This window comes from Saccharibacillus sp. O23 (assembly GCF_002205895.1).
Taxonomy (GTDB): domain Bacteria; phylum Bacillota; class Bacilli; order Paenibacillales; family Paenibacillaceae; genus Saccharibacillus.
In genome coordinates, this window is record NZ_NJDE01000007.1 from 173,014 (window position 1) to 403,699 (window position 230,686).

Consider the following 230,686-nt stretch of genomic DNA (forward strand, 5'->3'; position numbering starts at 1 on the left):
CAACGCGCTGTACGAGCTGGTCTCCGACAATCCGGCCCAGCAGGCCAAACTCGACGAGGCCAAAGGCAAGATCGAGAATTGGGTTCAGGTAGCCGGAGAAGCCACGATCTCCATGAAGCGCGCCGGAGATACGGAAGGCATTCGGCAGTTCTTCGCCGACGACCCGGGCAAGCAGGATATGGATGCTTTCCGCCAAGTGGTCGCCGAGTTTACCGATACGGAGAAAAGCTTGACGGCGAAACGGGTAAACGATCTTCACGAGAGCAATCAGCAGTTGAAAATCCTGCTGTTCGTGCTGCTCGGAACCGTCGTTCTGGTCGCGGCATTTCTGTCCTGGTTCATTTCTACGCGGATCGCGCGCAGCGTCAAAGCCGTCACCCGCACGATCGAAGAAATCGCTTCTTCCGGCGGCGATCTGACCAAACGGATCGAAGTGAAAAGCCGGGACGAAATCCGCGACCTCGGCGAGGCGACGAATCTGCTGTTGATCAGCCTGCAAGACATGATTCGCGATCTGAAAGAGAATACCGTGCGTCTGACCGGCGCTTCGTCTTCTCTTCAGCAGGGCACGCAGGAGAATGCCCGCGCCGTTCAAGAGGTCACGATCTCGATTCAGCGCGTGGCGGCCGGTTCGGAGCGCCAAGTGACGCAGACCGAAGAGATCAGTTCCGTCATGCGGCAGACGATCGCCGGATTGGAAGAGGTGGCGGAAGCGGCTTCCGAAGTGGCGGGACTGGCCGATCAGACGCGTTCGATGGCGGCCGACGGCGAACATCGCATCAAGCAGAGCGTCAGCGAAGTCCAGAGCGTGGCCGACGCGTTCTCGACGATTCGCGGCAGCGTCTCGGAGTTGGCGCAGCGTTCGAACGAAGTGCTGTCGATCACCAGCTATATCTCGGAGACGTCCAGCCAGACCAACCTGCTCGCTCTGAACGCCGCGATCGAAGCCGCTCGCGCAGGCGAACACGGACTCGGTTTCAGCGTGGTCGCTTCCGAAATCCGCAAGCTGGCGGACCAGTCTTCGCGTTCGACGGAAGAGATCAGCCGGATCATCATGGCGATGACTTCGGGCATCCGCGGCATCGTGGAGCTGGTCGAATCCAGCTCGGGCAACGTCGAACACGGCGTAGCTTCGTTGGACGAAGCGGGCACGGCGTTCGAATCGATCGTGGAGCGGATCGGCATGCTCAGCGCGCAGGTATCGGAAGTGGCGGCCAACGTCGAACAGATGTCGGCCGGTTCGAAGACCGTCGGAGATTCGGTTCTCGAGATTACTCGCGTAACCGAAGAGATGGCGGCGTTGACCGAAGAAGTGTCGGCGATGAGCGAAGAACAATCGGCATCGATGGTCGAGATGGAAGGCACGTCGCTCCGGTTGAAAGAAATGGCCGATTCCTTATCGGAGATCGTGGAGAAGTTCAAGATTTAAGCTTGTCCGTTCGGATCGTTCGGATACGAAAGACAAGCCTTCGGCATCGGCCGGAGGCTTTTTTTGTCGCGTGCATCCGAAGTTTCGGAAACAACCTGATCGGCGGCATGAAAAGAGCAAGAAAGGTTCGAAAACTCTTCTTCGGATTTGTTAGGATATAAACAAGGCAAGGTCAGGAGGGGAACGCAATGGCGCGAACGAGATTGATTCTGGTCGAAGGACTGCCGGGTTCGGGCAAATCGACTACGGCAAAAGCGGTATGGCGGGTACTGAAGAGTATCGAACCCAAGCTGAACGTGCTCTTTTACGAAGAAGGACGAACCGATCATCCGGCGGATTACGAAGGAGTCGCTTATCTGACGGAAACGGAATGGGAGCGGCTGCGAACGGCGCTTCCCGAATGGATCGACGGACTGAAGCCGGACGAACGACCGAAAGCGCGGATCGAAGCGGGAGGGCGTCTTCTGGCTTACCGCCGTATTCGCGAACGAACCGGGCAGCCGCTGCCGGCCGAAGCCGAGCAGGCGATCGCGGGCAAAGATCTGTACGAGCTGCCGCTTGATCTGCACGTCGAGCTGCTTGTCGACAGTTGGCGGGCATTCTCGGCGCGGGCCGAAGATCAGAAGGAAGACACGGTCTATTTGTTCGAATGCTGCTTTATCCAGAATCCGGTCACGATGGCGATGATTCGTTGCGGAGCCGAGCCGGAGGCGTCGATCGGGTACGTCAAAAGGTTGGAGGCCGCAGCGGACGGACTTTCGCCGATCGTGATTTACGTGGATCAGCAGGATTCGGATTTTTCGTTTCGCCGAGCCGTAGCGGAACGTCCGCGAGAATGGTCGGAAGGATTCATGGATTATTATTTGAATCAGGGCTACGGGGCGGCGAATGTAAGGTTGCCGCGAAGCGAGGATTCGGAAACAATCGGCCGGGAGTCCGTCATCGCGGGCACCGTCGAAGTCTTGAAAGCACGCCGGGCTTTGGAAGAAGAGATCTTGAATCGCTTGAATTGTCCGGTATATAAGCTGGACAATTCGGCTTACGACGAAAAGGAACGCGAGGATCGATTGAAAAGAATATTGGAAAAATGAGCGCAGCGCCGGTATACGGCCAATAACGCAAGCCTGCTTATACGGCTTGGACAAGGAGGAACGATCGATGGAGAATCGGAACGTCTCGTTTATCGTCAATGTGGAAGGCGCGATCTATCGGGAAGGGCGCTGGCTGCTGATTCGCCGAGGTGCGGCGGAAGAACATGCGGCCGGCACGCTGGCGCTGGTCGGAGGTAAAGTCGATGCGGATGCGGGCGCTTCGGGAACCCGCGTGTTGGAAGAAGCGCTGCGGCGCGAGATTCAGGAAGAAGTCGGGTTGAACGTAGGCGAGCGGATAACGTATTCGCACAGTACCTCGTTTGTAACCGATCGGGGAGACGCCGTCATCAACGCGGTATTCGTTTGCGAATGGATCGGCGGAGAAGCGGCTGCGGTCAGTCCGGAAGAAGTCGCCGAGATTCTCTGGCTGACTGCCGAAGAAGCCTTGAAGCGCGAAGATCTGCCGGAATGGACCCGGGAAAGCTTGACGCTGGCGGAGCGGATCGTCAGAAACCGAGAAACGGGAGGCGGAAGATAGAGGCATGAACAAGACCGATCGTCTATTTGCCATCGTATTGGAATTGCAAGGACGCCGCGTCGTCCGGGCACAGGATCTGGCGCAGCTGTTCGAGACCAGCATCCGGACGATCTACCGCGATATTCAAGCTCTCTCCGAAGCCGGGGTGCCGATCTTCGGTTCGCCGGGGCAGGGGTATTCCCTGCTCGAAGGCTATTTTCTGCCGCCGGTCAGCTTCACGGTCGACGAAGCCGTCTCCCTGATCGTCGGCGCGGATTTCGTCGAGCAGCGCTTCGACGAAGAATACGGCCGCCGCGCCCGCTTCACGCGCGGCAAGATCGAAGCCCTCCTCCCGCCGGGCAAGCGGGAGGAAGCCGAACGAATTCGCGACAGCATCCGGATCATTCATCCGGAAGACCGCGACAGCCTCGATATGGAGCGCAGCCATATCGAGATCGTCCGCGCCGCTCTGTCCGGCGGCCGCAAGCTGCGCTTCGACTACGCCGGCCGGCCCGGCGGCGAGCGGGCGAATCCGGAGCGCACGATCCGGACCGTCGCCCCTTACGGGCTGGTCCTGCTCAACGGCCGCTGGATTCTGGTCGCGCATTGCGAACTGCGCGGCGCGATCCGCAACTTCCGGGTGTCTCGGATCCGACACCTTCGACTGACGGACGAGCCTTATGCGGTGCCGGAATATTTCCGGCTGCAGGACTATGCGCCCGAAGACGACCGCCATACGCTCGTTCGGCTGCGGTTCGATGCCGAACTCGAAGGCCGCGTGGAACAGCAGCCGAACTTCTATACCGAATCCGGCGCTTTGACCGCCGAAGGCTACGAAGTGGATTACCGGGTCCGCACGCCGGAAGAACTGCTGAACTGGGTCCTCGGCTGGGGCTCGCGGGTCGTCGTATTGGAGCCGGAATCGTTGAAAGAACGGGTGAAGCGGGAGATCGAAGAGATGGGGAAGCGCTACGGATCGACGTAGCGCTTTTTCGCTCCCGCCCGCCCTCAACAACAAAAGCCTTCCCCCGCCCGATACGACCGGCAGGGAAAGGCTTTTTCTATTCGATGCGCATTCGCTTAAAAAGGATCAACTCGCGCGGCCGTCCGCGCCGCTCTCCGCGCCGCTCTCCGCGCCGTCTTTGCTCCACAGCTCCCGGAAGTAATCGCTGCGTTCGAGCAGCTCGTCGAAGCTGCCTTGATCGACCAGCTCGCCGCCGCGCATCAGCAGGATGCGGTCGACGCGGCGAATCGCGTGGAGACGGTGCGCGACGACGATCAGCGTACGTCCGCGGAAACGGTCCAGCACCGTTTCCATGATCCGCCGTTCGGTGATGTTGTCGAGCGCCGAGACCGGTTCGTCGAGCACGACCATGTCGCGGCTCTGCGCCAGCACGCGGGCGAAGGCGAGGCGCTGTTTCTCGCCGCCGGACAGCTTCATGCCGCGTTCGCCGACCTGCGTGTCCAGACCTTCCGGCAGAGAGCGCACTTTATCGCCGATCAGCGCGTCGTCCAGCACCCGCATCAACGCGTCTTCGTCCGCGTGTTCGCCGAAAGTCAGATTGCCGCGCAGCGTGTCGTCGAACACCGGCGCGTCCTGCGAGATGTACGAGAGGCGGGCATACAGGCTGTCGAGACAGAGTTCGTCGATGTCGACTCCGTCGATCAGCAGGCGTCCGGAATCTTTTTTGAGCAGGCCGAGCATCAGCTTGACCAGCGTCGACTTGCCGCTGCCGCTCAAGCCGACGATCGCGACGGACGAACCGGCGGGAATCACGAGCGAGACGTCTCGCAGCAGTGAAGACGGCGTTTCTTCATGCGGAGAGCCGGCGCCGTTCGCCTGCTTCTTGTTTTCCCCGTAGCCGAAGTTCACGCCTTCAAAGGCGATCTCGCCCCGCAGCTTCGTCACTTCGCGTCCTTGTTCCAGATTCGGATCGGACGGAGCGCTCAGATAGCGTTCGAAACGGTCGTAAGTCAACTTGTCCAGCTTGTAATCGACATAGATGACGTTGAAGATGGCGATCGGCGAATAGACTTTGTCGATCAGCAGCAGCAGAGCCAGCGTGACGCCGATCGTCGAACGGCCTTCGGCCACGTCGCGAATGCCCAGCGCCAGCACGGCCAGTTTGATCAGGATCACGAGCAGTTCGAACAGCGCGAAAAAGGACTCGTGGATCATGCGGATGCGCACGTTCTGATTCACGATCTCGTCCACGGTGCCGGTCAGGCGCTCGATCTCCCGTTCGTAACGCCGATTCAACCGGAAAACGACCAGTTCCATGAAGCCGCGCACGGAATAACGGGACAGCTTCTCTTGATTGGCCAGCATCGATTCTTTGACCGCGTAGAGGTACCGCAGCAGCAGCCGGGTGAGCACGAATACGACGACGTAACCTCCCGCGACGACGAACAGGATCGTCGGACTGTACAGCCCGATGAACAACATGCTGAACAGCATCGCGGGCAGCAGCTCATGGAAGATGCGCAGATAGAACCCGTAGACGATGCCCGAACCGGCCTGCGCGCCGTTGTCGATCGTCTGGATCAGCTCGCCGGTGCCGAGATTGCGGTAGGCAAGGTAGTCCATGCGGGAGATCCGGGAGAGCGACGCGAGCTTAAGCTTCTCGGACAGGCTGCGCGGCAGCGCGGTCTGCGGATATTCGGACGCGTAGTTCAATACGGCGCAGATCGCGAGCAGCGCGCCGTAGAACAGCAGCAGCGAGCCGATTTGGCCGAGACCCGAAGAGGAAGGAACGGAGTCGAGCAGACGTTGGAACGTATGGACGCCGTAGGCGCCGAAGAACTGCAAGGCGAAGCCGAGCAGGACATAGAGGACGATCAATTTGCGAAGCTGCATGACGCAGTTTTTTAACATGGATAAGCCGCCTTTCGAGAATAGGGTGGAGAGCCGCAGGCAGCACAAAGAGAATGCACGGCCGGGCACGACGGACTGCAAGTCGAAGAGTTCGATCAAAAGGGCAGACTTCTCCCTTGATAGCCGGTACGCGTTTTGATCCGGCCCGAATCTCAATTACTCGCAATCGTGCGGCGGTACATTCTCCTGTTCACCCCGTTTCGAAAAGTTGAATTTACTATATCAGATCGAAGCAAATCGGCAAAGGAAAAAATAAATTAAAAGTTTTTCAAAAAAATGCAACAAAACGATCGAGCTGTGCGTCATTAGAGTAAGAAGGTAGATAAGAACGGCGTAAGCAAGCGGAAAAAGGGGAGCGATCCCGATCAAGTCGGGCCGCAAACGATGAAACCCGTTCCCCGGCTCATGCGCCGGAAGGAACGGGTAAGTGGAAAGTATTTTGCTGGATCGAAAGTTCGATAGGAAAGGAAATGAGGCGAAAGACGCGTCAAGATCGACGGCGAGGCAAAGATCAGAATCAGTTCTCGATCATCTGGCTGTATGTCCAGTCGCTGGTTACGCGCTTGGCCGTGACGTAACGATTGGCCCAATACGAATTGGACAGGCTGGCGACGCTGACGCCTTTGCTGCTGGACGAATTGGCGAATTTGCCGTTTCCTACGTAGAAGCCGACATGGGAGATTCCTCTTCCGGTCGTGTTGAAGAAGACAAGATCGCCGACGCGCAGGTTGGACTTGGATACGGTCGTGCCTTGTTTGGCTTGGCTGGACGCTGTGCGGGACAGTTGAACGCCGAATTTTTGGAAGATATATCTGGTGAATCCCGAGCAATCGAAACCTGAAGTGGTGGTACCGCCATATTTGTAAGGCGTGCCTGCGACAAGACTGACGGCGGCATTGATTGGCGTGGAGCTTGCGGCTTGCGTAGTCGCTGCGCCCGAAGTAAAGACGATGGCTGCTCCCAAGATGGACACGATAAGCTTCTTCAAAAAAGTTTTCCCCCTGATGCCTACGGAGTTAGCTAAGGGTTCGGTGGAAGGAATTTCCCTATACTCCCTCTGAATCAAGAATAATTCACCCGCGATGGTTCCCCCGTTTTCTTGCAAAAAAGAAATTCGGCATTTATTAAGATTTTGTAACTATTGATACTGTACATGAACGCCTGCTAATTTGTCAAATTTCTTGATGAAACTTCTCTACACCGCATGATTATAACAGGCTGAGTTTGAATCACAAGTAACAAAACTGTAATTGGTACTAGGAAAAACGTACGAATTTGTTACAGTCGCCCTCGAAATCAGGCTTTGCCGTGCGGATTGCGCGCGCTTTATTCTTTTTCGGAAAGTACAATGAAATTGCGAAGAGTTTTCAAGGAATATTTTTGTAAAAATGTTGCGCTTCTCTCTCGATCCGGCTTCGATTTACCGATTTGTAAAGGTATATGCTTTTCTATAAGTATATGAGGATTCGAGCAGGAGGGGCTTGAATATGAATAAAAACGAAGTCCAAGACGAAATGGAGCGCCAACGCCGAATTCTTCATCAGCTTGCGGACCAATACGGGTTTATGGACGAACGCGTCCTGACGCAGTCGCAGAAGCTGGACGAATGGTTGAACGAATTCGAACGTCATAAATATGCTTGACCCGCGGCTAAGAAGCCGCTTGCGTCAAAAATGAACCGAAACTTTTCGAAGTTCCCCGAATGACTCTCCTCCGCGCGTGCGATACGCGCTTTTTTTGTTTGTTTTCGATGCGGGGCGCGCTTTCGGTTATACTGAAGCAGAGCAAGAAGGACCGAAGGAGGACGAATCGAGATGGCTATGGAAATCGAACGCAAGTTTCTGCTGGAGCGCACGCCGGACGAGTTGATCGCCGAAGGGGCGTTCGTTCGGAGATCGCGCCAGCGGATCGAACAGACGTATCTGGCATTGGACGAGCAGCAGGAGATTCGGGTGCGCCGGCTGGTGGACGAAGATACGGGCGAAGTCGAATATACGCATACGTTCAAGCAGGGCAACGGCATGAGCCGCGAAGAGATCGAATATTCGATCACCGAGAGCATCTATAATCAGTTGTTCGAAGCTTCTGGAGCGGTGCCGTTGACCAAAGTGCGGACGACCGGAGAATGGAACGGCTTCACCGTGGAATTGGACCGCTACGACCAACTGAACCTGACCGTGGCCGAAGTCGAATTCGATTCGCTCGAAGCGGCGGAGGCTTTCGCTGCGCCCGACTGGTTCGGCGAAGACATCAGTTCGAAGCGCGAGTACAGCAACAAGAAAGTATGGAGAGATCTTCAGAGCCGCAAATAAGCGATTTTAGCAAGCCGCTTCCGGCGAGCGTATGGTACAATAAAGCCAATCCGGGCGCATCCGGTATGCGTCCATGAGACAAATCTTAAGAAAGAGGTGAGGATCATCGCTGTTCAGATCCAGATTCAACAGACGCCTAACCCCAACTCGGTCCGCGTAGGCGCGGATACGATTCTCTTCGAAGGACCGAAGAGCACTTCCGTCAAAGCGGGAGAAGCCAGCGAGCATCCGCTTGCGGCGGCTCTGGTCACGATCGACGGAGTAGACAATATTTTCGGCATGCGCGACTTCGTTACCGTCAGCAAACTGCCGGATGCCTCTTGGGATGACATTCTGCCGCAGGTAGAAGACGCATTCAAACAGGTATACGCTTAAGCGCTCCTTTTAGGAGCGTTTTCGCTTTTCGGCGAACGGCCGAAAGGTTATTGATATAGAAACAAAGTAAATAAGGAAAGCCGAAACGAAAGTTGGCAAAGGTCATGGTCATGCGGATCAACAAATACATCAGCGAGACGGGCTTCTGCTCAAGGCGGGAAACGAATCGGCTGATCGCGGCGGGAAGGATCGCCGTCAACGGCGCAGTTTGCGCGGAAGGGGCCGAAGTGCTCCCCGGCGATCTGGTGACGATCGACGGGCAGGAGATTCCGCCCGGAGCGCCGCCCGTCTATCTCATGCTGAACAAACCGCGCGGCATCGTCTGCACGCACGCGAAGAACGTCTCCGGCAATATTGTCGACTATATGAATTATCCGTCGCGAATCTTCCCGATCGGTCGGCTCGACAAAGACTCGGAAGGATTGATCCTGCTGACCAACGACGGAAGCATCGTCAATCGGATGATGCGCGCCGAACACGGGCACGACAAGGAATACGCGGTGACGGTGGATAAGCCGGTCACGGACGAATTTCTGCATCGCATGGCCGCAGGCGTCGCGATTCTCGGTACCGTGACGCTCCCGTGCCGAACGTACCGAATATCCGACCGGGTGTTCGGCATCGTCTTGACGCAGGGGCTGAACCGGCAGATTCGCCGAATGTGCAAAGAACTCGGTTACCGGGTCTCGGAGCTTCGGCGAGAACGAATCATGAACGTAAGGCTGGGCAAGTTGGGCGTCGGACAATGGCGCGCACTTGCGCCGCAAGAACTGCGAGTACTGCTCGCCGCGCTGGATGAAGCGGACGGCGCGATCGAAGCAAGGGAACGATTACGAATTGAAGGGGCTGCTTTCGATGTTTGAATTCGACCAAATCCCGTTTGCCGCGGAATTCGCGGAAAATCCCGAACCGAGATGTCCTTGCATTCTGCTGCTCGACACTTCGTATTCGATGAGCGGACAGCCGATTCAAGAGCTGAACCGGGGCTTGTCTTCTTTTAAGGAAGAATTGATGACGGACAGCATGTCCGTCAAGCGGGTGGAACTGGCAGTCGTCAGTTTCGGGCCGGTACAGGCCACATCCGAGTTCGGCACGCCGGACGATTTCTATCCGCCGATGCTGACGGCCAGCGGCAATACGCCGATGGGCGCGGCGATCGAAAAAGCGGTCTCGATGCTGGAAGAACGCAAGAACGTCTATAAACAGAACGGAATCTCGTATTACCGTCCGTGGATCTTCCTGATTACGGACGGCGCTCCGACCGACGATTGGCAGCGTGCCGCCGCGCTGGTCAAAAACGGCGAAGCCTCCAAATCGTTCATGTTCTTCGCGGTCGGCGTCGAGAACGCGGACATGAACGTATTGGGACAGATCGCGACCCGCGCGCCGCTCAAGCTCAAAGGCCTGCGTTTCGCCGATCTGTTCTCTTGGCTGTCGAACTCGCTGAATTCGGTATCCCATTCCACGCCGGGCGACCAGATCCGACTCGAGAACCCGGCTTCGCCGGAAGGATGGGCGTTGATCTGATGTGGCGTCACGCTCATGTCTCCGTACGCGGCACGTCGCACGCGAAGACCGGCAAGCCCTGCCAAGACTATTCGCTCTGCCGGACTTTGATCGGGCCGGACGGCCGCGAAGTGCTGCTCGCCGCCGCTTCCGACGGCGCGGGCAGCGCGGAACGATCGGACGAAGGTTCGCGGCTGGCTTGCACGATGTTCGCCGACGCCGTGGAACGGCATCTGGCGGACGGAGGACGCGTGGAACAGCTTACGAGAGCGTTCTTCGAAGCTTGGCTCGGCCGCTTCCAGCGGGCGGTACGGGCGCTGGCTGCCGAAGCGGGCTGCCGCTCGCGCGAATTCGCTTGCACCTTTTTGGCGGCGATCGTCGGCGGCGACGAGGCCGTGTTCGTTCAGATCGGCGACGGCGCGATCGTATTTTCGGAGAAGGAGGACGCTTATATGTGGGAATTCTGGCCGCAGCAGGGCGAATACGAGAACACGACTTATTTCGCGACGCAAAACGGCGCGAAAAAGTATCTTCAGCACAGCCTGCATACCGGACGGACCTACGGCGAGATCGCCGTGTTCACGGACGGGCTTCAGCGATTGGCGCTGCATTATCAGAGCCGGACGGCTTACGAGCCGTTCTTCCGTCCTTTCTTCTCCGTATTAAGACGTCTGAATGCGGGCGAAGAAGTCCGCTACGGAGATTCGCTGCGCGCTTTCCTCGACTCCGGCCGGGTCAACGAGCGCACGGACGACGATAAGACGCTCGTGGTGGCGACGCGTCAAATCCCGCAGGCGGCGAAGCCGTCATGAAAAAAGCGGAGCGGATCGTAAACGGCAGCGGCGGACAGGTCGTTTTCGGGCAGGAACTGGGGCGGGGCGGCGAAGGTTCGGTGTACGAAGTCGTGGGACGCTCGGACTTGGTCGCGAAACTGTATCATAAGCCTTTGCCTAAAGAGAAGCAGGAGAAGATCGAAGCGATGGTCCGGCTCAAAACGGAGCGGCTGCTGCGCTTCACGGTATGGCCGGTCGACGTGCTGCTCGGAGCGGGGCGGAAGGTCGTCGGATTTCTGATGCCGGTTCTCAAAGGCCAAGAGATTCATAAACTTTACGGGCCGAAAACGCGGCTGGCCGAGTTCCCTCAGGCGGGCTATTCGTTTCTGGTACATACGGCAGCCAATCTGGCGCGGGCGTTCGCGGCCGTGCACGAAGAAGGGCATGTGGTCGGCGATATCAACCACAGCAATTTCTACGTCACGGAGCAGGCGACCATTCTGATGCTCGATTGCGACAGCTTTCAGGTGCAGTCCGGCAGCACGCGTTTCGGCTGCGACGTGGGCATCCCGATGTATATGCCTCCGGAACTTCAAGGAGTCCGCACGTTCCGCGGGGTGATCCGAACCCGCAATCACGACAACTTCGGCCTCGCCGTCTTTCTCTTTATGCTGCTCTTCATGGGCCGGCATCCGTTCGCCGGCAAATATTCCGGCTCCGGGGACATGCCGATCGAGCGGGCGATCCGCGAATTCCGCTTCGCTTACGGACCTTCGGCGGCCGCCCGCCAGATGCAGCCTCCGCCGGGGGCGCTGCCGCTTACGGTGCTTCCGCCGAAGGTGCAGCAGCTATTCGCGCGGGCATTCTCGCAAGAGTCGATGTCCGGCAGACCGGGCGCGGAAGAATGGATTGCCGCTCTTCAGGAGATGAGCGGCGCTCTGGCCTTATGCCCGCGCAACGCGGGACATCAATACCCGATGCAGGCCGGTTCTTGTCCGTGGTGCGCGATGGAGTCCGCGACGGGCGGACTGTTGTTCCATCCGACCGATTCGGGTCGGCGTACGGCTCCTGCGACCGGCGGCGCTTCCGCCGACGCCGGTCGCGCGGCTTCGGCGGAGGCTGCCGGCGGCTCCGGCTTCCAGCTGCCGGGCATCTGGGCGCAGATTCAGCGCGTGCCGGCCCCTGCGCCGGCGCGTACGTTTCCGGAGCCGGCTTCGCTTCCGGCGCAGCTGTCCGCGCCTGTCGCCGTCTATCTGCGGCGGCGGCGTCTGCGAGCGGGGCTCTCGCTGACGTCGCTGGTCGCGGCCGCCGGCGTCTGGATCTTCCTGCCGGGCTACTGGCTGCTGACGATCGGCGCGCTGGCCGGTTTGAACCTGCTGCTGCTCGCCGCGGGCAAAGGGCGCAGGAAACTGCGTTCGGCGCGCGCCGAAGAGCGCGACCGGCTGCGCGCGAAATGGGACGAAGTCTGCCGCCGGTACGCGGAAGCCAGCGGCTCCGGCGCTTACGGAGCGAAACTTCGGGAGCTGGAGCAAGCCAAGCGCGAGTACCTCGACCTCGAAAGCTTCAGAGCGGCGGAACTGCGCCGCTTGGAAGAAAGGCAGCGAGGTCTTCAGGTTCAGACTTATCTGCGGCGCAATCGGCTCGAACACGCGCAGCTCGATGGCATCGGTCCCGGTCGGCGGGCGACGCTTGCGCTGTTCGGTATCGAGACCGCTTGGGAAGTCGATGCGGTCCGCTTGGCGCGGGTGCCGGGATTCGGTCCCGCGAATACGCGTCTGCTGCTCGCATGGCGAGATCGGCTCGAGCGGCGCTTCGCGTTCGATCCGTCCGCCGGACGCGTACCCCGATCGGAGATTCTGGTCGTGGAACGGGCGGTCGAAGCCCGTACCCGCGATCTGGAACGCCGATTGGCTGCCGGCGCGACCGAGCTGGCGCGAATTTCGTCCGATATTCGAGCCAGACAAGAAGCCGCCCTGCGGGAAGCGGGCGGAACGGCGCTCGAGTTGGCTCAAGCGGAGCACGACGTAGAAGCTTTATAGTCCGGAACCGGAGCGGGATTCGTTCCCGGCGATCCGTCTCTTTTTGGGCGATGCAAACGAAAAGCTGCCGCACAGCGGCGCTTTCCGTTTGCATCGCTTTTTATGCTGCGTTTCTTCTTGAATTCGCGCTGCTTGCCGACCTGTTCAGTTTTTGTATATGTGCTCGGTATATGCTTCTGCTCAGGCAAATGCCAAGCAATCGTTGGTACATAAACACAGGGAGGGTAAGACAAGATGAAGAGGAGAATGAGCCTGCTGCTGGTCGGGCTGCTGTTGGTCTTGCAAATCATGCAAGGCATCGGATTCGCGGGTATCGCAAGCGCCGAAGAGCCCGCGGCCGCGACAGAGCAGACGCAGGCGGCGGAGAATCAAGCGTCTTCGGGCGCGGTCGATTCCGGACAGACCGACAGCGGGCAAGGAGAACCCGATTCGGGAACGCAGACGCCCGGCGATTCGACGGTGACGCCGGATAACGGCGGGGCGCAGGAAGAGGCGCCGCCCGCGCAAGGCGAAGAACCGAAAACGGACGACGGGGCGGCTGCCGAAGAGTCGAAGACGGGCGAAGAAGCGGCGGCCGATGCCGACGCGGAAGCCAAGGCGGATTCGGCGGAGCTGCGCGCCGCGCAGGCCATTACGGATAACCTGCTGACCGACGCCGAATTGAAGATCAAAGACGGAAACGGCCAATATCAGCCTATCCAAAACGGAGTCGTGTACGAACAGGGCGCCGAAGTCGAAGTCGACTACAAATGGGCGCTGCCGAACGATCACGAGTATCAAGCGGGCGATTGGTTCGAGTTCGCTCTTCCCGACAAATTCGTGCTGGCGAACGACGTGACCGGCGACTTGGTCACGCAAGACGGTTCGGTCGGACAGTTCGTCGTCGATCGTTCGAGCTTCAAAGTGAAAATGACGTTCAACGATCAGATCGAACAGTTCGAAGACGTTCAAGGAACGATCCATATCGAGACCAAGTTCGACAAGAACAAGTTCTCCGGCGGAACGAAGCAGACGATCGAGTTCCCGATCCAAGGTCAAAGCAAAAACGTCGAACTGGAGTTCAAACCGATCGTCGGCGAGACCATCGAAAAGAAAGGTTCGGTCGACCGGGCCTTCAACGGCAAGCATATTCAGTGGAGCATCGACTTCAACAAAGCGCTGGCTACGGTCGAAGGCGCGGTGCTGAACGATCCGATGCCGAACGGCTTGAAGTTCGACGCGGCTTCGCTGAAAGTCTACCAGCTTGAAGTCCAATTGGACGGTTCGGTCCAACAAGGCGGAGAGTTTACGGACTATACGGTAGAAAAGACCGCGGACGATCAAGACTTCGCGTTGAAGTTCAACGCGCCGTCCATCAACTCGGCTTACCGAGTCGTCTATTCGACGGATGTCGAAAGCGGAACTTCTTTTACCAACAAAGCGACGCTGAGCGGAAGCAATATCTCGGACCTTACGGCGCAAGCGACGCAGAACGTCACGACCGGCAAACTGCTGGACAAGCAGATGGTCAAATACGACTCCGAGAAACAGCAGATCGATTGGAGAGTCTACTACAATTACGGCGAACAGAAAATTCCGGCGAGCAGCGCGGTCTTGACCGACCTGTTCAACGAATCGCACGAGTTGGTCGGCGGCACGGCCGGAATCAAAGTCTATTCGGTAACGCCGACAAGCAACCAGAATATGAGCGGCAAAACGCCTTTCGCGGACTTCACCGCGAATGTTCTTCCCAACGAGAACGGCAAGAACGGCTTCGAGCTGAAATTCAATAACGATATCGATTCCGCTTACGTGATCGAATACAGCACGAAGGCCAGCAAGCCGGTATACGTGTCCGAGAAGATCACGAATACCGTAACGGAAAGCGGCGGCGAATCGGCGACGGGCACGGCCCAATCCGATACCGGCCAAGTCTTCGGCATCAAAACGTATGTCGATTCGCTCAAAGACTATGCCAATAAATCGGTCGCTTGGAAAATCGTGTTGAACCACAACAAGCTCCCGATGAAAGGCGTGACGATTACCGACACGCATCCTTACAACGGCTTGACGCTGCTTCCGAGCACGCTCGTCGTCAACGGGCCTTCCGGACAGTTGAAGCTCGGCGAAGATTACACGCTGATTTCGCTGAGCGGAGACGATACAGATTACTCGGAAGGCTTCAAGATCGACTTCGGCGCGGACAAGACGCTGAGCGGCGAATATACGGTCAGCTATCAGACGCGCTTCGATATGGACGCGCTGACGGCCGGGAAATCGACGTTCCTCAACAGCGCGCTTGTCGAGTGGAAAGACGAAGCCGGCAAGGATCAGAGCGTCACGACCGAAGCGACTTTCAATCCTAACGGCGAAACGAAAAACAACGGCTATAAGAACGGCAAGTACAATGCCGTAACCAAGAAAATCACTTGGACGGTCGGCGTCAACTATAACCTGAAAAGCCTGAATGCGGCTTCGATCGTCGATAAGCTGACGGCAGGACAGACGCCGGATATGGACAGCATCAAGCTGTACGAGATGAATATCGCCAAAGGCGGAAGCGGTTCGGTAGGCGCTCCGGCCCAGGTCGGCTTCACGCCGAACTACGATAAAGATTCGCGAACGCTGACGGTCTCCTTCAACGAGCCGATCGATTCCGCTTACGTGCTGGTATTCGATACCAGCTTGGACGGCAGCTTGATCGAAAGCGACAAGGTTCCCAACACCGCGATGCTGATGAACGGAGCAAGCAAAGTTTCTTCCGACTTGAAAGCCGAAGTTACGGTGAGACAGGGCGGAGAATACGTAGCCAAAGAAGGCCTGCAAAACGGCGAAGCGATGGACTGGAAGATCTGGATTAACCGCGGCCAATCCACCGTCAGTCAAGCCGCGCTGACCGACAAGCCGAGCCTTAATCAAGTACTGCTGCGCGATTCGTTCAATCTCTACAAAACGAATGTCGCCGCGGACGGAACGGTCACCAAATCGGCAGAAAAACTTCAGCAGGGCGCGGACAAAGATTACACCCTGCAATTCGATACCGACGCCGCGGGCCAAGAAACGTTCGTGTTGAAGTTCAACAAAGAAATTTCCACGTCGTACGTGCTGGAGTATCAATCGCTGATCGATGCCAAGAACGGCGATAAAGTCTCCAACACGGTCGATTTCAACGGCTTCAACCTTAAAGAAGTGGAAGACAACGATTCGGAAGAAAAGATCGTCGCGATTTCTTCCGGCTCGGGAACAGGCAGCGGCGTACGTTATCAGCTGACTGTGCATAAAGTGGATGCGGACGACAAAACGATCTCTTTGCCGGGAGCCGAATTCACGCTGCAGCGCAAAATGAAAAACGGTTCGCTGACCGATATCGGAACGGCTACCACCGACGCGAATGGCCGGATCCTATTCACGAAGCTGCTGTCCGGCACTTACATCCTCAAGGAGAAAACGCCGCCGGAAGGCTATGAACTCGATGCGACGGAACATGCGATCGAGATCAAAGGCGGCAATGCGGAAGATCTGAACGTCAATGCGGAAATCACCAATAAGCGCGCTTACCAGCTTGTGGTGCACAAGGTTGACGCCGACGATGCCGCCCTCTCGCTTGAGGGAGCCGAATTCTTGCTGGAACGCAAACAAAAAGACGGCACGCGCATGACGATCGGAACGCAGAAGACCGATCAGAACGGACAAATCACGTTCGCGAAATTGCTGTCCGGCGATTATGTCTTGACGGAGAAAAGCGCGCCTGCGGGCTATAAGCTCGATCCGAAAGAATACGAACTCACGCTCGACCGCGCGCACGCGGGAGACGATCTGATTCTTGAACAAGAGATCGCCAACGAGAAAACCTACGGGTTGACCGTGCACAAAGTCGATGCGGACAACGAGAACCTTTCGTTGAAAGGTGCCGAGTTCGCGTTGACGCAAAAACAAGCCGACGGAAGCTTCCTGACGATCGCGACGAAACAAAGCGACGAGAAAGGCCTGATCCTTTTCGAAGGCTTGACGGCCGGGGAATACATCCTGACGGAAAAAGCGGCGCCTTCCGGCTATCTGCTGGATACGAAAGAGCGCGCAATTAAAATCGGACGCGTCGAAGCCGGAACCGACTTCGTGGTAGACGAAAAAGTCACGAATAAAGTGCGTCCGTCCGTTCCGGGACCTTCGGAACCGCCGGTAACGCCTCCGGGACCTCCGGTGACGCCGCCTGTCACGCCTCCGGTAACGCCGCCCGTGACACCGCCGGTGACGCCGCCGGTCGATCCGACGCCGGAACCGTCGACGAATCGACCTCCGGGTCTTCAGTTCCCGCAGCTGCCTCTTCCGACGCCGCTGATCGACGTTCCGGAAGAAGGATCGCCTTCGGGCAATCCGAGCGTGGAACCGACGCCGACGCAGCCGACGCCGGTCCAACCGACGCCGACAACGCCAAGCGTGCCCGTACCGACCGTGCCGACGCCGGACGACGATATCGAACTCGGCGACGAGACGCCGAAAGGCGGATTGGATATTCCGTCCGATCCGACTCCTCCGAACGATCCTTCGGTCGGCGTACCGGACGATTCGGTTCCGCAAGGAACGACGACTCCGGGTACGGAACTGCTGCCGCAGACCGGCGAATCCGATTATCTGGCAAGCCGCGCAGTAGGCTTCGGCCTGTTGTTTATCGGCCTGCTGGGATTCCTGCTCGTTCGCAAACGCGCGGCCGAGAATCAGGAAGAGCCTAAATCTTAAGCGATCGTTTCTGCGGGTGCTAGCGTCTTTCGACTCTTAATCACAGGTTTACGTTTCACTGAAACGCACACGCTTTAGGTGCGATTCAGAGGAATGTATGCCTACCTTTAAGGTTGACAAGGTGCTAGCGCCTTTCGATTGCGGAAGCGTACGAACAAAAGCCGACTACGAAGCGGGAAAATCGCTTCGTAGTCGGCTTTTTTATCGAAAAAACGAGATGAGCGCATACGGCATGCGGATCGGCGGCCGGCTCCGGATCAGAAAGCCTCGGGTCGCAGCGACTCGGAGACGGTTGCGAGCATCGCGTCTCCCGCGTTCCATTTGGCATACCAATCCGACAACAGCATCGGCAGTTCCACATCCAACTCCTGCTCGAACAGTTTCCGGGCTTGAAGATACTGTTCGTCCACGGCAAGCCGGTCGCCCAACATCGCGTAGGCTTGAAGAAGGCCCAGATGAGCATGTTCCGCATACGGGTGAAGCCGGGTCAATTTCTTGTATTCGGCCGTCGCTTCGACAAGTCGGCCTTGTTCCAACAGGAAGAGCGCCAGATCGGAAGCATGATTCAATTGGATCGCCCGGAGGCGCTGACGTTCTCCTTCGGCCCAAGCATAGTCGTAATCGGCCAAATAATCGTCGACGTATAGAGCGGCCAAACGCAGATGCTCGGCGCAGTTCGACGGAGTGACCGTTCCGAGCGAACGGATGCCGCTCTCGAAACGGTCGACGTCCAGCGCCATTCCGTTCAAACGGAGCGTGTACCCTTCTCCGCCGCTGGCGTTCAGAATCTCGGCTTCGACATGGGTCTGCTTCAGGCATTGGCGAATCTGATAGATGGTCGTATACAGATACGTCGAAGCTCTTTTGATCGGAAGGTCCGGCCAGAATTGCCCGATCAGATTGTCTTTGCTGATAAACCGTTCCCGGTAATGCAGCAGATAGGCGAACATTTCCTGCGCGCGGTTCGTGCGCCAGCGGAACGCGGTATCGGCCGAAGCGCCGCGCGGCGTGCATAGGCGCAGCGTGCCGAAGGCGCCGATCATCAACGTTTCGACCGCTTCTTCTTGCGGGAAGATTTCTTGGCGGCGCGCGGTCAACCGTTCGACGGTCTTCGCCAGCCGCGCGCGTTGGACGGGCTTCAGCACGTAATCCAGCGCGTTCAATTCGAACGCGTCGATCGCGTAACGGTCGTACCCCGTGATAAATACGATGTCCGAATCGGGGCTGGCCTGCTGAAGCCGTTCGGCAGCCTGCATGCCGTTCATTTCGGGCATCACGATATCCAGAAAGATCACGTCCGGGCGGCTTGCGCAAGCGGCTTCGATCGCGTCTGCCGGGTTCGTATAAGATTCGATGTCTTCGAATTCGGGCATGGCACGCAGAAGTTTTTCCATGTAGGCCACGGCCAGCTTCTCATCGTCGATTAGCATAGCCTTCATCATGATCGATTCACTCCTTTACCGATTAAGTCCTCGCCGACACCGAGCGAATCAGTCGGAAAATGCTTCGCTTTGCGGCAGCCGGCCGGGAACGAGAGGGACGCGGAACGTCACCGACGTTCCGACGCCTTTTCGACTGCGGATCGACAATCCGGAGCCGTACAGCTTTTTCAGACGCCGATCCGTATTCAGCGTTCCGATGCCTTGCCTTTCGCCGCGCGACGGCGTGAGCAGCGTTTGCAGCGTCTTCTCGTCCATGCCGACGCCGTCGTCTTCGACCGTAAACGCGACCCGATCGTTCTCCAGACGGGCGGTTACCGACACGCGGCCGCCGCTCGAACGGCTGAGCACGCCGTGCCGGACGGCATTTTCGACGAGCGGCTGAATAGACAGCGGAGGCAGCATCACTTCAAGATCGACTTCGTCCGGGATATGAATCTCCGCGCGCAGGCGGTCTTCGAAGCGCATGGATTCGATCGCCAGATAAGAGCGCACGAGCTCCAGTTCCCGCTCCAACGGCACGAGCTGCCGCGTATTCCAATAATCGAAGCTGATCTGCAAATAGGAGCCGAACGCTTCGATGGTCTCGTTCATGCGGTCCAGATCGATCACGCTCAAAGCGGTAATCGAATTCAGGGCATTGAACAGAAAATGCGGTTGAATCTGGGCCTGCAAATAAGCGGCTTCGATCTTCAAACGTTCGCCGATCGCGCGCTGCAAATCGGTCAGCGCTTTGACGCGGTAGTTCAATTCCAACGCGTCGGCCGGCTTGACCACGTAATCGTTGGCTCCCGCCGCGAAACCGGCGTAGATGTCTTCGGGCCGCCCGCGCGCCGTCAACAGCAGGACGGGCAGCTCCGCGCGCGAATATCGTTCGCGAATCCGTTCGGTCAGTTCGTAGCCCGACATATTGGGCATCATAGCATCCGCGATCACGAGATCCCAGACTTTCTTGTCCAGCAGTTCCAACGCTTCCGCCCCGCTGAGCGCATAAACGACGAGATAACGTTCTTCCGGAAGCATGCCGCGCAGCACGCGGAGATTGATCGGATCGTCGTCCACCGCGAGAATGCGGGATCTGGAATCGCCGTCCTCACTCGGCAGGTCGTGCCGATTCGCTTCTTCCCATACGTGCGGCGGCAGATCGGACGGAACAGGGTTCGCCGCGCGCAGGCGTTTCGCTTCTTCTTGCGCGTTTCGCTGCTCGTAAGGATCCGCGAGCGGCAGCGAGAAAGCGAAAACGGAGCCGCTGCCCGGTTCGGATTCGGCGGACAGTTTGCTGCCGTGCAGTTCGATAAGGTTGCGGCTGACCGCAAGTCCCAGACCGATGCCCGAAGCGCCGAGAAGAGGATCGACCTGTTCGTAAGGGTCGAAGATTCGGGCAAGGTGACCCGGAGCGATGCCGACGCCGGTATCGGACACCCGGATTTCCAGCAGGTCGTCCATCACCCGCGCGCTGACGCTTACCCGACCGGCAGGCGTGAACTTGATGGCGTTATGCACGAGATTGAACAGAATCTGGGTCAAGCGCTTCTCGTCCGCGAGCACGGCCGGGGAATCGTCCGGCATATCGAGTTCGAGTTCCAGAGGCTTGTCCACGGCCATATAACGCAGCATGTCCAGCACGCCGGCCGCCGACGATTGGACCAACACCGGCGCGAGGCGGATCGAAATCCGGCGTTCTCGGATCTGCGAGACATCGAGCAGATCGCCGAGCAGCAGATTCATCCGGCGTCCGACTTGACCCAATAGTTGAAGATCTCTTCGCGAACGTTCGGTGAGCGCTTCGCCTTCGGTTGCCAATACGCTGTCGGCGATATTGATCATCCCGTGCAGCGGCGTACGCAGCTCGTGCGACGTTTGGGCCAAGAATTCGTCTTTGGCTTTGTCGGCTTGCCGGAGCCGTTCGGCAAGTTCGGTCAGAGCCGAATTGTTGCGGAAATACTTGCCGACCGCATAAGCTACCGTGCCGAAGAAAGCGATCAGGATGTCGAACGGATAGAATCCGGGTGCGACCCAGCCGGCGTTTTTGAATCCGCCCCAGACCAGCGTCGACGCCATGCCGGCCGCCGCGATCAACAGGAAGATCGCATTGCGTTCTTTTTCGACGATATAGTGAATCAGAAGAACCGGCACCCATAACGAAGGCAGCAGCGTCACGACCGTAAACAGCCCGATTTTGGTGGAATACAGAACGGCTTCGATCGGAGCGAAGATGATGAACAGGCCGTAAAGCGCCGTCAGAGCAAAATAAAACCGGTACCTGCGCTGACGCTTCGGTTCCAGAGAGAACGATACCGCGAGTTTGAGCATTAACGTCGTCATGGCCGCGTAAGAGAACAAAGCGATTTTTTTGGCGGCTTCGTAATCGAACGGCCAGATGGCCAGAAGAACCTTGTCTTCGTCGAGCGAGATGCTGAACACGGCCGAGACGAGCAGCAAGGTGAACAGCAGAAAGACTTTGTCTTTGCGGCTGAACAAATAGATGATTCCGATATAGACCGCATGCATCAGCAAGATCGCCAGCGTGATCAACTGCATGCCGACGTTATAGGTGCGATCGGAGTTGATCGCGTTCGACGATCCGAAGAGAAGCGAACGCGCGATGCCCCCTCGTCGGGCATTCTCGAAGTTCGAGACTTCGACGACCAGATCGATCTCGTTCGTATCCGGCAGCGAGACCAGTTCGGTATTGACTCGGGCTTGGTGATCTTCGGCTGACTCGGCCGGATGTCCCATCTCCGCTTCCATTTCGCCGTTGGCATACAAACGAAAAGAAGTTTGAATATCTTTGACGGTCAATTTGTACGACAGATCCAAATCGGGATTCGTCAGAATTCGCAGCCGGTAGCTGCCGTAACCGACGGACGAATCCGTTCCCAGCGCTTTTTTCCAATCGCCCGGAACGGAGATTCTTCCGGGCGACTCTCCGAGAACGCTTCCCGGATCGGATTCGATAAAGCGTCGGGGGTAGAAGGTCCATTCCCCGTCCAACTGAAGCGTATGCCAGTTGTCGAGTTTCGTTCCTCTAAGGTCGAGAACTCCGTTTTCGGCCCGCGGGGTGCCCGACATGCCGTACGGATTGGTAAGAATGAGCCGAAGACCGGATAAAGCCAACAGCAGCAGCAGAAGCAGCAAGAAAATGGTCGTCTTCGGCGACGACTTCAACGATCGGCGAAAAGGTTGGCGTGTAGGATTTCTCATATCTTCTACTTTAATTCCGAGCGGCCCGCGAATCCAGCCTTTAATTCGAGAAATCGGCCGTTCCCTTCAAACTTTCTCCCGAAATCTTGCCGCGCGGAAAAGCCGAAGAACGGACGTCCTCCGTTCTTCGGCTTTTCCTACGCTGCGGGAACCTCGGGCGCCGCTCGGTCGGCCTCGGCAGCCGCTCGCGCGATCTTCTCACGATCGTAATCGAATCGCTGCCGCCGCATTCGATCGAACATTCTTTCGCCGTCGCTGTGATAACTTCTGCATTTATTGTATCTCTATGCCAAACGGCTCCGCAAGCTATCCTTTTTACAATCTTCAAGATTTTGTTATCGCATCTTCCGGCAACTTGCAGTATACTACGGTTGAGTGCTCACTTTCGGCTACAGTCCGGTCGTGGAGCCGGTGTGTCTGAATTTTGGGCATATCTTGAACAGCTGGGCCGGTGCTTATGAAGAATGAGAAAGAAACGATCAGCATGGTGACAAGCTATGTGGCCAAGCTGCTCAGGACCCGTTTCGGCAAGGGACCCGAAGCGGTCAACGTATCGTTAAGCAACAGTTGCATCGTATTCCACTTACGCAACTTCATGGGTCCGGTCGAACAATTTTTGCTGACCCAGCAGGAAGAGTCGGCTTTCCGCTATACGCGGGAACTCATGATGGAGGCTCTGCTGCCCGAGATCAAAGTGTTTTTGCAGGAAAACGCGAGAATCAAGGTCTCTGAATTTTATTACGACTGGGGAGTCCACAACGGTTCTGGCGCCATCATCGGCCTGTTCGATCCGCTGCCGGAATCGAATCCCGATTATCCGGGCAAACAGGAACTGCAAAGCCGAATCACCCATGTAACGGCAGAGATTCAGAAAAAGCCCCGTCATATCGAATCTTGGTGGGTCGGTACCCGGATGCTGCTGGTCTTTAGACAGGGTATAACCGTACTGCTGGAAAAAGAAATGGTGGATTTGGGGTACACCGAAGTGTTAAAAGCAGCCAAACGAAGATTAGAAAAAAGATTATTGGAAGAAGAAATCGACACCGCCGTATTGCTGGGCCGAGAGATTGCGGACCTGTACGCGGATTGGGATTTCGACCGAGATCGCAGTGTCGTCCTTTACATATTTACGGAGTAGTCCCCCTTTCAACCCGTGTTGGCAAGGGAGTAGACAATCGAATGAGATTCGGTAACGATTCAGACATCGAACGGATGCGCTGATCAATCGGGCCGAAGAGAAGGCGGGAAACGGCCTTTTCTTCGGCTTATTTTTTTATGTGGGGATGGTTGCGGTGAGAACGAATCGGACGCGAGTGTTATACGTGGAGGACGATCGGGCAAGCATGCTGTTGATGCGGCATCTTTTTCGCAAAAAATTCCCTGAAGTCGTGCTGCTGGAAGCCGAGACCTCGGAACGGGGGATCGAATTGGCTCAGTCATGCGGCCCGTCTCTGATTCTCATGGACATCGTGCTGCCGGGAGCGGACGGTTACGAAGGTCTGGACAGACTGCGAAACCTGCAAGAAACCGCAGGCATTCCCGTATGGGCGATCAGCGCTCTGGCGATGGAAGAAGACGTGCAGAAAGCGCTGGAGGCCGGATTTATCCGGTACATCCGCAAGCCGTTGAACGTCGAGGATTTCGCTCGCGGAATCCAAACGTTTTTCGACGAGAAGAATCAGGGCTGCTTGCCCTGAACCCGTCAAGTCCCTGACGGTCGAGAATTTCGTTTGAACGGCCCGGCGCATCGGTTGGAATATTCGGTAAAAGAGCACTCAGTAAAGGACGATACGGCAAGGACCCGGAGACTCTGCGATTCGCGCATGAAAAACGGGCTGCCAGGCCGAAGAAAACGCGGACAGGATTCCGCTTTTTCTTCGGCTTTTTTTATGCGGATTTTGCCTCGGCTTGTGATACAATGGCTTACGGTGTGTTTGCGGAGCGGGTCGCCCCGGCGTTTCGGGAGGCGGCAGCGCGGAGACACGCCCTAGTGAGTTGACCGCATAGAATCCAAGGTTTGAGCCTTTCGGAAATACGCACGGTTCAAGCGGGTTTACGGAGGATGAAACCCAACATCTTAAGCGGTCAGCGTATTCGTTTATTTTGGACCGGGGCCGCTTGCGGCGTCGGAGGCAGGAGGAAAAACAAATGAATCAAGTCCCTTATATCGCGGTCGAAGGCGCGATCGGGGCGGGCAAGACGACGCTCGCTTCGATGCTGGCCGCGGAATTGAATATGCCCCTGCTCAAAGAAATCGTTGAAGAAAATCCGTTTATGGAGCGGTTCTATCAGAACTTGGACGAATGGAGTTTTCAACTGGAGATGTTCTTTCTGTGCAACCGGTACAAGCAGCTCGGCGATACCGAGACCAAGCTGATCCGGCAGGGCATGCCGGTCGTATCGGATTATCACATCTACAAGAACCTGATCTTCTCCGAACGGACCTTGAAAGGCCGCGAGCGAGAGAAGTATCGGCAGATTTATCATGTGCTGACCGACGATCTGGCGAAGCCGAACATCATCGTCTACATCAAAGCCAACCTGGAGACGCTGCTCGGGCGCATCGCCAAGCGGGGCCGTTCGTTCGAACAGGACATGGACCACGCTTACCTGAAGCAGTTGATCGAAGATTACGAAGCGGCCATGTCTTCGCTGGCTTTGACCGAACCCGAGACGACGATCATCACGGTGGACGGCGACTCGATCGATTTCGTGGCCGATCCCGAACATTTTGCCGAGATCGTGTCCCGCATCCGGGAGAACGTCCCGAGCTTATCCAATTAGAAGGAGCCTGAACGAACATGAATTCACATCTCATTCCCGCCGATGCCTTGATTACGGTAGCCGGCACCGTCGGCGTAGGCAAGTCCACGCTGACTTCCGCGCTCGCGGAACGTCTCGGTTTCAAGACCTCGCTGGAGAAAGTCGACCATAACCCTTATCTGGAGAAGTTCTACCACGACTTCGAGCGTTGGAGCTTCCATCTGCAAATCTATTTCCTCGCCGAACGCTTCAAAGAGCAGAAAGCGATCTTCGAAGCGGGCGGCGGATTCGTGCAGGATCGTTCGATTTACGAAGATACCGGCATTTTCGCCAAAATGCACGCCGATCAAGGCACGATGTCCGCGGTGGATTACGAGACGTATTCCAGCTTGTTCGACGCGATGGTGATGACGCCGTATTTCCCGCATCCGGACGTGCTGATCTATCTGGAAGGCAGCCTGCCGTCCATTCTGGGACGCATCAAAGAGCGCGGACGCGAGATGGAGATCCAGACCGAAGTCACGTATTGGGAAAAAATGCACGGGCGTTACGCCGACTGGATCGAACGTTTCGACGCCTGCCCGATCCTGCGTCTCAACATCGACGAATACGACGTCAACGATCCGCAGTCGCTGGACGGCATTCTGGCGAAAGTCGGAGAGAAAATCGCCGAGTCCCGCAGGGGCAAAGCGGAGCTGAACGTCTAGTCGGAAGTCTGAACGTTCGAGAAAGCCGATAGGAGGAAACGCCGATGAACCTGTTCCGACTCTCGCCGTTCGTGCGCGGCAGGGACCGCATGGAAGACTTCCTGAAAGACTGTTTCGTCAGTATCGGGTATCCGGGAATCGGCGATCTCGAAGCGGCGGACGCGGCGGAAGTTTCTAAGCGGCTCCGAGCGGTGTATGGATATGAAGGCAGCGAGCTTCAGCGCAGGCTAGAAGAAGTCGATACCTTCGTCTCCGGCATGGCCGACGGCAATTACGTGCTGGTGTCCCGAGGAACCGCCGTCTGGCTGGGCGATCTGGGCGATTATTATTATCGCGACGAATACGACACTCTGGAGGAGGCGACCTGCCATCGCCGGGGGGTGACTTGGCTGGGCGTGCTTCCGGCGGAAGCGTTGAGTTCTCCGCTGCGCGGCTTTCTGACCGGGCCGGAAGCCGTCGGCGAAAGGCTCGCCGTCGCGAGCTTCCCGCTTCCGGCGGAATCGGCCGGGCTGGAAGCTTTCGCCGCGCAGGCGCCGGGCGGGCTGCTGCCCGGACTGCCCGCGTCCGCGATTTCCGGCGCGGACGGCTTTTCCGAGGCGGCCGCCGGGCCTGCCGAAGGGGCTTCGCGCGTCGACGCGGAGACGCTGCGCGAAGCGGTCGCCGTGCTGCGGGAAGCGCTGCGCGGAGACGACCCGGAGCTTCGCGTGCGCGCGGCCGAAGCGCTGCTGCGATACGCGAAATAAGCGGGCGCGAAGCTCGCTTGTTCGGCCCGGACAACGGGGCGAAGGCCCGCTGGCTTGCGCCGCTTCGCCGTGCTACTATGAGAGAGGCGCAGGGTGCGGCGCCCTACAAAAATCAAACATTAGAGAGTGGAGAGGCGGGAGAAAGTGGACTGGGATTTATTTTCGTTATTTAAATCGCTGCTCCTTGGATTCGTCGAAGGGATGACGGAATTCGCGCCGGTGTCCTCGACCGGACACATGATCATCGTCGACGACCTGTGGTTGAAGTCTCAGCAGTTTTTGGGTTCCAAAGAGGTTGCCAACACGTTCAAGATCGTGATCCAGCTGGGTTCGATCTTGGCGGTCGTCATCTTGTTCAGGGAGAAGTTCTTTCAGATGTTGGGACTGCGCGGACGCCATTCCGGCGCGCCTGCGGGAACGCCTAAGCTGAACCTGCTGCATGTCTTCATCGGCCTGCTTCCGGCAGGGATTCTCGGCGTGCTCTTCAACGATTATATCGACGAGCATCTGTTCTCGCTGGAGACGGTGGTCGGCGCTTTGGTCGTCGGAGCATTTCTCATGATCGCCGCGGATCTGGTCATGCGCAATTCCAAACGCAGAACGATCGACAGCGTGGACGAGATTACATACGGCAAAGCTTTGATGATGGGCTTGTTCCAATGCGTCTCGCTCTGGCCGGGATTCTCGCGTTCGGGAGCGACCATCTCGGGCGGCGTCTTGGTCGGCATGAGCCACCGGGCCGCGGCCGACTTCACGTTCATCATGGCCGTTCCGATCATGGCCGGCGCGAGTCTCGTCTCGCTGAGACACAGCTGGCAGTATTTTACGCTCGACGCGCTTCCGTATTTCATCGTCGGCTTCATCAGCGCTTTCGTTTTCGCGCTCATCTCGATCCGTTTCTTCCTCAAGCTGATCAACCGGATCAAACTCGTGCCGTTCGCGATCTATCGGATCGTGCTGGCCGCGGTGATTTATCTGGTGTGGTTCTAAGAGATTCGCGGAGAGCCGCACGACCATTCCGTTTTATCGCGATCCCGTCTTTCGCTTTTGGCGAACGGCGGGATTTTTTTGCGGACCGAATTGTTTACGAATCGGATACAATTCCGCGGCCTTTCCGAAATAAATCCTTTCTAGAATAAGAACTGCGGCAGGCGGTCGAGTAAGCAAAAGATACAGTTTTGTCTCATTTGCGCAAAAGGATAGCAAGCGGCCTAGTTTGGGGTAAAATAGAACGCGGCGCATTTCGGAAAAATGGACGGTCGAGGCAAAAATTGCCGATCCGTGAAACTATTTTGTCGAATTCGCGTCTAAAGGGTAGAACAAAAAAGTCCCGGCGTGCAAAAAACGGGACGCATCAGGAGGGGGAACCACCCATGAAGAATTTGAGAAAGTGGATGACGGCGCTGACGCTGGTCGCCTTGTTCGTCGGAAGCTTTTCTTTCGCCGGAGCCGCGCAGGCTGCCGGAAGCGGAGAACAGCTGATCATCATCAACAAGAAGACGAACCAATTGGCCTTTTTCGATAACGGGAAATTGAATTCGACCTTCCCGGTCGCTACCGGCAAGACCAAAGACCTGACGCCGGAAGGCAAATTCAAGATCGTCAACAAGATCAAGAACCGTCCGTACTACAAAGACAATATCCCGGGCGGCGATCCGCGCAACCCGCTGGGCGACCGTTGGATGGGACTCGAAGTCGGCAGCACGTACGGCACGACTTACGCCATCCATGGCAACAACAACGAGAACTCGATCGGCAAATACGTAAGCGCGGGCTGTATCCGGATGCATATGGACGATATCCATTGGCTGTTCGATCAGGTCAACAAAGGCACGTACGCCGTGATTACGTCTTCGAGCCTGAGCTTCGAACAGATCGCGGCCAACAACGGCTATGCGCTGAACGGCGACGGCAAATTCACGGGCAGCGTGTTCGTTAACGGCAAGCTCAAAACGATGGACGACGAGATCATGAGCATCGATTCCCGTCTGTACATGCCGCTGCGCGAAGGCTTCGAGATGCTGGGCGGAACCGTGAACTGGAACGCCAAAACGATGACGGTATCGGCTGCGGTCGGCGGCAAGACGATCGTGCACAAAGCCAAAGCCAAAACGGCGAAAGTCAACGGCAAGTCCGTAAACATGACCGCTTCGCGTTTCGTCGGCAACAAGCTCTACATTCCGCTGCGCGACGTGTCCAAACTGTCGGGCTACACGGTAAAATGGTACGGCGAAGAAAACGTGGTATCGCTGATCGCGCCGACGAAGTAAACTCCAAAGCATAAGCTTCGCGCGTAAACGCGGATCATGCGTATACGGCTCGAAAAAAGCGCCTTTCTCCTCGGAGAAAGGCGCTTTTCCTCGTTATGCGATCGAACAGGGAAACGTCTTCCGTCCGGAACGAAGCATTTCGGCCGTTATCCGCCGAAAGAAGAATCGTCGTCGCTGCGGACCCGGGAACGTTCGGGATTTCCTTTTTCGGCCGATCGGGAACCGTGTCCCGATTTCGGCACGAAACACTGCTCCAACGTCAATTCCAGCGTGCGGGCCAGATCGAAGGCCAGCTGCAAACTGGGGTCGTATTTGTCGTTTTCGATCGCGTTGATCGTCTGGCGGCTCACGCCGCATAATTCGGCGAGTTTGCCTTGAGACAAGCCTAGCCGCTCGCGATTTTCTTTGATTCGATTCTTCATGGCACGACCGCTTTCTGTAAGGTTTCGATCCGCGCGTTCGCGCGGCAACGGCTTCGACAGGCGGAGGAACGGAGGGCTGTAAAGGATTTTTGACAACCCGAGTGTAACGGAAAGCCGCCGATCTGTAAAGCTTCGGCACCCGTCGAATCAAGCAGCCTCTGGTAATTAACGCGGATATGCGTTACCGTAGAAGAAGGAGAAAGACAAGCCGTTGACGGTTTGTCTCGCATAAACGGACGGAAGGGGCAAACGAAGTGAGTCGGATCGTGGAAATAAGAGGAATGCGTTTGGGCGAAGGCGCGCCCAAAATTTGCGTCCCGCTGGTCGGGCGGACGAAGGAGGAGCTGCGCGAAGAAGCGGAGCTGCTGCGCGAGATCGATCTGGACCTCGTCGAATGGCGGGTCGATCATTTCGAGGCGGTCGGATCGGTCGAAGACGTGCTCGCGGAGCTGAAGGAACTGCGCGGCCTGCTCGGCGAGACGCCGCTGCTCTTTACGTTCCGCAGCGCCCGGGAAGGCGGCGCGCGGGAACTGGCGGCGGATGATTATATCCGCCTGAACCGGGCGGCAGCGGCTTCCGGGCAGGTCGATGCGATCGATATCGAGCTGTTCTCCGGCGACGACGCCGTGCGCGAATTGACGGCCGAAGCGCGCCGCTCGGGCGTAGCCACGTTCGTGTCGAACCATGATTTCGACAAGACGCCTCCGCAGGAAGAGATGGAATCGCGCCTGCGCCGCGCGCGCGAATTGGGCGGCGACGTGCCGAAGATCGCGGTCATGCCGCGAGACCCCGGCGACGTGCTGTCGCTGCTTGCCGCGACCTACCGCGTCAGCTCGGAAGGCGCAGGGCCGGTCATCACCATGTCGATGGCCGGAACCGGCGCCGTCAGCCGCGTCGCCGGCGGCGCTTTCGGCTCCGCCTTGACCTTCGGCGCGGCGAAGCAGGCCTCCGCGCCGGGACAGCTTGCCGCGCCGCAACTGCGCGGCATCTTGAACGCCCTGTACGGCGGCTGAATTCCCGCCGCCTCCCGGGACGTCCGGGCCGATAAAGCCGCTGTCGGACCACATGGACAGCGGCCTTCCCGGCTGCGAAGAAGAGCCGCCCGCGGCGCCGTTTCCGAACGGCTCCGCGGGCTTTTTGCGCTGCGCGTCGGGAAGCGCTCGTGCCTCGCGCCCGCCAAGTTGCAGGTTGCGCAAGACATGCGTTCCTTACGTCCGCCAGTATTGCGCCGCGCCCGCATCTCTCGCATATTCCGTTCCCCGATGCAGACCGTCTTTTTTCCTCGCTTCGCAGCCCGCCCTAATTGCCTTTGCCCGTAATGCCATTCGCCTTGCTTTCCGTTCTGCACTCGGACAGCGCGTTCGGGCGTTCATCCGGTAAATTTTGAGCAGTTCAAAAAATAGATAAAACTTTGTGAAAAATATTACTTTATTTTCGAGAGCTTTGTGATAAATTGAACAAAGTAAAGAACAGAAAGTTATTCAAAGGGGAGAAATCAAGATGAAAAAAGCAGCAGCAGGCATGGGATTGGTATTAGGATTCGCGATTCTGGCAGGGTGCGGAAGCAACGCCGACACCGCCAAAACAGAGACTCCGGCAGCAACCGCAACGCCGGCCGCCACCGACGCGAAAACGTCCGCTTCGGTCGTCAACGACAACGACGCGTTCCTGAACGCGATCAGCGCCAAAGGAACTTGGATCATCGCGGTTCTGAACGACATGACCATCGATCAAGATCTGGTTCTGGACGGACAATTCACGAACAAAGACGCTCCTGCCCGCAAAATCGCTTTGTATGCGCAAGACGAAAACCGCAAAGTAACGGCACGTTACACGCTGACCGCGCCTAAACTGACGGTCAACAGCGAAAACGCGCGCATCCAAGGCGGCACGTTCAAAGGCGACGTTTACGTCAAAGCCAACGGATTCCAACTGGTCGACGGAACGATCGAAGGCAATCTGTACTTCTCGACGCAAGAACAAATGGACGCTTTCAAATTGGAAGACGGCGCGAAAGTAACCGGCGAAACGGCTGTCAAAGCCGAGTAGTCTGTTATCCCGATCTTTCGTCTCATAGATAGGCATGAAGGCCAAACAGCTTCGGATCCTCAACGATCCGAAGCTGTTTTTGCGTTGACGTGCATCGTTCGTCCTTGCCGGGGAAGGATGAACGACAGCGTGCTCGCCGAAGCCGCCGCTCGCCCGCATGTCGGTTTTTTCTCGTTGTTTCTGCTTCGGGACGCTGCCCGATCCGAGCTAACGGAACGTGGATTCGTTAGCGCCCTCTTTTCCGGCATCTGTGAATTCTAACGGAACGTAGCGACGCTTAGACGAGAAAACACCTCCGAAATGAACCGAAAAAAGCGGATTTTCTCCTCTAAGCGTCATCTCGTTCCGTTAGAATCTGAACTCGCTCGTAAAAGCCTTCTAAGCGTCGCCTCGTTCCGTTAGCGCAGGAGCGTAAGGCGGGAGGTAAGACTGTTCGCGGCCGAACCAAAGACTGCCTCGAACATCAAAAAGAAGCGCAGTAGAGGGAGAAAGGGTAAAGAAGCGAAAGCGGGAAAGAGTCGTGGAGGCAGCAAAGCAACGAGCCGGCCGACGAACGAAAGGAAGCCGAAAGAAATCGTTGGGTCATCCGAGGTCGGAGCCATCAGAGCGAAAACGAGAGACGATTCCGGCGCAGCATAGCGGAGGCTCGATAAGCGGCAGCTGCGGCAGACATCATGCGACGAATCGCGCGCGGTCTTTTGCGCCGCCGCCCGTCTCTTCGTCCGCTTCCGAATCCCCGCGCGCTTCGCGCCGCGGCCCCCCGGAGCCATGCTTCCGCCAAGGCGCGAAGTATATCAGACGATTCGTTTATCGCTATACTTCCGCCAAGGCGCGAAGTATATCAGGCGATTTATTTATCGCCATACTTCCGCCCTTCCTCTCCCGCCCTTTTTCCCGCACAATGAACTTCGACGATCAACCAGACTTTGTATCCGAGAAGGAGGAACCGCCCATGACCCCGCTTACCCTTATAAATCCCGAGATGCAGGCCCGCATCCGGCAGCAGTTGAACCGCATCGAAGAAGAAGAGAACGTCCGTATCCTGTACGCCTGCGAGTCGGGCAGCCGGGCATGGGGGTTCCCTTCGCGGGACAGCGATTACGACGTGCGTTTCCTGTACGTGCACGAACCCGACTGGTATTTGTCCGTCTTCGACCGCCGCGACGTGATCGAGCGTCCGATCGACGATCTGCTGGACATCAGCGGTTGGGATCTGCGCAAAGCGCTGCGGCTGTTCCGCAAAAGCAACCCGCCGCTGCTGGAATGGCTGCAATCGCCGATCGTATACGCCGAGCGTTCGGAAACGGCGGAAGCGATCCGCGCGTTGGCCGGCCCGGCTTTTTCGCCCAAAGCCTGCACGTTCCATTACCTGCATATGGCCCGTGGCAATTACCGGGATTACCTGCAAGGCGACACGGTCAAAAGCAAAAAGTATTTCTACGTGCTGCGCCCGCTGCTCGCCTGCGCGTGGATCGAACGGTTCGGCGGCATGCCTCCGATGGCGTTCGACACGCTCAAAGAAGAGCTGCTGCCGCCCGGCGAGCTGAGAACGGCCGTCGACAATCTGCTCGAACGCAAAAAATCCGGCATCGAATTGAAAGCAGAACCGCGTATCGAGGTTATTAATCAATATCTGGAAAAACAGATTTCTTATTTCGAACATACCGCCCCGCAGATGGCAAGCTCGGACGTATCGGTCGACGACCGGCTCGATCCGCTGTTTCGTTCGGTGCTGCGGCAGGCTTGGGAGGAGCATTAAGCGCATATGGCAATCGTCCAACTCTCTTCGACGCATCCCGATTTCACGTTTCTGATCCGCAAGAATCCGGCGAGCGGCATGCTGATCCGTCCGATCCGCAAAGGATTGGCTTACGGTTGGTACGGCGATCCGCAGACGTTCAACGTGTATTTCAAGGATGCGGACAACGAAGTTTCCTACAAACGCAGCGAACACGAAGAATTCGAATATCTCAACGTATCCCGCTATAATACGCCGCTGTTCCCGCTGGCCGCGATCAACGAGTTTTTCTCGAATCCGTTGAAACCGGAAGAACGCGATACCGATGGGCATCGGCATACGCTGTTCGTCAACATGATCCATATCGAGCGCGACCGCTATATTCATTTTTTCGCCAAGCATCTGCCGGACATCGAATTCGAACTGAACCATCTGGCGCATAAAAGTTACAGCCTGACGATGACGACGGAGCGCAATCTGTACTACCTGCTGCACGCGTCGGGCGTATTGTTCCTGTTCTTGTCCATGTTCGGCAAAGAATTCTTGGATCTGAGCGACGCCGTATTGGAAAAGTATATTCGCAGCCTCCAGATCATCGACGCGCCGTTCTATATTCGCAGCTTGTTCGTCCGCAATTTCCTCGGCTCGCGCTCGCGGTTCCGCAAATACGTCGGCGAACTGGAGCGCACCGACCGTTACAAGATCGAATTCGATTTCGGCAGCACGGCCCATCAGCGGCGAAGCGCGATCACCGAGCTGTTGGCGTTCGACAAATCCATTCTGGATATCGGCTGCGGCGAAGGCTTCTACGCGATTCCCTACGCGGAGCGGATCAAAGAAGATTACAGCTATTACGCGATCGACGTGAACGAAGAAGTGCTGGAACAGACCGTGCGCAAAGCCGAGAAGCAGGAGTTGGATAACTTGATTCCTTTTGCTTCGCTGGAAGCTTTTCTGGAAAACTACGGCGGCGAGACGGTGGACGTGGTGCTGACGGAAGTCGTCGAGCATATGGGGCAGGACGAAGCGGCCGAGCTGATCCGTAACGTATTGGCAAAAGTAAACTTCGACCGGTTCGTGATCACGACGCCGAACGCCGACTTCAACCGGTATTACGAGCTGGAAGGCCTGCGGCACGAAGACCACGATTGGGAGATGAGCCGCGAAGAGTTCGCGGGTTGGATCGAAGAATTGTCCGCGGGAAACGGCTTCGAACGGCGCCGACTGGAGATCGGCGACCGGGTGGACGGCGTAACGACGACGCAGGGCGTGCTGTTTACCGCTTCGGCGGTCGGGCTTGCCTCGGAGAACGACGATCAAGGAGACGGACCGGCAGCCGAAACGCATACGGCGGGAAAAGGAGGAGAGGCGCATGAACAGCTTCAAGGATGAACAAGACCGGAACGAGCCGTCGGATCGCTCGAAGAAAGCCGCGAACAACAGCGAATCGAATACGCTCGAGATCCGCACCGACGTGCATACGATCTTGATGCTGGTCGGTCCGACGGAATGCGGCAAGACCACGTTCGCGAACGAAGTGCTGCTGCCGAATCTGCGCCTGCATGACGAAGAACGTGGACTGCGCGGCAACGTGCAGATCCTGTCTTCCGACGTTATCCGGCAGGAGATGCTCGGTTACGACTACGACAAATACGATTCCGTGATGCTGGAAGCGAGCGAGCAGGCTTTCGGCCTGCTGACGGAGCGGCTGCGTTTGGCGACGAGTTTTCCGATCAACGCGGAATTCGTGATCGTGGATACGACGGGATTGTCGGAAGATTTCCGCGCTCAAGTACGGGCGATCGCGGAGCAGAACCATTACAACGTGGAAGTCGTCGTGTTCGATTATCGGCGGCGCGGCGATTATTACGCGTCTGAGCGTTCGAAGCGGCTGATCTCTGCCCATATCAACCGGCTCAAACGCGAAGTGCTGCCGGTACTCAGCAAAGAAGGCTACAAAGCGGTGCACCGGATCAAAGCCAAAGATTTCGGTTTCGAAGCGGAAAAAAAGGCCGCGTCCGGATCGGCCGAATCCACCGCGGCGGAGGAAGGTTCTGCGCCAACCGAACAGCCGGAGCGCACGGTCTATTCCGTCATCGTGGAAAATAAGCAGCTGTACATCGACAGCATTTTGCCGCGCGGCCAAGAATACGTCGTGATCGGCGACGTGCACGAGAGCTTGGACGCGCTGCGCGGGCTCCTGCTCGATTACGGCTGCAAGCTGGAAGACGACCGGATCGTCTTGTCCGACAAATTGGCGAATACCGTCTTCATTCTGGCGGGCGACTGGATCGACAAAGGCAAACGGACCGCGGAAACGGTCGAATTCCTGCACCGGAACCGCGAGCGTTTCTTGTTCGTCAAAGGCAATCACGAGAACTTCGTGTACAAATACCTGCGCGGCGAGATCAAAGGCGTCGACGGGGAACTGCTCGACAACTATTTCGATTCCATTCCCGTGCTTCGGGAAGACGAGGCGCTGCGCGCCAAGTTCGACGAACTGGTCGAATCGTCGCTGCCGTTCTGCCGGCGGATCGGCCTCGGCGAAGGACAGCCTTCGTTCTACGTCACGCACGCGCCGTGCGAGAAGAAATATATCGGCAAGCTCGACGCTTCGGCGCTGCGCCATCAGCGCACGTTCCGGCTGCTTCCGGACGCGCCGAAAGAAGAACAGCTCGCGTTCTTGCAGCGCGACGCCGTAAGCAACCATCCGTATCATCTGTTCGGGCACGTCGCGGCCAAGCAGGCGTTCCGCCTGCGCAACAAGCTGCACCTCGACACGGGCGCGGCGCACGGCAATTTGCTGACCTCGGTCAGCATGGGCTACAAGCCGTTCTTCAAGGCGCACAAATCGCCTTCCGCCGGCATCGTCCAAGAACTGCCGACGCTGTTCCGGCAGGAACGTCCTCTCAAGCCCCGCGAGCTGGGCGACGAGGACCTGCGCCGTCTGCGCTATATCTCGCGCCACAAGATCAATTTCGTCTCCGGCACGATGTCGCCGGCCGACAAAGACCTGCGCGCCGGCGAACTCGAATCGCTCCGGCGCGGATTGGATTACTTCCGCGGCCACGGCGTCCGCGAAGTCGTGCTCCAGCCCAAATACATGGGCTCGCGCTGTCAGATCTACCTGCACCGCAGCGCGGAAGAGAGCTTCGCCGTCAGCCGCAACGGCTACAAGATCAAGCAAGTGGATCTGACGCCGGTCTACGAACGGCTGCTGGAACGCTTCGGCGGCGATATGGACGCCCGCGGGATCAGAATCCTGATCCTCGACGGCGAACTGATGCCGTGGCACGCGCTCGGCGAAGGGCTGATCGAGCGACAGTTCCGCCCGATCGGGGAAGCGCTGCGGAGCGAACAGGCTTTCCTCCGCGAGCAGGGTTTCGAGCAGGCACTGGATCGCCTGACGGAAGAATGGGAGAGCAGCGGCTTCGCCCGCGACCGCATCCATGTTCCGAAAGCCAAACTGATCGAGCAGTACGGCAACGGCGCGTACCAGAACTTCAAATACGTGCACGAGATCCGGCAATCGCGCATGCCGCTGGAAGCTCACGAGCAGGCCCATGCGGTGTATAACCGCCAATTGGAGCTGTACGCCGGAGAAAGCGAGATCGAATACAAGCCGTTCGGCCTGCTGAAGATCGTCTATGCGGACGGCCGCGAAGAGCAGCCGGAGCTGACGCACAAGCAGTCGGAACTGTACCGCTTCTTGTCGGACGACGAATACGTGACGCTCGATCTGTCGGACGAAGCCTACGAGCAGGCTTACGAACAAGCTCAGGCCTTTTTCGGCAAGCTGACGTCGGAACGCGGCATGGAAGGCATCGTGATCAAGCCGGAGCTTCCGGCCGAAGGCGTCGCGCCGAACATGAAGGTGCGCAATCCGGAATATCTGACGATCGTGTACGGCTACGATTACCGGTTCCCGCATAAATACGAGAAGCTGATCAAGCAGAAAAGCATCCAGCGCAAGCTGCGGACTTCGGTCGCCGAATACAAGCTCGGACGCCGCATGCTGAGCGTGCCGATCGACGATATCTCGCCGGACCATGCGGAATACCGCGAAGCGGCTTCGGATCTGCTGTTCGAAGTGGCGGGAGAGAAAGAGATCGATCCGCGTCTGTAAGATCCGTTTATGAAAAATGAAGCAGAATCGCCAAGAGCCTGCCGCATAACCGTGCGGTCGGCTCTTTTTGGCGTTCGACGAACGTAAGCCGATCGCGCTGGCGCTGGTCTTGTACATGACGCTGCGCCGCAGATGGGGCTATTACGGATTCCGTCCGCTGACGATCGGCGAGATCTTGTTCTTCGGCGGGTTTACGCTGCTGGTCGGTTTCGTGGAAGAAACGGTATACCGCGGCCTGATTCTCCGAACGATGCTGATCAAAGGAACGGCGGTCGCCGCGATCGTCTCCAGCGCGCTGTTCGCGATCACGCATCTGCTGAACGCCCTCTCTGGACAAAGCATGGCCGAGACGGTCCTCCAGATCTTCTACGCGCTGCTCGTCGGCTGCTCGCTGGCGCTGCTGTGGGTCAAAAATCGCAATATTCTCCCGTTGATCGCGTTCCATTTCATCCATAACTTGATCCAATTCCTGAGCGTCGACCGCGAATCGATTCCGGCGGATATCGTCATTCTGGTCATCTTGGCCGCTCAATGCGCTTGGCTGGTCGTCTCCATGCGCAAACCGTCGGCCGCTTCCGCTATGCCTCCGGTCGCGGCGGGCGGGCGGACGCCCTGACGAATTGCCGGTTCGAACCGGCGCTTGAGGCGAAGAGATCTCTCAGTGCGAGAAACAGCGAAACAATCGCGGATAAGCCCGTAAAACAACAAACCTCTGTTCCCGGTCGGGGAAACAGAGGTTTTCTGCGTTGCTTATAGGCACAAAGCTGACAAGCCGAGCGAGCGAAGCGGAAAAGCGTAACGCGTTTGCCTTATTCGCAAGCGCCCTGCGAAGTCCGTTCGAGATCGATTTGCGGATTCAGCGTGATCTCGAACGCGCGCCACCAGAGGAAGTCCGGGTCGCTTTGCGGCAGGACGACCGCCGCGTACTGCGCGAACCGCCAATCGCGCGGATTCGGTCCGGCTTCGCCTTGCGGAATGCCGAAGCGGCGGATCGCGCAGGCCGGCGAGCTTCCGCCGATGCCGAACGCCGGCGTAGCGGCCAGTTCGTTCGTCAGCGTCTGCATATCGCCTTGCAGAAGCTGAGTCAGATAGTCGTAGTCCGCCGGCGTATTGAAGATCTTCATGTTCTGATCGGCCGTGACGTTGGTGTACGGCGTGCGGGCGCGGGATTCCGTCCGGATCTTGCCGATCTCCAGCGTTTTGTACGAATAGTCTTTAAGGAAACGCTTGAAGAGCAGCGAGCCGTGCGCGTCCAACGCGAGGCCGAGCGGACGCTCCTGTTTCTCCCGGCGTAGGAAGAAGAAACGCGACAGCGCCATGCCCAGCGCCATGCCGATCTTGTTGCCCGCCGTATTCCAGCCGCTGTAACCGAGCAGGCTGCCCGTCGCCGGAGAATTGAGCAGCTCCGGCGTCACGACGGTACCCGCCGAACCGCCGCGGGTGAAATCGACGACGAGCGTCGGCACCTGCGCCGCGCGGTTGCTCTCGATCTTCGCGATCGCGTCGCCGATCCGGTCTTCGCCCGTGAGCGCGATCAGTTCCAGATCGGAATCGGAACCTTCTCCCGCCCGGCCGTCTCCGAGGTACGTGCCGCCGGAAATATCGACATGCCGCAGAATGTTCGTATGCACGTCCATATATTCGTACGGGTTCACGATGGTCGAACCGTCCGGCCCGAAATAACGCACGGCGACCGAAGGTTTGGAAGCCTGCGCCTGCTCGCCGTCGTGCAGTCTCGCGGCCATGCGGGCCATCAGCGCGTGGCCGAGTCCGTCCGCGTCCGGCAGGATGATCGCGCGATCCGGATTCTGACCGCCGCTGCCGCCGAGCCATTCGTCGATCCGCGCTTCGATCCAATCGATCTCGTTGGCCTGCACGCCCTGCGTGGAAGCGTCGTCGACGCCGAACGCGGCGAAATCGATACCCGCATCACGCACCAGCGCTTCCAGTACGTAACGGTTGGTCTTGAACTTATGTTTGCGCGCGTTGTAATAACGCTGTTTGTCGAAATGAACCGTGTCTTCGTACGGCGTGCCGTCCGGCTGAAGATCGTAACCGTTCGCGATCTCGTCGAATTCCGTTTGCGAAGGACGCGGTTTCATCATGAGAGCCCGGGATTCGGTATAAGCTTCGATGCTGAGGCCTTCGGCCATCGTGGTCGTGGCCAGACGCATGACCGTGTCCAGCAGGAAGACCGGTTTGTTCGGATAATCCTGCTTGAGTTTGGCGATCGTATCGAGCAGCAGCGTCGTTTCGGGATCGTAATCCGGGTAATCGCCGCCTCCGTCGTCACGCAGCCTGCGGCTGCCGATCAGTCCGCCGTACGCCAGCATGTCGATCGACACGATGAAGCCGTCGGCTTCGGCGGCGCGGCTCGTCAGAAACTGCCGAACGCTTTCGGTATTGCCGTACGACGCTCCGCTGGTGCCGACGACTTCGGTGCCTTCGACCTCGGCTTGATCGTCCATACGGTTGCGGACGACGGCACGGTCCGGCGTCAGCACTTCGAGGCCTGCCGCTTGGCCTTGCACGATCACGTCGTCCAGGTTCGCCGGACGGTCGTCCAACGGTACATACGCGATTTTTTTCATGATCATCTCTCCTTCGGATAGTGGTCCGGTTCGGCCGGACTTTCGGTTTCTTGCCCCTTCGATAGAGAAGGAAGAATACCGAAGCCTTTTACAACCGCTGCTGCAAAAAAATCTGGATTGATATCTAAACCTAACGAAAAACCCCTCTACTCATGTACGCCCGTCGGTCCGAAACGTTGTGGAAAACATTTGCCGGCACATTGTTTACATCCAAAAGGCAAAGGTTATATGATAGATATATCGAACAAATGTTCTCATTCGAACAAAGGAGGCTGTTCATTTGAAACAGGGGATGACGATCGACGATTATCGCAGGGAATTGCGGCGGGCCGCTTGGCGAATTTCTTACAGGCAGCGCATACGGAAAAGCAAAGAATTAATATGGAGCGATTGGGGAGAAGAGAACTCGGCAGCCGCGAACGGAGCGACGGGCGAATCGGAAAAGCTGCGCGAATATCTCGAATTAATACCTTTTGACAATGGAAGAAAAGTCATCGAAGAAATTTTCGTCAAAGATTCGACCGAAGCCGAGGCGGCGGTCAGACTGGGAATCAGTCAACAGGGGGTGAACAAATGGAAACGCAAATCGCTCGACTATCTGCGCCGGACGTTGGAGACGACGAATTCGTGACGCTGCTGGAACGTTCGCGAGCCGGAGATTCGCAGTCCTTGCTGCATATTCTGGAACTGCTCGAACCGGACATCGAGAAACTGAGCCGCTTTATGGACATGGATCGACGCGATGCGGCGCAGGCGCTGAGAACGGAATTGATCGAACGGGTGCTGAAAGGTTAAGCCGTGCACGCTCTGGGCGAAAAGGACGTTCATTTCGATCGTTTTTACAAAATCGGCGAACGGACAGCGACAAAAAGGCGATGAACGCGTCCATACTTATAGGATATACTCGTGATAGGGAAGATCCGCAAACATGCAGGGTGGACAGACGGGACGTACGTTAAGCACAAGATGCGGTTTCGTGCCGCGGGATACCGACAAAGGGGGATTCGCGATGAACATCGAAACGGGAATCGGCAGCGTGCGCGTCGCCGAGAAGGTGCTGTACAAGATCGTGGCCGGAGCGGTCGCGGCGACCGAAGGAATCATGCTGGCCGCCGCCGATTCCGCCGATCTGCCGGAACGCCTGCGCGCGGCCGGACGAAACGGGCGGATCGTCCTGCGTATGGGCGACGACGCTCTGGATATCGAACTGCGCGTGGACGTGCGGTTCGGCGAGCGTATTCAACAGGTCTGCCGCGAACTTCGCGACAACGTGCGGAGCAGCGTCGAAGAATTGGCCGGCGTGCCGGTGGGCATCGTCGACGTAGCGGTCGTCGGGCTCAGCGGAACGAGAGTCGACCGGGCGGGCGAAGCTTTTTCGCTTTGATCTTTGAAGACATGCCCCAAGGAAAGCTTGAGCTTTTGCCGCCGGGGACACATAATAGACACATAAGCCGATGCGGCGATCGGACCGATTGCCGCACGATACCCGGAAATGGAGCGTCAACTTGTGAGAACATTCAAGAAAATTTATATCGAGATTACCAGCGTATGCAATCTGGCCTGCCACTTCTGCCCGCCGACGGAACGGCAGGCGAGATTCATCAAGCCCGAGACGTTCGAGCAGATGTTGGATAAGATCGATCCGCATACCAACCATATCTACCTGCACGTCAAAGGCGAACCGCTGCTGCATCCTAAAATCGATCTGCTGTTGGATGCGGCGCACGAACGCGGTTTCAAAGTCAATATCACGACCAACGGAACGCTGATCGCGAAGAACCGGCACAAACTGCTCGGCAAGCCGGCCGTGCGCCAGATGAACTTTTCGCTGCACAGCTTCGACGGTCATGCGGGTTCCACGGATCGCGACGGTTATCTGGCGGATATTCTGTCCTTCATTCGCGACGCGAAGCAGGACGAAGTCTCGCGCAAAATCCTGTTCTCGTTCCGCCTCTGGAATCTGACGGAAGACAACATGACCAACGCCGCGCGCAGCCGCAACCGCGAGACGTTGGAACTGCTCGAACGCGAATACGGCCTCGATTACCGGATCGAAGAGAAAGTCGAACGCGGCAAAGGACTGAAGGTCGCGGAGAACGTCTACCTGAATCAAGACCACGAATTCCAATGGCCGAGCCTGACCGCGCCGGAAGACGACGGCAAAGGATTCTGCCACGCGCTGCGCAGCCATGCGGCCATCTTGGTAGACGGTACGGTCGTACCGTGCTGTCTGGACGGCGAAGGCGTGATCAAGCTCGGCAACGTGCTGGAGCAGAATTTCTCGGACATCGTCGAAGGCGAGCGGGCCAATGCGCTGGTCGACGGATTCTCGCGCCGCGAAGCGGTGGAAGATTTATGCCGTCGATGCGGATACCGCACGCGGTTCGGCGCTTAATACAAGTGCATAAATTGTCGAAAAATAGGTAAAAAGCCATCATTCATATGATGGCTTTTTTTCGCGTTTATTAGTTTGGTATCTATTTTACAATTTGGTGGTTTTTCTATTTTTAAACCCTTATATTTCTTAATACGTGCTTATAATCCGTTGACTTTTAAGTCTAAAGGACTAAAAATTAGGAGGGTAAGCCCAGAAAAATTCCAATCAATTATGGGAACAAAGTATAGATAAGAGGAGAACTTCCATGACAAACATTCAGCTTCTGCTCGCGGCAAGCGGCAAGGAGACGAACGATCATATCGCCGATCTGGTCAATGCCGTCACCGGGATGTCCGTACAAGCTGCCGCGGCCGACAGCGTCGAACTGCTGCGAACGCTCGAACGCCGTCCCGATTTTTCCGCTTTGCTGTTGGACAGCGAACTGGAAGGCTTGGCGGACATGCCCGATTCGGTGCTTGCGACGTTCGATCTTCCCGTCCTGATGCTCACTCCGTCGCTTCCTTACTGTTCGTACGCCGGAAGCATGGAAATTGTCGATTTTATCGAGAAGCCGCTGACGCCTTTCAAAGTTCGACAAGCAGAACTGCATCTCACCCAACATCTGAACAAACGCGAAACGGAGCTCGATTCGGTCCGCATTCCGATCGTCGACGAGAATATCGAGCATCTGGATTCTTCCGACATTTTGTTTATCGAATCGCTCAATCGGGACGTGATCGTCCATACCCGCGAACGGCAATTGCATACCCGAATTTCGTTGAAAGCGTATCGAAATTATCTGGAGAACGAACCGTTTCTGTCGACGCACCGTTCGTTTCTGATCAACGTATCGAAAGTCGAACGGTTAGAAGGAGAAAACGTTTATTTCGCCGATTACGCGCAGCCCGCTTTGATCGCAAGCGATAAGAAAGCCGACGTGTCGAAACGACTCGGCGGTCATTTGCAAAGCTGTCTCATCTAGTACGCTGACCGCTTAAGCGGTCAACTCACTAGCATCTGAACACAGCCCCCCGAAATCGTAAAGAAAAATTCGTCGTTACGAAAACTTGTTTCTTTTTTTGCTTATTTAGAATTATACTTCCTTTTGAGTTAATAAACGACAATCAAGGACCGGTGCGCGTTCTTTCGGAACAGGCGGGCCACAAGGTTCGGGCGGAGGGGAACATGAGCAAGAAAGGCAAAGCGGGGAAAACGGCATTTACGGGGATTTTGAGTCTGGGGTTGGCGCTCGGTACGATCGGCACGGCGGGTGCGGCAGCACCGTCCGCATCGGATATTCGCGGGCATTGGGCGGAAGCGCAAATTCAACAATGGTTGGATCAAGGGAACTTGCAAGGCTACGCGGACGGAACGGTCAAGCCGAACGGCACGATCAGCCGTGCGGAATTCGCGGCTATGGTCAATCGCCTGTTCGGATACAAAGAATTGGCGAACACGACGTTCAAAGACGTACCGGCAGCGAATTGGGCGTTCTCGGACGTATCGAAAGCGGTTCAAGCGGGATATATCGTAGGCAGCGGCGGAACGTTCCGCCCGGCGGCTAACGTGACGCGCGAAGAAGCGGCGGTCATGGTCGCGCGCATTCTGGGACTGGACACCAAAAGCACCGGAGCGCTCAGCGTATTCGCGGATGCGGACCGAATCTCCTCTTGGAGCCAAGGAAGCGTTGCGGCAGCCGTGCAAAAAGGCATCTTCAAAGGCAACAGCGACGGAAGCTTCGCGCCTCAACGGGCATTGACTCGCGCGGAAGCGATCGTCCTGTTGAACGCGGCTTACGCGAACAAAGCGGTCGCCTACGACAAAGCGGGTACATACGGACCGGAAAAAGGCATGACCGTGATCGAAGGCGACGTGGTGATCAGCGCCGCCGGCGTGACGCTTCGCAATACGGAAGTCAAAGGCAATCTCTTGTTGGCCGAAGGCATCGGCAGCGGCGACGTGACGCTGAACGGCGTGCGCGTTCACGGAACCACCAACGTGCAGGGCGGCGGCGCGAACTCGATTCATTTCGTCGACAGCGTGCTGGTCAATATCGTGGTCAACAAACAAAACGGCATGGTGCGCATCGTGGCGGAAGGTTCGACGACGACCGCTTCCGTGGTCGTGCAGTCGCCGGTCAAACTCGAAGAAAAAGGCGTCAGCGGCGTCGGCTTTACCGATGTCGAACTCGCGGCGCAACTGCCGAAAGGCGCGCAGGTCACGCTGGACGGCACGTTCGATACGCTGGACGTCAAAGCCGCGGCTTTGTCCGTGCAATTGACGCGCGGTACGGTAGGCAACGTGCAGGTCGGCGCGGAAGCGACCGGAACTTCCGTCGAAGTCGCCGACGGAGCGACAGTGGCCAGACTCGTACTGGACGCCGTCGTCAAACTGCTCGGTAACGGCACGATCCAAACAGCCGTGGTCAACGAAACGGCTGCAGGTTCGTCGTTCGTCAAAGCTCCGGCTTCGGTGCAAGGCAGCGCCGCGACTTCCGTAACGCTCCCTGCGGCACCGGCGGCGACTACGCCTGCTCCGGCTCCTTCGACAGGAGGAAGCACGGGCGGAGGAAGCACGACGCCTTCGAATCCGGCTCCGAGCGTGAGCAAGACCGCTTTGAACACGGCGATCGCGGCGGCGGACAAAGAAAAAGAAGCGTCTTACACGCCTTCGAGTTGGAAAACGTTCGGCGAAGCGCTGACGGCGGCAAAATCCGTATCGGCTTCGGCATCCGCGACGCAAACGCAGATCGACGCCGCGGCTTCGAAACTTACGACGGCGCAGAAAGCGCTGGTTGCGCGTGCGGACAAGGCAGAGCTGAATGCGGCGATCGAAGCGGCTGTCAAGATTGAGGCCGAAGGATACAAACCTTCGACGTGGTTGAAGTTCCAAGACGCTCTGAAGCAAGCTGTAGAAGCGAGCGAATATGCGGATGCGACGCAAGAAGAAGTAAACGCGGCTCTCGACAAGTTGACACAAGCGCAAGAAGGATTGGAAAAGCTGGCCGGCAAAGAAGGTTTGACTATCGCGCTGAACGAAACGAAGTCGCTGAATGAAGGCGATTATACGACGACGAGTTGGAGCAATCTCCAAACCGTAATCGCAGCTGCGAAAACCGTGGCAGCAGATCAAGAAGCCAGCGAAGCGGACGTAACGCTGGCTATCGGTAAGCTGACTACGGCGACCGGACAGTTGGTTAACGTGAAACAACTGAACGCGGCCATCAAAGAGGCAGGTACGTTGGTAGAAACCGATTATACCCCGGCAACTTGGACTGCTTTTGATGAAGCGTTGACCGCAGCGAAAACAGTAGCTCAGGATCAAGGCGCAACGAAGGAGGAAGTTGCTGCGGCGGTTCAAAAGTTGGCAAGCGCAAGCGGCTCGCTGCTTGAGCGAGCAGTTAAAACAGAGTTGAATACCGCGATTCAAGCGACCGGATCGATTAAAGCCGAAGGATACAAACCTTCGACATGGTTAAAGTTCCAAGACGCTCTGAAGCAAGCTGTAGAAGCGAGCGAATATGCGGATGCGACGCAAGAAGAAGTAAACGCGGCTCTCGACAAGTTGACACAAGCGCAAGAAGGATTGGAAGAGCTGGCCGGCAAAGAAGGTTTGACTGCGGCGCTGAAAGATGCGAAATTGCTGAATGAAGACGACTATACGGTGACAACTTGGAATAATCTCCAAACCGTAATCGCAGCCGCGAAAATCGTGGAAGCAGACGAAGAAGCTAGCGAAGCGAACGTAACGCAAGCTATCGCTAAACTTACTACGGCGACGAGCGAGTTGGTCAGCGTAAAACAACTGAACGCGGCGATCGAAGCGGCAGGAGCGTTGGTAGACACTGACTACACGCCGGCAACTTGGACTGCGTTCAAGACGGCTCTCACGGAAGCCGCTGAAGTGAGCGCAAATGCGGACGCGACGCAGGTCGAAGTAAACGCGGCGCTGAAAAACCTTGCCGATGCTCAAAACGAATTGAAAGCTCCGGCCGACAAAACGGCTCTTCAAGCTTTGCTGACTGCTATCGAGCAAAAAGACTTGGAAGCGGCCGATTATACGGAAGCGAGCTGGAAAGTATTCGCCGATGCTCTTGATGCGGCAAAAGGGATCGTTGCGAACGCGAATGCGTCTCAACTTGCCGTGGATCAAGCGAAAACCGATCTCGAAAGCGCGCAAGATCAGTTGACGTTTAAAACGGACCTGACGGAACTGAATCAATCGATCAGCGCCGCAAAAGCGTTGTCGGATAAATACGCAGCACAGATCGGCGTGAATACCGGCCAAGTAAGCCAGACGGCTTATGACGCGTTCGCTCAGACCATCGAAGCTGCCGAAGCCGTGAAAAGCGGCAAAGAACCTTCCGCAGAAGCGGTCAACCAAGCGGTAACCGCTCTGACCGAAGCGACGACGGCTCTGCAAAGCGCTGTTGTCGATTACCGGTCGGTAAGCACGCTGGAAGAACTGCAAGACGCCGCTAAGTTCGACGGCAACAAAATTCGTCTGAGCGCGGATATCGAAGCGACTTCGACGGTGATGTTCAAAGATCTCAAGAAGATCGAACTCGACGGCGCAGGCAAAACGATTACGTTTAATGACGATAAAAAAGACGGCGCGCAGCTGCTGCTCTGGAACGTCAAAGCGGCAAACGTGCATGATCTTAAAGTGAGCGGAAGTGCAAACTACAACATCCATGTCTACCTGTCCGACGCTTCGTTCCGAAACGTGACTTCGCAGCAATCGAAAAAAGCCGGCATGCTGGTCAACGGTTCCAAAGCGACGATCGAAAACTTTGCGACAGCCAGCAACGCATGGGGCGGCATCGAGGTATCGCAAGGCAAAGACGTGACGGCGGCTTCGGAATTGGTTCTGGCAGGCACGAACGCGTTGAGCGAGAATGTCGCAATCTGGACGATCAATCCGGCTGGTGAAGACGCGATGAACCTTGTGTCCGGCGACGTTTCCGGTTATGCCGTACAGCCGAATGCTAAACAGGACGCTACCGGCACGTATACCTATTACCATGCCCAAGATCAAGCTTGGCAGGTATCCGACGAAGCGCAATTGCGTCAAGCCTTGTCTTACGAAAATGCCAAGATCGTACTGACTGCCGATATCAGCATTGCCGACGAACTGAACATCGACAAAGCAGGCATAGAAATCAGCGGCGCGAAAACGGACGGCACGTATGCGTTGACGGTTACGGGCAAAAAGTTGGTCGTACTGGGTGCGGACAACGTGAACATTCACGACCTTAAGATCGCAAATAAGGCGAATGTGGAAGGAAAAGGCGAATACGCGCTTCAAGTCTACAATTCGACAGGCGTGAAGCTGAACAACGTGACGCTGACCAGCGAGAAAAAAGGCGGTTTGCATGTCAACGGTTCCGAAGTGGAGATCAACGGCATTCATACGCTGAACAACGCATGGGGCGGAATCGAAGTGTCGCAAGGCGTCGACGCTCCTAACCCTGCGAAATTGACTGTTACCGGAATCAATACGCATGACGACAACGGCAAAACGCCGATCTGGATCGATCCGAACGGAAGAACGAACGACGCGTCCAGCGTTGTCGATCAGACCGGTCAATATCTGTCGTACCATCCGCAGGACAAGCCGAGCTTCACGTATTACCAGTTGAAAAACACCGTGATCTCGACGTCTTCGCTGTCCGAGTTTAAGCAGTTGATCGCGATCGACGGCGCTCAGATCGAACTGACCGGCGACCTTGTAATCACGGAAGCAGTAAGCATCACGGGACAAAATGTCATGATCGACGGCAAAGGCCATAAGATCGACGTGCAGGGCGCGAAGTTCGTCGTTCTTCAGGCTAACGGCGTAGGCATGCGTGATATGACGATCACGAACTCGTCGGAATATGCGCTGCAAGTGTATAATTCCGAGGGCATCGTACTCGACAACCTGACGCTGACCGGGGTGAAAAAAGGCGGTCTGCATATCAACGGTTCGAAAGTGAAGACCAACAATCTGAATACCGTAGGCAATCTGTGGGGCGGGATCGAAGTCTCGCAAGGTGTCGACGCACCAAATCCTTCGGAGCTGACGCTTTTAGGAAAGAATACGCACCAAGACCAAGTCGATGTCGCGATTTGGATCGATCCTGCAAACAGCAACGGCCAGCTTTCTACCGTGATCGGATGGGAAGATCAATACGATAAAGAAGAAGTGACCGAACCGGCTGATAAAAAAGGATTCGTCTACTACCGTCTGAAAACGGCTGTAGAATCGGGCGGTACTTCCGGCGAGGGTCAGAACGGCGAAGGAACTCAAGCTCCGGAACAACCGGCGGCTGAAGGCGATTCTTCGGACGCGACCGGCACTTCCGGCGAATAAGCCATTTTCTAAATGAAGCAAACCGCCGCAGCGGCGGCAGCCCCGGCTCTCTTTACCGAGAGTTGGGGCTCTTTTGTATGCCTGATCGGATCACGTGCAGGGTTCGTTCCGAGAAGGATCGGAGGGCCGAACGAACGCTTTTGCTTGCATCGGCAACCAAACAGGTATACCATGCAGGCAGACGAATCGACGGAGGAGGAACGCGGCGATGGAGCATGTGAAGTTGGTGCCGATGAGCGAAGAAGAATTCCGGATTTTTCGCGCAAGGGCCGTGATCGAATACGCGGAAGACAAAGTCAAAGCCGGGGTGTGGGCCGAAGAAGAAGCGCGCGAGCTGTCCGAAGACACGTACAGCCGGTATCTGCCGGACGGAACGGCGACGCGGGAACATTATTTGTATACGATCTATTGGGGTAAGAAACAGCAGAACGTCGGCTGCATCTGGCTGCACGTGCCTGATGCGCCGGCCGGCAAGCGGGCTTTTCTGTACGAGATTCGGATCGAAGACGACGTTCAAGGTCTCGGACTCGGGCAAGCCGCGATGCACGCGCTCGACGAGACAGCGCGATCTCTGGGAGCGTCCAGCATCGGACTGCACGTGTTCGGACATAACCCGGCCGCGCTGCACGTATACGAGAAAGCCGGATATGTCGTGACCGATTATAAGATGGCGAAGACTCTATAATAGAAGAAGCCGAAGACGAACAGGAAGGATGAGCAAAAGTGAAAGCCAAAGCAATCGACGCGTTTATCCGAAACGAACGGGAAGCGAAACTTGCGGTCTGGGCCGATCGGCTGGCGGAACGTTTCGCGGAGCGGGCGGCGAAACATGACCGGGAAGGTTCGTTTCCGTTCGAGAACTTCGAAGAATTGAAAGCGGCGGGTTACGCCAAGCTGACGCTGAGCGAGGAGCAGGGCGGCGACGGATTGTCGCTCTACGAATGGCTTTCGGTGCAGGAGCGTCTCGCGCGAGGCGACGGTTCGACCGCGCTCAGTGCCGGCTGGCACGGCGGCATGATGCTGCACTATCGGGAAACGGATATTTGGCCGGAGCCGAGCTATTCGGCATTCTGCCGGGACGTAGCCGCGTCGGGCGCGATGATCAACAAATTCGCGAGCGAACGCGCGACCGGCAGTCCGACGCGCGGCGGTCGCCCGCAGACGACGGCTGTTCGCGTCGAAGGCGGTTGGAAGCTGACCGGCCGGAAGACGTACAGCACGCTGTCTCCGCTGCTTACGGATTATATCGTCAGCGCGGGGATCGAAGGATCGCCGGAAGTCGGCGATTTCATTATTCGGTTGGGCGGTTCCGACGCAGCGGAAGCGCAGACGGAAGCAGGGTCTCCGTTCTCGCCGGACGGAGGAGCGCTGCCTTCGCCCGAAGAGATCGCGCGGCGCGCCGAAGCGTCTGCGCGGGGGGCGGCCGAACTTCGCGCGGCGGCGGGCGTGACGCTCGAAGAGACTTGGGATACGCTCGGCATGCGCGCTACGGGAAGCCATGATATCGTGCTGGAGAACACGTTCGTGCCCGACGAGCAGGTCATGGGCATCTATATGCCCGGACAACCCAAAGGCGGCGTGGACGACGGCGACGGTTGGATGCTGCATATTCCGGCCTGCTACCTCGGCATCGCGCTGGCGGCGAGAGATTACGCGTTGAATTTCGCCAAAAATTATACGCCGAACAGCCTTAAAGAGCCGATCGCGACGCTGCCGCATATCCGTCAATGGATCGGCCAGATCGACAGCGAACTGCGGCTTGCGCGCACGGCGCTGTACGATATCGCGGACCGTTGGGATCGCCTGCCGGAAGAGCGGGCTTCCATGCGTCCCGAGTTCGGCTGGGTCAAATACAACGCGACCCATCTCGCCGCTCAGGCCGTGGACAAAGCGATGAAGATCGTCGGCGGCGCCAGCCTGTCGCGAAACGTGCCGCTGGAACGCTATTACCGCGACGTGCGCGCCGGCCTGCACAATCCGCCGATGGAAGACGCGGTGCTGCACATGCTCGCTCGCGCGGCGCTGGAAGAGTGATGCAGAAATATGCCTTTAGCCCGGGCTTTTGCAAGGTTAAAAAGGGCTTCAAAGCGAATTTATGACCAAACCCCGTCCGTATCCGTACCTTGTCAACGTTAAAGGTAAGATTACGTTCAACTAAAACGCACCTAAAGCGTGTGTGTTTTAGTTGAACGTAACCCTTTGATTAAGAGTTGAAAGGTTATGCGCGGCGGGTTTTTTTATGCCGAGAATTCTGTTAAAATAGAGTCAGACAGAGATGGGAACACTCATTCGCTTTTCTTGCAAAGGGCCGATTCGGCCGACCCGGAAGGAGGGAACCGAAATGAAGTTGAACGCTATAGTGAAAAGCCCCGGGCGCAAAAGGGGCGTGGCGGCGCGCGAGCTGGATCTGCCCGGCATGCCGCGCACGCTGCGGGAGCTGATCGAACAGACCGTGCAGGCGATGGTCGGAGAGTTCGAACAGCGGCGCGCGGGCGAGAGCCTGCTGCCGTATCTGACCGAACGCGAGATCGGGGAAGGCGCGAACACCGGCAAGGTGGGATTCGGCGCCGTTTACGGCGAGAAAGCTCCGGACGAACGGCAGGCGACGGAAGCGGCATTGCTGGCTTTCGAAGACGGACTGTATCGGGTATTTCTCAGACAGGAAGAAGCGACGGAACTGGATGCCCCGCTGACGTTGGCGGACGGCGACGAGGTCGTGTTCATGCGCTTCACGATGTTGGCCGGAGGATTCTGGAACCGGTAAGCGCTTTAGCGGCATCCGCACATCACATGAAGGAGGCGAAGAATATGCAAGAAGAAAGTCTGCAAATCAAGCGGGAAGAAGAGTATTTCGAAACGTTGAAAGAACGGGCGGGGACGCTGAGCGGCGCGGAAGCCGAATTGGCCGGACTGCTGATCGAGACGGCGGAGAACGGGTACGTGAGCGAGCATGTGGAATCGGTCCAGAAGATCCGTACGCTGCTCGAAAACCGGGCGGGAGAACGTCCCGAGACGCTGTTTGCGCCGCTGGAAGACATCGCGCGACTTCTGATTCAAGAACCTGCGGGGAGCTTCGTAAGCCGCATCGTCGAACGCACTTCGGATTATCCGTACGCGAGCGGCTATATGCGCCGTCCGTTCCGCACTTCCTCGCCGTCCGCGCATCTGATTCGCGTGCTGAGCAAGATCGCCGGACTGGTGTGGATCGAAGCGTCGGGCTCGACGCTGGACGGCTATCTGACGACGCCGAATTATTCGGACGGGCGCACCCGCGCTTTTTACCGGTTGAGCCAGGTGCTTCCGGACCTGATCGCGCTGCGTCTGGACGACGGCGACGAAGCGGTCGAATCCGCGCTGCGCGACATCGTGCTCGGCGAGAACCAGACGGCTCTTTTGAGCCGCGAGATGCTGATGGGCATGCTGATGAGCCGCCGTTCGGATATCCATGCGTTGGTCGGCGATCTGCTCGTGGCCGCGCGGCTTCAGGAGGGACTGCGCCAGTCGATCGTCGAGAGCGTCGATTTCGGCACGCTGGAAGCTTTTACGTATATGTTGAAGCTGGTTCTGGATCACGGATTCGTCCGTTATGCTTCGATCGTGCGCGCGGCCGGCGTATGGTCGGGACTGCCGCTTGACGTGCTGGACGAACGCGTCGTGACGAAGATGCTGGAGAAGACGCATGCGGCGTTAAGCGATCCGGAACTGCGGGCTTCGTGGCTGGATTCGTCCAACGCGCAGGAAGTGTTCGTCGCTTTGTTCGTTCAAGGCATGATCGAAGAAGACGAGCTGCCGAAGCAGGTGCGGCGCATCATGGGCTCGGGCGAACATTACCGCAAAGCGGTCGCCCAATACGTGCTGTCGATGAGCCAGAACACGGAACTGAAATACGCCTCGGCGCTCGATCTGCTCTATGCGGAAGAACGCGATCCCGAGCTGCTGCACTGGATGCTGAGCAACTATACATACGATTACGACGTGCAGTGGTTGATGGAAGAAGAACTTGACGACCAGACGGCATGGATGAAAGACGAACCTCGCCGTCTTACGATTCGGCGCGCGCCGGGTCTCGAGGATAAAGAAGAACGCCGCAGGCAGTTCGAAGCGTTCGCCGAGCTTCTGACAGAAGGACCGCAGAAAGCCGTGAACGGACAATCCGGAGCGCTCGATTTCTTGAATTACGGCTACGATCCGGCAATCGTCCTGCGCAAAATGATGTACCTGACGGCGTACGACATGGACCGCGAATGGACGGCGCGCCTGATCGGGTCGGCCGGTTCGATGAATGCCGAAGGCCGGTACGAACTGCTGAAATTTTTCCTGAAGCATCTGGATTCGCGGGAGCAGCGGGACTTCGTCTTCGACGAGCTGTCCGACAAGAACATCCGCAACCGCGAGACGGCGCTCAAGCGCGCCAAAGGCATGACGCTCTCGGAAGAAGAGATGCAGCGGGTCGAAGGACTGCTGAAACTTAAAACGGGCACGCTGCGCCAGAGCGCGATCGCCCTGCTGCTCGAACAGCCGCGCGAAGCGTTGAACGGCGCGCTGGATCGCCTGCTCGGCGCGAAAGCCGAACTTCAGCGTCTGGCCGGGCTGGAGCTGCTGACGGAGCTGTCCGCAAGCGAAGAACGTTCGGCGGATTACGAAGCGCTGCGTCCGCTGGCGGACAAAGTGGCGAAGCCTACGCCCAAAGAAGAGCAGCTGCTCAAGAAGCTCGAAGCGCCGGAGCAGCGCAGCGAATACTCGGCAGCCAAAGGCTTCGGGCTGTGCGACTTGAACGCCGTGGAGCCTTGGCTGCTGGAACCGGTCGCGGAGCCGCTCGATTTCGATCGTTTCTTCTCGCTCGATCCGAAGAAAGCGGAAGACTTTATCCGCGGGTTGGACAAGCTGGTGCATAAGTTCCGCGATTACGAATACGAATATTCGTATTACGCCGGCGCCAAGCAGCAGGCGTTGGTCGGGACCGATTTCCGGCAGACGTCTTACCGGCCGACAGGTTGGCTGGATACCGTTCTCGACAACGGTTATCGCCGCGAATCCGAATTGGATCGGTATCCGCTGGCCGAGACATGGCGGGAATACGTGCAAAGCAGCGGCTTCAGCGCCGAAGAACTGCTCCAACTGCATCTGATCGTGCAGACGCAGGATCTCGCGGGCACGCTGGACGATCATTACCATGAATTCTCGAATCATTACGATTATCGGCAGCTGGAGCGCATTCGGCTGCTCGACGGCTGGCGCGAAGAATATATCTCGAAGCTGTATCCGCTCGACCGGCTTCGCCCGCTCTGGAAAGTGCTGGACAAATGCAAGTACGACGAAACGGTCTGCACGCTGATCGACTTGTTCTATGCCGACAGCGATCCGCAGCCCGGATTCGAAGCGGCGGCTTCGGCTATGGAGCGCCTGCTGTCCGAATTCCCGGCGGACGCTTCGGAGAGCGATCGTCCGGTGTGGCTGGTCCTCGCGAATACGTGGCTGCCGGTCCTGCGCGGACGGATCTACGACGATACCTCTATGCGCCGTTATCTCTCGCTGAACGCGCGTTACGACGAAGCGAGAAAGAAGCTGGAAGAAGACGCGGGTTCTTCGATCGAAATCCGTCTGTTGTTCAAAGCGCATACGTTGGGATGGATCGGAGACAACGAGATTTACAAAGCGATTCTGGGCGAACGAGGCAGTTATCTGCTTCGCACGCTGACGGCGCATCCGCCGGAAGAGCTCCGGAAGAGCGAGCGTCTGCAAGGCATCCTCGCGCGCATCGTGAATCGTCTGCTCGAGATCGAACTGGCGCGGGGAGATCTGGGCACGGAAGCGACTTCGCTCGCGGTCGCGCTTCAGCGTATCGAAGGCATCGACGCGTTCGTCCGCATTCTGGTCAGTCTGGGGGGAGAGACGTTCGTTCGCGGCTTCATCTACAGTTACGGCGACAACTATACGAAGAAAGAGTCGCTGAGCCGTCTGCTGCGGGCCTGCTATCCGGCCGAAGGCGACAACGCGGCGCGATTGGCGGAGAAACTGCAAGGCACCGGCATCTCGGAGCAGCGTTTGTTGGAAGCCGCGATGTACGCGCCGCAGTGGATCGACATCATGGCCGACTATCTGGATTGGCCGGGACTGCGCAGCACGGCTTGGTATTTCCACGCGCATATCAACGAAAGCTTCTCGGCGGAAAAAGAAACGGTCGTCGCGCATTATTCGCCGATCACGCCTCAGGAGTTCAACGACGGCGCGTTCGACGTGCAATGGTTCGAAGAATCGTACCGGACGATCGGCGAGAAGCGCTTCAAGCTGCTCTATGATTGCGCCAAATATATCTCGGGCGGTTCCAATCACCGCCGCTCGCAGCTGTTCGCGGACGCGGTGCTCGGCAAGCTCAAGCTCGAAGACACGCGCAAACAGGTCGAGAGCAAACGGGGCAAAGACCAACTGCTGGCGTACAGCCTGATCCCGCTCGGCAAGAAACGCGAACAGGATCTGCGCGAACGTTACGATTTCCTTCAGAAGTTCCTGCAAGAAAGCCGTCAGTTCGGCGCGCAGCGCCGGGCCAGCGAAGGCGCGGCGGTACGGATCGCGCTCGGCAATCTGGCGCGCGGCGCGGGTTACGCGGACGCGACGCGCATGCAGTGGGACATGGAAGCGGGCAAGATGGACGAACTGATCATCTACACGCGGCCGTTCGAGATCGAAGACGTGGAAGTGAAGCTTGCGATCGACGCCCGGGGACTGCCGGACATCGACGTGACCAAAGGCGGCAAAAAGCTGAAATCCGTGCCTTCCCGCCTGAACAAGAGCGAACATATCGTACGTCTCAAAGAAATCAAAAGCGAGCTGACCGACCAGCACCGCCGCTTCGTGCGGGAACTGGAACGTTCGATGGAGAACGGGGCCGCGTTCCGCGTCTCCGAACTGCTCAAGCTGCACGGCAATCCGGTCGTCTCGCCGCTGCTGGATGATCTGGTGTTCAAGCTCGTCGGCGCAACGTCGGAGACGCCGGTACTCGGTTATTTCCGGGAAGACGAACGTTCGCTGACGGATATCGAGACTCGGCAGGGTACGCCGCTGGCGGAAGACGCCGAACTGGTCATCGCGCATCCGGTCGATCTGCACGGCAGCGGTCAGTGGGCGCTGTATCAACGCGATTTTATCGACCGCAGCCTGCATGCCGAGTCGACCGGCCGCTTCGAAGCGCCGAAGCAGCCGTTCAAGCAGATCTTCCGCGAGCTGTATGTGCCTAACGCGGACGAGAAAGCGGCGGGCACGTCGTCGTCCCGCTATGCGGGGCATCAGGTGCAGCCGAGCAAGACGGTCGCGCTGCTGCGCGGACGCGGCTGGACGGTGAGTTACGAGGAAGGCCTGCAGAAAGTCGATTACGAACATAACGTGATCGCGACCTTGTACGCGATGGCGGATTGGTTCTCGCCGGCCGATACCGAAGCCCCGACGCTCGAAACGATCGAGTTCTCGGACCGCCGGACGCATAAGCCGCTGAAACTCGAAGACGTGCCGCCCGTCCTGTTCTCCGAGATCATGCGCGACGTCGATCTGGTCGTCAGCGTGGCCCATGTCGGCGGCGTCGATCCGGAAGCCAGCTTGACGACGATCGAGCTGCGGACCGCGATCGTGCGCGAAGCGCTGATCCTGCTCGGCAAAACGAACGTCCGTCTGGACGGCAATTTCGCCCGAGTCGAAGGTTCGCTCGGCGAATACGCCGTGCATCTGGGCAGCGGCGTCGCGTACAAGCAGGCGTCCGGCGCGCTGAACATCATTCCGGTCCATGCCGGGCAGCGCGGCCGCCTCTTCCTGCCGTTCCTCGACGAAGACCCGCGCACCGCCGAGATTTTGTCGAAGATCGTGCTGCTGTCCGAAGATACGAAGATCAAAGATCCGCAGATCTTGGAACAGATTCGGAACTAGTGAGTTGACCGCATAGAATCTAAGGTTTGAGTCCTTCGGAAACCCGCACGGTTTAAGCGGGTTTCTCGTCGGAGACTTCGTACACGGGTTAGGTAAGAAATCTCGGAGGGCGAAACCTAACCTCTTAAGCGGTCAGCGTACTAGCCGAAGACCTCGTTTCCCGTACACAAGCGGGTGACGTGGTCTTTTTTACGCACGGTCGTAGACGAAAATCGTTGTCTGCGCGCGAAATTTTTAGCCCGGCCCGGATTTTGGTATGATGACGACAGAGAGAATCGCACAATTTGAAGCATCCCGACTGCTCGACCGAATTCGGGGTAATCATAGTTGTAGGCCTGCGCCGCCGATGCCGATCGGATACGCGGGGCCGGGCGATCACGGAAGGAGCGTGCCAGCATGGCCAAAACAATCATGGGAAAAATTCGTTCGAACACGCAAGGAGAAGGCGGAATTACGCTGGGAACCTATCTGTTCGACTGTCTGAAAAAAGAAGGCGTGACGGAAGTGTTCGGCGTACCGGGCGATTATAACTTTACGTTATTCGATACGTTGGAAGAATGTACGGGAATCCGGGCGGTTCCGACCCGCAACGAGCTGAACGGCGGCTATGCGGCGGACGGATATGCGAGAGTCAAAGGATTGGCGGCGCTGATCACCACGTTCGGCGTCGGCGAACTCAGCGCCGTCAACGCGATCGCGGGCGCTTACAGCGAGAACGTGCCGATTATCCATATCGTCGGCTCGCCGAAATCGGACAAGCAGAAGCAGGGCAAACTGATGCATCATACGCTGATGGACGGCGATTACGACGCTTTCCGCCGGGTCTACGAGCCGATATCCGCTTACACGGCCGTACTGACGCCGGACAACGCGATGGCCGAGATTCCGAAAGCGATCGCGATCGCGAAACGCTTCAAAAAGCCGGTCTACCTGTCGGTCGCGATCGATCTGGTGCAGCAGCCGCTCGCTTTGAAAGCGCCGAAGATCGAACAGCCGAAAACGAACGAATCGTCGCTCAAATCGGCTTCGAAGCATGCGCGCAAGATGCTCAAATCCGCGAAGCGGGTCGTTTTGCTCAGCGACGCGAAGGTCAAGAGCTGGAAATGGGAGCCGCTCGTGCGCGAGATCGCCGAGAAACTTCAGATTCCGGCCGCTTCGATGATGATGGGCAAAGGCGGGTTCGACGAAAGCCATCCGAATCATATCGGGATGTACGGAGGCAAACTCGGCAGCGAGAAAGTGCGCGAAGCCGTAGAAAGCGCGGATTGTCTGATCGTAGCCGGATTCGTGGAGTCCGATACCAATACGGCGAACGAAACGGCACGTCTGAATCCCAAAAAAATGATCGTCGTGCAGCCGGAATCGGTCACGATCGGCGGTCAGGAATACGCGAATATCCTCGGGGAAGACATGCTGCGCGAACTGGCGGGATTGGGCTTGACGGCCGAGCAGCCGATTCCGGGCGCGGACCGTCCTTACAACAGCGGCACGCAGCTCGACGGCAGCCATGCGCTCGAAGCGGCCGAATATTATCCGCTGATCCAGCGGCTGCTTCAGCCGGGCGATATCGTGATCGCGGAGACGGGAACGTTCGCTTACGGATTGTCGCAGCTTCAGCTTCCGCAAGGCGCGACGTATATCGCGCAGGGCGGTTGGCAGAGCATCGGTTACGCGACGCCGGCGGCGCTCGGAGCCTGCATGGCCGCGCCGAAACGGCGGGTGCTGCTGTTCACCGGCGACGGTTCGCTCCAGCTCACCGCCCAGGAACTCAGTTCGATGACGGAATACGGCTGCAAGCCGATCGTATTCGTGCTCAACAACGGCGGATATACGATCGAGAAACATCTCAATTTCCGCGTGCCGGTCTCGGATCAGCCGTATAACGAGATTCCGGGTTGGAACTACGTCAAGCTGCTGGAAGCGTTCGGCGGCGACGCGCGCGCGGAGCGGGTACGGACGATCGGGGAACTGGCGCGGGCATTCCGCGACGCGGAGCTGCAGCGTTCGGACAAATTGTGTTTGATCGAGATGATCGCCGCGGACGGAATGGACGCTCCGGCTTATCTGGAACGCATGAGCGAAGAGTTGGAGAAACAGGAGCAAGGCGGCCGATGATCGGCGCTTCTTCTTAACTTGATAAGAATCCGGACGGTTTCGTTCCCGGTCGCGGGAACGGGGCCGTCTTTGTCTTTTTCTCGAAAAAGTACGGCGGTCGTGGAACTTAACCGGAACGCGCGGCGTCTATATCTACGGGGCGTCTTCGCGGCGCTTTCGACATTTTACGGAAAAAGGAGCGGTTGCGGGGTGGAACAGGCATGACGGAACGGATAGGACGATCGGCGATCGGGAGAGTTCTGATCGCGGCGGTATTTGCTTTGGCGGCGGTGTTTTTCTTGTCGGTACAGACGGGGCAGGCGGCTTCGGCCACGAAGATCGTGCTCGACGACAGGGAAGTGACCGGTGCCAGGGACGTATTGACGGTAAAAGGGACCACGATGGTTCCGATTCGGGTCATTTCGGAAGAAATGGGTTACCCGGTCAAATGGAATTCGGGCAGCGGCGAAGTCACGATCGGAGGCGAAAGCGACGGCGTCGTGCTGAAGCTGGGCAGCCGGTCCGCGGTATCGGGAAAAGGATCGACGACCTTGGAACAGGCGCCGTTCTCCCGCTCGAATACGACTTACGTGCCGCTGCGCTTCGTCGGCACTCAGCTCGGCTTGGCCGTGAAATGGGACGGTTCGGCCAAAACGGTCTATCTGCAAACGCAGCCGTTGGAAGGGCCGCAGACGGGACCGAACGACGACAGCGATCTGCCGCCGAACCCGGCGCCGGGCACGACGGCGGCTTCGACGGTCGATCAGATCAGCTTCAGCGAGAATCGCCTGATGATCGCGGTCAGCGGAGACGCGACGCCGAAAGCGGCCAAATACGATTCGCCTTACCGGATCGTGGTCGATCTGCCGAACACGTCGTTCGGACCGCTGTTCGCGGAAGGACAAGGACTGCTTGCGGGGCAGCAAGGCAGCATTTCGGTCGCCGGATCGTCCGACGTGACGGGGATTCGTTTCGCGCTGAACGACGATTCTTCCGCTCGTGACGGTTCGCAGCTTCGCACGCGGGTCGTGATCGATCTGAATAAGAACAAGAGCTACGAGATGTACCGCGAAGGGAATCTGATCTTCGTCGATCTGAATCGTTCGGGCGGGCCTTCGACGCCGGGCGTCGGCAGCGACGGCAAGAAGATCGTCGTCATCGACCCCGGACACGGCGGCAAAGCGACGGGAGCCGTCTACAAAGGCGGCCCGACGCTGATGGAGAAGAACGTCAATCTCGATATGGCGCTCAAAGTCGAAGCGCTGCTCAAGCAGGTCGACGGTCTGGACGTCGTGATGACGCGCAGCGACGATACGGACGTCTCGCTGCAAGGACGCGTGGATATCGCGGAGAACCTGAACGCCGATATCATGGTGTCGATCCATGCGAACAGCATGCCGGTCGGTTCGAAGCCGACGAGCGGGACGGAGACGCTCTATACGAAGCCGGAGAGCAAGAAGCTGGCGGAGACGATCCATAAGCATCTGATCGAAGCGACCGGCCTGCCGGACCGCCGGGCGAAATATCAGAACCTGCATGTCGATCGCGAATCGAACCTGCCGACGGCGCTGGTGGAGACGGGCTTCCTTTATGCCGGAGGCGACGTCGAGAAGCTGACCGATCCGGCATGGCAGGACCGCGTCGCCCAAGCGATCGCGGCCGGAATCGTCGAGTATTTAGGTTTATAGAAAGTCGTACGGAAGACCGCTATCGCGAGATGGCGGTCTTTCTTTGTGCGCCTTCGCTTCCGACGTAAGCCGAAATCGAGTGGAAAGCAAGCGCAGCGGGTATAAAGGAACAGGAAGCGGACCGCTAAGGAGGAAAAGCGATGGAAAGCAAAAGCATGCAAACAGACGGGGCGCCGAATGCGGCCGACAAGAAGCGGATATCGTTCCGGGAACTGGCCGCTTATACGGGGATCGGCCTGATCACGGGCACGATGCTGGGACTGGTGCTGAAAATGATTCAGGCGATGAGCGGGCATCGGGTTTACCGGCTGCTGCTTAATGCCGACTATGTGCCGCTGCTCGGTCGGTTCCGGCTGACCGAAACGGCGGAGTTCGTCATCCACTTGTTGATCTCGGCCGTGCTGTGCGCGCTCTTGGGATTGATCGGGCGGCGCATCGCGAAGCGGCGGCGGCTCTCCGCGAGCAACGCGGCAGCGATCACCGCGGTCGTCGGTCTGTTGATCGGCGCGCTGCTCTATCCGACGACGCTGCTGTCTGCGGGAGGCACGCCGCCGATCGATAGCCTGCCGGCTTGGACTTGGTGGTTGGCTGTCCATCTGCTGTACGGTTTCGTATCGGGGCTGCTGCTGTATGCGGCTCTGCCCAGAGAAACGAAACGTTTCTAAAACCCGGCAGGTTTTTCATTGTGCAAACAAGCATGCCCATGACTGCGGCGATTGTAAAAATAATATTAAAATAATGTGAAGAAATAGTGACACAGCGCATAGATTACCTTATAATTTAGTGGATTAAAGAATGTAACAGAACAAAAAAATAGTGATACAAGGAGGGGGCGGCCATTCTATCCCTGCAAGAAGTCAGCAAGACGTACACGGCGCAGGGCCAGACGTTTCAGGCTGTTCTTCCCGTCAGCATGGAGATCGAGACGGGCGGGATTCACGGAATCATCGGCACCAGCGGCGCGGGCAAATCGACGCTGCTGAGATTGATGAACTTGTTGGAGCGGCCGGATACGGGCAAGGTGCTGTTCGAAGGACGGGATCTTGCCGCTGTCGGGGAACGCGAGCTGCGCGAGACGCGGCGGTCGATCGGGATGATCTTCCAGCAGTTCAATCTGGTTCATAACCGTACGGTTCGAGGCAACGTAGCCGCGGCGTTGGAACTGGCGCGAACGCCCAAGCGCGAACGCGAATCGCGAATCGCCGAAGTGCTGAAGTTCGTCGGGCTGGAAGAGAAAGCGAACCAGTATCCGGCGCAGCTCAGCGGCGGCCAGAAACAGCGGGTCGGCATCGCGAGGGCGCTTGCCAGCCGGCCGAAGCTGCTGCTCTGCGACGAACCGACCTCGGCGCTCGATCCGCAGACGACGGAAGACCTGCTTAACGTCCTGCTGCACGTCAACCGGACGCTGGGCGTCACGATCGTCATCGTGACTCACGAGATGGAAGTCGTCCGGCAGATCTGCACGCGCGTGTCCGTCATGGAGACGGGCGCGGTGGTCGATACCTTCGACCTGCCGAAACGCGCGGAAGAAAACGTCCGTTCTCGACTGTCTTACCGCGAACAGATTCTCGGCGCGGCAGGGAAAGGAGAGACGTCATGAGCTACGAACGTCTGACGGAGATCTGGACGCAGTATCAGCAGCAGATCTGGGAAGCGATCGGCCAGACTTTCTACATGGTCGGCATGTCGACACTTGCGGCCGCAATTCTGGGCATTCCGCTAGGGACGCTCATCTATGCGACGCGCCCCGGCGGGATGCTGGAGAACCGTACGGCGTCGGCGCTGCTTAATACGCTGGTCAACGTGATCCGTTCGTTTCCGTTTCTGCTGCTCGTCGTGTTCATGTTCCCGCTGACGCGGGCGATCGTGGGCACGACGATCGGCACGACGGCGGCTACCGTACCGCTGGCGGTGGTGGCGATCGCGGGATATTCCCGCCTCGTCGAACAAGCGCTGCTCGAAGTGCCGCGCGGCGTGATCGAAGCGGCACGCTCGATGGGCGCGTCGCGCCTCGAGATCGTATGGAAGTTTCTTTACGTGGAAGCGCGCTCCGGCTTGGTGCTGGGACTGACCACGTCGATCGTCAGCTTCATCTCGTATTCCACGGTCGTCGGCATCGTGGGCGGCGGAGGCGTCGGCGATTTCGCGATCCGGTACGGTTATCAGCGTTTCGAGATGGACGTGACCATCTGCATGATCGTCTTGATGGTGCTGCTTGTCCAGATCGTTCAGGTGGCCGGCAGCTACATCTCGCGCAAGATCGACAAGAGGTAATGTTACGCGCAAGACCAATTCATCATTTAACGGGGGTACGACATTCATTATGAAAAAGTCTCTGATCCTTATTCTGACCGCGCTGTTCTTGGTTCTGGCAGGCTGCGGCCAAGCGGCTACGACATCTTCGGACAAGACGTCCGACAAGACCAAGACGGACGCCGCGGCGACCGAAAGCACGGAAAGCAAAGAATTGACCACGCTGAAAGTCGCTTCGCTGCCGGCGCCGATGGACGCGATCCTGCTGCTCGTGAAGCCGCTGCTCGTCGAAGACGGCATCAATCTCGAGATCGTCGAGATGTCGGACAACATCCAACCGAACGACGCGCTGGCGAATAAGGAAGTCGACGCGAACTTCTTCCAGCACGTGCCTTACGCCGAGGCTTACAACGAAGCCAAAGGCGCGCATATCGTGCCGGTACAGCCGGTCTACAACGCGATGTACGCGGGATACTCGAAGAAATACAAATCGATCGACGAACTGCCGGACGGCGCATCGGTCGCGATTCCGAACGACCCGCCGAACATCGCGCACTCGCTGCTGCTGCTCGAACAGAATAACCTGATTAAGCTCAAAGACGGCGTCGGCATCAAAGCGACCATTCAAGACATCACGTCCAATCCGAAGAACCTGCAATTCAAAGAAGTCGATCTGCTGACGCTCAACCGCATGATGGACGACGTCGACATGGTGACGATGTATCCGGCTTATGCCAAGCCGCTCGGCTTGTCGGCCAAGAAAGACGCGCTGATCGTCGAGAAAGACATGCAGGCGTTCGCGATTACGCTGATGGCCCGCGAAGACAACAAGAACGACCCGGCCATTCAGAAGTTGGCGGAGCGCATGCGCGGTCCGGAAGTGAAGAAATTCTTGGAAGAAGAATACACGGACACGTATCCGGCCTTCTAAAGCCGGGTATCCGGATAGATCGCAGGCCGTTCGGCGTAAGCCGAGCGGCCTTTTTTTGCCGAAAAGAAAAGTAATCCTTATCAAAAGCAAACAACCTGCCGAAATAGGATGGAGAGCAACCGGGCTTGAAAAAAATTTATCCGCACAGCAGAGGAGAGGCAACAAGTTGAAGCTTACGATCAGACAGAAGTTGTTTGGCGGATTTGGCCTGATTATCGGATTGATTATCGTTTTGAACACGTTTACCAATCTGGGAACGTCGACATTGAAAAACCGATCGGACGAATTGAAAGACCTTCATATTCCGAACGTCGTCATGTTGGAGAAGATCAACGACCGCTTGAAAACGATCGACCAGTTAACGATGCGCAGCATCTTGGAAACGGACGACTCGCAGATGAGCGGGAGCCGGACAGAGATCGAACAAGCCATGAACGAGATGAACGACACGATCGAAAAATATGCCGCTTCTTTGACTTCCGAAGAAGAAAAAGAAGGAGCCGCGCAGTTCAAAGAAGCTTCGGCGGGCTACGAGCAAGCCGTTCAGCAAATCCTGACGCTGTCGGAAGCCAATCGCGACGACGAAGCGACGAAAATGCAGCAGCAGACGCAGGAGTTGGTGTCCAAGATGACCGAAGCGCTGGGAGCGACCATCGATCAGAAGATCGCGACGATGAACGCTTCCGCGCAGGATCAACGCGACGCGACCGGAATGATCTTGACGGTGTCGATCGCCGCTCTGGCCGTCGCCGTGCTGTTGGCCGCCGGATTGAGCCTTCTCATCTCGCGCAGCATCACCCGCCCTCTGGCCGCGTTGACCAAGCATGTCGATCGCATGGCGGAAGGCGACCTGAACGAATTCGAAGACCTTCAAACGCTGCAAACCGGGCTCAAAGGCGAATTGGGACGTCTCGCTTCGTCGCTGGAGCGGATGGGGCATAATCAGCGCGATATTCTGCTCGAAGTGGGCCGAACGTCGGGAACGCTGGCCGCTTCCGCCGACGAGTTCAAGTCGGTGGCGCAGGAAAGCGCGAGCGGAGCCGAACATACCGTGTCCACGATGCGGGGCATGAACGATTCGATCGAAGCCCAACTGATCAGTTCGCGTTCCGGCGGAGACTTGATGCAGCGGATGCTGGACAAGATCGTCGTGATCCGGGACCGGGTCGGAGAGACTTCGGAAGCGGCGGAGAGCGCCAGCGCCCATTCGGAGCAGGGCGTCGAAGTCGTCGGCCAAGCGGTATTCCAGATGGAATCGACGAACGAAGGCATGACGGAGATGACGAAGGCCGTCGAAGCGTTGAATCAGCGTTCGATCGAGATCGGCGGCATCGTGCAGTTGATTACCAACATCGCCAAGCAGACAAATCTGCTGGCGCTTAACGCTTCGATCGAAGCCGCGCGGGCCGGCGAGCACGGCAAAGGCTTTGCCGTCGTCGCCAGCGAAGTCGGCAAGCTGGCCGAGCAATCTTCCGCTTCGGCCGCCCAGATCATCGGCATGATCGATCTGGTGCAGGAAGACGCGGGTCGTCTGAGCCGGGTCATCGAAGAAGCAACGGCGCAGGTCTCGGCGGGAAGCGAAGCGATTCGGGCGACGGGCGAGCTGTTCGGACGGATTCGCGAGACGGTGGGCCGGGTCGGCCATCAGAGCGAACAGGCGGTCCAAGCGTCCGGCGAGATGGTTCAGGTCGTGGAGATGGTCGCTTCGGCGATCATGGAGAGCGGCTCGCAGACCGAACGGACGGCCGAAGAAATCCGGAGCGTATCGGCGGTATCCAAACAGCAGGCGGTCGCGATGCAAAAAATGTCCGAAGGCGCCTTTTCTTTATCCGAAATGGCGGACGAATTGGAACGCTTGGTCGGACGGTTCAAGTTGTAATCGGGAATATGAGGAAAGACTCTTTTCGTTCATGAAAAGGGTCTTTTTGCCGATATAAAGAAAGATAGCCTGCAAGCAGGCAAGAGAGAAAAGGGGATGTGACGGGGTTGAACAGAATGCGAAAGGGACTTCTCAAGCTAAGCACGGCGCTGCTGGCCGCCGTGCTGTTGGCCGGAACCGCGGCGACGCCGCCGACGGCGTCTGCCGCAAGCGTATGGAATGTCTACAACGAAGCGATGCGGCTCGACGCGCAGGGCAAATATGCGCAGGCCATCGCCAAATACGAACAGGCGGGCCGCACGATGGCGGCGAGCGCCGACTACGGCAACGCGGGCCGCATGTACCGCAAAGCCGGCGAAGCCTATGTCAAACTGAACCAGTACGACAAAGCCGTGTCCAGTTGGGATCTGGAATCGGCGTATTACGCCAAAGTCCGTCTGACCCAAGACAGCATCGCGGTCAAACGCAAAGCGGACGCGCTGCGCAGCACCGTCGAGCTGTATTACGAGACGGGACTGTCGGCCGCCGCGCTCGGCAACCGCAGCCGCGATCTCGCGCCGCTGGAACCCGCGAACGGCATTCTGCTCGGCGCGTACGCGGAGCAGGACGCGAAGGTGCATCAAGGCGCGGGCGGCAAATTCTATACGGACGAATATCCGAAGATGACCGGACGCAAACACGCCGGTTATCTGATTTATTTCACGTACGGCATGAAGCTGTCCGCCGTACAATCGCATATCGACAAAGCGAAAGCGAACGGGACGGCGCTGGAATTGGGCGTTCAGCCGCTGCGGGGGATGAGCGAAGTGCAGGACAACGCTTATCTGCATCAGCTTGCCAAAGACGCGGCCGCGTCGGGCGTTCCGATCTTCCTGCGTTTCGCCAACGAGATGAACGGCAATTGGACCCCGTGGAAAAGCACGCCGCAGACGTATATCGAGAAGTTTCGTCTGGTCGCGAACGTGTTCCACAAGGAAGCGCCCGACAACGTCGCGATGGTCTGGGCGCCCGGCGCGGAGCCGATCGACAATATTCAGGACTATTATCCGGGCGACAAATACGTCGATTGGGTCGGAGCCAGCCTGTATTCGATCTACAACCCGTCCGCCGATCCGCTCAAGCAGGGCATGGACCGCAGCAGCCATATCGCGAAGCTGGACACGATCTACGATCTGTACGCCGACCGCAAGCCGATCATGATCGCCGAAGGCGCGGTATCGTATATGTATCCGGAGAAGATGCGCGACGTCACCGATTGGTCCGTCTATCAGACGCAGGTGTTATACGCGACGTTGCCCATGAAATATCCGAAAGTCAAAGCGATCTTCTGGTTCGACGTCGACGCGCAGGGCACGACCGACCGGGTCAAATATTACGGACTGTCGAACAACGCGAAGATGCTGGCGGCTTATCAGAAAGCGATCCTGAATCCTTATTATCTGACCGACGTCGGAAGCGGCACTTCGCTGTCGTACGCGCCGATCGCCGGGTCGGTGCCGGCTCGAAAACTCAAAGTCTCGGGCTACGTCAAAACATGGTCGCCGACGCTCGGCAAAGTGGTGTATCGGATCGGCGGCAAAGCCGTCGCGACCGCGACGACGGCGCCGTGGAGCGCGCAGATCGATTTCGCCCCTTACAAAGGCAGAACGATCGCGATCGAAGTGTCGGCTTACGACAGGCAGGGCAAGCCGGTGACGACGCAGACCGTGAAGGTCAAAGTGCAGTAAACCGCTTATTCGGTTACGACACGCAGCCCGCCGACGGACTTCGAGTTCCGTCGGCGGGCTTTCGTTTGTTCAAGAGAATCGCGAAAATTCCGGCGGTTGACGGTTGACGGTTGACGGTTGACGTCCGCGAGCGGAGCCGCTCGATCCTTAAGCTCGTTCTTGAAGCGCTCCGGCATGGCTTAACGGCTCGAACGGTTTCGCATTCAGCAGATGCTCGGCATATCGCTTCGCGCTGGCTTCGATCTCTTCGTCGCTCGTGCGCGAATTGATGCCGTACTGCACGAAGGGTTCTTCGTAAGGAGCGCCGACATATTCGGCCGTCAATTCGAACGGCCGCAGCAGCGTCCCGATCTCGTAACGGAATTCCCGGCCGGGCGCGTAATCTTCTTCCCGTACGCCCGCCGTGACGGCGACGCCGATCGATTTGCCGTGGAACACGTCGGTGCCCGGCCCGTAAGCCCAGCCTTGCAGCAGCACTTCATCCAACCACTGTTTCATCATCGGCGGGCAGTTGAACCAGTAGAACGGGAACTGCCAGACGATCCGATCATGCGCTTCCACCAGCGCCTGTTCGGCCGCTACGTCGATCACGCCGTCCGGATACTTTTCGTACAGCGAGCTGACCGTGATCTGTTCGGGATATTTGCGGATCTCTTCCAGCCATCTGCGGTTGACGCGCGATTCTTCGAGCGTCGGATGAGCGGCGATTACCAACGTTTTCATAAAGGACACTCCTTTTGAGTTCGTCTGGATTAAGATGCCCGACGTTTATCGGGTCTGCTTCTCCATTGTAGAAGGGGCAGAGCGCCCTGTTAAGTACGCACTTTCCGGTAACCGCCGCCGTCATGCCGCGTTTCTCGATTTGACGTGGAGGAGTCACTTCGAGGACGAAGGCTGCCGCTCGTCGTCTTCGAACGGATCTTCCAGCGCGAGACGCCGATCTCCGTAGACCCGATCCAAATGCGCTTCGCCCCAGTAACAGAAGAAATCGAGCACCCCGATCAGGCCGCTGCCGTATTCGCTCAATTCGTATTCGACTTTCGGCGGGACCTCTTGATAATCGTGACGAAGCACCAGTCCGTCCCGCTCCAATTCCCGAAGCTGTTGGCTCAGAACTTTATGGCTGACGTTCGGAATCAAGCGCCGGAGTTCGTTGAAACGTTTGACGCCGCTCGCGAGATGATAGAGGATCAGGCTTTTCCATTTGCCGCCGATCACGTCGAGCGTCACTTCGACGCCGATCCGGTATTTTTTTGCGGGTTGTTCCATCTGTTTCGAGCTCCTTTCGATTGTCCGGTTAAGCTCTCGGGTTTAGAATAACATGTCGGGACGTCACGAAGCACGAAACGCGGCTGATAAACGAGTACGGGACGCCGCTAGAAATCCGAAACGAACAGGAGAGAATGCAGATGAGATCCGAACAACCGGCAACCGAAAAAACAAGGTATATCATTCGCTACGCCGAAGCGCGAGACGCGGCAGAGCTGTCGGAACTTCGCGTGCGGATCGACGGGGAAACGGAGCATATGGACCGGGAAGCCGGAGAAGCGCTGATCGACGAACGCGGCTTCGCCGAACTGATCGAAGCCGACCGAAGCAGCCCGGTAAGGTTGTTTCTGGTGGCGGAAGCGGACGACAGGCTTGTCGGTTACGCGCGCTGCGAAGCCGGGTCGCTCAGACGGTTCGCGCACCGCGCGGAATTCGGCGTCTGCGTGCTGCGCGATTATTGGGGCTGCGGCATCGGCTCGTCGCTGCTGCGAGCGGTTCTGGAATGGGCGGACGCCGGAGAAACGATCGCCAAGATCCAATTATCGGTCGTGGCGACCAACGAATCCGCGATCCGGCTGTACCGCAAATACGGCTTCGAGATCGAGGGCGTGCTGCGCAACGATCGTATCCATGCGGACGGTCGCTTCTACGATACCGTGCTGATGGGACGTTTTCGCGACCGGGCGAGTTTGGCCGGCCGATAGCGTCGGTCAAGAAAAGCATGTTGATTTGACGCGAAAAAACCTCGCTTTCGGCAGCATCTGCCGACCGCGAGGCTTTTTTCGATGAAGACATTCCGACTTATTTGCCGCTCCAGATGACGTCCACGACCGTATACCCTTGATTGCTGCCGCTTCCCGCGGAAGTCGTGATCGTGACGGAGAACGCGCTACCCGAGTCGATAATCGAAAATCCGGAAGCGTCGACGTCTTCGACTTTGGACGTGGCGCCTTTTTGCGCGAAATACTGCTTGTATTGATTGCCGAGGGTCTCGAGGTTCTGCTTCGTCAGATAACTGAACGTGACGGCCGGCTTGTTGTTGTTGGACCCTTCGATCACGTCGAACAGTTTCGCGTCCGAAGGCAGCGGGAAATCCGAAGGCAGGTTGCTCGGGCGTTTGGTCGAGGCCGAACCCGACGGCGTGCCGCCCGTAGTGCCGGAAGAAGCGGAGCCGCCGATCACGACCCGGCTGTTCTTGGCATCGTAGTTGACCGACGTGTTCAGCGCTTCGCCGATCGAACGAACCGGCAGGTAGGTCGTGCCGTTGTACGTGATCGGCGCGAGCGTTTTGCCGTTGGCGTCTTTCGGCGTGTAGGTTTTGCCGTTGACCACGAGGCTCAGACCGGAATTGAGCGTCGCGCGGATTTCTTTGAGATTGGCTCCCGCATATACGCCGGCCGAAGCCGTCAAAGTCAGAGCGGTCGCAACGGCCAACGCCGTGATTTTTTTCTTCATGATCATTATCCATCCTCTCGAAATATAAGATGCCGACCGCGATCAGAGAAGAAGTTGACGGATTATGTAAGGTCGGTAGCTCCCATTACCCCGACTGCTTGCTTGCCTAAACCCCTTGGCGCATAAACCCTTCCTTGGCCTTACGAACGCGATATTCGGGCGGCGGACGGGTAAAAAAGAGGGAGCGTATCGGACTACCCGCAGAAGGAGAACGGGAGGAAGGCCTATTTTCGCATAAGTTACTCGGTACGAAGCGGGCGAACGCGGCGTTTATAAGTTTGAAGCCGAGGCTTTTACCCAAGACTTCACAAGGAGCGGATAACGATGGAACTGTACGTAACGGATAACTTTTTTAATATGGGGAGAACGGATATTCTGAACGCGGCGGGCGATCCGGCCGGCATGTTGGATTTGCGCAGCGCTTTCGGTTCGGCCGTCGATATCTATGCGAATTCGGGCGAACTGCTGTACACCGGCAAATTCCGCTTGATGATGCGCCGCTGGCAGATCTTCGACGCGAGCGGACGGCAGGTCGGAGAACTCTGCCCCCGCTTTACGCTGTTTACCAAAAAGTTCGAGTACGACGCGGGCGATCGGGGCGTGTACGATATCGAATCCCCCAACTTCTCCAAATCTTACAGCATCACGCAGGACCGGGCGGAAGTCGCGAGTTTCGAACGGACGTCGAGCTGGATGCTGAGCGGCGCTTATCGGCTGCGCAATACGTCGCGGCTGGACGATTACGAGCTGGTCGCCGTCGTGATGGGCGTCAACGCGATCCGCAAACGTCAGCGTTCGGCGTCGAGTTCCGGCGGCTGACGATCGAACGGCGGCCCGTATCGGGAACCTGCCTTCGGCATATGGTACACTGGAAGAAAAGGATCGGGGAGGCTGCAAGGTTGTGAAAAATATGCTGGTCACCGGCTACCGCGCGAACGAACTCGGCATCTTCAATCAGAAGCATCCGGGCATTCCGTTTATCCGCGAAGCGATCAAGCGCCGGTTGATTCCGCTGATCGAGGAAGGGCTGGAATGGGTCATCACGCCGGGCCAATACGGCGTGGATCTGTGGGCATGCGAAGCCGTAATCGAACTGAAGGCGGAGTATCCGCAGCTTAAGCTGTCGATCCTCGCGGCGTTCGCCGGAATGGACGAGAAGTGGAGCGACGAGAAGAAAGAATATTGGCAGAACCTGCTCAAGCAGGTCGATTATTACGGATTGGTCAGTAAAGAACCGTACAGCGGGCCGTGGCAGTTCAAAGCGCGGGACGCGCTGCTGCTGCGCAAGACGGGCGGGATGCTGCTGGTCTACGACGACGAAGCTTCTCCCGGCAGCCCGCGCTACTTCAAGGAAGCGGCCGAGAAGATGCGGGAAGAAGAAGGTTACGTGCTGATCCAGATCACGCCCGAAGATATTCAATCCGTGGCGGACGATCTGCAATCGGACCTGATCGACGCGCAGTCGGACGGGGCGGATTGGAATTAAAAGAGCAGCTTAAAGGGAATTTTACGGATCCGAACGTTCGGGAGGAATCGGCGATGGAACTGCATTTCGGAGGGAAGTTCTGGAAAGCGGGCAAGAGTCCGATCACGCTGCCGGACGGCGGAAGGGCAGGCGCGATCGAATACGGATCGAGCGATGTCTACGTGCTGGACGCCGAAGATTACGTGCTGTTCCGGTGCCGCTCCAAAGGACTGCCCAAACGTTGGGAAGTTTACGACGCGCGCGAGGAACTTGCCGGCAGTCTGACCCGGAATTCCCCGATGTCCGTCACGAAATTCGAATACGACGCCGGGGCGCGGGGCTGCTACGATATCGAGATGGACCCGCGGCTGCGGGGTTACCGGATCGAAGGCAGACGGGAAGCTGCGTTCGTGGACCGCAAGAAACAATGGTGGGCAAGCGATCGATACCGGCTGCTTACGGAGAACGGAGCCGAAGGACCCGTGAACGAATACGAGTGGATCGCCGTCATGCAGGGAGTAGCGCTGCTGAGCCGACGTTCGCCCGGAATCGCGGGAGCCGCATTCGATATCTTCTCCTGACAAGCGCCGTCCGGAAAAAGAAAGACATGAACGCAGCAAAAAAACCGCCGCGAAGCGGTCCGTCGGGGACGGTCTTCGCGGCGGTTTTTCGCGTTTCGGCTCGAGCCGGGGCGCTGGGCGGCTCCGGGCGGGAAGGATCATCTGCGGTTGAACGAAAACCCTTCTTCCGCCAGATATTCTTCGGCTTCTTCGCGCGTCTCGAACGCCATTTCCAGACTTTCTCCGGAGTAGACGAAGAACGTCTCTTCTTCGAACTTCAGGATCAGTTCTTGACCTTCTTCGTCGGTCCAGATCTCGTCGTGCGACGAAGCGGCCGAAGAAGACGGCGCCGAAGCGGCTTGGGGAGCGGAAGCTCCGCCGGCCGGCGACAGCGAGCGGATCGACGCGTCGATGATCTCGCGAAGCTGCGCTTCCGAGAAGTCGCGCACGTTCACGAAGCCTTTGTCGTCCGTGTCGTAATCGCCGACCAGCCCGGCGAACACGTAACCGTTGCCGTTCGGATGGAAGCGGTAACCGACGGTCTTCTTGTCGTGCGCGCTGCCTTCGAAATGATAGTTGACGCGTCCGAGCGACACGTCGCGCCGCTCGAGTTCCGGGAACGAATCCAGAATCGCGAGTTTTTGTTCAAAAGTAAGCATGGGTATGTTGAACCTCCAAAGTGGATAAGATCGGGCAAGAGATCCGCAAAAGATCGAGCTTCGCCGTTTGCTATTAGTATAGCACGCCGAGCGATGCCGCAAGCGGGCTTTTCGCCTTTTACAGCAGCCCCGCCAATTGCAAACCGTGCGCGATGCCGTCGTCCTCGTTGGTCTTCGTGACCCACTTGGCGACCGCCTTCACTTCCGGCAGGCCGTTGCCCATCGCCACGCTGTTCGGAATGCCGCTCAGCATCTCCATGTCGTTCAGCGCGTCGCCGAACGCGTATTGGCGCTCCGGCGGGATGCCGAGCTTCTCCGTGATCTTGCGGATGCCTTCCAGTTTGCTGCCGCCCGCCGGAAGCACGTCCGCGGAGATCGGACTCCAACGGATAAAGGACAGCGCGGGGAAGATCGCGTCGTACAGTCCTTGATCTTCTTCGCTGCAGAACAGCGAAGCCTGATACACGAACCCTTTTTGGTAGAACAGCGGGTCCGGCGTCGCCAGCGAAACGTAATTCAGCAGCATGCCGAAGCCCTGCGCGACGAATTCGTCGTCCGGCACGGTCGCTTTCATCTCCGCGTCGTCGATCAGGATGACCGGATGGTTATGCTTCATCGCGATGTCCGTCATCTGTTCGAGAGACCGCTTGTCGATCGGGTTGGTATAGATCACCTGACCGTTCAAGACGACGTATTGTCCGCTGTAGCTGACATAAGTGTCGATGCCCAGATCTTCGCGAAGTTCTTTGAACATGAACTGCGGCCGTCCGGTCGCGATCGCGACGATATGTCCTTGTTTTTTCAATTCTTCGATAGCGGCGCGGGTGGAGGGTTGAACTTTCTTCTGCTCGTCCACCAGCGTGCCGTCGATATCGAAAAAGATGATGCTTTGTTCCATGCTTGTGCCCCCGTTCTTTTTATCGATCTCGTTCACGTCCTACAGCAGTCCCGCCAGCTTGAGCCCCTGCGCGATGCCGTCCTCGTTGTTCGAGGTCGTGATCCATTTGGCCGCTTCTTTGGCTTCCGGCATGCCGTTGCCCATCGCCACGCTGTTCGGAATCCCGCGCAGCATCTCCAGATCGTTCAGCGCGTCGCCGAACGCGTATTGGCGTTCGAGCGGAATGTTCAGCTTCTCGGCGATCTTCTGAATCCCTTTGAATTTGCTGCCTCCCGACGGAAGAACGTCCACCGAGTACGGATGCCAGCGGATAAAGTCGAACGTCTGCACCAGCGTCTCGTAAGGTTTCTCTTCGCCTTCCGCGCAGAACAGGAGCGATTGGTAGATCGGGCGTTCTTTGTAATACAGCGGGTCGTGCGTCGGCAGGATGCCGACTTGCAGCGTCCCGATGCTCTCGTTGATCCGTTCGCTGCTCGGCACGTTGGCGCGCATGCCTTCGTGATCCATATAAACGACGGCATGCTCATGATTGAGGGCCAGATCCGTCAACGTCTGAAGCGCTTCGGCGTTCAGCGGATTCGTGAATACGACTTGGTCTTCGAGCACGACGTAAGAGCCGTTATAGCTGACGTAAGTATCGATGTTCAATTCTCGGCGGATATGGTCGAAAAAGAACGGGGCGCGCCCCGTCGCGATCGCGACGATATGCCCTTGAGCTTTGAGCGCGGCGATCGCCTCGCGGGTCGAATCGTTGATTTGTTTGTCGTCGTTAAGCAGCGTGCCGTCGAGGTCGAAAAAGACGATGCTTCTTTCTTGCGGATTGTTCATGCGGGTTCCCTCCGTTTGCGGATGTCGCGACAAGTATCCTTCTATGCCGCGCGTTCGCTTGTGTTTCGGACCTGTCTCTTTTTTTGTCCAACTGTTGTCTCTGTCCGTTCCAGTATACCATGAGCGGGCGCGGGTAAGCTTCGGATCGCGAACGATAAGTCGGCGAATCTCGCTTTTTGTCGGACGAGAGGCGCGAAGTCGGCAGTCAGGGGGCGACCTTTGCGTTTTGACGTTCCTTCAAGCGAAGACAACTTAGTTATGCTATAATAAGTCCGGATTCAAGATGTAAGCGTTATCAGTAAGCGAGCAAGGTCCGGAATTCGGGGCTTTGCGCCAATACCGTATCCTCAGGAGGTAGACAATGGCCCTTGGAACGAGCATGATCATACGTTTGCAGATGGACAAGAAACAGGTGACGTTCGGACAGGTCGCGGGCGCGATCGGCGACGGCGGCGGAGACGTGGTGGCGATCGACGTCATTCATGCCAGTCCGGAACACACGATTCGCGACTTGACGGTCAATCTGCCGGAAAAAATGCGCGAGTCGGTGCTCGAAGCCGTCGAAGCGCTGCCGGGCACGACGATCGTCAACGTATCGGACCGAACGTTCCTGGCGCATCTGGGCGGGAAGATCGAGATTCAGTCGAAGTCTCCGGTCAAGAACCGCGAAGATCTGTCCAACGTGTACACGCCGGGCGTCGCGAAGGTCTGCCGGGCGATTCACGAGGACCCGCAAAAAGCGTTTACCCTGACGATCAAACGCAACACGGTCGCGGTCGTTTCGGACGGGACGGCGGTATTGGGACTGGGCGATATCGGGCCGAGAGCCGCGATGCCCGTCATGGAAGGCAAGGCGATGCTGTTCAAGCAGTTTGCCGGCGTGGACGCGTTCCCCATCTGCCTCGATACGAAGGATACGGAAGAGATCATCCGCACGGTCAAGCTGATCGCTCCGGCTTTCGGCGGAATCAATCTGGAAGACATCGGTTCGCCGCGCTGCTTCGAGATCGAACGCAGACTGAACGAAGAACTGGATATTCCGGTATTCCACGACGATCAGCACGGCACGGCGGTCGTGGTACTGGCGGGACTGCTCAATGCGCTGCGGATCGTCGGCAAAAAGCTGGAGGATGCCAAGATCGTTCTGCTCGGCGTCGGAGCGGCCGGGTCGGCCTGCATCAAGATGATGTTGTCCGCGGGCGCGCGCAACGTGATCGCGGTCGACCGCTGCGGCGCGCTGCACAAAGCGGAAAAATACGATAACGAGATGTGGGATTGGATCGCCGACAACTGCAATCCGAACGGGGAGCAAGGCGAGTTGGAACAGGTGATCGCCGGAGCCGACGTCTTTATCGGCGTATCGCGTCCGAACCTGCTCACGCTGGATCATATCAAATCGATGGCGCCGGATCCGATCGTGTTCGCCATGGCGAATCCCGATCCGGAGATCGATCCCGAATTGGCCGAACCGCATGTGCGCGTGCTGGCGACGGGCCGCAGCGATTTCCCGAACCAGATCAACAACGTGCTCTGCTTCCCGGGCATGTTCCGCGGCGCGCTGGACTGCCGCGCCACGACGATCAACGAAGAGATGAAAGTCGCCGCCGCGCAGGCGATCGCGTCCGTCGTCGAAGACGACGAACTGAACGAGCAGTACATCATCCCGAGCGTGTTCAACGACAAAGTCGTCGACCGTATCCGCGACGCGGTGGTCGAAGCCGCGCTGCGTACGGGCGTGGCTCGCCGGACGCCGCCGGAGTTCCGGTAAGCGGGAGAACGCGGCTTGAACGGCGTCCTGATCGAAGGCTTCAAACCGGTTATAGCGGTTTGAAGCCTTTTTTGTGCAAGCTTTGCGTGAAGGAGTTTCGGAAATACAAACAGGTTCGCTCGCTTCGGGGGTCAAGTCGCGGCCTAACGGAACGAGCCGACGCTTAAACGCCCGAATCGGCCGTTCTGCCGTTCTAACGGAACGAGCGGACGCTTAGCGCGGAAATCGGCGTCTTTTTCCGGCATTCGGGCAGGAAACCGACGGCTAAGCGTCGTCTCGTTCCGTTAGAAAAGAAACGGAGTCCGAAAAGGCCTTCTAACGGATCTGCGTTCCTTTAGAGGTTCGCCCGCTGCTTTTCGCTCGTGCGCCTTCGCATTCGCGGGCCGCATGCGCTACAATGGACGCGAAAAGCCGCTTCGCGGAACGTACCCGAAGAGTCTGCGAAGCGGGAAAGAAGCCATTCAAATCCGCAGTCCGAAAAGGCAGGCGCTGCGAAGTGCGGAAAGCGCAGTCTGCCCGATCGGCAGCAAGGAGGAATAACGATGCTGCTTGAAGTGATCGCCTGCACGCCGGAGGATGCCGCGGCAGCGGAAAGGGGAGGCGCGGACCGGATCGAGTGGATCGCCGATCCGCGGTCCGGCGGCGTAACGCCGGACCTGTCCCGCGCGGCGGAGATGCGCCGCGCCGTGCAAGTGCCGATCCGCGTCATGGTCCGGACGCGGGGAGGCGGGTTCGTCTACAGCGAAGACGAACAAGAGCAGATGCGGCGGGATATCCGCCGCATCGCGGCCGCAGGCGGACTCGACGTCGTGACCGGCGCTTTGACGCCGGAAGGGACGGTCGACCAGTCCGCGCTGGCCGGACTGCTGAACGCGGGGCCGGGCCTCGCGTTCACGTTTCACCGCGCGTTCGACGAGGCCGTCGACCTCTCGCGCGCGCTTGAAGTGCTGTCCGTCTATCCGCAGGTGACGGACGTACTGACCTCGGGCGGAGCGCCGGGCGCGCCCGAAGGAGCCGAACTGCTCGCGGAGCTGCTGCGCCGCTCCCGGCAGACCGGGGCGCCGCCGCGGATTCTCGCCGGCGCGGGCCTGACGGCGGAGAACCTGCGTCCGTTTCTGGACGCGACCGGCGCGGACCGTATGCATATCGGTTCCGCCGCCCGGTTCGGCGGCGACCCGCTGGCGCCGGTCGATCCCGAGCGGGTGCGGCGCATCCGCCGGATCATGGAGGAATGGTCGGCGGGGCGATAGCGCCGCCAATCCCTAGCAGTTGCGAAGCGGAGCGGAGCGGCATTTTTCGCCGCCCCGCTTTTTTGCTTGGAACAGAAAATGCGGAATCGCGAAATTCGTGCAAAAAGTCAACATTTAGCGCCGAAAATGCGATTAGAAAAAGAAAAGTGCGCAAAAAGTCAACAATTTCGAGATTTTCGAGCAAAAATCAGGCCAAATCAAAGAAAATGCTGACTAAAAGTCAACATTTGCAATAAAAACGGTAAATTCACGATGAAAAGTGAGCAAAAAGTCAACATTCGTAGGAGCGGCCGCGCGATGACGATCAATAGGCGCAAACTATCATGATTCGCAGCTTCGGTCGATTGTATAGTCACGCCTCGGCGAAGAAAGATGTGCAAAAGCTCGATATCCGCAGTATCCCGACCGCACGCCGATGACTCGATAGGCGAAAAAATCCGCCTCTCGCCGCGGTCTGTCGCGCAGCTGCGACCCCATACACTCATGTACACGGCAATCCGCCATTCGCTGCTTGATGCTCAGCGAATTCCTCGATCCGCGCTATACCGACGCTCACCCGTCCGCCTCAAACCTGAATTCTCCCGCATCAAACTGCGCCGATCAAATCCGCCTTTCTCCCTCGCCGAAGTCGCTCTTTTCCGCCCGCTTCAATCCACCTTTGTCCTTCCCAAAACATACTCTTTCCCACTCCCTGCAACCCGCCTTTCCTCTCGACAAGCCGCGCTTCTTCGTCGGCTGCCAGCGCTCTTGTTCGACGTACCCAAACGCTCCTCTCCCTGCGCCGATCCCATCATCCCCTCTGCCTCGGCCTCGCCTATCGTTCCTCCTTTTCCCGAAAAAACGCTTGCATTCCTCGATTCGTTTTTGATATATTAGTGACCTTCTCTTTTTTCTCACCTTGTCTGAAGTGGACGTCTACCGTCAACACAAAGCTTATCGGAGGTGTAACATGATTTCTTTCAGGAGCAATACCCGGCTTTATTCGGCGCTGGCTGCCAAAGCCTACGCCCGCAACATCCAGTACAGAGGCTCGCATCTGCTGCATAACTTCGCGAGCGCCGCTTTCGGTTATCTGTACGCCTGCATCTGGATCGGGCTCGGCCGCGATCATTCGCTCGGCGAATACGGCACGCACGGCATGATGCAGTACATCACCTTCACCCAGACGTCGCTCTGGGTCGCCAGCTTCACCACGGTCGGACTCGGCATTCCCCAATCGGTCCGCACCGGCCAGATCGCGCTCGACCTGATGCGTCCGGTGCATCTGTTCGCGCATCTGGCAGCCAAGGAATGGGGGCAGATCGCTTACCAATTCCTGTACAAGTCGATCCCCATCTATCTGGTCATGCTGCTCGCGCTCGGACTGACTCCCGTCGACGGCGGACGCACGCTGCCGATCGCGCTGCTGGCGCTGGCGGGCTCGGCGTACATGGGCATCTGCATCGGCTACATGATCGGGGTCAGCGCGCTGTGGACGACGGAATCGTCTTGGCTGCATTGGGGCAATCAGGCATTGATGAATCTGCTCGCCGGATTCTTCATCCCTCTGCAATGGCTGCCGGGCTGGCTTCAGCAGATCGCGTGGGCGTCTCCGTACCCGTTCATGCTCTATGCGCCGACGCAGTTCTATCTGGGCAAAGGAAATCCGCTCGCGCTGCTCGGAACGCTGGCGTGGTGCGTCGCGCTGACGATCCTGTGCCTGCTGCTCACGCGCGTCATGCGGCGCAAGGTGGAGGTGCAGGGCGGATGAACGAACAAACTTACGAATCGGCGCGGACGTCCGTCGATCGGCGAAAAAGATTTCGGAATTACATAAAGCTCTACGTCCTCCTGATCCGCACCAGTATTCGCAGCCGGATGCAGTATCGGTTCAATTTCGCTTTCGGCACGGTGTTGGCGGCGATCATTCAGCTGTCCGAATTCCTCATGGTCGCGATCGTGCTGGCGAAATTCGGCGCGGTGCGAGGCTGGACGATGTACGAGGTCGGGTATCTGTTCGCGGTCATGACGCTGGCGAAGACCGTCTATCGCACGTTCGGCAACGAAGTGCATAATCTGGAGCGCTATCTGGTCGAAGGCGAGCTGGACCAACTGCTGACCAAGCCGCTTCCGGTGCTGCTGTCGCTGATGCCGCGCGGTTTCCGGCTGATGCCGGGCGAGCTTCTGCAAGCCGGAGCGATCCTGACTTGGGCGATAGGCGCGATGCTGCGCAGCGGTCAGATCTCGTGGTGGGCGATTCCTCAGACGCTGTTTGCGGCGCTGACCGGCGGCATTCTGCTGTTCGCGATCGGGATGGCGACGGCGACCTGCGGGTTCTGGACCACGCGGATCTCCATGCTGCAAAACATGACCGAAGACGCGGCGCAGACGGCGGCGCGTTATCCGCTGACGCTGTACCCGGGCTGGATGTCGGCTCTGATGCTGACGGCGATCCCGGTCGGATTGGTCAGCTACGTGCCGGCGCTCTACATTCTGCGAGGCGAACTCGGCGCATGGGTGTTTCCGCTGCTCGCCGTCGCATCCGCGGCGGCGGTGCTGCTGGCGCTGGCGTTCTGGCGGTTCGGGATCAGCAAATACCAGAGTACGGGAAGCTGAGAGGAGCATACGAATATGAGCGTAATCGCAGAGAGCAAGGTAGCGATCGAAGCGGTCGGCCTGTGCAAACAATTCAAGACGCCGGTGGTGGCGGAAGGCCGGTTCGCGGGCATCCGTTCGCTGTTCTCGCGTCGATATATCGTCAAAGAAGCGGTGCAGGACATCGGATTCACGGTGGAAAAAGGAGACTTCGTCGGCTACATCGGTCCCAACGGGGCCGGCAAATCGACGACGATCAAGATGCTGACCGGCATCCTGCACCCGTCTTCGGGCAGCGTCAAACTGGCGGGCATCGACCCGCATCGGGATCGGACGAGATGCGCGTCGAGGCTCGGCGTGGTGTTCGGCCAGCGGAGCCAGCTGTGGTGGGATCTTCCGGTCAAAGATTCGTACGATATCCTGGCGCATATGTACGGGGTGGAAGACGAAGACAAACGCCGGCGTCTGGCGCAGTTCGACGAACTGCTGTCGCTGGGCGAGTTCTGGGACACGCCGGTGCGCAAGCTGTCGCTCGGACAGCGGATGCGGGCCGATATCGCGGCCGCGATGCTGCACGATCCCGAGCTGCTCTTTCTCGACGAGCCGACGATCGGGTTGGACGTGAACGCCAAGCGCAATATCCGAGGATTCCTCAAAACGTTGAACGAAGAATTCGGCAAAACGATCCTGCTCACCACGCACGATATGGACGATATCGAGCAGTTATGCCGCCGCGTGATGGTGATCGGCGGCGGACAATTGACCTACGACGGCACGATCGAAGGGCTGCGGCGGGAGATCGGGCTGCCGACGGAGATCAAGGTCACGTATCAAAGCGGCTACGAGCTGCCGGACGAGCGGAACGCGGAAGATGCGGCGCAGGATCCGACCGATCTGTCCATCAGGGTTGACGAGGCAGGGCCAGCCGACGCTGCCGGAGGAAATTCGCCGAGCCTGCCGTCGGCATCCGGCTTTGCCGGCCAAGCGCGGCTTCCGCGAATGCGGATCTTGTCGCGCGGCGAGCGCACATTGACGGTCGAGGTCAACCGGCAGGAAGTCCGCACGATGGACGCGCTGCGCGAACTGGGCCGTTGGGGCGAGATCGACGACGTGGAGATGCGCGAGCCGGATTTCGAAGAGATCATTCGGCGGGTGTACGGGTAAGAAGCGGAGAGAAGCCGTTCCGTTGGCAGCGGATAGCGGAAAAAGAGCCGACAGCTTAGGTGCTGTCGGCTCTTGCCGTGCTCGGATCAAGCTTGTCCAGCCGAGGAATCGGCATCGGAGAGTCTAAACGCCGACAAACGCCCGTCCGCCTGCAAGTCGATAAACAGCTTCGCTGCCGGATGATAAACGGCATCGTGAAATTCGATCTCCGTGACCGGGTACGGCGCGGAATCGGGAACCTCATGGGCCTCGGAATTCGAAAAAGCCGTTTCGGAAGCCGGTTCCGGACGAGCATCGGCAAGATCTACGGGAGCAGCTTCCGAAGCCCGCAGATTCCAGACATGCAGCGGCACGCCGCGGCCCCAGAAGAACAGCCGATTTTCGGAGAACGCCATGCCGCCGAGCGGATAAGGGAAACATTCCCAACTCGGCACGAAAGCCGTAGACAGCAGATAAAGCGGAACATCTCTCGCGACGCGGGAGACCGAGCCGGTACGCGCGTTATGGATAACGATCACGGGCTTAGATTCGATCTCCGCATAGTCTTCCGGATCGAGCAGATCCGTATCGATTCTGCCCCAGGCCGCAAGCCGTTCGTTATCGATCCACGCGGCCGGAAGATCCCAATCTTCGCTCTGGAAAAAATGCTTCAACGATTCCCCGTTTTCCGAAGCCCACGGATCGTTCAACCATTCCCGCAGCGACCAAGCGCCGATCAGGCCGACGGGCTGCCAGACCCAACCGGTATCGGCGATTCGGCTGCCGTCCGGCGACGTCAGCAGACCGCCGTGAAAATAATTCAGCTCCGGCAGCGGCGGAATGCCGGATTCGCCGACGTCGGCCTGAGCGTCCGATACCGTCGTTTCGGCTTCTTCAGGCCCGGTCGCTTCGACGAGATTATCGAATTCGGCCGCTTCGACAGATTCGTCGCTTTCGCCCGCTTCGTCGCGCCCCGGAAACGCCCGCTCGGCAAGCGGGCGAAGCGAAGGCAGCTCGGTCAATTCGACCCGATTCCAATCGGAACCGTGAATCAACAGCGTTCGATCGTCCAATTCGGCAAAGGCCAGCGGGAAGCGGCTTTTGTCCGTGTAATAATCGCCGCGATCGAGCTTCAAGATTTTTTCGGCTCGCGCACCCGGAGCGTCCGCCGAATCGGGCAGAGCGAATACGACCGCATATCGGCCGTATCTATTCGATACCGCCGCATAACGTCCGCGGACATCCGTGACGATCTGAATCGGCTTGAGCGGATCGAACTCGGGGATATGCAGCGCCGATAAGATCTGTATTTCGCCCGGCAGCGGCGACACCCGTACAAGCTCCGACCGATCATTGACGGCGAGCAGCCCGCAGGACGCGTAAGACGTCGCGTCTTGTTCGGCAAGCGGGTGTATAGCGGTGATCCGGCCGGCCGAAGAAGGCAAGGAGGGAAGAGGAACAACAACCAGCGGCATCGTCAACAGCCTCTTTTCTATAAGTAACATTCGGTTTCGATGATAGCTGCGTCAAACGTATGCCTGACTCGCAAGGATCATCGAAGAGAAGCTGAGCGGATCGCGATCTTCTCCGATCGCGGTCCGCTTTATTCTTCAGCGTTTGCGTGAGTCTCCTCGTCGTCGTGGGAGAGCAGCGTATCCAGCGCCCGGCTGTATTTGGCCAGCCGCTTTTGATCTTTCTCCGACGGCTTTTTGATGCGGGTCAGGTCCATATTGTCCTGAAGATCCAGAATCTTGACTCTTGAAGCCAATCGGTTTTTTTTGATCCGCAGGATGAACTCGTGATACGTCTCGTCGTCGCGCCGCGACAGGCGGTCGACGGCTTCGACGATCTCGTTCGAGAACCCGTCGCGGCGCAGATCGTCGAGCGTCAGATCGGTATCTTCGATCGTGTCGTGCAGCACGGCGACGATCTGTTCTTCTTCGGTCAAGGCTTTGAGCATCAGACGAAGCGGATGGAAGATGTAAGGACGGCCGCCTTTGTCGGTCTGGCCTTCGTGATACTGCGCGGCGAGAGCGATGGCTCTGGCAAGCGTGGACATGGGAATTCCTCCTTCAACGATGAATGGATGCATAGAGCGGCAATCGAACCTGCCCGCTGCCTATCGATTCGAACGACAAGAAAGCCGTCCCGGCTCGCGGCAGGGACGGCCTTCTGAAGTTATTACCCGATCCGGCACCGTTAAGTTTCGTTTTCGAGTTTTCGCGCCCGGATTTTCGTACCCGGCGCGGCTTCCGAATCTTGTGCTTAAGCTTCGACGTACAAGCAGGGCTTCAGATCTGAGAACCTGCTTTGGTCGCTTCTTTTTTGGGCGCTCTGCGTTTGGTCGGTCCCATTTCCTGCGAGTCTTGGTTGAGTGCTCGAATCAGGCTGACCGCCATCATCATAATGATGAACGAGAACGGGAACGCAGAGATGATCATCATATTTTGCAGCGCTTGAAGACCGCCGGAATAGAGCAGAACGAGCGCCATAGCGGTCAACATGATGCCCCAGACGGCCTTAAGCACATTGTTCGGATTCTGCGAACCGCCTGTTGCCATCATGCCGAGCACGAAGGTACCGGAATCCGCCGAAGTCACGAAGAATACGGCGATCAGCCCGATAGCCAGAATCGAAAGAGCCATCCCGAACGGGAAATTCGCAAGCATGCCGAACAGGGTTTCTTCCGGTGCCAGCTGCGACAGCGCGGCTCTGCCGCTGCGTTCCAACGCGATCGCCGATCCGCCGAATACGGAGAACCATATGAAGCTGATCAGCGAAGGCGCCAGCAGCACGTAAGCGACGAATTCGCGAATCGTGCGGCCTTTGGATACCCGGGCGATGAAGATGCCGACGAACGGCGACCAAGAGATCCACCATGCCCAATAGAAGATGGTCCAAGTATTGATCCATTCCCGATTCTGAGGATTGACCGGAGAGATTCGGAAGCTCATGTTAATGAAGTTCTGAAGATAACGGCCGATCGTGTCCGTGAACAGATTCAGCGTAAACAACGTCGAGCCGAAGATGAAGACCATCGCGCACAGCGCGGCGGCCAGAATCATGTTGACGTTGCTCAAGAGTTTCATGCCTTTGTCCAATCCGCTGAGAGCGGAAGCCATGAACATGAACGTTACGACGATGATGATAATGAACTGGGTGAAGATGTTTGAGGGAATCCCGAACAGATACGACAAGCCGCCGTTGATCTGCACGGCTCCGAAGCCGAGCGACGTGGCAACGCCGATAACCGTAGCCAATACGGCGATAATGTCGATCGTCTTGCCGATCGGTCCTCGCGTATGTCTACCCAGCACAGGAATCAACGTCGAGCTGATCAACGCAGGTTGTCCTTTGCGGAACATAAAGTAAGCGAGCGACATAGCGACCAGCCCGTATACGGCCCAGGCATGGATGCTCCAGTGGAAAAACGTGTACTGCATAGAATCGCGAACCGCTTGATCGGTGCCCACGTCTCCCGTAGGCGCGCTGACGGCATAATGGTTCAGAGGCTCGTAAGCGCCGTAGAAGACGAGACCGATGCCGACGCCCGCGCTGAACAGCATGGCGATCCACGTCGGACGCGAATAATCGGGAACGTCGTCCTGCTTGCCCAGCTTGATTCGTCCCAGAGGGCTGAGGAGCAGATAGATGCAGATCGCGACGAACGCGGTAACGGCGATCAGATAGTACCAGCCGAACGTATCCGTCAATAGGGCTTGAACGTAGGCCGTCATGCTCTCGAGTTTATCGGGAGCGAGGACGCCGATCCCGACAAGCACCACGAGAATGGCTGCGGCTATGTAGAATACGCTTGTTGCTTGCTTCATAAGTTTCACTCCGCTTCGGAAAGTTTGTCGGAACAAGGCAGTTCCGCGAATCGGCAGAGCTTGATTCGTTAAGCTGCTCGTTATCTAAATAAACGCAACCGTGCGAGTCGACGCAAATCGAATTGCGTCATTCCTTTTCCGAAATCGCTATCGGAGCGACAAAGTCCGACATTTCGCAGCAATCCGCGAAAATGAAAAGCCGCTCCCGAACGGGAACGGCTGGCTGGTCGATCGGATTCGATCCGGATCAGAAATTGAAGTTGTCCGGGTCCGGGCCGGTGCGTTCGTTTTTGTTCAACGCTTCGAGCGCGGTCACGTCTTCCGGCGTCAGCGCGAAGTCGAACAGGTCGGCGTTCTCCACGATGCGGCTTTCTTTGACCGAACGGGTCAGCACGACCACGCCTTTGTCCAGTACCCAACGGAGCAGGATCTGCGCCGGGGATTTGCCGTATTTGTCCGCGAGGCCTTTGACGACTTCGTTGTCGAACAGGCGTCCTTGCGCCAGCGGGGACCAAGCTTCGACTTGAATGCCTTTTTGCGCGCAGTAGTTCAGCAGTTCGCTCTGGGTCAGCAGCGGGTGGAATTCGATCTGATTGACCGCCGGAACCACTTCCGCGTCCGCGAGCAGATCGTCGAGATGATGCGGTTGGAAGTTGCTGACGCCGATCGCGCGAATGCGTCCGTCTTTGTACAGCTTTTCCATCGCGCGCCAAGTGTCTTTATATTTGCCTTTGACCGGCCAGTGGATCAGGTAGAGGTCGAGCACGTCGAGGCCCAGTTTCTCCATCGTGGCATCGAACGCCGCCAGCGTCTCGTCGTACCCTTGATCGCCGTTCCAGACTTTCGAAGTAATGAACAGATCTTCGCGGTTCAGGCCCGACTCGCGGATCGCTTCGCCGACGCTTTTTTCGTTCTTGTAAGCGGCCGCCGTGTCGATTCCGATATATCCGGCTTTCAGCGCGGCTTTTACGGAGTCTTTGGCTTCTTCCCCGTCTTTTACCTGCCATACGCCCAGACCGAACCAAGGCATCTCTACGCCGTTATTCAGCTTTACTTTTGCAGTCAAACTCGTCGTCATACCGAAAACTCCTCCTCTGTCGTCAACAAATTGGGCGAGCGGCTTCGCGTCGGCCTTCGCGCCGTCCCGCGAAGTCTCGCCATGCAGTTACTAATTATAACAAACTTGCTTCGCATAACAAAACTCATGTATAAGATACCCTTCGGGCGCGGCTTTAATCCTTTTTTCGCAAGGATCGGCAAAAAAGCGTACAGATCGGCGCGATGTCCGACCTGTACGCTTCGAAAGGAACGGCGGGATGCAAGGAAGCGATTGCCCGAAACGGGGAGCGAACGCGTTTCAGGCTTCGGCCGGTTCCTCCGCGGGTTTGGCATAAGGTACTTTCAGCAGCGCGACCAATCCGGCAATCGCCATGACGACCAGCGACAGCAGCGCCGCGCGGCTCGCCAGCGTGCCGTATCCGGCCAGCGCCCAAGTTACCGTCCCGTAGACGAGCGGGCCGAGCACGGAGGAGAGTTTGCCCGAGAAAGCGAACAGTCCGAAGAACTGGCCTCTTTTGTCGACAGGCGACAGTTCGACAATCATCGTGCGCGAGGTGACCCAGAGCGAGCCCATCGCGACGCCGTACAGGCAGGCCGCTGCCCAGAAGACGGCGCTCGAGAACGCGGCGGCGGCCAGCACCAGCGCGGCGATCAGCACGAGCGCCACGAGTCCGGAAGCCGTTTTGCTGCCGACCCGGCGCGTGATATGGCCGAACGCGTACGAGCCGACGATCGCGCAGACGGTCGCCACCAGATAGAGCAGGATGAATTGTCCCGCGCTGAAGCCCATCACCGCCGTGGCGTAGACGCTCATCATGGCGATCGCGGTCGCGACGGCGTCGTTGAAGAAGAAGTAGGCGATCATGAAGACGAACAGCGCCCGATGTTTCTTCGCTTCTTTGAACGTCTCGTAGATGTCGCGGTAGCCGCTGAAGAACGTTCGGCGTTCTCCGGGTGCGCCAGGCGGCGGAGACGCCGGCTTTTCTTTGTACAGCAGCAGGATCGGCAGCGAGAACAGCAGGAACAGCGCGGCGGTCAGGATAAAGGCCAGTGGGTAATCGCGGCTGCCGACGATCCCGTAGACGACCAGGCCCATCAGCGTTCCCGTATAACCGACCGCGACGCCGAAACCCGAGATCAGCGGCAGGCGAGGACCGTCGGCGATGTCGGGCAGCATATTGTCGTAGAACAACAGGCTGGAATTATAGAAAAATTTGGCCGCCGTGAAGAACAGCAGCACCATGACGATCGACAGCGGCAGACCGAGCGCCGAAGCCGGACTGTCCGTATAAGCGGTAAAGCCCATCAAGAACGTGAAAACGATAGCCGCCAGCGCGAACGGGACGAGAAACGCTTTTTTGCGACCGGTCCGGTCCATCCAGACGCCGAGCAGCGGAGTGAAGACGACGAGCAGCACGCCGGAGGCCGCGTTGGCGTAGCTGATAAACGTGCTGGCGATCTGATCCGTCCGGGCGTCGCCGCCCAAGACCTGCTGAAGGTAGAGCGGGAAAAAGATGGTGACGATGTTCGAAGAGAAAATGGTGTTCGCGAAATCGTACAGCGCCCAAGACAACACCGGCAGCGACAGAAACAGCCCTGCGCCCAAGCCTCGTTTGCGGGCGCGGCGGGGCGGTTTGGAAGCGGCTAGCTGAGACATAACAATCCCCTTTTCGATGGATGATGATCCGGCTTCGGCCGGTCTTGTTAAGCGGATCATACCACCGTCGGATGCGGCTTGAGGGGGAAAGAAAGCAAGATTTACACTGCGGGAACAATTTTGATTCGGCGTTAATCAAGCGGTCGCGTTCGAAAAGGAAAAGGCGTAAATTCGGAGCGGTTCACTAAGGGGATTACCATTTTTATGGAATTCGGAGAATGCGATCAAACTTTTCGATAGGGGATGCGTCCGGAGAGAGAGCGAAGTAAGATAAGTCTGTACGAAGGATTGCGTCTGGCCGATTACACAACCCGAGGAGGAATAAGTAATGGACAAGATGGCGATGGAAATGATGATGATGATGTGCATGGACGAGATGATGTGCAAGATGAACACCATGAAGATGTGCATGGAGAAGATGTCCGGCATGGAAGGCATGAGCATGAAAGACATGAATATGGATATGGACATGATGATGAAGAAAATGCAGGAGTGCGACGAGATGATGACTTCGTGCATGTCCATGATGCGCAAAGAAATGGAAATGTCGAAGTAACGTCCGAAGCGGCAGGCGAGGACAAGCGATATCCGGCATAACAAATAAGAACGGCGAAGCATGCGGGCAGGACGCGCGAAGGCGCGATTCGGTTCCGCGTGCTTTTTGGCATGGAGCGGCATCGGAGACACAGCGAGAAGTTCCGCTTCGCGGCGATCGAACCTTTAGGCGCGAACGCCGCGGAGACGGATATGCTGCGAGACGACGATCCGTTCCATTTTCAATTCCCAGACTTTCTCTTCCCATTCGCGAATCCGCGTCGAGTCGGCATGCGCGCGCATATTCAGGAACAATTGCTTCAATTCTTCGTTGATCCGGTCGAAACGACCCCAGAGCGTCGAAAGCTCGTCTTCTTCGGAAAAGGCGGGAGCGGAGAGAAGAAGCTTCAGCGATTCGGCGATCGAAGCCTGCCATTCGGCATCTCCGAGCGATTTGGCGTAGTTGTACAGATCCAAGTAATCATCGACGTTCATGGGCGGATACAGCTCCTTTGGTTTTATTACCGAGTATTATACTAGGTTTAGTTGAAAATGCAATCGGCTATGAAGATATTATCGGCGAATCGCCGCCCCGGCAGTTATACGTTCTCTCTATAGCCGGTTCTATCCGCGGAAGGTAGAGGCGATCGACGTGATAGAGAATCGACAAATCGCTTCGGGACTATTAGGATACAGATAATGAGCCACGGAAGGAGAGGAAAGTATGGCATACACGGGAGGTTACGGTCCGGGAGGCTACGGCGAACGCGGAAACAGGCCGGGGCTGCGAACGATCGGAACGCTCGGGCTGCTCGCGGCCAACGTACTGTCGCTCGGTTTGGGAATCTGGTATTTGACGATCAAGGAGCCGGGAGGCGTCTGGAATCTGTACGGGCTGCTGATGCTGCTGACGCTGCTCGGCAATCTGCATCTGACGATGGGGCGAGGCGTACATAAGGTCTGGGAATACGTCTATCTGGCGCTGCACGCGCTCGGATTGACGGCGGTTCCGGTATTGAATACGTTGGCTTCGGCGGCGGTTCGGGATTACGATTCGCGCAGCCTGTGGACGGCAATCGTCTTATTGGCGCTGTTCGCGCTGGGCGCATGGGTCGCTTTACTGCGTGTGCAGGGAGGCACGGAAGAAAAGGAAGACAAGCGGGGAGGAAACGGCTATTCGCCGTATTCGTCTTCTTACGGAGGCGCTTCCCGGGGAAGCCTGCTCGGCAAAATTCTCAAGGCGTTGCTGACTTTGTGGTTCTTGGCGAATCTCGCGCTCGGTCTGTATTTTTCGGCCGTTCTGCTCGCGGGCATCGATCCGGGTCTCGTGGAGACGATCCTGCCGGAGTATTCGTTGTTCTTCGGCCTGATCTTCCTCGGGGCCGCGGCGCTGCTCGTCAAAATGTACGGCCGCAGACGAGGCTTCTTCATCTCGTTGTTCCGCGGAACCGTACGGGTGATCGGCCTGCTGATTCTGGTGGTCTGCGCGCTGCCGTTGGCTTCCGCGCCGAAGATCATCAACGAAGCGCAGGACGCGTACACGAAGGCGTTCGGCGGCGATCCCATGGAGACGCACGGCAAAGGACTGATGAAAACGGCGTTCCTGCTGCCGGATTATTTCTACGGGGCCGAGAGCGGCGATTACCGCGTTCAGACCGATATCGTCTATTACGAAGGGCAGGACAGTACCGGCGACGCCGGACTGAAGCTGCGTTTCGACGTCTATATGCCGCCGAAAGGCAAAAGCGGAACCGGACAAGGAACGGCCTTGATCCGCATTCACGGCGGAGGTTGGACGATCGGGGACAAAGGCGCGGGCAACTATGCGCAGATGAACAAATATTTCGCTTCGCGCGGCTATGTCGTATTCGACGTGCAGTACGGGCTGAGCGACGCGAAAAAATTCGTGGAATCGGCGGTCGTGCCGAAGGACGTGGTCGGCCATTACGGCATCGACGATATGGTTCGCCATATCGGACTGTTCACGGTCTATCTGGAAAAGCACGCCGCGGAGTACGGAGCGAATCCGGCTTCGGTGTTCTTGTCGGGCGGCTCGGCGGGCGGCCAGTTGGCCGCGGCCGCGGGGCTTGCGCCGACCAATGCGGAGTTCGCCGATATGCTCGCGCCGGGCATTAAGGTCAAAGGCATCATTCCGTTCTATCCGGCGAACGGCCTGGCCGGCGAAGTCGGCGTAGACAGCGGGGCGTTGGGCGATCCGAGCATTCTGGTCAACGCGGACAGCCCGCCGGCGCTGGTCTACCAAGGCGAGCATGACGGGATCGTCGATCCCGAGACGGCCCACGATTTCGTTCGCGCTTATCGCGCGGCGGGCAACGCGCGCGCCGCGCTGATCGAGATGCCGATGGGCACCCACGGCAGCGACATGTATTTCCCGAGCTATTACAATATGCCGTTCACGTACATGATGGAGCGGTTTATGTTGAAGTATCGGTAAAAAGGCATAAGAAAAAGCCGCGGAGAATGCGCCGCGGCTTTGTTGTATTCAAGGTCTGGCGGAAAGAGGCGCCAGACGGGATTTGCGGGCCGGGGCTTCGCCCGGCGACCCGCTGCCGCTGCCGCCGGTCTGCGCCATGCTAGGCGGCGCGGGACGCGAAGCGGTTTCCAGCGGGTAAGCGATCTCGATCGGCACGACGAGGCCGAGCGTTTGCAGTTCGCCGAGGATGCAGGCGACGTGATAGCGGTAGATGATCGCCTGCGACTCGGTCGACAAGGCGCTTTCGGCTTTCTGGTTGGACGCTTGGAGCAGGCTGGTGCCGAGGCTGGCGAAGCCTTCCGGGTCCGGGTCCGTGAGCAGACGGATCATCCGCATATGCGAATACGTATTGCGGTAGACGTCGAGTTCTTGTTCGATGCGCGAGACGAGATCGTGATTTTTGTTGTTGCCCAGATCGAATTCTTCTTTGTACGTGTCGCACACGGCTTGCAGCGCGGCCAAGTCTTTCTTCAGCGGGCTGATATGGATGCCGCCGCCTTCGCGCAGCAGTTGACGGGCCAGACAGGACAGATGGCGGCGGACTTTTAGCCGGGCCCGCTCCAGATTGCGATCGTGTTTGGGCGGCAGCACGAAATAATTGACGAGCACGGCGACGCCGATCCCGAGCAGCGTATCCAGCACCCGGTGCAGCGCATAAGCGAAAGCCGGTTCTCCCGGACGCAGATTCAGCATGATGGCGAGGAACACGATGCAGGCGATCGACACGGATTTATTCCATTTCAGCAGGTTGCAGACGGCGATGACGCAGACGATGCCGAGTGCGGCCAGATAAGCGTTATGCGGCTGGATGAACGCGAACAAACCGCCGAAAGCGGCGCCGACCAACGTGCCCATCGTGCGGTTTTTGCCCGCGGTATAGGAACTGGTGATCGAACTTTCCATGGCGATCACGGTAGCGATCGCGGCATAGAACGGATATTCCAGTTTGAGGGCGAACGAGATCAGCACGCAGAGAAACACGGCGATCGCCGTCTTGATATTCCGCATCCCGATAGTCAATCTCATGGTCATTCAAGTCCTTCCTTAGAAAACGAATTTCAGAAAAATCGGCGAGTTTGCGTATACGGCCTAAAAGCGGCCTTTAAATTTTAATAACCCATTTTCAAAATGTTATCTATGTGAAATATTATACGTACTCTGGCTGAAGGGGGCAATTGTCGAAACGATGACATTATTCCCGAATCGTTCGGCGGCTAGGAGGCTTGAGCATTTTTGACTTCTTGCGCTTGCACCCGTTATGGTGGAACGTAGACCTAGCGAGCTGACCGGGTTCAATCAGAGGGACCTCGACTTATTTTCGGTCGGCATACTATCCCAAGGGAGGAGCACGACCATGATTCAAGCTTTCATTTTCGACATGGACGGCGTCATCATCGACAGCGAACCGCTGCATTTCGACGTGGACCGTCAAACGATGGCGTATTACGGACATGCGGTGACGCAGGAAGACCTGGAACGTTACGTCGGCATGACCAACCCCGAACAGTGGGCCATCATCCGCGAAGAGTACGGCATCGGGCCGACGGCGGAAGAGATCATCGCGTATCAGATGGGCAGAAAAATCGAGGAACTTCGTCTGGCGGAACTCGAACCGATCGAAGGAATCCGGGAACTGCTGGAAGAGTTGAAACAAGGCGGAATTCCGCGCGCGATCGCTTCGTCTTCTCCGCCGGTATTCATCGAAGCCGTATTGGAAAAATTCGGCCTGCGAAACGAATTCGACGTCGTCGTCAGCGGCGAACAGGTACCGAAAGGCAAGCCCGCGCCGGACGTCTATCTGCGCGCCGCCGAACTGCTGGACGTCGATCCGGCACGCTGCGTCGTGTTGGAAGATTCGAAGCACGGCATCGACGCGGCCCAAGCAGCGGGGATGCGCTGCATCGGATACGTGAATCCGAATTCGGGCAATCAGGATCTGAGCCGCGCCGATCTGATCGTCGGATCGATCGGCGATATCCGTCTGGACGACCTGAAGAAAGTGGAGGGCAAATAAACGCCCGTAGAGCGTGCGCTCGGGCCGCGCTCGAAAGTCGCGTCGGCGGCGGAAGCAAACGGATTGCCGAGAACGGTCCGTTCGCGCAGGCGTATCGAAGGCTTGTCTCAGGCATGTCTCAGGCGTATGCGGCGAAGCGGCGTTGTTAACGGATCGTGGATTCCTTAGAGACGCAAAATAAGCCGTTGCGGAATTCTAAGGGATCGTGGATTCGTTAGCCGCGTAATTCGCCTTTTTTTCGGCTGAAAACCGGCGTATTTGCGTTCTAAGCGTCATCTGAATCCGTTAGCATTTCAAAACCGCTCGAAATGCCCGCTAAGCGTCGCCTCGATCCGTTAGAAATCGAACGCGGATCGCACGCGCTGCGGACGAAACCGCAGCGGCCGTTCGAACGGCAAAAGCGGCGGCGGATCGGGGGAGAAAGGCTGCAAGCCGCTCGCTTCCCGCGTACGCGGCTGCGTGCAAACTGCATTCGCAAGTCGCACCAAAAAGACCACGTTCGGCGCATAGACGCGCCGAACGTGGTCTTTTCGGTATGATCCGGCAGAAGAGACGGATTCCTCTTCGATTCGGTCAGTCGTGCTCCGCTTCGATCGCGAAGGATTGCGCCGACTGGGGGTGTACACCGGCATGTCGAACTTCCGGGCTTCGGGCTTACGGCCGCATATCGAACCTCTCGGCTGCGGCTGTATACCCGAATGTCGCGTGTCGCGCATATCGGCTGAAAACATGCCGCAAAGTCGGGTGTCGACTGCGAGTATTTTCCGACAGTCCGAAAGTCGCGTTGCGCTTACCCCCGACATCATTCGCTTATCGCGCTTTCTGCACGATCTCCAACATTCGCTCCGTTCCGTAAGCTCCTGTCGTCAACGCGTTGGCTTTCGGCCAATAAGCCAAGCGCAGCGACGTTCCGTCTTTCAATTGCAGGCGCAAGGAAGTCTTATATTCCGGCGGATTGTTTTTGAAGATCGCGTCGAAGCCGACGTATTTCAGCTTCAGCAGGTCGGAGACGAACGCTTCCGTATCTTCCGGGCTGTAACTCCACATGAAGCTGCCGTCGTTGCCGCTGACCCGGTCCAGGCTTTTCACTTTGCCTTCGATATCGTACAGATCTCCGATCGTTTCGGCTTGCGGATTCTCGGCGACTTCGAAGATCCGGCCTTCGGCATAGACCCGGAAGCTCGGGTCGTAATCCCGCAGCTTATAGATCGGCGTACCCGCCGGCAGGAACGTGGCGTCGCGGCTCTGCATGACGAAGTCTTCGCAAGCGTCGTCGGACATCGCATAGGCCACCGTGTCGATCTGTTCGCCGATCGCTTCGGGCGGCAGCTTCTCGTGCTGCTCCGATCGGAGACCGGAATAGAAGATATCGCCTAACTTTAGCGCATCGAAGTAGTCGATGGTCGGCATGCACTCTGACCGACCCCGATTCGTCGTATCTTTGTTGATCGTAAGCTCTCTCGGTACCGCGGGTTTCGACGAAGAGGTCTTATCCGAAGCCAAAGCGTTGTTCGCGGAAGCCGGCTTTTCCGGCGGAGCCGCTTGTTCAGTCGCTCCCGAGGCGCAGCCGGACAGCAGCGAGATAAGCAGAAGAAGCGGCAGCGCGGCCAGAAGGCCGGCTGACCGTCGGGTTGGATCGTTCTTCATGATATTCCCCCTTTGCTTTCTCAAACGCAAAAAGGATGGAAAAAGTTGTAACTTTGCAAAAAGTTTAAGTTGTTTTTGTTCGAACGTCTTCGCGGGCAGGGGCTTCTTCCGCGCGCGCGGCCAACCCTTGCAGATCTTCGATCATCGTTTCGAGCTGCACCACGCTGTCCGAGATCAGGCGGATCGAATCGCGCTGCCGGTAGACGCTGCCGGCGACCAATTCCACCGAAGCGGAAGTCTGTTCGCTGATCGCGGAGAAGTCGGAGACCTGTCCGGCGATGCTGCCGTTGAACGCTTTGAGCCGTTCGACGTTCTGCTGGACTTCCGCCGACTTGGACAGGACGTCCGACGCGTCCTGATTGATCCGGTCGAACAATTCGCCGGTCTCGAACGTTCGGCGCTCCAAGCTTTCGAGCGTCGATTCGCTGCCCGACACGTAATCCGACACGGTTCCGGTCTGGCCGCGGATCTGCCGCAGCAGGCCGGCGATATCTTCGGCGGACGTCTGAACGTTGGCCGACAAGCCGCGAATCTCGCCGGCGACGACGGCGAAGCCTCGGCCTTGTTCGCCGGCGCGGGCGGCTTCGATGCTGGCGTTAAGCGACAGCAGGTTGGTCTGGTTGGCGATCTGCGAGATAGCGGTCAAGATCGCTTGGGCTTCTTCCGCGTAGCGGTTCAACAGCTGTACTTGCGATACCGTATCGTGCATGCTGCCGCGAACCTGTTTCATTTCTTCGCGCAGTTCGGCCGCTTTGCGTCCGCCTTCTTCGGTCAGTTGTTTGGTGCTGAGCGACACTTCGTTGAGCCGGACGCTTTCGCCGCTGATTCGCTCGATATTTTGGCCCGACCGGATCATCGCTTCGTTGATCTCCTGAATGTTTTCGGCTTGAATCTCGATGCCTTTGGAGATCTCCGAGAAGCTGCTCGCCGCTTCTTCCGAAAAGCGGAACGTCTCGTTCGCGCCGGAAGCGACCGACTCGCCGAACGTTTTCAATTCCGCGGCGGAACGTTCGACTTCTTGAAGCAGTTCTTCGATCTTTTCTTTTTGCCGGTCGGATTCTTTCAGCATGTTCTGTCCTACCATGCACACGGCGTAATTGGTGACCGCGACCATGACGAAAACGATGAAGATGACGGCATAGTCGAGAGGCGCGTAGACCGGAATGAAAGGATTCGCCAAAAATTGCAGGACCAGCGAAAGCACGGCCGTGATGCCGGCCGCGATTACCACGGGTCTGGACAAATAGACAAGCGACAGCGACAAATAAATAAAGAACGGCACCCAGATGACGGAGCTCGGAATAAACAAAAACAGCACGTTGCCGACAACGAAGCTGCCTACGACAAGCGCGTATTTTCCCCAGACTTTGTCCGCGGCGAATTTGTACAGCGCGTAATAACCGCCGATCAGCAGAAGATCGACGACAAACAAGGTGAGCATGTCGGATAGCGTAAGCAGCCGCGTCAGCCACATGACGGCAAAGATCGGATACAGCGAGAGCAGCAGAGCCTCCAGGGTGTAGAAGATGAGTTTGGACGAATTTTTTTCGAATGCGGTCGGCATGGCCGGTCTTCCCTTCTTTCTGGTTGAGATATCGGATGTTGAGCTGCGCGAAGGCGTAAGCAGGCCAAAGCCCGGTGAATCTTGTTAGGTGGGCGATGGGAGTTACAGGTATCTCGTCTCGATCGGATGAACGGAATCGCCCCTCGGAACCCCGCTTGAACCGTGCGTGTTTCCGAGGGGCTCACACCTTAGATTCAATGCGGTCAACTCACTAACTCGGTATATTATCTTATCGCACGAAAACGGGTTTCGGTTTACCTGTTCGGGTTTTGGTGCAAAAAAATTTTCGGTTCGCGGTTTGGGCAAAAGTGGTAATAGTTAGCGTGATAAGCACCGGAGATCAAAACGAAGGCTTAAACGAGGAGGAATGACCGCATGACCCACGACGAACAAACGCCTCAAGAGCATACGCTGGACAACAGTCTCGCTCTGCTCAAAGACGGTTACGATTTTATTTTCAAACGGCGAAGAGAGATGGACACGGAAATCTTCCGCACGCGTCTGCTCGGGCAGCCCGCGATCTGCATGGGCGGCAAAGAAGCGGCGGAACTGTTCTACGACACCTCGAAATTCAAGCGTTCCGGCGCGATTCCGAAACGCATTCAGAAATCGTTGTTCGGAGAAAACGCGATCCAAACGATGGACGGCGAAGCGCATCGGCATCGCAAAGCGATGTTCATGTCGCTGATGTCGCGCGAGCGGCTGGACGTGTTCATGGAACTGCTGCGCGAAGAGTGGGAAGCGGCGGCGAGACGTTGGGAGAAGCTCGAAGAGATCGAGCTGTTCGGCGAATCGCAGGAGCTGCTGCACCGCGCCGCCTGCCGCTGGGCCGGCGTGCCGATCGACGAACAAACGGTTCGCGAACGCGCCGACGATATGGGCGACATGGTCGAAGCGTTCGGCGCGGTCGGACCGCGCCATGCGGCCGGCCGCAGAGCTCGGCGGCGGACGGAAGAGTGGCTGGACGGCTTTATTCTCGATCTGCGGGCCGGGGAATTCCGAGTACCCGAAGACACGGCGGCTCACGTTATGGCGTTTCACCGCGATCTGCAAGGGCGCGAACTGGATTCGCGCATGGCGGCGATCGAGCTGATCAACATCGTCCGGCCGATCGTGGCGATCGGGCGCTACGTGGTGTTCACGGCGATCGCGCTGCACGAGCATCCCGAATATAAAGAGAAGCTGGCGGCGGACGAAGGGAAGTACCGTCAATGGTTCGTGCAGGAGACGCGGCGCTATTATCCGTTCACGCCGTTCCTCGGCGCTTCGGTCATTCATGATTTTACGTGGAAAGGCCATGAGTTCGAGGAAGGCACGATGGTGCTGCTCGATATTTACGGCACCACGCACGATCCGAAATTATGGGACGATCCGGACCTGTTCAAGCCGGAACGGTTCGAACATTGGGGCGGCAGCCCGTTCGACCTGATCCCGCAGGGCGGCGGCGATCCGAATTTCGGGCATCGCTGCGCGGGCGAATGGCTCACGATCGACGCGATGCGGGTCGGTCTGGAATTCCTCGCGAAGCGGCTGTCTTACGAAGTGCCGGAGCAGGATCTCGGCCTGAGCCTGTCGCGCATGCCGGCGCTGCCGGAGAGCCGGTTCAAGATGAGAAACGTCGGACTGGCGGGCAGCGAAGCGGTGTCTAACAGCGGTAGGCAATAGAGTTCCAAGCTGAGTCGATAGAGGCAGGGCCAAGTCTTAAATATCGAAGCTCCGAATGTCGCTTTAACCGGCGGCAGGCGGAGCTTTTTCGTTGCGCGTGTTTACTTGAACAAATATTTTCAAGTGACGGCGAACCGTTTTTTCTGGATAATGATAGCGCTTTACTGTAAAATCGTAGCCGTAAAGGCGGCTGCGACGTCGAAACGTTTCACCCAACTCGGAACTTATAGGGAGGACTTCGCATGAAAGCATCCGTCGGACTTAGAGGATTGGCGAATCTGGAGCGCTTCGACCTGCTGCCGCAAATGCGGGAAGGCGTGCGCGTGCTGTACGAAGGAAGTATCGACAAAAGAGGATTCAACGCGGATTGGGACTGGTGGTTGTACCGCGAAGGCGGCGAATGGGTGATCTTCGATGCCGAAGGCCCGGGCTGCTTGTACAATTTCGTGCAGCATCGGTATCCGGACAGCGAGGAACCGACGTTCCGGTTCTATTTCGACGGGGAGGAGACGCCGCGCTTCGAGATTCGCCATTCGGAATTCGGCAGCAAAGCGCCGTTCGTCTCGCCGCTCGCGGACGCGTATCTCGGACCCGAAGACGGAGGACGCGGACCGATCCGGGTCGTGCGCAGCTTCGTCCCGATGGCTTTCGAACGGTCGTGCCGCATCACGAGCGATATCCGGCTCAAAGGCGCGGCCAAAGGCGACGGCGGCTGGGGCCATGTCGTCTACCACGCCTACACGGATAACCGCCCGGAAAACGGCGAAAGTATCCGTACGTTTACGGGCGAAGAAGATTACGGCCGGGTGCTGGAGATGTGGCGAGGCGTCGGCTCCGATCCCAAACCGGCCGCAAACGGAGAACAGGTCGCGGCGCTGGAACACTTGAGTCTCGCGCCGGGCGAGACGGTCCGCGTGTTCGAAGCCGATGGCGCAGGCAGCGTATCGGCGATCGAGATGAAGATCGGGGGCACGGCGGAAGAAGCGGAGGCCGGACGGGACGGAAACTGGCGGTCGGATATTTGGATCCGCGCGGTGTGGGACGGTCATGAACGGCCGGACGTGTACGGTCCGCTCGGCGTCTTTTTCGCCAACGAGTTGGGGGAGAATCCGGTCGGCTTGCTGTCGCACGGACAACGCGAAGACGGAAGCGGCTACTGCTATTTCCCGATGCCTTACTGGAACGGCGCTTCGATCGAACTGGTCAATCGGGGCTCGGCTTCGACCGCGATCGAACGGTGGGAAACGAAGTTCGTGCCGGGCGAAGACGCCCGATACAAACAAGAGGAGTCCGGCTATTTCCGGACCTCGGATTATTACGGGGGTAAGGCGTCGCCGGGAAGCGACAGCGTGATCGGGCGCATCGAAGGACGGGGCCATCTGGTAGCCGGCCATGTAACCGCGTTTGCCCGCCGCCCCGGCGTCATCAGCTGCGAAGGCGACGTACGGGTGCATATCGACGGAAACGTGACGCCGCAGGTGGAGAGCGACGGTTCGGAGAGCTGGGTCTGCTACGGCTGGGGATTCCCGACGCCGCCCGAACAGAATCCGTCCAGCGCATACGACGGTCAGCCCGACAACCCCTGGTCGATGGTCCGATTGTGCGCGGGCGACTGGTATCCGTTCCGGCGGGAGCTGGTCTTCGGCATCGAATCCGGCGAATTCAATAACCAATATCTGCGCCATTCCGGCATTCTGTTCTATTACGGACTGGACGAACCGGGCATGGAATTGAGCGACGAATTCGACGTGGGCGACCTCGCTTCGGAAGGGATTCACGAATATCGGCCGCAGGGCGATCTGGGCCCCTACACGCTCGAATCGACGTACGAAGACGGCAGCAACCGGAGATTGACGGATACGGGACGGGAGATCGAAGGCGCGAGCGAATTCTCGGTGTCCGTACGCCCGGACAACCGGGGCGTGCGGCTTCGCCGCCGTTCGGATCAGGTCACGGGGCGGCAGCGGGCGAACGTCTACGTGGACGGACGGCTCGTGGAAGAACGGAGCTGGTACGTCGCGGACCGCAATCCTTACCGGAGATGGCTCGAAGACGAATTCGAGATTCCGGCGGCCTACACGGCGGGCAAAAGCGATCTGCGGATCAAACTGGAATACGTGCAGGACGGAGAAACGAGAGGCTGGAACGAATTCTATTATTGGGTGTATTCGATCTTGTAGAGGGGTCAACGTACCGGAGGTACTTGCGAAAAAGGGGGAGATCGAATGACGGAGCGATACGGAAATTCGGCGGGAGCGGAAAAGGCGGATCGGGCGGCTGAGGGAGCGGTGTTGGCGGGCGGCGAGCGCGTGGGCGGCGCGGAGGCGAACGAAGCAGCGAAGGCAGCCGAAGAAGCGACATCGGCGCGGGAAACGGCGCGCATGGAGGAAAGCCGCGGCGGGGAAACTTCCCGCCGCGAGCGGCCGACGGCGGAATTTGCCGGCGCCGCCGGCGGCTCGCCGGAGCGCCCGGGCGGCGCGGGGCTGCCGCGCCTGAAGGTGTCGGCCAACCGCCGTTACCTCGAAACGGAAGAAGGTCGGCCGTTCTTCTGGCTCGGCGATACCGCGTGGGAATTGTTCCACCGGTTGAGCGGCGAGGACGCGGAGCATTATCTGCGCACGCGATCCGAGCAGGGGTTCACGGTCGTGCAGGCCGTGCTGCTCGCCGAGCTGGACGGCGTCAAGACGCCGAACGCCGGCGGGCGGCTGCCGCTGCTGACCGGCGGGGACGGGCTGCCGGACCCGGCGCGGCCCGACCTCGAAGGGCCGGATTCGTATTGGGACCATGTCGACGCGCTGCTCGACTTGGCCGAGAGCTTCGGCTTGTACGTCGCGCTGCTGCCGACGTGGGGCGACAAGTTCAACGCCATGCACGGCGTCGGGCCGGAGATCTTCACGGCGGAGAACGCCTACGCGTACGGGCGTTGGCTGGGCGAGCGCTACGGCGATCGGCCGGGGCTGGTCTGGGTGCTGGGCGGCGACCGGCCGCTGTCGACCCGGCCGCATTTCGCCGTCGTGGACGCGACGGCGCGCGGGTTGAAGGACGGCGGCGCGAAGCAGCTCATGACGTTCCATCCCAAAGGCGCGGAGTCTTCTTCATACCATCTGCACGAAGAAGACTGGCTGGATTTCAACATGATCCAATCCGGTCACGGAGAGCGGGAGATCACGAACGACAAACGGGTGCAGGCCGATTACGCCCGATCGCCGGTCAAGCCGACGCTGGACGCCGAACCCTGCTACGAAGACATTCCGATCGGATTTCGGGCGGAGAACGGCTGTTTCGACGAAGCCGACGTGCGGCGCGCGGCGTATTACGCGGTATTGTCCGGCGCGTTCGGCCATACGTACGGCCATCATTCGGTCTGGCCGATGGTGCCCGAACCCGGCCTATTCGCGTCGACGGACTTCGACGAGGCGGGCGCTTTCTTCCTGATGTCGTGGCGGGAAGCGCTGCGCCGGCCCGGCGCGGAGCAGATGCGGCATCTGCGCGCGCTGATCGAACCGCTGCTCGGCCCGGACTTCGCGCCGGACCCTGAACGAATCGCCGGCAATCTGCCCGGCGACAACCGCAGGGTCGCGGCGAGCGGCGGACGGACCGCGCTGATCTACTGCCCGAACGGCTTGTACGTCGACGCCGTTTTGGACAAGTTCGCAGGCGGCGAAGCGGAAGCTTGCTGGTACTGCCCGCGCACGGGAATCCGAACGCCGCTCGGCCGGATGCAAGCTTCGGGCACGCGTCGTTTCCGCGCCCCGTCGAGCGGACGGGGCTGCGACTGGATACTGATGATCGAGGAGGTATAGACATGTACAAAGTGATGATCGTCGAGGACGAGATGCTGGTTCGCATCGGCCTCAAGAATTCGGTGGACTGGAGCAAATTCGGCATGGAAGTGGCTTCCGACTTTCCGGACGGGCAGGCGGCCTGGAACCATTATCAACAAGAAAAGCCGGATCTGATCATCACGGATCTGTCCATGCCCAAGATGGACGGCATGACGCTGATCGGCCATGTCCGGAAAGCCGATCGGGACACGCGGATCGTCGTGCTGTCTTGTCTGGAAGAATTCGAGTTGGCGCGCAAAGCGCTGTCGCTCGGCGTCTCCGGTTATATTCTGAAGCTCACGATGACCGAGCAGGAGATCGAAAGCGTATTGAACGCCGTCCGGCGCGAACTGGAAGAACTGCCGGGGCGGCAGCCGGCCGCGCGCGCGGAGACGTCGCCGTCGGATCGCGAGCTGATCAAAGAAAAGATGTTCAAAGATTTTCTGTTCTACAACATCTTCTCCGCCGAAGAGTTCGGACGGTTCGCGGTCAAAAGCAATCTTCGCCTTTCTCCCGTCCGCCTTCGCGTCTGTCTGGCCGAAGTCGACCGTTACGACCGGCTCAAAAACAAATTCCGCGACGAGCACGGCCATCTGATCAAGATGACGCTGCTCAATCTGTTCGAAGAAGTGCTGTCCGCGCACAAGCGGGGCGAAGCGGTGCAGGTCGGCGAGAAGCAGTACGCGTTGGTGCTGCATTTCGAAGATCTGGTCTCGGAGCAGGCGATCGCCCGGGAAACGGAAGCGATTCTGGACCGCGTTCAGGAAGTGATTCGCCTCTATTTCAACGGGTCCGTCTCGTTCGGCGTCAGCGGAACCGCGGCCGGCTACGAATCGCTTCCGGGCTTGTACGCGGAAGCGCATCAGGCGCTGGGCGGCAAATTCCTGTCCGGTCCCGGCCGCCGTCATCGGGAAGGGGAAGCGCCGAACCTGGCCGGAGTGCGCGAGAAGATCGCGCGGATTCGCGGGTACGAGAAGATCCGTACCCTGCTCACGCCGATCGCGCTGCGGGAATACGACGGCATGCTCGATTATTTCGAACGCGAAGCGGCGGGCGATCGGCGGACGCTGGAGCTGATGACGTTCCGCTTCGTGCAGGCCGTCGGCACCTCGCTGTACGACAGCGGGCATAACGAACGGACGCTGCTGCACAGCATTACGGAGAATCTGGAACAGTGCGACAATCTGCCCGACATGCTCGATCAGGCGGCGCGCTATATCGAAGAATTGGCTTCGCAGGAAGCCGGACGCCTCCAGATGAGCGACGAGATTCAGCGCGCGCTGGCTTATATCAAACGCAATTACGCGGAGAATATCGGACTGCAAACGGTAGCCGACCATGTCGGACTCAGCCCCGGCTACCTGAGCAATCTGTTCAAGAAAGAATTGCAGACGCCGTTCGTCGATTACCTGAACCGCTACCGGATCGAACGGGCCAAAGAGCTGTTGATGCAGGGCAAACTCAAACCGTCGGATATTCCGGCCGAAGTCGGTTTTTCTCCGGAGTACACGTATTTCAGCAAAGTGTTCAAGAAAGTCACCGGACTCAATCCCAACGAATACCGCCGCCAAATGCTGACCGGTTCCGGCTCCGCTTCGGTTTCCGGTGAACGGCCATGAGACCGCTCAGCGGTTTTCGCAAACTGGGAACCCAGATGCTCGTCTACGTCATGCTGATCAGCTTGATCGTGTTGGCGGGCTTCTCTTATTTCATCTATTCGTTCATGCAAAACATGGTCCGCGAACAAAACGAACGTCTGCTTCAGCAGCAGTTCCAGCAGCTCGACCACAATATCGGCGGTTTGGTCAGCGAAGTGGATCGGCTGTCGATGCTGTTTCTGCGGGACGAGCGGATTCAGAATCTGCTGTACGGCATCTCGGACAAGACGGAAGTGGAGTTTCTGCAATCCAAGAACGACGTGCAGAACGTCATCGACGATTTTATCGACAATTACGGCTATATCGATTCGATCTATATCACCTCCGACAATCTGGGCGCGGTCGGCGGAAGCCGGGACCGGACCCTTGTTTATTCGAAAGAAGAGTGGAAAAAAAGCTTTTTCAGCTCGGAACCGTTCCGGCGGACGATCGAACGGTATCCCGAGCTGATCTTGGAACCGGGCATCCGCAAATCGTTCTATAACCCTTATCTGACCGGCCGCAACGACGGGTATCTGATCAGCCTGATGCGCGGCACGCGGGCCATCTACGACCCGAACACCAGCGCGACGCTGATCTTCAATATCGACGAGCGTTATCTGGCTTCGCTGTACGCCGCTTCGCTGAAGCCGGACGAAGGCGATATGTATATCGTGGATGCCAGAGGCAAGATCATCTCGTCCAGCCGCCCGCAGCAGATCGATACGCAGGGCGCTTTCGTTCCCGCCGCCGCGGGAGACGCGTCCTACGGCAGCTTCGACGAGCGGGCGGGCGAACGGGACGTGCAGGTCGTGTATTACCGGATGAGCGCCGCCGATTGGTATCTGACCAAAGAAATTCCGCTCGGGCAGTATTCGGCGCAGATCTTCGCGGTGCAGCGCCTGGTCGCGATCGTGTTCCTGCTCAGCGTGCTGGCGATCTTCGTCGCTTCGTATTTCTGGCTGCGCCGCATGACGCGGCCGCTGCGTCTGCTGGCGGAGAAAATGCAGGACATGAGCCGGGGCGAACTGGGCGTCACCATGCGCCATATTCCCGGCAACGAGCTGGGAACGCTGATCCGCCGTTTCAACGAGATGTCGCTCAGCATGGTGGAACTGGTGGACAAAAACAACGAAATTCAGGAGAAAAAGCGGGAGCTGGAGATCGAAGCGCTGCAGTATCAGATCAACCCGCATTTTCTGTACAATACGCTCAACATGATTCGCTGGATGGCGGCGATCGTCAAAGCGGACAATATCGTCGGCACGATCGTGGCTCTTGGCAATCTGCTTCGGCCCGTCTTTTCCAAAAAAGATCCGATGTGTCCGCTGCGCGACGAGTTGGACTATCTGGAAAATTATCTGACGATCGCGAACATGCGGTTCAACGACGGAATCAAGTTCGAGATCGGCGTGCCGGAGGAATCGAAAGACTGCCTCGTGCCGAGGTTCATCCTTCAGCCGCTGATCGAAAATTCGATCGCCGCCGGCCGGCTCACCGACGAACCGAATATCGAAATCGCGGTGCGCGCTTACGAAGACGGCGATGAGCTTCTGTTGACCGTGACCGACTCGGGAGCCGGATTATCGGACTTCGAACTCGAAGAATTGAATCGCGGATTGGAGCTCGGCGAAGCGACGCGTCCCGGCGAAGGCGGAACCGGCGTCGGACTGAACAATGTCAACAAGCGCATCAAACTCTATTTCGGCGAAGCGTACGGCGTTCGTTTCGTGCCGAAGAAGAGAGGGGCGGAGGTGGCGGTCACGATGCCTGCCGTTCGGGACGACGGATTCGGCCGGCCGGCTTTCAAAGCGGAAGCGTAGCGGCCGGGTTCGGATAAGCGGCGGGTCGAACCGCTGACGCTTCCTTCTTCTTTCGAATTCGCATTCGCGGCTTTCCCGGCCCGCGCCGAACGGCGCGAGGCCTTTTTTTGCATCTGCGGCGCACGCTGATCTTCGGCCGCGAACGGCTTCGATGCCTGCTTGCCCGCTATTTGTTCAACTCGATCGTCGAATCGTTCAAGCGCCTGCCGAAGAGCTTCGGATATTTCAAGTAGAACGCCGGATCTTTCAGGCTTTACGCTCTTGGAAAGCGCTATCATTAACTCAACAGCAATCGCTGAAACCTTAACGTTCAACTTCATCTCGTCCCTTATCAACGCTAAAGGTAAGGTTACGCTCCACTGAAACGTAAACCTCTGATTAAGAGTTGAAAGGGTATTAGTATCCAACATCGCTCGTCGCGGGTTCCTTCCGTTTCCTGCCCGAAAAAGATCAGGCACGGGAACCCGGCGCAAAAAGGAGAGTCGCTATGGCATTCACGTACGCCGCCAAAAAGCAGGCCGAAGGCCGCAAAACCAAGCTGTTTCGCAAAGACGGAATCAAGCTGCTCCTGATGGCGCTGCCGTTCGTGATCTTCACGATCGCTTTCAGTTACGTGCCGTTATTCGGCTGGATCTACGCTTTCTTCGATTACCGGCCGGGCATCCCGCTCGACCAGACGCCTTTTATCGGGCTGGAGAATTTCCGCAACATGCTCTCCGACCCTCGCATGGGACCGGTGCTGATCAACACGCTGGCGCTCAGCCTGCTGTCCATCCTGACCTCTCCGATCCCGCTGCTGTTCGCGATCATGCTGTCTGAGGTCAAGACCGAATGGTTCAAGCGCCTCGTGCAGACCGTCTCGACGCTGCCGAACTACATCAGTTGGATCATCGTGTTCTCGCTGGCGTTCAGCATGTTCAGCACGGAAGGCGCGGTCAACTCGATCATGATGAAGATGGGCATCCCCGGCGCGCCGGTAGACGTGCTCGGCAACTACGACCGGGTATGGACGGTGCAGACGCTGCTACTGCTCTGGAAATCGGTCGGCTGGAGCGCGATCATTTACTTGGCCGCCATCGTCGGCATCGACGCCGAACAGTACGACGCGGCCAAGGTCGACGGAGCCGGACGGTTCCGGATGATCTGGCATATCACGCTTCCGAGCATCATGCCGACGTTCATCGTGCTGCTGCTGCTGTCGGTCAGCAACCTGCTCTCGGCGGGCTTCGAACAATATCTCGTATTCAGCAACGTGATGATCGCCGACCGGATCGAAGTGCTCGACCTCTACGTGTACCGGCTGGGCCTCGTGACCGGCGACTACTCGTACTCCACCGCAGTCGGCATTTTCAAGACTTTGATCAGCGTCCTGCTTCTGTTCACCGTCAACGCCCTGTCCAAAAAAGTTCGCGGCCAGAGCATCATCTGAGTTTTCGGAAAGGAGACCGTCATGACCACATCCGCCAACCTAAAGCCGGAACGGACCCGCAGACATATCGATTGGAAAGACGTCGCGTTCACCGTATTCAACTACACGTTTCTCAGCCTGCTCGTCATCGTGACCATCTATCCGTTCTATTACATCTTCATCTATTCGATCAGCGATTCGATCGAAGCGCAGAAAGGCGTCTATCTCTGGCCGGCCGGCTTCTCGCTGGAAGCCTACAAGACGACGGTTCAGCTTCCCGGCATCGCCGACGCGGCGATCGTCACGCTGGGACGGACCATTCTCGGTACGATCATCACGGTACTGAGCTGCTCCTTCTTCGCTTATCTGATCACCAAGAACGAGCTTCCGTTCCGGCGCTTCATCTACCGGTTCGTGCTGATCACGATGTATTTCAACGCCGGCTTCATTCCGTGGTACCTGACGATGAAGACATACGGCTTGCAGAACAATTTCCTGCTCTACATTCTGCCTACCGCGATCTCGGGCTTCAACATTATCCTGATCAAGACGTTCATCGAGCAGCTTCCGCCTTCGCTCGAAGAATCGGCGAAGATCGACGGCGCGGGGTATTTCCGGGTATTCACGAGCATCATCTTCCCGCTGTCCATGCCGATCGTCGCGACCATCGCCATCTTCTCCGCCGTGGGACAATGGAATACATGGTTCGATAACTTCTTCTTGGTCGAGAATCCGAAGCTTCAGACGCTGCAATTGGTGCTCTATAATTTCCTGAACCAGTCCAGCAGCTTGTCGAACATGAGCACCGAGCAGTTGACGCGGGGCGACATGGTCCGAACGCTCACGCCGCAGTCGATCCGCATGACGATCACCATGTTGGTCACGCTGCCGATCGTACTGGTCTATCCGCTGCTTCAACGTTATTTCGTCAAAGGCATCATGATCGGCGCGGTCAAAGGTTAAGGTCATACGCCGACTGCCCGCCGCTTCGTCGCCTATCGCTTTCGGATTAGACGGCATTCCAGCAGCTTGTCTCGTTGAACAGGATGCCGATAGTCATAAGATCCATATCCAGAGGAGGGTCAACGTATGAGAAAAAAAGCGGGATTTCGCCTGGCGCTTCCGGCGCTGCTGATGATGTCGATGCTGGTGTCCGCCTGTTCCGGCGGCACGAGCGGCACATCGGGAACCGCGGCTACGACGGGGGAAAACGGTACGACAGCCGAAGGAGGGTCCGACCAACTGACCACGCTGCGCGTGTTGGTCATGGAACCGGGCACCACTTGGAACTCGCATCAAGACAGCGACGTCATGAAAGAAATCGCGAAAAAAGTCGGCGTCAAGATCGAATACGTGGAAGCGGACGAAAACAAGTTTAACGTGCTGCTCGCCGGCGGCGATCTTCCGGACATCGTGCGTGCCGACCCGATCAAATACCAGAAGCAGCTGATCGAAGGCGGGCTGATCGTTCCGATGGACGACATGTTGGCCGACAAAGGCAAAGACATCTCGGCGAATATCCCGACCGTCGTCGATTACAGCAAAAAGAACTGGAGCAACGGCACGGACAAGCTGTACTTCCTGCCGCCGCAAGTCCAACCGAAACCGGGCAAATCCGTGCAGCCGATCACGATCGGCCCTACGATCCGTTGGGATTGGTACAAAGAGATCGGCGCGCCGGAAATCAACACGATGGACGACCTGCTGAGCGCGGTGGAACAAATCGTCGCCAAGCATCCGAAAACGGACGACGGCAAACCGGTCTACGGCGTATCGATGTGGCAGGACTGGGGCATCTGGCCGTACCTGATCCCGCCGATCACGTTTACCGAAGTAACGGGAGCGACCAGCGACTTGACGGCCGCGAAGGTCGGCACCAGCGACTTCATCAGCGTGCTGACGGACGAATCGTCGAACTTCTGGACGGCGATGGACTTCTATAACAAAGCCTACCGTAAAGGCCTGCTCGACCCCGACTCTTTGACGATGAAAAACAACGATTACATGGCGAAAGCGACTTCCGGACAGATCGTCGTCGGACCGGCGACTTGGGCGATGGGCGACTTCAACGCGCAGCATACCGAAGACGGCAAAGGCTATATCGTCGTGCCGGCCGGCAAGCTGGCTTGGACGGGCCAAGTCAACCCGATCGGTTGGTCGGACAAATCGTACAGCATCTCGAAGAGTTCGAAAAATCCCGAAAAAGCGATGGAGTTCCTGAACTACATCTACTCGTACGAAGGCGCTCGCACCATGTACAACGGCATCGAAGGCCAACATTGGAAAATGGAAAACGGCGTGCCGAAGCTGACTGCCGAAACGCTGGCGCTCAAAGCCAAAGGCGGAGCGGACTACGAAGCGTCGGGCCTGTCGCTCGACCGCAACATCATCGGTCTGGGCGGCGACTTCGTCAACCCGAACGACAAACAGCCGATCGACCTGTTCACGTCGGAAGAAGCGCTGGAGAAAGCGGCGACCGTGCTGGAAAAAGACTTCGCCCAGCATTACGGCGCCAAATATTCCGGCCAAGTGTTCCAGAAGATGATCGACGAAGGCAAGCTCGACACGTACACGACATGGATGAACGGCTTGTCCGACGAAGAGATTCTGAAGAGCACCACCGTACCGGGCGTCGTGCTGCCGGAAGACCGCAAGAAGCAGGAAGCTTCGCTTAAGGAACTGGCGGCCCGCGAAGCGGCGAAGATCATCTTGTCCAAAGACGACGCTTCGTTCGACAAAGCCAAACAAGCCGCGCTCGATTCGTTCAAAAAAGCGGGAGCGGACGACTTCACCGAGTTCTATAACGGCGAAGTGCAGCGTCTGAGAAGCGAGCACGGATTGTAAAAAGACGCGCGGATCGAAGATCCGGCATCGCACATACGGCAACAAAACAAGCGGCGCTGTTCGGGAAACCGGGAGCGCCGCGATCTTTTATCGCGGCCGTGCGGCCGATTGCGAAAGGAGAACCCCGAATGCCTCTTGTCGATATGCCGCTGAACGAGATGCGGCAGTATCAAGGAATCAACCCCAAGCCCGAGGATCACGGCGAATATTGGGAACGCGCCATGGAAGAACTGCGCGCGGTCGATCCGCAGGCCGAATTCGTGCCGAGCGATTTCCGTACCGAACGCGCCGAATGTTTCGACCTGTATTTCCGCGGCGTGCGCGGAGCGCGCATCCACGCCAAATACGTCCGGCCGCTGGACGCGCCGGAACCTCATCCCGTCGTGCTGCTGTTCCACGGCTACTCCGGTAGCGCCGGCGAATGGCACGACAAACTGAGCTACGCCTCGCTCGGTTTCTCGGTGCTGGCGATGGACTGCCGCGGACAAGCCGGCTTCTCCGAAGACATGGGCGGCGTCAAAGGGCCGACGCTGCACGGGCATGTCGTCCGCGGCCTGGACGACCACCCGGACAATCTGCTGTTCCGGCAGGTGTTTCTCGATACCGCGCAGCTTGCGCGGATCGCGTTCGGACTGCCGGAAGCCGATCCCGCGCGCGTTTATGCGGCGGGAGGTTCGCAGGGCGGGGCGTTGGCGCTGGTCTGCGCCGCGTTGGAGCCGAGAATTTCCCGCGTCGCGCCGATTTTCCCCTTCCTCTGCGATTACCGCCGCGTCTGGGAGATGGATCTGGCGAAAGGCGTGTATCAGGAGCTTAGCGACTTTTTCCGCAATTACGATCCGCTGCACGAACGCGAAGACGAGATCTTTCGCAAGCTCGGTTATATCGACGTGCAGCATCTGACCGATCGGATTCGCGGCGAAGTAATGATGCAGACGGGCTTGATGGACGCGTTATGCCCGCCGTCCGCCCAGTTTGCCGCTTACAACAAGATCTCCGCGCCGAAAAGCCTGCGAATCTATCCCGATCACGGACACGAATATTTGCCGGGTTCGACGGACGCGACGCTGCGGTTTCTGCTGGACGGCCCGGCATGATCCGAGCCCGGCAGCCTGCGAGCCGCCGAAGCGGCACGCGAGAAAAGCAAACGAAAGGAGCCGAACGTCATGACAGATTCATCTAGGCCGACCGCGGAGCGGCTTGCCGGCGAAAACGAAAAGGTCCGCTATCTCGACGAGGTGCAAGACGAGGCTTATAGACGCTCCTCGCTGCACGGCGACGCGCGGGTCGAAGCGGAGTTTCGCCTGCCCGCTCGCGCGCTCGACTTCAAGCGAACGCAAACGATGCCGAAGGCAGGCAGAGCGCCGAATCGAGAATCGGAAGCGCGCTCTTCGAATCGGAATACCGATCCGGAGAACGATCGCGTCTTCCTCGATCCCGCTTCGGGCAAAGAATCGCTGTCCTTATCCGGCATCTGGAAAATGAAAAGCTGCGATCCGGCGGATCCCGGCGACCCGGCTCCGTTTACCGGCTGGTTCGGACGCAGAGGCAAAGACAGTCCGGGCATGGCGGCCAAATGGTACGGCGTCGGTTTCGACCGCGGGGATTGGGACGAAGTAACGGTGCCTTCGACGGTGCAGAAAGCGCTGATCGAACTCGGCAAGCTGCCCGATCCGCATTGGAATACGAATACGATCGACGAGTTGGAAGAGCACGGGGAACCGAAAGAGTTCCCGGCTTGGTTTCGCAGAACCCGGGTCGAGCGGCAGGATTGGTGGTTCGCGAAAACGTTCGAGCTGCCGGAAATCTGGCGCGGCCGCCGGCTGACGCTGCGTTTCGGCGGCCTCGATTACTCGGGCAGCATTTTCCTGAACGGACAGCCGCTCGGCCATCATGCCGGCATGTTCGGCGGCCCGGATCTGGATATCTCCGGTCTTGCGAACTTCGGCGAAGACGGCGTCAACGAACTGGTCGTGCGCATCGATCAAGCGCCGCAGTCTTGGAACGGCAAACTCAAAGGCAGTCCCGGCTTCGGCTGGCATTACGGCCATCTGGTCTCGCTCGGCATCTGGCAAGGCGTGGTCGTGACGGCCGAACCCGACGTCTCGGCGGTCGATCCGTACGTCGTCACGGAGTCGATCGGCGAAGAAGGGGCGAAGCTTCGGATCGAATACGGATTGGACAGCCTGCTGGCGGAACGGACGGAGGTCGAGGTAGAGCTGCTCATTCGTTCGCTCGCTTCGCGGTCGTCCGACGAACTTCGCTTCCTCGCCGAAGCCGAGATCGAATACGGCCTCGGCCGCTTCGCCGCTTCCGTCACGCTGCCGGACCCCGAACTCTGGTGGCCCAGCGGATACGGCGATCCGGCTCTCTACGAGCTTGCGATCCGCGTGTCGGCGAAGCCGAAGCGGTCGAACCCGGCGGACGGCGGTACTTCGCCGCGCCTGCTTCACGAGAACGTCTCGACGTTCGGCGTGCGTACCGTCGAGATGCGGCCGGCGCCCGGAGCCAAGCCCGAAGAAGAGTACCGCTGGCAGTTCGTCGTCAACGGCGTTCCGATGTTCGTCAAAGGCGCCAACTGGTGCTGGCCCGACCCGCTGCTGGAACAAGACGAGAAGCTGTACGAACGCCTGCTGGAGTTGGCGCGGCGAGGCGGCGTCCAGATGCTGCGGGCATGGGGAGGCGGCTTGGTCGAATCGGATTTCTTTTACCGGATGTGCGACGAGAAGGGGCTCATGGTCTATCAGGAATTTCCGCTGTGTTGGGGACCGCCGGACTCGCCTTATACGGATCTCGGCGTGCTCGACCGCCAAGTGTCGCGCAGCGTGAAACGGCTGCGGAGCCGGCCGAGCCTCGTCATGTGGGGCGGCGGCAACGAGAACGGCGCGCACGGCGGAGCGGACGAAGGACTGTTCCTCGTCGGACGCCGCTGCCGGGGACTCGATCCGTCGAGGCCTTTTCATCGGACGGACCCGTGGGGAGGCAGCGTGCACAACTGGGACGTGTATCACGGAGGCGAGCCGCTGGAAGAATCGACGTCGGGCATGCCGTCCGTGTTCTACGGGGAGTACGGGATTCCGAGCCAGCCCAACCGGGAGAGCTGCCTGCGGTACATGCCGGCGGAGCAGCTTGACGTATTCCCGCCGACGGAAAACAGCCGGGGATGGAAAGCGCATTTTCACCAGTTCGGCCTCAAAGACGTCATCAAAGTCATGCGTTACGGCGCGTACGGACCGATTTCGAATTGGGACGATTACATTCTCTATTCGCAGAGCGCGCAGGGGAATTCGATCGCGTTTACGGGAGACGTGCAGCGCGCCGGCTCCGGCAGAGGACGCACGGGGTTCTGGTATTACAAGTTCAGCGAGCTGTTCCCGGGCCATTCGTGGGGCGTGGTCGATTTCTACGGCGTGCCGAAACTGTCGTATTACCGGGCCAAACAAACCTGCCTGCCGAGAAGCGCGTTTGCCGTATACGAACGGGCGGAAGGTTGGGCGGCGGGCGAGTCTTTCCGGTTCTCGCTGCACGCTGCCAACGACACCCGCGAAGCGCTGAACGGCGCGAAGGTCACGGCGGTTCTGTACGGATCTTCATGGGAGAAACTGTGGTCGCGGACTTGGGGGGAAAACAAGCTGGAAGCAGGCGAAACGGCCGAGCTTCCTTGCGAACCGATCGCGCTGCCGGACGACTTCGCGCGCATCTCGCCGTTTCTGCTGGCCGTGTCGCTGCATGGCGAAGACGGGAAGCTGCTGTCGGACCGTTGGTACGCGTTTAACGGCCAGCCGAAGACCGAGGAACTGCTGGCTTTCGAACGCGAGCACCGGCATCAAGAGAACGAATATCCGGGCGAAGAAGCGGTCCGGGCGTTCGACTTGTACGGCAGCCTGCCGGATGCGCCGCTGCGGCGGCTGCCCGAGACGCGGCTGGAATGGACGATCGAATACGGGGGAAAAGGCGGCGTGATCGCGGTCGAGAACGTCGGCGATTATCCGGCTTACCGCGTGATCGTCGAAGGGTTCCCGGCGTCGTGGGACAGTTATCTGGAAGACAACGATTTCGGCTTGCTTCCCGGAGAAAAGCGGCGGATCGCGTTCGAAGCCGGGCCGGAGGAGACGCTTGACGATCTGCGGATCGGCGCATGGAACGCCGAAGCGGCGGCAGCCGCGCAGTACATCGAACACGGACAGGAGGAACGGCGATGACAACGGGAGCGGATAACGAAAAGGTAACGGGGCACGAGGAGAATCGGTCGTCGCCCGTCGACGCTTCGGCGGGCCAAGAGGTTCTCGCCGAAGCGTTCGCGGATTGGCGCGCCGATTGGATCGCGCGGCCCGAGCCGGATCATCGAAGCTGGGACATGCATGCGCTCGAGGTGCAGGTCAGCGCGGAAACGGGCGGCTCCGCGGAGATTTTGTTCGCCGTGCGGGATGCGGCGAACTGCCGCGTTTGCAGACTGGACGCGGCAGAAGGAAGCGTGACGCTGCTTACGGAGAAAAGCGGCGAGCGCCTTGAGCATGCGCGAGCGCAGGCTGCGGAATTGGGGAGTTCCGCGGCCGCTTCGGGCGTATCGGAAAGCGGCGAATCCGGCGAAGTCCGTCAAGCCGGACCGAACGAAGCGGAAGCGGTCGCGCGGGCGATGCGTTCGGTCTCCGTCCGCATCGTGCAGGACGGGGCGAACGTTCGCGTGACGCTGAACGGCCGCGAAGCTCTGCAAGCGGATCTGACGGGCGATGCCGCCGGCCATGACGCCGCGCTCGGCACCGTCGGTTTCCGCGGCGCGGCAGATTCGGCGGCCGTGTTCCGCGAACTGCGCGTATTCGACGGCCAAGACCGCGCTTTGTACGTCAACCGTTTCTACGATCCGTCGACGCTGCATTTCGACGACGGCGAGATCGACCCGTCGGGCAACGGGCTGAAACTCGCGCCCGGCAGAACCGCGCTCTGCGAAAATCCGCTGCCGGTCGACGCGCCGTTGTTCCGCCGGGCGTTCGAGCTGCCTTCGAAGCCGACGGGCGCGCGTCTTCGCGTCTATGCGCTCGGTTGGTACGAACTGAGCCTCAACGGGCGTAAAGTAGGCGACCGGGTGCTGGCTCCCGCCAATTCGCCTTACGAACAGAGACTTCTGTTCGATACGTACGAAGGCGAAGAACTGTTGGAGCTGCTTCGCGAAGGGACGAACGTCTGGGGGGCCATGCTAGGCGGCGGATACAATTTCAATTATTCGCGCTGGGGCTGGAAATGGAAACGCGATAAAGCTTGGATCGCGCAGCTCGACCTGACGCTGGCGGACGGCAGCGTACTGACCGTCGGCACGGACGAATTCTGGAGCACGGCTCCGGGACCGCTGCTGATGCACGATATATACGACGGCGAGACGTTCGACGCCCGGCTGCTGCCGGAAGGATGGAACGAGCCGTTCTCGGAAGAGGCCTTCGCTTCCGATTCCGATCTCGATTCGTCCGAGCGATCGCGCGAGAGGTCCGAGACGCTTCCGAAGCAGGCCGGATGGCAGCCTGCAGTCAAGGCTCCCGCTCCCGAAGGAGCGTCGCAGCCTAACGGACAGCCGCCGGTTCGGGCGCACGAACCGCTTCGGCCGGTCTGCGCTTATCAGCCGGAGCCGGGCGTGACGGTCTACGATTTCGGGCAAAATATCGCCGGTTGGGCGAGAATCCGCGTTCGCGGCCGGGCGGGAGACCGGATCGCGCTGACCTACAGCGAGCTGATCGACGAACAGGGGCGTATCGATCCGTGGACGAACCGCAACGCCAGAGCGCGCGACGTGTACGTCTTGAACGGCGCGGGCGAAGAATCTTACGAGCCGCGCTTTACGTACCACGGTTTCCGGTACGCGGAGGTCCGCGCTGCGGAATCGGTCGGCCTGATCCGGATCGAAGCCGTGCCCGTGCATGCCGACGTACGAGAAAGCGGAAGCTTCCGCTCCTCCGATCCGCTGCTCGAACAGATTCAGGATAATATCCGCCGTTCGATCTTGAACAATCTGGTCAGCATTCCGACGGACTGCTGCCAGCGCGACGAACGGACGCCCTGCCTCATGGATTCGGCCGTCGTCGAAGAAGCTTCCATCCATAACTTCGATATGAAAGCCTATTATCGCAAATGGATAGGGGATATCGCGGGCAGCGACAGCAATCCCGATTGGAGCGGCGACCGCGTGACGCTGCCGTGGCATCTGCATCGGCATTACGGCGATCTCGGCCTGCTGCGCGAAGGGTATCCGTCGATGAAAGCTTACATCGAATACTTGGCCGGCCGTTGGCCGGAGCATACCGTGACCGAAGGGTTCGGCGACTGGTGTCCGCCGAACGACGACGGCTGGGAGAATTATTTCGGAGAGCCGGAACTGGTCAATACGGCTCTGTACGCCATGCAGGCCGGCGTCGCGGCCGAAGCGGCGGCCGCGCTGGAAGAAGCGGAAGACGCCGCGCGTTTCGAAGCGTTGGCGGCGGAGATTCGTGCAGCCTTCGGACGCCGCTTCGGGCAAGGAGGAGGCGTCTACGGCAGCGGTTCGCAGACGGCGCAGCTTCTGCCGCTGGCTTTCGGGCTGGTGCCGGAAGCCGAGACCGAAAGAGCGGTCGCGCGCCTTGTCGCGGCGATCGAAGAGAAAGGCGGCCATTTGGATACCGGTATTTACGGCACGCGGCATCTGCTCGACGTATTGGCCGATCACGGCCGGATCGATCTGGCTTACGAGCTGCTGAGGAAGAAAACTTATCCGAGTTTCGGCTGGCAGATCGAGCAGGGCGCGACCACGCTCTGGGAGCAGTGGAGCTTCAAAGGCGGCATGCATTCGCACGATCACGCCATGTTCGGCGGGATCGGCGCCTCGTTCTATACGAGGCTGGCCGGCATCGTGCCGTTGGAACCGGGCTATGCCAAGATCGGCATCCGGCCGTACGTGCCGGCCGGATTGGACTGGATCGAAGCCGAACTGAACACGCCGGTCGGCCGGATCTTCTCGGGCTGGCGCCGCGAAGACAATCGGCTGACGTTCGCGATCGGGATCCCCGAAGGCGCTTCGGCCGAAGCGGTGCTGCCGGTCGGCACGGAACGGATCGGCACGCAAGCAATCGCTACGGAGCGGATGGACCAAGAAATCGGCCGTTCGCCTCAAGAGACGCGCGAAGCTTCCGGAACGGATGAACTCGCCCGCCGGACTTTCGTGCTCGGGCCGGGCAGACACGAATTCGCGCTGCCGCTGAGTCTGCTGCCGAGCCGCGTCTGACGCCGAACCGCGTTCGAGATCGGTCGAGGCTCGCAACGAACGTTTACGTTTGCATTCAAGAACGAGGAGGATCATTCATGACGCACAGCAATTCCCGCTACGCGGGCGGATTTCCCAAGATCGGCATCCGTCCGATCGTCGATCGCCGCAAGTTGGTCAAAGCGGCGATCGGAGAGATGACGATGGAACTGGCGCGCGAAGCGGCCCGGCTCATCGAGAGCCATGTCCGCAACCCGGACGGCACGCCGGCCGAGACGATCGTATTCGACACCTGCATCTCGGGCATGCCGGAAGCGTCCCGCTGTGCGGAGCATTTCCGCCGCGAAGGCGTCGGCGTCATCTTGACCGTCGCCGCGGGCTGGTGCTATCCGCTGGAGACGATGGAGACTGACAAGACCATGCCGCATGCCGTATGGGGCTTCAACGGCACGGAGCGTCCGGGCGCGGTCTATCTGGCCGCGCTGCATGCCGCGCATAACCAGAAAGGGCTGCCCGCGTTCAAGATCTACGGCCGCCATATTCAAGATCCCGACGAACGGGAGATTCCGGCCGACGTCGGAGAGAAGATTCTTCGCTTCGCCCGCGCGGGCTTTGCGGCCGCGCTGCTGCGCGGAAAATCGTATCTGTCGGTCGGCACCGTCTCGATGGGCATCGCCGGATGCATCGTCGACGAAAGTTTTTACCGGCGTTATCTCGGCATGAAGAACGCTTACGTCGATATGACGGAAGTGACGCGCCGGATCGACAGCGGCATCTACGATCCCGAAGAGTTCGAACGCGCGCTGGCATGGACGCGGGAACGCTGCAAAGAAGGTCCCGATCCCAACGACGAGCAGGATCGGATCGCGCCGGAGCGCAAAGAACAGAACTGGGCCGATTCGATCAAGATGGCGCTGATCGTTCGCGACCTGATGATCGGCAACCCGAAGCTGGCGGAGCGGGGCTTCGAAGAAGAAGCGTACGGCTATAACGCGATCGCTTCCGGCTTCCAAGGCCAACGCGAGTGGACGGATCATAATCCGAGCGCCGATTTCCTCGAAGCGATGCTGTGCAGCTCGTTCGATTGGAACGGCATTCGCGAACCGTACATGGTCGCTACGGAGAACGACAACCTGAACGCGATCTCGATGCTGTTCAACCATTATTTGTCGCATACGGCGCAGATCTTCGCGGACGTGCGCGCGTATTGGAGTCCCGAAGCGACGGAGCGCGTCACGGGCCGCAAACCGGAAGGCCGGGCGGCCGACGGGTTCCTGCATCTGATCAATTCCGGCCCGGCGGCGCTGGACGGGACCGGCGAGCAGAAGCGGGACGGACAGCCTGCGATGAAGCCGCATTGGGAGATCGGCGAAGAAGAAGTCGAAGCTTGTCTGGCCGCGACTTCTTGGCGTCCGACTTATATGGACCAGTTTGCGGGCGGAGGGTATTCGACGGACTTTACCACGCGCGGTGACATGCCGGTCACCATGTCGCGCCTCAATCTGGTCGACGGTCTCGGTCCCGTGCTTCAGCTCGCCGAAGGCTGGACGGTCGAGCTGCCGCCGGACGTGCACGACGCGCTCGATCTGCGCACGACGCCGACTTGGCCGACGACTTGGTTCGTGCCGAATCAGATCGAAGGCGATGCCGTGTTCGGCGACGTATACGGCGTGATGGAACATTGGGGATCGAATCACTGCGCGATCAGTTACGGACATATCGGAGCCGATCTGATCACGTTGGCTTCGATTCTGCGCATCCCGGTCAACATGCACAACGTGGCCGCGACTGACCTTTTCCGGCCGAGCGCTTGGAGCGCTTTCGGAACGAAAGACGCGGAAAGCGCGGATTATCGGGCCTGCGCGGCCTACGGTCCGCTATACGATTAAAGACGGCAGGCTTCGGGCGTATTCGCGTTCGAAGCTTTTTTTGTTTGCGCCGAAGCAGGGATTCAGGGAAAATGGGCGAAAGCTTTACAGTCGCAAGTCAGTTAGCAGAGAAAAGAAAACAGGGGATTATGAGGGGAGTTACGCAATGAACACAAGCAACGGCGGCAAGAAACGCAGGCCGAAAGGGATCGGCCGGAGATCGGCGCATAAGTGGGGAGCGGGTCTGCTCGCGGCGGTCCTGACCGTAACGATCGCGGTTCCGGCGTATCCGGGGCAACAGGCATCGGCCGCGGCGGCCGCAACGACGTCGCAAGAAGGTTTCACGCAGGATCAGCTCGACGGATTGGCTTACTTGAACGAAATTCGCGCGAAAGTGGGGGTCGGCCCGTTGGAGCTGGATGCAAACCTGACTCGGGCCGCGCAGGCGCATGCGGCTTATTACAATCTGCATGCCCCGGAAATAGACTCGCCACATGACGAAACGCCGGGACAGTCGGGATTTACGGGAAGTTCGCCCAAAGAGCGGGCCGATGCGGCAGGATGGCCGACCCGAGGGCAATCTTGGGGAATCGGCGAGGTTATGGCATTCCGTCAGGCGACGACGCGAGCAGCGATCGATGCCTGGCTCTCCACCGCTTATCACCGCGCGATTATTTTGGGAATCGCGCACGATAAAGTCGGAATCGGCCTGCAAGGAGGAACAGCCGTTATCGATATCGGATTCATCGGCAATCCTTCCACCGATCCCGAAGCGCGGGTCTACCCTTATGACGGCATGAAAGGCGCCGATATCGGTTTCTACGGATATGAGTCCCCGAACCCGCTCGACCGCTTCGACGTCGAACATTCGGGCGGAATCGTCTCGGTTTCGTCAGATCGGAACATCGATTCGTTCGAAGCCAAGATTACGGACTCGCAAGGGCAAGAAGTTCCGTATTACCGCGAATTTCAAGGCGACACGGTGTTCTTATATCCGAAAGACATTCTGGACGGCTATAGCGTCTACACCGTTAAGCTCGATTATACGCTGCAAGACGAATCGCAGCCGCGCCATAAGACTTGGTCGTTTACGACAGGCAAAGGGCGGACGATCCGGAAGTTGTCGGCCAAATATAAAGAGCTGGTCCTGAATCAGGGGAGCAAGCTTCCGCTGGAGGCTGTCGCGTCTTACAACGACGGCACCTCCGGAACGCCGAAAACGCCGATCGTCTACTCCAGCAGTTCGCCCGCCGGCTTGAAAGTGTCCGCGGACGGCATGCTGGAAGGGATTAAGCCCGGCAGCTACAAAGTCACGCTCGGCGACGGCAAAGTCCGAGGCACGGTGCCGATTCGGGTGTTCGAGCGTTTGAAAACTAAGAGTTATCCGGCGACCGATCCCGCGAAAATTAAAGATATCGCCGGACGCGCCGACCAAGCCGCGATCGAGTGGGCGCTGCGATCGGGAATCGCCGACGCGGGCGCCGACGGCAGATTCCGCCCGGACGATTCCGTGAGCGAAGCGCAGTTCCTGATCATGCTGCTGCGCGCTTACAAGATCGATGACGAAGCGTACGCGTCGAAGAAGAAAACGTATTGGGCGGAAGGAGCTTACAAAGTCGCGGCGGCCCGAAATCTGCTTCTGTTCAGCGCGCAGCCGGGAAAAAGCGGATTCCGCGACAAACCGATCGACCGCTACCGCGCGGCCGGCTTGATCGCGTCGGCGGACGGCGTGAATTTCGATTTCCCGGAGGCGGTGAACTACGTGCTGGCCCGCGAGTATATGCGCGGAACCGAAGGCAACCAGAGTTGGATGTTCGGTTCTGAAGATATCGTGACGCGTGGACAAGCGGCGGTGATTCTCATGCGCTTGCAGTCCGTCATGAAGCAGATCTCGGGCGCGCCGACATCGGTCACTTCCGAAGACAAACTGCCCGAGGATTTGTTCCCGGAAGTCTATGCGAAACCTGAGTTGGGCAGCCGAACGCTGATCGCCGATTTCCGCGCCGACGGCACGCTGTCGGTGGAAGGACGGTTCGCCGATCAGGCCGACAAGCAGTTGGAGGTGCAGGTGGATCAATCTTTCGAAGACATGCCGAGCGGAAAGATGCTGAAGGAAATGCCGGTACAAGCCGATGCATCGGGCCGATTCTCCGTCTCGTCGGTCGGCGTATACAGCGAACCTTTCCTGAACGTGTACGTGCGGACCGAAGAAACGACTTATTATATTCAGGTCAAAAAAGGCACGATGAACGCTTCGGATTATTCGAGCTAGAAGAAGCCGCAGCGTACGTATTCATCCGATAAGCATTAAACGGCGAAGAGCCTCCGAATTCGTTCGGAGGCCTATTCGCGCGCGCTTCCGTCCAACCATCTTTTTCGATACTGATGCGGCGTGGCGTTCATGTTCGCTTTGAACCATTTGCAGAAATACGAGACGTTCGTCAGCCCGACTTCTTCGGCGATCAGCGACACGGGCTTGTCGGTCGTCGTCAGCAGAATAACGGCCTGATGGATGCGGCGCGCCGAGATGTAGTCCGAAATGCTGACGCCGACCGCTTCTTTGAACAAATGCGACAGATGATAAGGAGACAAATGCAGCGCTGCGGCAAGATCGTCCGACCGGTAAGGCCGCGCGTAATTCGCTTCGATCCAACTTAGAATATCTTCCGCCCGGCGCGGTCGGCGCGAGACTCGCGAAGAAGCTGCCGCTTCGTTCTCCGCAAGATTCCACAGCGGCTTCAGCGCGCGGAACAGCTCGATCAGGAACAAAGAAGTCTCTTCGATCCGTTCGGCTTCCGTCATACGCGGCGATCTGGCTTGAAAATCCCGAAACAAAAGCGCCGGCATCGAATCTTCTTCGATCCCGTACAGGCACGGAGCGTTCAAGGCTCCTCCGCGCAGCCGATCGAAGAACGCGCGCAGCAGCGGCCATTGTTCGAAATAAGGCGCGAACAAGGTCGGCTCGAATACGGTCAGCGAACGCTCGAAGCAGGCGTCGTTCGAATAATCGAGCATGACGCGATGCAGTTGATAAGGTTGAAACACGCAGAACATGCCCGGCTTGATCGGGTAACGGCGGCCGTTGACGATCAAAGTCCCCTGCCCTTGATGAATCAACAGCAGTTCTACGCCCAGATGGGAATGGAACGTCTCCGGATGTTCGTTGTCGACGCTTTTCCGTCGGTATACGAAGTCGAGCGGTTTTTCGTCGAATCGATAACCGTTACGAATCATGGGACCGGCCTCCTCTTGTCGATAGACCGACTATAAACGAAGCCCCCGATAACCGCAACATAGCGTTATTTTTTCGACTTCGCAGCCTCACAATCCGTTCGCGAATCCCGTTATGCTGGAAAAGCGGATAGTCAAGAACAAGGAGGCTTCTTTTTTATGCTGAATATCGCGATCATCGGTACGGGCGCGATCTCCGACGCTCATATCGACGGATATTTGCGTTTTCCCGACCGATGCAAGATTACGGCGCTTTGCGATCTGTATCCCGACAAAGCCGAAGCGAAGAACCGGAAATACGGCTTGAACGCGACAGTCGCGACCGACTACAAAGAGCTGCTGCACGACGATATCGATCTGGTCTCGATCTGTCTGCCTCCGTACGAACATGCGCGGGCCGCGATCGATTGGCTGCATGCCGGAAGTCATGTGCTGGTCGAGAAGCCGATGGCTTCGTCGCTGGAAGAATGCGATCGGATGATCGAGGCGGCGCGGCAGAGCGGCAAGACGTTGTCGGTCGTGGCGCAGAACCGGTTTACGAATCCGATCATGAAGCTGAAGCGGATGCTCGATACCGGTCTGGCCGGTCCGATTCTGCATGCGCAGGTCGATTCGTTCTGGTGGCGCGGGCATTGCTATTACGATTTGTGGTGGCGCGGCACATGGGAAAAAGAAGGCGGAGGCTGCACGCTCAATCATGCCGTGCATCATATCGACGCGCTGATCTGGATGACGGGACGCCCCGAACGGATTCAGGCGATGATGAGCAACGGAGCGCACGACAATGCGGAAGTCGAAGATCTGTCCGTCGCGCTGCTGCGTTATCCGAACGGTTCGCTGGCGCAGGTGACCAGCTCGGTCGTGCATCACGGCGAAGAGCAGCAGCTTGTTTTTCAAGGCGAACAGGCCCGTATTTCGGCTCCGTGGAAAGTGCGCGCTTCCCGCTCGACGCCGAACGGATTTCCCGAAACGAACGAAACGCTCGAACAGAAGCTTCTCGAGACTTACGAAGCGCTGCCGGATCTGACGCATCAAGGCCATGCCGGGCAGATCGACGATGTGCTGAACGCGATCGAAACGGGGCAGGCGCCGTTGATCGACGGACATAGCGGACGGGCGACGCTGGAGACGATCGCCGCGATCTACAAAGCCGCCAGTACCGGAGAAAGCGTCTCGCTGCCGCTGGCGTCGGACGATCCTTTTTATACGCGCGAAGGGGTACGGACGAACGCGATCCGTTTCTACGAAAAAAGCGGGCATGTCGAAAACTTCGCCGATCCGTCGATTACCGTCGGGACGCTGTCGGAATAAGCGAAGCGGCGCGGATCGCGGTACGACGTAGAAGACTAAACGCAATGAAAGCATAAAAAAAAGGACTGGCCCTATACCCGGAATCGGGATGCGGACAGTCCTTTTTTCGATAAGATCCGATTGCGAAACGGAAAATCAGTTCGCTTGACCGCTCCGCAGTTCCGCCACCGCCGTCTTCAACTGCTCCATCGCCTGTTCGACGATCGCGCGCGAGCAGGCGACGTTCATGCGCATGAATCCTGCGGCTTCGACGCCGAACATGGTGCCGTCGTTCAAGGCGATGCCGGCTTTGTGCAGCAGGAACTGCATCAATTCTTTGGCGTTCAGGTTCAAGCCGCGGAAGTCGATCCACATGAGATACGTCGCTTCCGGCAGGCGGACGGACAGCTCGGGCAGATGTTCTTCGATTTGCGCCTGCACGTATTCCATATTGCCGCGTACGTAAGTCAGCAGTTCGTCGAGCCATTCGCCGCCGTGATCGTAAGCGGCTTGGGTCGCCGTCGCGCCCAATGTGCTGATCGAACCCAGACCGTGCATCTTGGACACGGTACGTTCGAACGTCACGCGCAGTTTGCGGCTCGGAATCACGATGTTGGACACGGACAGTCCGGCCAGATTGAACGTCTTGCTCGGCGCGGTACAGACGATACAATTATCGCGCGCCGCGTCGGAGACGGAAGCGAACGGGATATGCGATTTCGGTTCGAAGATCAGGTCGGCGTGGATCTCGTCGGCCACGACCAGCACTTCGTGCTTCGCGCACAGTTCCGCCAGCTTCTCCAGATCGGAGCGGCTCCAGATCCGGCCGACCGGATTGTGCGGGCTGCACAGAATCAGCATCTTCACGTCGTCGGCCAGTTTGCGTTCGAGATCGTCGAAATCCATCTCGTAGCGGCCGTCTTCGGACACGCTTAGCGGATTCGTGACCAACTGGCGGCCGTTTTCGCGGACTACATTATAAAACGGCGGATAGACCGGCGTCTGGATCGCGATCTTGTCGCCCGGTTTGGTGAACGCTTCGACGGCGAACGCCAACGCGGGCACGACACCCGGAGTGAAGGTGATCCATTCGCGTTCGATCTCCCAATTATGGCGATCCCGCATCCAATTGACGACGGCGTCGAAATATTCGGGCGTGCGGAACGTATAACCGAATACGCCGTGATCCACCCGTTTATGCAGCGCGTCCAGCACTTCCTGCGGCGCGGCGAAATCCATGTCCGCGACCCACAGCGGCAGCGCGTCGGGCGCGCCGAAGATTTTCTCGCGACCGTCCCATTTCTCGGAAGCGCTCTGCAGGCGGTCGATTTGGGTATGGAAATCGAAGCGGCTTTTTAATGTCATGTGAAAATTCCTCCTTGTTTCGGCCAGCGCTTGAGGCGAGCACGTATCTTGTCCATTATGCGCTACGGAAGAAGAGGAAGCAACGAACGGACCTTGCATAACCAAGACAGCTTCGTTCGGGTTTTGTAAAAATATTCGCTCAAGAATACGTTTTTATGCAAAAAGTATTTACTTTAGCTTGCTTATTTTTATATGATTGGGGGTGGAAGAAGGATTTTTGTTCGTTTTTTGTTAGTAAAGAAGCGTTTGGAAGTCCGCTACTATTATTCCTTTTAGGGAGGCCAACGATTTCATGAAGCGAATCAAAACCAAGAAAAACGTCCGCGTTGCATTGGCAGCCGCGATCCTCGTTACCGGCTTGTCGCCGGCGCTAGGCGGAACGTCCGCTCAAGCCGCCGAGACGACGACGTCCGGCAGCTTCGACCTGAGAATTTTACATACGAACGACACGCATGCCCATCTCGATAATATCGACCGCCGCGTGACGGCGATCAACTCGGCCCGCAACGACCATACGCTCCTGCTCGACGCAGGCGACGTGTTCTCGGGCACGCTCTATTTCAACCAGTACGGCGGACTCGCCGACTTGTACTTCATGAATCAGCTTAAATACGACGCGATGACCTTCGGCAACCACGAGTTCGACAAAGGGCCTGCCGGTCTGGCTCCGTTCATCAAAGACGCGGCGTTCCCGTTCGTGAGCGCGAACATCGACTTCTCCGCGGATAAAGACCTCTCGGGCTTCGCCAACGCGACGATCGGCGAACCGGGAGCGGCGGGCAAGATCTATCCGTCGATCATCAAAGACGTCAAAGGACAGAAAGTCGGCATCGTCGGCCTGACGACCAGCGACACGGTATCTCTGGCTTCGCCGGGCGAGACCGTGAAGTTCAAAGACGACGTGGAAAGCACGAAAAAAGCGGTCGCCGATCTGGAAGCCAAAGGCGTCAACAAAATCGTCGTGCTGTCGCACTTGGGTTACACGGAAGACCAAGCGCTCGCGAAAGCGGTCGAAGGCATCGACATCATCGTCGGCGGCCACTCGCATACGCAGCTTGACGAGCCGACCGTGATCAAGAACGGCAGCGCGCCGGTCGTGATCGTGCAAACGGGCGAATACGACAAGAATCTCGGCGAACTCGACGCGACGTTCGACGCAAGCGGCGTGCTGACCAAATGGGAAGGCAAACTGATCAGCCTCGACGCCAAAAACAAAGACGAATCTTACGTGATCAAAGGCGACGAAGCGACCGCGACGAAGCTGAAAGAATACGCGTCGAAACTGGAAGAACTCAAATCGACCGTGATCGGCAAATCCGAAGTGGAACTGAACGGCGAACGCGGCACGGTGCGCAAGCAAGAAACGAACCTCGGCGATCTCGTCGCGGACGGCATGCGCGCCAAAGTGAAAAGCATCGTGAAATTGGACGACGCCAAAGCGTACGTGACGATCCAAAACAGCGGCGGCATCCGCGCTTCGCTGCCGAAAGGCGATATCGCGCTCGGCGACCTGCTGACCATGATGCCGTTCGGCAACAACCTGAGCGCGCTCAAAATGACGGGCGCGGAAATCAAAGCCGCTCTTGAAAACGGCGTAAGCGGCGTGGAAACGGGCGAAGGCCGCTTCCCACAAGTGTCCGGCATGAAATTCACTTACGACTCGACCAAACCGGGCGAAAAGATCGACTCCGTGACCGGCGAAGTGACGCAGCAGGGTTCGCGCGTCAGCGATATCGAAATTCTGGGCGATAACGGCCAATACGCGCCGATCGATCCGAAAGCTTATTACATCGTAGCGACGAACTCTTATATGGCGGGCGGCGGCGACTTCTACCGCTCGATGGCCGCAGCCAAAGAAGACGGACGTTATTACGAGCTGAATCTGGTCGACTACGAAGTGTTCCGCGAGCACCTCGATAGCGTAGGTACCGTCAAACAAACGACCGAGGGCCGCATCAAAGACGAGCCGCGCAAAGATTCCGCGGGCGAAACTCCGGCTGCCGACGCGTTCTCCGACATCTCCGGCAGCGCGAACGCTTCGGCGATCCAATCGCTGCATGCCGCAGGATTCGTTAACGGTTACGCGGACGGCACGTTCCGTCCGGAAGCCGGCGTAACGCGCGCCGAGTTCGCGACGATCGTGGGCCGCGCATTGGGTCTGGACGGCAAAGCGACCCAACATACGTATACGGACAACGTTCCGTCATGGGCGGCAGGCTATGTAGCCGGACTGGAAGCCAAAGATCTGCTCGGCAGCTTCTCGGGCAAATCGTTCGGCGCGAAACAAGCCGTAACGAACGGCGAAGCCGCCGAATTGATCGGATTGGCCGCTAACCTTGAGCCTGCGAAGATCGAAATTGCAGGAGCAGCGGACGCCAAAGTAACACGCGGTCAATTGGCAGGCCTGATCGCCAAGTACCTGATCAAAGGCTGATACGGGCTTCGATCGAATATCGGTTAAGTTTAAAGCATCGCGACAATCAAGCAGCCCGTCCGCTCCGAGAAGCGGGCGAGCTGCTTTTTTTGCATTGCCGGATCATTTTTTGTAAGGTAATAGAAGGGTTGATGGGTCTGAAAGCAATACGACGGGTAATGGCTATTTTGTCCAAAGGTTGGAAAAGTCCGTGTTCGCAAGCGAAACCGGACTCTACGAAGGAGGAGAAGACATTCATGCACAAGTCGACCAACAAACACTCTCGCAAAACCATGCTAAGCTTGACGGCTGCCGCGCTGTTGGCCGCGTCGCTGCCGTCCGCCGGAATCGCGGCCGAAGCGCCGACGACCGGCACGCCGCAGGCGCAGGCGACCGACACGTCGCAAACGCCGGCAGCGGGGACGCCGCAGACGCCGACGACCGATACGACGCAAACACCAGCGGCGGGAACCACGCAGACGCCGGCAAAGGATACGACGCAAACACCCGCGACCGGAGCACCGCAGACGCCGGCCGCCGGAACGACCCAGACGCCGCCTGTCTCGGGAACGCCGACGACCAAACCGACCGAGTCGGCCGCCACGCCGGCCGCGACGGCCAAAGATCCTTTCTACGACATCGTGCGCGATCCGAACCGCGACGCCATTATGACCCTTTATAATGAAGGAATCGTCAAGCCGGCCAAAGACCGCAAGTTCCGGCCGAAAGCCGAGATCGGACGTTCCGACTTCACGGTGATTCTCGGACGCGCCATGAATGCCAAAGGCAGCGTCTTCGACGTGTATTTCAAAGACCCGATCCCCGACTGGGCCATTCGTTATGTGGGCGGTTTGTCGGCCTTAGGCATCTATGACGGCTATCTCGACGGCGATACGTTCGGTCCGACACAGCCGGTTACGCGCGCCGAAGCCGCCGCGATGGTCGCTCGCGCGGCTCATCTGGAATCGCAGCCGCTTCCGATGGACCTCGGCGGCGCTACGAATGTGCCGATCTGGGCGCTGGACGATGTCGGCGCGGCCTACGCGGCGGGTCTGATCACGGTGACCGACACCGGCACGCTGAATCCGAACAAGAAGGTCACGCGCAGCGAGATGGCCGCGATGATCGCGCCGCTGGTGAAATCGAAAGCTTTCATGCAGCCGGTCAAGATCGAAGATGATATTACGCTGCCTTAAACGGAACCGCCGCTGCCGGGCCGTTTTCGTTTCGATAGGTCGATACGAACAAACACCGCTCTCCGACGAGGGCGGTGTTTGTTTTTTGCGCGTTTATTCATATATTCTTTTTCCGAAGAGCGGCATAGCTTTTTTCGAAAAGGTTTTATATAATCGTAATCGTAAAGTAAAGCGGTTACATTCAGTCGAGTACCTTGTCAACCCTAAAGGTAGGGATACGTTCCCCTAAATCGCACCATAAGCGTGTGCGTTTTAGTGAAACGTAATCCTCTGATTAAGAGTTGAAAGGGTACTCGTTACAGCCATATCCGAAAGGGGACTTATCCGATTATGACCTATAAAGACGCATCCCGATCCGCTCGCGAACGCACGGAAGACCTGCTTGAGCAGATGACGCTCGAAGAGAAAATCGCGCAGCTTACTTCCGCGCGCATGGGCAGCATGATCTCGGACGTGCAGAACTTTATTTTTTCCGAGGATCTCACCAACAAGAACGTGCCGCACGGCTGCGGATATATCAGCCGGATCGGCGGAGCGACGGATCTGCTGCCGACCGAGATGGCGCGAGCGATGAATACGATCCAGAAGCATTTCGTGGAAAAGACGCGGCTCGGCATTCCGGTGCTGTTCATGACGGAAGCAACGTCGGGCGTGCTCAGCCGCAATCATACGCTGTTCCCGCAGAACATCGGCGCGGGCGCGATGTTCGACGAAGAACCGGTGCGCCGGATGGCCGACGCCATGCGCCGCGAGATGATCGCGACCGGCGAACGTTGGGCGCTCGGACCGGTCGTCGACGTGATCCGCGATCACCGCTACGGCCGTTACGAAGAATCGTTCGGCGAAGACGTGTACCTGACCAGCCGGTACGGGGCGGCTTACGTGCAGGGCTTGCAGTCCGACGATCTGACGCAGGGCATTATCGCGACGCTCAAACATTTCGTGGCGCAGGGCATCAGCGACGGCGGCCGCAACTGCGGACCGGTACATATCACGGACCGCGAGCTGCTGGACGGGTATGCGGTTCCGTTCGAAGCGGCGATCCGCGATGCGGGCGCGCTATCGGTCATGGCGGCGTACCACGAGATCGACCAGATCCCGGTACACGCTTCTTCCCATATTCTGCGCGACCTGCTGCGGGATAAGCTCGGCTTCGAAGGACTGACCGTCTCCGACGGCAACGGCATCCAATTGATCCAGTCGTTCCAAGAATACTGCGAGACGCAGGAAGAATCCGTGAAGCTGGCGATCGAAGCAGGCATCGAATGCGAATTGGACTTCATGTTCGAACGCTACTTGCAGGGATTGGTAGAAAAAGGCGAAGTGCAGCTCGAACTCGTCGACGCCGCCGTTCGCAAAGTGCTGGATCTCAAATTCCGTCTGGGCTTGTTCGATCGTCCTTACGTAGACGAAACCGCGGTCGATGCTTCGGTCTGTACGCCGGACATGGTGGAGCTGTCGAAAGAAATGGCGCTGCGCACGATGACCCTGCTCAAGAACGATGGCGGCCTTCTGCCGCTGAAGTCTTCGCTCGGCAAAGTCGCCGTCATCGGCCCGCTCGCCCATGTCAAAGAATTCGCCTACAGCGACTACTCGTACCCGGCGCATATCGAAGACATGTATTACCACTCGGAAGGGCTGACGGAAGAAGAAGTGCTGGCCCGGACGCTCTTTTTCAAAAAGAAAGACACGCGTTACGAAGATCTGTATCACCAAGACATGCCGACCGTCTACGAAGCGCTCCGAAGCGCGCTGCCGCAGTCGGAAGTCGTCTATGCGACCGGCATCAAGGATACGTTCGATTATAACGGCGACGCCGATTTCGATCAGATCGAAGCGGCCCTCGAACTGGCGAAAGACGCCGACGTGATCGTGGCCGTCTGCGGCGATACCAGCGGCATGGGACGCGAGAACGACAGCGGCGAATCGACGGACCGCGTGGAGATCTGCTTGTCGCACGAACAGAAAAAACTGCTGCGCGCGCTGAAAAATACCGGACGTCCGGTCGTACTGGTACTGTGCAACGCGCGTCCGCTGGAACTGTTGGAAGAAAGCCAGTCAATGGACGCGATTCTCGAAGCTTGGAAACCGGGCATGAAAGGTGCGGAAGCGATCGCGGAGACGCTGACAGGCGCATACAATCCGGGCGGCAAACTCTCCGTCACGCTGCCGAAAGCGCTCGGCCAACTGCCGGTGCATTATTCGCAGCTCGCCACCGGACACAAGCAGTTCTGGCGCGGCAAATATCTGGAGATGGATCTGGCTCCGCTGTACCCGTTCGGCTACGGCTTGAGCTATACGACGTTCGAAGCGGAAAACGCGCGGTTCGAGCAGACGGACAGCGGCATCAAGGTGACGGCGGACGTGCGGAACGCCGGCGACCGCGAAGGCGATCAGGTCGTGCAGGTGTACGTCCGCAAGAAGTACGCCAGCGTGCTGCAACCGGAACGCGAACTGAAAGCTTACAAACGCGTCAGCATACCGGCCGGCGGCCGCGCTTCGCTGGAATTCGAGATCGCGTTCGATTCGATCGGTTATCACGACCTCGACATGAATCTGGTGCTGGAGAACGTCCAGCTCGACGTCATGCTCGGCTTCTCGTCGCAGGATATCCGGGCGGAAGAAACGTTCAAGTTGGCGTTCGAAGGCGGCAAACGGGAGATTGAGCGGAGAGTGTTCGCGAACGCGTCGAACGTGACGGTTCCGGCTCGTTAAGAATTATCAAGTGAAAGAAGCGTTTAGACGCCAAAAAACGATGCCCCGGAAATTCGAGGGCATCGTTTTTGCGTGTACGGTAGATGCGGTTGGTCGCCGTCTACATCTCGGATTCTTCAAGATTGATGAGGATATCTGTATCGTCGGGCTTCAGCCCACGAACAGCGATTCCGCTCCGTCGATATGCACGACCGCGCCGCTGATATGGTCGGAATCTTCCGAAGAGAGGAACAGCACCAGCTTGGCGACCTGTTCCGGTTTGCCGTTGCCTTCCGGCAGAGGAACGGTGCCTTCCGGATATTCGACGGGCTTCGTATTCATGCTGTCCGCTTCCGGTTCTTTGTTTTCGCTGCTGAAAATATTCGTGTCGATCGTGCCCGGAGCCACGACGTTGACGCGGATATCCGAGGCCGCCAGTTCGAACGCGGCCATCTGTCCGAACGCGGCGATCGCCGCTTTGGACGTGCTGTACGCCGAGAAGCCTTTTTGCGAGAACACCCGCGTGCCGCTGAGCGAGCTGGTGAGCACGATGCTGCCTTTGCCGCTTTTTTTCAGATGCGGAACGGCGTATTTGACGCTGGTAAAAGTACCTTTGACGTTGTTGCCGATCGTCTCGTCCCACTCGTCGTCTTCGATCGATTCGATCGGACCGATCGCGCCCAGAATGCCGGCGTTGGCGAACAGCGTATCGATCCGGCCGTAGGTCTCGACGACCCGATCCAGCGCTTCGCGATACTGGGCGGGCACGGAGATGTCGACGGTCAGCGCCAGCGCTTCGCCTCCGGCGGCTTCGATCTCGGCGCGCGTGCTCTCGACGAACTGCGAATCGCGGTCGATCAAGGCGACTTTCGCCCCTTCCTGCGCGAGCAGCAGAGCGGCGGCGCGGCCGATGCCGGCTCCCGCTCCGGTGACGACCGATACTTTTCCGTGCATGCGTCCGTTCGGTTGATTGGATAGGCTCATGTGTACGCTCCTTCGGGGTAGATTGGGATCGGGCAAACCGCTGCCGCAGACGAAATCCGCGGCGGATTCAACGATCCTTTCGGCTTATCCTTACCCGTCAGGACGCGTCTCAATCAGATACCCCGCGCCGGACCGATACGCCGCAGCCAGAGCGCGGCGATCACGGCGAGCGCCAGATCGACGACGCTCACGATACCGTACGGAAGTTGAAGCGCAGCAACGCGGCCGAGACCCAGCGATTTCTCGCCGGCCGATACGATCCATCCGCCGAGCAGCGCGCCGATCGCGCCCATGCCGAGCGACAGGAAGCGGAACACGCCGCCTACCCGGCCGAGCAGACGGTCCGGAACGGCGCGCTGAAGAATGGACGAACGCACGACGTTATACGTCACGATGAAGAACGCGGCGCAGAAATACGCGGCCCCGACCACGTACGGGCTGCGGGTCAATCCGGCGATGCCGTAGAAGACGCCGAGCGCGATCAGCGAGATCAGCATGATCGACGAAGCCGACATCTTGCGGCGCCAGCGTCCGACCGCTTGTCCGCCGATCACGCTGCCGACGGTCGCGATCGCGAGCAGCACGCCGAAGCCGAACGAATTCAGGCCCAGCACGTCTTGAACGAAGAACACCTGCGTCGCGACCATGCCCGAGAAAGTCAGCGTGACCAACACGGACATCAGCGCGAGCAGCCGGAGGAACGAATCTTCGCGGATATGGCGGAAGCCGATCGCCATCTCTTGCAGCCAACCGGAACGTTTCGGCAGCACGGAATCGGAAGCGTCGTCCGGCACGGTGTCGCCTGCTTGCGCCGTTTCCGGACGGAACGCGCTGCTTAGCGCCAGCAGAAGCGCGAAAGCGATCAGCGCCGTGACGGAGTCGATCGCGAACGGAAGAATCAGTCCCGCCGCGACGATCAGGCCGCCGAGCGAAGCGCCGAGAATATCGCTGGTAATGAGCTGGCCCGCCGTGAACTGGCCGTTGGCTTTCTCGAGTTGGTCTTTATGTACGATGCGCGGGATCAGCGTCTGCACGGTGCTGTCGAACGCGACCCGGCTTGCGCCGATCAGGAACGTGAACAGCATCAGCAGCGGAATGTTGATCGCTTCCAGCGCCACGCAGGCGGTCAGCGCGATCAAGACGATCGCCCGCAGCAGGCTGGAAGCCACGGCGATATTTTTGCGCGAATAACGGTCGATCACGACGCCGATCGGCAGGCTGAACAGCAGCCACGGCAGCCGCATCGCCGTCGTGACGAGCGAAGCTTCGAACGCGTCGCGGGTCACGCCCGAGATCAGCCACGGGACGGCGGTCAGCGTCAATCCGTCTCCGAGGAACGTCAGCGCGACGGCGGCGAACAATCGCTTGTAATCGGCATTGGCGCCCAGCCGGGTCGCCGTTTTGTCCGGAGGATCGGTTGGAGCGGAATTTTGCATCATGAACGGCATTTCTCCTTTTTAGGTAAACGTTTTCGTCGGTCGGTCGTTTCCATATTACTTGAATTCCTTCAAAATTTCAGCTTTCGGAGTTTCGGTCGTTATTTTGAAAAGGGGAAGGGTAAATAATTTTTAACATATCGCATCTGTAAGGATAAACGCAGCAATTTGTAAAAAGATTAACGATTCCGAAGAAGTTTGTCAGGCTCATGTCAGGAAAAATCCGGTATACTGGAAATAACGTCTGCGAAATGCTTTCGTTTGCCCGCCGGATTCGGAGGCATTCGGAACGATCGAAACGTTTGTCGGAAGTTCGCACGTAGTCTTACTAATCGCTGCAAGGTTCGGAGGAATGATTATGTCGTTAGTCTTTGCCTTTTTAAAGAAGTACCGGATCGCAGCCATTCTGGCGCTCCTGATGATGGTCATCGAATTGACGGTCGAACTTGCGCAGCCTTATCTGATTTCGAAGATCATCGACGACGGCATCGCGAAATCGGATCTCGGGGTCGTCTGGACGTGGGGAATCGTCCTGCTGGTCGGCACGGTGTTCGCGTTCGCGGCCGGGGTGTCCAGCTCGTTCTTCGCCGCCTATGCGAGTCAAGGATTCGCCAGCGATCTGCGGGAAAAGCTGTACGATAAAGTGCAGTCGTTCTCCTATTCGGTGTTCAGCCGGTTCGCGACGTCTTCCTTGATCACGCGGATGACGGGCGACGTCACCATGCTTCAAGACACGATCTTCATGAGCTTGCGCTTCATGACCCGCGTTCCGCTGGTCGTAGCCGGAAGCGTTATCATGGCGATGGTCGTCAACTTCAAGCTCGGCCTGCTGCTCGCGCTGACGGTACCGCTGCTGCTCGCGTTCGTGTTCTGGATCATGAAGCGAGCCGGCTCCATGTTCAAGAACGTGCAGAAACGGCTGGACAAAGTGAACGGAGTCATTCAAGAAAACTTGACGGGCATCCGCTTGATCCGGGTATTCGTGCGCATGAAGCACGAGAACGGCCGCTTCGCCGCTTCCAGCGGCAAGCTGATGAAGAACACGGTTTCCGCGCTGCGCTTGACCGAAACGACCATGCCGTTCATCATGCTGGTCATGAACGCGGCGATCGTCGCCGTATTGTGGTTCGGACGCGCGGACATTGCCGCAGGCAGCGCCAGCGTCGGCGAAGTGGTCGCGGTCGCCAACTATGCGCTTCGCACGATCGGCGCATTGTCCGCGTTCTCTTGGATCGCGGTCACGTTCTCGCGGGCCGGCGCTTCGGCGCAGCGGATTCAGGAAGTGATGGATACGGAGAGCGGAGAAGCCGCCGAACGCGCTTCGGCCGAAGCGGCGGATCGATCGTCGAATCCGGTTGACGGCCAAGCGTCGTTCAGAGGCGCGGTCGAGTTCGAAAACGTTTCGTTCCGTTATCCGACGAGCGATATCAAAGTGCTGGAAGACATCTCGTTCAAGATCGAAGCGGGCAACCGCGTCGCGATCATGGGCGCCACGGGTTCCGGCAAATCGTCGCTGGTCCAACTCATTCCGCGCTTGTACGACCGCGATCAAGGCCGCATCACGATCGACGGACGGCCGATCGACGAATGGAACACGGAGACGCTCCGCCGGAGCATCGGCTACGTGCCGCAGGAAGTGCTGCTGTTCACCGGTTCCATCCGCGAGAATATCGCTTGGGGCCGCGAAGACGCTTCGTTCGAAGAGATCGTCGAAGCGGCGAAGATCGCGCAGATCCACGAGACGGTCGAGAAGCTGCCGAACGGGTACGATACGCAGCTCGGTCAGCGCGGGGTCAATCTGTCGGGCGGCCAGAAACAGCGGCTCTCGATCGCCCGCGCGCTGGTGCGCCGTCCGAAGATTCTGATTCTCGACGACAGCACGAGCGCGCTCGATCTGGCGACCGAAGCGAGACTGCTCGGCGCGCTCGAAGACATCTCGTGCACGACGTTCCTGATTACGCAGAAGATCAGTTCCACGCAGGCGGCGGACTTGATCCTGCTGCTCGACGAAGGCCGTCTGATCGCGGGCGGCACGCATCACGAATTGATGCGGACGTCCGAACTGTATCGCGGCATTTACGAATCGCAATTCGAAAAGGGGGAAGCGCTGCATGCCTAAGTCCAACGCGCTGACGGAACCCTTCCTTCAGCCCCGGCCTCCGGTCATCGCCGACCCGTCCAAAGCGCAAGGCGAATACAAGAAGAAAAAGCGGGCGAAAAACGTCTCCGGCACGCTGGCCCGCATCTGGCATTACCTGGCCCGGCGCAAACTGAAATTGGGACTGGTCTTGTTCATGGTCTTGATCAGCTCGGCGCTGTCGCTGCTCGGTCCTTACATGATCGGGGTCGCGGTCGACGATTATCTCGGCGGCGACGGCGCATTCTGGGGAATGGGCTGGGTACGGTTCCTGATCATGCTCGGCGTCGTTTATCTGCTCGGTCCGATCACGTCTTTTCTCCAGAGCATCTGGATGATCGAGATCGCGCAGGAGACGGTGTACCGGATGCGCGTCGATCTGTTCTCCCATCTGCATAAGCTTCCGATCCCGTTCTTCGGCAAAAGGCAGCAGGGCGAGCTCATGAGCCGGGTCACCAACGATATCGAGAACGTCAGCGCCACGCTGAACAGTTCGGCGATCCAGATCTTCTCCAGCGTGCTGATCCTGTTCGGTACGCTGGGCGTCATGCTCTCGCTGAGTCCGCTGCTTACGCTGCTGACGTTCATCGTCGTGCCGCTGATGGCGGTCGGCATGAGATGGATCACCCGCCGTACCGGCCCGCTGTTCAAAGAACGCCAGAGCAATCTGGGCGATCTGAACGGGTATATCGAAGAGACGTTGTCGGGACAGCGGATCATCAAAGCTTTTTCCCAAGAAGACCGGGTCAAGCAGGAGTTCGCGGTCCGCAACGAAAAGATCCGATTGTCGGGTTTCTGGGCGCAAACGATCTCCGGCATGATCCCGAAACTGATGAACAGTCTCAATAACTTGAGCTTCGCGCTCGTTGCGGGCATCGGCGGGATTCTGGCGATCAACGGGCAGGTGACGATCGGCGTCATTATCGTATTCGTCGAATACGCGCGCCAATTCACCCGTCCGCTGAACGATCTGGCGAACCAATGGAACACGCTGCTGTCGGCGATCGCCGGCGCGGAGCGGGTGTTCGAGATCATGGATGAAGAAGTCGAAAACAAAGACGAAGGCAAAGCCGCCAAGCTGGACAAGATCGAAGGCGCGGTCAAATTCGAAGACGTCTCGTTCAGCTACGACGAAGGCCGCAACACGCTGTCGGACATTTCGTTCGAAGCGAAGCCCGGCGAGACGATCGCGCTCGTCGGTCCGACCGGCGCGGGCAAGACGACGCTGATCCAACTGCTGTCGCGTTTCTACGACGCCAGCGGAGGCCGGATCACGATCGACGGACGCGAGATCGGGACCATCCAGCGGGAGAATCTGCGCTCGCATATGGCGTTCGTGCTGCAGGACACGTTCTTGTTCGAAGGCACCATTCGCGAAAATATCCGTTACGGACGCCTTGACGCCACGGACGAAGAAATCGAAGAAGCGGCCAAGCTCGCCAACGCCCATTCGTTTATCGCGCGGCTGCCGGGCGGTTACGACAAGATGCTGACGGGCGGCGGCAGCGGCATCAGCCAAGGGCAGAAGCAGCTCCTCGCGATCGCGCGGGCCATGCTCGCCGACCCGGCCATTCTCGTCTTGGACGAAGCGACGAGCAGTATCGATACGGTGACGGAGATCAAGATTCAGCAGGGGCTTCAGCGCTTGATGAAGGGCCGGACGAGCTTCGTCATCGCTCACCGGCTGAACACGATCCGTCAGGCGGACCAGATCCTCGTGCTCAAAGACGGAGGCCTGCTCGAACGCGGCTCGCATGAAGAACTGCTGAAGCGGGGCGGGTTCTATAGCGGGTTGTATCATGGGCAGGGGGTCGAAGAAGAGGCGGGGGACTGAGAAGACTCGGCTTCGAGTGCCGAGAAGATCCGCTGACGCAGAACAGATGCGGCGGCGCCAGAAAGATTTCGCTCCAGTCGCGTGTTGTAATCGGAAAATTTGGGATTAGACTAAATGGGTATTTTCCGATTACAAAGGCGACCGTTATCACTCTTCCGCTGAAATCTTCCTTCTGCCTTCTTATCTGTTCTCAACTTAGGCATTCTCGACAAACCAAACCTCATCTTCGGATGAGGTTTTTTGGTAGGGAAAGGTCGAACAAGCGGTAAGGGCGTAGGAGAGGTTGGGGCTTATCGAATCTTTTTTACGACTTAGACAGCTTCTATAACGGCTTGAGGATCAAGGGATCTATAATAGACGAAAAGCTAAAGTGCGAAGGCGAATCGAGAGACAACGCCGGAAAAGAAAGGGGAGACGGGATGAGGGACTGGGATTGGGGAAAAGCGGAAGAAGAGATGTTGGCGCTGATCGAGCAGTTGGTCAATATCGACAGCGGGACTTTGGATAAGGAAGGCGTAGACCGGGTAGGCGCGATCTTGGCGGAAGAGTACGGGAAGCTCGGGTTCAGCGCGGAAAAAGATTGGCAGAGCGAGCGGGGAGACAATCTGCTCGTTATACATAAAGAAGCGGAAGAACCGGATATTCTGATCGTCGCGCATATGGACACGGTGTTTCCGAGAGGCACGGCGGAAGCAAGGCCTTTTTCGCGGGGGAGCACGCAGGCTTACGGGCCGGGCGTCGCGGATATGAAAGGCAGCCAGGTCATGGTCCTCTATGCGCTGAAACATCTGATCGCTTCCGGCAGAGAGGCGTATCGCAAGGTGCGGATCGTGCTCAACAGCGACGAAGAGATCGGTTCGGTTCATTCGCGCGCGCTGATCGAACAGCAGGCACGGTTGAGCCGATACGCCCTGATCGTAGAACCGAGCGACGATCAAGGAAGGTTGGTGACGCGGCGGCGGGGAGGCGGCAAATACGAGCTGCATATTCAAGGCGTCGCCGCCCACGCGGGCGCGGAGCCGGAGAAAGGACGCAGCGCGATCGAAGATCTGGCGCATAAAGTGATCAAGCTGCATGCGTTGACCGATGCGTCGGCGGGCGTGAACGTCAATGTCGGAGTGGTCGGCGGAGGCACTTCGGTGAATACGATCGCGCCGAATGCTTTTGCGCGGATCGACGTGCGGATGCAGACGGCGGAGCAGGCGGAACGGTTGGATCGGCAAATCCGCGAGATCTGCGAAACGCCCGACGTGGAAGGGACTTCCGCCGAGCTGACCGGAGGGATCACTCGGCCTCCGATGATCAAGACGGTCGAAACGGCTTGTTTGTTGGACCAAGTCTTGGAAGAAGCGCGCAATCTGGGGGAAAAGATTAGGGATTCCGCGGTCGGTTCGGGTTCGGACGGCAATCTGACCGCCGCGCTCGGCATCCCGACGATCGACGGACTCGGACCGAGAGGCGGCAAGCTGCACAGCGCCGAGGAGTATTTGCGGATCGATACGTTGGTGCCTCGGGCCAAGCTGCTGGTGGCGGTGTTGGAGAGACTCGCGGCAAGCGAAACGTCGCATCGGCCTGCGGATCGGCTATAATGGGCATAAAGAAAGCGAAAGGGGATTCGCGATTTGCTCATTTACGGAATAACGGTCTTGATGATCGCGGCGCTCGGATTCGTGCTGTACCGAACGATTCGCCGCGGCGCGGAATATCGGCTGGTCGAAAATATCGTGCTGCTCGCGATCGTATTCGTCGCGGCTTCCGCTCTCGGGGACGCGGCGGAATGGTTCCGCTGGGCGCGTTACGTATACACCGCGCTCGGTGCGGCGTACATCGTCTACGGCGCTTACGCGAAATATCGCGGAGGCACGGACGGGTACGGGCAGTGATTTTCGCGTAGCCGCTTGAATGAAGAAGAATGACGCTATGTTTAAGTAGAGGTCGATTCAGGTCAACTGCTCGGGAGGGATAAGTTTGCAAGATCGGCTTTTGTATGTGGCGGCTCCTTGTACGAACGAAGCTCTTTTTCGGCAGGTGAGAAAGCGATTCGAGAAGTTCGGCTTTACGGCGATCAGTCCTTACTCCAATGCCGTAAATGTGATGGATCCGGATCATGAGCTGCGATACGTTTCGGAGGAACGCTTGCTCTTGTTGTTGGAGTCGCGGCATTCGGTGAGCTTTCAATGGTGGGGCGACGCATCGAGCGATCTCTACTGCCGATTTCTTCAAGAAGACGAATATTCGATGATGGAACTGCATATCGAGAACGCTTCTTCAGAAGTGTTGGAGCAGCTGCTCGAAGCGGCTTCCGATTTGCTCGATAACACTTTGTTCGATCGATTCTATGTAGTCGGCGACTATTGGGATCTGCTTCGGGAATACAAGATTGATCTGAAAGGTCTGTTGTCCGCATGGTTCGGCGAAAAAGCGGAGGATCGAAACCTGCTGCATAGCGACGAGCAGTACGTTTTAGGTTTAGATCGATGGCCGATGGGCACGGAAGAGATCCGAGACGATCTGATGATCTGGGCGAAACGCTGCGGCGAACAAACGCGCAAGGCTTCTCGGGAAAAATGGATAAAAAGAATCGGAACTTAAAAAACCGGCTTTGCTCGTTTCGAACGAGTAAAGCCGGTTTTTGTGTTAATCTTCTGATTGATTAAGGCGGTCAAACGCTCTGTTCCTCCGCATAATACCGCGCCTGCGAAGTCCACATCTCCCGGTACACCTCGCAGTCCGCCAGCAGTTCTTCATGCGTGCCGAGTCCTGCGCGGCGGCCTTGATCGAGTACCAGAATCCGGTCCGCCAGACGGACCGAACCTAAACGGTGCGTGACGATCAGCGCCGTGCGGCCGGAAGCGGCTTGGGCGAAACGTCGGTAGACGCGCGTTTCTTCCAGCGGATCGATCGCCGCCGTCGGTTCGTCGAGCACGATAAGACCGTGCTTCCGGTACAGTCCGCGCGCGATCGCGACGCGCTGCCATTGGCCGCCGGACAGCTCGACGCCGCCGAATTCGCGCGACAGCATCGTGCCGAAGCCGTCCGGGAAGACGTCTTCGGTCAGCGGAAGACCGGCTTGACCGGCCGCCGCTTCCAGCCGTTCTAGCGGTGGAACGCCGGAATCTTCGCGCTGCCATTCCCCGATCGCCAGATTATCCGCCAGCGTCATCCGGTAGCGGCGGTACTGCTGGAACACGGCCGACGTTCCGACGAACAGTTCGTCCGGCGTTCGTTCCGAAGTCGGCACGCCGTCATGCAGGATCTGTCCTTCGTCCGGCTGATACAGTCCGGTCAGCAGGCGGACCAGCGTCGTTTTACCGGAGCCGTTGGCACCGACGATTGCGAGCGTCTCGCCCGGCCGAATGTCCAGATTGACGTCGGCCAGTGCTTGGCGCGAAGCGCCCGGGTAAGCGAAGCTGACTCGTTCACATACGATTCCGGGAGGGCGATTCGCGGACGCGCGATCGGGAGCCGACGAATCATACGGTTCGGAACGAGACTCGGATGCCGCAGCGCGTTCCGGCAGTTCCAACACCCGCAGCACGTTCCGGATCTTGCCGAAATGTTCCGCGCTCTGCGCGAGCCGTCCGGCGACCAATTCTTCCATCAATTGAAACAGGCGGTCGATCGACGCGAACACCGCCGCGAATGCGCCGACCCCGATCCGGCCTTGCAGCAGCGAAGCGGTCAGCAGCGCCATAACGCCGAAATACCCCGCGAACGTGAGCAGCTGCGCGCCGAATTCGAGCCGATTTGCCCGCGTGTCGGCCTGCTGCTTGAGACGGTTCATGCCGCCTAGCGCTTCCCGGTACAGCTTGTAGAAATAAGGGAAGCCGCCGAGCAGCCGCGTCTGCTTCAAAGCCGTGCGTCCCGCGATGCTCTCGGCGTAGCTGTTCATTCTGCGCCGCATCGGCGCGGAGCGGTCTTCCAACCTTGCATACAGCTTGGCACGGACGAGCTGACTGAGCAGAACCGGCACGAACACGAGCAGGATCGACAGCGACAGCGCGGGACGCAGCATAAACAAATAGATGCCCATGAACAGAAGCTGCGGAATGTAGACGATGCAGACATCCAACATGGTATTGACGTAAGCGACCGCGTGAGGGATGCCCGCGTAAGCTTTGTCGATCGAATCCAGCGTTCGAGGTTCTTCGAACGAAATGGGATGCAGGCGTCCGATCTTGCGGCCCAGCAGACCGGTCAGCATCGCCGTCGAACGCGAATCGTATGTCTCCGCGATGAAATACGCGATGCCGTTGACGATCTGTCCCGCCGTCTTGATCGCGAACAGGATCAGCAGCGCCGCTACCGTACCGGTCAGCAGCAGTCCTGCATGAGCGGCCCCCGAATATGCGGCGACCCGGTCGAACAAACGCTGCGTCGCCCAGACCGACAAAGGGAAAAAAGCGGCGTCGAGCACAAACAGCAGCACGTAAGCGGCAAAAGATTTCGGCGCGACGGACGCGACTCGAGGCAGCAGAAACCGCAGGATGCGCAGCGGAGAAAAGTGGGCGGCCGAATGGTCGGAATGTACGGCTGCCGACGCAAGTTCTCTTCGATGTAGTCGCGGCCGACGTTTCGATGTTTGATGCGGTTCCGCGCTCATTTGGTCACCTCCTGAATTTCGCCGTCATCGTCTACGAAGCGCGGCGTCGAGTCGAATCTTCCGCCTTTCTCCGGCAGCTCCTGCTTGTACCAGCTGCGCTGCGATTCGTACAGCTCGGCATACAGCCCGCCCAATCGCAGCAGTTCCTCATGGCTGCCGCGTTCCGTCGCTTTTCCGCCGTCCAGCACGATAATTTCGTCCGCCGATACGGCCGCGCCGAGCCGATGCGTGATCTGAATAACGGTCGCGCCGGCCGCTTCTCCGATCGAACCGAACAGTTCGTACAAGCGGTGCTCGCTGATCGGATCGAGCGCTGCCGTCGGCTCGTCCAGAATCAGGACGGGAGCGCCGCCGAAGACGCTTCGCGCCAGCGCGACCCGCTGCCATTGGCCGCCTGACAGCTCGGCCGCGCCCTGCTCCAACCGGCCGAGCGGCGTATGCGTGCCGCGCGGCAGCGACGCCAGCCAATCGCTCAAGCCGACTTGTTCCAGAGCTTTGCGGACGGAATCGGGATCGGATAGCGAAGCGGAAAGCGAATTTTGAATCTTGTCCGAGCTGGAAGAGCGGCGTTTCCCGTGTTCGATTCCTTTTTCGCCGAAGCTTTCGTTTCTGTCCGAGCCGCCGCCGAACAACTTCGAACCCAACATCACTTGATCCCGCAGCGGGACTTCATAGTTGGCGTAATCCTGAAACGTGACCGAGAAAGCCGCTTTGCGCTCCGCCGCCGACCACTCCCGCAGGTCGCGGCCCGCGAGCGTAATTCGGCCCGAATAATCCGTATACAGGCCGGTCAGCAGTTTGACCAGCGTCGATTTGCCCGCGCCGTTGCGGCCGACGATCGCGTAGCGTTTGCCGGCTTCCAGCGTCAGCGTCAGTCCGTCCAATATCGGGCGTTCGGAACCGGGATAAGCGAAGCTTACATCTTCGAAAGCGATCGTCATCGTTTCGGGCGGCAGATTCCGCACCGCGAAATCCGGTAGATCTTCCGCGCCTTCCGCTTCTTCAAGCTGCATGAACGCGGACCAATCGTCGAGAAAAGCCCGATTTTCCGCGACCTGCTGAAGCACCTGCGACAGCCGCCAAGACATCTGCTCGGACAGATTCCATACGGCCGTCGCCAAGCCGACGTACATGCCCGCGCTCAGCGTGCCGCGAGTCAGCGGCAGCAGAAGCAGCAGCGACACGGCCAAACCGAGCAGGGAAGCGAGAATCGCGGCGCTTTTGGTGCGGACGAAGTTGTTGCGCAGCGCCTGCCGGATGATCCGGCTCGCTTCTTCGAACGCTTCGTTCCAGCGGCGCCCGACGGCTTCGCCGTAGCCGAACAGCGTACGTTCTTCCAGATCGGCGCGCGAAGACAGCATTTCCCGCAGATCGTCCGCGCGGCGCATCGGTTTGCGCGCCGCAGCATAAGCCCGATAGTCTTCGCGCCCGAGCGAGAAAGACAGTTTCATCAGCGGAAACGCCACGGCCAACGTCAGCGCCCCGATCCACCAGACCTGAGAAGTCAGCACGACGAGGATGCCGGCGATGCGGATCAACGATTCGGCCGCGTCAAGCAGATTGTAAAAAGCGCCGCTTAAGCGTTCGGAAGGTTCTTTGCCGACGCGGGCGATCAGATCCCAAGTCGCGTCGTGTTCGATATGCGGATAAGCAAGCGAACCGCGTTTGCGGAGAATCTGCGGATCGATCTGTTCGCGCATCCGGCGTCCGAGCCGCAGCTTAAGCGCTTTGGACGACAGGGAGGCGAGGCGGGAAGCCAACAGCGTCAGCGCCAGCAGGGCAAGCGGCTCTGCGAGAACGGCCAGACCGTGTTCGATCGAAGAATTCGGGCGCGCCGCGCCAGTGTGAGCAGAGCCGGCCAGCGTCAGCGCGGCATTGACGAAACCGGCCGTCAGTCCGATCAGCAGGCTCGGGACCAGCGCGGAAGCGGTCAGCAGCGTCATGACGGACAAGGTCAGAAGCGGCGCGATCCGTAGCGGAATTTTGACGTAATCGAGAGGGGTATAAGTACGCGATTCGAGATTCATAAACTAAAAAACTCCTTCGGTCCGCCCTATAACATTCGAGCGACCCGAAGAAGTTTAACATGGATTTACTGGAATATCAGTTAATTAATTCACTATCAACGATTAAGGCTTAACGCGAATACTCCTCCGCCAATATCGAATAAGCGAGCAGGTCCACGTAACGGCCTTTCTCGAACTCGTGCTGGCGCAGGCGGCCTTCGAGCGTGAAGCCCAGTTTGTCCATCAAGCGGATCGAAGCGGCGTTGTCGGGGTCGACCCGCGCTTCGATCTTGTTCGCGCCGAGCGGACCGAAGCCGAAGTCCAGCACGGCGCGGATCGCTTCGGGCATCATTCCTTTGCCCCAGTGGGAGCGGGTCAGGTCGTAGCCGATCTCCATCCGGTTATGTTCGCGTTCGAGGCCGAGGAAGCCGCAGGTGCCGACGAATTCGCCGGTATCGCGTTCTTCGATCATCCAGCGCAGGCCGGTCCGTTCGCGGAAAATGCGCGCGTGCCAGCCCATCTCGTCGTCGGCTTCTTCGATCGATTCAAAAGGATCGAGCGGGATATAGCGCATGACTTCTTCGTCGGCATACAGTCCGAACAGGCCTTCGCGGTCTTCCGGACGCGCTTCGCGCAGGATCAGGCGGGGCGTTTCGAGGCGCGGGAATTCGCTCCAATCGAAAGAAGCCTCGCCGGTTTGATGCTGCAAATTCGTTTCGTTCATCGTCTCAATTCCTCCAAAGTCTCTTCCCAGCGCACCAGCACGCTTTGCGGCTCGTGCAGCCGGATCGTAATGCCGCTTGTCAATTCGGCGTATTTGGCGACGTCGGCGCGGGTCTCCAGCACGTCGGCCGCGAAGCGGGCGCGCGGATGGCGCGCGTCCGCAAGTTCCGGCAGCGCCGATGCTTGCAGACGGACGGTGTAAGAGACGCCGCCGTAGACGACGGCGAGCAGCGCTTTGCCGGTTCGCAGCAGATTGCCGGTCGTATTCGTGCCGAGCCACAGCGCGATCCGCAGCCGCTTCGGCGATTCCGCCCAGACTTCGCCCGCGCTCACCATCGCTTGATGCGGATAGCCTTCTTCGTCGACCGTATGCAGCGTCATGGCGATCTCCAGCTTTTCCGCCAGCCGCTCGCCGCCGAGCAGCGCGTACAATTCATCGTTCAGCCGAGCGTCTTCGTTCGTTTTCACAGTCCGTCACCTCGATTAGGGTTACTTCGGGTCTACCTGCACCGCGGCCTGCTTGCCGCTCAGTTGGATGCCCGTCTTTTTGACGCCGGATTCTTTCAGGTCGCGCAGCAGCTCTTCCAGCAGTTCTTTGGCTTTCGCGCCTTCTTTGCCGGAGACCTTCACCACGAATAAGACGGAGTCGCCGCCTTCAAGGATTCGCTGCGCCTGATTTTTTTTGGTGTCGTAATCATGTTCTTCGATATTCGCGGTCAGCCGGATTTCTTTGATTTTCGCCGGACGCGCCGCTTTTTTCTCCTGCTGCTTGGCTTCTTTGGCTTTGCCGGAGGCGATCAGGGTGCAAGGAGGCGGGCTGGAGTAGAGGGAGGTGCAGACCAGATCCACGCCCAGTTCTTTCGCCAGTTTGAGCGCCTCGCTTGTCGGCATGACGCCGAGCGCTTCGCCGTTTACGCCGGTCACGTCCACTTCGGACGCTTTGATTTTTTCGTTTTTGATCATAACGATTCGTCGCTCCATTCGTATTCAGAAGGTTTCTATGCGTAAAAAAGTTCAAGCTTGCGCCGTCGATTCCCGTTCGATCGGACGGGTGTACACATGCGCCACTTGATGCGGCTGCGTCGGATTTTTGATCCGCGACAGCAGCATCTCGCCCGCTTTGACGCCCATGTCGCTGCTGTAGATATGGACCGTCGTCAGATGCGGCTCCACGATGCGGGATTCGGAAGAATCGTCGAATCCGCAGACTTTGACGTCGCCCGGCACGGACAGGCCGCGGTTTTTGAGCGCTTTCATCAATCGGACCGCGATAAAGTCGTTGGCGCAGACGAACGCCTGCGGCAGATCGCCGATCTCTTCCAGCTTCCGTTCCATCCAATCGGTCTCGAACAGGAAAAAGCGGTCATCGTCGAGGATCGATCGTTCTGCCGGAATGTCGAGTCCGGCATCCGTCAGCGCGCGGCCGTAGCCGATCCAGCGTTCGCGGAAGCTTTTGCAATGATTGAAATCTCCGGCGAATCCGATTTCGGTCAAGCCCGACGCGATCAGGTCGCGGGTCAGCTTGTAGGTGCTGTGTTCGTTCTCCATCAGCAGCACGTCGGCTCCGAAATCGGGATAGACCGCGTCGGCCGCGCAGTCGATAAAGATGACCGGGATGCCGAGTTCCGTCAGCAGGCGGCTGTACGCCGGGTCGAACAGTTCGATGCACACGATGCCGTCCACCGCCGAAGCGTCGAAGTTGACCGGAAGCGCCTGTTCGCCCCGCTCGTCGTCGCGTACGATATGAATGGACAAATTATACCCTTCGGTGCTGATCCGCCGTTCCAGCCCGCTGATGACCTGCGAACCGAAATGCGAAGTGTTCGGCATGTTGGTCGTAAGCAGGGCGATATTGCCGGTCTTTTTGGACAGCAGACCGTCCGTTTCCATATAGGCGAACTGTTTGTATTTTAATTCGATCGCTTTCTTGATCACGCGGGTACGGGTCTCTTCGGGAATGCCGCCGCTGTCGTTCAGCGCTTTCGAAGCGGTGTTCCGGGAGATGCCGAGCGCATCCGCGATGTCTTGAATCGTGACTTTCTCTTTGGCCATGGATGGGTTCCACCTTTATCCGTTTCGGTCAGGCTCTTCGCTTTGCTTGATGAAGCGCCAGAGCCGTCTTACATAGTCAAATGTATCGCAATAACGGACAAATAGCAATCTCGAGTTTACAAATGTAAAGTTATGAATCTATTATTGGTTAAGATTAATCAAACAAATGCACAATTTATTTTTACAAAAGCAGTTGACATATGAATATTTAATTTGTTAAATTGTAAACGCAGCGGATGGCAAACGTAACATGCAACCCCTTACATTTGCTCGGAACCTGAAACTCTTGCGTTAGACAGACCAGAAAGGGGAAAGGGGAATGGAAAACTCGGCGGGAACCGGAAGAGACGGCAGACTGCTTCAACAGAAAAAAACGATAGGGCATAGACTGGCGGGATTCAAAAGGAACGGTTTTCTTTACATTTTGCTCGCTCCGGCGCTTATTCTGACCCTGCTGTTCAAGTATGTGCCCATGTACGGCGCGGTGATCGCGTTCAAAGACTTCAGTCCGATTCGGGGCATTCTCGGGAGCGACTGGGTCGGCTTCAAGCACTTCGACAAGTTCCTGTCTTCGCCGAACTTCGAAGTGATTTTTATGAATACGCTTAAATTAAGCTTCTACGGACTGCTGTTCGGCTTCCCGGTGCCGATTCTGCTGGCGCTGATGCTGAACCAAGTCCGCAAAGCGGGCGCGAAGAAAAACATCCAACTTTTCCTGTACGCGCCCAACTTCGTTTCCGTAGTCGTGATCGTCGGGATGCTGTTCATTTTCCTGTCGCCGACCGGCCCGATCAACCAGCTGGCGACGCATATATTCGGCCAGCCGCTCATGTTCATGACCGATCCGCAGTATTTCCGCTGGGTGTACATCCTGTCGGACATCTGGGCGACGGCCGGCTGGGCTTCGATCATCTACGTGGCGGCGCTGGCGAACGTTGATCCCGAGCTGCATAACGCGGCCAGCCTCGACGGGGCGAGCCTGCTGCGGCGCATCTGGCATATTGATCTGCCGACGATCAAGCCGATCATGGCGATCGTGTTCATTCTGGCGGCGGGAGGCATCATGTCGATCGGCTTCGAGAAAGCGTATCTGCTTCAGACCTCGATGAACCTGCCGGCTTCGGAGATCATCGCCACCTACGTCTATAAGGTCGGCCTGCAATCCGGGGATTACGCGTATTCGGCAGCCGTGGGACTGTTCAACTCGGTGATCAACGTCATTCTGCTGCTGACCGTCAACTTCGTCGTGAAGAAGCTGAACGACAATCAGGGGCTTTATTAATCGCTTAGAAAAGGAGGCAAAGCGCGATGGCTGTCAAAAACTCGCCGTTCGACCGGTTTCTGCTCGTATTGAACGGACTGTTCCTGCTGCTTGCGGTACTCGTCGTCGTGGTTCCGTTCGGTTACATCATCATCGCTTCGTTCATGGACCCGACCGTATTGCTGAACCGGGGATTGTCGTTCAGTCCTTCGGATTGGAGTCTGGAAGGGTACCGCAAAATCTTGAGCAACGACGCCATGATCCGCGGATTCTTCAACTCGCTGCTGTATGCCGGCGCGTTCTCGATCTTTACGGTGCTCGTCTCGATCTGCGCGGGTTACGCCTTATCCGAAGATACGTTGGCCGGCCGCAAACTGGTCATGACGCTGTTCATCGTGACGATGTTTTTCGGCGGCGGCCTGATTCCGACTTACCTGCTGATCCGCGAACTCGGCATGCTGAACACGCCGTGGGCGCTGATCGTCCCGGGTGCGGTCAACGTATGGAATATCATTTTGGCCCGGACTTTTTTCAAAGGCATCCCCAAAGAACTGCGGGAAGCCGCGAACGTCGACGGCGCGTCGGACTTCAAGATCTTCCTGCAAATCGTCATTCCGCTGTCGAAACCGATCATGTTCGTGCTGGCGCTCTACGCGTTCGTCGGGCAGTGGAATTCGTATTTCGACGCGATGATCTATCTGGAAAACACGAAATTGTATCCGCTTCAGCTCGTGCTGCGCTCCATCTTGATCCAGAATCAGGCGGCGCCCGGCATGATCGGCGAACAGCAGGCGATGGCGGAACTCAAACGTCTGTCGGAGATGATCAAATATTCGTCGATCGTCGTATCCAGTTTGCCGCTAATCGTCATGTACCCGTTCTTCCAGAAGTATTTCGAAAAAGGCGTCATGGTCGGCTCGCTGAAATAAAAAAGGTTTGCCCATACAGAGGAGGAATCGTTCGATGAAAAAAGTTCGTCTGCCCCATTGGAAAAAAGCGCTCGCCGCGTCCGTCATGTCCAGCGCGCTCGTGGTCACCGCCTGCGGAGGCGGCTCGTCGGAACCGGCGAAGACCGCCGACGGCAAACCGATCTTGAAGATGATGACGTCCAGTTCGCCGCTCGCGCCCGCCGATCCCAACGAAAAACTGGTGCTCAAACGGCTCGAAGAGAAGACGGGCGTGCATATCGATTGGACCAGCTATACCAGCGACGTGTTTACGGAAAAACGCAATCTGGCGATGGCGAGCGGCGATCTCCCGGACGCGATCTTCGCGGCGGATTACGGCGATTACGATCTGCTGAAGCTGGCCAAAGACGGCGCGATCGTGCCGCTCGAAGACCTGATCGACCAGCAGATGCCGAATCTCAAAAAGGTGCTCGACGAACGTCCGGAATACCGCGCCATGATCACCGCTCCGGACGGCCATATCTACGCGTTTCCGTGGATCGAGGAATTGGGCTCGGACAAAGAACGCATCCAATCCGTGGACGATATGCCGTGGATCAACGTCGAATGGCTGAAGAAGTTGGGCCTGAAAATGCCGACCACGACCGAAGAACTCAAAGACGTGCTGACCGCGTTCAAAACGCAGGACCCGAACGGCAACGGCAAAGCCGACGAGATTCCGCTGTCCTTTATCGACAAGCCGGGCGGCGAGAACCTGACGTTCCTGTTCGCGGCGTTCGGACTGGGGGAGAATCCGGATCACCTCGTGGTGAGCGACGACGGCAAAGTGATCTTTACCGGGAACCAACAAGGCTACAAAGACGCGGTCAATTACGTGTACGACCTGTACAAGAACGGGCTGGTCGATATCGAATCGTTCCAGCAGGATTGGAATACGTATCTCGCCAAAGGCAAAGACGACCGTTACGGCTTGTATTTCACTTGGGACAAAGCGAATATCACGGGCATGAACGACAAATACGATCTGATGCCGCCCGTGGCGGGACCGGACGGCAAAGTCAACGTGACGCGCAATAACGGCATGGGCTTTTTCCGCGGCTCGATGGTCGTGACCAGCAGCAACAAGCAGCTCGAGACGACGGCCAAATGGGTCGATCAATTGTACGATCCGCTTCAATCCGTGCAGGACAACTGGGGCACGTACGGCGACGAGAGCCAGCAGAACATCTTCGAATTCGACGAAGCGAAAGGCATGCTGAAGCATCTGCCGCTGGAAGGCTCGGCTCCGGTCGAAGTGCGCCAGAAGACGAGCATCGGCGGACCGCTGGCGATTCTCGACGATTATTTCGGCAAATACACGACCATGCCGGACGACGCCAAATGGCGGATGGATCTGATGAAAGAAGTACTGGTGCCGCATATGACGGCCAAAAATACGTATCCGAGCGTGTTCTTCAGTCTGGACGAATTGGACCGGCTGTCCACGATCGAAGCCGATCTGTTCCCTTATATGCTGCGCAAACGCACGGAATGGTATCAGAACGGCAAAGCGGATCAGGAATGGGACGCTTATCTGAAAGAACTCGACCGTCTGGGCTTGCAGGAATGGCTGAAGATCCGTCAGGACGGCTACGACCGCAGCACGGCGAAATCCGAATAACGACTTACCCAAATTCCCGATCAGGAGGGCTTATGACCATTCAAACGACAAAACCGGATTACCGGGGAACGTACCACTTTTCGCCGGCCGAACATTGGATGAACGATCCGAACGGCATGGTGTTTTTCGAAGGTGAATACCATCTCTTTTTCCAGCATCATCCCTTCGGCGATACATGGGGACCGATGCATTGGGGTCATGCGGTATCGCGCGATCTGGTGAACTGGGAAGAACTGCCGATCGCGCTGGAACCGGACGAAGTCGGCACGATTTTCTCGGGCAGCGCGGTAGTGGACCGAGAGAATACGACCGGATTTTTCCCGGACGGGCCGGGGCTGGTCGCGATTTTCACCCACCATCTGGAACGTCCCGGCGTGCCGACCGTGCAAAGCCAGAGCTTGGCTTACAGCCGCGACGGCGGACGCACATGGACCAAGTACGAAGGCAATCCGGTACTGACGAGCGAAAGCAAGCCGGATTTTCGCGATCCGAAGGTGTTCTGGCACGAATCGAGCAAACGGTGGATCCTGATTCTGGCCTGCGGGCAGGAAGTCGAGCTGTATCATTCGGAAGATCTGAAAAGCTGGACGCTTGGCAGCACGTTCGGCGAAGGCATCGGCTCCCATGACGGAGTCTGGGAATGTCCGGATCTGTTCGAACTTTCGATCGACGGCGATCCGACGCGCGGCAAATGGGTCATGCTGGTCAGTATCGGCGACGGCGGAGAAGGGACGGAAGGTTCGCGGACGCAGTATTTCACCGGCGGTTTCGACGGCGTGACTTTCGTACCGGACGAAGCGTCGCAGGAGATCCGCTGGCTCGATCACGGCCGCGACAACTACGCCGGCGTCAGTTGGTCGGACATGCCGACCGAAGACGGCCGCCGTCTGGTTCTCGGCTGGATGAGCAACTGGCGGTATGCCAATCATACGCCGACGGAAGGCTGGCGCGGCGCGATGACGATTCCGCGGGAATTGACGCTGGAGACGATCGGCGGCGTCGAGCGGTTGGTCCAGCGTCCGGCGCGCGAGTTGGACGCGGCAAGGGTTCCGGTTCTGGAACTGAAGGACGTATCGCTCTCGGAATTGAATGCCGCGCTGAGATCGCTGCGGTTGGACAGCTTCGAATTGGAAGTCCGCGCCCAAGCGGGCCGCTCGTTTGAATTCCGGCTGCGCGAAGGCGGCGGCTGCGTCACCCGCGTCGGCATCGACGCGCAGGCGGGAGAACTGTATATCGACCGCCGCAAGTCGGGCGAAAGCGGGTTCCACGCCGATTTCGCGGGACGGCATGCGGCGAAGCTGCCGGAAGGGGCGGAAACGGCCGAGTCGGCCGGGGATACACGAATGGCCGTAGAAGCGGCAGAGGCGGAAGAAGAGGCGCGAATGGCCGCAGAAGCGGACGCGCCGAATCGCGCGCGGACGGCGGCGGAGCAGGGAGCGGCCGCCGAAGAACCGGCGGAAACGGCTCTGCAGATCTTCGTCGACCGGTCTTCGGTCGAGGTGTTCGAAGGAGACGGCCGTCTGGTTATGACGGACCTGATCTTCCCGGGGGAAGGCGCCGACGGATTGTCCGCGTCGGCGGGCGATGCGGAAGCGGGCGGAGCGGATAGCGTATTCCGCTCGGTGCGGATCTCCCGCATCGCGGCCGGCGAGGCTGCGGCCGGGGCGGCCGAATCGGCAAGAGCGACGGCGGCGGGAACTGCCGGATCGGCAGGAGGCACGGCCGGCGAAGCTGCCGAAGGAGCAGCGGCGACCGCGCCCGGGCAAGGAGGCGCGGTCCGATGACGACCTTCGGAAGCGGCGCCTCGCCTCGCCGCGAAAGCTCTGCCGTCATCGGCGCGATCGAAGCCGGAGGGACCAAGTTCGTCTGCGGGATCGGCACCGCGGACGGGGAACTGCTGGACCGCGTCAGCTTTCCGACCGGGCAGCCGGACGAGACGCTCGGCCGGGCGATCGATTATTTCGCGGACAAGAACGTCGCGGCGATCGGGATCGGCTCGTTCGGGCCGATCGACCTGCGGCCCGGCAGTCCGACTTACGGTTTCGTGACGACCACGCCGAAGCCCGGCTGGAGCGGCTGCGATTTCCTCGGCGCGCTGCGCCGCCGCTTCGACGTCCCGTACGGCTGGGACACCGACGTCAACGCCGCCGCTTACGGCGAAGCCGTCTGGGGTGCGGCGGCGGGGCTGGACAGCTGCCTCTATTACACGATCGGCACGGGCGTGGGGATCGGGGTCTACGCCGAAGGGCGGCTGCTGCACGGCCTGCTGCATCCCGAAGGCGGCCATACGCTGCCGCGCCGGCATCAAGGCGACGGCTTCGCGGGCGTCTGTCCGTATCACGGCGATTGTCTGGAAGGCATGGCTTCCGGTCCGGCGCTGCAAGCGCGCTGGGGCGTTCCGGGGCATGAGCTTCCGGCCGATCATCCGGCTTGGGAGATCGAGGCGCATTATATCGCCCAATCGGTATCGTCCGCGATCCTGCTGCTGTCGCCGCGCAAAGTCATACTGGGCGGCGGCGTCATGCAGCAGGAACATCTGCTGCCGCTCGTGCGCCGGGACGTCGCGAAGAACCTGAACGGGTACGTCGCGGCGGAAGACCTCGCCGAAGGCGCAGGGCTGGACGGCTATATCACGGCGCCGGGACTCGGCACGGAGTCGGGTCTGCGCGGCGCTTTGGTGCTCGGCATCCGGGCGCTGCGGGAAGCGCGGGAACCGGGCGTTCCCGGCGCGGTCGGCAGCGGAACGGCGCAAGATTGACTGACGATCAAGCCAAGAAACAATCCGGTACGCTGACCGCAAATAAGGTTAGGTCATGTCCACCGAAAACTCGCTTTAACTGTTCCTGTTTCCGATGGACGCAAACCTTGGATGGAATACGGTCAACTCACTCGCAGGAAATGTTGACGTTTCGTCAGCAAATTCTCTCTTTTTTCGGTGAACTGAACCGAGATGTTGACGCTTCGTCAACAAATGATGCGAGTTGGAGAGGAAATGAGGGAAAAAAGCTGAAAATACTGACTTTTCGTCAACATTTGCGTTTCTATCCGCTTTTTAGGCTCGAAATGTTGACGTTTGGTCAGGATTTGGCAGATACGTCGATTTCATTCGAAGTTTGCGTACGCGAAACCCGGCGGCTCCGGGAAGATGAAGGTCTTCCGGCGTCGGCCGGGTTTCTTTACGGGTAGAGCTTCGGAGCCGCCCGAGTATAAACCGAAACACCGGAGCGAAGCGCGAACCGAATCGGCAGCATGCGGAAGCCTGCGCTCTGTCTGCGGTTCGCGCGTATGCTCCGTACTTATTTGATCGAGGAGGATCATCCCGATGAAGAACATAAGCAAGTTCGCTGCGCTGCTGTGCGCGGCGATGATGGCGGGAAGCGCGGCAGCGGCGGGCGGCGCGTCTACGGTGTTCGCCGAAGAAGGAGGGAACGTTTTGGCCGGGAAAACGACAAATCATACCGCGGGAAATGATGCCGATACGCAGAAGGAGACGAAATCATCGACATCGCCGGAGGCCGCCGCTTCCGCCGAAGCTGCCGTTTGGAACAGCAATCTTGAAAGCGTAATCATCGATCAAGGGAGCTGGATAACCGACAGCAAGGGCGTTCGCGGTACGGCGGACGCCGACGGAACGCCCGCGCTCAAAGTGTATGCTTCGCCGAATGCGGAGACGTTCGTATTCGCCGCCGATCTGTCGCCGAAGTCCGCGGCTGCTTCGGCCGGCTTGACGTTCGGGGCCGGAGCCGACGGCCGAGGCGGGTACGCGGTCTGGTTGGACCGCGAGAACGGCCGCGTCCGGGCAGCGGCGACCGGCCCGGACGGAAGCGTGTTGGCTCGGTCGGATGCTTCGTATCCGAGCGAAGACGGCATCCGCCACCGCTTGGAGATCCGAGCTGAACAGAACGCGGTGCGCGTGTTCGTCGACGGCTATGCCGAACCGGCCTTGGAGTTGTCCGGGCTTGCGCCCGGCGGTACGGCTGCGGGACTTGCCGTTCGCAGCGGCGAAGCCGTTTTTCAAGATACGTATCTGACGCCCGAGGAAGAGTACTACGGCGAAACCTATCGGCCGGCTTATCATTATTCGCCGCAGCGCGGTTCGGCCAGCGATCCCAACGGAATGATCTACTACAAAGGCGAATACCATCTGTTCCATCAGGACGGCGGACGCTGGGCGCATGCGGTCAGCACCGACCTGCTGCATTGGAAGAGTCTGCCGATCGCGCTCGATTGGAACAAGCTCGGCCATATCTGGTCCGGCTCCGCGATCGCCGATCCCGATAACGTCTCGGGTTTGTTCGACGGCTCGCCCGACGGAGGCGGCCTGATCGCCTATTACACGTCTTATAATCCCGACGCGCCGAACGGCAACCAGAAGATCGGACTCGCTTACAGTTCCGATCGGGGTCGGACGTGGCATTATTCCGAAGATCGCCCGATCGTGATCGAGAATCCGGGCAAGAACGGCGACGACCCAGGCGGTTGGGATTTCCGCGATCCGAAGGTCGTTCGAGACGAAGACAACGGCCGTTGGATCATGGTCGTATCGGGCGGCGACCATATCCGCTTTTTCTCTTCGACGAACCTGACCGACTGGACGCTGACCGACAACTTCGGTTACGGCGAATACGTGCGCGGCGGCGTCTGGGAATGTCCCGATTTGTTTAAGCTGCCGGTACAAGGAACGGACGAGAGCCGCTGGGTGCTGATGATCAGCACGGGTGCGAACCCGGCTACGCAGGGGTCGGACGCGGAGTATTTCGTCGGACGATTGACCGAAGACGGCAAGTTCGTCAATGACAATCCGGCCGGCAAGGTGCTTCGAACGGACTACGGCAAAGAGTTCTACGCGTCTTCCTCGTTCGCCGACGCGCCGGACGGACGCCGGATCGTCATGGCGTGGATGACCAACTGGGACTATCCGTTCGCGTTCCCGACTGCCGGTTGGAAAGGCGTGCTGTCGCTGCCCCGGGAATTGTCGTTGACGCGCACGGCAGAAGGGATTCGCTTGGCGCAGGCTCCGATCGAGGAGCTCGCCGCGCTCCGAAGCGAACTGCGAAGCATCGGCGAGACGACCGTGAACGGAGATTCGCCGAATCCGCTGCAAGGCTTGAATGCGGGCGCTTACGAGATCGAAGCGGAGCTGGAACTGCCGGAGACGGGAGCCGCCGACAGTTTCGGATTCCGAGTGCGCGAAGGCGGCGGGCAGTTTACGGATATCCGTTATTCGGCCGCCGAAGAAAAGCTGTCGCTGGACCGTTCGGCTTCGGGCATCGTCGATTATTCGCCTCTGCTCAGTTTGCGTCAGGAAGCGAAGCTTCCGCCCGAAAGCAACGGGAACAAGCGGATCAAACTGCGGATCTTCGTGGACGAATCGACGGTCGAAGTGTTCGCGGCAGACGGCCGGACCGTCTTCTCCGACGTGATCTTCCCGGGCACGGCACGCCGCGGCATGAGCTTCTACGCCGAAAGCGGGCAGGTGAAGATCCGGTCGTTGAACGTCTATGCTCTCGGTTCCGTATGGAAATCGGAAGAGCCTTCGCGTCTGGTCGCGGACGAGACGGCGATCGAATTGGGACCGCAGGATAGTCGGACGGTATTCGTTTCGCCGTACCTCTCGTCTTCCGCGGATGCGATCGCGCCGACGTGGACGTCTTCCGATCTTTCCGTCGTTTCGGTGTCCGCTTCTTCGGGCGGCAGCGCCGTGCTGCGCGCGGTCGGTCCGGGCCGAGCGTCGGTCACCGTTTCGGCCGCGAACGGCTTCGCGCGCGCGATCCCGGTCACCGTATACGGCGGAAGTTTCCGCTCCGATCTCGGCGCGCTGACAATCGTTCCGGCCTCGGCGGAATGGATCGTGACGGAAGACGGGCTGCGCGGCGGCGCGCAGGGCGATACGACCGCCGTGTCGGAGGTCAAGGCCGGCGATTTCGTTTACGAAGCCGACGTGAAGCTGGATCGAGCGGGCGGAGCCGCTTCGCTGCTGTTTCGCTCCGATCGGACCGGAGGCAGCGCCTACTACCTGAATCTCGATCCGAATATGCAGGCGCTGCGATTGTTCTATAAGGTCGGCGGCAGCTTCGCCGAACGTCAGGTGTTGGCGCGGTATCCCGCCGAGATCCGAAGCGGCGGCACCTACCGTCTGCGCGTGCAGGCCGAAGGACCGCGGCTTCGGGCATGGCTGGACGGCAGGCCGGCGATCGACGTCCGCGACGGCACGTTCGCCGAAGGACGGTTCGGCCTGCACGCGTTCGGCGGGCGCGCCGCTTTCCAGAACGTCGAAGTTTCGAGAGCCAAGCCCGCCAAGCTGCGCTCGTTCCCGATCTTGAACGAATCGTCGGGCCGCGCGCTTGCCGCTGCCGGCAAGGAACGCGGATCTGTCGTCGGCTTGACGACGATCGGCAGCGATGCCCCACTGTGGACGGCCGTTCCGACCGGCAGCCCGGACTGCTCGTTTTCTTTGCGAACGCCGGAAGGGTCGGCGCTCGATCTGGACGTCGGCCGCAGTACGATTCAGCTCTACGATTATCTGGGTTACGACAATCAGCGCTGGCTGCTCCGCAAGGATACGCGAGGAACGGTTAAGATCGTCAACGTCTCCGGCGGTCTGGCTTTGACTGAAGCAGCGGACGGCAGTTTGAAGCCGGAACCGGTCCGCCAAGGAAACCGGGCACAGCAGTGGAAACTCGGGCATTAAGCGCAAGGTCATCCGAACTCTTTCTTCCGCTTGCCCGGAAGAAAGAGTTTTTTTGCTTGCGGCAAAGCCGTTCCGCGAAGAATCGGACTTTCGGAGCCAGTACGCTGACCGCGAACAAGGTAAGGTTTCGCCCTCCGAGATTTCGTACCTAACCCGTGTACGAAGTCTCCGACGGAAAACCCGCTTGAACCGTGCGCGTTTCCGAAGGGCTCAAACCTTTGATTGGATGCGGTCAACTCACTCGTACGCTGACCGCAGATAATGTAAGGTTTCGCCCTTCGGAACCCCGCTTGAACCGTGCGCGTTTCCGAAAGGCTCAAACCTTTGATTGGATGCGGTCATCTTACAGCAGGAAATTTCGCCCTAAATGGACATGAATTATGCTACATTAATAACAGTCGAACAAGCAGGCAGCTTCTGCTTGTTCCGAAGAAGACAGCATTCGATTGTCTATTGCGGGAGGGGCTAGAATGTATTGCAGCCATTGCGGAACGAGTTTGCCTGAACATGCCGCATTCTGTCCGTCGTGCGGCACGCGCGTGCAGCCGGCAGGCACAGCACAAGGGGAAGAGAGCGCAAGAGCGCCATTTTCCGTCGATTTGACCAAGCCTTCCGGCGAATCCGGAAACGCCGGACTGGCGCAGCGGACACCGGAGACGGCGGAAACTTCGGATCGGATGCCAGAGACGGCGGGAACGCCGGAACTGCCGTCTGCGCCGGCCGTGCCGAGAATGACGCGAACGCCGGATCGGCTCGCCGAAGCCGGTCCGCCCGGAGAGCCGCGTGCCAAGCGCAAAAGCGGCTCCCGCCATTTGATGTGGATCATCCCGACGCTGCTGCTGGGCATCGGCGCGGGCGGCGTCTACATGCTGTACGAGCGTGAAGCCGGCCTGAACGAGCAGGCGTCGGCGCTGCATCAGGAAGCCGGCAAGCTTGCGCTGGACGGCAAATACGCCGAAGCGTTGGCGAAGCTGGACCGCACGTCGGAACTGCGTCCCGAGTTCGCCGCCGCGGATACCGACCGGACGCTGATCGAGACCGCGCAGCGCGTGAACGACAAGCTGGGCAGCGTGTCCGCGCAACTGAAGCAGAATCAGTTGGACGCGGCGGAGAAGTCGCTCGGCGTGCTGGAAGATTCACTGGGCAAACGCGGCGAGCCGTTGTTCGACCGGGTCAAAAAGACGGCGGCCGAGACGCGCGACCGTCTGTCCGTACTGCGCGTCAAACAGGAGATCGACAAGCTGGAAGACATCGAAGCGCTGGCTTACAAGCTGCACGAAGTCGACCGCTTGGCGACGGCCGAAGCCGGCGAAGTGCATAAGCTGATCGTGAGCCGGATCGCGTCGATCAGCGGCAAGAAAGCCGAAGAATTGCTGAAGGACAAAAGTTTCGGCGAGGCCTCGGACATGGTGAAGCAGGGGCTGCAATACGCGTCGAAAGACAAGAATCTGCTGGCGCTTCAAGAGCGGATCGATTCCGAGCAGTCGGCGTTCGAAGCGGCCGAACAAGCGCGCATCGAGCGCGCGGAGCAGCAGGCGCAGGCGGACGACCTGAATAATCGGACGGCGGCGGTTCAAGTCGGCGACCTGACCGCGTCCGTCTCGGAATACGGCGATATCACGACGACCGGCACGGTCACGAACGTGGCGACCCGCCCGATCTACGAAATCGAAATCCATTATTCCGCCTATGACGCTTCGGGCGCTTATCTGTTCTCTTCGTCGACCTTCGCTTCGCCGTATACGCTCGCTCCGGGCGAGAGCGGGACGTTCAGCGCTTACGATTACGGCTGGTACGACAACGTGAACATCCAAGTCGACCATGTCACTTGGTACTTGCAGTAGAGGAGGATCGACATGAAAAAAGGATGGATATTCAGCGGTCTCGCCTCTGTGTTGATCGCGGCCGGAGCCGGAGGCGCTGCTTGGTACGTGATGGATCGCGTTCCGGCGGAACTGGACGCCAAGCCGCTGCTGGCCGTACCGGTCGGGCAGAAAACGGCGGTCGCCGCCCAATCGGCCAAGCCCGCTACGCTCAAAGACGTGATCGCCGAGACGCAGAAAAGAGTAGTCATGATCGAATTGGAAGACTCGCTTGGCTCCGGTTTTCTGTATAACGACAAAGGCGACGTCATCACGAACGCGCATGTCGTGGAAGGCGCGCGCAAAGTCAAAGTCAAAACGGCGGATGCGCGCATCTTGGACGGCGAGGTAATCGGAGCCGGAACGGAGACCGACGTCGCGGTGGTGAGAGTACCCGAACTGGTCGGAACCAAACCGCTCGAACTGGCGGACAAAGCCGCGGAGATCGGCGACGAAGTGTTGGCGCTGGGCAGTCCGCTCGGCTTGCAGAATACGGTCACGACGGGGATCGTCAGCGGCACCGGCCGCGACTTCACGATCGATCCTTACGTCTACAACAACCTCTACCAGATCTCCGCGCCGATCGCGCCGGGCAACAGCGGAGGGCCGCTCGTCGACGCGAAGACGGGAACGGTGCTCGGCATCAATTCGGCGGTCATGTCGGAGCAGAATTCGATCGGGTTCAGCATGCCGATCACCGGCGTTCGGGAGACGGTCGAGAAATGGTCGAAAAATCCGGGAACCGATCTGCCCGAGATCGCTTCGAACGACGGCGGAGACGACGTGGACGCTTGGACGATCGCGGAAGAAGCCGAATACGTGGTCGCGGCGTATTACGACAGCTTGTCCGCCAAAGATTACGTGACGGCGTATTCGTATCTGGGCAGCAGTTGGCAGGCGGGAACGGATTATAACGATTTTCGCGACGGTTACTTGAACACCGGGACGATTCAGGTCGATTCGATCTCGTCCGAGCAGGACGGAGACCGGGTAGCCGTCACGATCGAGATCACGGCGGAAGAATTTACGGATGCCGGTACCGTCTATACGCCTTACAGACTGACGTATCAGGTCGGCTACGAGAACGACGCGGTAAAGATCTTCAGCGGCAAAGGCAAGAAGATTTCCTGACCGACGTCTTCGAGGCTTCCTTGCAAAAAACTGTTCGTCCGTCCGAAACCGGGGTAATGGAAAGCAGAGCATTCCCGGCAGGGCGACCCGTACGGCACCCGTTAAGGGTGCCGTTTTTGTTGTGCGGATCGACGCATTAACCGCTTTCAATCTTCTTCTTTACAATTTTGTGACAAGAGGAGTAAGATAAAAGAGGAAGTTGTATACAGGTATACTAGTTGCATGGGTTTAATTTTATGATCGCCGGACGGCCAAGACGGCATCCGGCGATCCGAATAAAGGAGCGAGCAGCATGAAAATCGGAATGATCGGCCTCGGCAAGATGGGCTATAACTTGGTACTGAACCTGTTGGAGAACGGACATCAAGTCGTCGTGAACGACGTCAACCCGGAACCGGGACGCGAATTGGCGCAAAAAGGAGCAACCGCCGCCGATTCCGTAGCGGAACTGGTAGCGGGGCTCGAGAAGCCGCGCGTCGTATGGGTGATGGTTCCGGCAGGACGAATCGTCGACGGCGTGCTGGACGGTCTGTCGGAACTGCTGGAAGAAGGCGACATCGTGATCGACGGCGGCAACTCGCAGTACAAAGATTCGATCCGCCGTTCCGAGACGCTGGGCCGCAAAGGCATCTTCTTCTTCGACGCGGGCACGAGCGGCGGCATGTCCGGCGCGCAGAACGGCGGCTGCTTCATGATCGGCGGCGACAAAGAAGCGTTCAAGATCATCGAACCGCTGTTCAAAGATCTCGCCGTGGAAAACGGATATCTCTATACCGGACCGAGCGGCAGCGGACATTATCTCAAAATGGTGCATAACGGCATCGAATACGGCATGATGCAGGCGATCGGCGAAGGATTCGAAGTGCTGGAGAAAAGCGCGTTCGATTACGATCACGAAGCGGTAGCCCGCGTCTGGTCGAACGGCTCGGTCATCCGCGGTTGGCTGATGGAACTGACGGAGAACGCCTTTTCCAAAGACCCGAATCTCGACGAGATCAAAGGCGTCATGCAGAGTTCGGGCGAAGGCAAATGGACGGTACAGGAAGCGCTCGATCTCGAAGTGAGCACGCCGGTCATCGCGCTGTCGCTGCTGATGCGCTACCGCTCGCTGGAGAACGACACGTTCCACGGCAAAGTGGTCGCGGCGCTGCGCAACGAGTTCGGCGGACACGCGGTCGTCAAAGACAACTGATCGCCTGCCGTTCCCGCTCGTCCGAAGCTCCCGCGTCAGCGGAACTCGGCCGGCAAGTATGCTAGGGCGTGTACGCAAACTTCGAAGGAAGCAGATTTAGGCGAATTTTCGTTCTCCGCAAGGAAGGGTTCCGAAGGCGTGCCGGGGCACGTCAAGGGGCACTGACGCCCGTTGGCGATTCGGTCGTGCTTCTGGAGCGAATCCATTGCGGGTTCGGTTATGCTTCTGGAGCGAATCCGGCGCTGGAGGGCGAAAAGGCGGCTAAAGATGCACGTCGTTAAGTTTGCGTACACGGCCTATAATCAGGAAAGGGCATCCGCGGCGGGAAGCGTCACTCTTTTCGCCGCGGGCCAATTCGGTAACGGGGGTTTGACCATGCAATATCCTTCCGCTTGGCTCCAGGGCGCTTCGCTCGGCGAGTCGATCGCCAGCCGGCTGCGGCTGCAAATTATCAACGAAGAGATCAAGCCGGGCGAAGTGATCTCGGAGAACCGCGTCGCGGAGACGTTCGGTACCAGCCGTTCGCCCGTGCGCGAAGCGCTGAAGATGCTGGCCGGCGAAGGGCTGATCCGTCTGGAACGGATGGGCGCGGTCGTCGTGGGGCTGAATCTCGAAGACGTGAAGGAGCTGTACGACGTTCGTTACTTGATCGAGAGTTTCGCGCAGCAGCGTCTGGCCGGCCGCGACAACGCGGCGCTCGTCTCGCAGCTCGAACAGGGGATCGACCGGATGAAACTGGCGGCGAAGCACGGAGATTACGTGGAATTCGCGTATCAGGACTTTTCGTTCCATGAGCGGATCGTGACGGAAGCGCGGCATACCCGGATTCTGCATCTGTGGAACAGCATTCGCCCGATCGTCATGACCGTGATTCTGCTGACGACGGAACAAGGATTCAAGCAGGGCGAGGAGCGGATGCATTGGGTCGCGGACAAGCACCGGATGGTGATCGAAGGATTGCGTTCGGGCAGCGCCGACAAGATTCGCGAAGTGGTGAAAGCTTACTTCGACGATTCCGGCGAGACGTTGAACCGCAGCCTGCATTGACGAAGGGCAGAGCTCGAACGTCAAGACAAGATCGTCTTCTCGAACGGGTTGAACAGGAAAAAGCTCGAAAAAACGGCTTTTTCCTGACCAACTTGTCGACAAGTATACCGACTTAAAAAGCAAGCTTATTGTTGACGCGGAACTTTTTGTTCGGAATCTTTTATGTAAGCGTTACGAAAATAAAATCCGGCATCCGAAGGCGGAGCCGTCAGCCATGAAGGAGGATCTTATGGAAAGTTTGTTCGGACTCAGTCATAACGCGACGCTGCTCGTATGGACGGCGATCGCGATCGTATTCTTGATTCTGCTGATCGCCAAATATAAATGGAACCCGTTCGTCACGCTCCTGATGTCCGCGCTGATTCTGGGTCTGCTGTCCGGCATGGAAGCGCAGAAGCTGATCAAGTCGGTCACCGGCGGTCTCGGCGGTACGTTGGGTACGATCGCGATCGTCATCGGTCTCGGCACGATGCTCGGCAAGATGATGGCCGAATCCGGCGGCGCGGAACGCATCGCCAATACGCTGATCGATAAATTCGGCGTCAAAAGGGTGCATTGGGCGATGGTCATCGTCGGCTTTATCGTCGGTATTCCGGTGTTCTTCGAAGTCGGCGTCATCCTGCTGATCCCGATCATCTTCCTCGTCGCGCGCAAAACGGGCATGTCGCTGCTGCATATCGGGATTCCGATTCTCGCCGGCTTGTCGACGGTGCACGGACTCGTGCCGCCGCATCCGGCGCCGATGATCGCGATCGACGCGTTCGGCGCGAATCTGGGCACGACCATTCTGTACGCGCTGATCGTCGGCATTCCGACCGCGATCATCGCGGGTCCGGTGTTCGGCAAGTTTATCGGCAAACGCATTCTCGTGACGCCGCCTGCCGAGCTGGCCGACCAGTTCTCGGCCAAAAATTCGGAGAACCTGCCGGGCTTCGGCATCACGCTGTTCACGATTCTGCTGCCGGTGCTGCTGATGCTGCTCGGCTCGATCGCCGGCATCGTCGATCCGGAAGGAACGAGCGGCTTCACGCACTTCGCCGAATTCGTCGGCCACGAAGTCATCGCGCTGCTGATCTCGGCGGTATTCTCGTTCTTCTCGCTCGGCTTCGCCCGCGGCTTCACCAAAGCGGACATCTCCAAATTCACGAGCGAATGCTTGGCGCCGACCGCTTCGATCATCTTGATCATCGGCGGCGGCGGGGCGTTCAAGCAGGTGCTGATCGACAGCGGCGTAGGCGACGCGATCGCGGCGCTGGCCAGCCAATCGCATATCAACGTCATTCTGTTCGCTTGGCTCGTGGCCGCGCTGATCCGCGTCGCGACGGGATCGGCCACGGTCGCCATGACGACGGCGGCGGGGATCGTCGCGCCGGTGTTGGCCGTATCGACCGGCGTCAATATCGAACTGGTCGTGCTGGCGACGGGCGCGGGTTCGCTCGTGCTGTCGCACGTCAACGACGCCGGCTTCTGGATGATCAAAGAATTCTTCGGCATGACCGTCGTCCAGACGTTGAAATCGTGGACCGCGATGGAGACGATCTTGTCGGTCGTCGGATTAATCTTTATTCTTATCTTGAGCGTATTTGTTTAATAGATAACTGAGACGAGAAAATAAGCAGGCAAAAGCGGGCCGGACCTCCGGCCTGCTTTGCCGCATTCGGAAGGAAGGTTGTCGCCACATGAACGACAAATTGATGATCGGCGTCGATATCGGCACCACCAGCACCAAAGCGGTATTGTTCAAAGAAAACGGCGAGGTCGTCTCGCAGGAGAACGTCGGATACCCGCTGCATACCCCTTCGCCGTCCGTAGCCGAACAAGATCCGGACGAGATCTACCGGGCGGTCGTTCGCGCGATCGAAGGCGCGGTGCGGAGCGGCGGCGCGAAGCCCGACCAGGTGCTGCTGGTCTCGTTCAGCTCGGCCATGCACAGCCTGATCGGACTGGACGCGACAGGACAGCCGGTCACGGCCTGCATCACTTGGGCGGACAATCGCAGCGCCGCGTGGACCAAGAAACTGAAGAACGAACTGGGCGGACGCGAGATTTATCTGCGGACCGGCACGCCGATCCATCCGATGTCGCCGCTGTCGAAGCTGCTCTGGCTGCGTCATGACCAGTCGGAACTGTTCGGACGCTGCGAGAAGTTCGTTTCGATCAAAGAATACGTGTTCTTCCGTTTGTTCGGCGAATACGTGATCGACCACTCGATCGCTTCGGCTACCGGCTTGTTCAATCTGGAGAAGCTGGATTGGGACGAAGAAGCTTTGAAGCTTGCCGGCGTGACGCCGGAACATTTGTCGAAGCCGGTGCCGACGACGCACGCGGTGAGCGGCCTGCCTCCGGCACTGGCGGCGGATCTCGGTTTGGCGGTCGAGACGCCGTTTATCGTGGGCGCGAGCGACGGCGTGCTGTCGAATCTGGGCGTGGGCGCGATCCGTCCGGGCGTCGTGGCGGCCACGATCGGTACCAGCGGCGCGATCCGCACCGTGGTGGAGCGGCCGGTAACCGATCCGAAGGGACGCTTCTTCTGTTACGCGCTGGCTCCGGGCCTCTGGGTCATCGGCGGTCCGGTCAACAACGGCGGCATGCTGTTCCGCTGGGTACGCGACGAATTCGCGGCTTCGGAAGTCGAAACGGCCAAGCGGCTCGGCATCGATCCTTACGATGTCCTGACGCGCATCGCGGAACAAGTGCGTCCCGGCTCGGAAGGGCTGCTGTTCCATCCGTACCTGACCGGCGAGCGCGCGCCGCTCTGGAACCCGGATGCGCGCGGATCGTTTTTCGGCCTGACCATGAACCACCGCAAAGAGCATATGATCCGCTCCGTGCTGGAAGGCGTCATCTTCAACCTGTACACCGTCATGTTGGCGATGGAAGAACAGATCGGCCGTCCGCAGAAGATTCACGCGACCGGCGGTTTTGCCCGTTCGCCGCTGTGGCGGCAGATGATGGCCGATATCTTCGATCAGGAAGTGATCGTGCCGGAGAGCTTCGAGAGTTCTTGCCTCGGCGCGGCCGTGCTGGGATTATACGCGCTGAAACGCGTGCCTTCGCTGGACGTGGTGGAAGACATGATCGGCGGCACCAATCGGCACGAGCCGAACGAAGAGAGCGCCAAGATCTACAAACATCTGCTGCCGATCTTCATCTCCGTGTCCCGCAGCTTGGAGAACGAATACGAAGCGATCGCCCGTTTCCAACGCGACATGGCGGGAGAATCGTAAGAGCGAAGCGAAGAGAGCGGAGAAGCGTCGCGCCGGGGGCGCTTCTTCCCGAGCCGATCGAACGACCCTCTTTCGTCGTCGGATCGGGAACCGGATATGGATTTAAGAATGTTGAACGTAAAAAAAGCCGTTCGCTTTTCGACGTCAGTCGAGAAACGAACGGCTTTTCGAGTTATCGAGCTGCGAAGCAGCGGCGTTCGAACACGCGGAACAAGGCAGCGCGCCGAAGCGGCCTGACCGTCCCGTATCGCCGACGATCGGAATCAACGCGTCGAACTCGGCGTATGATCGAGCGAGGCGGCCATGATATCGCCGTAAGCCCAATGCGAAGGCGCGACGTCGCTCCAAGTCATCGGAAGTCCCGGATCGGCAGGGCGGTCGGTCAAGCGATTGAACAGCACGGCGATCTCGGCGCGCGTCACCGCCTGATCGGGCCGGAAGCTGCCGTTCGGATAGCCGCCGAGCGCGCCGTTTGCCGCGGCGGCAGCGATCGCGTCGGCCGCCCAGTGGCCGGCCGTATCGTTGAACGAAGCGGCTTTCGAGCCGGCTTCGTTCTTCCAGCCGAACACGTTGACCAGAATCTGCGCCAGTTCGGCGCGGCTGACTTCCCGGTTCGGCTCGAAGCGCGAGCCGCCCGTGCCCTGCATCCAACCGTTCGCGGTCACGATCGCGACGCTGGCCGCGGACCATTTGCCCGGATCGATATCGCGGAACGCGGCTTCCGTGCCCTTGTAGTCTTTGCCCATCGACCGCTGGAGCACGGCCGCGAGTTCGACGCGGGTCACGTTCTGTTCGGGCCGGAACAAGCCGTCCGTATAACCGCTCATATAAGCGGGATATTTATGCGCCGCCGGAGTCAGCGAGAACGCATAGTCCGTGCCGGTCGCTCCGATATGCAGGATACCTGCCGCCGCATCGCTTCCGCTTGCTTTGCGGCTGTCGAACGGCAGATAGCCGTTCTTCTCGCCGACGAGGTAATAATCCGCTTCGCCGGGCACGGAACGGATATACAAGCCGGACGAATCGCTTGTCGGCGCGCTCGGCGAGCCGACGCCGTTCGCGTCGGGCAGCGCTTTGCCGGGCAGGCGTCCGGCCGCCCGATTGGCGGCGGTATCCGCCCAATAGAGCGTGATCTTCACGCCCTCCAGCGCTCGGCCGTTCACGGCATCGGTGACGGAGACTCGCAGCGCGGACGAATTAGACGGCAGCGCTTCGGCCTGAACCGTCTCCGCCGCATAGACTTCAGGCGTGCCGGGAAAGACCGGAAGCAGCACGCCGGCGCTCAGCAGCAGGGCGACAAAGGACGGACCGACTCGTTGGGGCACGGACATTCCGGATTTCATGGCAATCGCCTCCGTAATCGGGATAGGATCTTGGACCGAGCGGCGGGAATCGGGTTGTCAGACCGGCTGATGCAAGGAAGCGGGCTACAAGCTGCGACGAACGGGCGGCGGACAGTCGGCAAGCAGTGGCGGGAAAAGGGCGGAGGAACGTCGCAGAATCTTCTATAGGTATAGATAAACCTACGATTGTCGGCATAATCCGTCTATCGGTCGAATTTGAAAGGAATTTCCGTTTTTTGTCGGCGATTTCCGGAAAATCCGGTTCGAATCGAATCGGCCGCGCATGGAAAAGAGCCGATCGACGAACGAGCCGGGAAAGCTCGTATGCCGATCGGCTCCCGTTCCGAAAACGCCGACGCTCCGGATGATTGCATGTGAGGATGGAATCACGCGTCTGATGCAGCCGGGATCGGAATGAAGAGCGACCGATCCGGTGCGTGCCGGCGAAAGACTTTGACGACTTGGAGACAGCCGGACCGCGATCGAGCGTAACGTTCCGGCGGGCGAAGCGCGGCGGCAGGGACCGCCGGACTTCGCTTATAAGAACCGGCAGATGCCGGGCTTACGCATAAGCGTTCATCCGAATACCAAAAAGCCTCTTCCCGATAAGAAGAGGCTCGAATAAGCGAAGGTCTCTTCTTATCTCTCCGTTCGCTCCGTCGAACCGGCGGATTCTTCCGCGCGGCGATAAAACGAACGAGCAAGAATTAGCACCGTGCCCCTTAAGGGGGTCGGTTGCCGGGCTTCATCGGGCTGGTCCCTCCGCCTGCTCTTGATAAGGTTGATATGTCTGCATTATGCCATGCAAGCCGGGGGACTGTCAACGATTCGCCGGCTTCGCGATTTGCAAACGGCGCTTCGTTTCCGGTACGCTGAACAGAATACGCATAACGCAAATCCGAAGAACGGAGGCAGCGCCATGACCAAACGGAAAATCACCTGCATTCAGCACAATATCGTTTTCGGCGATCCGGAACGCAATTATGCGGCGATGGAAGCGAGCATCGCCCGCGCGACGCAAAACAAGCCGGATATCGTAGTCCTGCCGGAGCTGTGGACGACGGGATACGACTTGACGCGGCTGGACGAGATCGCCGACGAAGAAGCGTCCCGCACGCGGGCTTTCCTCGCGGCGGCCGCCCGCAAATACGGGGTCGATCTGGTCGGCGGTTCCGCGGCCGAACGTACGCCGCAGGGCGTATTCAATACGCTGCTGGTCTACGATCGCGAAGGAAGACCTTGCGGAGCGTACAGCAAAGCGCATCTGTTCCGCTTGATGGACGAGCATCTGCATCTGAAGGCCGGAGACCGAAAAGGAAGATTCGAACTGAGCGGACTCCGAAGCGCGGGCGCGATCTGCTACGATATCCGGTTCCCCGAATGGATTCGCGCGAATATGGCCGACGGCGCGGAAGTCTTGTTCGTGACGGCGGAATGGCCGCTGGAACGGCTGCATCATTGGCGTACGCTGCTGATCGCCCGGGCGATCGAAAATCAATGCTGGGTCGTCGCCTGCAACCGCAGCGGCCGCGATCCCGACCATGTTTTCGCGGGTCATTCGCTGATCGTGGGACCGTGGGGAGACGTCTTGGCCGAAGCGGGGGAAGAAGACGAGTTTCTGACCGCGGAGATCGATACGGAGGAAGTCGCGAGAGCGAGAGGACGGATCCCGGTATTCGAAGACCGTAGACCCGACCTTTACCGTTGAAGCCTGCACGCAAACGCCGGAGTGCGGGTTCGCGTACAGGTACCTTGTCAACACTAAAGGTAAGGGTGCTCGTTCGGATCAGACTTTGATTTTGCGGCCTCGCCAATTCACGGAATGGAAAATGTTCACGCGGATGAACGAATACAGATAGATGCCGACGAAAAACGCAAACCAGATCGGATAAACGAGGAATACCGCCTTGTTGAAATTGCCGACCCTTCCGGCAAACCATGCGGTCTGAACCGCATACAGCCCGTATAAGATCCCGCCGGCGACGATAGCCGCGGGACTGCCGTGCATGATCGACGCAATCAGAGCCGAAGCGGCGATAAAGCTGCCGGAGATCCAGAAGATGACCATCAGCATCACGATCGGATGCGTCGACTTGGAGCCGACGGCGAAACTTTTGCACCAGCCTTCGATCAAGCTGCCTAAGCCTTCCGGGTACATGCGCAAAGAAATAATGCCTTTGCCGCCCAGACAGCGAACCGGAAGATCCTGTTCCAGAAAAGATTCGCCGAGCGCCAGATCGTCCATGATGGCGCCTTCGATCTTGTGGTGGCCTCCGGACAGGAAGTAGTCTTCCCGGTTGCAGAGGATGCACGGACCGAACGAACCGGCCGTTTTGAACCGCGTGCCCCGAACCGTGAACAGATTCATGCCGACCACGACGATGATATTGAAGACGACGGATATGTATTCGTACAATCGCTCTACGGTATGAAAAGGCTGAAGCGCCGTAATGCCGCGCGCGCCTTGTTCCTGATGAAAATGCAGCAGACGGCTCAATCCGTCTTCGTCTTCGAACCTTGTATCGGCGTCCAGAAACAATAACCAGCTTCCCGAAGCTTGCTGCGCGCCGTACCAGCAGGCCGACGATTTTCCCGCGCCTTCGCCCCGCAGCACCTTCGCGCCGAGACTTTCCGCGAGGGCCGCGGTTCCGTCCGCGGAATCGTCGTCCACGACCAGAGTCTCGAACTGCCGGAAGCGCTGCTGCCGCAGCGATTCCAGCAGCGGACGGATCCGTTTTTCTTCGTTTCGGGCCGGAATGACGATGGACACGAACGGCAGCCCAGACGCGGAGCGGGAAGAGGACCGGGGAACCGGAAGCGACCAGAACACGAGCACGCCGATGATCGCCGCCGCGAACCCGATCGCCAGTTTAACGATTTCCATAGTCGTCATCAAGCGAGCCTCCTTTCTTATTTCGCCGAATAATCGAACTGCTCGCCCGTGTCGTCTTGGATCAATTCTTGAGAAGCGATCTTGGCCGACAGGAGCACGATCGGAACGCCCGCGCCGGGATGCGTGCTGCTTCCGGCAAAATACAGGTTTTCGCAGTCGCTCGCTTTGCTTTGCGGACGATAGTGGTTGCTTTGTTTGAGAATAGGCTGCAAGCCGAACGTGGCGCCGTTATACGCGTTGAATTTCGAACGAAAATCGAGCGGCGTGGTATGCGTTTCGGTCACGATCTCGTTTTCGATATTTTCGAAGCCGCGAATCTTTTTGAGCTCGTTCAAGATGTACCCGCGGTAATAAGCAACCGTTTCTTCGTTCCATTCGTACTTGGACTCGGCCGCGTTCGATACGGGCATCAGGATATACAAGCCGTCTTTGCCTTCGGGAGCCAGAGACGAATCCGCTTTCGAAGCGATATACACGTAGAACGAAGCGTTCGTCAGTTTTTTGCCGTCGAAGATGTCTTTCAGATTCTGATCCAAGTTCTCGTTGAACATGAAATTATGCACGTGCTCGATTTCTTCGTATTTCCGATCCATGCCGAGATACAGCACGAAACAAGAGCAGGAGTACTTCAAGCTGTCGACTTTCTTATCGGTATATTTGCCTTTGGCCGGCTTGTTCTGCACCAGATGTTTGATCGCGTACGGGAAGTCGGCGTTGCACACCACATAATCCGCAGAGACGTTTTGTCCGTCCGCGACGATCCCTTCCGCTTTTCCGTTGCGAATCGCGATCTCCTGCACGTTTTTGCCGTAATGGATCGAACCGCCCAGTTCCTTGAACAGCCGTTCCATCGACAAAGCCATCGTGTACATCCCGCCTTTGATGAACCAGACTCCGTACAGAAATTGCAGCATGGGAATCATGGTGTAGAAAGAAGGGCTGGTCAGAGGCGAGATGCCGATATACAGCGTTTGAAAGCTGATCATCTGCCGCAGCCTTTTGCTTTTGATATACCGTCCGACGAATTGATCCGCGGTATCGTACGGTTTCAGCTTCACCGCTTTTTTGAGCATCGGAAGATTGTAGAAATCGGCTCTTTTGCGGAAAGGTCTCGGAAGAATATAGTGCTTGGCGATGACGAACTTCTGATAAATCTCGTTCATGTACCGGAAAAAGCCGGACACGTCTTCTTCGCTGATCGACTCGATCGTGCGGGTCAGTTCGGTCATGTCGGAAGAGATATCGAAAGGTTGGTCGGGGATGTCGCTGAAATAAGCCCGATAGATCGGGTCGAGCTTCTGCATCGGAATGTAATCGTCCGGATCGCGGCCGCACGATTCGAAGATTTCCCGGTAGATCTCCGGCATCATCACGATGCTCGGCCCCAGATCGAACCGGTATCCTCCTTCCAGTTCGATCCGGTTCATCTTGCCTCCGGGCGTCGCCTCTTTCTCGTAGATCTCGACTTGATAGCCCGCATGCTGCAACCTGATCGCGGTCGCGAGCCCGGCTACCCCGCCTCCGATGACGATCACCTTTTTACTCATGCGTACCCTCGTTTCCGTATCGTATTTGCTCCATAAGCCGGGTCGTCAACCGGATCATAACAGCCGCTTTCTCAACTTCTTCAACGCGTTCAGGTTCCGGTCGGAATAAGGCGGAAATTTGCCCGGAAAGCGCAGGTAATGATAAGTGCGGACATTCGTTTTCTCGTAGCTGAAAGCCAGAAAGCCGGCTCGGCCGTGATAAGCGCCGTATCCGCTTCGGCCCACGCCGCCGAACGCGATATGGGGGCTCGCGGCATGATGGATCACTTGATTGACGCTGACGGTGGAAGAACGCATATAATCGTCGAACCGTTGTATTCGCTGTTTGTTCGTGCTGAACAGGTATCCGGTGAGCGCATCGCGCTGAAGATCGCCGCCGGACAACAAAGTCTCGAAATCGGCATAGGGAACGACCGGGAGGACCGGACCGAAAATTTCTTCTTCCGAGACCGGGCTTCCCGGCCGAATATCCGTCAACACGGTCGGCGCGACAAACCGGTCGGACCGGTCATGCTGGCCGCCGAAACGGATCGTACCTTGTCCAAGCAGATCGACCATTTTATCGAAATGGGCGTCGGTGCAGATTCGGCCGTAATCCGGGCTTGCCTGCGGCCGCTCGCCGTAGAACGCGGACAGCGCGGCGGCAATCTCGCTCAGCGTCTGCTCGTAAACGGACTCATGCACGAACAGCGTATCCGGCGCGATGCAGGTCTGCCCGGCATTCAGGAACTTGCCCCAGACGATGTCCCGGACGGCGGCGCTCGAAAAGCCCGTTTCGTCCAGAATGCACGGATTTTTCCCGCCGAGTTCGAGAATCGTCGGCGTCAGCCGTTTGGCGGCCTGATCGGCGACAAGTCGGCCCGTTCGGGTACTGCCCGTGAAGAAGATCAAGTCGAAAGGGGCCGAAGTCAATCGGCTCGCAACCTGCGCATCTCCGTTCACGACGAGCAGCTGGTCCCGCGGAAACGCTTGATTGATGATTTCTTCGAGCAGCCCGGCCGATGCCGGCGCGTATTCGGACGGTTTGATCACGCAGGAATTGCCGCCGGCGATGGCGCCGATCACGGGCATCAGCGTAAGCTGGACCGGGTAATTCCACGAACCGATGATCAGCACGCTGCCGTAAGGCTGTCTTTTTTTGCGAAACACTTCGATCACGCCCAATTTGAGGTGCCTTGACCTTCGAGGGCGGTTCCATCCGGCGAGATGCTTGCAGACGTAATCGATTTCGTTCAACAGAACGGCGATCTCGGACGAAAAAGATTCGAACGCGGGTTTTCCGAGATCGGCGTGCAAAGCGTCGGCCAGATCTTTTTCGCGCTCCGTCAAAAGGCGTTTCAGCTTCAAAAGCTGCTTTTTGCGCATCTCGCTCGAAGGGATTCCTTGCTCGAACCGTTCTTCCCGCTGCTTTTGCGACAATATGTCCAGAAAATCAAGGTCAGCGTCGGGCATGGGAACGGTCTCTTTGCACGATCTTTTTGCTGACGAGCTGTCCGCTGAGCGTGACCATCGGCATGCCGCCGCCCGGATTCACGGTTCCGCCCACGAAATACAGATTGTTGTAGAGTTCGCTTTGCTTGGCATGCTTGAACCCTTTGTTTTTCTTGCGGTCCGACAGCGTTCCGTAAATGGCGCCGCGGTCCGATCCGTACGTGTTGCGGATATCTTCGGGGGTCCACATGTCTTTGGTGACAATATTTTCCCGCAGATCGTGCAAGCCCATTTTCTCCAATTTGATCAGGACGCGCTCGGCAAACTGCTCGTATTCCTGCCGGCTGATCGGTTTCTGATCTTGGATATACGGAATATGCGGCAGCACTTTGATATTCTCGTGGCCTTCCGGGGCCTGCGAAGGATCGGTTTTGTTGACGTTGACCAGATAAATCACCGGATCGTTCGGCAGCTTGTGATCATGGAAAATGGACTGCATCTGCTGCTTCATGTTTTTCGCGAAAAAGAAATTATGATGGCGAAGCTGCGGATACGTTTTTTTCACGCCCAGATGCAGAACGAGACCGGAACTGGCCGGTTCGAATTTTTGTTTCAATTTGTCCACGAAGCGGCTGTCTTCTTGCAGCAGTCGTTCGTACACCGGAATGACTTCCATATTCGACACGTAATAATCCGCGGTCAGCCGGGTTCCGTCTGCCAACCAAGCGCCCGTGATCGCGTTCTTCTTTTTTTCGAGCTTGGCGACCGGCGTCCCGAAATGGAAAACGACGCCTTCTTCTTGGGCCAGCTTCACCAAACCGTCCGCCAACTTATTGAGCCCGCCGGGTACGTACCACAGGCCTTGGTCATGCTGCATATAGATCATCATGTTCAAGACGGCCGGCGCGTCGTAAGGCGACGAACCCACGTATTTGATAAAGTAGGACAGCATATCGCGCAGCTGCTTATTGCTGATCCGTTTGTCGATGCCTTCGTGAACGGTCGAAAACAGATCGAAATTTTTCAACGCGCCGAGCAGGCTGGTATGCTTCATGATTTCTTTGGTCGAATCCACGCCGTGCTTGAAATACGTCTGATCCGTCATCTCGTAGATCTTTTTGGAATAATCCAGCAGCTTCCGATACTCGCGCATGTCTTTCGCGCTCAACGACGGATTGTTCTCGCCCATTTGCTTGAGGTCTTCGTACAAGTCGATCACGTTTCCGTCCGGGAAAAAGGAGCGCCATTGATGGTCCAGCTTCTCGATCCGCACGTAGTCTTTCATGGATTTCCCGCTGGCTTTGAACAGATCTTCGAATACCCGGGGCATCGTCAGAATGGAGGGACCCAAGTCGAAACCGAAACCGTCCTGATCCAACCGGTTCAGTTTGCCTCCGATATGATTGTTTTTCTCGTACAAAGAGACGGCGTAACCTGCCTGCGCCAGCGAGATCGCGGCCGACAGCCCTCCCAGTCCGCCTCCGATTACTACTACGCTTTTGTTTGTCGTGTTCACTTGTCGGGGGTCTCCTTCCCATGAAACGAAAATGTCGTTCATTGTTGCGCCGAGCAGGCCGGCAGTTCGACCGTTTCTCGGATGCGGCGCGCGATCAAGGCCCAAGCTTCTTCCGCTTTTTCTTTCGGACCGAGATGGGTGAACGAGTGTTTGCAGCCCTCGAACACTTTCGCTTCGACCTTCGCGCCGGCCGCTCTCAATTTCTCCGCGTAAACTTCCGCTTCCGGCCTGAACGCGTCAAGCCCCGCGATCAAGATCAGAGCGGGCGCCAATCGGTCGCTGACCGTCGCGTAAACGGGAGAAGCGAGAGGGTTCTCCGCTTGGCCTTTTTTCGGGACGTAGCACAGGTTCAAAAAATGGGCGACTTGCGGATAGCGGGCCCGCAGCATGTCCGGTTCCGGTTTGTTCGAATACGGAGTGGCAAAATCGAGCATCGGACCGTTCAGCACTTGAAGCAGGGGTTGAGCCTCGCCTTTTTCTTCCAGATAAAGACAAAGCGCAGCAGCCAGATTCGCGCCGGAGCTTTGCCCGCCGATCACGATCCGTTCCGGATCGAGATTCAAGCCGTCGGCATTGTTCTGGATCCACCGGAAAATCTCGTACAGCTGTTCGATCGGCTTCGGAAAAGGATACTCCGGCGCTTTGGCGTAATCGACGTTCGCGACGACGCAGCCGGTCCGATTGGCCAGATAACGGCAGTACGGATCGTCCATCTCTTTGTCGTGCATGATGAACGCTCCCCCGTGGAGATTGATGTACAACGGGAATTTTTTCTGCGCGGCTTCCGAAGGATAGTACAAGGCGATATCCGCGGTCTTCACGGAGGTCTCGATCCGCAGTTCTTTTTTTTCGGTCACCGGTTCGGAATCGAGCATAGGCGTCTTCAAAGCTTGATTGGGCAGAAGACGAAGGAGCTTTGCGGCCATCAGAGTGAGCAATAGGGTAACCTCGCTTTTTACCGTTTGACTTGAATCGAGCTGTATGTATGCTTACTCAATAATTATCATTACCCGAAAAAGCGGGCCGCGCGTCTTCTTTTATCGCGAACCGAATAAAAAAACAGGATGCCTGCGCAGGCATCCTGTTTTCGCGTCCGTTTTTTGCGGAAGACGGACAACTTTTCGTCGCGCGACTAAAAGTCCAACAGCTTCTCGTCGAACTCCGGTACGAGTCCTTCTTTCGCCGCGCGAACCAGCAGCGAGCGTACGGCAGCGTAGCCGTCTTGGCCGAGATCGGCGGTGAATTCGTTGACGTAGAGCGCGATATGCGAATCGGCGACGGCGGGGTCCATCTCCTGCGCGTGCTCCAATACGTAATCGCGCGAAGCTTCGGGATGCTTCCAAGCGTATTCGACCGAAGCGCGAATCCATTCGGCGACCGGCTTCGGATCGACCGCGCCGCGTTTGGCGATGATCGCGCCGAGCGGGATCGGCAGGCCGGTATCGCTTTCCCACCAATCGCCCATATCGGCGAGCTTATGCAGACCGTAATTCTGATACGTGAACCGGGCTTCGTGGATCACGAGTCCGGCGTCGATCTCGCCGCTTTGCACGGCCGGCATGATCTTGTCGAACGGCATGACGACCACTTCGCCGATGCCGCCGGGAATGGTCTGCGCCGCCCAGAGGCGGAACAGCAGATAAGCGGTCGAGCGTTCGCTCGGCACGGCGATGCGTTTGCCAGACAGGTCCGCGGGCGCAGCCGCGTCCCGGGTCAAGACGAGCGGACCGCAGCCGCGTCCGAGCGCGCCGCCGCAAGGAATCAGCGTATAGTCGTCCAATACCCACGGCAGAGCGGCGTAAGAGATCTTCATGATCTCCGGGCCTTCGCCCGCGGCCGCCCAATTGTTGGTGATATCGATATCGGCGTAAGTCACTTCGAACTCCGGCGCGCCTTCGATCAGGCCGTGAGCCAGAGCATGGAATACGAACGTGTCGTTGGGACACGGGGAATAAGCGATCTTCAAGCGTAGAACACCTCCGGTAAAATTGAGCTTGCTTCGCGAAGCGCGATCAGCGCTTCGCCGATCTTCCAAGCGGCGCGGTCTCGGGGGCCGACCGCGTTGGAGATCCCGCGCAGTTCCAGCGCGGGCACCCCGAACTGCCGGGCGGCTTCCGCCACGCCGAAGCCTTCCATGCCTTCGGCCGCCGCGCCGGGCACGCGCGCGGCCAGCGCCTGCGCGCCCGCAAGCGTGCCGGTCGTCGTGGCGACCGTCAGCACCGGCGCAAGGCGCGTTTCCAAGCCGGCGCTTCGCAGCGCGCCGGCGAGCGAGGCCGAGACATCCGGCTCGGCCTCGATCACGGACGAGCCGAAGCCCAGCTCGTCCACGGAGATAAAGCCGTCCGGGCTGTCCGAGCCCAGATCGGCCGCAACCATGCGGCTCGCCACGACCAGCGAGCCGATCGGAGCGACGCCGGCGAAGCCTCCGGCGATGCCCGCGCTGACGACGCGGGCATAATTCCCGCGCGCGAGCGCGGCGGCCGTTCCCGCCGCCGCCGCGGCGACGCCGACGCCTGCGGCGATCACGTCGAAGCGTTCGTCGCCGTCGATTCCGGCAAGCACCGCTTCGCGTTCGGCCTCGACGGCGGTGACGATCAGAGTGCGAGCGGAGGAAAGCGAACGCCCTCCGCTCGCGCTCGTATCGGCGGAATCATAAAATCGAAGATTAAGCTGGTGCATAGGATCGACTCCTTGCTATGATAGGTGAGTTCGAACGGACAAATATTGGACACAATCCATAGGTAACGTTACTGCTAAACCCGCCTCTTGTAAAGCGCGGCGCCCGCTTGAAGCGACCTTACGCGCATTCGCTGCCGCCGCGCCCGGCGAAAACGAAAAAGGAAAGGAGGCGAAATCGCTTATGCCGGAGATCGCCGACCATTTGGACCGCGGACTGTCCGTGCTGTTCATCGGATTCAACCCGAGCTTGCGTTCGGGCGAGACCGGACACCATTACGCCAATCCGCGCAATAACTTCTGGCGGATCCTCGAAGAATCCGGTCTGACCCCGCGGCGGTATTCGCCCGAAGAAGACGGCGAACTGCTGAAGCTGGGCTACGGGTTTACGAATATCGTCGCTCGCCCGACCCGCGGCGTGGAAGACATCGCGCGCGAAGAATACCGCGAAGGCCGGCGGATTCTGCAGCGCAAGCTGAAGGAATACCTGCCTAAGGTCGCCTGCTACGTAGGCAAAGGCGTCTACGCCGAATTCACCGGCCGCAGAAAGTCCGATTGGGGATTCCAAGCGGAATCGGCCGTCGACGGCGTGATCGATTTCGTCGCTCCGTCGTCCAGCGGCCTTGTACGCATGCCGATGCGGGAGATCGTAAGCATCTATACGCAGCTTCGTTATTACCTCGAAGACGAGGCGCAGCCGGGCGGCGCGGAAAGCCGACTCCCGATCGACCGCCTTTGAGCCTTCGACGGGTTCGTTTTGCTGCTGCAAGAACCGGGCGGAAATGCCGATATATCTGTTATCTCCATGAACATGTACACACAATGCCGCAATTTGCGGTTCCGAAAAGGGAAAGGGGGAGAGCATGGAAACCGTACAGGGAACTTACAATCTAGGACTGGTGGTCGTTTCCTGCATCATCTCGGTGCTCGCTTCGTATGCAGCTTTGAACTTGGCGGGCCGAATTCATACGGCGCGCGGCAAACTGCGCTCTTTTTGGTTAGCCGGGGGCGCGGTATCGATGGGCCTGGGAATCTGGTCGATGCACTTCGTCGGCATGTTGGCGCTCAAGCTGCCTATGCAGATGACATACAGCATTCCGCTCGTCTTATTGTCCATGATCATTCCGATCGTGGTCTCGTTCATCGCGTTATGGACCGTCACGCGCAAGAAATTAACGCTTAGGGCGCTGTTGATCGGCGGCTTGCTGCTCGCTTCCGGCGTCGTCGACATGCATTATACGGGGATGGCCGCGATGGCGATGAAGATCACTTACGATCCGAGACTGGTCGCGCTCTCCGTGCTTATCGCCGTTACCGCTTCGTTGGCCGCGCTCGCTTTAATGAGAGAACTGCGTCAGGAAGGCCGCCATATTCTGATCAAACTGGCCAGCGCCGTCATTATGGGAACGGCCATCGCCGGCATGCATTATACCGGAATGGCGGCGGCGAGCTTCCATATCCATGAGCATAATCTTGCCGCCATGAGCGCGAATCAGGTCAATACCGAGAGCCTGGCATTGATCATCGCGCTGAGCAGCCTGCTGCTGATCGGCTTTACGATCTACGGCGCGTTCATGAACAGCCGTCTGAATTTGAAAGACAAGATGATTCGCAGACAAGAGAAATGGTATCGCGCCTTGTACGAGAACAACGCCGACGGCATTCTTTCCATCGATACCGCAGGCTTGATTACCGACATGAATCCCGCGCTGCTGGAATTGACCGGTTCCAGGCGCGAAGACTTTATCGGCAAGCCGATCATGGCGATTCAACGCTTTTTCGAACCCGCGGTCTACCGGGAAATACGCAATCAACACGCGAGCGCTCGCGAAGGTTCCTCCATCGCTTACGAGACGCGGATCAAGCATCCCGACGGACAGTCGATTCATCTGAGCGTGGTCAGCATTCCCGTCAGTCTCGACGGCGAAGCGACAGGGTCCCATATCATCGTAAGAGACATTACCGAGCAGAAGCAAAATCAAGCCACGGTCGAACATCTCGCGTACCACGACGAATTGACCAGCTTGCCGAACCGCAGGCAATTCAACAGCCTTGTGGAAGAACGGATTCGCGGCGCCCAAGGCACGAAGCGGCTGGCCGTCATGGTCATGGACATCGACCGTTTCAAGATGATCAACGATTCGCTCGGACATGCTTACGGCGACGCGTTTTTGCAGAAAGTCAGCCAGCGCATCGGCGAAGTCATTCGCCCGGAAAAAGTGACCTTGTCTCGCATGGGAGGCGACGAATTCGCGCTGCTCTATCATTCGTTCGACTCGGACGAAGAGGTCGAGCAGTTGGCGCAGCGCATCGTATCGGTCATTCAGGTTCCGTATACGCTGAAAGACAGCGACTTCTACGTCAGTGCCAGCATCGGCATCGCCGTTTATCCGGAACACGGAGAAGACCGGGACGAATTGATCAAGAACGCCGATTCGGCGATGTACGAAGTGAAGCGCGGCGGCAAGAACGGCTATCGCTTCTATTCGGCCGAACTCGACGAGGAACTGCTGTTCAAGATCGAGATCGAAGCCGACCTGCACCGGGCGATCGACCGCGGCGAGTTGGAAGTGCATTATCAACCTCAGTACCGGATGCCGGGCAGCCTATTGATCGGCATGGAGGCGCTGCTGCGCTGGAACCACCCGGTTCGGGGCATGATTCCGCCGGGCCGTTTCATTCCGATCGCCGAAGAAAGCGGCCAGATCATGGAGATCGGACGTTGGGTGCTGCGAGAAGCCTGCCGTCAGGCCAAAGCGTGGCATGACGAAGGACAGCCGAAGGTTCCCGTATCCGTCAATCTCTCGACCCAACAGTTCCATCAACCCGATCTGGAGTTCGAAATCGAACGGATCTTGGTCGAAACGGGATTGGACCCGGAATATTTGGAGCTCGAGATCACGGAGAGCATGATGCTGGACCCGACGATCTCGATCGCGATCATGGATCGTCTAAGCCGGCTGGGCATTCGCCTCAGCTTGGACGACTTCGGGACCGGCTACAGTTCGCTCAGCTATCTGAGCATGCTGCCGATCAGCCGCTTGAAGATCGATCGTTCTTTCGTGATGAGGCTCGAAGAGAGCGGCAACGAAAGAGCGATCGTCACGACCATTATCGCGATGGCTAAAAGCTTGGGGCTGGACGTGATCGCGGAAGGCATCGAGACGGAGAAGCAGCTCGATATTCTGACCAGTCAGCGCTGTTTGGATTTTCAAGGTTACTATTTCGGCCGTCCCGTGCCGCCGGACGATCTTTTCCCGGACGAAAGACAGCCTGTTACCGAACGCGGAGCCTAATAAGGTTTCGCGTTTTTTTGGCGCGCCGATCCGCAGTGCGAGCGTCGTCCCGTTTCCCCTTCGTCGCCGGATCGCGCAGACGCGAAAAACCAAAAAGACCTGCTCCGTCGATTCTCGGAGGTCAGGTCTTTTTGATATTGCGCAAAATTCGGAGCGGGGAGTCGGTCATTAGCCGATAACGCCGTCTTTATAATTTTTCGTCCAGTTCTTGTCGCCGGTATGAATAACGTCTTGAACCGTTTTTTCCAATGTATCCAGCAGGTCCGCTTTGATCTGGGAGATGGTATCGAAATAAACGCGTTCTTCGTTACCGTTGATCTTTTCTCCGTAGATCGCGAGAGCGGCGTTTTCGCAGCGATGTTTTTCGACCAACTGATCGATAGAAAGAAGAGCGTGTTCGACATAGGACGAAATACTCTTGTGTTCTTTCGGGAGTTGGCTTTTCAGTTGTTGTACACGGTTTTGGGAATGCATGATGGTCACCTCTTTGTTGAATGTAAATTTACAATATCACATTTTCACAAAAAATTCATTAATTTTTCCTTAAAGTTTTATAACCTGAACATTTTCAAGGGTTATAAGGCTGAAAAATAAGGAAAACCATTCTTTGTGAGCCTGCGAGAAATCTTGATCTTATCGATTCCGACGTTGTGAGAGAGGCTAGAAGTGTCTAACTTGTGTCGTTGAATAATATTTCGGACGATCGTTTTCATTTGTTTATAGCTTTTCGACCATGTTGCTAAATAAATTTTCGGGACTAATGGCCTAAAAGATCCCTCGAGATTAAAAACGCGAAAAATTGCGGATTTTCTAATATTCTGTAACCTTTTTTAACCCCCGTGTAAAGACATTTCGACTGCCGAATCCCTATACTGGGACACAGGAGTTGGAGCCGGGCATCAAGAAGGACCCGCATGAAAATTCCGTAGAATCCGGACAGGCGTCCTCATGGAAGCGAAGCGAGCAGAGCCGCCGGAAAACAACGGAGGTAGCGAGATGAAACAAAAGGATGGACAGCGTATCTGGAGACGGGGAGGACTGGCTCTGTTGGCCATGGCGTTGGTACTGGCCATGCTGCCGTACAAACAGGCGGCGGCGGCAGCCGTTCAGAAACTTCCGATCGGATACAACGACGAGTTGACGAACATCAAAGCCGAACAAAGCGGAGACGCGTTATATGTGCCTCTGCGCGAGATCGCGCAAAAGCTTCATCTCGAAGTCGGCGGCACGGCGGACAAGATCGTGGTCTCGGGCAGCAAACACAGCGTGGTCATTCTGCCGGCCAAACAATCCGCGGTCAGCGGCAAAAAGACGTCTTCTCTGAAGACTTACGCCAGCGAAGGACGCACGATGGTTCCGGTATCGCTGTTTAAAGGCGTATTCAATTTCGGAATCGCTTATGATGCCAGCGTTCCGGTGATTCGCATCACGAGCGGCAAGCAGAAGCTGAGTTTGCAGAGTTTCGTCGAGCAGAATCGCGCGGCGCTCTCCGCCAACGCGAACGGAGGCAAGACCGGACAGAAGCCGCAAGCTCCGTCGAAACCGCAATCGCCGAAGCCGGCGTCGTCCAAACCGATCTATCTGACTTTCGACGACGGACCGACCGCGCATACCAACGAACTGCTCGATATCCTCGATCAGTACGGCGCGCACGGCACGTTCTTCATGCTCGGGCCCGGAATCTCGGCTTATCCGAAATCCGTCAAGCGTCTGGTCGATTCCGGCAACTCCGCGGGACTGCACGGGATGACGCACGTCAAAAGCAAATTCTACGCATCTCCGGCATCCGCATTGAAGGAAATGACACAGGATAACGACGCGCTGTACAAAGCGACGGGAACCCGTACGAGCTTGATTCGCACCCCTTACGGCAGCAAGCCTTATTTCACGCAAAAGTATCGGGACAAAGTCTTGGCGGCAGGATTCCATCTGTGGGACTGGAACGTCGACTCGGAAGATTGGAAGTATAAGAGCGACCATCAGAAAGTGATCGACAGCATCTTGAAGCAGGTCGATCAACAAGAGAAAGAAGGCATCGTTCCGGTGGTGCTGATGCACGATCAGAAAGCGACGCTGAAGGTGCTTCCGCAGGTGCTGAAGACGCTCAAAGCCGAAGGGTATACGTTCGAAGTGATTCAGCAGAATTCGAAACCGGTCAATTTCTGGCACGACAAACGTTAAAGGTTAGAAAAATTAGGTCTTTTCTTGAAGAAAAGGCCTTTTTTTATTGCTTAAAGGGGTTCAATATACCCGGATAATGTGGGATAATCGTCTCTAGTCGCACAAAGAAAGCGGGCTACTTCGACTATAGGCGCGCAAGGGGCGCGTAAGAAAGGAGAAAGCGGGACTGCAAGGTCGTTCGCTCGAAGAAAATATAAAATTTTTGTTTTTATTCATTGAAGCGTTTACAAGTTCGATAATAGAAAAGCAGAGCGTGCCGCGCATCGCGGACGGGAGGGTCGTTCCGGGGGGAACGTTCGTTTCGGCAGCCAATGCGAATCGCATGTCCTGCGGCCGCGAACGGACAGGCGGTTGCCGTGCTGTCGGACGCCTATCAAGCATCTAGATTGAAGAGTTGGGGGAAGCTGCGGATGAAATTGAATTTGGGGACCAAAATGGTTGCGGGTTTTGTGTTGATTTCCGGCGTTACGTATGCGACAAGCGCATTTTGCTTGTTCTTTCTTAAAGATTATATCGCCCGTTCGATGTCGGAATGGCTGTACACCTCGATCGTGCTGCTGCTCGGCGTCATGTGGAGCGGCATTCTCGGATGGCTGGTATCGAGATTGTTGACCCGTCCGATCGTGCGTCTGGCCAAAGCCGCCCGCGAAGTATCCGCGGGCAATCTGGCAATCGAACTGCCTACGCGCAAAACGCAGGACGAGATTGCCGCATTGAACGATTCTTTCGCGCAGATGGTGGGCAGCCTGCGCGGCATGGTCGAAGACATCGCTTCCGGAGCCGGCGTGACTTCCGAGAACGTGAAGATGATGAGCGCCGCGATTACCGAAGCGGCCGAACAGATCGAAGAGATCTCCGGCGGCGTGGATCGGATCTACGAAGGCGTCGAACGCCAGCAGCAGTCGACGGAGAGCTCCCGCCATAATGCGGACGAGATGCGTCAAGCTTTCCACGGCATGAAGAACAGTTCGGAAGAGATGATCGCTTTATCCGGCGGGATGGAAGATTCGGTACGCATGACCCGAGACATCTTCGTGGCGCTGCGCGAAGGCATGGGCGAGTTGGCCGCCTCCAGCGCTCGTTCGCAGGAGATGGTCGGGCATCTGGAACGAGAAGCCGCGGATATCGAAGCCATCAACGGTTCGATCCGCGATATTGCCGAGCAGACGCATCTGCTCGCTTTGAACGCTTCGATCGAAGCGGCTCGCGCCGGCGAACACGGTATGGGCTTCGCGGTCGTGGCTCACGAGATCCGCAAGCTCTCGGAACAGAGCGCGAATTCGGTCGGTCAGATCGGCGATCTGATCCGGCGGATTCAAGAACAGGTGCAGGCGACCGTGCTGCATATCGAGCAGCAGAGCGAGCGCGTGACGCGCGAAGAGCGTCATACGGGAGCGGTCGAAGAAACGCTTGAACGTCTGGATACGGCAGTCGGCAGTATGGTCGGTTCCGTTCGCGGCATCGAGACGATGATCTTCGAGCAGACCGATCGCGTGGATCAGGCTCATCGTCATGCCGGCGAGATCAGCAGCCGTGCCGTCTCGTTCGCCGAAGAAGCCAAACGCATCGCCGCTTCGATCCACGAAGAAACGGCGATCATGGAAGAGTTGTCCACGTCGTCGGAAGAGTTGAATCGCATGACCTTGCGTTTGCTCGACAAGACGACCGCTTTCCGGGTATAGCAGAGACCGAAGCATACGGATTCGATAACAAACGATCATCGCAAATATCCCGCAGCGCCGGAAGATCGAATTCCGATGGCCCGCTGCGGGATATTTGTTTTCTGTAGAGCAGACCGCTTCATTATAACGAGCGATCCGCTCAAGGTCTGTGAAGGATGTCTCAATCATAATCCCTGCGCTACGGTGATCAGAATCGTCACGGTCACGATATTGAGCAGGGTGGAGACCAATACCGTTTGCGCCGCGAAGTCCGGTTCATTGCGGTATTCTTCGGCCAAGATCGACGAGTTGACGCCGGTCGGCATGCCGGAGGCGATCAGCAGGGCTTGAGCGGGCAGTCCTTTCATGCCGAGGATCAGAATGATGAGATACCCGATAACCGGGGCGATGATCAAACGCAGAATCATGCTGAAGTACACGTCCATTCGGCCTAATCGCAGCGGGTATTTGACGATCTGCGCGCCCAAAGTCAGCAGGGCCACGGCGACCATCGAGTTCTGGATATAGCCCAGCGGCTGCGTCACGAAATTCGGCAGCGGCACGGCGAATACGTGGAACAGAAAGCCCAACACCAGCGCGTACGGGACGGGCATCTTCATAAAACCGATCAAGACGCTGCGGTAATTCCCGCTGAGCCGCGCGCCTTGAATCGAGATGACGCCGTAGGTGAAGGTCAGAAGGCTCTGGAACGACATGATCAGCGCTTGAATGGAGGCGGCGAGCGGCGCGCCCGCGAACACGAGCTGATTGATCGGCAGACCGTAGTTGCCCGAGTTGTCCAGCAGCACGCTGTTGGTGAACGCCGCTTTCATGCCGCTGGGATACCGGAGCGAACGCGTCAGCGCGAAGCAGAAGATATACAAGACCCCGACATACAAGCCGTAAAAAAGAGCCACTCCGCCGAGCAGTTCCATCGAAATGTTCGAGCGGTACAGGCTCATGAACACGACCGCGGGCGTAATATAATAGAAGTTGATCTTGGACAGCGTATACAGGTCGAGTCGGAACAATCGCTGCATCAGCGAACCGGCGATAATCAGCACGAACACGGGCAGCACGACGTCAAGCAGGATCTGAACAATCATGGGGCTTCAGCTTCTTTCGATCGGGTTTTCGCCCGTCTCGCGAGCGAATCGAGTCCCATTATATCATCAATAGGACCGAAGGCGACCAAGAACCTTGCCGGAGCCGAGGAATCGGCCTTCTGTACAAGCGGCAAAGCTTGCGGTAAAGTGAAAAGAACAGCATTCGATCGGCAGGAAGGTTCCGTCTCGTTTTCAATTCCTTCTAAGTCGATGAGTCAAATGAGGTTATGAGAGGAGAATGACAATGAACCCAAAAAATGAAGCGACCCGCACCGCGCAAGGCGTCGAGTCCGGAGAACGCGTCAGACTGTCCCAATGGGACGCGATCGTGCTAGAGAGCGTCCGCGCGCTCGGGCTGAATGGAGAAGAGCTGCTGAATCGTGCGGCGTCGGGCGATCTGCCCAGCGCGGAAGGGTCGGTCGTCACGGATTTCGGCCCGCTGGCGACGCTGCAACAAGAACAACCCGAAGTGTTGAAACAGGCCGTCGACCAAGGATATCGCATCAAATATAATACGCTCGGAGGCATCCATACTTGGATTCGGATCGTATTCGGACGGGAATCGGAAGTCGAACGCGGCGAAGGCATCGAAGGCGTGAGCGTAGAATTGACCGCCGAAGAGCGAGACCGGATCGCGCCGGTATTGTCGATCGGTTGGACGATCCGGAAGCAGGAAGGAGACGCTTCGGAAGCCGGAACGGCTCTTTACCGGATCGTACCGATGCGGAGTTGAGACCTGCGACCCTAGACTTTTGGTTATTAACCGGCGGCGTTTTTTTCTGCTTCCTGCGACGCAGACTCTGATTCCCGGTACCCGTTCGCGTTTTTCTTTTCCCGATTATGCGGCCGTTCATTGAGTCCCTGGCAGGAGTTATGCCGCTCGAGGCTAAATTTTGTCGAATAAGGGGTAATAAAATGAACGCATTTACATAATTTATAACAGAAAAGGAGACGTGAAGATGGAATTGTTCGAACGTCCCGGAGAGGAGCGGGCACGGCGGACGCGGGAAACCCGGCCTTCGCCGAACGGGCAAACGTTATCGGGATTCGTGCTTCTTCGCGAAGCGGAATGCGACTTCCCGCGTTTTATCCGCAATATGAAGAACGACTGGAATATCGAGATCCGGGCGCTGCCGGAAGAAGATCGGTTAGTGTTCGAAGCCGGCGGACTTCGCATAGATTGTTCGCTGGTGCGGACTCCCGTACCGGGAGCGGAAGTGGAAGAACGCTGCGGCGTGAATCCGCTCTGGCCGGAAGCGGCCCGATCGATCGGCGGATACCGGGCGCACGTGGTCGTGCGGGTCTCGAACGTCATCGAGCCGATCGTCGGTCACGTGCTGTTTACGCAAGTGTTGTGCAGCATGTTGAAGCAGGAAGGCGCGCTGGCGCTGTACATGTCCCCGATGGTCATGTCGGCCGAAGCGTACGTCAAGAACGCGATGCTGCTCAAAGAACACGAGCTGCCTGTACAATTGTGGGTATACGTCGGTTTGTACGAAGAAAGCGAAGGCGTATCGTCTTATACGGTAGGTCTGCGGAATTTCGGTCATGAAGAGATCGAAGTTCTGCGTTCTCCGCATGAACTGACCGAAGTGTTCGAGCTGACCTTCAATATCGCGGGGTATATTGTGGATTTCGGCGCGACGCTCAAAGACGGCGAAACGATCGGATTTTCCCCCGATCAGCGCCTGCCGTTGAATCTGTCGAGCGGCGTCGCGGTCGAAGGGCAGTCGATCAAGATCGGCTATTGAGCGCAGAATCGAAGAAGGCATGAGCCTATCGTATCGTTTTAGCCTGTCGAAGGAACTCCTTCGGCGGGCTTTTCGACATTCGGATCAAACAGCTGAAATTTGCGTCTTCGCAAATAAGCTCTCGGCGATCGCGACGAGTTCGCGTGCGGCCGTATCGGGATCTTCGGTTTCTGCCAGCGCCGTCGCGCCTTCGATCAGCAGGCATAACCGCAGCGCTTCTTTCGGAGAACGCCTGAGGTCCGAATTCTGCACGAACTCGCGGAGCTTCCTTTTATGGCCGTTCGCCAATTCGACGATCGGATGGTCGGGCTTCGAAGCATACTCTTCTTTGGCTCGCAGGAACAAGCAGCCTTGGTACGAATTGTCGGTCAGCCAATGGGCATGCGCGATCGCGATCCGCACGAACGGGGAATCGGGATACTCGCCGTTTTCCTCGAGATAGGTATCGAAAAACGTAAGATGCTCCATATAACGCTCTTCGCGACGTTTCAACACTTCCGCCGCCAATTCGTCTTTGGAAGCAAAATGATTGTACAGCGTCATCAGCGCAACACCCGATTCGCTGACGATTTTTTTCAATCCGATCGAATGAAAGCCGTGGTTATCGAACAACGTTTCGGCCATATGAAGCAGGTCTTCTTTTTTTTCGCTCAATGCGCACCTCCGTCAATAGATAGAACGATCAATCTATTTATACCGAGAAAATTCCGCAAGTTCAAAAGCAACATAACAGGTCGTCCAAAGGCTTGGTCAACAGTGCGTACGTCCGAACGGTAGAACGTATCGCCAAACGAAAATACGACTTGCGAAGAGAAGAAAAGATAAGAGAAGAGAAGAAAAGCCGCCGGAGAAGTTCCCGGCGGCCGTACGGGACGAGCTTTCGAGCTTTACGGCTTCGCCCACAGCGAAGGATTGCCGAAGCTCTGATCGAGCTTGCCGCTGAACCAGCGGCCGCTCAGCACTTTCGAGATCAGCTCGGCTTTGTCGGCTTCGGAGATCGTGCGGTCGGCGCGCATCGCGGCCAATACCTGATCGTAAGTGAATTCCGGCGAAGACAGGTAAGAGATCGCTTTGCGGCGGTTGGCGTCGAGGAACAGCATGGATTCGCCGTTCAGAGCCGTCTGCGGCGTCCATGCGTTCCACTGCGTCAATCCCGCGCCGTTCGGATCGCCGTTATGCACGAAGTTCGAGATGTATTTGCGGAAGACTCGGCCCAGATCGACGGCGCCCGGCAGATCGTAGGCGCTGCCGACGACCGTGTCGTAATTGGCGTTGTCCGGCGACAGCAGCGGAACGAACACCCCGTGGAACGCGCCGAGCGGGCTCATGGCGCTTCCGGCCACATATGCGTCTTCGCCGAAGTTGATCTGCATGCCGTAAATGTCTGCTTTGTAGCGATCGTACATTTTCTGAGCGGAATCCTGCACGTTGAACAAGCTGTACAGCTCGCCGCCGTATTTGTTGATAAAATTGTATTTGGCGATCACGTTCGCGTCCGTGTTGATCGAATTATCGGCGATATTTTTCGCGAAATACGAATCGAAGCGGCCGAACAGCGAGAACTCGTCGGCGCCCGTCAGCATAAGCAGCGGCACGTCGTTATAGTTCTTTGTATCGAAGCCTTCTTTCGGCAGAACCGTTCCGTCTCCGTACAGATGCGGGAAGACGCTCATGCGGATACCGGCGTTGCTCATCAGCGGAGCCAGCTTCTCGGCCGGGATCGAATAGAGGTAATCGCGTACGTCGGAACCGGTCGTGAGCAGCCATGCCTCCGCTTCTTTTTCGGTCGCTTTTTTGCCGTCGGCGACCGCGAGCGGAGCGATCGCTTTGGCGAACGTAACCGCGCTGGCGTCCGGATCGGAGACTGTCATGCCCCCGCTGAACGAGATCGCTTTGTCGAATTTGCCTTCGAAGATCGGAGAGACCAGCATCGCCATCACGTCGCGTCCGCCTGCGGAGAAGCCCGCTACGGTCACGTTATCCGCGTCGCCGCCGAACTGTTCGATGTTGGATCTGACCCAATCCAGCGATTTGGCGATATCCAGCAGCGCGTAGTTGCCGGAATTTTCTTCGGCGGAACCGGTCTTCAGCGCCGGAAGCGGATTGAAGCCGAGCGGTCCCAGACGGTAATTGACGGACACGAAGATCGCGTTCGTATCGTTGACCATCGAGCTTCCGGTGATTTCGGTCGACTTGCCGGTCTGGTTGTTGCCGCCGTGTATGTAGACGATGACCGGAAGTTTGGTTTCGGCGTTATCGGGACGGTAAATATCCAGATTCAGCGCGTCTTCCGTGCCGACGGTCGTTTTGCCCGACGCTTGAATCGCGACGCTGCCCGGTTTGGTCGCGTCCAGCGCGCCTGTCCACGGCTTCGGATCGGCCGGCGCTTTCCAGCGCTGCTTGCCGGAAGTCGGCGCGGCATACGGAATGCCCTGCCAGACGAGCGCGCGATTCGCGTCGTCGCGGAAGCCTTGCACCTGCCCGAACGCTGTCGTTTGCAGCGTTTGCGCGTCGAACGCGCCGGATCGGACAGCGCTTTGCGCGGACTGCGCCGCGGCGGCTTCGGCCGCGATCGCGTTTTGCGGAACGTTGTAAGCGCTTAGCAATCCGATCGCGAGCGTAGAAGCGAAGAGCAGCGATCCCCATTTTTTCGGTTTCATCAAGAACCCCTCCTTGAGTTTGAACGATGCGCGGCAGGAGACGACCCTGTGCCAGAGCATAAAAAAAACCTAAACCGATGCGCGAGGCATCAGCTTAGGTTACGCCCGAAAAAAGGTCACGTTCCTGTTCGCAGTCGTAGTCTAACACAAGATTGTAAGCGTTTCAAATCCTTTTTTGCGAAATCGCTTTAGAGCGGAAAAGACTTCCAAACAAAGCCTTTTATTGCCGTTTTCCGTTACGATTTATAGTATTTGCGGTACACGGCCGGCGTGATTTCTTCGTATTTTTTGAACGTTTTGATAAAATAGCCCGGTTCGTTGAAGCCCAATTCGCCGCTGATTTGCGCGATCGGCATGTCCGTTTTTTCCAGCAGGCGTTTGGCCCATTTGATCTTCAGGCGCGCGGTATAACCCGAATAGCTTTCTCCGGTCTCCCGCGCGAACAAACGGCTGAAATAGCTGGGGCTGATATGGCACAGCTCCGCCATTTTTTTGAGCGGCACGGACTCGCTTTTATGCGCGTGCAGGTAATCGAAAGCCGGCTTCAGCACCGGATTGGAGGAACGCTCCCGATCTTCGTCTTCGCCGTTCGGAGAACCGCCCGCAAGGATATGGGTCATCTCTTTGCGCACGCTCTCCAAGTTCTGGAGCGTATAGCCCGGCAGAATATCCGACAGACGCGGCGAAGCGCCGGTGGCGGCCGCTTTTTCGAACATTTCCGCGATCAGGTTCTTGTTCGTCGCTTCTTCCACGATATAGCTGCACAGCAGCGAGAGCATGTCGGAGATCTTGACGATTTCCTGATACGACATCACGGGCAGATCCGCGTAATGGTCTTTGAGTTTTTCCCATTTTTCGCTGTACAGCTTCTTGTTCTTCGAGGTCAGGATCTGCTCCAACTCGGCGGAACCGGAAGGATCGGACAGACGGACTTGGCCCGCCATGACCGCGCCGATATACTTGTCGTCGATGATGACCGGCACCGCGATATCGATGATATTGTAATGGCAGAGATAGATGTACGGTTTATTCGAACGGACCGCTTCGAGCCCGCCGCGGGAATCGCATTTCTGGCAGTAAGGCAGCAGGTCTTCGTCCTGCCGTACCATTTTGCAGAACGATTGGCAGCCGCTGTGTCCGGTGACGGCGTTGCCTTTGTAATCGACGGTCAATATCGCCAGCTTGGTGACGGAGGCGAGGGAATCTTGAAGGCGTTCCCATTTTTGCAGGTCGAAAACTTTCTGAATACTGAGATGTTCGCCGATCACGAAGGATTCCTTCTTTCGAAAATGGGATTTTGATTGCTAGTTATGGCGCAATGATGCTGCAATTTCGAAGTTCGGCTTATGTAAGCGATGACAAAAAGATGCCATTTATACAGCGGAGGACATCAAATTACGATTGCAGATTATAATATATTGCTTTAAAAGTCCACTGTAAACCTAAAATTTGTGGATTATCATGAAGGAAAGCACGGCCAAGACACACAACCGACACTTTTATCGACCACTCGCCATCCGGTAACGGCCGGCTATCATTTTATAAAACGGAGGGAATTATCATGAGAAAAGCTTTTATCAGCCCGTCGAAATACGTGCAAGGAGAAAACGAACTGCTGAATCTGGGTTACTTCGTCGGCTCGTTCGGCAAATCCGCTCTGCTGATCGCGCATCCGGACGATGCGGCTCGCGTGAAGGACAAGTTGGATGCGACTTCGGAAAAGTTCGGAGTGACGTTCGTTGAGAGCGGTTTCATGGGCGAATGTTCGCGTCAGGAAGTCGCGCGTCTGGAACAGATCGCGGCGGACAACAACTGCGACTGCATCGTCGGACTGGGCGGAGGCAAAGCGATCGACGCGGCCAAATGCGTAGCCAAAGGCGAGGCGCTGATCATCTGCCCGACGATCGCCGCGACCGACGCGCCGACCAGCCACTCGGCCGTTCTGTACACGCCGGAAGGCGCGTTCGACGACTACGCTTACTTCAAGCAAAGCCCGAGCGTGGTGCTGGTCGACACGACCGTGATCGCCAACGCGCCGACGAGATTCCTCGTTTCCGGCATGGGCGACGCTTTGTCGACTTACTTCGAAGCCCGCGCGACCGCGCGTTCGTACTCGAGAGTCAACGCGGGTCTGCCGAGCGGCGTACGCGAAGGATTGACTGCTCCGGCATTCGGCACGAACGCGGCGATGGCGCTGGCGACGCTGTGCTACGAAATGCTGCTGCGCGACGGCATCAAAGCGAAAGCGGCTTGCGACGCGAACGTGGTGACTCAAGCGCTGGAAAACATCGTCGAAACGAACATCCTGCTGTCGGGACTCGGCTTCGAAAGCGGCGGTCTGGCGGCGGCTCACGCAATCCACGACGGATTGACCGCGCTGGAAGGCACGCACCATTACTTCCATGGGGAAAAAGTCGCGTTCGGCACGATCGCGCAGTTGGTTCTGGAAAACGCGCCGACCGAAGAACTGAACCAAGTGATGGATTTCTGCCTTGCCGTCGGCCTGCCGGTCTGCCTGGCGGATATCGGCGTCGAGTCGATGACCGCTCAAGAACTGCAAGAAGTCGCGGAAAAAGCCTGCATCCCGGAAGAATCGATTCACGCTATGCCTTTCCCGGTTACGGTAGAACAAGTGGCGGCAGCCGTTCAAGCAGCCGACCGGATCGGCAGCGCGTACAAAGCATCGAAAGGGCTGTAAGTCCAAGCCGCGGTTCGTCCGCGGACAAGACAGGAGGAATATCGTTTTGAAAAAAGTCATCAACAAACCGGAAGATCTGGTCATGGAAATGTGCAGCGGGCTCGTCCTTGCGCACCCCGAACTGGAATTCATGCAGAAATACAAAGTCATCAAGAAAAAAGACCTGAACGCCAGCAAAGTGACCCTGATCAGCGGAGGAGGCAGCGGCCACGAACCGGCGCACGCCGGCTTCGTCGGCAAAGGGATGCTCGACGCGGCCGTCTGCGGCGACGTGTTCGCTTCGCCTTCGCAGATTCAGGTGTACCAAGCGATCAAAGCGACCGCAAGCGAAAAAGGCACGCTGCTGATCATCAAAAACTACAGCGGCGACATGATGAACTTCAAAAACGCCGCCCATCTGGCAAGCGAAGACGGCATCGAAGTCGATTACGTCCGCGTGGACGACGATATCGCGGTCGAAGACAGCCTCTATACCGTCGGACGCCGCGGCGTGGCGGGCACGGTGCTCGTGCATAAGATCGCGGGCGCCGCGGCCGAAGAAGGCCGCAGCTTGGCGGAAGTGAAAGCGGCGGCCGAGAAAGCCGCGGCCAACGTGCGCAGCATCGGCTTCGCGCTGACGTCCTGCACGGTGCCGGCCAAAGGCACGCCGACGTTCAAGCTCGGCGAAGACGAGATCGAATACGGCGTCGGCATCCACGGCGAGCCGGGCATCCGCCGCGAGAAGATGGTGACGGCCGACGAACTGGCGGCGCATACCGTCTCCGACCTGATCCGCGACATGAAGCTCCAAGGCGGCGACGGCGAAGAGATCGCCCTGCTGGTCAACGGCTTCGGCGCGACTCCGCTGCAAGAACTGTATCTGTTCAATCACGCGGTTACGCGCGAGCTGACGGAGAAGAACGTCAAGATCAACCGCACGTTCGTCGGCAACTACATGACGAGCATCGACATGGCGGGCATCTCGGTCACGTTCATGAAATTGGACGACGAGTTGAAAGCTCTGCTGTCGAGCGAGAGCGATACGCCGGCGTTCAAAGTGTCCGGACCGGTCGTGCAGCCAGCTTACGAAGAACTGCGCCGCTCCGGCGCGGAAGACCTCCCGGCTTCTTTCAAAGTCGAGACGCCGGAAGAATACGCGCAAGTATCGGGCGACAAGATTACCCGCGACAATATGGTCTACCTGATCGACAAGATGAGCGAAGTCATCATCGAGAACGAGATTCCGTTCTGCGATCTCGATTCGCACGCGGGCGACGGCGACTTCGGCATGAGCGTCGCCAAAGGCTTCAAGCAGCTCAAGCGCGAATGGAAAGACATTCTCGCCCACGACGATCAATCGATCGGCGGCTTCCTGCACGAGTGCTCGCTCGTGATCATGGAATACTGCGGCGGCGCTTCCGGCCCGATCTGGGGTTCCGCGTTCCGCGCGGCCGGACGTTCGGCCGGAGAGAAGACGGAACTGAACGTCTCCGAGTTCGCGGAGCTGATGCAGGCCGCGGTGGCCGGCATCCAATCGACCGGCGAGCGGTCGTTCGGCCGCGGGGCGGTCGTCGGCGACAAGACGCTGATCGACGCGCTGGTACCGTGCGCGGATTCGTGGACGGCGAGCGCGGCTGCCGGAGACGACGTCAAGACGGCGTTCGCCAAAGGCGCGGAAGCGGCCGCGGCCGGCGCGAAGAAGACGGAGGAGATCGTGGCGCGGATGGGCCGCGCGGGTACGGTCGGCGAACGCAGCATCGGGTATCCGGATGCGGGCGCGCACGCGCTCGGCGTGATCTTCGCGGCGCTGTCGGACAGCTTGAAGTAAGTTGAGTTTCGAAGCATCGAGACGGTCTAGGTTCGGGATGCCGCTGTAGGCGGCACCCGGTCTTCGGCCTTAAGCCATCGGCAGGAAACGGCAGGCGGAACGAAATCGGCTGACCGGCTTTTTGCCCTGCGCGAATGATCGCGGAAGCGGCGTTCCGATAACGGATTCGCCCTCCGCGCGGCAAGCTTCTTCCCCCGGCATAAGCCGGGGAAGGGAGCTTTTATGCGAAGTGACGGTTCAAATTTTCTTATCTTTATTTTGAACATTTCTTATTTCCATGATACTGATGCGACATCGTCGCGGGGAGACACAAGCGTGAAAACCTTATCCAACCTGTTCAAGAAGCCGGCCGGCCTGCTGGCTCTGTCCCTGGTGTTGATCGTAGTCGGCAGTTTGCTGGCCGGCATGTTCAATACCTCTTTCTACAAAGTGAACGTCAAAGAAATTTCGTTCAAAGCCGATCACGGCACGCTGCACGGCCTGCTCTATATGCCGAAAGGCGCCGGCCCCGAAGATCCCCGCCCGGTCATCGTGACCACGCACGGTTATCTCAATACCAAAGAAATGCAGGACGCGCCGGCGATCGAGATGTCGAGACGCGGCTACATCGTTCTGGCGCTGGATATGTACGACCACGGCGATTCCCGTTGGGACGGCGATATCAAGGTCGGCGAACAGTTCTCGACGTTCTGGATCTACTCCCAATTCGACGCGGCCAAATACATGTATCAACAGCCGTACACGAAAAAAGACGACAAAGGCAACGCGTACCTCGCGGTCAGCGGACACTCGATGGGCGGCTTCTCCACGCTGCTCGCCATGTACATGGACGAGATGAACTCGCTTCAAGCCGGTTACCGGATGATCTACACCGGCATCTCGGTCGGCTCCGACTATTCGTACGCCGCGGCCGTCGCGCCGCAGGACCAACTCACGGCCGCTTACGGCAGCCGCATGGTCGGCATGGTCGCGGGCCATTACGACGAATTTTTCTTCAACAAATCGGACGAAGAGAAGACCGCCGCGGAAAAAGCGATCGTCGGCACGGTCATGCACAAAGACTTCGCCAAAACGCTGTCGGGCCGCGCGTTCCTCGGACTCGGCGCGGACAGCTCCGAACAGGCGCAGCAGGGCAAATATTACACCGTCGATTCCGGCGAAGTGAAAGTGAAAGATCAAGTCGTGCGTCCTTCGCAGACGGGCGAACGGATCATCTACACGCCGAACCAGACGCACCCGTGGAACCATTTCTCCCCGGAAACGACGGGTTACCTGATCGATTTCTACACTCATGCGTTCCAAGGCGTCACGGCGCCTAGCCAAGTCGACGCCAATTTGTCTTCCGGCAATCAGATCTGGTGGCTCAAAGAAGCGTTCAACTTCGTCGCCATGATCGGCTTCTTCCTGCTGATCGTACCGATGTCGGCGCTGCTGCTTCGTCTGCCGTTCTTGAAGCAGGCCGTGACGAACGTCACCGCTCCGCTCGCCAAGCCGCTCGGAGGCGGACAGAAAGCCGCTTATTGGATCGCGGTCGTGTTCAGCGCGTTGATCCCGGCGATTCTGTTCCCGACCCTGATGGACAAGCAGCCCGGCGGTCTGCATACGCTGACGATCATCGCCATCGTTCTGCTGGCTTTGTCGGTCGTCGCGGCCGTGATCGGCTTCGCGCGCTCCGGCAGCTCGCCGGCTATGCGCCACGTCGGAATCGGCGGCTTGATTCTGGCGGTCGTATCCGCGGTCATGTGGGTGCTGTTCGCCAAAGCGGAAGGCATCGCGCCGCTCAGTCCGTTCTTCAACGAACCGACGACCAACCAGATCGTCTACTGGGCGCTCGTGTCCGCTTCGATCACGGCGTTCATCACGTTCGCGTTCTACTACTTCAATAAGAAACATTCGGGAGCAAGCTTCGCCGATTACGGCATCAGCTTGAAGCCTTCCGCCATTCTCGCGAGCCTGTGCACGGCGGTCATCGCCGTCGTCGTCGGCTACCTGCTGCTGTTCGCGGTGCAGGCGATCTTCGGCACGGACTTCCGGATCTGGACGTTCGCGGTCCGCACGTTCACGTTGGAGCATTTCGTAACGGCGCTGCGCTACATGCCGCTGTTCCTGATCTACTACTTCGTCAGCGCGGTCGCGCTGAACGCCGATACGCGTTCCCGCAAAGGCGGCTACTGGCTCGCGATCTTCCTGAACGTGGGCGGTCTGATCATCTGGCTGATCGCGCAGTACGGTCTGGACTTCGCTCGCGGCGTCGCGCTGTACCCGGCCCAAGCGCTCAACGGCATCCTGTTGTTCGCGCTCGTACCGGTGCTGATCATCGCCGCGATCTATGCGCGCAAGCTGTTCGAGAAAACGAACAACGTCTGGCTGCCGGCTTTCGTGAACACGATCTTGTTCACGATGGTGACGGTCGCCAACACGGTCATGTTCTGGAATCTCGTATAAACATTGCGCGATTTCCTTCCCGCTCGGGAAGCAAGCTTTACTCAAGCCGTCGGAATTTCGGTTCCGGCGGCTTTTTCGCGCGCATCTCTAAATAAAGCTTCCGAAAAAACAGATATATGAAGAGACAGGGCAAGGAACGAGTACTTACACAGCGAGGGAAAACGAATGAGAAAAATGCTGAGCGATCTGCTCGGAGGCCGAAAGTTCGTCGGCTCCGGCCTGATCAAGATGAATATCTGGTTTATGCTGGTCTTTATATTGAACGTCTCGCTCGGCTTCGGCTATCTGGTCCATACCGTGAAGACGGACTATCAGCAGGTGCGGCAGGCCGCCGATCTGCGGATTCAACTGCTGTCGCTGGAGAACGCTCTGGTCGATCAGGAGACCGGGCAGCGGGGCTACCTGCTGACCGGCAATAACGAATTTCTGGAGCCGTTCGACCGCGGTATGCAGAAGTACGCCGAAATGTCCGCCATTCTTCTGGACGGAGCCGCGACGGTCGACGAGCATCCCGGTTTCGGAACCCAGATCAAAGCGCTGATCGAGATGGGGTCGAACTGGAAAATAGAATACGGCGATGCTCAAGTGCGCAAAGTGATGTCCGGCGGTTCGATCACGGAGACGGAACTTTTGCGAAGCAAGCGGCAGTTCGACGAATTCCGATCCGAAGAAGCCGAAGCGCTGAAGGTCGTCGAGCGGCTTCGCGACGAGCGCCGGACCACGATGCTGCATAATCTGACGTATCTGTTCGCTGCCGTGGGCTGCGTTTTTATCGTGGTGCAGTTCTTCATGCTGTATTTTCTTCAAAAAGGGCTTACCCGCATCACGCTGCCGATCATTCAGCTGGACCGTGCCGTCGCTTCTTACGAATCCGGCAATATCCGCTCCAAGCTTCCGGCTTACCGCGAAGACAACGAGATCGGCCGTTTGGTGGAAAATTTCCGTTTGATGCACGAAGAGATGGAACGCGAGAAAAACGTATTGACAGAAACCTACCGTTTGATCAATATGCTTAATCAAACGCGCGGCTTGGACGAAGCTTATCAAGTCACGTTGGAGTCGATTTCTTCGCTTGTCGAATGCGAACGGGTATCGGTCATCACGCAGAACGAAATCCGCGGATTTTCGATCAAGGCGCTGCTGTACCGAGGAGCGTTCACTCGTCAGGAAACGCCGCTGAGCGGAGAAGAGGAAGACGTTTACGATCTGCTGCGCGGAGGCTTCTCGATGATTCATGCCGATTGGTCGAAGTACCGGGCCAAAGGTTCGATTACCGACCAGCTTTTCGAGAGCGGCATCCGCTCGTCCATGCATATCATCTTGAGAAAAGAAGCCCGGATCTTCGGGGTGCTCAATCTGATGTCCGAAAAAGCGGATTCGTTCTCGCAGCAGGACAAAGAGCGGCTGGAACTGTTGGCTCCGATGATCGTGACCGCGCTGGATAACGCGACCGAGACGACGCGAATCCGGGCGATGGCGCATCATGACGGCTTGACGGGAATCTGGAACCGGAGATATTTCGAAGAATCGTTGGAGAATCTGATGTTATCGCAAGAACGCGATTCCGATCCGGACAAGCAGCCGTTCAGCTTGATCCTGCTGGACGTGGACCGCTTCAAATTATTCAACGATACCTGGGGGCATTCGGAAGGCGATCTGGTGTTGAAGCATCTGGCTGCCCTGCTTGAGGAATGCGTAAGGCCCGAAGATATTCCGGCGCGGTTCGGAGGCGAAGAGTTCGCCGTGCTGCTGCCGCGTACGGGAACGGAAGAAGCGAAAACGATCGCCGAACGAATCCGCGGCGAATTGGAAGCCAACTCGCCTTCGCGCCAATACAAGGTGACGGCGAGTCTGGGAGTCGCGGAATGGGAAGACGGATTCGATCGGCAGCGATTGATCGAGTTCGCCGACCGCGCTTTGTATCAAGCCAAAGAAGACGGCCGCAATCGGGTCGTCGATTCCCGGACGCTGCGCGCGTAAGATTCGACCCGAGCCGCGGCTTCCCGGCGCCGCGCCGACGGCGATCGAGAGATGCTTCGGCGCTCGGGAAATGCGGGAGCCGAACATACGAAGACAGAAAAGGCAGCCTCGACGGGCTGCCTTTTCTGCATGGAACGGAGCAGGTTCCGAAGCGTTTTACGGAAAACGTTTGCGGCAGGGGAAGGGATCGATGCGGCAATCTCGAATCTTTAAGCCATGAACCGAATGGGAGAGGGGTCGACATCATGACACAGCCGCAGCCAAACAAGTCGTACGAGAACGTCCGGATGGGCGTCGATTATTACCCGGAGCATTGGGACGAAGAGATGTGGGAAAAAGATATCGCGCTGATGAAAAGCTCGGGCGTGGCGGTCGTTCGCGTCGGCGAATTCGCTTGGAGCCGCATGGAACCGCGCGACGGCGAATTCGAGTTCGGATGGCTCGACCGGGCGCTGGATCTGTTCGCCCGTTACGGCATCGACGTCGTGATCGGCACGCCGACGCATACGCCGCCGAGATGGCTGACGGCCAAGCATCCCGACGTGCTGCCGATCCTGCCGAGCGGAGCCGTATATCAACCGGGCGTGCGCGGTCATCGCTGCTTCAACAGCCGTTCGCTGCGTCATTACGGCGAACGGCTGATCGGCAGGCTGGCCGAACGTTACGCGAAGCATCCGGCCGTCGTCGGCTGGCAGACGGACAACGAATTCGGCATGCTCGACAGCCAGAGCGCGCAGGCGGCCGAAGATTTCCGCGATTGGGTCTACCGCAAATACGGCACGCTGGACAATCTGAACCGCGAATGGGGCACGGTCGTGTGGAGCGGGGAATATTCGGAGTGGAGCGAGGTCACGCCTCCGCTCGGCGGATCGCCTTATCAGAACCCGTCGTTCCTGCTCGACTTCGCGCGCTTCCAATGGGAAACGGTCGCGGATTTCCAGAACGGGCAGATCGCCGCGATCCGCGCGCATTGTCCGGATCATTTCGTCACGCATAACTTCCACAGCTATCCGCAGCGGCTGGATCTGTACAAAGTCGGCGAAGCGTTGGACTTCGCTTCTTTCGACTACTATCCGAACACGTCGCCGGACAAAGCGGCGACGTCGCCTTACAGCGGCGCGCTGTCGCTCGACGCGACGCGCGGCGTCAAACGCCGGAACTTCTGGATCATGGAGCAGCTCAGCGGCTCTCCGGGGGCTTGGATGCCGATGTGGCGCATGCCGCAGCCCGGTTATATCCGGGCTTACGTCTGGCAGGCGATCGCCCGCGGCGCGGACACGGTCGTGCATTTCCGCTGGCGAAGCGCTCATATCGGCGCGGAGCAGTTCTGGCACGGCTTGATCGACCACAGCAACGTGCCGGGCCGCCGTTTGGCGGAATTCGCCGAGACGAGCGGCGAAGTTCGGCGGCTCGCTCCGCTGCTGGAAGGCACCTCGCCGGAAGCGCAGGTCGCGATTCTGATGTCGCACGAGCAGCTCGAAGCCCTTAGAATCCAGAAGCAGACGGACAATTTCGATTACTACGAGAATCTCAAAGAATATCACCGGGCGCTGACCAAGCTCGGGATCGGCTGCGACGTGATCGACTGGCGTCAGCCGCTGGACGGCTACCGCGTCGTCGTCGCGCCGCATTTGTACCTGCTGGACGACGAAGCGGCCGAACGGCTGTCGCGTTTCGCCGCCGACGGCGGCACGCTGCTGCTGACGGCGCGCACCGGGGTCAAGAACCTGAACAACGTCTGCGTCATGCAGCCGCTGCCGGGACTGCTGGCCGACTGCGCGGGCGTCGCCGTGCGGGAATACGATCCGCTCGGCCGCGACGTGGTCCGGCTCGACGCGGAAGACGGCGAGCAGTACGCTTGCAGCCAATGGGCCGATATTCTCGATCCGGCCCCGGGCGGCCGGACGGAAGTGCTGGCCCGCTACGGCGGCCCGGTCTTCTTCGCCGGCGAAGCGGCGGTCACGCGCCACGCGTTCGGGCACGGGGAGACCTATTACCTCGGGACGCATCCCGAGGAAGAGTATCTGCGCGCGCTGCTGCTGCGCATCGCGCAGGAACGCGGCCTGCCGCACGCCGAAGGGCTGCCGGCCGGCGTGCAGGTGTCGGTCCGCGCCGGAGCGAGCGGCGCGTATCTGTTCGTGCTGAACCTGAGCCGCGAAACGCGCAGGTTCCGGCTCGGCGGCGCTTACGCCGAAGCGGCCGGCGGCGAAGGCCTGCTCGGCGGCAGGCGGCATAGCGGCGGAGAGCTGGAATTGAAGCCTTACGGGGTCGAGATCTTCCGGTTCTGAGGGACTAGGGACCGGAACGGCCGCTTAAGAACGGCCGGGCGTTAGGAGCAGGCTGGCCTTGAGGGCGGCATTCGAGGGTCCGGCGACGAACTCATGCGTTCGGAGCGGCAGTGGACGGGGGAATCCGGCAGAAGTTTGTTCCGTTAAAAGGCGGCTTGCCCTGCTTCCGCTGCCGCCGAACGCTAACGGAACGTCAATCCGTTAGAAGGCCTTTTTCGCCGGCTGCCGAATTCTAACGGAACGCAGCGACGCTTAGAAGCGGAAAAAGCGCCGAAACTGGCTCGAAATCTGCTTTTGATCCCTCTAAGCGTCATCTCGTTCCGTTAGAAATTGCGAACGACGATATTTCCGCTCTAAGCGCCTCGCGGTTCCGTTAGAATTCCGGACGGCAGCATTTCGGCGCTGAGCGTCTTGCTCTTCCGTCAGCATCGAGGGAAATCCGGCGGCGCGGCGCCGACACGCTCCGGCAGCTTCAACAGGCGTTCCTGCTTGGTCGATGCTGCCGATCCGATGTCGCGATCGAGCTATTTTTAATAAAGTTTCTAACTTTATTTTTATTTTGCTATTGAAAATTTTAAATTAAAAGTAATAATAGAAAGAGAAGCGGAGTAGGCGCGATCGTTTGGCGATACCTTATTCGATCCCCGATGTCCGCTATCCGAATTCCGATGTCCACAATCAGAAAGGGGCTTTGCCAACCATGATTCAAGTCTATCCGGCAAGTTCGCGTTTCGAATACGATAAAGGCTGGCTCAAAGGCGGGCACAGCTTCTCTTTCGCCGAGTATTACGATCCCGAGAACGTCAAGTTCGGCCCGATGCGCGTCTGCAACGACGACGTGATCGCGCCGGGCAAAGGCTTCGGCGCGCATCCGCACAGCGATATGGAGATCGTGTCGCTGATCCTCTCGGGCAACCTGCGTCACGAAGACAGTCTCGGCAACGTGGCCGTGACCGGCTTCGGCGGCGTACAGCGCATGAGCGCCGGAACCGGCGTCATTCATACGGAGCATAACCCGTCGGAAGAAGAAGACGTGCATATCTTGCAGCTCTGGTTCGAACCGGATCAGCGGGGCAAGCAGCCGTCGTACACGACGGGCGAATTCGAAACGGCCGCGCTGGACGGCGCATTGATTCCGGTAGCTTCCGGTCAAGGACTGGAAGGCGTGACCGATCTGGGCCAAGATCTGACGATCTATCTGAGCCGGCTCGAAGCGGGGCAGCGGCTCTCGTTCAAGCAGGCCGTAGACCGCCGCGTCTTCCTGTTCGTGATCGAAGGCGAACTTGAAGTATCGGGCGCGGGCGAGACCGCGAAGCTCGGACGACGCGATACGGCGCGGATCGTCGAGGCGCCGGAACTCGAGCTGCAAGCCGCGACGCCGGTATTCTATATGCTGATCGATCTGCCGTAAGGGCATAAGGAGGAGCGAAGATGACTACGCAGGACCATGAACGCATTCTCGTCAAACATGCCGTGACGGGCCGCATGTTCGTCAACAGCGGCGCCGACGACGTGATCTACGAATTGGAACGTCCCGAAGGCGGAGGCGTCGTATTGACCGTTCGGGGAATCTCGCCTTGGCTCGCCGAAGAGATCCTCGGCGTGCAGCGCGAATTGAACGTATTCCATTTCGAGGAACCGCCCGGCCTGCCGCCCGTCAAGCACTGGTTCTACGTCGGCGAAAACGACGTGAGTTACGACGAAGCTTCGTCCGTGCTGACGATTCGCGCCGGATCGGAGATCACGTACAAGCCGGACGAATATTGGGCTTGAAGCCACGGAACCGCGGTGACTGATCGGCTGCCGGCTGCTCGAGAAATAATGCGGAGAAGGGTGGGCGCGGTTTTTACCGGGCAGACCGAATCGAATACGATCGGGTCGACGACATGAGCAAAAGCGAGACGTTACGCGCACAACCTGCGCCGAGCGTCCCGCTTTTTTTTGTTTTATCCGCTAGGCTTGCCGTTCCCGCGTTTCCGATCCTCCGTGTACCGATTACGTTGATCGAGGCTTCAGCAGCTTTTCCATAATCCGCACATCGATCTTGCGGCCGTCGAGCAGGCCGTGCTCCTCGAATATGCCGACCTCCCGGTAACCGGCCTTCCGGTATAAGCGCTGTCCCGCTTCGTTGAAGGCGAAGGTCAGCAGAACGATTTTATGGAACCCGTGCTCGCAGGCCGCACGTTCCAGTTCCGGGAGCAACCGACTCCCTACGCCCGTGCCTCTGGCAGGGCGGGCAACATAGACAGAGAGATCTGCGACGCGATCATAGGCGCAGCGCTGGGAATAGCGGTTCAGCGCAGCCCATCCTACAATCTCGCTGCCTTGTTCGGCAACCAGAATCGGATAGCGCCCTTGATGCTCCAGCCACCAGTTCTGCATGTAAGCCGGATCTTTCGCTTCTGATTCCAACGTGGCTATCCGGTCTTCGATTCCTTGATTATAAACGCGAAGGATCGCTTCCAGATCCTGCGTTTCGGCAGGCCGCACTACAAGCGATGAGGCCTCTCGAGCCGCCTCCGTCAGATTGTCCTTCATCCTTATCCTCCTTAGGGTTTGACGGCTTGAATGACGGCCGAACAAATATAATCGTCGATTTGCGCGCCCGGCAGCCAATCCCGGATGAAGCTGCGTGACTGTTCTTTCGGCTCGATTGAGATCTGTACGAAGCCGCTTTGTTGGAGCATAGCTGTCAATTCGTCTACCGAAGAGGCGCCGGAGATGCAGCCTGCATAGCGTTCCTTTAAGTCTCCCTTAATGTCCGAAGGCAGTTCGGCCGTCGTAACGATGTCGGAGATCGCCAAACGACCACCGGAACGCAGTACACGGAAAGCTTCGCGAAACACCTGCGGCTTGTCCGGAGACAAATTGACGACGCAGTTGGACATCATAACATCCACGCTGGCGTCGGCTGCCGGAAGATGTTCGATTTCGCCCAATCGGAACTCGACATGGGACATTCCCGATCGATGTGCGTTGCCGCGCGCTTTGGCGATCATATCCGGCGTCATTTCCACGCCGATGACCCGACCGTCTTCTCCGACCTGACGTCCGGCGAGAAAACAATCGAATCCTGCGCCGCTGCCCAGATCCAGAACGGTTTCGCCCGGCGAAAGAGCCGCGATGGCCTGCGGATTCCCGCAGCCGAGTCCGAGATTCGAACCTTCAGGCACGCTCCGCAGTTCCTCTTCGGAATAGCCGAGCTGTGCCGAAGCGAAATCGGCCTGCCGAACCGCGTTTGCAGAGCTTGAGCAGCAGGAAGAGGAAGCGACGGCGATCTTCTGATAATGATCGCGTACATTTTGACGAATTTCTTCTTCTCGGGTTAAGTCCATTCGGATTCATCTCCCTAATAAGGATTCATGAAGAAAAATAGATTGCAAAAAACAAGTTATTTTCGACGCGAATCTTTTTTGGCTGACAGGCTCTCGTCTTGAACCGGCGCGCAGCAGCGTTCGGATCTGGACATGGCTTCATTGAACAGCCCGACGGCTCGAAGTATGCTTTCCTGCTCGAACGGAGTCAGATAAGCAAATACTTCGTCAAGGTAGCTGTTCATCTGACGGTCGATGGAAGAAGCGACACGATGACCTTCTGCCGTCAGCGCCAACACAAACACTCGCCGATCCGAAGCATCTTGCGATTTCTCGACAAGCCCCATTTTGACAAGCGTTTGGATCTGCCGGCTGAACGTCGTGATGTCGGTGCCGAGCGACTCGGCGATCTGCTGCATGGACGAAAGAGCCGAACGATCGATCTCGTACAGAATATGGCTTTGCGCAGCCGACAAGTCGCGGCCGCCTATGGTGCAGCAGGTCTTGTTCAGCAAGCCCAATCGGCGCGTCATGACTTGAAAAACTTCTCTTTTATTTCGATTCATGTGTTCACCTCACAACCTTTTTATAATCTATTTATTTGCAAATTGCAAGTTTTTGAAAAAGAAATAAGTGCTTGCTTATATCCGAGGTTTATCGTACGCTTTTTCCAAACGCTCACGAAGGGAGAACCGGATGGAATCGATCGAGACAATGGCCGAACAGCTCAAGCTGCTCGGAGATCGGACGCGTCTGACCATGTTGGCTCTGCTTCAGCGGCGCGAATGGTGCGTATGCGAGTTCGTGGAAGTGTTCGACATTTCCCAACCCGGCGTCAGTCAGCATATTCGCAAGATGAGAGCCGGCGGACTCGTTCGGGAAGAACGGCGCGGACAATGGGTCTACTATTCGCTGAACATTGCCGATAAACCGCATATTCAAGCTTTGCTGCAAGCTCTGCCCGATCCGAACGAATTACTGCGGGCGATGGGAAAAACGAAGCTCGAAGCGGTCTGCGGACCGAATTCCGGAAGCTGCTGTTAACGATCTGCCGATACGTTATCCCGCGAGGGATATTCGTATTTTACATATAAGAATATGCTTATGTAATGATTTTACGACGGGGTCTTATTCTCATCTTGAACGTGAAGGAGCGTTTCGCATGTCCAAAAAAACATTATATTTCCTCTGCACCGGCAATTCCTGCCGCAGTCAAATGGCCGAAGCTTGGGGGAAAAAGTATCTGGGCGACAAGTGGGAGGTCAAGAGTGCCGGCATCGAAGCCCACGGTTTGAACCCGAAAGCGGTCAAAGCGATGGCGGAAGCGGGAATCGATATTTCGCGGCAAACGTCCGACGTGATCGATCCGCATATCCTGAACCATGCCGACTTCGTGGTGACGCTGTGCGGAGACGCGGCGGACAAGTGCCCGGTTACGCCGCCGACCGTGCGCCGCGAACATTGGGGTTTCGACGATCCGGCCAAAGCGGAAGGAACGGATGAAGAAAAATGGGAAACCTTCCAGCGCGTTCGCGACGAGATCGAAGCGCGGATTCGGGTGTTCGAGAAAACGGGCAAATAAATATCGGCGTTCCAACCGTCGAAACCGAGGCCTTCGGGCGTCGGTTTTTTGTCGTTCTGATCATTCGGGCGACCTTTCAGCAAACATTCAGCCCGGCCTCAGGTTTCTCACAAAAAAGACGTCTAAGATGTCCATGTCACCCCGTCGGACAAGATGACGCAAGCAAACGACCGCAAAGATCGTCTCAAGCATCCGAACAGAGGGATTCGCGCATCGGACGATCCACAAGGAGGAATAATCATGAACAGAAAAATCGCAACCGGCGTATTGGCTTTGGCTCTCGCGGCAGGAGGAACTTCCGCCGTCTCTCATATGTACGCGGACTCCGCCGCAGATTCGACCACGACCTCGGGCGGTGCCGCCAAGACGGCGCCGACCGCTTCCGGTTCTGCGGCAGCGACTCCGGCCGCTCCGCCGAAAGCCGATTCGCCCGGTCCGCTGGGCCGCGGTCCGCACGGCGGTCCTGCCGCCGAACGCGCCGACATCGCTTCGCTGCTCAAGTTGACGGAAGATCAGCTCAGAACGCGCCAAGAAGCCGGCGAGACTTTGGCCGCGATCGCGACCGCGCAAGGCGTGGACAAACAGTCGGTGATCGACCTGCTGGTCTCGAAGCACGAGACGCATCTCAAAGAAGAACTGTCGGCAGGCAAAATCACGCAGGCGCAGTATGACGAACGTTTGGCCAAAGACAAAGAACGCGCGCAAAACGAAGTGGAGCGAACGTTCGACGCTTCGGACAAAGGGCCCGGCAAAGGCCTTCCCGGAGGCCCGGGACCGGGAATCGGACCGAAAGAAGAACGCGAAGCGATCGCTTCGCTGCTGAAGCTGACGGAAGACGAATTGAGAACGCGTCAGGAAGCGGGGCAAACGTTGGCCGCGATCGCGACCGCGCAAGGCGTGAGCAAGCAGGCGCTGATCGACGCGCTGGTCTCGAACCACGAGACGCGTCTCAAAGAAGAACTGTCGGCGGGCAAAATCACGCAGACGCAGTATAACGAGCGCGCCGCCGAAGCGCGCGAACGCGCCGAGGAGCGGATCGACCGCGTATCCGATCTTCCGCCGGCTCCGCCGGAAGGCGCGCCTCGTCCGGACGGCAGCGGTCCTCGAGTCGGCCCGAACGCGGACGGGAAGACGCCGGCTCCGGCGGCTTCGGGAACGGACGCTTCCGGCAAATAAGGCCGAAGCCTTCGCTTTGCGGCAGATGCGCCGAAGATCTCCGCAAGGCCGGAACGCCGGCGCAGCCGCGCAGCTCTTATGAGAACGTCAAAGAACGCAATATCAGCCAAAAAGGAGCCTTTATAAAGGCTCCTTTTTGGCGTGCCGTCGTTTAGCCGCCGGGATTGCGGCACATCCGAATCGGCAGCCCGATACCCGCAAAAAGCAGGCATACCCGTCCGCCTTGTTGAAGAAAACAGCTTGACCGTTACGTATACGTCACCGTTTAGACTAGGGCGTGTACGCAAACTTCGAAGGAAGCAGATTTAGACGAATTTTCGTGCTCAACAAGGAAGGGTTCCGAAGGCGTGCCGGGGCACGTCAAGGGGCACTGACGCGGTGGAGGGCGAAAAGGCGGCTAAAGATGCACGTCGTTAAGTTTGCGTACACGGCCTAAACACGGAAGGGGCGGAAACTTGTGATTCGAATCGGCGTTTTGGCGAAAAAAACCAACCTCAGCAAACGAACGCTGCGTTACTACGAACAGATCGGCCTGCTGAAGCCCAGCGCGATCGAGGCGAACGGCTATCGGTATTACGACGAATCCGCCGTGGTTCGCCTGCACCGGATTTTGCTGCTCAAATCGATCGGGTATACGCTTCGGCAGATCCGGGAACTGCTCGGAACGCAAAAAGTCGAAGGCGAACGCGAAGACTGGCTGGATTCGCTGCACCGACAAATCGAGCTGATGGAGAAGCAAAAAGAAGAATTAAGCCGCAAACAGTATTATCTTCGCTCGGCGATCGATATTCTTCGGCTCCGAGGAGTGAACGGCATGAACGATCTGTTGGGCGTCATCGAAGGTCTGAACGGTCGTCCTCTGGTCGACGGCGTCGTAGCGGCCGAATTCGGCGACGAACTGCCGGTCACGCCGACGCAAAAAGCGATTCTGCAAAGGCTCCCGGTGTGGGGAAGCGGCGACGAACGCTTGGAGCCGCTGCTCGCGTTATTCCGTCAGGCGGCGGAAATGAGGTCTTCCTCGCCGCATTCCGCGGAAGCTCAAGCGCTTGCGGGCCGGATCGATGCGGTATCTGCGGAGATGTTCGAAGGCGACCGGCAGCTGCTCGACCTCTATTGGGAATGGATGAAGCCGACAACCGGAGAAGAACCCGCCGTTATCGGATTCGATAGCGGCTTGACGGACTACGTGGATCAGATGATGGCTTTTTATTACGAACAAAAGGAGAGCGAAAAAGATGAAAAAACATAACCGGATCTTTCCCGCGAAACGGACTTTTCTGATCGGGACGATCTCGTTGTTTGTCCTGTTCCTGCTTTCGGCTTGCGGATTTTCGGGAGTTCCGCAAAGCGCGAGTCCGGATTCGGCCGATCCCGCGCAGCCGACGACGGTCGCCGATACGGCCGCCAGCGACGCGATCCGCGTCGAGGTGCTCGTCGAAAGCGACGGCGATTCCGCTGCGAATTTCAAAGCGGAGATCGACGCGCGCAAAAATCCGCAAAGCGCTTCGTACGATACGATCGAACTTCCTTACCGGGAAACGTTCGAAGTCAGCAAAGACGCCTTCATCCCGCTTCCTTCCGTACGGCTTCAAGCCGACGCGGCCGACGACGCCGAATGGATCAGCTGCAAAATCTTTTACGACGGCGAAGAGGTCGCGACCCATATGTCTCGAGGCGACGGGGCGCAGGCGATCTGCGAGAAAAAGTTCCATCTGGGCCCGGGTTAAGCGGACCTTTCGTCACGCAAAAAGAGACCGCCATAAAAGCGGTCTCTTGATCTTTTCGATGCGATTGGAGCAAAACTAGCCCAACACCACGACAACCTCATGGCTGCTGCCCGCTTCGAACACCGGCAGCACATTGCTTTCGATCGGCGAACCGTCGACGGTGACGGACTTGACGCCTTTGGAGACATGGTTCGGGTTCTGAATCGAGATCTTGTATTCCGCGCCGCGGAACGAACGCGCGATGCTGTAGCCGTCCCAAGCTTGCGGGATACAAGGATCGACGCGCAGGCCGTCGTAATCCGGTTGGATGCCGAGGATCGCCTGCGTGATCGCCACGTAGTTCCAAGCCGCCGTACCGGTCAGCCAAGAGTTCTTGGCTTCGCCTTCGCGCACGGCGTCGCGGCCGGCGATCATCTGCGAATAAACGTAAGGCTCCATGCGGTGTACTTCGCTGATGTCTTCCAGATAAGCCGGAGCGATCTTGCTGTACGTCTCGAACGCGCGGTCGCCGCGGCCGATGACCGTCTCCGCGATCGTGACCCACGGATTGTTGTGGCAGAAGATGCCGGCGTTTTCTTTGTAGCCCGGCGGATAAGTCGAGATCTCGCCGAGGTTCAGGTAATACTTCGAATAAGCCGGCTGTTGGAGCATGATGCCGTAGTCGGTCTCCAGACGGTCGCGCACGGAATTCAGCGCTTTCTCCGCCAGGCCTTCTTCGACGCCGATCCCCGCCATGACGCAGAAGCCCTGCGGTTCGATAAAGATCTGGCCTTCTTCGTTCTCGCGGCTGCCGATCTTCTCGCCGTGGTAATCGTAAGCGCGCAGGAACCAATCGCCGTCGAAGCCGTGTTCCAGCGTGATCTTGCGCATGTTCTCGATCTCGTTTTCGGCGCGGGCGGCTTCGTCTTCCAGACCGCGTCTGCGCGCAAGCTCCGCATAATCCGGTCCGGCGAAGACGAACAGTCCGGCGATAAACACGGATTCCGCCGTTTTGCCGTCGAGGTTGGTCGTCGTCTGGAACGATTCGCCCGGTTCGTTGGAGAAGCAGTTCAAGTTCAGGCAGTCGTTCCAGTCGGCGCGGCCGATCAGCGGGAGGCCGTGCGGACCGAGATTGTTCGTCACATGATCGAAAGAACGTTTCAAGTGCTCGAACAAAGTCGCGCTGCCTTGACGTCCGCTGTCGAACGGCACGTCTTCGTCGAGGATGCCGTAATCGCCGGTTTCTTTGATATAAGCCGCCGTGCCGATGATCAGCCAGAGCGGGTCGTCGTTGAAGCCGCTGCCGACTTCGTTGTTGCCCTGCTTGGTGAGCGGCTGATATTGGTGATACGCGCCGCCGTCGTCGAACTGCGTGGACGCGATATCGATGATCCGTTCGCGGGCGCGGTCCGGAATCTGGTGCACGAAGCCGAGCAAATCTTGGTTGGAGTCGCGGAAGCCCATGCCGCGGCCGATGCCGGATTCGAAATACGAAGCCGAACGCGACATATTGAACGTGACCATGCACTGATACGGATTCCAGATGTTGACCATGCGGCTCAGTTTGTCGTCGCTGCTCTCGATCGAATATTTGCCCAGCAGCCCGTCCCAATAAGCGGCGAGATCGGCGAGCGCCCGATCGACTTGTTCGTCGGTCGCGAACGCTTCGATCATCGCTTTGGCCGGCTTTTTGTTGATGACGTTCAGGCTTTCCCATTTCTCTTCCTGCGGATTCTCCACGTAACCGAGCATGAAGATCAGGGATTGTTCTTCGCCCGGAGCCAGTTCCAGCTTGAGTCCGTGGGAAGCGATCGGCGACCAGCCGCTGGCTACGGAGTTGCCGGACTTGCCAACGGATGCGACCTGCGGCGTATCCAGACCGTTGAAAGTGCCGAGGAACGTATCGCGGTCGGTATCGAAGCCGTCGATCTTGCGGTTGACGGAATAGTAGGCGTAATGATTGCGGCGTTCGCGGTACTCGGTCTTGTGATAGATGACGGAATCTTCGATCTCCACTTCGCCGACGCTCAGATTGCGCTGGAAGTTGGTCATGTCGTCGTGCGCGTTCCAGAGGCAGAATTCCAGATACGAGAAAATAGAAACCGTTTTCGGAACATCGCCGACGTTAGACACGGTAACGCGATACACTTCGGCATTGAATCCGAGCGGCACGAAAGCCAATTGATTGACTTTGACGCCGCCCCGCTGACCGGTGATCGACGTATAGCCGAGGCCGTGACGGCATTCGTAGAAGTCCAGATCGCGTTTCACCGGCATCCAGCCCGGCGTCCAATAATCGCCTTCGTCGTGCACGTAGAAGTAACGGCCGCCGTTGTCGAGCGGAACGTTGTTGTACCGGTAACGGGTCAGGCGTCTTAAACGGGCGTCGCGATAGAACGAATAACCGCCCGCCGTATTCGAGATCAAGCCGAAGAACTGCTCGTTCCCCAGATAGTTGATCCACGGATAAGGCGTTTTTGGCGTCTGAATGACGTATTCCTTGTTGGCGTCGTCGAAATAACCGAATTTCATCGTTTGAACTCCTTTCAAAATGCCCCTCGATTGGTCGTGAACAATTCGAGTATAATAGGGTTGTAAGCGGTTTACAATAGGCTGCCGACAAACGTCTCATAATGTTCAGAAATCGTTTTCGGAAAAGGACGGGAAAAACCCGAAATTCGGACGAAAAATGCCGGATTTCGGGCTATTCCTTCGAAAAATATTTTTTCGATACGGCTTTCCGAACGGCCTAGTCGCCCCAGACCCGTTCCCGCGATCCGTCGCTTACGGTCAACTTGAAGGTGTCGGACTCAAGCGCGTTATTGCCCCAACTCAGCGTGCCCGAGAGATCGCCCAACTCGTCGAATTTTTGCGAAAAAGAACCGCCGATTACTTCGATGCCGCGCGGAGAAATTCGGGTATCCCGCAGCGGGACGGTAAGCGTATGCGTTTCTTTGCCGCTCAGATCGATATCGAAAGCAACGCTCGATTGCAGCTCGACCGGCTTGCTGCCGTAGTTGGTCACGACGAACGAGCAGTCGCCCGTCGCCAAGCCTTTTTCCAACGTGACGCTGCAAGCCTGCTGCTCTTGATCCGCGCTTACGGCATACACGCCCGGCGGGATCAGCGCTTGATAACCGGCCAAAGCCGCTTTGCCCAGTATAGGCAGCAGCCAGAGAAGCAGGATACAGAAGATGATCCGGTGCCGGTTCAGCGAATCCCAGATCAGATACAGCGTCCACAAGGCAAAGCCCGTAAAAATCAATCCGGGGTACACGATATGCGCTTTGCCGAACAGAGGAATCGCCAGCGGCAGGTGAAGAGCCCGCAGCGCTTCTTCGTACAGCGGACGTACGCCCGGGTAGCGGATCGACAGCAGCGTCAATACGGTGGTCAGAATCATCGCGAGGCGGAAACGCTTTTTGTCGCGAATCCACGGAGCGGAACCTGCGGGGGCACGGGTAGCGGTATGAAGTTTCATAAAGAGCCTCCTTTTCAGTACAATACAGGGTTCTTGTATACAACGTAACGGAAGCGCTTTTCGTTGCGTCTTTATGGAAATCCGGTCGAATTTCGGGTAATAAGCCGTATACTCGGCAGCAAGCCAAACGGCGCGCCGACCGGTTTCGGCCGAACGCGCACAGAAGAATGGGGGACTTACCAATGATCATACGCGAAACCGAAAAAGCATTCGTACTCGTGCAGCAGCATGACCATGCCCGGTTTTCCGGAGAAGCCGCGGCGAAATTCCGGGACGAGTGGTTCAAAATGGACAAAGTCGAAGAGTCGCCGAACATGCCGGCCGTTACCAAAGAAGCGATCGTGCTTGGCGTGACGGAGCACGACCGCGGATGGATTCGGCCCGACGATACGCCGGTCTGGGACGATCATCTGCATGCGCCGTATTCGTTCAACGAATACCCGCTGCTGCCCAAGATCACGTTCTACCGAATGGGCGTCGACGAATTGGAAGAAAAACATCCGTACTCGGCGCTGCTGAGCAGCATGTATTACAGCGTGTTCGAAGATCTGCAAAAGTCGGAGCGCGAAGAAGTTCTGGAATTCGTGCACCACGAAGAACAGCGCCAACAGCGCCTCGCGATCCTGTATTCGGGCGTGGAGCAGGAGACGCTGCTGCTGCATCGCCAGATTCTTCAGACCTGCGACGGCATCTCGCTGTACGTCTGTCTCAACGCGTCGGGAATCGGCAAAGAAGACGAACATCCGTGGTTCAAAGACGGCGTGCCCGGTTCCGAGCCGTTCGGCGGTGGAGGACTGCTGCAATTGAACTGGATCGACGACCGTACGGTGAAAGCCGATCCTTCGCCTTTTGCCGGCGAGTTCGTCGGAACGCTGCGCGAGAAAGCCGTGCCGAAGGATCGGATTCGCGAAGTCGGCATCGCGCAGGCGTACGAGGAGACGGAGTGGGCCGAGCGGGAGATTCGGTTCGTATAACGTTCGCGATGAAGACGATGCGAAGAGATCGGTAGCTTGCTCTGTTCGGATTTCTATTTATCCGTTACAATTAGGAATTGATGGATAGAAAGAAATCGTTTGGACGGGGGAGAAGAAGATTGAAAAGAAAATCGTTCGGGAAAAAGGCGCTGTTGACGCTTCTGGCACTGTTCATACTGGCTCCGATGATTCGCGCGGAAGCGAAAGGCAACTACAAAGCGCAGGTGTATCCGGCGTTCTTGCTGTGGCAGAGTCCCGAGAAACTGCCGGCGAAGCTGAGTAACGGGCTGGTCGTGGATAAGGCTCCTTGGGACTCCGATCGGAAAGATGCATATCTGCCGATAGTAAAGAAAAACGGGAAAACGATCTGGACCGCGAAAAGCCAAGATCCGATCAACCCGAACAGGCGGGTACAGTTCTCGGTCGCCGCGAACGGCGATACGGTGATCGTGTACCAATCGGGAGCTTCGGGCGGAAGCGGAGCGAATATCGCCGCGATCCATGCGAACGGTCAGGTCTTTTTGCGCAAAGATTTTGTCAGCGACGATACGGAAGTGAAACTTCTCGGTCCGACGCGGATCGAAGTTGCCTTGGAGCGCGAGAATCCGAACTGGAACCCGGATACGCAGCCGAATGCGGCCCGGCATTCCAACGTCTACGATGTGCAGGTGTACGATATCGGGACGGACGGCAAGCTGAAGCTGATCAAATCTTCGGTGAAAAAGTAACGACGCACAAGTAACCTTACCGGACCCTGATCCGGACACCAAAAGACGCTCCCGCTATTTATAGCGGGAGCGTCTTTCGTTTTTTCGTATGGAACAGAACCGTCGTGCCGCGCCTCAATCGTCCGCGAACGTCACGTAGATCGAACTCCCCGAACTGCGAACGTCCGGGATCGTCTCGATCGACGAGATGCCGAGGAAGCCGAGCTTTCGGTTCCACGCTTCGCGCTCCGCGTCGTCGAACGCGTCGCCGTAGCGGTCCAACACGTAAGCCAGCGTATAGATGTCGATCATCGCGCGGCCGCGGTCCATTTTCGTCCAAGTGGCGGGCAGAACGACTTGACCATCGCCGGGCGGAATCGCGCGGCCCGAGAAATTAAGCACGGCGCTCCGGCCGCCCTGCACGACGGAGACCGTCTTCGCGGCCGGGTTCCAACGAATCGCGTCGACCTGTCCGCCGAACAGCTCTTTGACAGGAACGTATCGGCTCGGGTAAACGACTCCTGTTCGAGCTTCTTCTGGCGTAACATCGCTGCCGAGCCGGTACAGATGAACGTCGGTCCGACCCGCGAAATACGCGTTTTCCGCGCGGGTTCGCAGCGAAGCGGCCGCGCTCGCTTCGGCAGAAGCGAAGCCGGTCGAAGCGAGCGCGGCGATCAGCAGCGCCAGCATCGGTTTGCGCGCCGTTTGTTCGACTTTTTTGACGCGTTCGAGAAGGTTCATAGGCATGTTCCTTTCGCGTGGAATCAAGCAGGATTGCGATCGACAGGAACCGAAGCGGTCGGAGTAGGCGATTCCGCTTCGCCGCGAGGCTCGGCTTGGACTTTTTCCGCGTCCGCTCCGTACAACGCCAGCGCTTTTCTCGCCGTTTCGCGCATCCGCCATTTCAGATAATCGCCTTCGGCTACACGCACTCTTTTACCCAGAAAACGCAGCTTGGTCAGCACGAACTGTCCTTCGCTGTCGGTGAACGTCAGATGGATGCGATACGTGCGCTCTTCTTCGTCGAACTCGACCCGTTTATCGAAGCAGGAGAACGCGTGCAGAATCCGCGTCAGCTCGGCGTTATAGATCCGGATGACCTCGATCGTCGCTTCGTGCCGCCGCCATTCGGACAACCGTTTCGCCGCGCGCGCCGCCTGTTCTTCGTACCGCTCGCGAGCCATCCGGTCTTCTTCCACCGATACGATATGGCACAGCCGCGTATGCATCGGCGCTCTTGTCGCCGTATTGTACCAATGCAGATACCATTCGCGTTTGACCATCGAATACTCCAGCTTATGCGGAATGCCGAGCTGAGGATCGTTGAGTTTGCCTTTTTTGGTCCGACACTGAATCGTGATGCCTTGGCGATGGCGCAGGATGCGGCGGATCGGAGCCAGCAGGGGATGGAAGACCTGCGTTTCGCGGCTGCCCGCTTTTTGCAGCAGATCGCCGGCGAAATCCTGCGTCTCGTCATCCAGCGTGCATTCCCGCAGCTTCGCGATCGTGCGCGGTTCCAGCGCTTCCGCGGCGGCCGGGTGATCCAGCATCGTTTTGAGCCAAGCGCGTTCCTGCGACGTCAGCGTGTAGACGCCGGTATCTTCGAGCCGCGACGACAGTTGGTAGCTGAATATTTTTTCAAACGGATGGTTCATAGTAGTCTCCGATCTCCTTCCATTCCTCGATAAAAGACTGCCGCAGGTCCGCGGGTTCCAGCACCTCGCAGCTTGATCCGAACCCTCGCAGCCACGGCCGGATTTCCGTCACGCCGTTCACTTGGATCTCGTAGACGAACGATTCCGGCGTTTCTTCTTTGATCTCGCCCCATTGTCCCTGCAAACGCACCCGTTCCTCGATAAAGTCGGCTTGTCCGTCCAGCGGACGGTAGAAGCGGGCGCGAACCGTCACCGTCTCCCCGGTGTCGATCAACCAACTGTAGCGCATTTTCTCCTCGAGCTGTTCTTGACGGGCGGCGAAATAAGGCTCCGGTACCGCGTCTTCTTCCGCGATCTCGATCATGCCTTCCATACGGAACTTGACGATGCGGCCTTTGGAGGCGGCGCCGATCAGATACCATCTGCCGTATTGGTGGTCGTAGACGATTTTGAGCGGCAGCGTCGCTTCGCGGCGCGGCTCGTTTTCGCGGCCGAACAGCGGGTTGGTGTCTTTGGCGCTGTAGCTTTTGCGGTTCTTCGGCGAAAAATACTGGAACGAGATGCGGCGGCGGCGGCGAATCGTACTCAGCAGCGTATACAGATGCGCCTCGTCCAGAATGCGCGCGTCGTAATGGTATTTGTAGGCGAAAGGTTCCAGCAGCCCGTCGTTCCACTCGTCTTCGGGAATCGCGGACCGCAGCGCTTTCTTGAGATTGTCGCGCAGCAGATAACCTTGAACGGACGGAATCTGCGTATTCGCCATGATGTCGACGAACTCGTAGAGATCGATCAATTCTTTCCGCGAAAGGCAGTCGGTCAGCTCGTTGTTGAGCACGTAGCGGTACGGACGGCCGCCCGGTTCGCGGCGCACCACGCCGATCTCTTCCAGATAACGCAGATCGGAGCGGATCGTTTTCTCGTCCGGCATGGCCGCGTCGAGCGGCAGGCTCTCGCAGCACGCGTCGAGCAGTTCGGCGGCCGTCTGCGGGTTATCTCTAAGCGCGGTGAGCAGGATCGGCAGACGGCGGCTCTCCGATTCCTTCATCGACTTCGCCCGGTACAGGAACAGCAGCACCGGCTCGGCCGAATCGGCATAGCCGTAGCGGAACAGATCGGCGAAATCCGCGTCTCCGCTGACTTCGCGCAGGCGTCGGACCGTCTTGTCGAAGGTATGTACGGAGATGCCGAGACGTCCCGCGAACTGCTGCCGGTCGTACCCTCCGCCGGTCAGCGCCAGCAGGCGCAGGAATTGGATCTCTTTATCGAAGCTTTCTTTGGCCATGATGCCGTCCTCCGTTTCTCTTTCCTTGATATGTATTGTAGAGAATATGAGTTCGTTTGTAAAAATCCGGGTGATGCTCGTGTCGTCATTTTAGCGGAAAGGGGGCGGAGCGGACAGGGCGGAAGTATGACGATTAATAAAATCGTCTAATATACTTCGCGCCTTGGCGGAAGTATGACTCTGCAGAGGACGCATTGCGAAGCTCGCTTGGAGCAGTATACTGCCTGATATCCTTCGCCTTTTGACCGAGGCGTAGCCCGCTTTTTTACACAAAAAAAGCGATCCTGTTTTCAAAGATCGCTTTATATACCTGCTATTCGGCTCTAATCTTAAATACCTTATTAAATCACTTGGCCGTTGCCGTTTGAGATTGTAATATTTTCTTTTGGGATTTTGGCGCCGAGAGGGTCTTCTTCGACTGCCTTGATGACTTGTTCCCGAATTTGATCGGCGAGCTTGTTTTCGATTTTGTCCTCTGTATTTAAGACCATCGTGCATGTGATTTCCGAATTCGAATCGAGCGCCGCCAATACAATCATTACATCGCTTTCGTTTAATCCCGCCGTTTTGGCAATGGTTTTTGTCAGATCAGCCTGCTTTTGACGCAGCCATTGTCCGGTTTCTTCGTCAACGGGAATCGTTTCGACAGGGATTGTTGTACCGTCCGGCAAAACTTGTTCCATGCTAGTCGTCACTATAGGTTCGGCAGGCGCTTCCGCGGTTTGAGCTTGGCTTACGGAACCGCAGCCTGAAATCAAGAAAACGAGTGATAAAGCGGCGAAAAGTGATTGAACTAGCTTTTGGTTTCTCATGTTGTTCATTCCTTTCCTAATTTATATGATCAAGAGGATTTTTAAATAAAAGGGTATTCCCATTATTCGATGTATCCCTCAACAATTAAACCATTTATTTCTAAATAAATCAGAGTCTCTAATATCTCATGAATATGCAATTAATGACTTAGCATTGACAAAATAGTCTTCGCTCGATACGCTAACGTCTGAATATGATAATCATTATCAAGACAAAGAAAAGGGGAACTTTTGCATGTTCAACATTCATCGCCGGGCAGCGGTGCTAATCGGAGCGCTTCTGCTGATAGTTGCTTTAACGGCTTGCAGCGGCAGCGGAGAACCGAAAGCAACCGCCGAATCTACCGCGCAAGACCAAGCTTCATCCAAGACGATTACTATTTCGTGGCCTCGCGATATCGGGACCATGAATCCTCATACGTACAATCCTTCCCAGCTGTTTGCGCAGTCGATGCTGTACGAGCCGCTGGTCAGCTACGGCAAGAACGGCAAGCTGGAGCCGGCGCTGGCGGAATCTTGGGACATTTCCGAAGACGGCAAGAGCTATACCTTCCATCTGCGACCGAACGTGAAGTTCTCCGACGGCAGCGACTTCAACGCCGAGATCGTCAAAAAGAACTTCGACGCGGTGCTCAAACATCGCGACACGCACGGTTGGTTGGGCGTCGTCGGCGTGATCGACAAGACCGAAGCGATAGACGAGCATACATTCAAACTGACGCTGACCGAACCGTATTATCCGGTGCTGCAGGATTTGTCGGTCGTTCGGCCGTTCCGTTTCCTCGGCGAAGCGGGATTCCCGGATAACGGCGATACGGCGGAAGGCGTGAAGCAGGCGGTCGGAACCGGTCCGTGGCTGCTCGCCGACTACAAGCAGGACGAATACGCGGTGTTCAAGCGCAATCCGAATTATTGGGGCCAAGCGCCGGCGATCGAGCAAGTGACGGTCAAGATTATTCCCGACGCGGAAACGAGAGTAGCGGCTTTCGAAAAAGGCGATCTGGATCTCATTTACGGCGAAGGCGTGATCAGCCTCGACGCGTTTCAAGAACTGCAATCTAACGAGAAATACGCGTCCCAATTGTCTGATCCGGTCGGCACGCGCAGTCTGCTGCTGAATTCGTCCAATCCCAAATTGGCGGATATCCGCGTTCGCACGGCGCTGCATCAAGGCTTCGACAAGAAAGCGATGGTCGAAGGCATCACGTCGGGACTGGAAGAACCGGCCGATACGATTCTGTCCAAGAACTACCCGTACACCGACGTGGATCTGACACCGATCGCGTACGATCTGGCGCATTCGCAGGCTCTGCTGGACGAAGCGGGTTGGCTGCTGCCGGCGGGCCAGACGGTTCGTGAAAAAGACGGGCAGAAGCTTGCGTTCGAATTGATCTACGAGAAGACCGACCCGATCCAGAAAGCGATGGCGGAAACGATTCAAGCGGAATGGAGCCAGCTCGGCGTGCAGGTCAATCTGACGGGACTCGAGCTGACCGTGCAGATCAAGCGCCTCAAAGCGAACGATTTCGATCTGTATTTCTGGTACAACTACGGCGCGCCGTACGACCCGCATTCTTTCGTGAACGTGGTATCCAGTCCGGGCTTCGGCGTCTCCGAGACGCTGAGCGCGATTCCGATGAAGCAGGAGCTGGACAAGAGCATCCATGAAGTGCTGTCCTCGACCGACGAGAACAAGCGCCGCGAACTGTACCGCTCGATTTTGGAGACGCTGCAGGAGCAGTCCGCGATCGTGCCGATTTCGTACATCAAGAAAACGGCCGTGTATCAGAAGAAGATTACGAAGTTCGAATTCCCCGCGAATCGTGACGAAAATCCGTTCGCAGGTCTGGAAACGCAGACGCCGTAACAAGCGCTGCGCGGTTGATCAAGGAGGACGCAGCATTGATTCGTTATATCGGCAAAAGAATGTTGGCCGTCGTGCCGATCGTGTTTATCGCCACGCTGGTCACGTTCGCGCTTATCCATATTTCCCCGGTCGATCCGGCGGAAGCTTATCTGACGGCGGCCCATATCTATCCGACGCCCGAACTGCTGGAACAGAAGAGGCACGAGTTCGGGTTGGACCGTCCGCTGATTCAGCAGTACGTCGATACGCTAGGCCGGATCGCCCGTTTGGACTTCGGCAGTTCGTATTTGACCAATCGGCCCGTATGGGACGAGGTCAAGACGAGGCTGCCCGCGACCGCCGAACTGGCCGTAAGCAGCATCTTGTTCTCCGTGCTGGTCAGCGTGCCGCTCGGCGTTCTGGCCGCCGTGTACCGACGGGGCTGGATCGATCGCGCAACCCGCATGATCGCTTATTTCGGCGCTTCGATTCCGCAGTTCTGGCTGGGTTATCTGCTGATTTTCTTTTTCGCGGTCAAGCTTGATCTGCTGCCGGTCGAAGGACGCGGGGATTGGCGCAATCTGGTGCTGCCGACGCTGACGCTGTCTTTCGTGTTGATCGCTTTGTATACGCGCCTGCTGCGGACCGCCATGTCGGAACAGCTCGACGAGACGTACGTGCGATATGCCCGGACAAGAGGGCTGCGCGAACGTTCGGTCGTGCTGAAGCACGCGCTGAAAGTCGCGGTCATGCCGCTGATCACCAATATGGGCATGAATATAGGCAGGCTGCTGACCGGAAGCATTATCGTGGAGCAGGTCTTCTCGTGGCCGGGGTTCGGGCGGTATTTCGTGGAAGCGATCTTCAATCGGGATATTCCGGTCATTCAGTGTTATGTTTTCTTGGCGGCCTGCTTGTTTATCGTGTGCAATCTGATCGTCGATTTGATCCAGATGTATATGGACCCGAGGATCTTGACGGAAGGAAGGGCGAAGCCGTGAGCGCAAAATGGCAAAAGGCTGTGAAAGGCCGATATATGATCGCGGTTTGCGCGGGCGTGATCCTTTTGTTCTTCCTCGTCGCGATCTTCGCGCCTTGGATCGCGCCGCATGATCCGGTGAAAGTCGATCTGGTGCATAAGCTGGACGGGCCGTCCGCGCAGCATTGGCTGGGCACCGATCATTTGGGCCGCGATAACCTTTCCCGCCTGATCTACGGAGCGAGGGTGTCGCTGGGCTTCGCGTTTCTGATCTTCCTGTCTTCGTTGGTGCTGGGAACTCTGGTCGGCGCGCTGTCGGGTTACGTCGGCGGCCGGCTGGACAATCTGATCATGCGCGTGTGCGAAGGAATCATGGCTTTTCCGAATCTCGTACTGGTGCTCGGCATCGTGGGGATCTTCGGGCCCGGACTCATGCAGGTACTGCTGGCGCTGATGATGGTGCAGTGGGTGTATTATGCGCGGATCTGCCGCAACATGGTCGTCTCGCTCAAAGAACGTCCGTTTATCGCGGCGGCGCGGGTCAGCGGCTCGTCTTCGTGGCAGATTATCCGCAGGCATATCATTCCCAACGTGCAGCGTCCGATCGTGGTCATGGCGACGCTGGAGATGGGCTGGGCGATCATGGATATCTCGGCGCTGTCTTTCTTGGGACTCGGGATTCAGCCGCCCAACGCGGAATGGGGCGCGATGATCCATGAAGGGACGAGCCATATCCGCAGCCATCCGGAGCTGATGATCTATCCGGGCATCCTGATTCTGATCGTGGTGATGACGTTCAATATCGTCGGCGAAGCGCTGTCCGAACGTTACGGCGTCGCCAAGCGTTAGACCCGGAAACGAATGCTGACAAGGAGGGGAAAAGATGCAGGAAACCAACGTGCTGGAAGTCCGCGGTCTGCGGGTCGGGTTGAAAAGCGGCGAGCCTGCGCAGCTGCTGAAGTCGATCGACTTGAGCCTCGGCCGCGGCCGCGTGCTCGGAATCGTCGGAGAAAGCGGAAGCGGCAAATCCCTGACCTGCAGCGCGATTCTGGGGCTTCTCGATAAGCGGGCGATGAGCGTCGAAGGCAGCGTCCGTTTGAACGGGCGTGAGCTGACCGACCTCCCCGGCAGGACGCTGCGAACGATCCGCGGCAAAGAGATCGGCTGCATCATGCAGAATCCGATGAACGCTTTTACGCCGGTGTATACGGTCGGTTCGCAGTTCGTCGAGACGCTGCGCGCCCATTCGCGGATGTCCAAAGCGCAGGCTCGCGAGCAGGCCGCCCGTTCGTTGGAATCGGTCAATCTGCCCGAACCGGACAAGATCATGAAGCGTTACCCGCATCAGTTGAGCGGAGGGATGCTGCAGCGCGTGATGATCGCGATCTGTTTGTGCCTGCGTCCCGAGCTGGTGATCGCGGACGAGCCGACGACCGCGTTGGATGCCGTCAACCAACTTCAGGTGCTGCGGGAATTGGAACGGTTGAAAACGGAATGCGGGACGTCCGTGCTGCTGGTCTCGCATGATCTCGGCGTGATCGCCCAGATGGCCGACGAGGTCGCGGTGATGAGAAAAGGCGAGATCGTCGAATATGCCGATGTGCATCGACTGTTCGACGATCCTCGGCACGAATATACGCGCATGCTGCTGCAGGCCAGACCCCGTATTAGAAAGGAAGCCTGATATGCTTCAAGTTCAGGAAGTGTGCTACAGCTACGGTAACCATAGAAGCTGGCTGAGACCGCGAAGCGAAAAGACCCCTGTGCTGAAGCAGGTTTCTTTCGAGCTGGAACGCGGCTGCTGCCTGGGACTGCTCGGCACGAGCGGCGCGGGAAAAAGCACGCTGGGCCGGACCGTGCTCGGCCTGCAAAAGCCCGATCAAGGGCAGGTCTTGTTCGAAGGCCGCGATCTGTACGCGGCAGGCGGCCGAATCCGCAAAACGCTGCGCCGGGATATACAAGTCGTGTTCCAAGACTGCCATTCCTCCGTCAATCCGCTGATGACCGCGGACCGGATCATCGGCGAGCCGCTTCGCAATTACGAGCGGCTGTCGGCTCGGGAATCGAAGCGGCGGACAGGCGAACTGTTGGAACAGGTCGGCCTGTCCGCGGATGACGGAAACAAAAGGCCGGATCAATTCAGCGGCGGACAGCTGCAGCGGATCAATATCGCCCGGGCGATCGCGCTTCGCCCCAAACTGATCGTGCTCGACGAGCCGGTCAGCAGCCTGGATCGGGTGCATCAATCGCTGATTCTGGATCTGCTGGCCGAGCTGAAAGCTTCGCTCGGCGTCTCGTATCTGTTCATCACGCACGATATTCAAGCCGCGATGATGCTGTGCGACCGCGTCGCCGTCATGGACCGGGGAGAGCTCGTGCATCTGACGGACTGGCCGGCTTCGCTCTGGGACTGCGAGCAGACGGCGGTCAAGAATCTGGTCGAGGCCGTGCTGCCGGAGCATCCGGGCGGGCGGCTTGCGCTGCTTTGATTTCGGAGTTCGGAGTTCGGAAGACCTTCCTTTTGGTGAGGGGCGGCTCAGGATGCCGGGAAAGTCACGTCGACGAAGGAAGCGAGCCGACTCCGAGAGAAATCAGTTTTCGGAAGCCTACGAAGGGGCGGGCTCGCTAACGGATCGTAGATTCCTTAGGAGCGCAAAACGGCCCTTTTCGAAATTCTAACGGATCGTCGATTCCTTAGCCGTCCGATTGGTGTCTTTTTAGGCTGAAAACCGGCCTTTTTTCGTTCTAAGCGTCATCTGAATCCGTTAGAATCTGAAAACCGCTCCAAATGCCCGCTAAGCGTCGCCTCGTTCCGTTAGAATTCGAAAGTTGATCTCGCTCGATGCGGACGCAGCTGCAGCGGCTGCTTGAGCGGTAAAGCTTGCGGCGAATAAACAAATGAAGAACCAGTCTCTACGACCGCACGGATCGAATCGGCGACTTAAGGGTTTAAACAGACATCCCGGCCTAAACTCAAGCTTTCCCTTCATTATGAGGAAGGCTTTTTGTTTTGTTGAAATTAGGCGGCTTCCGCCAAGGCGCGAAGTATATCAGGCAATTATACTTATTGCCATACTTCCGCCCTGTTCCCTCCCCCCGCATCGTGCGAATATGGACACAGGCAAAGGGAACACGCCGAGGCCGGCAGGCCGGAAGCGGAACTCCCGATCGTCCGAGGCGCCAGAGAGGGTTACTTCGACTCTTAATCGGCAGGTCGCCGGTTCGAATCCGGCTTCCGTCATTACGCGGCGGAATAGCTCAGTGGATAGAGCAGCAACGTACCTTCTCACAACTTTCCTCGGGCAAGCCTTTACTTTCTTGGTAAATAACCTTTCAAGACACACCGGCGAGGCGCCGAAGAGGGCTACTTCGACCCTACGAAACCCAAACGGCAGCAGGCGGGTTCGAGTCCCGCCGATGCCTTCTTCACCGATTTCCTCGCCGGATCTTTTATCGCGATTCAGACATTCTTTTACATATTAAAAAAGGAGGCCGCCGACATGAGCCGAGCCGTTCAACGTTTTACCCCGCCGAATTCGCCCAACCGAGAAGGATATCGCGCCCACCGGCGCAGCGTCGAAGAAGAATATCTTCAAATGCTGCTGACCAACACTTTGGGCCGGACGTTCTACGCCGACGAGAACGAGCTGCTGGCTCAGGCGGCCGAAACGCACGAGATCATGGCCGAGCTGAACCCGGAATTCATGGCGCGGGCGCTGGTCTTCGCTCGCAAGCAGGGCTTCATGCGGCTCCAGCCGATCTACGGTCTGGCGATGCTGTCCAAAGCCCGCCCCGACCTGTTCGCCAAAGTCTTCGTGAAGGTCATTCTGATCCCGTCCGATCTGGCGGACTTCCTGACGATTCTTAAAGGTCAAGGCCGCGGACAAGGCGGTCGCGCCGTTAAACGCCAAGTCGCGAACTTCCTGCGCGGAGCGACCGAATATTGGGCGATCAAATACGGCGGCCGCGGACGGGGTTACAATCTGGGCGACGCGATCGCTACGGCGCATCCGATTCCGGTCGACGAGCGGCAGCGGGCGCTGTTCCGTTATCTGCGCGGCCATGAGACCAGCCTTACGGAACTTCCGCAGATCGCGGCCGTCGAGCAGCTTAAGAGAGCGAATAAAGACAAAGAGAAAGTTCGCTTGATCCGCGAAGGCAAGCTGCCTTACGAGACGGTTACGGGCGCGATCACGGCGAACAAAAAGATCTGGGAAGCGCTGCTTTACCAGATGCCGACGTTCGCGCTGCTGCGCCATCTGAACACGTTCGAGCGCGAAGGGTTGTTCGAGAAACCGCAGCATCTGCGCTACGCGATCGAACGCCTGACGGACGCCGAAGCGCTGCGCAAAAGCAAAATCCTGCCGATGCGTTTCGCGACCGCTTACGATCAGGTGAAGCCCGCCGCGCTCAAAGAAGCGTTGGCGCAAGCCGTCGAGCTGACGTTCGCCAGCCTGCCGGAAATTCCAGGCCGTACCGCCATTTTGCTCGATATCTCCGGTTCGATGGAAGGCGAATACCTGCGAACCGGCTCCGTATTCGCGCTGGCGCTCTACAAGAAAACAGGCGGCAATTCCGTTTTCCTGCTGTTCGACGACCGCGTTCACGATCCGAAGCCGTCGAGAAACGCAAGTATTATGGGTCAAGCGGCGCGGATCAAAGCCAGAGGCGGTACGGACACCGGTCTTCCGGTGCGTCGTCTGACCGAACTGCGCGAGAACGTCGACCAGATCATCATGATTACGGACGAGCAGCAGAATCAGGGAAGTCCTTTTTACCGGGAGCTTCGAAATTATCGCAGCAAGATCAACCGCAGCGCTAAGGCGTTTATCGTAGATCTGGCTCCGTATCGGGGTTCGATGATGCCGGCGGAAGACGAGAACACGTATTACGTCTACGGTTGGAGCGATCAGGTGCTGCCTTACATTTCGGCGGCGGCGCGCGGATTCGGTCCGATGAGCGAACGAGTGGCGAAGATGGATCTGGACCGCGAGGGTAATGAGAATTAAGCGATGACTGCGGCGGGCGCGGAAGAAGCGAACGCCGCTTTTGAATAAAGAAGGGAATGAACAGCCATGAGTTATCAGACGATCGGCAAAGTACGGGTATGGGGAAAAGCGGACGAAGGGGCGCTCAAACAAGCTCAGACGTGCGCGTATCACGGAAACGTGGTGCAGACGCTGCTGATGGCCGACCATCACAAAGGCTACAGCCAACCGATCGGCGGCGTGCTTGCGTACGACGGGCAGATCTCGCCGAGCGGAGTCGGTTACGATATCGCCTGCGGCAACAAAGCGGTGCGCACCGACTTGACGGCCGCCGACGTGAAACCGCAAATCAAACGCATCATGGACGAGATCGCGCGCAAAGTCGAATTCGGCGTCGGACGCGTCAATCAGAAAAAGGTGGACCACGACCTGTTCGACGATCCCGACTGGTCGGTGTATCGGCAGATCGGCGGAAACGTGCACGACAAACTTAAAAAGTTGGCGCGAGAGCAGCTCGGAACGGTCGGCAGCGGAAATCATTACGTGGATATTTTCGAAGAGCCTTCGACGGGCCGAATCTGGGTCGGCAACCATTTCGGAAGCCGCGGATTCGGGCATAAGACGGCGAGCGGATTCTTGAATCTGGCGGCGGATCGCGATTTTCTGGGCAAAGCTCCGGGCGAGAGCATGGATCAACCGCCGGTGCTGCTCGATCTGGACAGCGAACTCGGCGACCTGTATTACCGCGCGATGAAGCTCGCCGGACGTTACGCGTATGCGGGCCGCGATTACGTGATCGATCAGGTGCTGAACATTCTCGGCGCGCAGAGCGATTTCGAAGTGCATAACCATCACAACTTCGCTTGGAAAGAAGAGCATGAAGGCAAAGAGTGCATCGTCGTGCGCAAAGGAGCGACGCCTTCGGCGCCGGGACAGCTCGGTTTCATCGGCGGCAGCATGGGCGATATCTCGGTCATCGTACGCGGCAAAGACACGGCGGAGAACCGCGAAGCGTTCTACAGCACGGTGCACGGAGCGGGCCGACTGATGAGCCGAACGCAGGCCGCGGGCAAAATGAACTGGAAAACGCGCGTGCGCGTCGGCGGCGAGATCAGCGAAGAACGCATGATGGGCGCGGTCCGGGACTTCGGCGTGGAACTGCGCGGCGGCGGAACGGACGAGAGTCCGTTCGTGTACCGGCAGCTTCAAGAAGTGCTGGACGCGCATTCGGAGACGCTCGACGTGCTGCACACGCTGAAACCGATCGGCGTGGCGATGGCGGGCGCGAACGAATACGATCCTTACAAAGACTGAGCTTCGGAAAGCGGCAAAACCGCGACCGGGCAATCAAAATGCGGCTCCGGGGAAACAAATGGGGTCGTTTTTGCGTTGAATAGGGAAAGGGGACATTCGCGGATGGAAGAGGAGCAAAAAATCAAGGCGCTGTACGAGCGTTTGGACCGGTTGACGATGCGTTTGGACGAGGATTCGGAAGAAGCTTTGATCGCGCTGATCGACCTGCATGCGGAAGCTTCCGAGATCGTCGGCCTGCACGATATCGTCGATTTCGTCGCGCTCGCCATCGATCGGGAAGCGACGCCCCGCGTGGCTGCGGAGATTCGTTCGCGCGCGTCCGTCGAGCAAGATCCTTGGCTGAGGAACGAATATCGGGATTGGCTGGAGATGCCGGGCGTCAAACGGGCGGAAGCCGAGCTGCAAGAAAGCGGAGAACGAACAGAATCGAGGGAAACGAAAAATGGGAAAATCGAAAAAGAATTCAAATAGCGAATCGAAAAAAACGTCTGCCGGGTCCGGCAATCCTTATCGCGGGCAAGGGCAGCAACCGAAGCTGTCCACAGCCGAACGCGACAAAAAAATCAGCAAGCTGATGTCGATGATGCTGCGTCATTCGCCGGAAGAGTTCGGACTGAAGCTCGATCCGGAAGACGGTTCATGCGGTCTGGACGAGCTGCTCGAAGCGATGCGCCGCCGCACGGGCTACGAACAGACGACCGAAGAAGAGATCCGCGGCGTGGTACGCCGCTCGGATAAGCAGCGGTTCGAGATTATCGAAAGCGGAGCGTCCGCAAGCGAAAGCGGCCCAGCGGCAGAAAATGCCGGCGGCGAAGCGGTCTCGGAACGGAGCGACGGCGCTTCGTCAGTCGGCGGAACACGAGAAACTAAAGTTAAGCCGGAAACAACAGGCGTGAAGTCGGAGATAAGCGATCCGCAGGAAGCAGCAGGAAAGCCGATAACCAGCGGTAACGATACCGAAGAAGCCGCTTCGAAAGCGGGAAGCAGGGCAGCCGAGGCTGTTCATTCAGGCGGATCGTCAGTCAGCAATGAGGGTTCTGCCGCCCCGCGCATCCGCGCGCGGTACGGCCACAGTTTCGGCCGCGTGACGTACCCGGAAGGCACGCCGCCGAGCGTGCTCTATCACGGCACGAGCCGGCATGCCATGCCGTCGATCGAGGAACACGGGCTGCTGCCGATGGGACGCGAGTACGTGCATCTGTCGGCCGAGACGCAGTTCGCCGCGCTGGCCGGGCGGCGAAAAGGCAAGCTGGTCATGCTGCGCTTGGACACGGCGGCCGCGGCCGAAGCGGGCGTCGTGTTCTACGACGCGGGCAGCGGCGTCTGGCTGGCGGAACGCATTCCGTCCGACTTGATGGCGGAAGACGAGACGTACGAGGATAAGCCGGGGCGATAAAGCTCAATTATAAAAAATGCTGCAAATATCCAATATTTCGTATGCGGATCGGCGGAAACAGGCAAAAATATTGCGAGAATCCATCATTTTTCCGGTTTCGCAAGCTTTTGGCGCAAAAAAGACGGTAAATGATGGATTCTCGCAACAAATCGAACCTAAATCTTCGGATCGCACGAAAATGATGGATTTTTGCAGCATTTCGGAAAATAAGGAGGACTTCTGATGACAAACGACACTCATTCCGCGAATAAGCATGAACCTGCGCCTCAAAACGAAGCCGAACGCGGAGCCGGCGAATCCGGCGGCAAACCGCAGACGATCGATATCGGCATCAATCTGATGCATCGCTCGTTCGGCTCCGACCGCGAAGCGGTAGTCGAAGCCGCGCTGGAAGCCGGCGTATCGCCGCTGATCATCACGGGGACCAGCGTGCGCAGCAGCGAAGCGGCGGCGGAGTACGCGCGGCGGCATTCGGGCCGTCTGTACGCGACGGCCGGCGTGCATCCGCACGATGCCAAGAGCTGCGACGCCCGCACGATTCGGAAGCTGAGCGATCTGGCGGCAGGCGGAGAAGTCGTCGCGATCGGCGAATGCGGGTTGGACTACAACCGCGACTTTTCGCCGCGCGAGGTGCAGCGGGAATGGTTCGTGAAGCAGATCGAACTGGCCGAAGAGCTGGAGCTTCCGCTGTTTCTGCATGAGCGCGACGCGCACGAAGACTTCGCGACGATCCTGCGGCGGGCCAAACCGCCCGAACTTCCGGCCGTCGTGCACTGTTTTACCGGGACCGCGCAGGAACTGCGAACTTATCTCGATATGGGACTCCATATCGGCATCACCGGCTGGATCTGCGACGAGCGGCGGGGCAAACATCTGCGCGATCTGGTGAAGATCATCCCGCCGGAACGGCTGATGATCGAGACGGATGCGCCGTTCCTGACGCCGCGAGATCTCGTTCCTAAGCCCAAAGACGGCCGCAACGAACCGAAATTCCTGCCGCATATCGCGGAAGCGGTCGCCGCTTGCACCGGTCGCAGCGCGGAGGCGATCATGCGGGAGACGACGGAGACGGCGAAAGCCTTTTTCCGGATCTAAGCCGTGAGATTTCGAATTGCGCTCATTCAAACGTTAACGGATGCCGAAAAAGGTTAGAAGTAACATAAGGGGATCTCGCGGCGTAGAGGCGCCCGTCGAATCTAAATTCCCTATCGAAAATCGAAAAATGCATGAACGCTCTCGAATTGATTATGTTAAAATGAAAATTATGAAATCGACTGTCAAACAGGCAAGTGAAGGGGATGAAACACGATATGCGCAAACTGGTATTTTTCGTAGGGGGAGCCGGAAGCGGCAAAACGACGATCGCCAAAGGCATTACGATCAAAGAACATCCTGTATTCCTGGATATGGACACGGCGTCCCGTCCGGCGAGCGAGAAGATCATGACGCTGATGGGCCATGATCCGCACGACCGCGATTCGGCGGCGTACAAGCTGCTCTGCCGGGATCTGGGCTACCGCTTGACGATGGACGTGGCGCTGGAGAATCTGGAGCTGGGTCTGGACGTCTTCGCGGTCGGACCGTTCACGAGCGAGATTCGCAATCCCGACTGGATTCACGAAGAATTGTCGAAGATCGGAGCGACGGTGAACGACGTGGAAGTCAAAGTCGTGTACGTCTATCTGGAAGATATGACCCAATACAAGAAACGGATCCAAGAACGCGGGCACAAAGCGGACGAGTGGAAACTGGCGAACTGGGACGAATTCGTCCAGCGGATGCAGCGCACGGAAGTGCTGTGGGATCTGCCGGGAAATTCGGTCCTGTATTTCGATAATTCGCAAGGCACTTTGGAAGAAAACATCATCAGTGTGGAACATTTTATCTATGACAGACAAGACGCGGCGGCCGGCGGGATTCCGGTTACGCTCGGAGAAGCTTGACCGTTTGGTCCCGTTGATCGTAAGCGGGAACGCGGACAGAAAGGTCAAAAAAGCCGTTCGGCTCTCTTTTCGGAGAACCGGACGGCTTTTTGCTGCGCGGATTTTTCGTTTGCGATTCTGGCATGCGCGTGTCTTCGATCCGCATCCGAAGCGTCTTCGGTTTACGGTTCGTCTTCTTCCTGCCGATCGTACAAACGGCTTTTGGGCTGTTCGTCTTTCAGCTCCGCCGACAAGCGGCGGAAACGCCGCAGATTGAGCGTGAAGGTGTAACCGCGCAGAGCGGCGAGCAGCAGCGGAAGCAGAATGCCGGGCAGCGTATACAGCTCGAAGTAGAAGACGGCCGCAATCGCCAGCGCGACGAAGATCAAGTCGAACGCCATCTTCCGCTGCAAACGAAGCTGAAGCGTATGCTTATCCATCGCGCTTCGCCTCCGCTCCCGAAGCGGCCGCTTCCCGCAGCCGGACGGCGAACTCGTCTTCGGACAGCACGCGCACGCGGCCGCCGCCAGCCGCCAGACGCGCGGCCGCCTGCGTCTTGCCGCTGACGGCTTCGCCCGCGGCATGGCGCTCGTAGTCGCGGCGCCCCAGAACCAGATAATCGGTCTTCCATTCGACCGATTCGCCGCAGAGCGCGCCCAGCTCGGCCGCCAGGCGCTGCGCTTCCGCTTTCTTCAGGCCGCTGAGCCGGCCGCCGAACACGATCCGCTTGCCGTAGAGCGGATTGCCGCGGTCGGCGTCCGCGTTGGGCGCCGGAGGCGCCGAGGCCCGGGCGGCGGCGATGCTGCCGCCTGCTCCTGACGGGCTTGCGGCTGCTGCGCCGCCGCCCGCTTCTAAGGTCCCGGCGGCTTCGGCCGAGCCGCCTGCTCCTGCCCCCGCGCCGCGAGCCGCGCGGGAGCGAGGCCCCCGGCCGCCTTTGGGCTTGGCGGACGAGAACGTGACGTGCTCGCCGCTTTGCAGGATCTGTCCGATCCGGTAGCCGTATCGGTCGGCGAGTCCGCCGCAGTCCGAAGCCTCCGCCGTCTGCGAGCAGCGGAGGAAGATATAAGCGGCCGTCCGCGCGTCTTCGATCGCGTCGTGATGCTTGAACGCGCCGAGGCCCAGCTCGCGCGCCACGGTGTTCAGTTTGTGATTCGGCATCTCGGGCCAGATCTTGCGGGCCAGCAGGCAGGAGCACATGTATTGAATATGCGGCATCTCCAGATTATGATCTTCGGCGCTGCGCCGAAGTACGCTCATATCGAACGAAGCGTTATGGGCGACCAGCACGCGTCCTTCGATCCGCCGCCGCAGCTCCGGCCAGATGTCGGAGAACGACGGCGAATCTTCGACCTGATCCGGCGTGATGCCGTGTACCGCGATGCAGAAATAATCGAAGTCGTCATGCGGGTTGACGAGCGTGTAATATTCGTCGACGATGCGCCCGCCGCGCACGTCGACGAGGCCGACCGCGC

General features: G+C 58.2%; 176 protein-coding genes, 1 pseudogene and 2 riboswitches (2 of these 179 running past the window's edge). Of the genes and pseudogenes, 122 read left to right on the forward strand and 55 right to left on the reverse strand.

The annotated features are described in order from the left end of the window. The 4 genes from CDO73_RS09445 to CDO73_RS09460 all read left to right on the forward strand — a co-directional run. A protein-coding gene (locus CDO73_RS09445) for a methyl-accepting chemotaxis protein (protein ID WP_179218650.1) crosses the window boundary here: on the forward strand, nt 1-1,429 show its 3' portion. Its footprint begins 284 nt before the window's first position; the window shows 1,429 of its 1,713 coding nt (coding positions 285-1,713); its start codon lies off the left edge, out of view; the stop codon is at nt 1,427-1,429. A gap of 188 nt (nt 1,430-1,617) precedes the next feature. Further along, nucleotides 1,618-2,520 carry a P-loop NTPase family protein gene (locus CDO73_RS09450; RefSeq protein ID WP_088488275.1) on the forward strand — a complete coding sequence of 301 codons (903 nt, stop codon included), beginning with the start codon at nt 1,618-1,620 and terminating at the stop codon, nt 2,518-2,520. A 67-nt stretch (nt 2,521-2,587) separates the two neighbouring features. Then, nucleotides 2,588-3,058, forward strand: coding sequence for an NUDIX domain-containing protein (locus tag CDO73_RS09455; protein ID WP_088488276.1), 471 nt, complete (start codon nt 2,588-2,590; stop codon nt 3,056-3,058). Nucleotides 3,059-3,062: 4 nt separating this feature from the next. Next, the gene (locus CDO73_RS09460) at nt 3,063-4,022 is read left to right on the forward strand and encodes a helix-turn-helix transcriptional regulator (protein ID WP_088488277.1); all 960 of its coding nucleotides are present in this window, start codon (nt 3,063-3,065) and stop codon (nt 4,020-4,022) included. Between the two features lie 105 nt (nt 4,023-4,127). On the opposite strand, the gene CDO73_RS09465 is transcribed toward CDO73_RS09460, so the two are convergent. Together CDO73_RS09465 and CDO73_RS09470 are read right to left on the reverse strand one after the other, a co-directional pair. Continuing rightward, the gene (locus CDO73_RS09465; protein ID WP_088488278.1) at nt 4,128-5,912 is read right to left on the reverse strand and encodes an ABC transporter ATP-binding protein; all 1,785 of its coding nucleotides are present in this window, start codon (nt 5,910-5,912) and stop codon (nt 4,128-4,130) included. A gap of 517 nt (nt 5,913-6,429) precedes the next feature. Beyond that, nucleotides 6,430-6,900 (reverse strand): C40 family peptidase, encoded by a 471-nt coding sequence (locus tag CDO73_RS09470; protein ID WP_088488279.1) that lies wholly within the window; start codon nt 6,898-6,900, stop codon nt 6,430-6,432. Between the two features lie 2 nt (nt 6,901-6,902). Continuing rightward, nucleotides 6,903-7,042, reverse strand: a riboswitch (cyclic di-AMP (ydaO/yuaA leader). Nucleotides 7,043-7,399: 357 nt separating this feature from the next. Here CDO73_RS09470 and CDO73_RS09475 point away from each other — a divergent pair. The 8 genes from CDO73_RS09475 (at nt 7,400) to CDO73_RS09510 (ending at nt 17,633) form a co-directional block, all read left to right on the forward strand. After that, nucleotides 7,400-7,555, forward strand: coding sequence for an aspartyl-phosphate phosphatase Spo0E family protein (locus CDO73_RS09475; RefSeq protein ID WP_088488280.1), 156 nt, complete (start codon nt 7,400-7,402; stop codon nt 7,553-7,555). A 171-nt stretch (nt 7,556-7,726) separates the two neighbouring features. Further along, nucleotides 7,727-8,224, forward strand: a complete 498-nt coding sequence (locus CDO73_RS09480) for a CYTH domain-containing protein (RefSeq protein WP_088488281.1) — start codon at nt 7,727-7,729, stop codon at nt 8,222-8,224. Between the two features lie 96 nt (nt 8,225-8,320). Next, nucleotides 8,321-8,599 carry a NifU N-terminal domain-containing protein gene (locus tag CDO73_RS09485; protein ID WP_306437521.1) on the forward strand — a complete coding sequence of 93 codons (279 nt, stop codon included), beginning with the start codon at nt 8,321-8,323 and terminating at the stop codon, nt 8,597-8,599. 110 nt (nt 8,600-8,709) lie between these two features. Further along, nucleotides 8,710-9,462: a pseudouridine synthase gene (locus CDO73_RS09490; RefSeq protein ID WP_088488467.1), complete on the forward strand. Its 753-nt coding sequence runs from the start codon at nt 8,710-8,712 to the stop codon at nt 9,460-9,462. After that, on the forward strand, nt 9,455-10,126 hold the full coding sequence (locus tag CDO73_RS09495; RefSeq protein ID WP_088488282.1) for a vWA domain-containing protein: 672 nt from the start codon (nt 9,455-9,457) through the stop codon (nt 10,124-10,126). The genes CDO73_RS09490 and CDO73_RS09495 overlap by 8 nt, the downstream gene beginning before the upstream one ends. After that, nucleotides 10,126-10,917 carry a PP2C family serine/threonine-protein phosphatase gene (locus tag CDO73_RS09500; protein WP_179218651.1) on the forward strand — a complete coding sequence of 264 codons (792 nt, stop codon included), beginning with the start codon at nt 10,126-10,128 and terminating at the stop codon, nt 10,915-10,917. The genes CDO73_RS09495 and CDO73_RS09500 overlap by 1 nt, the downstream gene beginning before the upstream one ends. Next, nucleotides 10,914-12,917, forward strand: coding sequence for a helix-hairpin-helix domain-containing protein (locus CDO73_RS09505; RefSeq protein ID WP_088488284.1), 2,004 nt, complete (start codon nt 10,914-10,916; stop codon nt 12,915-12,917). The genes CDO73_RS09500 and CDO73_RS09505 overlap by 4 nt, the downstream gene beginning before the upstream one ends. A gap of 234 nt (nt 12,918-13,151) precedes the next feature. Beyond that, entirely contained in the window at nt 13,152-17,633 is a 4,482-nt protein-coding gene (locus CDO73_RS09510) for a collagen binding domain-containing protein (protein WP_088488285.1), read from the forward strand. Nucleotides 17,634-17,890: 257 nt separating this feature from the next. Here CDO73_RS09510 and CDO73_RS09515 read toward each other — a convergent pair whose 3' ends face one another. Both CDO73_RS09515 and CDO73_RS09520 read right to left on the reverse strand, forming a co-directional pair. Continuing rightward, nucleotides 17,891-19,075 (reverse strand): response regulator, encoded by a 1,185-nt coding sequence (locus CDO73_RS09515; protein WP_088488286.1) that lies wholly within the window; start codon nt 19,073-19,075, stop codon nt 17,891-17,893. Nucleotides 19,076-19,123: 48 nt separating this feature from the next. Then, nucleotides 19,124-22,276 (reverse strand): hybrid sensor histidine kinase/response regulator, encoded by a 3,153-nt coding sequence (locus CDO73_RS09520; protein WP_088488287.1) that lies wholly within the window; start codon nt 22,274-22,276, stop codon nt 19,124-19,126. Between the two features lie 457 nt (nt 22,277-22,733). Here CDO73_RS09520 and CDO73_RS09525 point away from each other — a divergent pair, with 457 nt between their 5' ends. The 7 genes from CDO73_RS09525 to CDO73_RS09555 all read left to right on the forward strand — a co-directional run bounded on the left by CDO73_RS09525 (nt 22,734) and on the right by CDO73_RS09555 (nt 28,759). Further along, entirely contained in the window at nt 22,734-23,414 is a 681-nt protein-coding gene (locus CDO73_RS09525; protein ID WP_088488288.1) for a Na-translocating system protein MpsC family protein, read from the forward strand. Between the two features lie 154 nt (nt 23,415-23,568). Beyond that, nucleotides 23,569-23,973 carry a response regulator gene (locus CDO73_RS09530; RefSeq protein WP_179218652.1) on the forward strand — a complete coding sequence of 135 codons (405 nt, stop codon included), beginning with the start codon at nt 23,569-23,571 and terminating at the stop codon, nt 23,971-23,973. A 451-nt stretch (nt 23,974-24,424) separates the two neighbouring features. After that, nucleotides 24,425-25,060: a deoxynucleoside kinase gene (locus CDO73_RS09535; protein WP_088488290.1), complete on the forward strand. Its 636-nt coding sequence runs from the start codon at nt 24,425-24,427 to the stop codon at nt 25,058-25,060. Between the two features lie 17 nt (nt 25,061-25,077). Then, nucleotides 25,078-25,746, forward strand: coding sequence for a deoxynucleoside kinase (locus CDO73_RS09540; RefSeq protein ID WP_088488291.1), 669 nt, complete (start codon nt 25,078-25,080; stop codon nt 25,744-25,746). A 44-nt stretch (nt 25,747-25,790) separates the two neighbouring features. Next, complete coding sequence (locus CDO73_RS09545) at nt 25,791-26,489, forward strand: hypothetical protein (protein ID WP_088488292.1); 699 nt, start codon at nt 25,791-25,793, stop codon at nt 26,487-26,489. 144 nt (nt 26,490-26,633) lie between these two features. Then, nucleotides 26,634-27,479, forward strand: coding sequence for an undecaprenyl-diphosphate phosphatase (locus tag CDO73_RS09550; RefSeq protein WP_088488293.1), 846 nt, complete (start codon nt 26,634-26,636; stop codon nt 27,477-27,479). 383 nt (nt 27,480-27,862) lie between these two features. Continuing rightward, nucleotides 27,863-28,759: a L,D-transpeptidase family protein gene (locus CDO73_RS09555; protein WP_088488294.1), complete on the forward strand. Its 897-nt coding sequence runs from the start codon at nt 27,863-27,865 to the stop codon at nt 28,757-28,759. 146 nt (nt 28,760-28,905) lie between these two features. On the opposite strand, the gene CDO73_RS09560 is transcribed toward CDO73_RS09555, so the two are convergent. Beyond that, nucleotides 28,906-29,181 (reverse strand): helix-turn-helix transcriptional regulator, encoded by a 276-nt coding sequence (locus tag CDO73_RS09560; RefSeq protein WP_088488295.1) that lies wholly within the window; start codon nt 29,179-29,181, stop codon nt 28,906-28,908. Nucleotides 29,182-29,435: 254 nt separating this feature from the next. Between CDO73_RS09560 and aroD the strand changes: the two genes are divergently transcribed. The 6 genes from aroD to CDO73_RS09590 all read left to right on the forward strand — a co-directional run bounded on the left by aroD (nt 29,436) and on the right by CDO73_RS09590 (nt 37,710). Then, nucleotides 29,436-30,194: a type I 3-dehydroquinate dehydratase gene (aroD, locus tag CDO73_RS09565; protein ID WP_088488296.1), complete on the forward strand. Its 759-nt coding sequence runs from the start codon at nt 29,436-29,438 to the stop codon at nt 30,192-30,194. A 487-nt stretch (nt 30,195-30,681) separates the two neighbouring features. Further along, nucleotides 30,682-31,230, forward strand: coding sequence for a hypothetical protein (locus tag CDO73_RS09570; protein ID WP_088488297.1), 549 nt, complete (start codon nt 30,682-30,684; stop codon nt 31,228-31,230). 952 nt (nt 31,231-32,182) lie between these two features. Further along, complete coding sequence (locus tag CDO73_RS09575; protein WP_179218653.1) at nt 32,183-32,989, forward strand: nucleotidyltransferase domain-containing protein; 807 nt, start codon at nt 32,183-32,185, stop codon at nt 32,987-32,989. 6 nt (nt 32,990-32,995) lie between these two features. After that, nucleotides 32,996-34,360: a class I SAM-dependent methyltransferase gene (locus CDO73_RS09580; protein WP_088488298.1), complete on the forward strand. Its 1,365-nt coding sequence runs from the start codon at nt 32,996-32,998 to the stop codon at nt 34,358-34,360. 97 nt (nt 34,361-34,457) lie between these two features. Further along, nucleotides 34,458-37,094: an AAA family ATPase gene (locus tag CDO73_RS09585; protein WP_256972648.1), complete on the forward strand. Its 2,637-nt coding sequence runs from the start codon at nt 34,458-34,460 to the stop codon at nt 37,092-37,094. Between the two features lie 67 nt (nt 37,095-37,161). Next, nucleotides 37,162-37,710 carry a CPBP family intramembrane glutamic endopeptidase gene (locus CDO73_RS09590; protein ID WP_256972633.1) on the forward strand — a complete coding sequence of 183 codons (549 nt, stop codon included), beginning with the start codon at nt 37,162-37,164 and terminating at the stop codon, nt 37,708-37,710. Between the two features lie 193 nt (nt 37,711-37,903). Here CDO73_RS09590 and CDO73_RS09595 read toward each other — a convergent pair whose 3' ends face one another. Then, nucleotides 37,904-39,685 carry a DUF4127 family protein gene (locus tag CDO73_RS09595; RefSeq protein WP_088488300.1) on the reverse strand — a complete coding sequence of 594 codons (1,782 nt, stop codon included), beginning with the start codon at nt 39,683-39,685 and terminating at the stop codon, nt 37,904-37,906. Nucleotides 39,686-39,965: 280 nt separating this feature from the next. On the opposite strand from CDO73_RS09595, the gene CDO73_RS09600 reads away from it, so the two are divergent. The 18 genes from CDO73_RS09600 (at nt 39,966) to CDO73_RS09680 (ending at nt 66,902) form a co-directional block, all read left to right on the forward strand. Further along, nucleotides 39,966-40,316: an RNA polymerase sigma factor gene (locus CDO73_RS09600; protein ID WP_088488301.1), complete on the forward strand. Its 351-nt coding sequence runs from the start codon at nt 39,966-39,968 to the stop codon at nt 40,314-40,316. Then, nucleotides 40,313-40,480 (forward strand): helix-turn-helix domain-containing protein, encoded by a 168-nt coding sequence (locus CDO73_RS26730; protein WP_179218639.1) that lies wholly within the window; start codon nt 40,313-40,315, stop codon nt 40,478-40,480. Before CDO73_RS09600 ends, CDO73_RS26730 begins: the two co-directional genes overlap by 4 nt. A gap of 214 nt (nt 40,481-40,694) precedes the next feature. Continuing rightward, a complete protein-coding gene (locus CDO73_RS09605; RefSeq protein WP_179218654.1) occupies nt 40,695-41,069 on the forward strand; it encodes an Asp23/Gls24 family envelope stress response protein in 375 nt (124 codons plus the stop codon). 123 nt (nt 41,070-41,192) lie between these two features. Beyond that, entirely contained in the window at nt 41,193-42,080 is an 888-nt protein-coding gene (locus CDO73_RS09610) for a radical SAM/SPASM domain-containing protein (RefSeq protein ID WP_088488303.1), read from the forward strand. Between the two features lie 247 nt (nt 42,081-42,327). After that, nucleotides 42,328-43,044, forward strand: a complete 717-nt coding sequence (locus CDO73_RS09615; protein ID WP_088488304.1) for a LytR/AlgR family response regulator transcription factor — start codon at nt 42,328-42,330, stop codon at nt 43,042-43,044. Nucleotides 43,045-43,247: 203 nt separating this feature from the next. Continuing rightward, nucleotides 43,248-48,416, forward strand: coding sequence for an S-layer homology domain-containing protein (locus CDO73_RS09620; protein WP_088488305.1), 5,169 nt, complete (start codon nt 43,248-43,250; stop codon nt 48,414-48,416). A gap of 208 nt (nt 48,417-48,624) precedes the next feature. Then, complete coding sequence (locus CDO73_RS09625; RefSeq protein ID WP_088488306.1) at nt 48,625-49,101, forward strand: GNAT family N-acetyltransferase; 477 nt, start codon at nt 48,625-48,627, stop codon at nt 49,099-49,101. Nucleotides 49,102-49,139: 38 nt separating this feature from the next. Beyond that, nucleotides 49,140-50,450, forward strand: a complete 1,311-nt coding sequence (locus CDO73_RS09630) for an acyl-CoA dehydrogenase family protein (RefSeq protein WP_088488307.1) — start codon at nt 49,140-49,142, stop codon at nt 50,448-50,450. Nucleotides 50,451-50,757: 307 nt separating this feature from the next. Then, nucleotides 50,758-51,180 carry a hypothetical protein gene (locus CDO73_RS09635; RefSeq protein ID WP_088488308.1) on the forward strand — a complete coding sequence of 141 codons (423 nt, stop codon included), beginning with the start codon at nt 50,758-50,760 and terminating at the stop codon, nt 51,178-51,180. 44 nt (nt 51,181-51,224) lie between these two features. Beyond that, on the forward strand, nt 51,225-56,330 hold the full coding sequence (locus CDO73_RS09640) for a DUF4132 domain-containing protein (RefSeq protein WP_088488309.1): 5,106 nt from the start codon (nt 51,225-51,227) through the stop codon (nt 56,328-56,330). A gap of 396 nt (nt 56,331-56,726) precedes the next feature. Further along, a complete protein-coding gene (locus tag CDO73_RS09645; protein WP_088488310.1) occupies nt 56,727-58,445 on the forward strand; it encodes an alpha-keto acid decarboxylase family protein in 1,719 nt (572 codons plus the stop codon). 200 nt (nt 58,446-58,645) lie between these two features. Next, nucleotides 58,646-60,112 carry an N-acetylmuramoyl-L-alanine amidase gene (locus CDO73_RS09650; protein WP_088488311.1) on the forward strand — a complete coding sequence of 489 codons (1,467 nt, stop codon included), beginning with the start codon at nt 58,646-58,648 and terminating at the stop codon, nt 60,110-60,112. Nucleotides 60,113-60,252: 140 nt separating this feature from the next. Next, nucleotides 60,253-60,777: a hypothetical protein gene (locus CDO73_RS09655; RefSeq protein WP_088488312.1), complete on the forward strand. Its 525-nt coding sequence runs from the start codon at nt 60,253-60,255 to the stop codon at nt 60,775-60,777. Nucleotides 60,778-60,950: 173 nt separating this feature from the next. After that, nucleotides 60,951-61,712: a methionine ABC transporter ATP-binding protein gene (locus CDO73_RS09660; RefSeq protein ID WP_088488313.1), complete on the forward strand. Its 762-nt coding sequence runs from the start codon at nt 60,951-60,953 to the stop codon at nt 61,710-61,712. Next, a complete protein-coding gene (locus CDO73_RS09665; protein WP_088488314.1) occupies nt 61,709-62,386 on the forward strand; it encodes a methionine ABC transporter permease in 678 nt (225 codons plus the stop codon). Before CDO73_RS09660 ends, CDO73_RS09665 begins: the two co-directional genes overlap by 4 nt. Nucleotides 62,387-62,435: 49 nt before the next feature. Further along, nucleotides 62,436-63,296 (forward strand): MetQ/NlpA family ABC transporter substrate-binding protein, encoded by an 861-nt coding sequence (locus CDO73_RS09670; RefSeq protein ID WP_088488315.1) that lies wholly within the window; start codon nt 62,436-62,438, stop codon nt 63,294-63,296. A 166-nt stretch (nt 63,297-63,462) separates the two neighbouring features. Continuing rightward, entirely contained in the window at nt 63,463-65,175 is a 1,713-nt protein-coding gene (locus CDO73_RS09675; RefSeq protein WP_143536106.1) for a methyl-accepting chemotaxis protein, read from the forward strand. A gap of 116 nt (nt 65,176-65,291) precedes the next feature. After that, a complete protein-coding gene (locus CDO73_RS09680) occupies nt 65,292-66,902 on the forward strand; it encodes a glycoside hydrolase family 26 protein (protein WP_256972634.1) in 1,611 nt (536 codons plus the stop codon). A 147-nt stretch (nt 66,903-67,049) separates the two neighbouring features. Here CDO73_RS09680 and CDO73_RS09685 read toward each other — a convergent pair whose 3' ends face one another. Beyond that, the gene (locus tag CDO73_RS09685; protein WP_088488318.1) at nt 67,050-67,625 is read right to left on the reverse strand and encodes an NAD(P)H-dependent oxidoreductase; all 576 of its coding nucleotides are present in this window, start codon (nt 67,623-67,625) and stop codon (nt 67,050-67,052) included. A 153-nt stretch (nt 67,626-67,778) separates the two neighbouring features. Further along, entirely contained in the window at nt 67,779-68,171 is a 393-nt protein-coding gene (locus CDO73_RS09690; RefSeq protein ID WP_088488319.1) for a winged helix-turn-helix transcriptional regulator, read from the reverse strand. A 134-nt stretch (nt 68,172-68,305) separates the two neighbouring features. Between CDO73_RS09690 and CDO73_RS09695 the strand changes: the two genes are divergently transcribed. Continuing rightward, entirely contained in the window at nt 68,306-68,875 is a 570-nt protein-coding gene (locus CDO73_RS09695; RefSeq protein ID WP_088488320.1) for a GNAT family N-acetyltransferase, read from the forward strand. Between the two features lie 97 nt (nt 68,876-68,972). Here CDO73_RS09695 and CDO73_RS09700 read toward each other — a convergent pair whose 3' ends face one another. Continuing rightward, entirely contained in the window at nt 68,973-69,626 is a 654-nt protein-coding gene (locus CDO73_RS09700; RefSeq protein WP_179218655.1) for a stalk domain-containing protein, read from the reverse strand. A gap of 324 nt (nt 69,627-69,950) precedes the next feature. On the opposite strand from CDO73_RS09700, the gene CDO73_RS09705 reads away from it, so the two are divergent. From CDO73_RS09705 to CDO73_RS09715, 3 genes are all read left to right on the forward strand, one after another. After that, complete coding sequence (locus tag CDO73_RS09705) at nt 69,951-70,445, forward strand: LURP-one-related family protein (protein ID WP_088488322.1); 495 nt, start codon at nt 69,951-69,953, stop codon at nt 70,443-70,445. A gap of 82 nt (nt 70,446-70,527) precedes the next feature. Then, nucleotides 70,528-71,112 carry an SLOG family protein gene (locus CDO73_RS09710; RefSeq protein ID WP_088488323.1) on the forward strand — a complete coding sequence of 195 codons (585 nt, stop codon included), beginning with the start codon at nt 70,528-70,530 and terminating at the stop codon, nt 71,110-71,112. A 53-nt stretch (nt 71,113-71,165) separates the two neighbouring features. Beyond that, a complete protein-coding gene (locus CDO73_RS09715) occupies nt 71,166-71,672 on the forward strand; it encodes a hypothetical protein (RefSeq protein WP_143536107.1) in 507 nt (168 codons plus the stop codon). 137 nt (nt 71,673-71,809) lie between these two features. Here the strand turns inward: CDO73_RS09715 and CDO73_RS09720 are convergent, their stop codons facing one another. The 3 genes from CDO73_RS09720 to CDO73_RS09730 all read right to left on the reverse strand — a co-directional run bounded on the left by CDO73_RS09720 (nt 71,810) and on the right by CDO73_RS09730 (nt 74,036). After that, entirely contained in the window at nt 71,810-72,310 is a 501-nt protein-coding gene (locus tag CDO73_RS09720; RefSeq protein WP_088488325.1) for a hypothetical protein, read from the reverse strand. A 118-nt stretch (nt 72,311-72,428) separates the two neighbouring features. Further along, nucleotides 72,429-73,208 (reverse strand): Cof-type HAD-IIB family hydrolase, encoded by a 780-nt coding sequence (locus CDO73_RS09725; RefSeq protein WP_088488326.1) that lies wholly within the window; start codon nt 73,206-73,208, stop codon nt 72,429-72,431. A 39-nt stretch (nt 73,209-73,247) separates the two neighbouring features. Then, the gene (locus CDO73_RS09730) at nt 73,248-74,036 is read right to left on the reverse strand and encodes a Cof-type HAD-IIB family hydrolase (protein WP_088488327.1); all 789 of its coding nucleotides are present in this window, start codon (nt 74,034-74,036) and stop codon (nt 73,248-73,250) included. Nucleotides 74,037-74,397: 361 nt separating this feature from the next. On the opposite strand from CDO73_RS09730, the gene CDO73_RS09735 reads away from it, so the two are divergent. The 5 genes from CDO73_RS09735 (at nt 74,398) to CDO73_RS09755 (ending at nt 80,792) form a co-directional block, all read left to right on the forward strand. Beyond that, nucleotides 74,398-75,804: an NAD-dependent malic enzyme gene (locus CDO73_RS09735; protein ID WP_088488328.1), complete on the forward strand. Its 1,407-nt coding sequence runs from the start codon at nt 74,398-74,400 to the stop codon at nt 75,802-75,804. A 542-nt stretch (nt 75,805-76,346) separates the two neighbouring features. Continuing rightward, complete coding sequence (locus CDO73_RS09740) at nt 76,347-77,054, forward strand: copper homeostasis protein CutC (protein WP_088488329.1); 708 nt, start codon at nt 76,347-76,349, stop codon at nt 77,052-77,054. Between the two features lie 949 nt (nt 77,055-78,003). Continuing rightward, a complete protein-coding gene (locus CDO73_RS09745; RefSeq protein WP_088488330.1) occupies nt 78,004-78,804 on the forward strand; it encodes an ABC transporter permease in 801 nt (266 codons plus the stop codon). Next, nucleotides 78,801-79,649, forward strand: a complete 849-nt coding sequence (locus tag CDO73_RS09750; RefSeq protein WP_088488331.1) for an ABC transporter permease — start codon at nt 78,801-78,803, stop codon at nt 79,647-79,649. The genes CDO73_RS09745 and CDO73_RS09750 overlap by 4 nt, the downstream gene beginning before the upstream one ends. Before the next feature lie 15 nt (nt 79,650-79,664). Continuing rightward, nucleotides 79,665-80,792: an ABC transporter ATP-binding protein gene (locus tag CDO73_RS09755; RefSeq protein ID WP_088488332.1), complete on the forward strand. Its 1,128-nt coding sequence runs from the start codon at nt 79,665-79,667 to the stop codon at nt 80,790-80,792. Nucleotides 80,793-80,878: 86 nt separating this feature from the next. Here the strand turns inward: CDO73_RS09755 and CDO73_RS09760 are convergent, their stop codons facing one another. From CDO73_RS09760 to CDO73_RS09780, 5 genes are all read right to left on the reverse strand, one after another. Further along, a complete protein-coding gene (locus CDO73_RS09760; protein ID WP_088488333.1) occupies nt 80,879-82,246 on the reverse strand; it encodes a hypothetical protein in 1,368 nt (455 codons plus the stop codon). A 128-nt stretch (nt 82,247-82,374) separates the two neighbouring features. Next, the gene (locus CDO73_RS09765; RefSeq protein WP_088488334.1) at nt 82,375-82,830 is read right to left on the reverse strand and encodes an HD domain-containing protein; all 456 of its coding nucleotides are present in this window, start codon (nt 82,828-82,830) and stop codon (nt 82,375-82,377) included. A 232-nt stretch (nt 82,831-83,062) separates the two neighbouring features. Next, complete coding sequence (locus CDO73_RS09770; RefSeq protein ID WP_088488335.1) at nt 83,063-84,601, reverse strand: glycine betaine uptake BCCT transporter; 1,539 nt, start codon at nt 84,599-84,601, stop codon at nt 83,063-83,065. A gap of 247 nt (nt 84,602-84,848) precedes the next feature. After that, nucleotides 84,849-85,679, reverse strand: coding sequence for an aldo/keto reductase (locus CDO73_RS09775; RefSeq protein ID WP_088488336.1), 831 nt, complete (start codon nt 85,677-85,679; stop codon nt 84,849-84,851). A gap of 279 nt (nt 85,680-85,958) precedes the next feature. Continuing rightward, nucleotides 85,959-87,317, reverse strand: a complete 1,359-nt coding sequence (locus CDO73_RS09780) for an MFS transporter (protein WP_088488337.1) — start codon at nt 87,315-87,317, stop codon at nt 85,959-85,961. 328 nt (nt 87,318-87,645) lie between these two features. Here CDO73_RS09780 and CDO73_RS09785 point away from each other — a divergent pair, with 328 nt between their 5' ends. Beyond that, nucleotides 87,646-87,873: a hypothetical protein gene (locus CDO73_RS09785; protein ID WP_088488338.1), complete on the forward strand. Its 228-nt coding sequence runs from the start codon at nt 87,646-87,648 to the stop codon at nt 87,871-87,873. Between the two features lie 164 nt (nt 87,874-88,037). Here CDO73_RS09785 and CDO73_RS09790 read toward each other — a convergent pair whose 3' ends face one another. Then, entirely contained in the window at nt 88,038-88,346 is a 309-nt protein-coding gene (locus CDO73_RS09790; protein ID WP_088488339.1) for a hypothetical protein, read from the reverse strand. A 229-nt stretch (nt 88,347-88,575) separates the two neighbouring features. Between CDO73_RS09790 and CDO73_RS09795 the strand changes: the two genes are divergently transcribed. Then, nucleotides 88,576-90,306, forward strand: coding sequence for an alpha/beta hydrolase fold domain-containing protein (locus tag CDO73_RS09795; RefSeq protein ID WP_088488340.1), 1,731 nt, complete (start codon nt 88,576-88,578; stop codon nt 90,304-90,306). 48 nt (nt 90,307-90,354) lie between these two features. Here the strand turns inward: CDO73_RS09795 and CDO73_RS09800 are convergent, their stop codons facing one another. Beyond that, nucleotides 90,355-91,377, reverse strand: coding sequence for an FUSC family protein (locus tag CDO73_RS09800; RefSeq protein ID WP_256972636.1), 1,023 nt, complete (start codon nt 91,375-91,377; stop codon nt 90,355-90,357). Between the two features lie 322 nt (nt 91,378-91,699). Between CDO73_RS09800 and CDO73_RS09805 the strand changes: the two genes are divergently transcribed. Then, entirely contained in the window at nt 91,700-92,359 is a 660-nt protein-coding gene (locus tag CDO73_RS09805; protein WP_088488341.1) for an HAD family hydrolase, read from the forward strand. A gap of 810 nt (nt 92,360-93,169) precedes the next feature. On the opposite strand, the gene CDO73_RS09815 is transcribed toward CDO73_RS09805, so the two are convergent. Together CDO73_RS09815 and CDO73_RS09820 are read right to left on the reverse strand one after the other, a co-directional pair. Further along, on the reverse strand, nt 93,170-94,006 hold the full coding sequence (locus CDO73_RS09815) for a hypothetical protein (RefSeq protein ID WP_088488343.1): 837 nt from the start codon (nt 94,004-94,006) through the stop codon (nt 93,170-93,172). Nucleotides 94,007-94,070: 64 nt separating this feature from the next. Further along, on the reverse strand, nt 94,071-95,570 hold the full coding sequence (locus tag CDO73_RS09820) for a methyl-accepting chemotaxis protein (protein WP_088488344.1): 1,500 nt from the start codon (nt 95,568-95,570) through the stop codon (nt 94,071-94,073). Between the two features lie 375 nt (nt 95,571-95,945). On the opposite strand from CDO73_RS09820, the gene cypC reads away from it, so the two are divergent. The 14 genes from cypC to CDO73_RS09885 all read left to right on the forward strand — a co-directional run bounded on the left by cypC (nt 95,946) and on the right by CDO73_RS09885 (nt 120,130). Beyond that, entirely contained in the window at nt 95,946-97,235 is a 1,290-nt protein-coding gene (cypC, locus tag CDO73_RS09825) for a CYP152 family fatty-acid peroxygenase CypC (RefSeq protein ID WP_088488345.1), read from the forward strand. Between the two features lie 242 nt (nt 97,236-97,477). Beyond that, complete coding sequence (locus CDO73_RS09830; protein ID WP_088488346.1) at nt 97,478-99,415, forward strand: DUF2961 domain-containing protein; 1,938 nt, start codon at nt 97,478-97,480, stop codon at nt 99,413-99,415. Between the two features lie 45 nt (nt 99,416-99,460). Next, nucleotides 99,461-101,038: a glycoside hydrolase family 140 protein gene (locus CDO73_RS09835; RefSeq protein ID WP_256972637.1), complete on the forward strand. Its 1,578-nt coding sequence runs from the start codon at nt 99,461-99,463 to the stop codon at nt 101,036-101,038. Nucleotides 101,039-101,040: 2 nt separating this feature from the next. Further along, nucleotides 101,041-102,678 (forward strand): response regulator, encoded by a 1,638-nt coding sequence (locus tag CDO73_RS09840; RefSeq protein WP_088488347.1) that lies wholly within the window; start codon nt 101,041-101,043, stop codon nt 102,676-102,678. Next, a complete protein-coding gene (locus tag CDO73_RS09845) occupies nt 102,675-104,519 on the forward strand; it encodes a cache domain-containing sensor histidine kinase (protein ID WP_088488348.1) in 1,845 nt (614 codons plus the stop codon). Before CDO73_RS09840 ends, CDO73_RS09845 begins: the two co-directional genes overlap by 4 nt. Before the next feature lie 107 nt (nt 104,520-104,626). Further along, a complete protein-coding gene (locus CDO73_RS27180; RefSeq protein WP_256972638.1) occupies nt 104,627-104,752 on the forward strand; it encodes a hypothetical protein in 126 nt (41 codons plus the stop codon). Nucleotides 104,753-105,006: 254 nt separating this feature from the next. Continuing rightward, the gene (locus CDO73_RS09850) at nt 105,007-105,948 is read left to right on the forward strand and encodes an ABC transporter permease (protein ID WP_088488349.1); all 942 of its coding nucleotides are present in this window, start codon (nt 105,007-105,009) and stop codon (nt 105,946-105,948) included. A 21-nt stretch (nt 105,949-105,969) separates the two neighbouring features. Beyond that, the gene (locus CDO73_RS09855) at nt 105,970-106,890 is read left to right on the forward strand and encodes a carbohydrate ABC transporter permease (RefSeq protein WP_088488350.1); all 921 of its coding nucleotides are present in this window, start codon (nt 105,970-105,972) and stop codon (nt 106,888-106,890) included. Between the two features lie 126 nt (nt 106,891-107,016). Beyond that, nucleotides 107,017-108,771: an extracellular solute-binding protein gene (locus CDO73_RS09860; RefSeq protein ID WP_088488351.1), complete on the forward strand. Its 1,755-nt coding sequence runs from the start codon at nt 107,017-107,019 to the stop codon at nt 108,769-108,771. A gap of 128 nt (nt 108,772-108,899) precedes the next feature. After that, nucleotides 108,900-109,865: an alpha/beta fold hydrolase gene (locus tag CDO73_RS09865; RefSeq protein ID WP_088488352.1), complete on the forward strand. Its 966-nt coding sequence runs from the start codon at nt 108,900-108,902 to the stop codon at nt 109,863-109,865. A gap of 69 nt (nt 109,866-109,934) precedes the next feature. Continuing rightward, a complete protein-coding gene (locus CDO73_RS09870) occupies nt 109,935-112,970 on the forward strand; it encodes a glycoside hydrolase family 2 protein (RefSeq protein ID WP_088488353.1) in 3,036 nt (1,011 codons plus the stop codon). After that, complete coding sequence (locus tag CDO73_RS09875; RefSeq protein WP_179218656.1) at nt 112,967-116,011, forward strand: alpha-L-rhamnosidase; 3,045 nt, start codon at nt 112,967-112,969, stop codon at nt 116,009-116,011. The genes CDO73_RS09870 and CDO73_RS09875 overlap by 4 nt, the downstream gene beginning before the upstream one ends. 77 nt (nt 116,012-116,088) lie before the next feature. Further along, the gene (locus CDO73_RS09880) at nt 116,089-117,879 is read left to right on the forward strand and encodes an L-fucose isomerase (RefSeq protein ID WP_088488355.1); all 1,791 of its coding nucleotides are present in this window, start codon (nt 116,089-116,091) and stop codon (nt 117,877-117,879) included. Between the two features lie 145 nt (nt 117,880-118,024). After that, complete coding sequence (locus CDO73_RS09885; RefSeq protein ID WP_088488356.1) at nt 118,025-120,130, forward strand: CAP domain-containing protein; 2,106 nt, start codon at nt 118,025-118,027, stop codon at nt 120,128-120,130. Nucleotides 120,131-120,201: 71 nt separating this feature from the next. On the opposite strand, the gene CDO73_RS09890 is transcribed toward CDO73_RS09885, so the two are convergent. After that, nucleotides 120,202-121,092, reverse strand: coding sequence for an AraC family transcriptional regulator (locus CDO73_RS09890; protein ID WP_088488357.1), 891 nt, complete (start codon nt 121,090-121,092; stop codon nt 120,202-120,204). 156 nt (nt 121,093-121,248) lie between these two features. On the opposite strand from CDO73_RS09890, the gene CDO73_RS09895 reads away from it, so the two are divergent. Beyond that, complete coding sequence (locus tag CDO73_RS09895) at nt 121,249-122,400, forward strand: Gfo/Idh/MocA family protein (RefSeq protein ID WP_088488358.1); 1,152 nt, start codon at nt 121,249-121,251, stop codon at nt 122,398-122,400. A gap of 135 nt (nt 122,401-122,535) precedes the next feature. On the opposite strand, the gene CDO73_RS09900 is transcribed toward CDO73_RS09895, so the two are convergent. Further along, entirely contained in the window at nt 122,536-123,744 is a 1,209-nt protein-coding gene (locus CDO73_RS09900) for a MalY/PatB family protein (protein WP_088488359.1), read from the reverse strand. A gap of 292 nt (nt 123,745-124,036) precedes the next feature. Between CDO73_RS09900 and CDO73_RS09905 the strand changes: the two genes are divergently transcribed. The 3 genes from CDO73_RS09905 to CDO73_RS09915 all read left to right on the forward strand — a co-directional run bounded on the left by CDO73_RS09905 (nt 124,037) and on the right by CDO73_RS09915 (nt 130,068). After that, nucleotides 124,037-126,178: a 5'-nucleotidase C-terminal domain-containing protein gene (locus CDO73_RS09905; protein WP_088488360.1), complete on the forward strand. Its 2,142-nt coding sequence runs from the start codon at nt 124,037-124,039 to the stop codon at nt 126,176-126,178. Between the two features lie 236 nt (nt 126,179-126,414). After that, a complete protein-coding gene (locus CDO73_RS09910; protein WP_088488361.1) occupies nt 126,415-127,353 on the forward strand; it encodes an S-layer homology domain-containing protein in 939 nt (312 codons plus the stop codon). A 330-nt stretch (nt 127,354-127,683) separates the two neighbouring features. Beyond that, entirely contained in the window at nt 127,684-130,068 is a 2,385-nt protein-coding gene (locus CDO73_RS09915; protein ID WP_088488362.1) for a glycoside hydrolase family 3 N-terminal domain-containing protein, read from the forward strand. A gap of 150 nt (nt 130,069-130,218) precedes the next feature. Here CDO73_RS09915 and CDO73_RS09920 read toward each other — a convergent pair whose 3' ends face one another. Then, entirely contained in the window at nt 130,219-131,031 is an 813-nt protein-coding gene (locus CDO73_RS09920) for an SDR family oxidoreductase (RefSeq protein ID WP_088488363.1), read from the reverse strand. Nucleotides 131,032-131,144: 113 nt separating this feature from the next. Further along, a complete protein-coding gene (locus tag CDO73_RS09925; protein WP_179218657.1) occupies nt 131,145-132,470 on the reverse strand; it encodes an MFS transporter in 1,326 nt (441 codons plus the stop codon). A gap of 355 nt (nt 132,471-132,825) precedes the next feature. Between CDO73_RS09925 and CDO73_RS09930 the strand changes: the two genes are divergently transcribed. From CDO73_RS09930 to CDO73_RS09950, 5 genes are all read left to right on the forward strand, one after another. After that, nucleotides 132,826-134,586 carry an ABC transporter ATP-binding protein gene (locus tag CDO73_RS09930; protein WP_088488365.1) on the forward strand — a complete coding sequence of 587 codons (1,761 nt, stop codon included), beginning with the start codon at nt 132,826-132,828 and terminating at the stop codon, nt 134,584-134,586. Then, a complete protein-coding gene (locus CDO73_RS09935) occupies nt 134,579-136,438 on the forward strand; it encodes an ABC transporter ATP-binding protein (RefSeq protein ID WP_088488366.1) in 1,860 nt (619 codons plus the stop codon). Before CDO73_RS09930 ends, CDO73_RS09935 begins: the two co-directional genes overlap by 8 nt. 419 nt (nt 136,439-136,857) lie before the next feature. Beyond that, nucleotides 136,858-138,027 carry a M20 family metallopeptidase gene (locus tag CDO73_RS09940; RefSeq protein ID WP_088488367.1) on the forward strand — a complete coding sequence of 390 codons (1,170 nt, stop codon included), beginning with the start codon at nt 136,858-136,860 and terminating at the stop codon, nt 138,025-138,027. Between the two features lie 33 nt (nt 138,028-138,060). Continuing rightward, nucleotides 138,061-138,321, forward strand: coding sequence for a hypothetical protein (locus tag CDO73_RS09945; RefSeq protein ID WP_088488368.1), 261 nt, complete (start codon nt 138,061-138,063; stop codon nt 138,319-138,321). Between the two features lie 283 nt (nt 138,322-138,604). Next, nucleotides 138,605-139,030 (forward strand): hypothetical protein, encoded by a 426-nt coding sequence (locus CDO73_RS09950; protein ID WP_143536108.1) that lies wholly within the window; start codon nt 138,605-138,607, stop codon nt 139,028-139,030. A gap of 70 nt (nt 139,031-139,100) precedes the next feature. Here the strand turns inward: CDO73_RS09950 and CDO73_RS09955 are convergent, their stop codons facing one another. From CDO73_RS09955 to CDO73_RS09980, 6 genes are all read right to left on the reverse strand, one after another. Further along, on the reverse strand, nt 139,101-141,041 hold the full coding sequence (locus CDO73_RS09955) for an ABC transporter ATP-binding protein (protein WP_088488370.1): 1,941 nt from the start codon (nt 141,039-141,041) through the stop codon (nt 139,101-139,103). Beyond that, entirely contained in the window at nt 141,038-143,068 is a 2,031-nt protein-coding gene (locus tag CDO73_RS09960; RefSeq protein WP_088488371.1) for an ATP-binding cassette domain-containing protein, read from the reverse strand. Before CDO73_RS09960 ends, CDO73_RS09955 begins: the two co-directional genes overlap by 4 nt. Nucleotides 143,069-143,177: 109 nt before the next feature. After that, nucleotides 143,178-143,771 (reverse strand): GNAT family N-acetyltransferase, encoded by a 594-nt coding sequence (locus CDO73_RS09965; RefSeq protein ID WP_088488372.1) that lies wholly within the window; start codon nt 143,769-143,771, stop codon nt 143,178-143,180. Beyond that, nucleotides 143,768-144,238 carry a pyridoxamine 5'-phosphate oxidase family protein gene (locus tag CDO73_RS09970; protein ID WP_088488373.1) on the reverse strand — a complete coding sequence of 157 codons (471 nt, stop codon included), beginning with the start codon at nt 144,236-144,238 and terminating at the stop codon, nt 143,768-143,770. The genes CDO73_RS09965 and CDO73_RS09970 overlap by 4 nt, the downstream gene beginning before the upstream one ends. Nucleotides 144,239-144,259: 21 nt before the next feature. Then, nucleotides 144,260-144,733: a translation initiation factor IF-3 gene (infC, locus tag CDO73_RS09975; RefSeq protein ID WP_088488374.1), complete on the reverse strand. Its 474-nt coding sequence runs from the start codon at nt 144,731-144,733 to the stop codon at nt 144,260-144,262. Between the two features lie 51 nt (nt 144,734-144,784). Next, nucleotides 144,785-145,822: a LacI family DNA-binding transcriptional regulator gene (locus CDO73_RS09980; RefSeq protein WP_088488375.1), complete on the reverse strand. Its 1,038-nt coding sequence runs from the start codon at nt 145,820-145,822 to the stop codon at nt 144,785-144,787. Nucleotides 145,823-146,141: 319 nt separating this feature from the next. Here CDO73_RS09980 and CDO73_RS09985 point away from each other — a divergent pair, with 319 nt between their 5' ends. From CDO73_RS09985 to gntK, 12 genes and pseudogenes are all read left to right on the forward strand, one after another. Next, complete coding sequence (locus CDO73_RS09985) at nt 146,142-147,104, forward strand: ABC transporter permease (RefSeq protein ID WP_088488376.1); 963 nt, start codon at nt 146,142-146,144, stop codon at nt 147,102-147,104. A gap of 26 nt (nt 147,105-147,130) precedes the next feature. After that, entirely contained in the window at nt 147,131-148,012 is an 882-nt protein-coding gene (locus tag CDO73_RS09990; RefSeq protein ID WP_088488377.1) for a carbohydrate ABC transporter permease, read from the forward strand. Nucleotides 148,013-148,046: 34 nt separating this feature from the next. Continuing rightward, nucleotides 148,047-149,651, forward strand: a complete 1,605-nt coding sequence (locus CDO73_RS09995) for an ABC transporter substrate-binding protein (RefSeq protein ID WP_088488378.1) — start codon at nt 148,047-148,049, stop codon at nt 149,649-149,651. Between the two features lie 32 nt (nt 149,652-149,683). Next, nucleotides 149,684-151,237: pseudogene (locus CDO73_RS10000) on the forward strand (glycoside hydrolase family 32 protein); the annotation flags it as partial. Between the two features lie 194 nt (nt 151,238-151,431). After that, nucleotides 151,432-152,409 (forward strand): ROK family protein, encoded by a 978-nt coding sequence (locus CDO73_RS10005; protein ID WP_088488380.1) that lies wholly within the window; start codon nt 151,432-151,434, stop codon nt 152,407-152,409. 564 nt (nt 152,410-152,973) lie between these two features. Continuing rightward, the gene (locus CDO73_RS10010; RefSeq protein WP_088488381.1) at nt 152,974-156,342 is read left to right on the forward strand and encodes a GH32 C-terminal domain-containing protein; all 3,369 of its coding nucleotides are present in this window, start codon (nt 152,974-152,976) and stop codon (nt 156,340-156,342) included. Nucleotides 156,343-156,812: 470 nt separating this feature from the next. After that, nucleotides 156,813-158,186 (forward strand): FxLYD domain-containing protein, encoded by a 1,374-nt coding sequence (locus CDO73_RS10015; RefSeq protein WP_088488382.1) that lies wholly within the window; start codon nt 156,813-156,815, stop codon nt 158,184-158,186. A 12-nt stretch (nt 158,187-158,198) separates the two neighbouring features. Then, nucleotides 158,199-159,335, forward strand: coding sequence for a S1C family serine protease (locus tag CDO73_RS10020; protein ID WP_088488383.1), 1,137 nt, complete (start codon nt 158,199-158,201; stop codon nt 159,333-159,335). Nucleotides 159,336-159,627: 292 nt separating this feature from the next. Beyond that, on the forward strand, nt 159,628-160,527 hold the full coding sequence (gene gnd, locus CDO73_RS10025; RefSeq protein WP_088488384.1) for a phosphogluconate dehydrogenase (NAD(+)-dependent, decarboxylating): 900 nt from the start codon (nt 159,628-159,630) through the stop codon (nt 160,525-160,527). Between the two features lie 375 nt (nt 160,528-160,902). Continuing rightward, the gene (locus CDO73_RS10030; protein ID WP_088488385.1) at nt 160,903-161,574 is read left to right on the forward strand and encodes a GntR family transcriptional regulator; all 672 of its coding nucleotides are present in this window, start codon (nt 160,903-160,905) and stop codon (nt 161,572-161,574) included. A 229-nt stretch (nt 161,575-161,803) separates the two neighbouring features. Further along, entirely contained in the window at nt 161,804-163,165 is a 1,362-nt protein-coding gene (locus CDO73_RS10035; RefSeq protein WP_088488386.1) for a GntT/GntP/DsdX family permease, read from the forward strand. An 88-nt stretch (nt 163,166-163,253) separates the two neighbouring features. Next, on the forward strand, nt 163,254-164,801 hold the full coding sequence (gntK, locus tag CDO73_RS10040; RefSeq protein ID WP_088488387.1) for a gluconokinase: 1,548 nt from the start codon (nt 163,254-163,256) through the stop codon (nt 164,799-164,801). 263 nt (nt 164,802-165,064) lie between these two features. Here gntK and CDO73_RS10045 read toward each other — a convergent pair whose 3' ends face one another. Beyond that, the gene (locus tag CDO73_RS10045) at nt 165,065-166,144 is read right to left on the reverse strand and encodes an S-layer homology domain-containing protein (RefSeq protein WP_088488388.1); all 1,080 of its coding nucleotides are present in this window, start codon (nt 166,142-166,144) and stop codon (nt 165,065-165,067) included. Nucleotides 166,145-166,780: 636 nt separating this feature from the next. After that, a riboswitch (SAM riboswitch) is annotated at nt 166,781-166,926 on the reverse strand. 137 nt (nt 166,927-167,063) lie between these two features. On the opposite strand from CDO73_RS10045, the gene CDO73_RS10050 reads away from it, so the two are divergent. Continuing rightward, nucleotides 167,064-167,852 carry a carbon-nitrogen family hydrolase gene (locus CDO73_RS10050; protein ID WP_088488472.1) on the forward strand — a complete coding sequence of 263 codons (789 nt, stop codon included), beginning with the start codon at nt 167,064-167,066 and terminating at the stop codon, nt 167,850-167,852. Nucleotides 167,853-167,930: 78 nt separating this feature from the next. On the opposite strand, the gene CDO73_RS10055 is transcribed toward CDO73_RS10050, so the two are convergent. From CDO73_RS10055 to CDO73_RS10085, 7 genes are all read right to left on the reverse strand, one after another. After that, a complete protein-coding gene (locus CDO73_RS10055) occupies nt 167,931-169,037 on the reverse strand; it encodes a glycosyltransferase family 2 protein (RefSeq protein ID WP_088488389.1) in 1,107 nt (368 codons plus the stop codon). A gap of 17 nt (nt 169,038-169,054) precedes the next feature. Then, entirely contained in the window at nt 169,055-170,584 is a 1,530-nt protein-coding gene (locus CDO73_RS10060; RefSeq protein WP_088488390.1) for a phytoene desaturase family protein, read from the reverse strand. Between the two features lie 54 nt (nt 170,585-170,638). Then, entirely contained in the window at nt 170,639-172,036 is a 1,398-nt protein-coding gene (locus tag CDO73_RS10065) for an aldehyde dehydrogenase family protein (RefSeq protein ID WP_088488391.1), read from the reverse strand. Then, nucleotides 172,023-173,531, reverse strand: a complete 1,509-nt coding sequence (locus tag CDO73_RS10070) for a phytoene desaturase family protein (RefSeq protein WP_088488392.1) — start codon at nt 173,529-173,531, stop codon at nt 172,023-172,025. Before CDO73_RS10070 ends, CDO73_RS10065 begins: the two co-directional genes overlap by 14 nt. A 38-nt stretch (nt 173,532-173,569) precedes the next feature. Next, nucleotides 173,570-174,469 (reverse strand): alpha/beta hydrolase, encoded by a 900-nt coding sequence (locus CDO73_RS10075; protein ID WP_256972642.1) that lies wholly within the window; start codon nt 174,467-174,469, stop codon nt 173,570-173,572. A 194-nt stretch (nt 174,470-174,663) separates the two neighbouring features. Further along, nucleotides 174,664-175,497: a 1,4-dihydroxy-6-naphtoate synthase gene (locus CDO73_RS10080; RefSeq protein ID WP_088488393.1), complete on the reverse strand. Its 834-nt coding sequence runs from the start codon at nt 175,495-175,497 to the stop codon at nt 174,664-174,666. After that, complete coding sequence (locus CDO73_RS10085; protein WP_088488394.1) at nt 175,494-176,210, reverse strand: futalosine hydrolase; 717 nt, start codon at nt 176,208-176,210, stop codon at nt 175,494-175,496. The genes CDO73_RS10080 and CDO73_RS10085 overlap by 4 nt, the downstream gene beginning before the upstream one ends. Before the next feature lie 181 nt (nt 176,211-176,391). Between CDO73_RS10085 and CDO73_RS10090 the strand changes: the two genes are divergently transcribed. Next, nucleotides 176,392-176,946, forward strand: a complete 555-nt coding sequence (locus tag CDO73_RS10090; RefSeq protein WP_088488395.1) for a mismatch-specific DNA-glycosylase — start codon at nt 176,392-176,394, stop codon at nt 176,944-176,946. A gap of 124 nt (nt 176,947-177,070) precedes the next feature. Continuing rightward, nucleotides 177,071-179,503, forward strand: coding sequence for an EAL domain-containing protein (locus CDO73_RS10095; RefSeq protein ID WP_088488396.1), 2,433 nt, complete (start codon nt 177,071-177,073; stop codon nt 179,501-179,503). A gap of 168 nt (nt 179,504-179,671) precedes the next feature. On the opposite strand, the gene CDO73_RS10100 is transcribed toward CDO73_RS10095, so the two are convergent. Beyond that, a complete protein-coding gene (locus CDO73_RS10100; RefSeq protein ID WP_088488397.1) occupies nt 179,672-179,977 on the reverse strand; it encodes a hypothetical protein in 306 nt (101 codons plus the stop codon). A 522-nt stretch (nt 179,978-180,499) separates the two neighbouring features. Here CDO73_RS10100 and CDO73_RS10105 point away from each other — a divergent pair. Together CDO73_RS10105 and CDO73_RS10110 are read left to right on the forward strand one after the other, a co-directional pair. Continuing rightward, the gene (locus CDO73_RS10105; RefSeq protein WP_256972643.1) at nt 180,500-181,684 is read left to right on the forward strand and encodes a polysaccharide deacetylase family protein; all 1,185 of its coding nucleotides are present in this window, start codon (nt 180,500-180,502) and stop codon (nt 181,682-181,684) included. 491 nt (nt 181,685-182,175) lie between these two features. Continuing rightward, nucleotides 182,176-183,366, forward strand: coding sequence for a methyl-accepting chemotaxis protein (locus CDO73_RS10110; RefSeq protein WP_306437524.1), 1,191 nt, complete (start codon nt 182,176-182,178; stop codon nt 183,364-183,366). Nucleotides 183,367-183,530: 164 nt separating this feature from the next. On the opposite strand, the gene CDO73_RS10115 is transcribed toward CDO73_RS10110, so the two are convergent. Next, complete coding sequence (locus CDO73_RS10115) at nt 183,531-184,451, reverse strand: AEC family transporter (RefSeq protein ID WP_088488400.1); 921 nt, start codon at nt 184,449-184,451, stop codon at nt 183,531-183,533. 244 nt (nt 184,452-184,695) lie between these two features. Between CDO73_RS10115 and CDO73_RS10120 the strand changes: the two genes are divergently transcribed. Next, nucleotides 184,696-185,184, forward strand: a complete 489-nt coding sequence (locus CDO73_RS10120; protein WP_088488401.1) for a hypothetical protein — start codon at nt 184,696-184,698, stop codon at nt 185,182-185,184. Nucleotides 185,185-185,410: 226 nt separating this feature from the next. Further along, complete coding sequence (locus CDO73_RS10125) at nt 185,411-186,202, forward strand: DUF4261 domain-containing protein (protein WP_088488402.1); 792 nt, start codon at nt 185,411-185,413, stop codon at nt 186,200-186,202. Nucleotides 186,203-186,286: 84 nt separating this feature from the next. Here the strand turns inward: CDO73_RS10125 and CDO73_RS10130 are convergent, their stop codons facing one another. From CDO73_RS10130 to CDO73_RS10140, 3 genes are all read right to left on the reverse strand, one after another. Next, a complete protein-coding gene (locus CDO73_RS10130; protein ID WP_088488403.1) occupies nt 186,287-186,856 on the reverse strand; it encodes a TetR/AcrR family transcriptional regulator in 570 nt (189 codons plus the stop codon). A 233-nt stretch (nt 186,857-187,089) separates the two neighbouring features. After that, a complete protein-coding gene (locus CDO73_RS10135) occupies nt 187,090-188,862 on the reverse strand; it encodes a carboxylesterase family protein (RefSeq protein ID WP_088488404.1) in 1,773 nt (590 codons plus the stop codon). Nucleotides 188,863-189,098: 236 nt separating this feature from the next. Continuing rightward, entirely contained in the window at nt 189,099-190,130 is a 1,032-nt protein-coding gene (locus tag CDO73_RS10140) for a PocR ligand-binding domain-containing protein (RefSeq protein WP_088488405.1), read from the reverse strand. Nucleotides 190,131-190,423: 293 nt separating this feature from the next. On the opposite strand from CDO73_RS10140, the gene CDO73_RS10145 reads away from it, so the two are divergent. The 7 genes from CDO73_RS10145 to CDO73_RS10175 all read left to right on the forward strand — a co-directional run bounded on the left by CDO73_RS10145 (nt 190,424) and on the right by CDO73_RS10175 (nt 201,853). Next, nucleotides 190,424-191,560 (forward strand): glycerol dehydrogenase, encoded by a 1,137-nt coding sequence (locus tag CDO73_RS10145; protein ID WP_088488406.1) that lies wholly within the window; start codon nt 190,424-190,426, stop codon nt 191,558-191,560. 46 nt (nt 191,561-191,606) lie between these two features. After that, nucleotides 191,607-193,367 (forward strand): dihydroxyacetone kinase subunit DhaK, encoded by a 1,761-nt coding sequence (gene dhaK, locus CDO73_RS10150; RefSeq protein ID WP_088488407.1) that lies wholly within the window; start codon nt 191,607-191,609, stop codon nt 193,365-193,367. Nucleotides 193,368-193,682: 315 nt separating this feature from the next. Further along, nucleotides 193,683-195,812: an alpha/beta hydrolase family protein gene (locus CDO73_RS10155; RefSeq protein WP_088488408.1), complete on the forward strand. Its 2,130-nt coding sequence runs from the start codon at nt 193,683-193,685 to the stop codon at nt 195,810-195,812. 165 nt (nt 195,813-195,977) lie between these two features. Then, nucleotides 195,978-197,792, forward strand: coding sequence for a sensor domain-containing diguanylate cyclase (locus CDO73_RS10160; protein WP_256972644.1), 1,815 nt, complete (start codon nt 195,978-195,980; stop codon nt 197,790-197,792). Nucleotides 197,793-198,037: 245 nt separating this feature from the next. Continuing rightward, nucleotides 198,038-200,080 (forward strand): beta-galactosidase, encoded by a 2,043-nt coding sequence (locus CDO73_RS10165; protein WP_088488409.1) that lies wholly within the window; start codon nt 198,038-198,040, stop codon nt 200,078-200,080. Between the two features lie 700 nt (nt 200,081-200,780). Next, nucleotides 200,781-201,491 carry a pirin family protein gene (locus CDO73_RS10170; protein WP_088488410.1) on the forward strand — a complete coding sequence of 237 codons (711 nt, stop codon included), beginning with the start codon at nt 200,781-200,783 and terminating at the stop codon, nt 201,489-201,491. Between the two features lie 20 nt (nt 201,492-201,511). Beyond that, complete coding sequence (locus CDO73_RS10175) at nt 201,512-201,853, forward strand: hypothetical protein (protein WP_088488411.1); 342 nt, start codon at nt 201,512-201,514, stop codon at nt 201,851-201,853. A 222-nt stretch (nt 201,854-202,075) separates the two neighbouring features. Here CDO73_RS10175 and CDO73_RS10180 read toward each other — a convergent pair whose 3' ends face one another. The 3 genes from CDO73_RS10180 to CDO73_RS10190 are packed head-to-tail and all read right to left on the reverse strand — an operon-like array spanning nt 202,076 to nt 203,960. Further along, nucleotides 202,076-202,618, reverse strand: coding sequence for an arsinothricin resistance N-acetyltransferase ArsN1 family A (locus tag CDO73_RS10180; RefSeq protein ID WP_088488412.1), 543 nt, complete (start codon nt 202,616-202,618; stop codon nt 202,076-202,078). Nucleotides 202,619-202,629: 11 nt separating this feature from the next. After that, the gene (locus tag CDO73_RS10185) at nt 202,630-203,415 is read right to left on the reverse strand and encodes an arsenite methyltransferase (RefSeq protein ID WP_088488413.1); all 786 of its coding nucleotides are present in this window, start codon (nt 203,413-203,415) and stop codon (nt 202,630-202,632) included. A 56-nt stretch (nt 203,416-203,471) separates the two neighbouring features. Beyond that, on the reverse strand, nt 203,472-203,960 hold the full coding sequence (locus CDO73_RS10190) for a MarR family winged helix-turn-helix transcriptional regulator (protein WP_088488414.1): 489 nt from the start codon (nt 203,958-203,960) through the stop codon (nt 203,472-203,474). A 130-nt stretch (nt 203,961-204,090) separates the two neighbouring features. On the opposite strand from CDO73_RS10190, the gene CDO73_RS10195 reads away from it, so the two are divergent. From CDO73_RS10195 to CDO73_RS10215, 5 genes are all read left to right on the forward strand, one after another. Continuing rightward, complete coding sequence (locus CDO73_RS10195; RefSeq protein ID WP_088488415.1) at nt 204,091-204,438, forward strand: ArsR/SmtB family transcription factor; 348 nt, start codon at nt 204,091-204,093, stop codon at nt 204,436-204,438. A gap of 118 nt (nt 204,439-204,556) precedes the next feature. Further along, nucleotides 204,557-204,976 carry an arsenate reductase (thioredoxin) gene (gene arsC, locus CDO73_RS10200; protein WP_088488416.1) on the forward strand — a complete coding sequence of 140 codons (420 nt, stop codon included), beginning with the start codon at nt 204,557-204,559 and terminating at the stop codon, nt 204,974-204,976. A 240-nt stretch (nt 204,977-205,216) separates the two neighbouring features. Next, entirely contained in the window at nt 205,217-206,152 is a 936-nt protein-coding gene (locus CDO73_RS10205) for a hypothetical protein (RefSeq protein ID WP_088488417.1), read from the forward strand. A 457-nt stretch (nt 206,153-206,609) separates the two neighbouring features. After that, nucleotides 206,610-207,401 (forward strand): MerR family transcriptional regulator, encoded by a 792-nt coding sequence (locus CDO73_RS10210; RefSeq protein WP_088488418.1) that lies wholly within the window; start codon nt 206,610-206,612, stop codon nt 207,399-207,401. Next, entirely contained in the window at nt 207,388-207,879 is a 492-nt protein-coding gene (locus CDO73_RS10215) for a hypothetical protein (RefSeq protein WP_088488419.1), read from the forward strand. The genes CDO73_RS10210 and CDO73_RS10215 overlap by 14 nt, the downstream gene beginning before the upstream one ends. Nucleotides 207,880-207,954: 75 nt before the next feature. On the opposite strand, the gene CDO73_RS10220 is transcribed toward CDO73_RS10215, so the two are convergent. Together CDO73_RS10220 and CDO73_RS10225 are read right to left on the reverse strand one after the other, a co-directional pair. Beyond that, nucleotides 207,955-210,390, reverse strand: a complete 2,436-nt coding sequence (locus CDO73_RS10220; protein ID WP_088488420.1) for a glycoside hydrolase family 94 protein — start codon at nt 210,388-210,390, stop codon at nt 207,955-207,957. 217 nt (nt 210,391-210,607) lie between these two features. Further along, the gene (locus tag CDO73_RS10225; protein ID WP_088488421.1) at nt 210,608-211,339 is read right to left on the reverse strand and encodes a hypothetical protein; all 732 of its coding nucleotides are present in this window, start codon (nt 211,337-211,339) and stop codon (nt 210,608-210,610) included. A gap of 182 nt (nt 211,340-211,521) precedes the next feature. On the opposite strand from CDO73_RS10225, the gene CDO73_RS10230 reads away from it, so the two are divergent. Both CDO73_RS10230 and CDO73_RS10235 read left to right on the forward strand, forming a co-directional pair. Further along, the gene (locus tag CDO73_RS10230) at nt 211,522-212,313 is read left to right on the forward strand and encodes a DUF3891 family protein (protein ID WP_179218658.1); all 792 of its coding nucleotides are present in this window, start codon (nt 211,522-211,524) and stop codon (nt 212,311-212,313) included. A gap of 119 nt (nt 212,314-212,432) precedes the next feature. Continuing rightward, a complete protein-coding gene (locus tag CDO73_RS10235; protein ID WP_088488423.1) occupies nt 212,433-213,041 on the forward strand; it encodes a hypothetical protein in 609 nt (202 codons plus the stop codon). 114 nt (nt 213,042-213,155) lie between these two features. Here the strand turns inward: CDO73_RS10235 and CDO73_RS10240 are convergent, their stop codons facing one another. From CDO73_RS10240 to CDO73_RS10255, 4 genes are all read right to left on the reverse strand, one after another. After that, nucleotides 213,156-213,761 carry a hypothetical protein gene (locus tag CDO73_RS10240; RefSeq protein WP_088488424.1) on the reverse strand — a complete coding sequence of 202 codons (606 nt, stop codon included), beginning with the start codon at nt 213,759-213,761 and terminating at the stop codon, nt 213,156-213,158. Nucleotides 213,762-213,784: 23 nt separating this feature from the next. Further along, nucleotides 213,785-214,675 carry a WYL domain-containing protein gene (locus CDO73_RS10245; RefSeq protein WP_088488425.1) on the reverse strand — a complete coding sequence of 297 codons (891 nt, stop codon included), beginning with the start codon at nt 214,673-214,675 and terminating at the stop codon, nt 213,785-213,787. Then, nucleotides 214,659-215,957 carry a helix-turn-helix transcriptional regulator gene (locus CDO73_RS10250; RefSeq protein ID WP_088488426.1) on the reverse strand — a complete coding sequence of 433 codons (1,299 nt, stop codon included), beginning with the start codon at nt 215,955-215,957 and terminating at the stop codon, nt 214,659-214,661. The genes CDO73_RS10245 and CDO73_RS10250 overlap by 17 nt, the downstream gene beginning before the upstream one ends. A gap of 341 nt (nt 215,958-216,298) precedes the next feature. After that, on the reverse strand, nt 216,299-216,769 hold the full coding sequence (locus tag CDO73_RS10255; RefSeq protein ID WP_088488427.1) for a hypothetical protein: 471 nt from the start codon (nt 216,767-216,769) through the stop codon (nt 216,299-216,301). Nucleotides 216,770-217,004: 235 nt separating this feature from the next. Here CDO73_RS10255 and nikA point away from each other — a divergent pair, with 235 nt between their 5' ends. The 11 genes from nikA (at nt 217,005) to CDO73_RS10320 (ending at nt 229,235) form a co-directional block, all read left to right on the forward strand. Continuing rightward, nucleotides 217,005-218,636 carry a nickel ABC transporter substrate-binding protein gene (gene nikA, locus CDO73_RS10260; RefSeq protein ID WP_088488428.1) on the forward strand — a complete coding sequence of 544 codons (1,632 nt, stop codon included), beginning with the start codon at nt 217,005-217,007 and terminating at the stop codon, nt 218,634-218,636. 35 nt (nt 218,637-218,671) lie between these two features. Further along, nucleotides 218,672-219,616 (forward strand): nickel ABC transporter permease, encoded by a 945-nt coding sequence (gene nikB, locus CDO73_RS10265; RefSeq protein WP_088488429.1) that lies wholly within the window; start codon nt 218,672-218,674, stop codon nt 219,614-219,616. A 35-nt stretch (nt 219,617-219,651) separates the two neighbouring features. Continuing rightward, nucleotides 219,652-220,443 carry a nickel ABC transporter permease subunit NikC gene (nikC, locus tag CDO73_RS10270; protein ID WP_088488475.1) on the forward strand — a complete coding sequence of 264 codons (792 nt, stop codon included), beginning with the start codon at nt 219,652-219,654 and terminating at the stop codon, nt 220,441-220,443. A 34-nt stretch (nt 220,444-220,477) separates the two neighbouring features. Then, entirely contained in the window at nt 220,478-221,278 is an 801-nt protein-coding gene (locus CDO73_RS10275; RefSeq protein ID WP_088488430.1) for an ABC transporter ATP-binding protein, read from the forward strand. A gap of 1 nt (nt 221,279) precedes the next feature. Next, complete coding sequence (locus tag CDO73_RS10280; protein WP_088488431.1) at nt 221,280-222,083, forward strand: ABC transporter ATP-binding protein; 804 nt, start codon at nt 221,280-221,282, stop codon at nt 222,081-222,083. Between the two features lie 1,011 nt (nt 222,084-223,094). After that, nucleotides 223,095-224,603, forward strand: a complete 1,509-nt coding sequence (locus CDO73_RS10290) for a TROVE domain-containing protein (protein WP_088488432.1) — start codon at nt 223,095-223,097, stop codon at nt 224,601-224,603. Nucleotides 224,604-224,669: 66 nt separating this feature from the next. After that, on the forward strand, nt 224,670-225,896 hold the full coding sequence (locus CDO73_RS10295; RefSeq protein ID WP_088488433.1) for an RtcB family protein: 1,227 nt from the start codon (nt 224,670-224,672) through the stop codon (nt 225,894-225,896). Between the two features lie 102 nt (nt 225,897-225,998). Next, the gene (locus CDO73_RS10300; protein ID WP_088488434.1) at nt 225,999-226,367 is read left to right on the forward strand and encodes a hypothetical protein; all 369 of its coding nucleotides are present in this window, start codon (nt 225,999-226,001) and stop codon (nt 226,365-226,367) included. Continuing rightward, nucleotides 226,339-227,292 carry an RNA 2'-phosphotransferase gene (locus CDO73_RS10305; RefSeq protein WP_088488435.1) on the forward strand — a complete coding sequence of 318 codons (954 nt, stop codon included), beginning with the start codon at nt 226,339-226,341 and terminating at the stop codon, nt 227,290-227,292. Before CDO73_RS10300 ends, CDO73_RS10305 begins: the two co-directional genes overlap by 29 nt. A 222-nt stretch (nt 227,293-227,514) precedes the next feature. Continuing rightward, nucleotides 227,515-228,387, forward strand: a complete 873-nt coding sequence (locus CDO73_RS10315) for a TatD family hydrolase (protein WP_088488437.1) — start codon at nt 227,515-227,517, stop codon at nt 228,385-228,387. A gap of 215 nt (nt 228,388-228,602) precedes the next feature. Next, nucleotides 228,603-229,235, forward strand: a complete 633-nt coding sequence (locus CDO73_RS10320; RefSeq protein ID WP_088488438.1) for a P-loop nucleotide/nucleoside kinase family protein — start codon at nt 228,603-228,605, stop codon at nt 229,233-229,235. Between the two features lie 161 nt (nt 229,236-229,396). Here the strand turns inward: CDO73_RS10320 and CDO73_RS10325 are convergent, their stop codons facing one another. Together CDO73_RS10325 and CDO73_RS10330 are read right to left on the reverse strand one after the other, a co-directional pair. Then, nucleotides 229,397-229,654, reverse strand: a complete 258-nt coding sequence (locus tag CDO73_RS10325; RefSeq protein WP_088488439.1) for a hypothetical protein — start codon at nt 229,652-229,654, stop codon at nt 229,397-229,399. Further along, nucleotides 229,647-230,686: the 3' portion of a 3'-5' exonuclease gene (locus CDO73_RS10330; protein WP_088488440.1), read on the reverse strand. It continues 55 nt past the right edge of the window; 1,040 of the gene's 1,095 nt are visible here — the last part of the coding sequence; the start codon falls outside the window, past its right edge; the stop codon is at nt 229,647-229,649. Before CDO73_RS10330 ends, CDO73_RS10325 begins: the two co-directional genes overlap by 8 nt.

Excerpts from the sequence above, each read along its gene's own strand:
- CDO73_RS09700 (WP_179218655.1), bottom strand. The coding sequence starts at position 69,626 with ATGAAGAAAAAAATCACGGCGTTGGCCGTTGCGACCGCTCTGACTTTG.
- CDO73_RS09870 (WP_088488353.1), top strand. The coding sequence starts at position 109,935 with ATGACAGATTCATCTAGGCCGACCGCGGAGCGGCTTGCCGGCGAAAAC.
- CDO73_RS09680 (WP_256972634.1), top strand. The coding sequence starts at position 65,292 with ATGCGAAAGGGACTTCTCAAGCTAAGCACGGCGCTGCTGGCCGCCGTG.
- CDO73_RS10105 (WP_256972643.1), top strand. The coding sequence starts at position 180,500 with ATGAAACAAAAGGATGGACAGCGTATCTGGAGACGGGGAGGACTGGCT.
- CDO73_RS10115 (WP_088488400.1), bottom strand. The coding sequence starts at position 184,451 with ATGATTGTTCAGATCCTGCTTGACGTCGTGCTGCCCGTGTTCGTGCTG.
- CDO73_RS10300 (WP_088488434.1), top strand. The coding sequence starts at position 225,999 with ATGGAAGAGGAGCAAAAAATCAAGGCGCTGTACGAGCGTTTGGACCGG.
- CDO73_RS09460 (WP_088488277.1), top strand. The coding sequence starts at position 3,063 with ATGAACAAGACCGATCGTCTATTTGCCATCGTATTGGAATTGCAAGGA.
- cypC (WP_088488345.1), top strand. The coding sequence starts at position 95,946 with ATGACCCACGACGAACAAACGCCTCAAGAGCATACGCTGGACAACAGT.
- CDO73_RS09965 (WP_088488372.1), bottom strand. The coding sequence starts at position 143,771 with ATGAACGAAACGAATTTGCAGCATCAAACCGGCGAGGCTTCTTTCGAT.
- CDO73_RS09730 (WP_088488327.1), bottom strand. The coding sequence starts at position 74,036 with ATGAACAATCCGCAAGAAAGAAGCATCGTCTTTTTCGACCTCGACGGC.
- infC (WP_088488374.1), bottom strand. The coding sequence starts at position 144,733 with ATGATCAAAAACGAAAAAATCAAAGCGTCCGAAGTGGACGTGACCGGC.
- CDO73_RS10315 (WP_088488437.1), top strand. The coding sequence starts at position 227,515 with ATGACAAACGACACTCATTCCGCGAATAAGCATGAACCTGCGCCTCAA.
- CDO73_RS09510 (WP_088488285.1), top strand. The coding sequence starts at position 13,152 with ATGAAGAGGAGAATGAGCCTGCTGCTGGTCGGGCTGCTGTTGGTCTTG.
- CDO73_RS10190 (WP_088488414.1), bottom strand. The coding sequence starts at position 203,960 with ATGAATCGAAATAAAAGAGAAGTTTTTCAAGTCATGACGCGCCGATTG.
- CDO73_RS09790 (WP_088488339.1), bottom strand. The coding sequence starts at position 88,346 with ATGAACGTCGATGATTACTTGGATCTGTACAACTACGCCAAATCGCTC.
- CDO73_RS09725 (WP_088488326.1), bottom strand. The coding sequence starts at position 73,208 with ATGGAACAAAGCATCATCTTTTTCGATATCGACGGCACGCTGGTGGAC.
- CDO73_RS09900 (WP_088488359.1), bottom strand. The coding sequence starts at position 123,744 with ATGACATTAAAAAGCCGCTTCGATTTCCATACCCAAATCGACCGCCTG.
- CDO73_RS09515 (WP_088488286.1), bottom strand. The coding sequence starts at position 19,075 with ATGATGAAGGCTATGCTAATCGACGATGAGAAGCTGGCCGTGGCCTAC.
- CDO73_RS09980 (WP_088488375.1), bottom strand. The coding sequence starts at position 145,822 with ATGGCCAAAGAGAAAGTCACGATTCAAGACATCGCGGATGCGCTCGGC.
- CDO73_RS09925 (WP_179218657.1), bottom strand. The coding sequence starts at position 132,470 with ATGATGCAAAATTCCGCTCCAACCGATCCTCCGGACAAAACGGCGACC.
- CDO73_RS09455 (WP_088488276.1), top strand. The coding sequence starts at position 2,588 with ATGGAGAATCGGAACGTCTCGTTTATCGTCAATGTGGAAGGCGCGATC.
- CDO73_RS09500 (WP_179218651.1), top strand. The coding sequence starts at position 10,126 with ATGTGGCGTCACGCTCATGTCTCCGTACGCGGCACGTCGCACGCGAAG.
- CDO73_RS10050 (WP_088488472.1), top strand. The coding sequence starts at position 167,064 with ATGACCAAACGGAAAATCACCTGCATTCAGCACAATATCGTTTTCGGC.
- CDO73_RS09705 (WP_088488322.1), top strand. The coding sequence starts at position 69,951 with ATGGAACTGTACGTAACGGATAACTTTTTTAATATGGGGAGAACGGAT.
- CDO73_RS09490 (WP_088488467.1), top strand. The coding sequence starts at position 8,710 with ATGCGGATCAACAAATACATCAGCGAGACGGGCTTCTGCTCAAGGCGG.
- CDO73_RS10165 (WP_088488409.1), top strand. The coding sequence starts at position 198,038 with ATGACACAGCCGCAGCCAAACAAGTCGTACGAGAACGTCCGGATGGGC.
- CDO73_RS09745 (WP_088488330.1), top strand. The coding sequence starts at position 78,004 with ATGATTTCTTTCAGGAGCAATACCCGGCTTTATTCGGCGCTGGCTGCC.
- CDO73_RS10045 (WP_088488388.1), bottom strand. The coding sequence starts at position 166,144 with ATGAAATCCGGAATGTCCGTGCCCCAACGAGTCGGTCCGTCCTTTGTC.
- nikA (WP_088488428.1), top strand. The coding sequence starts at position 217,005 with ATGTTCAACATTCATCGCCGGGCAGCGGTGCTAATCGGAGCGCTTCTG.
- CDO73_RS09540 (WP_088488291.1), top strand. The coding sequence starts at position 25,078 with ATGAATTCACATCTCATTCCCGCCGATGCCTTGATTACGGTAGCCGGC.
- CDO73_RS10230 (WP_179218658.1), top strand. The coding sequence starts at position 211,522 with ATGATCATACGCGAAACCGAAAAAGCATTCGTACTCGTGCAGCAGCAT.
- CDO73_RS09985 (WP_088488376.1), top strand. The coding sequence starts at position 146,142 with ATGGAAAACTCGGCGGGAACCGGAAGAGACGGCAGACTGCTTCAACAG.
- CDO73_RS09860 (WP_088488351.1), top strand. The coding sequence starts at position 107,017 with ATGAGAAAAAAAGCGGGATTTCGCCTGGCGCTTCCGGCGCTGCTGATG.
- CDO73_RS10160 (WP_256972644.1), top strand. The coding sequence starts at position 195,978 with ATGAGAAAAATGCTGAGCGATCTGCTCGGAGGCCGAAAGTTCGTCGGC.
- gntK (WP_088488387.1), top strand. The coding sequence starts at position 163,254 with ATGAACGACAAATTGATGATCGGCGTCGATATCGGCACCACCAGCACC.
- CDO73_RS09940 (WP_088488367.1), top strand. The coding sequence starts at position 136,858 with ATGAGGGACTGGGATTGGGGAAAAGCGGAAGAAGAGATGTTGGCGCTG.
- CDO73_RS09715 (WP_143536107.1), top strand. The coding sequence starts at position 71,166 with ATGGAACTGCATTTCGGAGGGAAGTTCTGGAAAGCGGGCAAGAGTCCG.
- CDO73_RS09655 (WP_088488312.1), top strand. The coding sequence starts at position 60,253 with ATGGAAAGCAAAAGCATGCAAACAGACGGGGCGCCGAATGCGGCCGAC.
- CDO73_RS09465 (WP_088488278.1), bottom strand. The coding sequence starts at position 5,912 with ATGTTAAAAAACTGCGTCATGCAGCTTCGCAAATTGATCGTCCTCTAT.
- CDO73_RS10035 (WP_088488386.1), top strand. The coding sequence starts at position 161,804 with ATGGAAAGTTTGTTCGGACTCAGTCATAACGCGACGCTGCTCGTATGG.
- CDO73_RS09605 (WP_179218654.1), top strand. The coding sequence starts at position 40,695 with ATGAACATCGAAACGGGAATCGGCAGCGTGCGCGTCGCCGAGAAGGTG.
- CDO73_RS09920 (WP_088488363.1), bottom strand. The coding sequence starts at position 131,031 with ATGAGCCTATCCAATCAACCGAACGGACGCATGCACGGAAAAGTATCG.
- CDO73_RS09840 (WP_088488347.1), top strand. The coding sequence starts at position 101,041 with ATGTACAAAGTGATGATCGTCGAGGACGAGATGCTGGTTCGCATCGGC.
- CDO73_RS09795 (WP_088488340.1), top strand. The coding sequence starts at position 88,576 with ATGGCATACACGGGAGGTTACGGTCCGGGAGGCTACGGCGAACGCGGA.
- CDO73_RS09495 (WP_088488282.1), top strand. The coding sequence starts at position 9,455 with ATGTTTGAATTCGACCAAATCCCGTTTGCCGCGGAATTCGCGGAAAAT.
- CDO73_RS10185 (WP_088488413.1), bottom strand. The coding sequence starts at position 203,415 with ATGGACTTAACCCGAGAAGAAGAAATTCGTCAAAATGTACGCGATCAT.
- CDO73_RS09670 (WP_088488315.1), top strand. The coding sequence starts at position 62,436 with ATGAAAAAGTCTCTGATCCTTATTCTGACCGCGCTGTTCTTGGTTCTG.
- CDO73_RS10060 (WP_088488390.1), bottom strand. The coding sequence starts at position 170,584 with ATGAGTAAAAAGGTGATCGTCATCGGAGGCGGGGTAGCCGGGCTCGCG.
- gnd (WP_088488384.1), top strand. The coding sequence starts at position 159,628 with ATGAAAATCGGAATGATCGGCCTCGGCAAGATGGGCTATAACTTGGTA.
- CDO73_RS10295 (WP_088488433.1), top strand. The coding sequence starts at position 224,670 with ATGAGTTATCAGACGATCGGCAAAGTACGGGTATGGGGAAAAGCGGAC.
- CDO73_RS09785 (WP_088488338.1), top strand. The coding sequence starts at position 87,646 with ATGGACAAGATGGCGATGGAAATGATGATGATGATGTGCATGGACGAG.
- CDO73_RS09525 (WP_088488288.1), top strand. The coding sequence starts at position 22,734 with ATGAAGAATGAGAAAGAAACGATCAGCATGGTGACAAGCTATGTGGCC.
- CDO73_RS09620 (WP_088488305.1), top strand. The coding sequence starts at position 43,248 with ATGAGCAAGAAAGGCAAAGCGGGGAAAACGGCATTTACGGGGATTTTG.
- CDO73_RS09855 (WP_088488350.1), top strand. The coding sequence starts at position 105,970 with ATGACCACATCCGCCAACCTAAAGCCGGAACGGACCCGCAGACATATC.
- CDO73_RS09845 (WP_088488348.1), top strand. The coding sequence starts at position 102,675 with ATGAGACCGCTCAGCGGTTTTCGCAAACTGGGAACCCAGATGCTCGTC.
- CDO73_RS09685 (WP_088488318.1), bottom strand. The coding sequence starts at position 67,625 with ATGAAAACGTTGGTAATCGCCGCTCATCCGACGCTCGAAGAATCGCGC.
- CDO73_RS10120 (WP_088488401.1), top strand. The coding sequence starts at position 184,696 with ATGAACCCAAAAAATGAAGCGACCCGCACCGCGCAAGGCGTCGAGTCC.
- CDO73_RS10225 (WP_088488421.1), bottom strand. The coding sequence starts at position 211,339 with ATGAAACTTCATACCGCTACCCGTGCCCCCGCAGGTTCCGCTCCGTGG.
- CDO73_RS10090 (WP_088488395.1), top strand. The coding sequence starts at position 176,392 with ATGCCGGAGATCGCCGACCATTTGGACCGCGGACTGTCCGTGCTGTTC.
- CDO73_RS09575 (WP_179218653.1), top strand. The coding sequence starts at position 32,183 with ATGACCCCGCTTACCCTTATAAATCCCGAGATGCAGGCCCGCATCCGG.
- CDO73_RS09690 (WP_088488319.1), bottom strand. The coding sequence starts at position 68,171 with ATGGAACAACCCGCAAAAAAATACCGGATCGGCGTCGAAGTGACGCTC.
- CDO73_RS10220 (WP_088488420.1), bottom strand. The coding sequence starts at position 210,390 with ATGAAATTCGGTTATTTCGACGACGCCAACAAGGAATACGTCATTCAG.
- CDO73_RS09760 (WP_088488333.1), bottom strand. The coding sequence starts at position 82,246 with ATGCCGCTGGTTGTTGTTCCTCTTCCCTCCTTGCCTTCTTCGGCCGGC.
- CDO73_RS10020 (WP_088488383.1), top strand. The coding sequence starts at position 158,199 with ATGAAAAAAGGATGGATATTCAGCGGTCTCGCCTCTGTGTTGATCGCG.
- CDO73_RS09585 (WP_256972648.1), top strand. The coding sequence starts at position 34,458 with ATGCTGGTCGGTCCGACGGAATGCGGCAAGACCACGTTCGCGAACGAA.
- CDO73_RS09890 (WP_088488357.1), bottom strand. The coding sequence starts at position 121,092 with ATGATTCGTAACGGTTATCGATTCGACGAAAAACCGCTCGACTTCGTA.
- CDO73_RS10005 (WP_088488380.1), top strand. The coding sequence starts at position 151,432 with ATGACGACCTTCGGAAGCGGCGCCTCGCCTCGCCGCGAAAGCTCTGCC.
- CDO73_RS10205 (WP_088488417.1), top strand. The coding sequence starts at position 205,217 with ATGAACAGAAAAATCGCAACCGGCGTATTGGCTTTGGCTCTCGCGGCA.
- CDO73_RS09480 (WP_088488281.1), top strand. The coding sequence starts at position 7,727 with ATGGCTATGGAAATCGAACGCAAGTTTCTGCTGGAGCGCACGCCGGAC.
- CDO73_RS10290 (WP_088488432.1), top strand. The coding sequence starts at position 223,095 with ATGAGCCGAGCCGTTCAACGTTTTACCCCGCCGAATTCGCCCAACCGA.
- CDO73_RS09635 (WP_088488308.1), top strand. The coding sequence starts at position 50,758 with ATGAAGTTGAACGCTATAGTGAAAAGCCCCGGGCGCAAAAGGGGCGTG.
- CDO73_RS09990 (WP_088488377.1), top strand. The coding sequence starts at position 147,131 with ATGGCTGTCAAAAACTCGCCGTTCGACCGGTTTCTGCTCGTATTGAAC.
- CDO73_RS09875 (WP_179218656.1), top strand. The coding sequence starts at position 112,967 with ATGACAACGGGAGCGGATAACGAAAAGGTAACGGGGCACGAGGAGAAT.
- CDO73_RS09560 (WP_088488295.1), bottom strand. The coding sequence starts at position 29,181 with ATGAAGAATCGAATCAAAGAAAATCGCGAGCGGCTAGGCTTGTCTCAA.
- CDO73_RS09570 (WP_088488297.1), top strand. The coding sequence starts at position 30,682 with ATGAAAAAAGCAGCAGCAGGCATGGGATTGGTATTAGGATTCGCGATT.
- CDO73_RS10135 (WP_088488404.1), bottom strand. The coding sequence starts at position 188,862 with ATGAAACCGAAAAAATGGGGATCGCTGCTCTTCGCTTCTACGCTCGCG.
- CDO73_RS10010 (WP_088488381.1), top strand. The coding sequence starts at position 152,974 with ATGAAGAACATAAGCAAGTTCGCTGCGCTGCTGTGCGCGGCGATGATG.
- CDO73_RS09505 (WP_088488284.1), top strand. The coding sequence starts at position 10,914 with ATGAAAAAAGCGGAGCGGATCGTAAACGGCAGCGGCGGACAGGTCGTT.
- CDO73_RS10125 (WP_088488402.1), top strand. The coding sequence starts at position 185,411 with ATGGAATTGTTCGAACGTCCCGGAGAGGAGCGGGCACGGCGGACGCGG.
- CDO73_RS09880 (WP_088488355.1), top strand. The coding sequence starts at position 116,089 with ATGACGCACAGCAATTCCCGCTACGCGGGCGGATTTCCCAAGATCGGC.
- CDO73_RS10325 (WP_088488439.1), bottom strand. The coding sequence starts at position 229,654 with ATGGATAAGCATACGCTTCAGCTTCGTTTGCAGCGGAAGATGGCGTTC.
- CDO73_RS10170 (WP_088488410.1), top strand. The coding sequence starts at position 200,781 with ATGATTCAAGTCTATCCGGCAAGTTCGCGTTTCGAATACGATAAAGGC.
- CDO73_RS09475 (WP_088488280.1), top strand. The coding sequence starts at position 7,400 with ATGAATAAAAACGAAGTCCAAGACGAAATGGAGCGCCAACGCCGAATT.
- CDO73_RS09640 (WP_088488309.1), top strand. The coding sequence starts at position 51,225 with ATGCAAGAAGAAAGTCTGCAAATCAAGCGGGAAGAAGAGTATTTCGAA.
- CDO73_RS09545 (WP_088488292.1), top strand. The coding sequence starts at position 25,791 with ATGAACCTGTTCCGACTCTCGCCGTTCGTGCGCGGCAGGGACCGCATG.
- CDO73_RS09830 (WP_088488346.1), top strand. The coding sequence starts at position 97,478 with ATGAAAGCATCCGTCGGACTTAGAGGATTGGCGAATCTGGAGCGCTTC.
- CDO73_RS09815 (WP_088488343.1), bottom strand. The coding sequence starts at position 94,006 with ATGAAGAACGATCCAACCCGACGGTCAGCCGGCCTTCTGGCCGCGCTG.
- CDO73_RS09995 (WP_088488378.1), top strand. The coding sequence starts at position 148,047 with ATGAAAAAAGTTCGTCTGCCCCATTGGAAAAAAGCGCTCGCCGCGTCC.
- CDO73_RS09935 (WP_088488366.1), top strand. The coding sequence starts at position 134,579 with ATGCCTAAGTCCAACGCGCTGACGGAACCCTTCCTTCAGCCCCGGCCT.
- CDO73_RS09555 (WP_088488294.1), top strand. The coding sequence starts at position 27,863 with ATGAAGAATTTGAGAAAGTGGATGACGGCGCTGACGCTGGTCGCCTTG.
- CDO73_RS10255 (WP_088488427.1), bottom strand. The coding sequence starts at position 216,769 with ATGAGAAACCAAAAGCTAGTTCAATCACTTTTCGCCGCTTTATCACTC.
- CDO73_RS10055 (WP_088488389.1), bottom strand. The coding sequence starts at position 169,037 with ATGACGACTATGGAAATCGTTAAACTGGCGATCGGGTTCGCGGCGGCG.
- CDO73_RS10180 (WP_088488412.1), bottom strand. The coding sequence starts at position 202,618 with ATGAAGGACAATCTGACGGAGGCGGCTCGAGAGGCCTCATCGCTTGTA.
- CDO73_RS09650 (WP_088488311.1), top strand. The coding sequence starts at position 58,646 with ATGACGGAACGGATAGGACGATCGGCGATCGGGAGAGTTCTGATCGCG.
- CDO73_RS09770 (WP_088488335.1), bottom strand. The coding sequence starts at position 84,601 with ATGAAGCAAGCAACAAGCGTATTCTACATAGCCGCAGCCATTCTCGTG.
- CDO73_RS10195 (WP_088488415.1), top strand. The coding sequence starts at position 204,091 with ATGGAATCGATCGAGACAATGGCCGAACAGCTCAAGCTGCTCGGAGAT.
- CDO73_RS10280 (WP_088488431.1), top strand. The coding sequence starts at position 221,280 with ATGCTTCAAGTTCAGGAAGTGTGCTACAGCTACGGTAACCATAGAAGC.
- CDO73_RS09850 (WP_088488349.1), top strand. The coding sequence starts at position 105,007 with ATGGCATTCACGTACGCCGCCAAAAAGCAGGCCGAAGGCCGCAAAACC.
- CDO73_RS09865 (WP_088488352.1), top strand. The coding sequence starts at position 108,900 with ATGCCTCTTGTCGATATGCCGCTGAACGAGATGCGGCAGTATCAAGGA.
- CDO73_RS10245 (WP_088488425.1), bottom strand. The coding sequence starts at position 214,675 with ATGAACCATCCGTTTGAAAAAATATTCAGCTACCAACTGTCGTCGCGG.
- CDO73_RS09535 (WP_088488290.1), top strand. The coding sequence starts at position 24,425 with ATGAATCAAGTCCCTTATATCGCGGTCGAAGGCGCGATCGGGGCGGGC.
- arsC (WP_088488416.1), top strand. The coding sequence starts at position 204,557 with ATGTCCAAAAAAACATTATATTTCCTCTGCACCGGCAATTCCTGCCGC.
- CDO73_RS09720 (WP_088488325.1), bottom strand. The coding sequence starts at position 72,310 with ATGCTTACTTTTGAACAAAAACTCGCGATTCTGGATTCGTTCCCGGAA.
- CDO73_RS09885 (WP_088488356.1), top strand. The coding sequence starts at position 118,025 with ATGAACACAAGCAACGGCGGCAAGAAACGCAGGCCGAAAGGGATCGGC.
- CDO73_RS10085 (WP_088488394.1), bottom strand. The coding sequence starts at position 176,210 with ATGCACCAGCTTAATCTTCGATTTTATGATTCCGCCGATACGAGCGCG.
- CDO73_RS09915 (WP_088488362.1), top strand. The coding sequence starts at position 127,684 with ATGACCTATAAAGACGCATCCCGATCCGCTCGCGAACGCACGGAAGAC.
- CDO73_RS09895 (WP_088488358.1), top strand. The coding sequence starts at position 121,249 with ATGCTGAATATCGCGATCATCGGTACGGGCGCGATCTCCGACGCTCAT.
- CDO73_RS10030 (WP_088488385.1), top strand. The coding sequence starts at position 160,903 with ATGCAATATCCTTCCGCTTGGCTCCAGGGCGCTTCGCTCGGCGAGTCG.
- CDO73_RS10305 (WP_088488435.1), top strand. The coding sequence starts at position 226,339 with ATGGGAAAATCGAAAAAGAATTCAAATAGCGAATCGAAAAAAACGTCT.
- CDO73_RS09595 (WP_088488300.1), bottom strand. The coding sequence starts at position 39,685 with ATGAAAAAAATCGCGTATGTACCGTTGGACGACCGTCCGGCGAACCTG.
- CDO73_RS09520 (WP_088488287.1), bottom strand. The coding sequence starts at position 22,276 with ATGAGAAATCCTACACGCCAACCTTTTCGCCGATCGTTGAAGTCGTCG.
- CDO73_RS10240 (WP_088488424.1), bottom strand. The coding sequence starts at position 213,761 with ATGAACCTTCTCGAACGCGTCAAAAAAGTCGAACAAACGGCGCGCAAA.
- CDO73_RS10320 (WP_088488438.1), top strand. The coding sequence starts at position 228,603 with ATGCGCAAACTGGTATTTTTCGTAGGGGGAGCCGGAAGCGGCAAAACG.
- CDO73_RS09645 (WP_088488310.1), top strand. The coding sequence starts at position 56,727 with ATGGCCAAAACAATCATGGGAAAAATTCGTTCGAACACGCAAGGAGAA.
- CDO73_RS10015 (WP_088488382.1), top strand. The coding sequence starts at position 156,813 with ATGTATTGCAGCCATTGCGGAACGAGTTTGCCTGAACATGCCGCATTC.
- CDO73_RS10250 (WP_088488426.1), bottom strand. The coding sequence starts at position 215,957 with ATGGCCAAAGAAAGCTTCGATAAAGAGATCCAATTCCTGCGCCTGCTG.
- CDO73_RS10215 (WP_088488419.1), top strand. The coding sequence starts at position 207,388 with ATGAAAAAACATAACCGGATCTTTCCCGCGAAACGGACTTTTCTGATC.
- CDO73_RS09625 (WP_088488306.1), top strand. The coding sequence starts at position 48,625 with ATGGAGCATGTGAAGTTGGTGCCGATGAGCGAAGAAGAATTCCGGATT.
- CDO73_RS09580 (WP_088488298.1), top strand. The coding sequence starts at position 32,996 with ATGGCAATCGTCCAACTCTCTTCGACGCATCCCGATTTCACGTTTCTG.
- CDO73_RS09450 (WP_088488275.1), top strand. The coding sequence starts at position 1,618 with ATGGCGCGAACGAGATTGATTCTGGTCGAAGGACTGCCGGGTTCGGGC.
- CDO73_RS09665 (WP_088488314.1), top strand. The coding sequence starts at position 61,709 with ATGAGCTACGAACGTCTGACGGAGATCTGGACGCAGTATCAGCAGCAG.
- CDO73_RS09780 (WP_088488337.1), bottom strand. The coding sequence starts at position 87,317 with ATGTCTCAGCTAGCCGCTTCCAAACCGCCCCGCCGCGCCCGCAAACGA.
- CDO73_RS09960 (WP_088488371.1), bottom strand. The coding sequence starts at position 143,068 with ATGAATCTCGAATCGCGTACTTATACCCCTCTCGATTACGTCAAAATT.
- CDO73_RS10065 (WP_088488391.1), bottom strand. The coding sequence starts at position 172,036 with ATGCCCGACGCTGACCTTGATTTTCTGGACATATTGTCGCAAAAGCAG.
- CDO73_RS09735 (WP_088488328.1), top strand. The coding sequence starts at position 74,398 with ATGGCCCTTGGAACGAGCATGATCATACGTTTGCAGATGGACAAGAAA.
- CDO73_RS09955 (WP_088488370.1), bottom strand. The coding sequence starts at position 141,041 with ATGAGCGCGGAACCGCATCAAACATCGAAACGTCGGCCGCGACTACAT.
- CDO73_RS09910 (WP_088488361.1), top strand. The coding sequence starts at position 126,415 with ATGCACAAGTCGACCAACAAACACTCTCGCAAAACCATGCTAAGCTTG.
- nikC (WP_088488475.1), top strand. The coding sequence starts at position 219,652 with ATGATCGCGGTTTGCGCGGGCGTGATCCTTTTGTTCTTCCTCGTCGCG.
- CDO73_RS10145 (WP_088488406.1), top strand. The coding sequence starts at position 190,424 with ATGAGAAAAGCTTTTATCAGCCCGTCGAAATACGTGCAAGGAGAAAAC.
- CDO73_RS09740 (WP_088488329.1), top strand. The coding sequence starts at position 76,347 with ATGCTGCTTGAAGTGATCGCCTGCACGCCGGAGGATGCCGCGGCAGCG.
- CDO73_RS10100 (WP_088488397.1), bottom strand. The coding sequence starts at position 179,977 with ATGCATTCCCAAAACCGTGTACAACAACTGAAAAGCCAACTCCCGAAA.
- CDO73_RS09930 (WP_088488365.1), top strand. The coding sequence starts at position 132,826 with ATGTCGTTAGTCTTTGCCTTTTTAAAGAAGTACCGGATCGCAGCCATT.
- CDO73_RS09755 (WP_088488332.1), top strand. The coding sequence starts at position 79,665 with ATGAGCGTAATCGCAGAGAGCAAGGTAGCGATCGAAGCGGTCGGCCTG.
- CDO73_RS09835 (WP_256972637.1), top strand. The coding sequence starts at position 99,461 with ATGACGGAGCGATACGGAAATTCGGCGGGAGCGGAAAAGGCGGATCGG.
- CDO73_RS09800 (WP_256972636.1), bottom strand. The coding sequence starts at position 91,377 with ATGACCATGAGATTGACTATCGGGATGCGGAATATCAAGACGGCGATC.
- CDO73_RS09765 (WP_088488334.1), bottom strand. The coding sequence starts at position 82,830 with ATGTCCACGCTTGCCAGAGCCATCGCTCTCGCCGCGCAGTATCACGAA.
- CDO73_RS09820 (WP_088488344.1), bottom strand. The coding sequence starts at position 95,570 with ATGCCGACCGCATTCGAAAAAAATTCGTCCAAACTCATCTTCTACACC.
- CDO73_RS10175 (WP_088488411.1), top strand. The coding sequence starts at position 201,512 with ATGACTACGCAGGACCATGAACGCATTCTCGTCAAACATGCCGTGACG.
- CDO73_RS10095 (WP_088488396.1), top strand. The coding sequence starts at position 177,071 with ATGGAAACCGTACAGGGAACTTACAATCTAGGACTGGTGGTCGTTTCC.
- CDO73_RS09775 (WP_088488336.1), bottom strand. The coding sequence starts at position 85,679 with ATGACGACGAGTTTGACTGCAAAAGTAAAGCTGAATAACGGCGTAGAG.
- CDO73_RS10275 (WP_088488430.1), top strand. The coding sequence starts at position 220,478 with ATGCAGGAAACCAACGTGCTGGAAGTCCGCGGTCTGCGGGTCGGGTTG.
- CDO73_RS09805 (WP_088488341.1), top strand. The coding sequence starts at position 91,700 with ATGATTCAAGCTTTCATTTTCGACATGGACGGCGTCATCATCGACAGC.
- CDO73_RS09905 (WP_088488360.1), top strand. The coding sequence starts at position 124,037 with ATGAAGCGAATCAAAACCAAGAAAAACGTCCGCGTTGCATTGGCAGCC.
- CDO73_RS09615 (WP_088488304.1), top strand. The coding sequence starts at position 42,328 with ATGACAAACATTCAGCTTCTGCTCGCGGCAAGCGGCAAGGAGACGAAC.
- CDO73_RS09695 (WP_088488320.1), top strand. The coding sequence starts at position 68,306 with ATGCAGATGAGATCCGAACAACCGGCAACCGAAAAAACAAGGTATATC.
- CDO73_RS09750 (WP_088488331.1), top strand. The coding sequence starts at position 78,801 with ATGAACGAACAAACTTACGAATCGGCGCGGACGTCCGTCGATCGGCGA.